The organism is Rhizobium sp. O111 (genome assembly GCF_055616315.1).
Genome location: NZ_JBSHXL010000002.1, coordinates 172,360 through 403,045 on the forward strand (window position 1 = coordinate 172,360; position 230,686 = coordinate 403,045).

A 230,686-nucleotide genomic window follows, 5' to 3' on the forward strand; every position below is an offset into this window, starting at 1 on the left:
CCTTTGTTTTGAGAGACTCGCAAATGACCAAGTATAAGCTCGAGTACATCTGGCTCGATGGATACACCCCGGTACCGAACCTTCGTGGCAAGACGCAGGTCAAGGAATTTGCAGAATTCCCGACGCTCGAGCAGCTGCCGCTCTGGGGCTTCGATGGCTCCTCCACGATGCAGGCCGAAGGCCGCAGTTCCGATTGCGTGCTGAAGCCCGTCGCCGTATATCCGGACCCGGCTCGTACCAACGGCGTACTCGTCATGTGCGAAGTCATGATGCCTGATGGCGTTACCCCGCATGCTTCCAACGCCCGCGCAACCATCCTCGACGACGAAGATGCATGGTTCGGCTTCGAGCAGGAATACTTCTTCTACGAAAACGGCCGTCCGCTCGGCTTCCCGGAGCAGGGCTACCCGGCTCCGCAGGGTCCTTATTACACCGGCGTTGGCTACTCGAATGTTGGCTCGATCGCACGCGAAATCGTCGAAGAGCATCTCGACCTTTGCCTCGCTGCCGGCATCAACCACGAAGGCATCAACGCCGAAGTGGCCAAGGGCCAGTGGGAATTCCAGATTTTCGGCAAGGGCTCGAAGCGCGCCGCCGACCAGATCTGGATGGCACGCTACCTGCTGCAGCGCCTGACTGAAAAGTACGGCATCGACATCGAATATCATTGCAAGCCGCTCGGCGACACCGACTGGAACGGTTCGGGCATGCATTGCAACTTCTCGACCAAGTTCATGCGCGAAGTTGGCGGCAAGGCCTACTTCGAAGCTCTGATGGCCCAGTTCGACAAGAACCTGGAAGCTCATATCGCTGTCTACGGTCCTGACAACGACAAGCGTCTGACCGGCAAGCACGAAACTGCTCCGTGGAACAAGTTCTCCTACGGCGTTGCCGACCGTGGCGCTTCGATCCGCGTTCCGCACTCCTTCGTAAAGAACGACTACAAGGGTTACCTGGAAGACCGCCGCCCGAACTCGCAGGGTTGCCCTTACCAGATCGCTTCCCAGGTTCTGAAGACGATCTCGGAAGTTCCGACGGCTGGTTTCGCTTCGGCTGCTGCTTAAGCCAAATCCTGATTGATTGTGATGGCGCTGGTCGAAAGACCGGCGCCATTTCTTTTGGATCACGGCTGATGTGCCTCGCATTGGCACGGTGAGCGACGATGGTCGCGATTTCTTCCCGCCGATCCCGATTTTTCTAAACCCTGTTTGAGATCGCCATCGTCTAACGGTTGAAAAACTCAACCGAACGGCCGCATTCCTTTTGCGTTATAGTCTCTTTTCACTATACTTGTGTTGGATCATCCAAACGCGAGTTACCCTTGGTGTCAGTGGCTAAGCACAGCCTCCTGCTTCGCTTGCTCGGAAAGCCCGCGCTTTTCGCCAATGACGGCGAAATCGTGCTTCCGGAAAAAGCCTATCCGCTCCTGGCCTTCGTGGCTGCGTCGTCGCAGTTCTCGATGGAGCGCGAGACGTTGCGGGGCATGCTCTGGCAGTCCGATGTGTCGAAACAGCGCGCCGGCAGCCTTCGGCAGCTCCTTGCCCGCATCGATCGCAGCGTGCCGGAAGGGCTTCCCCGCCTGATCACCGCCACCAACACTCATATCATGCTAAACGCCGAGCACTGGGCGACCGATGTCCTGCTCCTGCGAGACGCCACGCATCCGCTGGCGCGAACCGATTGGGCCTTACTTCAGGGCGAGCTGCTTGAGGGTTTCCGCGCGCCAACGATGGAAGCGGACGAGTGGGTCACGATCGAGCGCCGCCGCGTCGCCGAATGCCGCGACGCGCATCTGATGACGCTGCTTGATTCGCCCGAAAAGCTGACACTCGCCGATACCGTATTGCTGGCCGGGCTGCTTGTGGCCACGGATCCGGCGAACGAGGCGGCCTGCCGCGCGCTGATGAAGGCGCATGCGACGGCGGGCGATCTTGGCTCGGCGCGGCAAGCCTATTTCCGCTGCCGCAACGAATTGAAGGCTGAGTATGGCGCCGAGCCGGATGCGGCAACCCAGGCGCTCGCGCTGGAGCTCGGCATCATTGCACCGGCGGCACCTGCCGTGTCGGAAGCCGCCGCCGTTAGGCCCGCGACCGCCGACCCGGTTGGCCAGCCGCGCGTGCTCATTCTTCCACCGGAAACGATGCTATCAGAGCCGCTGCTGCAGCGTGTCGGCAGAGCTTTGCTCGAGGATGTCACGATCGGCCTCAGCCAGCAGCGTGGCTTCAAGGTCATTGCGGCGCATACGAGCGTCGAGATTCTAAACCGCAGCCTCGCCAGCGGCGAACTGCAGCCCATGCCGCCGGAATTGCGTTTCGATTACACCGTCTATGTGACGATCCACGGCCGCGAGGACGAGATCTACGCGACCTGCAGGCTGACCAAGACATCGACCGCCGAAGTGCTGTGGGCGATCGACCTGCCGCTTGCCATGCAGAAGGTCAACCAGTCCTTCGGCCAATTGGCGCGGCGCATCGTCATGACGCTTGCCGATACGATCGAGCGGCGCGAGCTGACGGATATGATGCACGATGTCTCGCCCTCGGCCTATCGGCTCTATCTCGAGGGCAAGCGGCTCGTATCGAAGACCGATCTGCAGCACCTCCGGCAGGCGCGCAAATGGTTCAAGTCGGCGCTATCGAGACATGACCGCTTCTCCTCCGCCCATGCCGGAATGGCTCGCGTGTTGGGCATGGAATGGCTCGTTCGCGGCATGAAGGACACGGCACTTCTGGAAGAGGCCGATCGGTCGGCATGGCAGGCGCGCGACAGCGATCCGAACAGCGGAAGAGCCATGCGCGAGCTTGGCTTCGTCGCGCTCTATCGCCGCCGCTTTGCCGATAGCCTCGATTTCTTCGCCGAAGCGCAGATGCTCAATCCGAACGACGCGGATATTCTGGCCGATCATGCGGATGCGCTTCTGCATGACGGGCAAAGCGACAGGGCGCTGGAACTCAGCCACGCCGCGTTGAAGCTCAATCCGCTGCCGCCGGATTATTACTACTGGAACCTGGGCGGCATTCATTTCGTCCAGGAGAATTACGCCAAGGCGATCGAGGTGCTCGACCGCGCCAAGGACCGGCCGGCGACCTCGCGTCTGCTCGCTGCAGCCCATGCCAAAAACGGCGACAAGGCCACCGCAGCGCATTATGCCTCGGTTGTCCTCGAGAATTTTCCGGATTTTCGCACGGAAGATGTCTGGCGTTTCGTGCCGGATCGCAACCCTGACGATACTCGCCAGCTGATAGACGGACTCAGGATGGCTGGCCTGTCCTGAAGTGCTACACATGGCGATTTTGGCCGTTAATTAGCGAAATTTCCAGTCACACCGGAATAACGCCGGCCGTTCACAGTCTCTCCTGTTCGCAGCAAATGCTGCCACCAAAAGGAGAAAACAATGACCAACGCAATCAAGTCCACCGTTCGCCTTTCCGCTGCTGCCCAGGCCGTCCTGAAGCAGAACGCCGTTCAGCTCGACACCAACGCGACCGCGAACATCGTTCACGCTCTGAAGTTCCGTTGAGGTTTTTGCGAATGTCTGTTCAGGCAGCACTCACGGATCTGGCTGGGGATCTAAGTCTTTCCGCGGCGGGCGTCAGTGCCTACCACGACCGCTCCCTGACGCCTGGACAGACATTCGCGGCGATCAAGCCGCACTTTGCCGAGCTTGGAATAACGCGCGTCGGCTTGTTGACGGCGCTCGATCTTCTTGAAATCCCGGTCGCCTTCGCGACTCGCCCGAACAGCTACACGCTGTCAGTCTTCCAGGGGAAAGGCATCGACGAGGAAGCCGCGATGACCTCGGCTGCCATGGAAGCGGTCGAAACCCGGGTTGCCGAAATGCAGCCGGATGATCTGGTCATCGCCACGCTCGCCGGCATGAAGGCCGAGCGGGCGCCGCTGATCGATCTCGATTCCGTCGCGCGCTGCGTGCCGTCGGACATTGATACTGGCCCGCTCGCCTGGAGCGAAGGCCTCGACATCATGAACGACAGGCCGGTTTTCGTGCCGTGGTCGCTTGTCGGCCTCGACCATCGTGGCACGCGCCCTTCTGGCTTCGAGCAGTCCAGCGACGGCCTGGCATCGGGCAATCGTCCTGCCGAAGCCGTGCTACACGGCCTGTGCGAACTGGTCGAGCGCGACGCATGGGCGCTGACGCAGCTTCGCCCCTTCGATGAACTGCGCGGTTCGCGCATCGATCCGGCCGGGTTCGGCGATTCCGTCATCGACATCATTACCGACCGCATCGCCCGCGCCGGCATGCGGCTTTTGCTTCTCGACATGACGACCGATATCGGCGTGCCGAGCTTCCTTGCCGTCATCGTTCCCGGCGACCTCGGCGACCGCGTGGATGCGCGCTGGACGAATGTCTGTGGCGGCTGCGGTTGCCATCCGGATCCTGTCCGCGCGGCGCTGCGCGCCATCACCGAGGCAGCGCAGAGCCGGTTGACGGCGATTGCCGGCAGCCGTGACGACTTCACGCCGCGCGTCTACCAGCGCCTTGATGGCGACGGACCGATGCAACAGCTGATCGAGCTCTGCGACGAGACGCCGGTGGCGCCGCGCTTTGCCGAGCCTGCCAAGCGCAGCATCCAGCAGACCATCCGTCACATTCTGGATCGGCTGCGTGCGCGGGGTATCGAACAGGTCGTGGCCGTGCCGATCCCGCATCCGCGCCTTCCGGTCTCCGTCGTTCGCGTCATCGTGCCCGGTCTCGAGGTCGATGTCAGCGGCGAATTCATTCAACTTGGCTTGCGCGCGATCGGCGCCATGCAGGGAGCCCAGGCATGAGAGTAATTTTCGCAGGACCAAGCTTCGGCCGGGATCTCGACAGGCTTCAGGCGGAGCATCCGTCGATCGAGTTTCGCGGGCCAGCCGCGCGAGGCGATATCCTGCAGGCGGTGCGCGATGGCGCCCGCGCCATTGGCATCGTTGATGGCTATTTCGGCGAGATGCCGTCCGTCTGGCACAAGGAAATCCTCTTCGCGCTTGAGCAAAACGTTGTCGTCGCCGGCGGCGCCAGCATGGGCGCGCTCAGAGCCGCCGAGTGCTCGGCGTTCGGCATGGTGGGCATCGGCTCGATCTATGACGATTACGCTGACGGCCGGCTCATCGACGATGAGGCCGTTGCGCTGGTTCACGCACCGGCAGAGCTGGGCTGGCTGCCGCTCTCCGTTCCGTGGGTCGATTATCAGCCGACCATCGACGCGCTGAACAGGCAAGGCCTGTTCTTGTCGGGGGAATACAAGAAGCTTCTTCTGTCGGGCCGCGCGCTGCATTTCTCCGAGCGGACCTATCCGAAGGCGGTGGAACGCTGCGCTTTCGAAAACGCCGCGCGCGCCAAGGAAATCGTGAAATTGATTCGCGCGAACAAGATCGAGCGCAAACGCGCCGATGCCGATATGGTTCTGGATTACCTCGAAAGCGTGAAATTCACCGCTGGAAAGCGCAGCTGGGGCTTCGCGGCAACGTCACACTGGGAGTTGCTGCATGCGGAAATCAGCACCCCGGTAACGCCTGTAACGCTCTAATAACGCCACGCCTGAATGATGGAAGCACTGGAGCCCCAAAGTGGTGTTTGGGGCATCTCAGAGAGGCGGAGCGGACGAGATGAACATTCAGACGATGGACGAGGGAAGCGGAAGCGAATACGCGAGGATTTTCCGCTTGCTGTCGGCCGCGAAGGACGAAGCGCAGAAGCTCAAGTTGAACAACCTGACGCATCTGACAAACATGGCTCTGCTGCAGGTCGTCATCGATTGGGATGGAATCGACCCGGAGCGTGAGCTGGACGTGAATCTGGAAAAGCTGATCGGTACCAAGACGAAAGTGGCAATGAAAGACGCACGAGAAAACCTCGTCGTCCTGGAACGCCACTAATCGCTATGGTATCCGCGAAGCCGCTTACTCGGCGGCTTCGCTTTCGATCTGCTCCATGCCGGCAATCGCCTGCACCAGCTTGACGATCTTCTTGCGAACCTGCTCGTTCTTGATCGACAGGAAGGCAGCGTTCAGGAGCACGCCGTCGCGCGATACGACGAATTCGTCGCTCGGGGTAGGATTGTCGTTGGCGTTGGCCGAAATGTCTTCGAAGAATGAGCGGACGTCGACATCGAGCGCACCGGCGATTTCAACGAGCATGCTTGCCGAAACGCGGTTCGAGCCCTTCTCGTATTTCTGAATCTGCTGGAAGGTGACGCCGACGCGATCACCCAGTTCGGTCTGCGAAACCTTGCGCATCAGGCGCTTGATGCGGATCGTCTTGCCTACGTGGACGTCGACGGTATGCGGAGCTTCTTTCATGGCCTTATCCTTCTAACGCCAGTGCGGCGTGCTTATTATTCCCTGCGGCAACCTTACCAAGATATTTGAACGGATCAATTGTGCCGCCCATTTTTATTCCCGCCAACTCATGTGCCTGAAGACCCTGACTTTCAACTGAAAACAGCGCTTGGACCAGCAAATTTATGTGACGTCGAATGCAATCATAAGTAAGTATTCCAGTTCAATCTGACCAAACGGGGCTTATATACATCCTCCGGTAGATAAATCGCCGGAATTTGAGATTAGCATCGAAGGCCGTTATATCCGCTGGGAACGTTCCTTTCAGGGCTTTTCCGCGCGGTAACAAAACGGTGTACGCGGCGAATTGACGATTGGATTAGTGGTCGCTGAACTTATTGTTGTGGTCTGCATTTGTTCGCGCCGGTTGGTGAGAGTCCCTGCTGAGCAGTGCTTTTGACGTAAGGTGCTGGATGAAAACATGAATCCGGCTGTCGTTTTCTCGCAAATTTCGAGCGCGGGGATCGATGCATCGCTTCGCCTGGACGAGAGATTTATCTGAAGAAATTTGCGGGAGCGGCCGTCGATCAATTCTTCATTAGCACACTACCGAGAGTGGATTATTTGTGTATCGGATCGATCCACCGAACGTCTTCCGGCTTTTCAACCGGTTCAATATCGAGATTGACCACCACAGGCTCCTGCCCGGACCGGACGAGGACGCATTCCAGCGTCTCGTTTTGGCTCGCATTGATCTCCTGATGCGGCACGTAAGGCGGCACGAAAATGAAGTCGCCGGGCCCAGCCTCGGCGGTATACTCGAGGTTTTCGCCCCAGCGCATGCGCGCCTTGCCCTTCACGACATAAATGATGCTTTCGACATCGCCATGATGGTGCGCGCCGGTCTTCGCGTTGGCGTGGATTGTCACCGTACCGGCCCAGATCTTCTCAGCGCCGGCGCGGGCATTGTTGATCGCCGTCGCGCGGTTCATGCCCGGGGTCTGCGCAGTGTTCGGATCGAGCGCATTGCCCGGGATGACCTTCACGCCGTGTTCGCGCCAGTCGATGGGGCCATGGGAATGATCGGCGTCGTGGGAGCCGGGATCGTTGCTCAAGTCGGGTCTCCTTCGTTCTCGGGCAGCATCGCCCGCAAGCCGGCGCCGCTCAGCCTGCTCGCGTGGAAAGCGCGTCGAGCTTGCGGCGCAGTCGGCGGCGGACGTCGTCGTCTTGCTGCTCCATGGCGCCAAGCATGTCACGGACGGTGCCGCGCAGCCCGTGTATCTGGTCGACGAGATCCATGATGAGATCGACGCCGGCTTCGTTGACGCCCATGTCGCGGGTGAGGTCGAGGATCAGCCGCGCCCGCGCCACGTCGTCGTCGCGGAACTCGCGATCGCCGTCATGGGCTTCGGGGATCAGCCAGCCCTGCTCGATCCACACGTCCACCACGGTCACGTCGATCTTCAGGGTTCGGCGGAATTCAAGATCATTCATGGCTACTCCTCCATGCCTTTTCTCGGATTCTGCGGATTGGCCGGCGTCCACTCGCTCATGAATTCGGCAAGCTTCGGGTCTGGCTCATCCGGCAAGACGACTTTCAGAGACACATAGATATCGCCGGCGCCGCCACCGCGCTTTGGCGCGCCCTTGCCCTTCAGGCGCAAGACCTTGCCGGTGCTGGAATTCGCGGGCAGCGTCAGATTGACCGCGCCCGATGGCGTCGGCACACGCACCTTGCCGCCGAGCACCGCCTCGGACAGCGATATCGGTAGATCGATGCGGATGTCATCGCCATCGCGAACATAGAACTTGTGCGGGCGAACGCGGATCTCCACCAGCGCGTCTCCCGGCGGACCGCCGCCGATCCCCGGCTCGCCCTTTCCCTTCAGGCGCAGCGTCTGGCCGTCGCGGGTTCCGGCCGGGATCTGCAAGTCGAGTGCAGGGCCATCCGGCAGGCGTATCTGCGTCTTGGTGCCGTTGATGGCGTCGAGAAAATCGACTTCCATTGAATATTGCCGGTTCTGCCCCTGCGAGCGGAATTGCCCACCGCCGCGTCCGCGTCCGGAGAAGAAGCTTGAGAATATGTCGTCGCTGTCGCCGAAGTCGGCGAAGCCGGCATTGTTCTGATAGCGACCGCCGGCGCCGGCCTGCGAGGCGTAGTCGCGATAATAGTTGCGCTGCGCCTGCTCGGCGCCTGTCATGTCGATCTCGCCTCTGTCGAAGCGCTTGCGCTTGTCCTCGTCGCCGACGATCTCGTAAGCGGCGGAGATTTCCTTGAACCGGTCCTCGGCCTGCTTGTCGCCGGGGTTCAGGTCGGGATGCAGTTTCTTCGCGAGCTTGCGGAACGCGCTCTGGATTTCTTTTTGCGTAGCGTCCTTCTTGACGCCCAGAAGCTCGTACGGATCTCGGCTCATACATGTCTCCGTTCAGCCGGCGCGGATCGCCGGCAATCTTTGACATATATATAGGTTGCAAAATCGCGCGGGACGAGAGGCGCGATGTCGCTCCTGTTCTCAAACCGATCGCCGCGGCGAGCGTACTTAGACGTCAGCGATCTTGCGGAGATCGTCGATAGCGCCGGGTCCCGCCGCGAGCACCTTGGCACCCTTGGTCAATCCCTCGCCGTTGGCCGGGAAGGGATGGAACCAGCCGCCGGCTTCCTTGACCAGGCAATATCCGGCCAGGCAGTCCCAGGCGTGCATGTAGGGCTCGTAATATCCGACGAGGCGGCCAGCGGCGACATAGGCGAGCATGAGCGCGCCGGAGCCGTTTCGAATGAAATTGCCGCCTGCGTCCAGCAGTTCCTCGACCATCTTGGCGACCGTGGCGGGCGAAACATGGCTGTTCGCGCCGATACCGGTCACCGCGTTGCGGATATTGCGTTCGGGGCTGAGCTCGAGCTTTTTGCCGTTCAAGGTCGCGCCCATGCCGAGGGCAGCGGCGTAGACCTCATCATGGCAAGGCGAGGCGATGACGCCGACGACAGGCACATCGTCGTGCAGCAGGCCGATCGAGACGCACCAGTTCGGCATGCCGTTGACGAAGGGACTGGTGCCGTCGATAGGATCGATCACCCAGGTGAAGCCCGACGTACCTAGTGTGAGACCATACTCCTCGCCGAGAACGCCATCTCCGGGATAGGCTTCCGCGAACCGTGCACGGATCAAATTCTCGACCTCCCGGTCGGCGATCGACACCACGTCCTGCGGGTCGCGCTTCGTCTCAATCACCAGCGTGTCGCGACGCTTGAAGTAGTCGAGCGCCACGGCGCCTGCCTCGCGGGCAACGGCCTCGGCTAGGGCCAGACGAGCTTCGAGCCCTGGAATAACGCGCAATGTCATCGCAACATGTCCTTTATCGGAAACGATGGCTGGATACAGCCGCTGAAAGTCGCGCTTGCAAGCCGCTTGGGGTACTGTTGCAAGCGCGTGCAAAGCGAACACTTCGCCGCGCTCGATGTCAATATTCGTCATGAAAACTTCATATTGGCTGAGGTCGTTACGGATTGCACGCAAGTGCAACTCGATGCAAAGGTGCGTGCAGCAAAAGGATCGCCATGCCGTCTAAATTATTCGTCAGCGCGCAGGAAGTTGCCGAGAGGGCAGGGGTGTCGCGTTCCGCCGTATCGCGAACCTTCACGCCGGGAGCGAGCGTTTCCGCCGATACCCGCAGGCGCGTTCTGGAAGCGGCCGAAGCGCTTGGCTATCACGTCAATCATCTGGCACGTGGCCTGATGCGCAACGAGAGCGGCATCGTGTGCCTGATCGTGTCCGATGTCGCGACGCCCTATCGCTCGGCGCTTTTGCGGGAACTGACCATCCAGCTGCAGAACGCAGGCAAGGTTGCGATGTTCGTCAATACCGATCGCTCGGATGGCAGCGTCGACCGCGCTTTGCAGCAGGCGATCCGCTACCGGGCCGATGCGTCGATCATTCTCTCCGGCCTGCCGGACAAATCCATCACCCAGCTCTGCCTCCGCAGCGGTCAGCGCCTAGTGCTGATCAACCGCGACGACGATCAGCCGGGTCCGTTGAAGATCAACCTCGACGACTATGAGTCCGGCGGCAAGATCGCGACCGCATTCGTGCGCGCGGGGTGCAAAACGCTCGCCTTCGCGAATTCCGAAGCGGGGACGCCAAGCCTGATGGGTCGCGAGCGCGGCTTTATCGCCGCCGCCACGAAGCTCGGTCTCGAGGTTATCGTCGAGCGCTATGGATCGACGGGATACGAGGCGGGCCGTGTGCTCGCGCAGCGCATGCTGACGCGCGCTGAGCGGCCGGATGGCGTGTTCTGCGCGACCGATCTGCTCGCCTGCGGTTTCATGGATGCCGCTCGCCACCAGTTCGGACTGTCGATCCCGGATCAGCTGTGCGTTGCCGGCTTCGACGATATCGAGCAGGCTTCGTGGTCGTCCTTCAATCTCACGACCTTCGCGCAGCCGGTCATGGCGATCGCCACGCAAGCGGTGAAATGGCTCGCCTCGGGTGGCCATGAGGACGAGCCGGAGGAGGCTCATTCGGTTCGCTTGAAAGCCGAACTCATCTGGCGCGGGTCCATCCGCAAGGGTTGAACGAGCCGATACAGACACTGCGGCCCTTAAAATGTGGGGGCTTTTTTAGCGCGGGATTGCGTTATATCAGCGCTTGCCATAAACTTGAGTTTATCAAGAAGGTATAGTGCGCCCCATCCATGACATTTCAACCCCGCATGCAGAACAAGATCGAAGGTTTCTCCGTCGTCGGCGGCCTTCACAGGCGATCATGGAACGGCATCGTTGCGGATGTTTGGGATGTGGAATGCGCGCCCTATGCCGGTGGCTATTATGTGTCCAATGACCCCAGGCTTTTCATCCTGCTCGATATGAATGGCGCCGGCCGTTCGACGATGAAGCTGAGCTCGAAGGGCGCGGGCGCCGCGGAAGAGGACGAGAACCAGCCGATTTCCTATGTGCCTGCGGGAATGGAGCTCTGGGCCAATCTGAAGAACGTGCAGTTTCTTCGGCATCTCGATCTGCATTTCGACGCCGAGATCGTGGCGCGCCGGTTGATGGAGGAGCTCGATCCCGATCGGCTGACGAGCCCACGCTTGCTGTTTTCCGACGAGCGCGTGCTGACGCTGTCGCGCATGATCGCGGCCGAATGCATGAACCCGGCGCCGCTGCACGATCTCTATGGCGATGGTCTAGCACTGGCGCTGATCATAGACGTGATGAAGCTTGGCAAGAGCGAGGTGCGCAAGCGCAGCAAGCTCGCTTCATGGCAGTTGCGCAAGGCAACGGATTTCATCACCGAGAATTGCATGCGCAATATCCGGCTGGAAGAGCTTGCAACGCTGGCCGGGCTCTCGCAATCTCACTTCAGCCACGCCTTCAAGGCCTCCACCGGCATGGCGCCGCATCAGTGGCAGATGAACGCCCGGCTGGAGCGTGCGAAAGAGCTCCTGCTGCACGGCGACCAGCCGCTTATGGTCATCGCCGCCGAGACCGGTTTCTCGGATCAGGCGCATTTCACGCGCGTCTTCCGCAAGAACATCGGCACGACGCCCGCCACCTGGAAGAAGGCCCGCGTTGCCTGAACGACACACAATGTGAGCGTTTGGCCGCGCGTTGAAAAATTGCCCAAAAACATTCAATTCGTCCGGGATCGCGACAAGCTGGGCCGTTAAAATTGAGTTAATCACTCACCTTATTCGTGATGTTGGCCGGGCCGTTGGGACGACGGTGGCGTGAGTAGGGTGACAATAAATATGGGTGCGAGAGCAGACCGCGTGATCTTCAAGGCAAAGCTTCTGGCGGGTGTCGCCATCTTCGGCGCGAGCGCCACATTCGCGGTCGCGCAGGATGCGACCGAGCTGAAGCCCGTCGTCATCCAGGGCGCCGGAACTGCGGCGGCTGACGGAGCCAGCGAGGCAACCGGCCCCGTGAAGGGCTATGTGGCCAAGAAGAGCACGGCGGGCTCGAAGACGGATACCCCAATCAACGAAATACCGCAGTCCGTCTCCGTCGTCGGTCGCCAGGAGCTCGATGATCGCGCTGTCGTCAACAAGGTAGATGAGGCCCTGCGTTACACGGCGGGCGTCGCCACGCAGACCTTCGGCACCGATCCGGATACCGACTGGTTCTACATCCGTGGTTTCGATGCCGGGCAGAGCGGCATCTATCTCGATGGCCTCAACCTGTTTTCCTATGGCTTCGGCAATTTCCAGATCGACCCCTTCATGTTGGAGCGCGTCGACGTCCTGAAGGGGCCGGCTTCGGTTCTCTACGGCGGCGCTAATGCCGGCGGCATCATCGACATGATCAGGAAGCGTCCGACCGACGATCCGCTCTATTATACCGAGATCGGCATCAACTCGAACGGCAACGCTTTCACCGGCTTCGACGTTTCCGACAAGGTCGGGTCGAGTGATACGATGACCTATCGCCTGACCGGCAAGATCGCCGGCGGCGACGGCTATACCGATTACACGCATGACCTGCGCGGCTTCGTCATGCCGCAGCTCACCATCTCGCCGGATGACACCACGAGACTGACCGTCTGGGCCTATGCCGGTGGTCTCGATCAGGTTCACACAGGCAACGGCTTCCTGCCTTACGAAGGCACGGTCGTTGACAGGCCGGGTATCGGCAAGATTTCGCGCCGCTTCTTCCCAGGCGAGCCGGATTTGGATACGGGGCGTTATGATCAGCAGATGATCGGCTACGAATTCGAGCACGAGTTCGAAGGCGGCTGGAAATACTCATCGAATGCCCGCTACGGCCATCTCGATAAATATGAGTACCTTGTCTATCCCTCGCTCTATGCCAGCCAGACGGAACTCCAGCGCCTCAACTTCGAGGGCGACACCGGGGTCAATACATTGGCCTGGGATAATCGCATCGAAAACACGTTCGACCTCGGTGCCACTGAGCACAAGGTGATGGTTGGTGTTGATTACCGGCTGTACCGCATCGACAACGTGCAGAATTCCGTCTTCGGCGCAGGCTACCCGGCCCAGCCCTACAACGGCAATCTTGACGTGCTGAACCCGATCTATGGCCAGCCCCAGCCGACGCCCGGAGCGCTTTACAGCGAAGACGTCACGATGAATCAGCTGGGCGTCTATGCTCAGGACCAAGTCCATTTCGGCGATGGCTGGCTGGCAACGCTCAACGGCCGCTACGATTACGTCAACACCGACTTCACCGACCGCCTGGATGCGTCCAAGAGCTTCGACAAATCCGACGGCGCCTGGAGTGGTCGCGCGGGTCTCGCTTACGAGTTCGACAATGGCCTGACGCCCTATGTCAGTGCCGCGACCTTCTTCAACCCGCTGGTCGGCCGTGGCGGACACGGACCGCTGAAGCCGGAAGAGGGCGAACAGTATGAGGCCGGTATCAAGTATGAGCCGACCTTCATGGATGCGTCCTTCACCGCCTCCGTCTTCCACATCAACAAGCGCAACAACTCTGTTTCGATCCCGGTCGCGCCGTGGACGGACCAGCTCGGCGAAGTGGAATCGAAGGGCTTCGAGCTCGAGGCCAAGGTCAATATCGACGATAACTGGAAGCTGCTCGGCGCCTTCGCTGCGACCGATGTCACCGTCATCCAGAATGATCCGAACCCCGGCCTGATCGGCAAGACGCCTTACGTCGTGCCTGACTACACGGCGTCCATGTGGGTCGATTACACGGTGACGAACGGTCCGCTTGAAGGCCTTAGCCTCGGCGCCGGCGTTCGCCACAAGGGCCGTTCCTGGGCGGATGAAGCCAACACGCTTCGCGTTCCGGAATCGACCGTGTTCGATGCGGCGATCCGTTACGAAAAGGAAAACTGGACGGCATCGCTCAACGTCGCCAACCTGTTCGACAAGGAATATGTCGAGGCTTGCCGCACCAACGGCGCCTGCGGCTACGGCGATGCCCGGACCTTCACCTTCAAGCTTGCTAAGAAGTGGTAAGCTGACCGTATTTGCGACAACGGCTGGAGGGCGATTTGTTTCGCTCTCCAGCCGTTGTCGTTTTAATGCGGTCGAATCTTAAATGCGTCGTGCGGGGCGGCCGGATCAGCCAGCCAGCGTGAAATAGATCCAGGCCGCGACAAAGGCAGCGATCACCACGACGATCGAGATCAGCTTGCGCAGCCATGGGCGTGGCGGCTTCGGCGTCTTCTGCGGCGCGGGCTTGCGGAACTGGATGACGTTATCGCTCATCTCGCCTGTTTCCTCGTTCTAACGGACGACATCATGCTCCCATAGCAGCGTCAACTTAAATGAAAAAGCCGGTGATCGCGCCGCCTGTCTTTTTTCTGCTTATGGCAACCGAAGTGCAACTCCAGCGGCCGTCATATCAGCTTCTACATTTTGCGGTTTTCCGGCGCGTGTCAGCGCCAGCATATTATGTCTGCCGGGGCGCTTGTTCTCGCCCCAGCGCCATGGACAGGGCCATTCCCGTCCCCTATGAAACAAGAGAATTTCTGGTTCATTTGGTGGCTTTATGACTTATCAGTTCACGTCCGGCCATTGGCCCATCGGTGGCGGCGAAACCGGAGAACTCGTTCGCCGTTTCGATTGGGCGGCAACCTCGCTTGGCCCGATCAGCGCGTGGCCGCAGAACCTGAGAATCAAGGTCAATTCGATCGTCAATTCGCCCATCCCGCAGGTGCTGATGTGGGGCGATGATCATGTGATGATCTATAACGACGGCTATGTGGAAATTGCCGGCAATTATCATCCGCGCGCGCTTGGCGCGACGGTTCCCGGCATCTGGCCGGAGATCTGGGATTGGAACAGCAAGATTCTCGAGGCCGGCTTCCGCGGCGAAGTCCAGTCCTACCGCGACCAGAAGATGGTCCTGCATCGCCACGGCGTCCCTGAGGAAGTCGTTTTCGACCTGTTCTACACGCCGATCTATGATGACGACGGCAAGGTGAACGGTGTTCTCTGCACCGTGCTTGAAAACACCGACAAGGTGAAAGCGGTGGCTGAGCTCGCGGAAAGCCGCGAGGAGCTGAAACGGCTGACGGATGCGCTCCCCATCCTCGTCGGTTTCATCGATCGCGGCCATATCTACCGCTTCGCCAATCAGGGCTACATGGAATGGTTCGGCCTGGATGCTGCCGATGTCGTCGGCAAGCATGTGTCCGAGGTGATCGGCCAGGCGAGCTACCAGACACGCCTCCCGCTGGTCGAGCAGGCGATGGCCGGCGACCGCATCATCACCGACACATCGATCGTCCGGCCTGATGGAACCGACCGCAACGTCGAGATACGCTACGTACCGCGGCGAACATCCAGCGGCGATGTCGAAGGCATCTACGTGGTGATGATCGACATCGAGGATCGCAAGCGCTCCGAAGTCGCCCTGCAGCGGAGCAATGGCCGCTTCCGCGCGGCGGTGAACGCCGTTCACGGGGTGATCTGGACGAACGCCGCTGACGGACGCATGCTCGGCGAGCAGCCGGCATGGTCGGCGCTGACGGGGCAACCTTTCGAGAGCTATCAGGGTTACGGCTGGGCGGACGCCGTTCACCCGGATGACCAGGAAGGCTCGGTCGAGAGCTGGAAGGCTGCGGTCGCGGCGAAATCGACCTATGTCCACGAGCATAGGGTGCGGCGCGCCGATGGCGTCTACAGGACGTTCGCCATTCGCGGCGTTCCGATCTTCGACGCTTCGGGCGAAATCGAGGAATGGGTCGGCGTTCACACCGATATCACCGAGCAGCGCGAGGCCGAGGCCAGCCTTCAGGAGCACGCCACCAGCCTCGAACGGCAGGTTCGCCATCGCGTGCGGGCCGAGGAGCAGCTGCGGCAGCTCAACGAAAGCCTTGAGGCACGGGTCGAAGCCGAGATCGCCGAGCGCCACCAGACCGAGCGCGCGCTGCAGCAGGCGCAGAAGATGGAAGCGATCGGCCAGCTGACGGGCGGTGTGGCGCATGACTTCAACAATCTGCTGCAGGTGGTCTCCGGCAACCTGCAACTCCTGTCCAAGGACCTGATGGGCAATGAGCGGGCGGAGCGGCGCTTGGCCAATGCGCTGGCCGGCGTCAATCGCGGCGCGAAGCTCGCAAGCCAGCTGCTCGCCTTCGGCCGCCGGCAGGCTCTGGAGCCTCGGGTGATCAACATCGCCCGCTTCATTAGCGGCATGGACGATCTGTTGAGGCGTTCGCTCGGCGAAGCGGTCGAGATCGAGGTCATCACCAGCGGCGGGCTGTGGAACACCTATGCCGACCCCACGCAGGTGGAAAACGCGCTGCTCAACCTGGCGATCAACGCGCGCGACGCGATGAGCGGTTCCGGCAAGCTGACGATCGAGATGGGCAACGCTGCACTCGACCAGGAATATGCGCGCAGCCACCAGGAGGTGATGCCGGGCCAGTATGTGATGCTCGCGGTCACCGATACCGGCACGGGCATGTCGCCTGATATCTTGAACAAGGTGTTCGAGCCGTTCTTCTCTACCAAGCCCGAGGGCAAGGGAACGGGGCTTGGGCTGTCCATGGTCTACGGCTTCGTCAAGCAGTCGGGCGGACATGTGAAGATCTACAGCGAGGTGGATCAGGGAACGACGGTGCGCATCTATCTGCCGCGTTCGGTGGCCGACGAGGACCGTGAGGTGACCGTCCATGGCGGGCCGGTGGTCGGCGGCACTGAAACGGTGCTTGTGGTCGAGGATGACGAGGAAGTCCGCTCGATCGTTGTCGAGACGCTGTCCGATCTCGGCTACAGCGTATTGACCGCCAAGGACGCGCAGGCCGGGCTGAATGTCATCGAAAGTGGCATGCAGATCGACGTGATCTTCACCGACGTGGTCATGCCCGGACCGCTGAAGAGCAGTGAGATGGCGCGCCGCGCGAAGGAGCGGCTACCCGGCGTGGCGGTGCTCTTCACGTCAGGCTACACGGAAAACTCGATCGTGCACGGTGGAAGGCTCGACCCCGGCGTCGAGTTGCTATCGAAGCCCTATACGAGAGAGGCGCTGGCGCGCCGGCTTCGGCATGTGATCGCCAACCAGAAGCAGATCAGCCAGGCGTCGTCGCCGCGAAACACGGCGCCGATCGATCAGCCCGTTGCGGTGGTAGGGCCGCGAATCCTGCTTGTCGAGGACGATTTCCTGATCCGCTCCAACACGGCCGAAATGCTGCTCGATCTGGGGCATCAGGTGACGGAAGCGGCGGATGGCGCGGAGGCGCTGGAATTCCTGCAGGCGAACGAGATCGACGTGCTGGTCGCGGATATCGGCTTGCCCGATATAAGCGGCATCGACCTTGCCGTTGCCGTGCTTCGTCTGCATCCAGACGTCGCCGTCGTGTTCGCGACGGGCGAACACAGTCTGCCGGCTGGCGCTCCCGCCAAGGCCTTCCTGCTGCGCAAGCCCTATTCCGAGACGGAACTGAAATCGGCTGTCGAGCGGGCCTGGGCAACCAAGCGTCAAACGTAGCCCGATCCAGATAACAATTACGCCGGCCACGCGATTGGCCGGCGCTTATGCTGTTGTCGTGAAACTCAGGCAGCCGTCGGGTAGCGCGAGGCGTACCAGTTGCGGAAGAGTTCGTACTGCTTCTCGAGATGGCGACGCTGCGAGGCGCTAAGCTTGTCGCTCTCGTTGAAATGCAGCGAATAGCGGTCGTCGCCGTTCAGCACCAAGAGATACTTGTAGTGCAGCACGAGATCCGGGCCTTCGTCATAGGTCGAGAGCACCATCAGCGCTTCTTCCAGTTCGCGCGCATCGCGGCGTGCCTGGGCATCGCCCTTGGCGGCCTTCTCGCAGAGCGAGACGAGGTGCAGCACTTCCTTGGGAAGCGCGTTGCCGATGCCGGTGATCGCGCCGCCGGCGCCGCAATTGACGAAGCCGTGGTAGACGCCCGTGTCGACGCCGACCATCAGGGTCAGCGCGTCATCGCCGGCGGTGATGTTTTCGGCCGCATAGGTCATATCAGCCTTGCCGCCGAATTCCTTGAAGCCGACAAGGTTGGAGAAGCGCGAGCGCAGGTCGAAGAACAGGTCCGCGCGCGTCGCGAAGCCGTAGTACGGGCTGTTGTAGATGACGGCGGGCAGGTCCTTGCCGGCGGCGAGCACGGCCGAGAAATGATCACGTTGTGCTGCGACGGAAGAGCCACGCGACAGGACGCGCGGGATAACCATCAGGCCCTTGGCACCGACCTTGGCGGCGTGCGCGGCATGGCTGACGGCCGACCGCGTGTTGATCGCACCGGTGCCGACGACGACAGGGACGCCCGCTTCCGCAAGCCGCTTGACGCCTTCCTGCCGCTGTTCGTCGGTCAAAAGCGGCCAATCTCCCATCGAGCCGCAATAGACGACGCCGGACATACCAGCCGCTACGAGTTCCTTACCTTTTTCCACCAGCGCGTCGAAGTTCGGGCTGCGGTCGGGATTGCACGGCGTCATCAGCGCCGGGATGCAACCTTTGAAAACTGAATCTGCCATCTGTTTTTCCTCTTTTGATCGCCGAACGAGGCCAGAAGAAAGCTCCGCCCATTTGCTGAAGCCGTATCTATCATCATGCCGACTTCGTGTCGACAATAAAAATACAAGAGAGGATCGCTGTGAGAGTTAGAGCGGCAACCGTGCGGTCTGCCGGTTGTCGGCGGTGATGTAGGAGCGGATCTGGCTGACGATCTGGTCGGCATGGGCGGCGGCAAGCTTATCGGCACCGTCGATGTCACGATTGATGATCGCTTGGATCATGTCCTCGTGCTCGCCAACATATTGGCGTGGTAGCACGTCGTTGAAGGACGAATAGTAGAGCCTGAGGATCCTGCGGCCCTGGTCGAGCAATCGCGTGAAGAGGTCCGTGTAATAGCGGTTGCGGCCGGCCTCGGCGATGGCGACGTGGAAATCGCGGTTGGTGGCGATCATCCCCAGCACGTCGCGCGCCTCGACGGCGGTCTGGAATTGCAGCTGCAGCGCCCGGATGCCGTCGATGTCGGATGGCTGATGATTGGCTGCCGCGAGCCGCGTCGTCACGCGGTACATCAGCGTCAGCGCATCGAAGAATTCGCCCAACCCGAGAAAGTCGATGTTGGAGACAATTGTTGTGCGATTGGTGAGTGTGGTGATCAGGCCCTCGGCCGCCAGCCGCACCAGCGCCTCGCGGATAGGGGTGCGCGACAGCGAAAAACGGTCCGAAAGCTGCTGCTCGTCCACGGGGCTGCCGGGCGCCAGCTTGAGCTCGATGATCTCGTTGCGCAGGGTTTCATAGACCGTCGAGACGCCGTAGCCTCGCTTGTGTACCGGCTGCTTCTCCGTGTCATCCAACAACTGTCGTCCTCCATAGGCTGCCGCAAATTCTTGTCTTTTGCTGCATATCAGCGAACGCGACGAAGCATCAAATAATATATTCCATGTCGACACTGGCCCATGCATCACTCATAAAAAGCTGAGGACTATTGTCATGAATCAAGCGGCCATGTTGGCGTCGTGATATGGCTCGGCCCGCCTCCATGAGATCTTTGGTCTTGTGGGCTGGATGGACGATAATGCCGTTATAGATTTATCCGCTATGGCCCGTTTGAAGGCCGAAACTGATTGAAGGATTGAATGTATGTCGATTGCGACTGAGATCTCGCCGGTAATCGAGGACACGCGCACCAAGCGACTGAAAGCTGCGACGCATGCAGCGCATGAGCGCCTGGACAAGCGCATCATGCAGCTCAATCCCTTCGCGGATCGGGGGAGCTACGCTCGCCTCGTCACCATGCAGTATCTGTTTCACCGGGATCTCGATGCCTTGTTCTTCAATGAAGAGCTCGACGCCTTGCTGCCGGATCTCGCCGGTCGCCGCAGGCTGGCGCTGATCGAGCAGGATTTTGCCGATCTCGGTGTTGCGATGCCGAAAGCGGATAGCGCACCGATATTCCCCAGGGGAGAGAAGGTCGCCCTCGGCGAAGCCCTCGGATGGCTCTATGTGATCGAAGGCTCCAATCTCGGCGCCGCCTTCCTGTTGAAATACGCGGCCAAGCTCGGCCTCGACGAGAACATGGGCGCGCGCCACCTCGCCGGTGCGCCGGAAGGACGTGGCCTGCATTGGCGCACCTTCACGGCAGCGCTCGATAGCGTCGAGTTGACTGATGATGAGGAACGGGCGGCCATCGCCGGGGCGGACGCCGCCTTCGCGCGCGTCTACGATTTCGCGGAGCTCGCCTTCGCGCGACGCTGAAGTCGCCGAGCCTTATCGGCCCAGCCTGTGCCGGCGCTCCAGCCGGCTCAGGTCAGGATCAAGAAGTTGGCGCAACTCGCATCGACGCTTCCGATGCGGATTCGGTGTTCGGTCGCGGCGGACAGCGGCCGGAAAATAACCCGCTTGGCGGCCTTCGCGCGCCGCAGCAATTCTTCGCCGGCAAACAATAGCCCGTCTTTCTCGGTCATTTCGTAGGCGACATGGCCGTTATGCCCGTCATCGGCAATAGTGATCGTCCCCAATCCTGAACGCATTATGTGAGCCTCCCTCGCATTGCACATATCGTGCATTAGGGAGATAAAAAGTTCAACGCTTGGAAAGGGTTGTCCACCTTTTGGAGAAGGGGTGGCGGACAAAGAAAAAGCCTCGCGAAGGGCGAGGCTGAAGTTTCGGCCGCATCGGGGAAAACGAATGCGACCAACGCGCTCTTAGCGCATTGATGGCGTCGTTAACAGGCCAGAATCTGTCGGTTTGGTACGCATCGCAGAAATATCTCGGCCGGCGCCGTGCTTGACGGCGCCAAGATGTATAGACAAAATTCCTGCTGATAACCGGGTCGCCATCGGATTGCCGCCCGACTTTGAGAATACGGGGTGCCGCATGCGAAAGCGATTGAACCACGATGCAATGGCTGCGGTTGGTTTCATCGAGCCGTGGAGCGTGAAGGCAGGCTCCGCTACGGGCGCCTTTCTCTCCAGCGTCGATCCGAACGCAAGCGTGAGGATCGTCACGCTTGATCGCGACGAGCCGGTTGCAGTCGAATGGGAGATTGCACGGCATTCGGATGCGTTTTCGATCCGCGAGTATGACCTTGGCTCCTGGGCCGAGATTCCGGCTACGGCTCTTCGGTCTGTCATCTATGGACTATCCCTCGAAATCCTCTTCACCCGGAACGAGACAACGAAGCCGGTTGTCGCGATCGGTCCGCTGCTCTTGAACCTGGAGCCGGATGGCCGCTTGGTTGCCGTGATCGAGGGCGAAAGCCATGCCGTCGCCGGCGTTCGTAACGAGCGATGGTATCAGCTCGATGTCTCGGTCTCGCCGAGCGCGGTAGGTTACAGGGTCAGGCGTGCCGACCTGTCGGCCATAGCGGAATGCACGATCCCGCGCGTCGCGGTGGATATCACCGGGCCGATCTGCATCGGCGGCGTCTCGGATCGATCGCGCCAGACCTTGAATGCCAGGCTCGGCCGCATCCGGCTAACCAGCGCTGACCACGAGACGGAATGGCGCTTTCCCACCCGTGGCCCGGTAAGCGACATTCCGCCCGTGCAGCAAGGTAACCCGCCGATCATCCTCCACAATACGCCGACATTTGCGGTCGCCTCGCCGCGCTTTTCCGGCGAGATGCATGATCCTCGTCTGGCCCCCGATCATTTCGATGCCATCCACCTGCACGACGATGACTTCGGCGGCTTCGACTGGGCGGCTGATCTGAGTGTTAACATTCCCGAGGACGCCCGATCTGGCGTCTATGCGCTTGAGATAAGGACGGATCGCGGCGTGGAGACGCTACCTTTCTTCGTTCGCCCACGCGAGCCTCAATCGAACGTGGCGGTGCTGATGCCGACCGCGACCTATCTCGCCTACGCCGACGAACAGCTGCCACCGCATCGCTACCCTTGGCATGGCAGCGACCGCGCGCATCTGTTCGCGATCGACAACAATTTCTTGGGCCTCTACGACACGCACAGCGACCTTAGCGGTGTCAACCTGACCTCGAGCCGGCGCCCGCGCGCGACGCTAAGGGATGACTATCACTACCCTCTGTCGAACTCGCCGCATCTGCTCTCTGTCGATCTGCAGCTGCTGAAATTCTACGCGCGGCATGGCATCGCGGTCGATGTGCTGACCGATCGCGATCTTCACGACGAAGGCGTCGACAGCCTCTCGCCCTATCGCCTGGTGCTCACGGGCAGTCATCCGGAATACTGGTCGTCGGCGATGATGATCGGGCTGGATCGCTATCTAGGCTCCGGCGGCAGCCTCGGCTATCTCGGTGGCAACGGCTTCTATTGGGTCGTCGCCTTCGACGGCGACAAGATGGAATTGCGGCGCGGCAAGAACGACATCTGGAGCGGTCGCCCGGGCGAGATGCATCTCTCGATGACGGGCGAGCCGGGCGGAAACTGGGAAGATCGCGGCAACCGCCATCCCCAGGCGCTGGTTGGTGTCACCTATGTGATCATGAGCTTTGGCCCATCAAGACCTTACCGCCGCTTGGAGGGGAGCTACGGCGCCGAATATGCATGGCTGTTCGATGGCGTCGGCGACGTCTTTGGCGACAGCGGCGCGGTGCTCGGTGGTGCGGCGGGATATGAGGTGGATGCGGTGCTGCGCTCGGAGGAAACGCCCGCCAACCTGGTTCGGCTGGCGGTCGCGGATGGCTTCGACGACAGTTTTCAGGTGCGCCCCGATCTCTGGCTTGCCGATGGTGAAGCGGAGCGGGCCGCGATGCGGCGATCGGATATGACGATCTACCGGCACGAGGCCGGCGGATTGGTGTTTTCCGCCAGCTCTGTCGCGTGGATCGGCGCGCTGCCGGCGCCGGGAGAAGACAACGACGTTGGCCGCATCATGCTCAATCTCGTCGGCCGGTTTACGGGTTAAAGCGCATCGTCTTGCTGCGAACCCGCGCGGATCGCCGCCAGCACTTCCTTCTGAATGGAGATGAAGTCCGCGGTCGAGATCATGTCCTGATGTCTCGGGCGCGCCAGGCCGACATGGAAGGTGGCGTTGATGCGGCCGGGATTGATGCTCATCGAAATGATGCGGTCGGAGAGGTAGACGGCCTCTTCGACGTCGTGGGTGACGAACAGCACCGTCAGGCGATGCTCCTCCCAGATCTGCGTCAACAGTTCCTGCATCTGGTGGCGCGTCAGCGCATCCAGCGCCCCAAAGGGCTCGTCCATCAGGAGCATCTTCGGCCGATAGGACAGCGCGCGTGCGATGGCGACGCGCTGCTTCATGCCGCCTGATAGCTGCGAGGGGAAGGCATCGGCGAAACGGTCGAGCTTCACTAGGTTGATATGGTGCCGCGCGACTTCCCTGCGTTCTGCAGCCGAAAGGCCTGCCGCCTGAAGGGCGAACTCGACGTTCTGCTGCGCGGTCAGCCATGGCAGCAGCGTATAGGACTGGAAGACGACGCCGCGATCGAGGCCGGGGCCGACGATCGGCGCGCCATCGGTCAGGAGCACGCCGTCGTTGAACTTCTGGAGGCCGGCGACGATCGACAGAAGCGTGCTCTTGCCGCACCCGGAGGCGCCGACCAGCGACACGAACTCGTTGTCGGCCAGTTCCAGATCGATGTTGCTGAGGGCGTGAACGCTTCGCTTGCCCGATCCGTACCACTTGTTGAGCGATTGGATCTTCAGTTTCGGTTCAGTCATATCAATGTCTCGACGTATAACGGAAGAAAACACGCTCGAGAGCCTTCATGCTCTGATCGGTGATCAGACCAAGTATGCCAAGAAGCAGGATGTAGCCTATGATCGTCTGCGTCTGGAAATAGCGCTGTGACACCACGATGCGGTAGCCGAGCCCCGAGGTGGCCGCGACAAGTTCCGCCAGAACCAACCACGTCCAGGCCCAACCCATGCTGATGCGGAGCGTATCCCAGATGCCCGGCAGCGACGACGGCAGAACGATGCGCCAGAGGATCTTCGGTTCCGACAGGCCGAGCGTTCGGCCAAGCCCAACGAAGTCGGGCGGCACGCGCTTGACGCTGTCCATCACCATCAGCACCTGCTGGAAGAACGTGCCGATCCAGATGATGACGAATTTCTGGATGTCGCTCGTTCCGGCCCACAGGATCGTCAGCGGCACGAAGGCGACGACAGGCATGTAGCGGACGAAGTCTATGAACGGTTCGATCGCCGCTTCCCAGGTGCGGTAGCAGCCGATCATGATGCCGATCGGGATCGCCATCAAGGACGCCAGCGCGAAGCCGACGAGCATTCTATAGATGCTGATGCCGGCATCGTTCAGCAACGTCCCGTCAAGCGTCAGTTCCACCATCTTGGTCCAGACAGCGCCCGGGCTCGGAAGGAAGATGGGCTTGACCCATCCGGTCGCGGTCGCCGCCCACCAAAAGGCAAACAGCAGCGCGAAGACGCATATCGCGATCAGGAGGAACGTTTTTGCGCCGAGCGGATCACCGATGCGGAATGCACTGGGCGGTCGCCCGACACCCGCGCGCGAAGGCGCGCGAGTGTCGGTGCTGGCAGACGAGGATTGTGATGCCGACATGGATGATCCGTCTCGGGTAGCGCGTTACTTGTTGGCCGCGTCGACGAAGGACGAGTCGATCATCTGTTCGGCGGTCACGTCCTGGGCGAGGATCTTGGCAAGCTTTGCAGCCTTCAAGACATCGACGAAGGTCTTGGTCTTGAACTCACCGGCCAAGGCCTTGGACGCTTCAGCGGTCGTGTAATACTGAACGCCATCGAATGCGGTTGCGAGGTCCTCAGGCGATGCGCCCACAGCCTTGGCGATGATCGCGCGGTCCTCGGCGGTGTTGGCCTTATAGTCGGCAAGCGCTGCGTCCCACGCCTTCAGCATGGCCAGAACCTGGCCCGGCTTGGACTTCAGAACGTCTTCGCGAACAACCAGCACGTCCGAAACGAGGCCCGGATCCTTGCCGGCTTCGAAGAGAAGCTTGATGGCCTTGTCCTGCGCGCGTGCGGTCGAGATGTAGGGCTCGTAGGTCACGGCAACGGGAACCCGGCCGGCGATCAGAGCGGAGCCCGCATCGGCGGCCGGCATCGGAACGCGGGTGATATCGTCGATGGTCATGCCGTTGGCAGCGAGCGCGTAGTTGAGCAGGATGTCGCTGGTCGTGCCTTCTTCATAGGCGACGCTCTTGCCCTTCAGGTCGGCGACGCTGTTGATGTCGCTGCCGGCGAGAATGGCGTCGGCCGTGAGGCTGAAGTCGAGGAGGGAGACGATCTTCACCGGCAGGCCGGCGGCGACCATGCCCATCGCGGTGTGGGTCGCGATGTTGGCCGCGTCCAGCTGGCCGCTGGCGAGCGCCGCGTTCAGGTCCTTGTCTTCAGTGAAGTTGACCAGTTCAACCTCTTCCAGACCGGACTTCTTGAACAGATCCTTGCTGGCGGCGACGTGCCACTGGCCGTAGCCGAGCCACGGCTCGATGCCGAGCTTGAAGGTGCCTGCTTCCGGCTTGGCGGGAATGTCGGCTGCTGCAGCCGGGACGGCCTGCGTGAGAGCGCCGATAACGCCGGCGACGATGGCCAGGCGCGACATGTGAGACTTGATCGATGCGTATGTCATGGTAACCCCTCTTTTCTACGATGATGTGTTCGCTAGGCTCGAAGCCGAGACGTCATTCGTGTGTTTTGTATGTTCAGCCTATATTTTGGGCGGTCGGCTGAACAGCATTATGTATAGTCATTTCTTTGCCCGAACTTGTAAATCTGAATCTGCGCGACAACGCCAATTGACGCCGCGAAAAGTCAGAAAACCTCTACCCCTCTATGAATGTGCCTGTCGATTTCGGCAATCGCTGATGTCGCGTTTTGGCGAATTCGTGATGGCTGGAAGCGCTCATCTTACACATGCTCCGGATCGATCGCGTCGAGGAACCGGGTCACGATATCCGTCCCCTCTGTCGGCTCGCTGCCCACCATGACGGCGGTTGAAAAGCCGATCAGCGAGGAAGTCGGATTATGCGTGGCCGCGCCGGCGCGAAGGTTCATGACCAGCGTTGGGCAAAGGAAGAGCCCGAGCCGGATCACCGTTCGCCAATCCTGTGGAAGCAGCGCACGGTTTTTCAGCTCCGTAAGCAACGGCTTCCATAGCGCCGTTGCCTTGGCGTCGAGAAGGGCCTGACGGACCGGGCTTGGCTGCCAGTCAAAATCGGCATGCAGGGTGCCATCTGCGTAGCGCGCTCGGGCGTCGAATTTCTGCTCGGCCAACGCCGGCTCGTAGAGCCAGAGCGGGTGTGCAAAGATGTTATGGAAGGTGGTTTTGACTTCGGCAAGCAAGGTTGGAATGTGCTCGCCGGCAAAAGCCGGGTCGAAGAAGGCCAGCGACGCACCGTCCTCGCTTTTGCGATACCAGACGTTCGCGTTGTGCGCGTCGCCATGAGCGGTGACGCCGCCGGCATCGGCAAGGCGAAGCGGCGCCAGCCGCTCGTGCGCGTCGTCAAACAATTCGCCGACCGTCTTTTCATAGGCAATGCCGTTGATGACGAAGCGCGCCGCCGCGAATTCGCTCCAATCAAGCGAAACGCCGGGGAAGGCGAAGTGCTTGCCGATGTAGAAGCTCTCGTAGCGCCCACCCGGGAATGTCGCGCCGGGTTCGCTGACGAGGCGGGCGGAAAACAGGCGGTGTACGGGCTCTTCAGCCACCTGTCCCGGCGTCACCGGGTGCAGCGTCTCCAGATAGACCTTCAGCACGGCCTCGCTGAGCTTGCGCTCGGCATCCACCGCGTCAGCGGCTGCCGCCGCATCCGGCTCGAGATCGATCGCGCGCAGCACGTCGGAGAACCGGGGGTCGAAGCGGCGCTTGTAGACGAGGATCTGTTCGCCTGGCAGGGTCGACATCATCACCGGCTGATCGACGGGAAGGCCCGCGCGCGTCAGGATATCCGCGCGGTAATACTCGCCGCCCATCTTCTCCTCGCCTTCCTCCTGGTGGAACTTGAAGAAGTATTTCTCCTCGCCACTTTCGAAGAAGCCGTTCAACGAGTTCAGGCTGTACTGGTCGAAATTGATCGCGAGGTTCTGTGCCTCGAGCTCGAACAGATCGAAAAGCAAGTTGGCGAGAAGTGTCTCAGCCACGCCATCACGCTTCTTGGCGTGATCGCGGATAATGGCGGTTCGGCTGTTGGTCTGGCTCATGGAATGCGCTTCTCGAATATACTTGGTGTTGACGCGTGTTGTCAGGCAGGCTTGTGGGTTGGGCGATACCGGCTGCCGAGGGAGTAACGGCTGCCGACATGGGTGAAGGTGTTGACGGTCGCGACCGTGGCGCCGGTCCAGGTCTTGCGGTGCAGAACGAGGCAGCTGTCGCGCTCGGGCATCTGCAGCAGGCGCGCCTGCTCCGGGCCGGCCGGCACCGCGCTGATCAAATGTTCGACCTCGGTCAGCGGCGTGCAGCGCTGCAGATATTCCAGTGTCGCGATCGAGGTGAAGTCCTGATCGAGATAATGCGGGACGAGCGCTGGGTTGACGTACCGCTCTTCCAGTTGCACCGGAATGTCGTTTTCGAAATGCACGACGAGTGAGTGGTCGACGGGTTTGATCCGATCGAACTCGAATGCGTCGATAATCGCGGCCGCGGGATGTTCGACGCGTTCAAGCAGGATGACGCCGGCGCGATGCTTGCCGCCGCGATCACGGATCTCGTTGATGATGTTGCTGACTTCGATCAGCGTCGACTGCGCCTTGGGCGGCGCGACGAAGGTGCCGACGCCCTGGACCCTGCGAAGATGGCCTTCCGAGGTGAGCTCGCGCAGCGCACGATGGACGGTCATTCGGGAGACGCCCAGCGAATTCACGAGATCGTTTTCGGAGGGCAGCCGGGCATTCTGCGCCCACTTGCCGCTGCCGATGTTCGCGAGCACGAAGTCCTTGACCTTCTCGTAGAGCGGCGATGCCGAATCCGAAAGTGCACTCAATGACAAGCTCTCCAGTTCGTTCTCGTGACCGGCTATCGCGTGGCGAACCTCAATCCGCGATCTCGACGATGGTCTTCAATTTCTGGCTCCGGCCTTCGAGCAGCCGCTGATAGGCATCCGGGACATCGTCGAGCGACGCCAGGACCTCGCTGAACTCGATAAGGGCCGGCTCCAACTCAGGCAGCACGGCGATCGCTTCCGGCAGCTCGGATGCGAAAGCGTGGCAGCCAACCAGCGATATTTCCCGTTCGACCAGGATATTCGGATCGAGATCCAGCTTGCCATGGCTGATGCCGACAAGCGCCAAGGCGCCGCCACCGGCAAGCAGATCGAGTCCGGCGGCAATCGCATGAACATTGCCCGTCGCGTCGATGGCATAGCGCAGCCGTTCGCCATTCAGCGCCGTATCGATCGCGGCCTTGTCCAGGGCGACAGCCGTCCCGCCACAGATGCGCGCGACCAGCGCCGCGCGCTCGGCGTTGGTATCGGCAAACAGAAGTTTGCCCCTATGAAGTCTCGATAGCAGCAGACCGCTCAGGCCGCCGATCGTGCCGCAACCGATGACGAGAACCGGTTCATTTTGTCTTGGGTTGAGCCGTCGCACGGCATGCAGCGCCACCGCCAACGGCTCCGCCATCGCCGCGACCTTGGGTGCCAGCGATGGCTCGTGCTTGAAGAGCAGTTTTGCTGGCAGCTGAACATGCTCGGCAAAACCGCCGTCGCATGCTTCTCCGACGAAGCCCAGCGCCTCGCATATGTTGCTGCGGCCGGACATGCAGGCCGGGCAGGTGCCGCAGTAGACGCGTGAGTCAGCCGCCACGTAGTCGCCGACCTTTAGATGCTCGACACCTTCGCCGACATCGGTCACCCGGCCGCAGAACTCGTGACCTGCCGTCGAGGGGCGTCGGCTAATCCACTGGCCGGTGCGGAAGTTGTGCAGGTCAGAGCCGCAGATGCCGGCTGCGCGGACCTCCACATTGACGAAGCCACTGGGTGGGGCCGACGGCGGGTCGATCGTTTCGACCCGCAAATCCATCGCATCGTGGAGGCGCACCGCTTTCAAGGGCTCAGCCTTTCGTCTTCAGATAGGCGTCGCGCACGTCGGATACGGCGTTGGCGTGCGAAGAGAAGCCTTCGTAGAGCGCCAGCTTGTGCGCATGCGCGGCAAACTCGGGATAAGCAGGCGCCGTGACGTAGCCGATCGAGCTCCGCTTGACGAAGTCGGTCACCGAAAGCGGGCCATAGGTGCGCGCCCACCGGCTGGTCGGCAGAACGGCGTTCGGGCCTAGGCAGAAATTGCCGATGCTGACGGGCGTGTGTGGTCCAAGCAGGATCTCGGCGGCCTCGGTGATATGGCCGAGATGCGCGAAGGCGTCTGTCGAGAGAATCTCGAGGTGTTCGGGCGCGTAGGCGTTGACGAAGGCATAGCTCTCCTCGATCGAAGAGGTCAACACGACGCCGCCGCACTTGCCTGTGAGCACCGTCTTGGAGAAGCCGACGCGCTGTTCCGTCATCCGACCCCAATGCTCCGGAAGGGCCGCGATCGCTTCTTCGGCGACACGGCGGCTGTGGGTGACGAGATAGGCGGACGAATCCGGGCCGTGCTCGGCTTCGATCAAGAGGTCGAGTGCTGCAAGGCCGCCATGCACGGTGTCGTCGGCGAAGATCATCGCCTCGGAAGGGCCGGCCGGAAGGCCTGTGTCGATAACGCCTGATAGAAGACGTTTTGCTGCGACGACCCACGGGCTGCCCGGCCCGACGATCTTCAGCGCCGGCTTGATCGTTTCCGTGCCGTAGGCGACGGCGGCGACTGCCTGCGCGCCGCCGACCTTGTAGACGGTGTTGACGCCAGCGAGACGGGCCGCGACCAGTGTTGCGGCATCGACGCTTCCATCCGGCGCCGGCGGGGTGACGATCGCAAGGTTCGGCACGCCGGCAACCACGGCCGGAACTGAGGTCATCATCGTGACCGAGGGGAAGGAACCCTTTCCGCGTGGCACATAAAGCGCGACCGACTGGATCGGCGTGAAGCGGTCGCCGGCGAATGCACCCGGGCGAATTTCCTTCAGCCACATGGCCTCGGGCTTCTGCTCTTCGTGGAAGGTACGGATATTGGATATACCGAACTTGATCGCCTCGATGACGTCGTCCTCGACGAGCTTGAAGGCAGCGTCGAACTCGGCCTCGGTCACCTGGATCGAGCTTTCCGACACGTCGGCCTTGTCAAGTTCGCGGCCGAAGCGTGCAACGGCCCGGTCACCTTCCGTGCGAACGGCCTCAAGGATCGGGCCCACCTTCTCGATAAAGCCGGAGATGTCGGTCTCCGACCGGCGAAGCAGAGCCGATTTCTCGTCTGAAGAAAGCTTCGAATATTCGTAAAAGGAGACTTCAGTCATTGTGCACGTAACCTTGTTGGCGTCTTGGGCAAGCGCCGGCGAAAACCCAGCAGTGGGCACAGCTTCGCCGCCGATGTCCGTTCGATCGGCTGTCTACTCAAACCAGTGGCTCAGGTCGAGGATTGATGTTCCGCTTTATTATTTTGGCCGAGTGAAACATGTATATACATGCCATGTCAACGCACTTTGCGACGAGAATTGTGCGCTGCAACTTAAGCGTGGTCATGCGTCAGATGGAAGCGAGGAAGCCACCATCGACAGGTAGACAATGGCCGGTGATATAGCCCGCCGCATCGCTGGCGAGAAACACGACGGCGCCCCCGAGATCGGCTGCTTCGCCAAAGCGGCGCTGGGGGATCCTTGCCAGCATGCGCGCCTGCCAGTCCTCGTCCTCATAGAAGCCGTCGGTCATCGCTGTCCTGAAATAGCCGGGCGCGATTGCGTTCACACGGATGCCGGCCTCGGCCCATTCGGCGGCGAGCGCGCGGGTCATTCCGAGCAAGCCGGATTTGGATGAGCCGTAGGGAACGGCAGTGGGTACGCCGACAAACGACGTCAGCGAGCAGAGATTGATGATGCTCCCGCCGGTCTCCTGCTTGGACATGCGCTTGCCCGCCGCCTGCGACCAGAAAAACGCGCCCTTGAGATTGGTTCCGACAATGCGGTCCCACAGCGCTTCGTTTACGTCGAGCGAAGGCGCGACCTGCTCGATGCCGGCATTGTTGACGAGGATGTCGATCCCGCCCGTCAAAGCGCAGGCCTGTTCCAGCGCGGCGTCGATCGAGGTAAGGTCGCTGACATCCTGCGCGACGGCGATGCAGCGGACACCACGGCCTTCAACCTTTGCCTTCGTGTCCTGCAGCGACGCCAGCTCTCTCGCCGTGATGCAGAGGTCCGCGCCAGCATCCGCCAGCGCAAGGGCGATCGCCTGGCCAAGGCCGCGGCTGGCGCCGGTTACGACGGCGACCCGCCCCTTCAGATTGAATGAATGTCCGGACATGTGATCCCTCCGATGTTGCGCCGAGGAAAGCATCTTTCCGCGATCATATCTATACATATAACGGTCGTGGCTGATGGTGCCGCCGTCACTGGCCTTCGTCGGGGATGTTCAGCAGATGTCCGCAGGCCTTGCAATGCACGGCGTCGGCATCGTGGCGCTGCAGGCCGCATTGCGGGCAGGGGAAGTTCACCTTGTAGGGCCGAACGACCGCCTGCGCGAGGCGGACGAAGAGCGAAATGCCGACGATCATCGTGACGATTGATGTCAGCTTTCCCATGACGCCTGGAAGTGTGATATCGCCGAAGCCTGTCGTCGTGACGGTCGCCACGGTGAAATAGAGGGCATCCACGAAGCCTTCCCATCCGCCCTGACCGTAGAAGAACGTCGTATAGACGAAGCCGGTGACGATGAAGAGGAAGACCACGAGGTTGACGCAGGCGCGTACCACATCAAGCAGATGCGCGCAGCCGAGACGCCTCAAGCCTTCCTTCAGGAAGGGGCTGTTGCCGATCGCCCAGATCCGCATGGCCCGAAGAAAGGTGAAGTTGAAGAGCAAGTCTGGAAGCAGCAGCGTCGCCAGGATGAAGAGATCGATCCAGCTCATCGGCCGCTTCACGAAAGCCTTCAGGCTGCCGGCGACGATCGCCTGGGCGATCAGTTCGATCGTGACCCACACGGCAATCATATAGTCGATGATGAGATAGGAGGGCCCGGTCCGCAGATATGGCCCGAACAGGAAGAAGGCCAGGATGGCGAGATCCACGAAGGCAAGTAGACCCTGCAGCTGAAGCGAACGGATATCCCTCCCGCGTTGCAGCCAGTTCAGTTGTTTTCGGAGTTTCTTGACGATGCCGTTTGCATCGCCTGAGTCGGTATGCGCGTTGCTCATGCGCCAGAACTATCAATCGCTTTCAGCTTTTCAACCGCCAAGCTGCCGCACCTATTAAATCCAGGCCCCGATGCAGCTGCCTAAAATCGCCGCCCCTGCCGCCGCTTTTTTTGGCATGCGCGAGCAAGCCATGCGGAAATACCGCGATTTTCGAGTTGGCACGCATGTTGCATTTGAAAGGGCAGAGTTGGTGGCTAGGGTTCCGGCACGTAAATGTGTGACTGGTCCGAGAGCTGCCACCGGTTGGGGGAGAAATCCCACCGGGTGCACGGCGGGACAAAAGCCCGGGAGACCTCGTAAGCCAAGGGATTGGCGGTGCGATGGTCTGTGCCAATCCCTTTTTCTATACGCAAAAGGGGAATTTCAATGCAGACTTTTTCGAAGATCATTTCAGTCGCAGCGCTGTCGACAGCGCTGGCACTCGGCTTCGGAGCTGGCGCCCGGGCCGAGCAGAAGACCGATTTCAAGGTCGCCTGGTCCATCTATGTCGGCTGGATGCCCTGGGGCTACGCCGCTGACCACGGCATCGTCAAGAAATGGGCCGATAAATACGGCATCAAGATCGAGGTCACGCAGTTCAACGATTACGTCGAGTCGATGAACCAATATACCGCCGGTGCCTTCGATGCGGTTACGCTCACCAATATGGACGGCCTTTCCATTCCGGCGGCCGGTGGCGTTGATACCACTGCCGTCATCGTCGGTGACTTCTCGAACGGCAATGACGCCGTCATCCTCAAGGACAAGGCAAGCCTCGCCGACGTCAAGGGACAGAACGTCAATCTCGTCGAGTTCTCCGTCTCGCACTACCTGATGGCGCGCGCGCTTGAGAGCATCAAGCTGACGGAGCGCGACGTGAAGGTGGTCAATACGTCGGATGCCGACATGGTCGCCGCCTACAAGACGCCCGAAGTGACGGCTGTCGTCACCTGGAACCCGCTCGTCTCCACCATTCTCGAAGACCCGACGGCCAAGAAGGTGTTCGACAGCTCGCAAATCCCGGGCGAAATCATCGACCTCATGGTCGCCAATACAGGTGTGCTCAAGGACAATCCGAATTTCGGCAAGGCACTCGCCGGCATCTGGTACGAGACGACCGCCCTGATGACCGCCGATAGCGCCGAAGGCAAGGCGGCGCGTGAGGCGATGGGCTCCGCCTCCGGAACCGATCTCAAGGGATACGAGGCGCAACTGGCCGTCACCCGCCTGTTCGACAAGGCGGCGGATGCCGTCGCCTTCACCGCTTCGCCGAACCTGCCGAAGACCATGGATCTCGTACGCAACTTCCTGTTCGAGAAGGGGCTGCTCGGCAATGGCGCGCCGTCCGCCGATGTCATCGGCATCGAGATGCCCGATGGCAAGGTTCTCGGCGACGCCGGCAACGTCAAGCTCCGCTTCACGGAAACCTACATGAAGGCCGCCGCCGACGGCGCGCTTTAAGCGACGCCGATGCCGGCGCGGGAACTCGCGCCGGTTCGTTGTCTAACGTGAACGGAGCATCTTCATGCGCTGGATAAACACGAGGCCGAGCAAAGGGGCGCAACTCGCCCTGATGCTGTTGCCGTTCGTGCTGCTGGTGATCGCCTATGCCTTCGGCTCGGCGGCGCGGCTGGCGGAAAACGCCAACGACAAACTTCTGCCCACGCTCTCCGTGCTTGGAGATGCGATCAACCGCATGGCCTTCATCGCCGATCCGAGGACGGGAGCGTATCTGCTGTGGTCGGACACATCGGCGAGCCTCGTCCGACTGCTGTCAGGCCTTGGCATCTCGACCGTGATCGCGCTGGTTGTCGGCATGCTGATCGGCATGCTGCCCTATCTCAGGGCAGTGCTGGCGCCCTTTGTGGCGGTGATATCGATGGTGCCGCCACTGGCGCTGCTGCCGATCCTCTTCATCGTCATGGGGCTCGGCGAGACATCGAAGATCACGCTGATCGCCATCGGCGTCGCGCCGACGATGATCCGCGACTTGGCGCTGAAGGCGCTCGAACTGCCGCGCGAGCAGATCGTCAAGGCGGAGACCTTGGGCGGCTCATCCTGGCAGATCGCCCTGCGGGTGGTGCTGCCGCAGGTGCTTCCACGGCTGATCACCTGTCTCAGGCTGCAGCTCGGTCCGGCCTGGCTGTTTCTCATCGCCGCCGAAGCGATCTCGTCGGATTCCGGCCTCGGCTACCGGATCTTCCTCGTTCGTCGCTACCTCTCGATGGATATCATCTTCCCCTATGTGATCTGGATCACGTTGCTTGCGGTCGCGATGAACTATGTGCTCGACCGCATCTCGGCCGCCGTCTTCCCCTGGTCCGTGCTGGAGAAGCCGGCATGAGCGAGCTCAGGATTGAAAAGGTCTGGAAGGAATATGGCGACCAGATCGTGCTCGAGGATGTGTCGCTGACGGTACAGTCGCGCGCCTTCGTCGCGCTGGTCGGCCCGTCGGGCTGCGGCAAGACGACCTTCCTGCGCATGCTTCTTGGCCAGGAGCAGCCGACGCGCGGAACAATCCTGCTCGATGGCGAGCCGCTGCCGGCTGAACCGGGGCCTGATCGCGGCGTCGTGTTCCAGCGCTATTCCGTGTTTCCGCATCTGACGGTGCTCGGCAATGTGATGCTGGGCAAGGAATTCACCGCTGCCCGATATCGCGCCAAGCTCTTCGGCGCCGCGCGCAGGCAGGCGATGCAGGAGGCGCGGCATCTGATCGCGCAGGTCGGTCTGGCGGGCTCCGAGGGCAAGTATCCGTCGCAGCTCTCCGGCGGCATGCAGCAGCGCCTGGCACTTGCGCAGGCATTGATCATGAAGCCCAAGGTGCTGTTGCTCGACGAGCCCTTCGGCGCGCTCGACCCCGGCATCCGCGCCGAAATCCATACGCTGATGAAGCGGCTGTGGAACGAGACGCAGATGACCGTCATCATGGTCACGCACGACATGCGCGAAGCTTTCACGCTGGCGAGCCGCGTCATTGCCTTCGAGCGGCGGCGCGACCGTCCGGAAGAGAAACTGCGCTACGGCGCGTCGATCACCAACGACATTTCGATCTGGCCCCCGCGCCTTGCGGGCACGCCATCCATTTTCAGCCCTGACCGGGACGACCCGATCGCATTTCCGGGGCAACGCCAGGACGACCTGGCATCATCTGGAGATAAGGCATGATCCATGTAAGCCGCTCTGCGGAAGAAATCGCGGCAAACCGCGCCCGCTATGAAGAGCATCAGAGAAAAGGACTGCAATTCGCGCCGAAGGCGCTTCCGACGCCCAGCCCGCTGCCGGCACCAACGCTTGAGAGCAGCGCCGTTATTCATCAGGAGGTCATTCCGGGTGGCTGGTACTGGTCGACCGTGCTGAAGCGCGGCGAGGCCATTCGCGTCGATCAGGGCGAGGGTGGCTCAACGGTGGCCGTCGTTGCCTGGAACGCCGATGATACGAGCGAGCGGCTCAATCTGGTCGATACCGCGAAGGTCCAATGGACGACGGCGCTTGGCAAAGGCCGCGTGCTGTTTTCCGATATGGGGCGCGTGATGTTTTCGCTCACCGAAGACAGCTCCGGTGCTCACGATTGCCTGATGGGCGGCTCCACGGCCGCAACCAACGCTACGAAATATCCGGGTGAAAAGACCCGCAATACCCGCGACAACCTGGTTCTCCTGGCGGCCAAGCTCGGGCTCCACCGTCGTGATATTCCCGGCATGATCAATCTCTTCGCACCCGTCAGCCTGGATGAGGATGGCGGTTTCCATTGGCGCGCCAAGCGTTCCAACAGCGGTGACTATACCGAGCTGCGCGCCGAGATGGATATGCTCGTCGGCTTCTCCAATTGCCCGCATCCGCTGGACCCGAGCCCGGTCTACGCCCCGCAGCCGGTCACGATCACCCGCTTCCGCGCGGCCGCACCTGCGCCCGACGATCTGGCGCGCACGGCGACGGCCGAAGCCGTGAGGGGTTTCGAAAACAACGCGATGGCATCGGCGTAAGGAGGGGCGATCATGAGCATTTTTATTCAGACATCCAATACCCGCACGCTCGATAACGCCGTGCAGGATCATTTCATACCGGCCGAGGCGCCGTGGTCGGGCATCGTCAGGAAAGGACAGACGATCCGCATCGAGGACAGCTACGGCCAGCAGGCGATCGACACGCTGTTTTATCGTGCCGACGATTTCTCGGAACGCTATTCCAATCAGGACACGATGCGCGCGCAGGGTGCCGCCTATGTCGGCGTCGGCACGAAGGTGATGTCGAGCGAGGGCAATGTCATGCTGCGCATGACCGCCGATAGCTGCGGCCGCCACGACACCTCCGCCGGCGCCTGCTCGTGCGAGAGCAATACCGTGCGCTTCGGCCACGCGACCAAGTATCTCCACGCCTGCCGCGACAATTTCGTGCTCGAAGTGACCAAGCACGGCATGAGCAAGCGCGACATCGTGCCGAACATCAATTTCTTCATGAACGTGCCGATCAAGCCGAATGGTGAGATGACCATCGTCGACGGCATTTCTTCGCCCGGCGACTACGTCGAACTCGTCGCCGAGATGGACGTGCTCTGCGTCATCTCCAATTGCCCGCAGATCAACAACCCATGCAACGGCTTCGACCCGACGCCGATCCGGGTCTTGATCTGGGACGCAGAGGGCTGATCCATGTTCAAGAAAGTTCTAATTGCGAACCGGGGCGAAATCGCCGTCCGGGTGATCCGCACATTGCAAAAAATGGGCATTGCCTCGGTAGCGGTCTATTCCGATGCCGACCGCTTCGCCATGCCGGCGCTGATGGCGGATGAGGCGGTGCGCCTCGGTCCGGCGCCGGCCACCGAGAGTTATCTCAACGTCGACGCGGTGATCGCCGCGTGTAAAGAGACGGGCGCGGATGCGGTGCATCCGGGCTACGGCTTTCTCTCCGAAAACATCGGCTTCGCCGAGCGGCTTGCTGATGAAGGCATCGCCTTCATCGGACCACGGCCGGAACATCTCTCAGTCTTCGGCCTCAAGCATACGGCACGCGAGCTCGCCGAGAAAAGCGGCGTTCCGCTACTCCCCGGCAGCGGGTTGCTCAAGTCCGCTGACGAGGCCTTGGCAGCCGCCGAGCGGATCGGTTACCCGGTCATGCTGAAGAGCACCGCCGGCGGCGGCGGCATCGGCATGCAGTTGTGCGTCGATCCTGAGAGCCTCAAGGCATCGTTCGAGAGTGTGCAGCGCACCGCGGCCGCAAGCTTCGGCGATGCACGCGTCTATATCGAGCGCTTCGTCGCCGATGCCCGCCATGTCGAGGTGCAGATCTTCGGCGATGGCAACGGCAGGGTGGTTGCGCTGGGCGAGCGGGATTGCTCGCTGCAGCGGCGCAATCAGAAGGTGCTCGAGGAAACGCCGGCGCCGGGATTGAGCGATGGCGTGCGTCAGCGCCTGCATCGCGCGGCTACCGAGCTTGGCGCTTCGGTATCCTACGCGTCCGCCGGCACGGTCGAGTTCATCTATGACCCGACCCGCGAGGAGTTCTACTTCCTTGAGGTCAACACCCGCCTGCAGGTCGAGCATCCGGTCACCGAGGCGGTCTATGGCATCGATCTCGTCGAATGGATGATCCGCCAGGCGGCCGGGGAAGATATTCTGGCGCGCGCGAACGATCTGAAGCCGCAGGGCGCTTCTATCGAGGTGCGCGTCTACGCCGAGATGCCGCATGCCGGATTCCGCCCCAGCGCCGGCCTGCTGACGCAGGTGCAGTTCCCTCAGACGGCGCGCGTCGATAGCTGGATCGAGACGGGCACCGAAGTCAGCCCCTTTTATGATCCGATGCTGGCGAAGATCATCGTTGCCGCCGAGGATCGGTCGGCTGCCATCGAAAAGCTGAAAGCGGCGCTCGGCGAGACCTCTATCTATGGCATCGAGACCAATGTCGATTATCTCCGTGTCATCGCGCAATCCGAGTTGCTGGAAAGCGGCAACGTATCGACAACCGCGCTGCGCAGGCTCGAGTTCGTGCCCGATGTTGTCGAGGTGCTCGCGCCCGGCGCGCAATCGAGCATGCAGGAGCTTCCGGGACGGCTGGGGCTTTGGCATGTCGGCGTGCCGCCGAGCGGGCCGATGGACGAGCGTTCGTTCCGCCATGCCAACCGCCTTGTTGGCAACGACGAAACGACGACGGCGCTGGAGCTCACCGTATCCGGCCCGACGCTGAAGTTCTTTCGCGATGTCACCGTCGCCCTGTCCGGCGCCAGAATGCCGATGACGCTTGATGGCGCCGAGGTGCCGCATGGCCAGGCAATTGCGATTCCGGTCGGCGCTGTGCTGTCCATCGGCAGCATATCGGGGGCGGGGCAGCGCTCTTATCTCGCCGTCTCCGGCGGGTTTGACGCGCCCGTCGTCCTCGGCTCGCGCGCGACCTTCGGCCTTGGCCAGTTCGGTGGCAATGCTACAGGAACGTTGAAGACGGGCCATGTGCTGCGCCTGGCGCGTGCGGCGCAGACGACCTCATCGACGGTCGCGGTCGAGGCGCCGATTTTGACCGGCGATTGGGAGATCGGCGTCGTCTATGGTCCGCATGGTGCCCCCGACTTCTTCCAGGATGGAGACATCGACGAGCTTTTCCAGGCGTCCTACGAGGTGCATTTCAACAGCGCCCGCACGGGCGTTCGACTGATCGGGCCGACGCCGAAATGGGCGCGCACCGATGGCGGCGAGGCGGGGCTTCATCCGTCGAACCTGCATGACAACGCCTATGCGATCGGCGCGATCGATTTCACCGGCGACATGCCGATCATTCTCGGGCCTGATGGCCCGAGCCTCGGCGGCTTCGTCTGCCCTGCCGTCATCGCGCGCGACGAACAATGGAAGATGGGCCAGCTGAAGCCGGGCGACCGCGTCCGCTTCGTTCCCGTCGCGCGGCCAGACGATCCGATCGCGACACCGGCCGTTCACCGGTCCCGCCCCGATGCCGGCTCGCCGATTGTCGGCACAAGCGACGAGGGGCCGGTTTCCGTGGTCTACCGGCGCCAGGGGGACGACAACCTGCTGGTCGAATACGGACCGATGACGCTGGATATCGCGCTTCGCCTTCGCGTGCATCTGCTAATGGAGGCCCTCGCGCAGTCCCGGTTGCCGGGGATCATCGATCTGACGCCCGGCATCCGGTCGCTCCAGATCCACTATGATGGCACGACGATCACCCGCAAGCGCCTGTTGGGATTGCTTGGCGAGATCGAGAAGACATTGCCCGCCGCCCAGGATGTGAAGGTGCCGAGCCGCATCGTTCATTTGCCGCTCTCCTGGAACGATCCGGATGCCGAACTTGCCATGCGGAAATACCAGGAGCTCGTCAGGCCGAATGCGCCATGGTGCCCCGATAACATCGAGTTCATCCGGCGGATCAATGGCTTGGCCGATGAGCAGGCTGTGCGCGACGTCGTTTTCGACGCCAACTATCTCGTGCTTGGCCTTGGGGACGTCTATCTCGGAGCACCGGTTGCCACACCGGTCGATCCACGCCACAGGCTGGTCACAACCAAGTACAACCCGGCCCGGACATGGACGCCGGAGAACGCGGTCGGCATCGGTGGCGCATACATGTGCATCTACGGCATGGAGGGGCCGGGCGGCTATCAGCTGTTCGGCCGCACGATCCAGATGTGGAACACCTGGCGCCGGACACCGGTCTTTGCCAAGGACAAGCCGTGGCTCTTGAACTTCTTCGATCAGATCAAGTTCTTCCCTGTCGACCACAAGGAGCTGACGGAAGCGCGTAGCGCCTTTCCGCATGGCGGGTACCCGATCAGGATCGAGGAGACGGAATTCTCCTACGCGGCCTATGAACAGGAGCTGCAGGCCAACGCGCTGTCGATCGGCAACTTCAAGGCCGGCCAGCAGGATGCGTTCAACGCCGAGCGCCATCGCTGGAAAGAAGCCGGGCTCGACACGTTCGTGACCGATGAAGGTGCCGCCGAAAGCATGGATGGCGATATCCCCGCCGATTGCTTCGGCGTTGCCAGCGCCGTACCCGGCAATATCTGGAAATTGCTGGTCGAACCCGGCACGCCAGTCGCCGCTGGCGACACGCTTGCCATCATTGAATCGATGAAAATGGAAATCAACGTCACGGCCCACGCCCCCGGCCGCGTGCGCGAATTGCGCGCGGGAACGGGAAGAAACGTAAAGGCGGGTGATATTATCGTTGTGCTCGAGGAGATCTGACATGTTGCCAACCATTCTCGATATCGCGACGTTGCGCGCCGCCTATGCGTCTGGATTGACGCCGCTCGATGTGGTCGAAGAGGTGATCGCACGGCGCGCCGCATCAACTGATCCGGCGATCTTCATCACCAAGGTCACAGACGATGCGCTGCGCGAAGCGGCGAAGGCGCTGATGGCGCGGGCGCCTGAAGCCAACAGCCTGCCGCTTTGGGGCATCCCCTTTGCCGCCAAGGACAATATCGACGCGAAGGGCCTGCCGACAACGGCGGCATGCCCGGCCTTTGCCTACGATCCTGATGAAGACGCCACCGTTATCGCCCGGTTGCTCGGAGCCGGTGCGATCCTCATTGGCAAGACCAATCTCGATCAGTTCGCGACCGGTCTCAACGGCACGCGCTCGCCCTATGGCGCGCCGCGCTCTGTCTTCGACGCGGACTATGTGTCAGGCGGCTCCAGCTCTGGGTCGGCCGTGGCAGTAGCGTCAGGGCTCGCGGCCTTCAGTCTTGGGACGGACACCGCCGGTTCCGGCCGTGTGCCGGCAGCCTTCAACAATCTTGTCGGCATCAAGCCGACGCCGGGGCTGGTGCCGAACACGGGGGTCGTCCCCGCCTGCAAGAGCGTGGATTGTGTCACGGTGTTCGCGGCAACGGTCGGCGATGGCGTTGCCGTTCGCAAGGTCCTGCAGGGCTTCGATCGCAGCGACGCCTTCTCGCGGCACCCACGCGAGGTGTCGCTCCCGACCGATCGTTTGCGGATCGGCGTGCTCGGCGAAACGGAACGCGAGTTCTTCGGCGATCGCGAGGTCGAGCGGCTCTACGATCTGGCGATCGAGCGGGCGAAGGCGCTTGGCGCCGACATCGTGACCTTCGACTACGCGCCGTTCCGCCAGGCGGCGGAATTGCTCTACAATGGCCCGTGGGTTGCTGAGAGGCTCGCTGCCGTCGAAGGGTTCCTGGCCACCAACGCTGATGATTTCGATCCAACCGTGCGGTCGATCATCGAAGGCGCCCGAGGCAAGACGGCCGTCAATGCTTTCAACGGTCAGTATCGTCTCGCGGAATTGAAACAGGTGACGGAAGAGGAGTGGGCGAAGGTCGATATCCTGCTGCTTCCCACTTCGCCGACGACCTACAAGGTCGAGGAGATGCTCGCCAATCCGGTGGAGCTTAATGGGCGGTTTGGCCGGTACACCAACTTTGTCAATCTCCTCGATTGCGCCGCGATCGCCATCCCTGCTGGCTTCGACAGCGCGGATCATCTGCCTGCCGGCGTCACCCTCGTCGGCCGGGCGTTCACCGACGATGCCCTGGCGCTCGTCGCCGACGCGCTGCATCGTGCAGCGCCCTGCGGTATGGGCAAAGACAAGTCGGCCGCGCTGCCGCAATCGGCGCCTATCGAGACCGCGCCTGCGGGCATTCCGATCGTCGTGGTCGGCGCGCATCTGACCGGTATGCCACTCAACCACGAGCTCACCACGCTGGGCGGGCGGCTGGTGAAGACCTGCCGAACGGCTGGCGATTACAGGCTGTTTGCGCTGAGCGGTACGGTGCCGGCAAAGCCCGGCCTCATCCGCGAGCCGGGGTTCGCGGGAAATGGACTGGAGGTCGAGGTCTGGACGCTGCCCGCTGACGGCTTTGGCCGCTTCGTCCAGAAAATCCCGGCGCCGCTCGGGATCGGCAAGGTCGCGCTCGATGATGGCGCCAGCATTTCGGGCTTCCTTTGCGAAGCGCATGCCGTCGCCAATGCCGTCGAGGTGACATCGCATGGCGGCTGGCGTGCCTACATCGCCTCGCTCAAGGCTTCGGCCCCGGTCAACTGACGGATACGTTCGGCCAACCAAGAGGATGCCCCGCTGCTCTGCGTGGCGGGTCATCTGCCGGCAGCATACGGCAACTGCAACGTGTCGTTTGCCTTGATCCTGCCACGCTGGCGACATTTGGGTGTTACATGCGCGTAGTATTCCTCCTTGCAACAAAGGAGCGTGCCATGCAGGACATGACCATGTCGGAAGTCTTGAGGGATCCGATGATCCGCCAGATGCTGCGGGCCGATCGGATCAGCCTCGGCGTTTTCGCCGAATTGCTCGAAACGGCGGCCAAAAAGCGTGCGCATGCCTTTTCCGCAAACGGAACGGCCGCGTTTTGTGCCGGCATGCGTGCCGAACAGGCTGAAACACAGGGCAAGACGGCGTCTTGAGCCACTGTCTGCCAACGCCCGGTTTCGGGCGTTGAAAGCTATCTCATCGCATAATCGAAAATTTAGAACCCGTCCTCGCCCCGCGAGGACGGGTTTACCGATCCGTAACCCCACGGACCACGGTGTTTGGGACCGCTTTCCGTTTGATGGCATTGCTTCATGTTGCCATGCAACTGAAAGTACGTTGCTTGGTTAGCTGGTAAGGTTACCAGCCACGCGATGGGGACAATACACGCCTTGAAGGCAATACTGCCTGCCAAAACCTTGCATCCACCGCACTGATACGGAGGATGCGAGATATTGTTCGTTGCATCGTAGTCTAGATGCGGCGCTGCGTGGCCTTGTCGAAGAAATGCACGTTCGGTGATTTCAGCGACAGCTTGACGACCTGGCCCGGTGTCAGGTCGGCGCGTTCGCGCATGACCCAGGTGATCTCCTTGCCTTCGACCTCTAGCGCGACATGCGTCTCCGATCCAGTCGGCTCTACCACGCTGACGGTTGCCGGCACGCCGCCGTCTTGCGCGAAGGCGAGATCCTCAGGGCGAATGCCGACGATGACGTCGCGGCCATCGGCGTTCGCAGCACCCTGCGAGAGCTCGACCTGTTGGCCTGACGGCAGTGTCAGCCGCGGTGTGTCGTCGCCCGTCAACTTGCCTTCGAGGAAGTTCATTGCCGGTGAGCCCATGAAGCCCGCGACGAAAACATTCTGCGGCCGGTCGTAGAGCTCGAGCGGCGTGCCGATCTGCTCGACCTTACCGCCCTGCAGCACGACGATCTTGTCGGCCATGGTCATGGCTTCGATCTGGTCGTGCGTGACGTAGACGATCGTGGTTTTCAGGCGCTGGTGCAGGGCCTTGATTTCCGCGCGCATCTTGACGCGCAGTTTGGCGTCGAGGTTGGAGAGAGGCTCGTCGAAGAGAAACACCTTTGGATCGCGCACGATGGCGCGGCCCATGGCGACGCGCTGGCGCTGGCCGCCGGACAGCTGCGCCGGCTTGCGGCCAAGCAGCGGCTGGAGGCCGAGGATGCCGGCGGCCTCGCCGACCTTCTTGTCGATCTCCGCCTTCTTCACGCCGGCCAGTTCCAGTGCGAAGCCCATGTTCTGGGCCACCGTCATCTGCGGATAGAGCGCGTAGTTCTGGAACACCATCGCGATGTCGCGATCCTTGGGCTGCAGATTGTTGACGACGCGGCCGCCGATCGAAATCTCGCCGCCGGTGATCTCCTCCAGCCCAGCGATCATCCTAAGCAGGGTCGATTTTCCACATCCGGACGGGCCAACGAGAATGACGAACTCGCCATCGGCGATATCGACGTCCACGCCGTGAATGATGTCGACGGCACCGTAGGATTTCTTGACGTTTCTAATGGCCAATCCGGACATAGAATTCCTCCCTGTGAGACCTGCTCAACGCTTGCTGCGCACGCGAAGTGCCAGATATGGCTTGCCCGGCAGCTCGACGCCGAATGCAGCATCGGCCTTGCCGCCGCGCACGATCGCGCCGTGGCGTGTCGGATGCGGGATCGGCGCTTCCACCTTCTTGGCGGGCGTGATCGTCATGTTCCACGTGTCGATGATGTCGACTTCGTAGTTGTCGCCATCCTTCGGGAAGCCCGAAGACCATACGACGGGCTGATGCTCGCCGAGATAGATGTAGCGCAGGTCGGTGCTGCCATCGCGCACGCCGGAAACGCGGGTCCACGGCCATTCGCCGACGGCACCCATGGGATCGAGGCCGTGCGTCACGTCCTGCTCCAGGATGTCGCGGAAGAAGCTGATGCGCTTCCACGCTTCGCCGCGCAGCTCGCCGCCCTTGGCCCACCAGATCAGATCATCAGGGTGCGAATAGGTCTCGCCGTGGCCGGCATAGCCGCCGCGCGTCACGGTGATCCAGAAGCGGTGCACCAGTTCCTGCGCCGTCAGGTTGCCCCAGCACTGCACGATGTTGCCTTCATACTCCGGCTCGTCGTTGACGACGGGCTTGCCATAGGCGTCGCGCCAGGTCTGCGTCAGCTTGACATCGGGGTTCTGAATGCAGGTGTGTGTAACCCATGGCTTACGGTGATCGAAGTTCATCGACACTTCGCCGTTGTGGATCGACTTCAGGTGCTGGTAGGGATCGTTCTCTTCCAGGATGTGGAAGTAGCGGTCCCACTGCTCCACCGGCTTGGTGTCCAGCAGGAAGTCGTATTCGTTGGCGAGCGCCCACCAGACGTTACGATAGGCGGCGAGGCGTGCCGCGAGATAGGCGACATAGCGGAAGTCCTGCTCGGCCGACATGTCGGCATAGCCCCAGCGATCGTAGGGGTGGAACATGATGATGTCGGCTTCGATGCCGAGTTTGCAAAGAGCCGCAACCTGCTGTTCGAAATGGCGGAACATGACCGGGTTCGGACGATCGAAATCTTCCTTGCCGTCGGCGCCGTTCTCAAAAGAGGGGTAGAGCGGCTCGTTGGTGTTATAGGGGTAATCCTTGGGGAAGACGCCCATGCGGATCTTGTTGAAACCGGCGGTCTTCAGCGTTTCGAGCGTCTGCGCCTGCATCTCCAGCGGCTGGTGCGTCCAAGCATAGCAGGTCGTGCCGAAGGAGAGGAACGGCTTGCCGTCGGCATAGGCGAAATGGAACTTGTTGCGCACGCGAACCGGGCCATGGTTGCCCGCAGACGGTGCGGTCGCGACGAATGCGCCGGTCTTGCCGTTGAGCTCAACGGTCTGCGAACGCGTCTGAAAAGACCACTCGCCTTCGACATCGGGCATGAAGCGCACGCGATAGACGCCGTCGCCATCATAGAAGCCCGGCACGCGGACTTCACGGCTCTTGTGGGTGAAGACGGCGTCGAGGCTCACGTCGATATAGGGATTGCCGCCGGACGGGCCGTTGAAGGCCGCTTCGAACACACCCCATTTTTCGACTGTTGCTGTGGACATGAAAGATCTCCTCGAAAGACTTTAAATTTCGGTCGCTCAGCCTTTGACCGCACCAGAGGTGAGGCCGGAGACGAAGTACCGTTGGAAAATGAGATAGACGAGCGTCGCGGGCAGGACCGTCATCACGATGGCGGCGTTCAACTGGCCGTAATCGCTGGAGAACTGGCCCTGGAAGGACATCAGCCCGAGCGGCAGCGTCCACATGTGCTGATCCTGCAGAAGGACGAGCGCCATTGCGAATTCGTTCCAGGTTGAGACGAAATCGAGGATGAGGAGCGCAGCCAGAACCGGCAGGCAGACCGGCAGGAAGATGCGCCGGAAGATGGTGAAATGGGTGGCGCCGTCGATCAGCGCTGCCTCGGACAGCTCCTTCGGCAGGCCCTTGAAGAAGCCGTGCAGGATGAAGACCTGGTAGGGAACGCCGAAGGCGATGTAAGGCAGGATGACGCCGGGATAGGTGTCGATCAGGCCGAACGAGTTAACCAGCGTGAAGAGCGGCGCCAGCATCACCTGGAAGGGGATCATCGTTCCGAAGACGACGATGAGCAGCAGGAGCTTGCTCACTTTCATCTTGATCTTCGCCAGTGCGTAGGCCGCCATCGCCGACATCGCGAGGCCGAGCGGCACCTTGAAGACGGTGATGATCACGCTGTTCATGAACGACTCGGCGAAGTTGCCGCGGCTCCATGCACTGGCATAGTTCTCGAAGGCGAACTCGACCGGCGGCATGAACGCGCCGGTGCTTGTCACCGCAGCCTTCGTCTTCAGCGATGTGAAGACGATGAAGACGAAAGGCGCGAACCAGATAAGCGCGACGATGATCAGCGCGATCCACAGGCCGATCAGGACGGGGTCGCGACCGGGCTTGTTCGTGGTGGTGATGGTTTCAGACACGGATATCGGTCCTGATGATGTCATCGTCATTATTCGGTGTCCTCATGCTTCTGCGTCCAGCGCAGGTACGGCACGACGATCGCGATGGTGATCAGCAGCAGGACGACCGAGATGGCGGCGCCGCGACCGAAGTCGAAGATCTGCATCGCCTGCGTGAAGGCCCAGAGCGCCAGCATCTGCGTGGATTGCGCCGGTCCGCCGCCGGTGAGGCCGTAGACGATATCGAATGCCTTCAGCGACGAGATGATCGAGAGAACGAGCACGATGGTCATCGTGGTGCGCAGCGCTGGGAAGGTCACATGCTTGAATATCGCCCAACGGCCGGCGCCATCGATGCGGGCGGCTTCGACCAGCGTCTGCGACACGTTCTGAAGGCCGGCCAGGAACAGCACCATCGAGAAGCCGACGGACTGCCAGAGATAGGCGACGAAGACCGAGTAGAGCGCGATGTTCTTGTCGCCGAGCCAGTCCTTGATCCACATCTGCAGGCCCATATTGGTCATGAGCTGGCTGAACAGGCCGAAGAAGGGGTCGTACATCCATTTCCACATCGTCGCGACCGCGATCGGCGCGATGATGACGGGGAGGTAGAAGATGGCGCGAAACGTGTTGCGCCCGAAGATCTTCTGATTGAGCGTCAGCGCGAGAAGAAGGCCGACCATCGGCGGGAAGACCACCGACATGATGGTCCAGATGACCGTGTTCTTGAAGGCGACCCAGAACACCGGATCGCGCGTGAAGATGTACTGGTAGTTCGCCAGGCCGACGAATGGGCGTTGCGGATCCAGCCCGTTCCACTTCTGGAAGCTGAGGACCACGACGTTCAGCATCGGGTAAAGCGCGAAGACCGCGTAGATCGCCATGGCAGGCGCGAGCAACAGGAACGCCTGGAAGCGCGGGTCGTGTGTTCGATTTTTCAATGACATGGGTATCTGCTCCGCGCGACGTGTGTCTGGCGAGTGGCATTGGATTGAGCGGTGGTCGGTCCCGGCGACGTGCGGGACCGACCAATGTCCTGGGAGGACTTAGGTGCGACCGGCGATGAACGTCTGCAGCTGCTTTGCTGCATCGGCAGGTGCCGTGTTGCCGGCGGCGACGTCGTTGATCACGCGGAAATACTCGGTCGTGACGTCAAGCGGGAAGGCCTGGTCGCCGTTCATGTAGACCTTGCCGTAGGTCTTGAACACATCGAGCCATTCGGCTTCGAGCGGCTTCTGGTTCGCGTACTGGACGTTCTTGTTGACCGATGTCGAGCTGATCTGGCCGACGAGATCCTGCTGCACCTTGGCCGATAGGAAGTAGTCGAGGAACTTCGCGGCGAGATCGGGATGCGGGCTCTTGGTGCTGATGTAGTTATACTCGGCAAAACCGTAGAGGCGCTGCGTATTGGTCGGGAACGGGAACATGCCGTAGTCGTCGAGGTTGGTGCCGCTGGTTTCCAGCTGGCTGACCAGCCAGTCGCCTTCGAGCATCATCGCCGCGCGTCCGGCCGTGAACAGGCTGTAAGACTGCTTGTTGTCGATGCCCATGAAAGGCTGCAGCGTATAATCCTTCGTCCACTTGGCGAATTCGGTGAAGGCGTCGGTGGCGCAAGGCTCCGTGGACCAGTCCGCCTTCATGGCCTTCAGCGCGTCGTGCTTTTCGGCGCCGCACTTCGTTTCCAGGATGACGTCCATCAGGCGCATGACGTGCCAGTTGACCGATCCGCCGAAGGTGAAGGCGGGAATGCCGGCGGCTTTCAGCTTCTCAGCGTCAGCCAGAAACTCTTCATAGGTCTTCGGCTCTTCGGTGATGCCGGCCTGCTGGAACAGCTTCTTATTGTAATAGACGGCTTCGCCCTTGAAGGTGAAGGGAACGCCATGCTTGCCACCCGGATAGAGATCGGCGAATGCGGCGGCTGCCGGCAGCAGCTCATCGTTCCACTTGTATTCGGTGTAATATTTGTCGAGCGGCGCCGAAAGGCCGGCCTTCACATATTCGCCGCCCAGGCCAAGGCCTGCCCAGCTGAAGTAGATGTCGGGGCCCTTGTTCGAGCCGGCCGCGACACGCAGCGCGGTCTTGTGCTCATCGATGGCGCGCTGAACGATTTCAACCTTGGTGCCGGGATTTGCAGCTTCGAAGTCGGTTGCGACCTTCTTGAGCGCGACGTTGGCGGCGTTGTTGTCGAAGTTCAGTGTCCAGAGCGTCAGGTCTTCCGCCTTCAGGCTCGTCGCAGTGATCGCGAGCACGGATAGCGTGGCCATGAGTGTAGTCTTGATCGTCATTAAACCCTCCCTTGTGCGGTCCTCTCCGCTAATGTGCACACTCTCGAAAATTCCGATCGGAGTCAAGACTTATTTCGTAAATGAACAAAGTCGATTGCATAAGTGGCCATAGTCGGGCTTAATATTTCGAAACGGCGGATAACGCTTATGAAATAGGCGCGATTATTTTCTAATCAGAAATATCTTGCCGCCGAGTGGCGAGTCAGGCCTATTTCATGGAGAGGAGCTATGAATGGTTGGCATCAGGGAACTTTTCGAGGATCAGACCGCGCCGGCGGGACGTATCGTGCGCGCCATCGCGGCAATCGGGTCGGCGACCGCGACGCAATTGGTGAAATCGACGGGGTTGGCGCGGTCGACCGTGTCCACGCTTCTCACCGAGCTGAAAGACAGCGGCGTCGTGCTCGACGTCGACACGAAGAGCAACGGTTTCGGACGACCGTCGCAGCTCTTGTCGCTGAACCCTGCGGCGGGTCGCTGCGCCGGCGTGCTCCTCGGGCTCGGCGAAATTCGGATCGCGATCTGCGACCTCGCGCACACCGTGCTGTCTGACATCTGGTTCGCGATGGATACGGACTATACGCCTGATGACGCCGCCAGATGCGTGCGCGCCAGCCTTGAGGAGCAATGTGCCTTGCTCGGCATTGATATGTCCGAGCTGCTGGGTGTGGGTTTGGCGATTTCCGCGCCTGTCTCCTATGACGGCGAAATCCTCAACGGCTCCATCCTGCCGACATGGTGCGGCACCAATATCGCCAATGTGTTTTCCGAGCAGCTCGGTTGCCCGATCCACATCGAGAACGAGAGCCATTGCGGCGCGCTTGCGGAAATGACCTGGGGAGCCGCCGTGGGCGAGACGAACTTCGTCCTCTTCAAGTTCGACCTCGGCATCGGCGGCGCGATCGTCATCGACAGCACGGTGCAGCGCGGCGCCCATGGATATGCCGCCGAGTTCGGCCACATGTCGCTCGATCCGCGCGGACCGCTGTGTCGCTGCGGTAATCGTGGCTGTCTCGAGACCTTCGCCGGCGGGTTCCAGCTGCTGAGATACGCCGAGCAGTCCTTCGGTGAGCCCGTCAGCATCGAACAGTTTGTCGAGCGCGCCCGCAATGGCGATCCAGGATATGCGCGGCTTGTCGATGACGCGGCCGAGATGGCGGGCTGGGGAATGGGGATTGCCTTCACCATCCTCAATCCACCCTTGTTCATCATCGCCGGCAAATTGGCCGAGGTGGGGGAGAGTTTCATCGATGGCCTCGAGCGAAGTTTCGCCCGCCACTCCGTCGCCCCGCCCGCCCACTCACCGGAAAAGCGCAGGCCGCGCTTCGTCGTCGGCACCTTCCGCGGCAATGACGACACGGTCATGGGCGCGGTCGCGCTCGTGTTGCGGCAACACGGACGCATCACCAACGAAGCGTCGGCTGTGTCCTGATTACGGAGACGGCAGTTCAGCGCATGCCTTATTCCGCCGATAGGGCGCTTCGGATGCTCGATATGACCATGGTGGCGGACGCCGCTCCTGGATCGATATGGCCAAGGGACCGCTCGCCCAGCCGCGCAGAGCGCCCTTTGCTCGCAACCATGTCCTTGGTCGCATCGCGTCCCTTTTCGGCCGCTTGCAGCGCTTGTGAAAGGCATTGCCGCAAGCTGTCGCCGCGTGCCCTGGCCTCTTCGCAAGCCGCGGCGGCCGGTGCCCAGGCATCCACCATCGTCTTCTCGCCGATCTCGGCCTTGCCGCGGTCCTGAATACCTTTTGCCAGCGCGGCGAAGACGTCGAGCAGATCGTCATCGCTAAGAGTAGCCTTGCCCTTCACCGCTGCGCCGGCGCGCATGAAGGCAGTCGCGTAAAGCGGGCCTGATGAGGCGCCGACAGCATTCAGGAACGCCTTGGCAGCCGTGTTGAACACTGTCGTCGGGTCTGTAGCGGCAGGCTCGAGTGCCTCGGTTGCCTTTCCTGCCGCCGAAAAGCCGAGCTCCATCGCGATCCCATGGTCAGCGTCGCCTATGATGCCGTCCAGTTGGCACAGATTGTCCCGCTCGGCGGTCATCACGTTGGCGATGTCCTGGAAGAGGCGCTGAAGGTCCTTTGTCGTCACGTCACCCATCAGATCGCCTTTCCGCTGCGAAACATCGCGCAGTCGCACGGATGATCGATCAGCGTCTGCAATTCGTCATCGAGCGCCATGAGCGTGACCGATGCGCCGGCCATCTCGAGAGAAGTGCAGTAATTGCCGACGAGCGAGGTGTGAATGATAAGGCCAGCCTCGTCCAGCCGCGCCTTCACCCGGCGCATGATGATGTAGAGCTCCATCAGCGGTGTGGAGCCGAGCGAGTTGATCAGGACGGCCACGCGGGTTCCCGGCGCGATGTTGGCATCCTTGAGGATCGCATCGAGCAGTTCGTCGGTAACAGCATCGGCCGGTCTCAGCGTTTCGCGCGAGACGCCGGGCTCACCATGGATGCCCATGCCGACTTCCATTTCGTGGTCGCCGATCTCGAAATTCGGCCGCAACGTCTGTGGCAGAGAGCAGGGGGATAGGGCGACGCCCATGGTGAAGGTGTGGTCGTTGGCCTTGCGCGCGACACGCTCGACTTCGTCGAACGAGTACATCAGATCACAGGCAGCACCGGCCGCCTTGAAGACGAAGACGTTACCCGCCACGCCACGGCGCTTTTCTCTCTGGTCGCGCGGTGCGGAGGCGACGTCGTCGGTGGTCACCACGGTGCGCACATCGATATCGTCCATGGCAAGCATTTCCGCCGCCATGTCGAAGTTCATCACGTCGCCGGCATAGTTGCCGTACATGAAGAGAACGCCGGCGCCGTGATCGACCGCCTTTGCGCATTCGATGATCGGATCGGGCGGAGGCGAGGCAAAGACATTGCCGACAGCGGCCGCGTCCGCGAGCCCCTTGCCGACGAAGCCGAGGAAACTCGGTTCATGGCCGGAGCCGCCGCCGATCACCAGCCCCACCTTGCCATCGCGAGGCCCGTTTTTCGCAACGATCGATCGCGGCGATCCGTCGATGGCGTAGAGATGATCGGGATGCGCCGCGAGGATGCCCTCGAGCATTTCGTCGACCGCCGCGCCGCCGTCATTGATAAGCTTTTTGGTCTTCACGCTGGTCCTCCCGATTGCCGCGCCTGGAAGGCTATAGCTACGCCTTCCAGACGCAAGATCAATCCGAAAGCGCGATGGAGGTCGCCTGATATGGGGAAAGAGTGAGCACGCCGCCCATCAGCGCGTCGGAAAGCCGGAGCGATCCGAGATCAACCTCCTGGTCCTGGCCGGTGATGTTGACGATCCAGAGTGCCGACGCCGTCGCCGTCTTTGTCGCGAACGCCAGAACGCGCGATGGGTTGGAAGAGAGGCACTCCCGCCACTCGGTGCCGGCGAGACCGGCGAGTGTCTTGATCGCGTTGAAGAGCGGGCGGCGTCCATCAGCGGTGAAGGGCTCATTCTGTCCGGCAAGGAGCCCGAAACTCCCCGTCAAAGCCGAGAGCGTCAGGCATTCCAGCTCGGCGTCCAGTACCTTCGACACATAGCCCATGGCGAAGGCTTGCGCGAAGAGCCCGTTGTGACGCGGATCGGTGTTTGCCATCGGTATCCGGCCGCCATTCGGATTGTCCATCGTTCGGCTTCCGTAAGGATTCTGCCGCATGGGAATGGTCGATGGGCCGATACGGTAGGGCTTGTCGCCATAGATGGCGCGGACCGATCGGGTGATGAAGGGCAGGGCCTCCAATGTCTGCATGACGCTGAGGTCGTCGGCGGCATGGACGATCGGGTTGGTGCAGTGGCTGATGAAGGAAAGCGGTTCGGAAGGAACGCGCTTGCGGTTGAGCTCGGTGAAATAGCTGAGCATGCCGCCGCCGATGCGAATATCGGGGAATACCGCATGCGCGGCGTCGTAGACATCTTCGAGCGGCGGGCATTCCGGCCACTTGCTGCCCGGCGGTGTCGATTGGCGATCGACCGATGGCGAGATTATGATCGCGTCCGGCTTGAAGCCCGCATCGCGCATCTGCGTCGCGATCAGCGTGGTCTCGTCGAGGAGCGGCTGCTTGCACGGCAGGGCGATCTCGAGCGTCGACGTGCCCGGATGAAGCCTGGTCACCTCGGCGAAGCGCTTGAAGGCTTCCGCCCCATGCCCCGCTGCCGGGTCGAAGTGGAAGAGCAGTTCCTGCGGCTTGATCTCGGCGAGCACGGCGCTTGCCTTGACCACGGCGCCTGCTTCTTCCGGCGTGACGATCACGCCGATCGCGGGCATGCGCCCACGCCGCTCGCCGAGCGTCAGTGTCGTCAGCGACGAATGCCCATTCGTCGTCGCGGCCAATGGCTTCGGGCGCTTGTCGGCAATATCGAGGACGATGCGCTGCGTGACCGTTTCACCGGCCGGTATCACGTAGGGCCAGGGCAAAGCGAGCGGGCGCACATAGGTCTTGTAGGAGGCATCCGACCAGTTGCGCTGGTCTTCCATCTCGAACACGTCACCTTCCATGCCGCACCGCGCTGTCACGTTGGTCATGACGGTATGGGTAATCGCGCTCATGTTCATGAACGGCTGCCACGGCTCGATCAGATCAGGGAACCGCGTTTCGACGCGCTGTCCGTCGGCATGCTCGACCGTGACAGGCGTGCCGGCGACGCCGACGATCGGGTGGAGAATGCAAAAGCCGCAGCGGTTCGTCTCAAAGCCCGTGCCCGAGATCGCATCGGCCTCGAAAACGAGGGGCGAGCCGGCTTGCGCCGAGATCCGTACGCCGATCGACAACTCGGTCGCATCCGGCCCCTTGCAACGGGCGGTGTAGCGGACCGAAAAGGCATCGTCTCCCTGCTCGATTGTCAGGTCGGCGATCTCGGGCGAATAGGTGCCCCAGTCGCGATCGCGCACGAGATAGGAGACGGCGCGCAGGACTTCCACGCCGTCATAGGCGATCGTGCGCAGATTGCCGTCACTGAGAGCAGCAGTCAGCCTGCCCGCAGTGAGGCGGACCGGCTTCTGCTCGAGCGCATGCGTTCCGTAAATCCGGAAGCTGTCCGACGGCGTGCTCATCGCAGCATCGCCTTGACATCAACCGTCTGGCCGCTGGCGGCGCTGTCATAGGCGGCCTCGACGAGCGCGAAGGTCTTGAGATTGTCGGCGCCCGAGGTCGAGGTTTCGCCGCCGGAGGCTAGGCGCTCGGCCCAGTGCTGCTGGATGGCGTAGACGCTTTCCTGGATATTGTGCCAGGGGCGCGATGCCCAAGAGAGCAGCGTCGGCGACACGTCCGAGATCTCGGTGCCGTTCTTGCCGGTCACTTCGAGCTTGTAGCCCTGCGACAGGCGGATGCTGCCTTCGGTGCCGTCGAGTTCGATCAGCGTCTCGGGGAAGGGCTCGGTGGAGAGCTTGGAGGCATAGCTGACATCGACGACCGAGGTCGCGCCGTTTTCATGGTCGAGCAGGACGGTGGCGACGTCTTCGCCCTTGATCTTCGGGTTGACCCGCTTTGTGCGGGCGCTGAGCGCCGTCACATCGCCCAGGATATAGCGGGCGATATCGAGCGTGTGGATGCCGAGGTCTTCGATGATGAAGCGCTCGCCCTCCGCCAGATAGGGCTGGCCCGAGAAAACGTCATAGCCCGAACGGAACGAGAAGCGGCCCCAGAAAGGCTGGCCGATCGCGCCGGATTCCAGAACCTTCTTCACGGCCTGGATCGGCGTCTGCCAACGGAAGTTTTCGTGCACCATCAGGGGTAGCCCGGCATCAGCGCAAACCTTGACCATGGCCTTGGCGTCGTCGAGCGTTTTTGCGAATGGCTTCTGGCAGATTGCCGGCACATTGTGTGCGGCTGCCATCTCGACCAAAGCGCGGTGGCTCTGGACGGTGGTGGCGATATCGACGAAATCGAAGCCGCCATCGGCGAACATCTGGGCAGCATCACTATAGCGCCTGTCGATGCCGAACTGGTCGCCGACGATCTTCAGCCGCTCGGGGTCGCGATCGCAGATCGCCACGATCGAAGCCCCGGCCACGTCCTGCCACGCATGCATCTGGTTGACCGCGAAAAAGCCGCAGCCGATGAGTGCGCCATTCAATTCCGTCATTGCTTACCCTGCCTTTGCCATTTGCATGAGAGTCACGCGCTGTTGCAGACGGCGCTGGGCCTGATCCACCACAACCGCGATGATAATCACCAACCCCTTGATGACCATCTGCCAGAAGGACGAGACGCCCATCATGACCAGTCCGTCCGACAGGATGCCGATGACGAAGGCGCCGATGATCGTGCCGCCGATCGTGCCACGCCCGCCCGACATCGAGGTCCCGCCGAGAACCGCCGCGGCGATCGCGTTGAGCTCGAAGCTTTCGCCGGTGGCCGGATGCGAGGCCATCAGTTCGGACGAGATGATGAGACCGACGATCGCCGCGCATAGGCCCGAGAACATGTAGACGAAGATCTTCACCACATCGACCCGAATGCCCGACATGCGCGCCGCACGCTCGTTGCCGCCGACGGCGAAGATATGCCGGCCGATCGGCGTCGAGCGCGCCACGTAGGCGGCAATTAGGGCGAGCACGATCAGAATCCAGATCGAAACCGGCAGGCCCAGCATGCGGCCGGCGCCGAAGACGTCGAAGCCCGTCGTCATGTATTCCGGCTTGCCGACGAGATTGGGGAAGGTCTGGCCGTCGGAGGAGAGCAACGCGAGGCCGCGTGCGATATAAAGCGTGCCGAGCGTCGCGATGAACGGTGCGACGTTGAGCTTGGTGATCAACAAGCCGTTGATCAGGCCGATCGCCAGGCCGACGGCCAGCGTGATCAGCACGATCTCATAGATGTTGAAGAAGATCGTGTAGCCGATCGGCAGTTCCACGCCGTTGAGGATCAAGGCGCCGGCGACCATGCCACACAGACCCACGATCGAGCCGACCGAAAGGTCGATGCCGCCGGTGATGATCACGAAGGTCATGCCCATCGCCAGGAAGGCATTGAGCGCGACGTGCTTCGACATCAGGATCATGTTGGCCGTGGATGTGAAATTCGGCGCGAAGATCGCGAAGAAGATGATCACGGCAAAAAGGGCGATGAAGGTTCTGAGCTTCATCAGCGTGAGAAGAATGGAGCCGCTCGAACGCTTTGCCCCGAATGTGGATGAGGTGTCCGCCGTCATGACGCGAGCTTTCCCTGGTGTCCGTGACCTTTGGCAGATGCCGCGATGATAGCCTCTTCCGTTGCTTCGCTTCTGTCGAAGACGGCGACCAGCTTGCCGTTGCTGAGAACGGCGATGCGGTCGGAAAGGGCCATGACCTCTTCAAGGTCTGAGGTTGAAAACAATATTGCGAGGCCCTTGGCGGCCAGTCTGCGCATTGTGCGGAACACGTCCGCCTTGGCGCCGACGTCGATGCCGCGGCTGGGTTCGTCCATCAGGAGAACCTTCGGATTGGTCATCAGTGCCTTACCGATGACCACCTTCTGCTGGTTGCCGCCGGACATCGAGGTGACCTCGAACTCCGGGTTCGGCGCCTTGATGGAGAGGTCACGGATCATGTCGTTGATGCCCTGCCTTTCGGCGCCGGCCTTGATGTGAAAGATCCGGGTGAAATGATCGAGGCTGGCGAGCGTCAGATTGCTGGCGATGGAGAGCACCTGCACCAGTCCTTCGCGCTGCCGGTCCTCGGGGATGAGGGCAAGCCCCTTCCTGATCCGCCCCGTCGTATCCTGCGCGCGCACCTCCTGGCCATCGATGAAGATCTTGCCGGTCGAGTGCTTGTGACGGCCGATCACGCATTCGAAGAACTCGCTGCGTCCAGCCCCCATCAGGCCGTAGATACCGAGGATCTCGCCCGCGCGCACCGAGAGCGAGACGTGGTCGACGGCCAGGCCGCCGGTTCTGCGCGGGAGGCTGATCTCCTCGGCGCGGAAGGCTTCCGGTCCGAGCTCATGGTCGGCCGCCTTGGCGAAGTCCTTGGCGTCGGAGCCGATCATCGAGCGGACGATCCACTTCGTGTCGATGTCGCGGACCATCGCATGGCCGGTGATCTGGCCGTCGCGCAGCACGGTGATGTAATCGCCGATCCGCATCAGCTCTTCCAGCCGGTGGGAGATATAGACGATGGCGACACCCTGTGCCTTCAGTTCGGCGATGACCTTGAACAGGATCTCGACCTCGGCCGCAGACAGCGCCGATGTCGGTTCGTCCATGATCAGGATGCGGGCGTTGAGCGACATCGCCTTGGCGATCTCGACAAGCTGCTGCTGGCCGATCGGCAGGTCCTCGACCATGGTTTCGGCGTTGATGCCGGCATCCAGACGCTTCAGAAAGGCGTTTGCCTTTTCGATTTGCGCCTTGTGATCGATGCCGCGAATGCCGCGGGTGATCTCGCGGGTGGCGAAGATGTTTTCGGCCACCGTCATGTTGGCGAAGAGGTTGAGCTCCTGGAAGATCATGCCGATCCCGTGCGCCTGCGCGTCGGCCGGACTGTCGAAGGAGACCGTCTCGCCATCGAGGACGATACGTCCAAGCGTGGGCCGCTCGACGCCGGCGATGATCTTCATCAGCGTCGATTTTCCAGCGCCGTTCTCGCCGACCAGCACGTTGACCGCGCCGCGCCTGAGCTCAAGATCGGCGCGCTTGACGGCGACGATGCCGGAATAGACCTTGGAGACCTCTTCGAGGCGAAGGATAACGTCGTGTTCGATCGTCTCGCTCATCGCTACGGCCCCACCGTCAGTTCGGCCGGGGTCACCAGCGGCAACTGGCCGGATGCCGGCAGCGGGAAGGCGCCGGTGACCGTCACGGTCTTGCCGGTCAGACCGTCGCGCGGTAGCGGCGCCAGGAGCGCGGTGTTGATCTTCTCGTTGAACGCCTTGCCGAATTGCGCCCACTCGATCTGGTTCTTGAACTCGTTGAAATTGACGAATTCAAGCGTATCGCGCAGCGCCGTTCCGCGCACGGCGGGACCGATCTGCACCTTGGCGTCGGCCTTGCCATCGCCATCGGCGTCCAGATCGATCGTGGCCGCGCGCGACGCAGTATCGGCGGCGACAACCTTGCCGCTCAGCTTGACCGCATAGGTCCAGGGCGCACTCGCCTGCTTGCGTGTGTTGCCGTATTTCTCGCCGGCCTGATCCGGGCTCGACGCGGCAAGTGCCACGACGTCCTTCAGCTCACCAGCCCGCTTTTGCAGATAGGGAATTGCCTGCGACTGCCAGATGGCCTCGACCTTTGCCGCAGGATCGAAAGCGCTCTTGGCCGTTTCCGCAGCCTTTTCTTCCGCCGTCGGCGTTTTGATGATTTTGCAGCCCGGCAGTGCCATCGCAAGCAATGCGATCACAACCGCGCTTCTGACCCTCGCCATCCACGAAACTCCAATCTTATGGAATAGGATAAAGAACGAAGAGCGCAAATGAGTGCGCTCTTCGCCATTGGTCTCAAGCTGTCGTTACTTGGCGATCGCGAAGGTTTCGAGCTTGGAGGCGTTGTCGGCGTTGATGAGAATGCAATCCATCAGCTGCTTCTCTTCCTTGGGAAGAGTCTTGTTCTTGATGTAGGCATCGGCCTGCTCGACAGCCATCTGCGCCTGCGCGTAGGCGGGCTGCAGAACGGTGGCCTTGATACCGCCGGACTTGATGGAGTCGCGGACGTCGTTGGAGCCGTCGAAGCCGACGACGATCACGTCCTTGCGGCCGGCGGCCTGCAGAGCGGCGATGGCGCCCATGGCCATCGTGTCGTTGCCGGAGATGACGCCCTGGATATCCGGGTTGGCCTGCAGGATGGTTTCCATCTTGGCGTAGGCTTCCGTCTGGCTCCAGTTGGCCGACTGCTTGGCGACCGACTTCAGATCCGGATAGTCGTCGATGACGTCATGATAGCCCTGCGAACGGATGCCGGCATTGGTGTCGGATTCCTTGCCGACGAGCTCGACATAATTGCCCTTCTCGCCCATCAGCTTGACGAACTCCTGCGCACCCAGCTGGGCACCCTGGTAGTTGTTCGAGACGATCTGCGCTGCGGCAACACCCGTGGCGTTGATTTCGCGGTCGATGAGGAAGGACGGAATGCCCGCGTCCTTGGCCTTCTTGACGGCGGCAACGGTTGCATCGGCGCCGGCGTTGTCGAGAATGATGGCCTTCGCACCACGACCGATGGCGGTGTCGATCATCTGGGATTGCTTGTTGGCGTCGTCGTCATGGGTCATGACGAGCGCTTCATAGCCCAGTTCCTTCGCCTTGGCTTCCGCACCAACGGCTTCAGCCTTGAAGAACGGGTTGTCGTGTGCGGGGGTGATGATGGCGATCAGGTCCGCCGAAAAAGCGGGCATGGCAACGCCGAATGCGAGCGCGCTGGCAAAGGCAGCGACGGTCAGTCTACGTGTCAGTCTCATTGGTTTCCTCCCAAAAGAAGCCCTGTTCCCAGCAGGGCGGTGAAAGGGGAGGGGTTGCCCCCTCCCGGGATCGGTATCAGGTGATACGCTTGATGCTGTCAGCGATCTCCTGAGGTTCGAAAACGCGCTTCCAATCGTCCTTCATCAGGGCGGGAATGCCGAATTCGATAGCCTTGTTGCAAGCGTCCGAGAACACACCCTGGACTTCGCCGAAGATGACGGCGCCGAGTACGTTCAGGTGGCCGAGCAGGAAGTCGCGCGCAGCTTCTTCCGGAACGCCACGGGCGACGCACTCATCCATGGCCTGCTTCATGACGACGAGCAGCGAAGCGGCAACGGTCTCGGAGAGACCCGGCTCCAGCATCGCCATCTGCTCGACGGTGACGCGGTGCGAGCGCATGACCGGTGCCCAGATCGTCTTGGCGATTTCTTCGCCAACGGCGTAGGCTTCTTCCGGACCCTGCATCAGAGCCGAAACGATATGTTGCTTGGCGAAGAGGCCGCCGAAGTGGTCCTTCTTGGCCTGCATGTCGGTTTCGTCGTTGAAGATCGGCGGATGGCACGGATGCGTGACGAAATACGTCAGGTCAGGGCGCTCAGGGAAGTGGCCAGCGAACGGCGCGGCAGCGTCGAGCGCGACAACCATGGTGCCGGCCTTGAGCTTGTCGTTGATGCCGGCGGCAACCTTGCCGATGTGCGTGTCTGGAACGGCCAGGATGACGACGTCGACGCCATCAAGCGCAACGTCTACGTCCACGGTCGAAAGGCCGAGATCGTCCTTCAGGCGTGCCTTGCCGATATCGCTGATTTCGACGTGGCGAACGTCGTAGCGCGAACCCTTGAGGTTCTTTGCAAGCCGGTAGCCCATTTTGCCGCCGGCGCCGAACAGAGCAATGGAAGTCATGTTTCCTCACTTCGTGTTTTGCTGGAATTGTTAACGTTGCTGGTATGATGAGTCAATCACCACCCCAGAATAAGTATTACTTAACCGCGTCGAGCCTGTTGATGGCGTCGACGTTGCCTGCGGAAGCGCCCTTCGGATCGAATTCGGAGGCGAGCCAGGTGTCGACGATCGACTTGGCAAGTTCCGGACCGATCACGCGTGCGCCCATGGTGATGATCTGCGCATTGTTGGATTTCGCGGCGCGCTCGGCCGAGTAGGTGTCGTGCGTCAGCGCGGCGCGAATGCCGGGAACCTTGTTGGCCGAGATCGAAACGCCGATGCCGGTGCCGCAGATCAGGATGCCGCGCTCGTGCTGGCCGTCGACGATGGTCTGCGCGAGGTTCTGCGAAAGGTCGGCGTAAAAGCCGGCCTGGCTGAGATCGTGCACTTCGAGGCCCGCCTTGGTGGCGAGGTGGGCGGCGATCACGTCAAGCAAGGGCTTGCCGGCGCTATCCGCTCCGATGGCGATTTTCATGGTCCGTGTCCTTTCAATCATTCGGGGGCTGGATGAGTGGAATTGGTGGCTGCGATCAGATGACCGCGGCAACGCGCTTCAGAATGTCGAGATAGCCTTCGACGGCCCAGGCAGAGCGGCCGATGAACAGCCCGTCGATGTGCGGCTGTGAGATCAGTTCCTCGCAATTGCCTGGATTGACGCTGCCGCCGTAGAGAACCGGAACCGCGCGACCGAGCGCCTTGGCGGCCACATCGGCGATGCGCGCGTGGCGCTCGTCGGCGTAGTCGGCGGTCGCCGGAATGCCATTGACGCCGATCGCCCAGACCGGTTCGTAGGCAAGCAGAATTTCCGCGTCCTTGCCTGATGTGGTGACGCGCGCCAGCGCGCCCTCAACCTGCCGCTTCAGCACCGCGTCGGCATCACCGGCATTGCGCTCGGCAAGGGTCTCTCCGATGCAGATCAGCGGGATCAGGCCGTGGTTGACGGCGCTTTCTACCTTCAGGCCGACAGTTTCGTCGGTCTCACCGAAGTGCTCGCGACGCTCGGAGTGGCCGAGCTCGACGATGTCGAGGTTGCAATCCTTCAGCATCGGTGCCGAGATCTCGCCGGTCCAGGCGCCGGCCGCGTCCCAGTGCATGTTCTGCGCACCGACCTTCACCGAGCTATCGGCGAGAGTGTTCTTGACTTCACGCACCGCCGTGAAGGGCGGGATGACGAAGCGCTGGATATCGGCGTGGCGATCGCCATCGGCAGCCGCAAGCTTTTCGGCAAAGGACAGAGCCTCGCCCAGCGTCTTGTTCATCTTGAAGCTGGTGCCAACCCAGTAGCGCATGTTCAAGCCCTCCGTCCGTCGCGGATTTGTGCGAAATAGCCGTCGGTTCCGACCTGGCCGCCCTTGAGCGCGATCTGCAGTCCGTTGGTCGGCGCGTAGTTGCCGTGCGCGATGCAGAGTGGCGAGCCGGGGGTCTGCGGCAGTGGCAGCAAGGTCGTCAGAGCGTCCACACGCAACTGCTGCAGCGCGTGGCTCGACGTGTCACCGCCGGCGATGACAGCGCGGGGCAAGTTTTCGGTCTCGATCAATCGGCGCAGGATGGTGCCGAGAGCGGAGCCGAGGCGATGGCGGGATCCGGGAATACGATCGATATCGGTGCCCTTGTCCGACGATGAGCCGAGCGCCGTGTGCAGGATGACGCTGCGGCCTTCCTTCAGGCGCTGGACGCCCTCGGCGACAGCCGCGTCGATGGCGCGGTCACCGCTTTCGCCGACGAGATCCAGCGGATCGACGGCGATACCGTCAAAGCCGTTTTCCGTCGCGTTGCGGATCTGCCGTTCGGTGGTGGGCGAGACGCTTCCGGAGACGACGGCGAGGCGATCGACCTTGCCCGGCTCGGTGAAGGTCGTCGGTTCGCCAAGCAGGCCTTCAGCCTTCCATGCCTGCAACAGCGCGTATTCAACGCCCGACGAGCCGGCGGTGAAGAGGCCGCCGTCGCGCTTGGCCCGCCAGACCTGGCGGCCGGCGAGAGCCTGCGACTGGGCGCTATCCACGTCGATCAGCAGGATGCCATCGAGGTCCGCGATCGTCTTGTCGATGCGCTGGTCGGCATCGGCGGCTGCTGTGGTAACGAGATCGGCGAGCGCTACGGGCAGCGCCGTCTGCTTTGCCAGATGCAGCGTCAGGTCGGCTTCGGCCATCGGCGTTACTGGATGGCGGCTCATGACGGGATGGCGGTCGATACGGTAGTAGCGATCCTGGTAGGCGGCGAAGAGATTGCCGAATGCTGTGAAGCGCTTCAGCTGCGGGGCGCCGACGATGACAGGCACGACCGGCTGGCCATAGAGTGCCTTGCCGATTTCGATCGCCTTGCCGATGTTGCCAATCGCTGGGCTGGAATCGAAGGTCGAGCAGACCTTGTAGTGGCAGATGTCGGCGTCAAGCACCTTCAGCCATTCAAAGATCGCCGGCAGATGCTTCTCCATCCACTCCGGCGTTTCGCTGCGGCTGGTGCCGGCAATGCCGAAGGCGCGGTAATCGGCGAAACGCTTGGCGGTCTCGGCGCTGGGGATGCCGAGAAACAGCACGGTCGGTACGCCGTTGGAAGCGAGCGCTTCCATGACGTCGGCCGAACCGGTGAAATCGTCACCGTAATAGGTAAGCAGAGGTTTGGTCATGGTCTCAAGCTGCCTTGCCGTCGCCGAACTTCGCGATCGAGGCCGCGAGTTCCGGGTGATCCTTGGCGTATTCGTCGAGCGGGATATCGGCGACTGCCGCCTGCCAGGCCTGCTGCACGGCACGTACGCCGGCCGCCGGACCGCCCGGATGGCTGACGATGCCGCCGCCGCATAGGTAGAGCAGGTCGGTGGTGCGGCCGGTGCGGTTATAGGTGTCCGGCGCCTGGCCACCCCATTGGCCGGAACCTGCGACCGGCAGCGGGCAGTCGGCCTTGCTGAACAGCGGCGTGCTGACGGCCTTGAAGGATTCGACGAAGCTGTCGTCCGGTTCCCAATATTTGATGCGGATGCCGTTGATCTGGAACTGGTCGACGCCGAGCAGGCGCCAGAACTGCTGATAGACCTTGAAATCGAGGCCGGCGCCCGGATCGCGGGTCAGGATGTCCCAGCCGTTGCGGTGCGCATGCAGAACAAGGCCCGAGCGCTTGCGCAGGAAGCTCATGCCGCCGAAGCCGATCGAATTGATATTGACGACGGCGCAGTTGCCGCCGGCCTTCAGGACGAGATCGTGATTGCGCATCATCTCATCCGGATCGGCATGCGAGATGCCGAAGGCATACATAACCTTCTTGCCGGTCTTCTGCTCGTGATCGAGGATCTTCGGCATGATGGCTTCGACGCGCTCCTTGAGCGGCGAATAGGCGGGGCTCATCAGCTTTTCGTCGTCCTTGATGAAGTCGACGCCGGACTCGATCAGTTCGCCGACGAGCTCCGCCGTCTCATGCGGACGCAGGCCGAGCGCCGGCTTGACGATCGTGCCGATGATCGGCCGGCCTTCGACGCCGGTCAGCCGGCGGCTGCCGGGCAGGCCGAACTGCGGGCCGGGATGGGCGGTGGCGAATGCTTCCGGCAGCTTCATGTCGACGATGCGGATGCCACTCATGCCCTTGATCGAGAATACGCCGCCGATGGCGATGGTCATCAGGGCGGAGAGATCGGTGCCGATCGCGTCCATCGGGAAGGCGATATCGGCGTCGGCGCGGTGGATGGGGCCGCTGCCGGGCGCGACTTCAGGCCAGGTCGGGTATTCCGCATCGGGCAGGTGGCGGATGGCGATAACGCGTGCCGCGACGCGCGCCTTCAGCTCTTCCGTCTCGCCGGGAACGGGGACGAACGTGCCGGTCGACTGATCGCTGGCGATCTTGGCGGCCATTGCCTCGACGCTGCCGGTCGTTTCGATGCGGTAGGTAACTGTGATCATCATGAGGTTTCGTTGCTCCTCCTGCCTAGGCCGAAAGTTTGCCATGGCGTCAACTCATGAACTGGTATAATGAGTATTCCAATTTCTGCAATGAAAATTTTTTGAAAGAGCACTGACCGATTTCAGACGACGGCCTTTCGTGCCGGGACGCTAGCATGCATAAAGGAGGGATATTGTGAGCCAGCGAGACACCATGAATCAGCCAATCGAACAGATCGTGCGTCGCAAACTATCCGATGAGGTTTTTGATCGACTGGAGCGAATGATCACGTCCGGCGAGCTTCGCCCTGGCGACGAAATGCCTTCGGAGCGAGTGCTGATGGAGCGCTTCGGGGTGGGAAGGCCGGCGATCCGCGAGGCGATGCAGTCGCTGGCCAACATGGGCTTGGTCAACATATCGCACGGAGAGCGCGCCAAGGTTCTGCAACTGACCGCAAGATCGATTTTCCGCCAGGTGGATCTGACGGCAAAGATCATGCTCGCGCAATCCGCCGACTCGCTCGATCATCTGAAGAGCTCACGCATCTTCTTCGAGCGCGGCATGGCGCGCGAGGCGGCGGTGAAGGCCACTCCCGCCGACATCACCGATCTCCGCGACATCATCGAAGAGCAGCGCCGGTCGCTTGGCAACGCGGAAGACTTCATCGCCGCCGATATGCAGTTCCATACGCGTATCGCGCAGATCTCCGGCAACCCGATCTTCGTCGCCGTCAGCGAGGCAATGCTGGCATGGCTGAAGGCCTATCACACGGACATGCTCATCTGGACCGGCAAGGAGAAATTCACGCTGGTGGAGCATGAGCAGATCCTCGACTGTCTGGCGGCTAACGATGCGAATGGCGCGGAAGCCGCGATCTTGAAGCACCTCGAGCGCTCCAGTGCGCTCTATACCAATCGCGACTGACGTCGCTTTCATCGGTGGATACGAAAACAGCGACCGGCCTGCGAGGCGGTCGCTGTTTCTATTTTAGGATTGGGAAGGTCTCGACCGGTACGGCCAAGACCTTCTTGAGCGCTGAAATCAGATCTCCTTGATCAGCTGCTCGGCAATACGCACGCTGAGCGCCGCGCCCGTCAATGTCGGGTTCATGCACGATGCCGACGGCATGACGCTGGTGCCGGCGATGAACATGTTCGGGTGGTCATGCGTACGGCAATCGCGGTCGACGACGCTGTCCTTCGGATCGTCGCCCATCCGGGTCGTGCCCATGACGTGCTGGCGGTTCTGCCACTTCACGTCGGTCGACAGAACCTCGGCGTCGAGCAGCTGGGCGATCTTGTTCAGATCTTCCAGGCCCCTGTCGCGGCCGGCGTTCCAGTAATCGGTGACCGAATAGTAGAGCACCGGAACCGGGATGCCGAGCGCGTCGAACTTGGTCTTCGACGGCGTGACGCGGTTTTCGGCGAGCGGCAGCGGCTCGAAATCGATCGCCCAGTTGAGGGAGCGGGCCGAGTATTTGCGGATTTGCTCGTCGAGCTTGGAGCCCATGATGCCCTTCTTGATGAAGCCTTCGGTCATCTGGGCTGTCGGTACCGTGTTTCGCACCTTGATCTTGTAGCTCGGGTAATCCTTGCGGAAGGCGCCATCGCGCTGGTTGAGATAGACCAGCAGTTCGGTCGGGCCTTCGCCCGGCCACATGTCCTCCTTGGTCAGCATGTTCATGCTGATGCCGGTGTGGTCCATGAGGTTGCGGCCGACCTGATCCGAGGAGTTGGCGATACCGTTCGGATATTTGTCCGAGGTCGAGATCAGCAGCAGCTTGGCGGACTCGATGCCATAAGCGGCAAGCACGAAGTAGCGCGCCGTCAGACGATGCTCGGAATTGTCTGGCTTCTTGTACCAGACTGCAGTGATCTTGCCGTCATCGCCGGCTTCCACCTTGTAAACAGGCGAGTTGTCCAGCAGCTTGGCGCCATGGCGTTCGGCTTCGTCGATATGCATCGAGCCGTCGTACTTGGCGCCGATCGGACAGACCGGGTTGCAGTTGTTGTTGCCGGCGCAGACCGGGCGGTTGCCGTAGGGACGCGAGGCGCGGCCATGCGGTTCGAGCACCGGGTTGAAGCCGCCGACCGATAGCTTTTCCGCCAGCGTCGTGAACATGTAGCTGGAATTCAACTGCTTCATCGGGAATGGCATGGAACGCGGCGGCATCGGGCCACCGCCCTGGCCGCTTTCGTCCTGGCCGTCCGTGCCGGTGACGCCGAGCTCCAGCTCCGCCTTGTTGTAGTAGTCTTCGAGATCGTCATAGCCGATCGGCCAGTCGCGACCGCGACCGTAGAGCGACTGGATCTTGAAGTCGTTGGGGATCATGCGCCAGAGCGCCGAGCCAAAGTGCCAGGTCGTGCCGCCGACGACGCGCAGGTAGGAGGTGTTGTACTTGACCGGGCCTTCGTACTGCAGATAGTCGCCATAGGTGGATGGCGCCCAGGGCATGCTTGGGAAGGGGGAACCCGCGCCCTGCAGCTTGGCGTTTGCCAGCGAGAGCTTGACCGGAGCGTTGCGGAAGGTCTCGACGATCTCGCGGCGATCGACACGCGGGCCGGCTTCGAGAATGATCACCTTCTTGCCGGCCTTGGCGAGCTGCGCGGCGACGATGCCGCCCATGACACCCGATCCGATAACGATCAGGTCCGCATCATATGCGTCGTTTGCCATTGTCTTTATCCTGTCAGATCTTGCTGCCGGGCTTCGGTCCCCAGGCGTTCGGGCCGGGACCGTAGGTCGGAGTGGGAAGGAGGCCCTTGGTCGGGCGGTACATGAGCGATTTCTCGTAGGTGATGAGTTCCGCGTCCTGCGGTTCCCCGACCACGCCGAGATACCAGGCGGAGACGATCTTCGCGGAAGTCTTCATCTCGGGATCGGCGGGCTTCGTCGCGAGAAAGCCATCCATGTCCTTGGCGCCCGACTGGCTCACAGCCTGCTGCAAGGCTGCGATGTCGGCCTTCAGCGTCGCGCTGCGCTTGGAGAGTGCTGCGAAGAAGCGTCCGCCGAGCACCGGATCGAGCTCATAGCCGGTCAGGAATTCAGAGAGCTTGGTAAAGCCCTGCACGTCGTCGTCGGCTGCGAACGCCGATACGGGTGCCGCGAAAGAGGAGAGGACTGCCAGTCCTCCAACGGCCACGGTGGCGCGCAGGAGGTCTCGGCGGTGGAGGGGACGGCTCACGATGGAGCCCGCATTGTTCGGGTCGATTGGCATCGCTGATATCCTCGATGAGGCAGTCAGAACTGGGAGAAAGGGTGAAACGATCAGGCGTGGGCCGGCTGCCGCCTGCGGCGGGCAACGAGCAGCGCGATGACGAGCGCGACAAGGATCAGCGCCACGACGACTGCTGGCACGATGAACGGCGCGACCGCGGCCAACACCGGCTTCTCTCCACCCTCGCGAACACGCAGGACATCCGCGGCAGTGACGGTCACCTTGCCGTTGCCGAAATGACCAAGCACGTAGTTGCTGACATCGGCGACGTCCTTGTCGGAAAGACGATCCGTGTAAGCGGCGTTCTCGCCAAAGGCCGGCATGAATGTTGGTACGCCGTCGATCGTGCGCGACAGGCCGAACAGGATCGTTGCGATCAGGTTGTCCGGGTTGTTGCCGCCGGTCGCGGTGTTGTGGAAGAGCGAAGGATAGTGATCGTTACCCTCGCCATCAACCTGATGGCAGGCGGCACACGAACCGCTGAAGATATGGAAGCCCTTCTCGGTCACGGCTTGGCCAGGCAGGCCGCGCAGATCGAGTTCCGCCGTGGAGGGCTCACCGACATCGTAGCGCGGCTTGGCTTCGCCCGTCGTGATTGGCTTCGTATCCTTCAGATAGACGACGAGCGACTTGAGGTCCGCCTCGGTCAGGTGCTGCATGCTGTGCTCGATGGCTTCGGCCATCGGGCCGGCCGCCTGCGCCTTGCCGGCGACATGGCCGGTGCGCAGATACTGCACGAGTTCCTCGTCGGACCAGCCGCCGATACCGTCAACCTTGTCGGAGGTGATGTTCGGTGCAAACCAGGAGCCGATAGAAGCGCCCGAAAGCGCCTGGCTTCCGCTCTCTGCCATGAAGAGATTGCGCGGCGTGTGGCAGGTGCTGCAGTGCTCAAGAGCCTCGGCCAGATAGGCGCCGCGGTTCCACTCGGCGGACTTGGATGCATCCGGCTGGAAGCGGTCCTTATCGAGGAAGAGCAGGTTCCACACGGACATGGAGGCGCGGATGCTGAATGGGAACGGCAACGCGGTCTTCTCCGGCGCGTGATCGATCGGCTTCACGTCCTGCATGAAATAGGCGTAGAGCGCCGAGATGTCCTCGTCGGAGATCTTGGCGTAGGCCGTGTAAGGCATCGCCGGATAAAGATGGCTGCCATCCTTTGCAACGCCGTCGCGAACAGCGCGCGCGAAGTCTTCTTCGCTGTAGGTGCCGATGCCGTCGGTTTTGGATGGCGTGATGTTGGTCGAGAAAATCTTGCCGAGCGGAGATTCAATCGCATAGCCGCCGGCAAAGGGCTGTCCCGAGTTCGGGGCGGTGTGGCAAGCGGCACAGTCTGCCGCGGTCGCCAGGTAACGTCCCCTCGTAATCAGGTCGTTTTGCGTCGCGGTCTGATCTTGCGCCGAGGCTGCGCCGGCGATCGACACCAGCGCGGACAGACAGAGTGCGATTGATCGCAGGCGTTTGAATTGGGGTCGAGAGATAGCGGTGTGCAAATGCATTATCGACGTGCTTTCATCAAGCATGAATAAACGACAACAGGCTTTGCATCACCTCCCACGAGCGTAGCCAATCCACGTCGCCGCGAGGCTGAATGCGACAAGCGCCGCTCAAAGCCAATGTTAGTAAAGCAAACTACTGAAGTTGCTCTACAAATTCACTCTAAATGAGGATATGACTTTATGCGTCGATCTGTCACGTTCGCGACTTGGCAATCGTCATAACCGCGCTATGCTGCGTTTGAAAATCAATTTGTCATACAAACAGTTTTCACAGAAAATGAAAGCTCAGCAGTGAAATTCGACCTAATCGATTTGCGTATGTTCCTGGCTGCCGTTGATGGCGGCAGTCTGACCGCTGCCGCCAGGCGAAACAATGTCGTCGTGGCGGCTGTGAGCGCGCGTCTCAGGAGGCTGGAAGAGGCTTTCGATCTCGAGCTCTTCGAGCGCACGGGGCGGGGAATCAAGCCGACTTTGGCGGGTGAGATGCTGGCGAGCCATGCCCGCCAGATCCTGGACGATGCCCGCAGGATCGAGGCCGATCTCGACGCCTTTGCGGATGGTCGCAGCGGCCATGTCCGGTTGCTGTCGAATACCAATATGCTGGCCGAACATTTGCCGCAGGCGCTTGGCGCCTTCCTTGCCGCAAGCCCGGATATCAGTGTCAGCGTTGAGGACAAGCCGAGCCTTGAGGCCGTGAAGCTGTTGAAACAGGGGCAGGCCGATATCGCCATCGTTGCCTCCTCGGCGGATATGACCGGGCTGGAGCGCTTTCGCTTCGTTCCGGATCGGCTGGTGCTGATCGCACCGCGCGACCTGGATGTGCCATCCGATGCCGTTGCGTTTCCGCGCGTCCTGGATTTCAAGCTGATTGGCCAGCAAGGCAATCCGGCCTTGATGCAGTTTCTCGAGCGTCACGCGAATGAGCTCGGGCGCACGCCGCATTTCCGGATGCTGATTGCCGGATTTGAGGCAACGTGCCGCGTTGTCGAACAGGGGGCTGGCGTATCGATCATTCCCGAAAGCGCCGCGCGACGTTATGCGCATTTCATGGATTTCAAGGTCGTGCCGATCGCGGAGCCCTGGGCGGACCGCGAACTCTACGTTTGCGTCAGAAACGAGATGCAGCTTCCGGGCTATGCAAGGATGCTGCTGGCGCACCTGAGGCAGTATGTGCGGACGTTTGACGATGGCCGCTGAAAGCCGCCGTCATCTCTTCGGCGCGGATATTGGGTTTAATGAAGCGTCAGCGTCTCTGGACGATGCGGGTCGCGGAATCGGAATTGCTCGATCAGCGTCATGGCTTGCTGCAGCAGGAATTCGGCGGCCTTGAGATCGGTGTTGGCGAGACCATGCACGCTGCCGCGAATGGTCAGCGCCAGGTTACCCGAGCTCGCGGCGAAGCTGGCGTTGCCTTCTATCAATGCCTCCTTGGCACTGGTCTCAAGCGCATCGGCAACGGCCGCCAGTATGTCCTGCCGTTCGCGGACACTCATTTGCACAATGGTCTTGGATCCCTTCATGATGGACGACCCCCTTCCCTGAAAGGCGCGCGCTGATAGCAGCCAATAATGCTTGATGTAGGCGCAATCGCCGGTTCATCAATGCACCCTCTTTTCTCCCTGAGCGCGTCGGCGAAGACCGGACGGCAACGGCGGCGTTGTTTGCCTGGTCATCGGTCATTTCGCCAACTCATGAGCCGCAGACATAACTCCATGCAGAAATGGTGATCTAATGCCATCCCAGCACCGGTGCTACCTTAACGGCGCGGGAGTATTTGGCGCCTTGAGCCATGAGCGATGCATCTCAACCTCTGCTCCGAGGCGCCATAGGCACTTCCTGTTTATACCGATGTGAGACGGCCAAGGTCGTCCTTAAGGAGCGTAAAATGCAAAAGCGGATACTTGGAAAAAGCGGACTGGAGGTCTCTGCGCTTGGCTTCGGCTGCATGGGCCTGAATTTCAGCTATAGCCATGCGCTGAGCACCCAGGAGAGCGTGACGCTGGTGCGCCAGGCAGTCGAGCGCGGCGTGACGTTCTTCGACACCGCCGAGGTCTATGGGCCTTACACCAACGAAGAGATCGTCGGCGAGGCGCTCCGGCCCATGCGTGACCGGGTGGTGATCGCCACGAAGTTCGGCTTCAATATCGTCGATGGCAAGATGGCCGGCGTCAACAGCCGCCCCGAGCAGATCCGCAAGGCAGCCGAGGGTTCGCTGAAGCGCCTCGGCATCGATGTCATCGACCTGCTCTACCAGCACCGCGTCGACCCGAACGTGCCGATCGAGGACGTGGCCGGCACGGTCAAGGATCTAATCGCGGAAGGCAAGGTGAAGCACTTCGGCATGTCCGAGCCGGGCGCACAGACCGTCCGCCGCGCCCATGCGGTGCAGCCTGTCGCCGCGCTGCAGAACGAGTATTCGCTGTGGACGCGCGGGCCGGAAACCAACGGCATTCTTGAAGCGTGCGAGGAACTTGGCATCGCGCTGGTTGCCTATAGCCCGCTCGGCAAGGGCTTCTTGACCGGCGCGATGAACAAGGACACGAAGATCGGCGAAGGCGACTTCCGCAAGATGCTGCCGCGCTTCACGCCTGAGGCGATGGAGAAGAACCAGGCGCTGATCGATCTCCTGAAGCGCATTGCCGAAGACAAGAAGGCGACGCCGGCGCAGATTGCACTGGCCTGGCTGCTGGCCCGGAAGCCCTGGATCGTGCCGATCCCCGGCACGACGAAGCTGCATCGTCTCGAAGAAAACCTCGGCGCGGCCGATGTGGCGCTGAGCGCCGACGATCTCGCGCAGATCGAGACGGCTGCCGCCGCCATCCAGGTCGAGGGCGAGCGTTATCCGGAGCAGTTGATGAAGACGACCGGTCTCTAAGATACGAGCCCGGAATTCGAACTTGGAAACGGCGCGCCTCGGGTGCGCCGTTCTTGCTTCGTTGGCCGACGTTCGCGGCTAGATCCGCTCGGCGAGAAAATCGATCAGGGCCCGGATACGGCTCGCAAGGTGCGGGTGGCCGGGATAGACGGCGTGGATATGCTCGATATCACCAGGATTGAACGCTTCCAGCACCGGCACCAGACGACCTTCGTCGATGTGCTCCTGCACGTGAAAGGTCCCCACCCGGATCAGCCCGACGCCCGCGAGGCAGAGACTGCGAATGGTCGGCCCGTTGTTCACTTCGACATTGCCGTGAACCGCCTTCGAGAAGGTCTGTCCGGTTGCTGGGTCCCGAAAGGGCCACTCCTCCCAAGTTTGCCGGAAGTTGAATGTCATGCAGTTGTGCCGGTCGAGATCGGCTGGCTTTTCGGGATTTCCCATGCGCTCGAGATAGCTCGGGGCCGCCACGACCACGCGCCGGCTGTCCATCAGCTTGCGCGCCTTCAGCGAGGTGTCCCTGAGATTGCCCGAGCGGATCGCGACATCGGCACGCTCCTCGACGATGTCGATGATCCCGTCGGTCAGCGAAAGATCGAGCTGGACGTTCGGGTAGCGGGCCAGGAACTCCGGCACCAGCGGGACGACATGGCGAACCCCGAAGGCGACCGATGCGCTCACCCGCAGCCGTCCGCGCGGCGCGGCCTCGCCGCCTGTCGAGACGATCTGCTCTGCTTCCTTGATGTCTTCGAGAATGCGCTGCGCGCGCTCGAGATAGACCTCACCCTCCGGCGTCAGCTGCAGACTGCGCGTGGTTCGAACCACCAAGCGCGTCTTCAAGCGTTCCTCCAGCCGGCTCACCAGCTTGCTGACGGCCGAAGGCGACATGCGCAGCAGGCGTCCGGCCGCCGAAAAGCTCTGCAGCTTCGCTGTATGCACGAAGACTTCCATCTCGCCGACGGTGTTATCCACTGCTCACCCCTGTGAATTCAATTCATAACTATTGAGGCAATGTAGCTGCTTATCGCGGTAATGTCAGTGGTCCATATTCCAGCCATCCCAAATCGCCGCTTGTCCGGCATCGTCACTGGATGGATTCACAATGCCCCTTGCCCTTTTTGCCTTAACGGTCGCGGCTTACGCGATCGGCACGACGGAGTTCGTCATCGTCGGGCTCCTGCCCACCGTCGCCAATGATCTCAACATCGACCTGCCGCTCGCCGGCCTGATCGTCAGCGTCTACGCGCTCGGCGTCACTTTCGGCGCGCCTGTTCTGACCGCGCTCACCGGTCGTCTCGATCGCAAGCTGCTGCTTCTCGGCCTTATGGCGCTGTTCATTCTCGGCAATACGATGGCAGCGCTCAGCCCGGGCTATGCGCCCCTGCTCGTCGCCCGCGTTCTCTCCGCTTTCGCGCACGGTGTCTTCTTCTCCGTCGGCTCGACCATCGCGGCCGACCTCGTTCCCGAAAACAAGCGTGCGTCGGCGATCGCCATGATGTTCATGGGCTTGACGGTCGCGATCGTGACCGGAGTTCCGCTCGGCACGCTTATCGGCCAGACCTTCGGCTGGCGCGCGACATTCGCGGCTGTCGCCGGCCTCGGTGTTATTGCCTTCGCGGGTCTCTGGATCCTCTTGCCGACAAACCTCAAGAAGGCGCCGGCGGCGACGATCGGCGAGCAGGTCAAGGTTCTCGGCAGCGGCCGTCTGCTGATCGTCTTCGCGATGACCGCTCTCGGTTACGGTGGCACCTTCGTCACCTTTACCTTCCTGGCGTCTATTCTCGAACAGGTCACCGGCTTCCAGGCCTCGGCTGTCAGCCTGATCCTGGTGCTCTACGGCATCGCGATCGCCATCGGCAATATCGCCGGCGGGCGCCTCGCCAACCGCGATCCTATCAAGGCTCTTGCCTGGCTCTTCTCCGCGCAGGCTATCGTTCTCGCCATCTTCAGCTTCACCGCCGTGTCGGCTTGGCTGACGATCCCGACTTTGGCTGCCCTCGGCTTCCTGTCCTTCGCCAATGTGCCTGGCCTGCAAATCTACGTCGTGCAGCTTGCCGGCGTGGTTCGCCCGGCTGCCGTCGATGTCGCCTCGGCCTTGAATATTGCCGCCTTCAATCTCGGCATCGCGGCGGGCGCCTGGGTCGGCGGCCTCGTGGTCGCCTCGTCGCTCGGCCTTGGGGCCACGCCATGGGTCGGCGCCATCTTCGTCGTCGGTGCTCTCGTTCTGACGCTCTGGAGCGGCTCGCTCGACCGCCGGACGCTTGCTTCAACCAAAACCGCCGCTTCCGCGGCCTGATAGGATCGAAAGGAAACCCCTCATGAAACTCGTCAACGCCAATGGCGCTTCCATCCCGGCGCTCGGATTCGGCACGTTCCGCATGGAAGCCGCCGATACCGAGCGGATGGTCTCTCATGTGCTGAAGACCGGCTACCGCCACATCGATACCGCGCAGATCTATGGCAACGAAGCTGCCGTAGGCCAAGGGATCGTCTCGTCGGGCGTCGCCCGCGCCGATATCTTTCTCACCACCAAGGTCTGGGTCGCAAACTATGAGCGAAGCGCCTGCCTGGCCTCCGTCGATGAAAGCCTGTCGAAGCTCAAGACCGACTATGTCGATCTGCTACTGCTGCACTGGCCGAACACCGCCGTCAGCCTGGAAGAGCAGATCGCCTCGCTGAACGAAGTGGCCAAGGCGGGCAAGGCACGCCACATCGGTGTCTCCAATTTCAACACGACGCTGATGAGGGACGCCGCGCGCCTGAGCGAACGGCCGCTCGCCAACAACCAGGTCGAGTATCACCCATATCTCGATCAGCGCCCGGTCATCGAGGCGGCGCGCGAGCTGGGCATGTCACTCACCGCATATTACGCGATGGCCGATGGCAAGGTTCTCAGCGATCCTGTCCTCAGCGACATCGCGGCCGCGCACGGCCGCTCGATCGCGCAGGTCGTGCTTCGCTGGATCGTTCAGCAGGGCTTCGTCACGCTGTCGAAGACAGTCTCGGAGACCCGCGCTGCTGAGAACGCCGCGATCTTCGATTTCGCCCTGAGCGATGAGGACATGGCACGGATCCACGCGCTTGCGCGGGCCGGCGGCCGCATCGTCAGCCCCGATGGCCTGGCGCCTGAATGGGACTCTGCCGCGTAGTCTTGCTGGTACGCCCGCCCGATCTCGCGATTGTGATGGCTTTGCGACATTGGGCGGGCAGCCATGCTGAAAACGCTATTGCAGTGCAGCATGAGTGGGCCTAGGTGAACTCTTGTAGATAAACCAGCATGAATGGAGACACACATGTCTTGGCACGCCCCTAAGTTCATTGAAGTCAGCTGCGGTATGGAAATCAACCGTTACGCTCCTGCCGACGGCAACGAACCGATCCTTTTCTAAGGTCGGCTAAATCCAATCTGTATTGTAATTTTTGAGGTCCGCGCGTGACAGATTCATCTGGCTTTCGCGGTCTGGTTCTTGGGGCCGCCGCGGGCGGCGGCCTTCCGCAATGGAATTGCGGTTGCCAGAATTGCCGCCTTGCGCGCGATCCGGCATCCGGTGTCAGGCCACAATCGCAATCATCGCTCGCCGTCAGTCTCGATGGCCACAGCTGGGCGGTTTTAAACGCTTCTCCCGATATCAGGCAGCAGATCATCGACAATAGCGCGCTGCATCCCAAGGCGCTGCGTGACAGTCCGATTAAGAGCGTGCTGATCACCAATGGCGACATCGACCATCTGGCTGGCCTGTTGATCCTGCGCGAAAAGCAGCCGCTGCAAATCTTCGTTACGGCGGCGATTGCCGAGATCATCGACGACAACCCCGTCTTCCGCGCCCTTGATCCCGCCTTTGTAAAGCGCCACACGATAACGCTCGAGCAGCCGTTTTCGCTACTCCCGGGCGTCGTGGCCCGGCTTTTCGCGGTCCCTGGCAAGGTGCCGCTGTTCATGGAAAACGGCGAACCCGAGCTTCAGCTGGAAGGCGAGCAGACTGTTGGTGTCGAACTGATTGGCGAGGGCAAGCGCGTCTATTACATTCCGGGCTGTGCCCATATCAACGATCGCCTCATCGCGCGGATCGACGGCGCCGACGCATTGTTCTTCGATGGCACCGTGTTCACCGACGACGAGATGATCACGCTCGGCGTCGGCCATAAGACCGGGCAGCGCATGGGCCATATGGCGATCAGCGGCCCCGATGGCAGCTTCGCGGCCCTGTCGAAGCTCGATATCGCCAAGAAAATCTACGTCCACATCAACAACACCAATCCGATCTGGCGGGCCGGGCCCGAGCGCGACATGCTCGAGGCGAGCGGCTTCCGGATTGGCCATGACGGCATGGAGATCGACTTTGACTGAAGCACCTGACCGGCAGGCATTCGAAGCGCGGCTGATGGCGATCGGCGCGGACCGCTACCACGACAAGCACCCGTTCCACAAAATGCTGCATGGCGGCCAATGCACCATGACGCAGGTCCGCGCCTGGGTGATCAACCGCTATTGCTATCAGAGCCATATCCCCATGAAGGACGCCGCCTTCATGTCGCGTCTCACGGATGCCGACATGCGGCGCGCCTGGCGCTCGCGCATCGAGGATCACGATGGCGGGCTCACCGAAGGTGGCGGTATTCGGCGTTGGCTGAAACTCGCCGAAGCTGTCGGCCTCGATCCCGACTACGTCGCCTCCGGTCGTGGCATCCTGCCCGCGACGCGCTTTGCCGTCGAAGCCTATGTTCACTTCGTCCGCGAGAAGCCGCTGCTTGAGGCCGTTGCCTCGTCGCTGACAGAGCTTTTCGCGCCAAAGATCCATGCCGATCGTATCGCCGGTCTGCTTGAGCACTATGCCTTTGCCGACGATCAGGCGCTCTCCTATTTCCGCCAGCGTCTGAACGAGGCACCCGTCGATGTCGCCTTCGGCCTTGCCTATGTGCTCGAGAACGCGAACACGCTGGAGAAGCAGGATGCGGCAGCCGCCGCACTGACGTTCAAGACCGAGGTGTTGTGGGCGCAGCTCGATGCGCTGCATTTCGCCTATGTTACGCCGGGCCTGATCCCGCCGGGTGGCTGGGATGGTCGTGAAGGCGTGATCGGCGAGCTCGAGGAGATCGCGTGATGAGCGAAGACACGGTCGCGATAACCGGCAGCATGGTCGTCAAGCTGGCCCGTGGCGTGCGTTTGCGCCACGATCCGGTGCGCGGACAGACCGTTCTGCTCGCACCCGAACTCGCGATGGCGGTCGACGAGATCGCCGTGAAGATCATCGAAGCGCTCGATGGCAAGCGCGATCTCGACACGATCGCCGACGACTTCGCCGCCGAATTCCAGGCGCCGCGCGAGCAGATCGCGACCGATGTCCTGGCATTCATCCGTGAGCTCGCCAATCGTCGCATGCTGCAGGTGTTGTGATGGGCGTCGAGGCAAGGGTCGTTAAGCAAACGGTCGCTCCGCTGTCTTCAGTAGCGCCGCCGCCAATGGCACTGCTTGCCGAACTCACGCATCGCTGTCCGCTTGCCTGCCCCTATTGCTCCAATCCGCTGGAGCTCACGGGCATCAAGGAAGAGCTGTCGACCGAGGAATGGGTCCGCGTCTTCCAGCAGGCCGCCGAAATGGGCGTGCTCCACCTTCATCTGTCTGGCGGGGAACCGGCCTCGCGGCGCGATCTTGTCGAGCTGACAGCAGCGGGTGCGGCGGCCGGCCTTTATACCAATCTCATTACTTCGGGTGTCGGTCTCACCGAGAAGCGCCTGCTTGAGCTTGCCGATGCCGGCCTCGACCACGTGCAACTCTCGCTGCAGGGAACGAACCCCGCAAGCGCCGATCGCGTCGGCGGTTACAAGGGCGGATACGACCGCAAGATGGCCGTCGCCGCCTGGGTCAAGGCAAGCGGCATACCGCTCACGGTCAATGCCGTCTGCCACAAGCAGAACATGGACCAGCTGGACGATATGCTCGATCTCGCTGTGAAGCTCGGTGCCCGGCGTATCGAGATCGCCACCGTGCAGTTTCACGGCTGGGCCGAAAGAAACCGCGCCGCCTTGATGCCAACGCGAGAGCAGGTCGAGCGGGCAAACAAGACCGTCGTCGAGGCCCGCAAGCGCCTGGAAGGCATTCTGGTCATCGACTACGTGCCGGCCGACCACCACTCGTCCTATCCCAAGGCATGCATGGGCGGTTGGGGACGGATCGGCCTGAACGTCACGCCGTCGGGCCGGGTCTTGCCTTGTCACGCAGCGGAGACGATCCCGTCGCTGACCTTCGACAATGTTCGCGAGAAGTCGCTGTCCGACATCTGGTATCACGGCTCCGCCTTCAACGCCTATCGCGGCGAAGACTGGATGCCGGAGCTTTGCCGAAGCTGCGACCGCAAGGCGATCGATTTCGGCGGCTGCCGCTGCCAGGCAATGGCGCTTGCCGGCGATGCCAGCGCAACCGATCCCGTCTGCATTCGCTCGCCGTTGCGCGATGCGCTGACGCTACAGGCCGACAAGGATGCGGCGGCTGTCCCTGGCGATTTCGTTTACCGCGGTCGATAGAGGGTTGTCCTCCAGCGCTGTGGGGCCATTCCTTGCCCCACAACTCTGTGATGTCATACATCCCACGTTAACAATTGTGTCACGAAAGTGTCATTCCGTCTGACTATAAGCGGCTAAATTTCTTTCCGTTGATAGTCATGATAACCAATTTTTCTGCACAACCAGCCGCCGTGTCGGTGTCGGGTCTCAGCCTGCATTTTGGCTCAAACACGGTTCTTGATAACGTCGATCTCGCGCTTGAAAAGGGCAAGGTTCTTGCACTGCTCGGCCCGTCCGGTTGCGGCAAGACCACGCTTCTGCGCCTTGTGGCCGGCCTGCTGGCGCCGACCAAGGGCAGCGTAAAGATTAACGGAAGCGTGGTGGCCGATGCTGCCGGTGGCCTGTTCGTGCCGCCGGAAAAGCGCGGCCTCGGCATGGTGTTTCAGGACTACGCTCTCTGGCCGCATTTGAGTGTGGCGGACAATATCGCCTTTCCGCTGGAGATGCGCGGCGTCGGCCGCAAGGATTGCGAGCGACGTGTTGCGGCGGCGCTTGAACGGGTCGGTCTCGGCGGTTTCGGGGCCCGGCGCATCAGCGACATGTCGGGCGGGCAGCAGCAGCGCGTTGCAATCGCCCGCGCCATCGTCGCCGAGCCGGCAATCGTCCTTTTCGATGAGCCGATGTCGAACCTAGACCGCGAGCTTCGCGAGACCATGGTGCGTGAGATCGGCGCCTTGATATCGGATCTCGGCCTCACCGCCATCTATGTCACCCATGATCAGAGCGAGGCGTTTTCGCTGGCCGATCAGGTTGCCGTTATGCGTGGCGGCGTCATCGAACAGATGGCGGCACCCGAGACGCTGGTGAGCGCGCCGGCGACGCCCGAAGTCGCGGAGTTCCTGCGCCTCGGCTGCGTCGTTCCTGTCGCCCGCGATGAGGGCGGTCTTCGTCTCAACCAAACCGGTATCGTGCTGAAGGACGACAATGCTCCCGCCGGCGCGACCCATGTGCTGCTGCCGTCACAGGCCGTGCGCCTGACATCGGGGGAGGGCTTTCCGGCCGAGGTCGTCCACTCGCAGTTTCGTGGCGATGGCTATCTGACCACGGTCGCGCTGGGCGCCCGGCCGGCTGCAAGCGAACTCACATTCCTGGCGCGTCAGCGCGCTGTCGCGGGTGAGGTGGTCAACCTCGTCATCGATAGCGGGGACATGCGCTGGTTCACGCGTAACTGAAGCATATCAAACACTTATGGAGGCACATATGAGCAGATCATTTCTTGGTGCGGGCTTCGCCCTCATCGCCGGCGTACTTGCGGCAGGCGTCGCCCACGCTGATATCACCGTCTACTCCGCAGGCCCCGGCAGCCTGATCGAGAAGCTTGCCGCCGGTTACACCAAGCAGACCGGCCACAAGGTCGAGGTGTTCCAGGCAACGACCGGCAAGATCATGGCGCGCATCGAAGCCGAAGCCGCCAATCCTGTCGTCGACGTGCTGATCTCTGCATCCTGGGATACGGCGACCGATTTTACCAAGCGCGGCTGGCTGGTTTCCTACACGAGCCCGAACGCTGCCAAGGTTCCTGATTTCCTCAAGTCCGAAACGGCTGTTGCCCAGGGTGTTTCCGCGCTCGGCATCGCCTGGAACCCGGCAAGCAACACGCCGAAGCCGACCGAATGGGCCGACCTCGCAAAGCCTGAATACAAGGACCTGGTCAACCTGCCGGATCCCGCGCAGTCGGGCGCAAGCTTCGAACTGGTGGCGGCACTTGCCGGTAGCCAGGGCTGGGACCTCTTCACCAAGCTCGACGCCAACGGCGCCGTTGTCGCTGGCGCCAATGCCGAAGCCCTGAACCCGGTTCTGCAGGGTGCAAAGGCCGCCGTCTTCGGCGCGGTCGATTACATCTCGCTCGCCGGCAAGGCAAAGGGCGAGTCGATCGACGTCATCTTCCCGGCTTCCGGCACCGTTGTCGCGCCGCGCCCGGCGATGATCCTCAACTGGTCGAAGCATCAGGATGAAGCCAAGCAGTTCATCGACTACATGCTGTCCGACGAAGGCCAGAAGCTGGTCGCCGCCACCTACCTGATGCCTGCCCGCAGCGACATCCCGGCTAACCGCCCGCTGGTTGCCGATCTCAAGGTTTTGCAGATCGACGCCACTGCCGTTTACGGCAAGCGTGACGAGACGCTGAAGGAATTCGCCAAGATCTTCGCTGCCGGCAACTGAACTGAAGAATAATCGAGACTGAAGAGCATGAAAGCGAACGGCGCAGCCGGCACCGGGCCGATAGCATGGGTGGCGACATCGGGTTTGATTGTCGTCGTGGCCGTGCCGTTCGTCTTCATCGTCCTCCAGGCGATTTTCCCTGAACTGGGGCGGAGTTCTCTCGCCGCCCAGTTCCTGCACCTTCCCGAGATGCTGTCCGATCCCAAGCTTCTGCGGATGGGTGGCAATTCGGTCATTCTCGGCATCTGCGTCATGCTCGCGGCCGCCTTGTTGGCCGTGCCGCTTGCCGTCTTTCGCGCCTTGTTCAAGGTGCCCTTTGCTATCTTCTGGGACGTGGCGCTGCTCGTTCCCTTCATGATCCCGCCCTATATCGCGACGCTGGGCTGGATCATGACGCTGCAGCCGCGTGGCTATCTGCAACAGCTGACCGGCGTTCACCTCGCGCCCTTCCTGTTTTCCCTGGCGGGAATGACGACGGTGATGGCGCTCAACACGTTTCCATTGGTCTATTTCGCGGTCTCGCGCACCATCGAAGCTGTCGGAGCGCGTTATGCCGATGTAGGCCGTGTGTTCGGCGCTTCTTCCTGGCGCGCCTTCTGGCGCATCACGCTGCCGCTTTCGACGCCGGGGCTGGCCGCCAGCCTGCTTCTGGTCTTCGCTGCGGCGATCGAGGAATATGGTACGCCGGCGGCACTTGGGCGGCGGTCGGGTTTCGATGTGCTGGTGACCGAGATAGATCTGCGCATTTCCGACTGGCCCATCGACCTTGCCGGCGCCGCTGTCTTCTCGCTGATGCTGGTAATCCTGTCGCTTGCCGCCTTTATGGCGCAGCGCTGGATCCTCGCGCGCCGCTCCTATGTGACGACGGGCGGCAAGCCGCAGGCCAAGGACAAACGTCCGCTTGGAATCCTCACCATTCCGGTTCTCCTGCTTTTCGGCCTCGTGACGACGCTTGCCACCGTGATTCCGCTTCTGGCGATCCTGGCCACCGCGCTGTCGAACACGATCTCCGGCGGCCTAGCGGTCAGCAACCTCGGCCTCTCCAATTTCGCCGCGATCGCCGATAACAGCGCCGGCGCGTTGCGGGCGCTCGGCAACAGCTTCGCGCTCGGACTGGGCACGGCTTTGCTGACCGGCATCCTCGGTGCCGTCTCGGCCTACGCGGTGGCAAAAACCCGGTTCCGCGGCCGCATGATGCTCGATCTTTTGACGGCCCTGCCGAACGCTTTGCCCGGCGTGGTGGTCGCGGTCGGGCTCATCCTGGCGTGGAACCAGCCGGTGCTGCCGATCACGCCCTACAACACGCCGCTTATCCTGCTTCTCGCCTACTGCTGTATCCTGCTGCCGCAGCCGATGCGCTACACCACCGCGGCGCTGCACCAGATCGGCGACAATCTCGAAGCCGCTGCGCGCGTCTGCGGCGCCGGTGCCTTCACCGCGTTTCGCCGCATCCTGTTGCCGCTGATCGCGCCGAGCCTCGTTACGGCGATGCTGCTCGTCTTCGCGGTTGCCACCCGCGAACTGGTTGCGTCGATCCTTGTCGCGCCCGTCGGCATGCAGACGATCTCGGTCTTCATCTGGCGGCAATTCGAGCAGGGATCGATCGGTCTCGGCATGGCGATGGCCTTCGTTACTGTCGTCCTGACGACGCTGATCCCGCTGCTACTGCTGTCGCTTCTGAGACGAAGCGGGCTCGTCGCGGAGTAGTTTCCTGCTTCGTTGCTGACCCTCAGGGAGCGGCCAAGCCCCTCGTTTTGTCCACAGCGTATATGGGCCTTGCCGGCGCTGGCCCTCTCCGGTTGCCGATTATCCTTGCCGACCGGCTCGATTTCCCCATTGTTTTTATGGGTATACCCACTCGATTCGCTCGCTGCGGCGGCGGAACGGGGACGACGGCAGAGATCAGAGATAATGGCAGAACAGTTCGACATGTTCTCGGGCGGCGCAAGCCAGGCCTCCGGACAAGCAGCGCGCAAAGTATCGCTGAAGAGGCAGCCTCCAAGCGATGTCAGCGAACAGGGCATGGTCGATTGCCTGCTTGAAACAGGTCGCTACCGAATCTTGAAGAAGCTCGAGCCACGCGCCGTCGCAGCAACGCCGCGCCCCGGCTTTCCGCTCCGTGGCGTCATCCTCGATACCGAAACCACCGGTCTCAGCCATCGCAAGGATGAGATCATCGAGATCGGCGTCATCGCTTTCAGCTTCGACCACGATGGCAATATCGGCGACGTGACCGGTGTTTATGGTGGCATGCAGCAGCCGACGGTGATGATACCTTCAGAGATCACCAAGCTGACCGGCATCACCGATGCGATGGTCGCGGGCCAGGAGATCGATCTCGGGGCTTTGAAAGCCCTGATCGAGCCCGCCGACCTGATCATCGCCCACAATGCCGGCTTCGACCGGCCGTTCTGCGAGGCCTTCTCGCAGATTTTCGCCGGCAAGGCCTGGGCCTGCTCCAACGCGGAGATCGACTGGTCGGCCCGTGGCTTCGAGGGGACGAAGCTTGGCTACCTTGTAGGCCAGGCGGGTTATTTCCACGACGGCCATCGCGCCGTCGACGATTGTTTCGCATTGCTCGAAGTGCTTTGCCAGAATGCGGGCGCCGGCACCGCGTTTTCGGAACTCTATGCGGCCAGCCAACACGCGCGCATCCGCATCTATGCCGAAAACAGCCCCTTCGACATGAAGGATCACCTGAAGGCGCGCGGCTATCGCTGGTCCGACGGCAGCGACGGTCGTCCGAAGTCCTGGTGGGTCGAGGTGGATGAGGAAGCGCTCGAGGATGAGCTCGCTTTTCTCCGGTCGGATATCTACCGCTGGCCGGACGCCGATCCGCCAATCCGGCGCCTGACGGCCTTCGATCGCTTCAGGGCGTAGCTCTCTTTTATCGCCGATAGGTTGACCTCTGCATTTCATGCATGGGTGGCGTGATGCATTGTCGCTGTTTTGCTCAGAAAGAAGCACCTATATTAGCGACATCAAACGACGCCGGAGCCAATCAAGGTTGCTGACGTCAAACGAACCTCAGGAAAGGGGATCATCATGAACGTAGCACGCAGCCTGAACAACTGGCGCAAGTACCGTCAGACCGTCACTGAACTTGGCCGCATGAGCAACCGCGAACTGAACGACCTCGGCATCGACCGCGGCGACATCCGCGCTGTGGCGCGCGCTTCGGTAGCGCTCTAAGTCTTTCGAAAACCCATTGAAGTCCGGAAACGCCCGCTCGATCGTAGCGGGCGTTTCCGCGTTTTGGCCCGCAAATTACCTCACATGGAGGTCAAATTTTATTCCATGCGCCGGACGCATAGCTGCACTGCACAATGATGCCTAGAAAATGAACAGGAATTGGATATAGTCAATTTCAACGAAGCGATGCACCTCCTCCCGCAGAGCTTCGTGGTTCAGGCGCCCCACTCCTCCTCCCAGGGTCGTCTGAGGAACAACAGCACTCCTCCTCCCAGCTGTTGTTCGGTTCTTTTCGAAAGCCTGCCGCACCTCCTCCCGCGGCAGGCTTTTTCGATTCTGGGCCATATTCATCGACGTGAAACTGCCGCTCGATGCGATGATGCGTTGACACTGTGGTCACACCTGGACCGCTGTATCCACGGCCGGAACTGTGCGATGAAGCATGAATTCGTCAATCACGCTTCCACGGTGTACATTATGAAGAAAATCGGTTTCCTCTCGTTCGGACATTGGACACCGTCGCCGCAATCCGGGACACGCTCGGCGGGCGACGCGCTTCTCCAGTCCATCGATCTTGCGGTTGCTGTTGAGGAGCTTGGGGCCGACGGCGCTTATTTCCGCGCTCACCACTTCGCCCGCCAGCTCGCCTCGCCGTTCCCCTTGCTTGCCGCAGTCGGCGCCAAGACCAGCCGTATCGAGATCGGCACCGGCGTCATCGATATGCGCTACGAAAACCCACTCTACATGGCCGAGGATGCGGGCGCCGCCGACCTGATCTCAGGCGGGCGTTTGCAGCTTGGCATCAGTCGCGGCTCGCCGGAGCAGGTGATCGACGGCTGGCGCTACTTCGGCTATCAGCCGCCCGAGGGCGGGTCTGATGCAGATATCGGCCGTCGCCATGCGGAAGTTCTGCTCGATGTTCTGCGCGGCGAAGGTTTCGCTCAGCCGAACCCGCGTCCGATGTTCCCCAATCCGCCCGGCATGCTGCGTCTGGAGCCGCACTCCGAGGGGCTGCGCGAGCGTATCTGGTGGGGCTCCGGCTCGAATGCGACCGCCGTCTGGGCGGCCAAGCTTGGGATGAACCTGCAGAGCTCGACGCTGAAGGACGATGAGACCGGCGAGCCTTTCCATGTGCAGCAGGCCGCTCAGATCCGCGCTTACCGCGAAGCCTGGAAGGAAGCCGGCCACACGCGCACGCCGCGCGTATCGGTGAGCCGCAGCATCTTCGCGCTGGTGGACGATCGCGACCGGGCCTATTTCGGCCGCAGCGGGGAAGGCGACGACAAGATCGGCTTTATCGACGAGAAGACGCGGGCGATCTTCGGCCGCAGCTATGCCGCCGAGCCCGATGCGCTCGTGAAGCAGCTGGCCAAGGATGAGGCAATCGCCGAGGCCGACACCTTGCTGCTGACCGTCCCCAATCAGCTGGGCGTTGACTACAACGCTCATGTGGTCGAGCAGATATTGAAGCACGTCGCGCCCGCCCTGGGCTGGCGCTGAACCGCTTCGGCCCAACAGCTACCCGCTGACAAAGATGCCGGACCTCCAGGAGGCCCGGCATTTTTCTTTGCGTCAATAGGGCCGCATCACTCGGCCGCCGCCGGCGGAGTGGCGCCACCGCCAAGTTGCAGCAGCGGAACCTTCGGCGAGAAGAAGCGCGGCTTGTGGAACTTGCGCGGCGCTTCGCGTCCATTCAGCGTATAGGGCTCGATGTCGCCGACCAGAACCGCGGGCCGTGCGAACATGCGCTGCATCAGCCCCTGGACGGCGAGCACAGGATAGGCGCGTGCAGGCATCACCTCCGGCATTTCGCTGAACATGCGCTGCACCATCTTGCGCCGGATGTCCTCGGCGCCCTTCTTGATCTCATAATCGTCGCGCCGGTCCCTGATGGCGACAATCGCGAGTGACAGGCCCGAATTCGCCCGATCCATGCTGGTGATCTGCCCGGCGACGTCGAAATTGTCGAAGGGTGCGAAGATCAGGATGTCGCCAAGGCGCATCTGGCTGAGCGCGTTTTCCTCGCGCATCGTGATCTTGGCCGTATCGACCGAGATCGTATCGATCATGCAGGGAGCGGCCTTCCCGCCGCCGGCGACCTGGCCCTCGCGGGCAAGCGCAAGCTCGAGTTTCTCAAGGGGCGGGCGAGGGAGTTCGATACAGACGAGCATGGACACGAAGGCGTAGACCATGACAACCATGCCCCAGGCGACGCTGAAGCCGTCGAGATCGTTATAGGTGCCGAGCAACGGCCCGTTGAGCATGCCGATAAAGGTCAGCACGATGATGGCGAAGAACGTCGCGGCGATCGGGTAGAGCACTTCCACACGCCCGCGATCCTCGCCCTTGGCTGTGACCTTGAATGGGCGGCCGAAGGGGTGGAAAAGGGCGTGAATAAGGGCGATGGTGATCGGAATGGCCGAAACCATCTGCGACACCTCGGTGAAAAGCGGCAGGCTGCGCCGTCCGGAAACCCAGGAATGGAACGTCCACATGCCGGCAACCATCGGCAGCGCATAGAGGAAGAACGCCTCCGGCTCCATCAGAATAGCGGGCAGGCCAAGGAAGTAGAAGAGCAGGGGGGCGGCCATCAGCAGCAGGATGAAGGGTCGGCAGAACCAGAAGAGCAGGCCGTGGAAATAGTGCAGTCGCTGCATCAGCGTGTAGCCACGGCCGAGAAACGGGCCATCCTTCAAGAGCGCGACCTGGATCGTGCCCAGACACCAGCGGCAGCGTTGTGTAATGTAACCGGAGAGGCTTTCGGCCGAAAGACCGACGCTGAGGCGTTCATTGAGCCAGCGCGTCTTCAGGCCCTTCTGCATCAGGCGATAGGTGAGGTGGATATCCTCAGTCACCGTTTCCTGCGGCATGCCACCGATGAGATCGAGCGCATCACGGCGGACGATACAGGATGTGCCGACGCAGAAGGCTGCACCCCATCCATCCTTGGAGGGCTGCATGACGTCGAAGAAGATGCGCTGGTCGTCGACCCATGCCTTCGAGGCCAGCAGGTTATGCTGCACGGGATCGGCGTTGTAATAGAACTGCGGCGTCTGGATCAGGCCGATTTCGGTGTCGATGAACTGGCCCACTGTTCGTTTCAAGATGCCGCGCTGCGGTGCGAAGTCGGCATCGAGAATGAGGATGAAGGGCGCGTTGGTGTCCTCGGCCGAGCGCCTGACCGCATTGTTGATGTTGCCACCCTTGGCGCCGACATTGTCGTTTCGGCGCAGATAGCGCACGCCGACCTCGTTGCAGTAATCCTGAAGCCAGTCGCGGCGCCCGTCATCCAGCACCCAGACTGTGAAATTGCTGTAGTCGATCGCCTTGGCGGCCAGGATGGTGCGCTCCAGAATGGAAAGCTCTTCGTTGTAGGTGCAGATGAAGACATCGACGGCCGGGTGGCGGGAATGCTGCGCGATTAGCGCTTCGCTGGCGTCGGCCGCGCCGCTGTGGTCGGTCCGCTTGAAGAAAAAGACGATCGAAAGCACCGTGTAGAAAATAACGACCACTTCGAAGCCGAGATAAAAGCGGGGCCAGACCGCGTAGGCGCTCCACTCGAAATCCGGCAAGGTCTTTGTGATGCGGAAATACAGATAGTTCAGGAGCATGACCACCAGGATCGTGCCGAAGATGACGCGGTCCTTGCCGCGATTGGCGTCCAGCAGCCAGGCACAGCCCACGATCAGCGCGATCGCCAGCAGTGAGAAGAGAATCGAGTCCGACAAGGTGACTACTTCGGGGGACATGGACCATCCTTGCTACTGGCCGTCGCTTGGCCCTTGCGGCCGACGAAGGGGTTGATGTCGAGAGCGGCGAGAACGGCCCAGCCGGTCGCGCCGATATGCGGCAGTCGGTAGTATTTGAAGTCGCCGGGCGCGGAGTTCGGCCCGACCTGCAGGCCCGTCGTCAGCTGTTCGTTTTCCGTGGCGTAGACGAGGCCGCCGGGCTCGCGCTGCTTGGCGATGGTGGCAAAAAGCGGCTCGGCCTTCTCGGGGTGGCCGGTCTCGCGAAGCACGAGCGCCGCCTGCGCCGTGCCTTCCAGCCAGACACCATCGCGGTCGTTGTTGAAGTCGTAGCCGCCTTCCACTCCGTGGTTGAGATCCGTCCATTCCATCACGCGATCGGCCTTGGACTTGAAGTCCGGAACAGCGATCAATGGCCAGAGTTCGGCATCAAGGCCCGACATGCCCACATTCGGTGCATTGCCGTCGGGCACGCTGCCGATATAGAAGCGGCCTTCCGGCTCGTTCCACATAGCCTTGAGAAACTGCAGTGCGCTGTCGCCCTGATGCGTCCAGTCGCCACCCGCGTCCAGCCGGGCGAGCCAGCTATCGGCGGCGTAGACGTCGAGATTATGCTCCGTCGACTTCCAGGTCATCCGCTCGGGTGTCGGCTCGTGGCCGAAGAAGCCGCCGAGATAGCCGACATTCTTCGGGTCGGCCGTGCTGCGGTGGATCCAATCCATGATCTTGCGGGCGGAGTCGAGATAGGCCTGCTGGTTGGTCTCCTCATAGGCCATCAGCAGGGCAAGCGCGCCCCAGGCCGTGCTGCCGGTGGCCGTGCCGACCTGGTAGCCGTCCTCGATCCAGGAATTGCTGGCCGTGCTCCAATAGCCGGGAAGCAGCATGCCTTCCTTGCCAGGAATGACCGCGCCCGAGCGATAGGCGTTGCGCAGGCGTCCGTCGTGGTAGTGGCGGTCGGTCTCGAGCGCGACCACCAGCGCATCGGCAACACGGCGGGCTTCGGCGGTGCGCTGGCAGCCGTAAAGCGCCATCATCGCAAGCGCATTGTCGTAGGTGAAGCCGGTGTTTTCCAGCGACGGATGCAGCGCCGAGCCGCCATTGGCCGGCTCGAAACTGCGAAAGACGAAGGGCTGCTCCGGCTCGCCCGTCATCTTCGCGGCCAGCGCGTCGCACATCGAGCAGGCGAGCTGCTTGTTGCCTGCATCATCGGCACGCGCGGCGTCGACTATTGCTGCAAACAGTACGGTGGCAAGGAGTGATGCGACCACCGCGCGCCAAACCTCACGCATTGACGAGTTCATGCCCTTCATTTTCGCCCCTCGCGATACGCAGACAAACGTTCAGCTTGGTTTTTCAGGGTGTCGCAGTCTTGTTGGCCGGCAGCCGCGGGCCGGTGCCCTTGTCCAGCGATGTGGAAGCCGAGAGAATGCTTGCCGGCGATGTCAGCCCGGCAACGACAGCCATCGAGTACCGCGCGATACGCGAGGTGATCGTCTCGCCGAGTGAGACAATGACATCCTCGCCGACATGGCATCCGAAGAACTTGTCGTTGTTCTGCTGGGCCACGCTGCCGTCCTGGGCGGTCGGCTCGTCGATCTTGACGAGAACATAGACCTCATGCCCCTCGGCCTCGGGGAATTTCGCGAAATAGCGGTTTTCCGGGCCGGAGTTGAAGTACCGGACGATCTTGTAGATGTGGCCGCTGCGCTTGACGCCCAGGCTGCGGAAGTTGACCATCGCCGGCGTGCCGATCTCGAGCGCGGTCACATCGCGGCTTCGATAGACGGCGGCCGCAAAAGCCTCGGTGCAGTCGAGTGACTTGGCGACAGGCTGGCCCTGCATGACGAAATCGCCGAAGGATGCATCGACGCTGACGATCTGGCCGTGGCGCTCGGCGGTGACTTCGGCCGCGCCGGTCTTGCCGAGGCGTCCTTCTTCGCGCGAGATCAGGTTTTCGACCTGCTGCTTGCGCTCGGTCATCTGGTTGATTTCGATATTATCCTCGGCGATGTCGCCGGCGAGCTTCGTGCGCTGCATCTCAAGCGTCAGCAGGTTCGCGGCAACGGTACCGCCGGTATAGATGTCGCGGCCGACAAGCGACTGGACGATCTCGTTGCGGCGCAGCTCGCCCTTGGCGGAATCAAGTTCGGCCTGGGCCGCATTGCGCTTCTGGCGCTGCGGCTCAAGGCTCGTATCCGAGATCAGGCCTTTTTTCAGCAGCGTCTGCTGGCGCTGCAGCAGCGCGTCCTGTTCGGCGAGGCGGGCCTGATAGTTTTGCACATTGAATTCGGAATTGACGATCACCGCCGATAACTCGCTCAGCACGCCGGCCTTGACGCTGTCGATCTGCGACTTGACCTTGTTCAGCTGCTCGGTGCGCTCGGCTGCCACGCTCGTCGTGTTGTTGAGCTTTTCGGTCAGATCCAGCTTCTCAAGCCTGAGCCCGGTCAGCGATGTCTGATCCTGGTTCGGATTCGAAACCGTCGCCATGACGTCGCCGAGATTGACGACCTGGCCGACCTGCAGAGAAATCTTGTCCACTCTGCCGTAGATGGGCGAGGCGATCATCTGCACCGGTGCGTTGATCACCGCCCGTGTCGAGACGATGAAGAACTGGTTGGGGATCATCGCCATCGCGATGATGAAGATCAGCATAAATGCGAACGCATAACCTAGGATACGCGATACAGATAGTATCTTACGGTCCCTCGGATCGATACTCGTGGTTGCGGCCTTCATCTTCTTCAATCCTGACATCATCATGCTGCAGGTAACTTGAAGGGCGTTTCCGGGGTAGTATTTTTTATTTGTAATGTCTTTTATAGCAGTCCAAATATTCAGGCAAATAAAATGTGCGTATTCAAAATGATGTATTGACTAGAAATTTTCATTTGATTCGCTTGCTGTTGCAATAATGACAGCAATAGTTGAGGAGAGTATTCGTTATTGGTGGTTTCCTGCTCTTTATTTGTGACGGTTTTGTATCAATTCTTCTTGCGCTCAATCATTAGTAGAATTTTCGCCACTTGCCCGTACGATGGCATCGAGAACACGGTAGGCGGCCTCGATGTCCGCGTCCTCGACGTTGCGAAGCACTCGATCGCGCAATGACGCGATGACGCGTTCGACGCGATCGGCCAGTTCCTGTCCGTCTCGCGTCAGCCATATGGTCTTGGCGCGCCTGTCATCGGGATCGTCCCTGCGCTCGATATGGCCGCTGGCCGTCAGTTCGTCCAGCAGGCGGACCAGCGATTGGCTGGCGAGCCCCAGGCTGTCGGCAAGCTGCACTTGGCGAACACCGCCGCCTGAGCGGCTGACAAGGAGCAGGAGGTTGGCGCGTGACGCCGAAATTCCATCTTCGGCCAGCGCCTTTTCCGCCATCCGCTTCCAGATGCTTCCCGCCTGCAGCATACTGGACGTGACCGCCGCCCTGCGGCTCAAGGGTTTCGTCTGCTTTGTCATGCTGTTCGTCCTCCCCGCGCCGGCCTTCGTTGAAAGAGCGCTAAAGGCGCGCGGTCGCGCAGTAAAGCATATTGTTTTATTTTAATTCGTATGCAAATAGTACGTAGGCGATCTAATTCATGACGAGCGGCTGCGCTCCCCTCCGGTTTTTCATGGCAAGCAAGAAGCTCACCTGGCTCCCCGATACGTGGGACATGGTTTTCTCGATAAAGACGTTCATCGCAGCCATGCTGGCGCTGTTCATCGCCTTGTGCTTTGACCTGCCCAACCCCTATTGGGCTGTCACCACTGTCTATATCGTCGCGCATCCGCTATCGGGCGCAAGCACGTCCAAGGCGGTCTACCGTCTGGTCGGCACGGCGGCGGGCGGGGCGATGAGCATCGTGCTCGTGCCCAATCTCGTCAATGCGCCGGAATTGCTGACCCTAGCGATCGCGCTATGGGTCGCCTTCTGCCTTGCGATCAGCCTGCTCGACCGCACGCCGCGCAGCTACGGCTTCATGCTGGCCGGCTATACGACTGCGCTGACCAGCTTTCCGCTGGTCGACAATCCGGCGACGGTCTTCACCTATACCACTTCGCGCGTCATCGAGATTTTCGTGGCCATCATCTGCGCGGCAATCATCAACAGAGTGGTTTTCCCGCGCCATGCCGGGCCGGTACTGACAGCGCGTATTGATGCCTGGCTGAGGGATGCGTCCGTCCTGATAACGGCAGCACTCGACAGACGCCCCGAGGACGCGACGCTTGTCCGCACTTCCCGCCGTCTTGCGGCCGAGGCCGCCGATATCAGAATGTTCACGACCCATGTGTCTTACGACACCTCGAGCCACAGCGATCTCGTCGGTGCTTCGCGTGAACTTCAGGGGCTGATGATCACACTGCTTCCCGTGGTTTCCGGTCTTGTTGATGTGGATGCCGAGCTCGCTAGGACGGGCTATGAGCACACATCCGCGGTAACGAAGCTCATTGCCGGTGCGGATGAGTGGATGCGGACGAAAGAGCCGATGTCGGCGGACCGCTTCAGCGAGTTCGTGGCGCCACTTCAGGAGCTTGAGACCGAAGCGAAGTCCTCAAGCCGATGGCAGGATCTCCTCCTGTTGGACTTCGTCGCTCGCCTGCGGGACCTCTTGCAGATTTGGAACGAGTGCGCAGGCTTGCGAAAGGATATTGCCTCGGGATCACGATCCGCCCGGAAGATGCATTCGTCAGGTCTCGCGCAGGCAACCGCGCGCCCAACTCATAAAGACTATGGCATGGCGCTCTTCTCCGGCTTCGCGGCGGCGCTGGCCATCGTGCTTGGAACGGTCTTCTGGATCATGACAGGCTGGAGCAGCGGCGCCGGCGCGCCCGTCATCGCGGGCATTCTCATCTGCTTCTTCGCCGCGATGGACAACCCGACGCCGATGATCCGAAAGTTCACTATCTTCAGCATGGTGGCGGTCGTTTTGAGTTTTGTCTTCGTCTTCGCGGTCATGCCCGTTCTCAGCGGATTTTCCTCACTGGTGCTGGCGCTGAGCTTCCTCTTCCTGCCGCTCGGCGTGCTGATCGCCCGGCCATCCACCTTTCTGCTCGGCATGGCCCTGTCCGCCAACATCCCGACCATGCTGACCCTGCAATCGCGGCCGAGCTTCGATCTCGCCTCCTTCCTGAACGCCAATCTCTCGACCATCCTCGGAACGCTGATGGCGATCGGCATTGCCGCCGTGGTTCGCTCGGTCGGTGCCGAGTGGAGTGCGCGCAGGCTCTTGAAGGCGGCGTGGACGGATATCGCTTCGGTGGCGCGCAAGTCGCAGAAGCGCGATCCCCAGGCCCTCCTTTATACCATGCTCGACCGGCTCTCGCTGATGGCGCCCCGTCTCGCCTCTATCGCGGAGGGTTCCGCCGTCATCCAGGCGGATATGCTGAAGGACATGCGGGTCGGCACCAGCGTCGTCGATCTGCAGGGGTACAAGGGTCTGCTTCTCGCCGATCAACGCGCAGCCGTGGACGAGGTCCTCGATGCGGTTGCATCCTTCTATATGGAAAGACGTCGCAGGGCCGAGACGAAGCCAGCCTCTTCGCTTTTGCAGGCGGTGGATGCGGCGATCGATACCGTTCGCGCCCCTGTCAGGTCATCGGCGGCGGTGCGCAAGGTCCTGATGGCGTTGGTCGGTCTGCGGCACAATCTGTTCCCCAATGCCGACCAGCTTCACCATATCGAACCGTTGACGTTGCGAGAGGCGGCGGAATAGTGCCGGGCACCAGAAAGACGGCTATGCCCTTGCATTCCGCGACAGTGTCGTGAAAGGGATATCCAGCCCTCTATAAACCGGAAGATGTCTGTGAAACCCGGCCGCGTCACCGCCTATACTCTGCGTGCAGGATATTTCGTCCTTGGCATATTGATGCTGGTCCTCGCCTTTATCGGTGCGCTGCTGCCGCTGATGCCGACGACGATCTTCCTGATCCTTGCCGTCTGGTGCTTCACCCGCTCGTCGCCGCGCCTCGAAGCCTGGGTGCTGAACCACCGGACGTTCGGCCCGACGCTGCGGGCCTGGCGTGACCAGGGCGCCATATCGATGCGCGCCAAGGCCATGGCGCTCACCGGCATGGCCGGCGGTTATGTGGTGTTCTATCTCGCGGCAAGCCCGGGCATATGGCTCGCGTTGTTCGTCGCCTTGGTGATTGGCGGCTGTGCTTATTATGTCGGGTCGCGGCCGCTGCCATCCCCGTCGGCGCCCTCGGACGCCGATCATGGCGCCGCGCCGGAAAAGCCCGCGGACTGATCTTCCTCGCGGTATCTACGGCTATCAGCGTGTCTTGCCCACGCTGGCATACATGCCCGTCGTGCGAAACTCGGTCGGGTTGGTGCCGTAGACGCGACGGAACACCTTGGAGAAGTAGTTTGCATCCTCGAAGCCGGAGCGGATCGCCACTTCCTTGACCGGCATGTGGGCGGTCTTCGTCAAAAGCTTGACGGCCCGTTTCAGCCGCTTCTGCAGCACATATTCGGCCGGCGGCAGGCCTTCGTTGGCGGCGAACATGCGCGAAAAATGCGCGCGGCTGAGGCCTGCCACCCTTGCAAGGTCTTCCACCGGTAGCGGCTTTTCCAGATTGTCGGTGATGTAGTCGATCACGTGCTGCATCGTCCGGTATTCCTCGCTGAACACCGGATGCGAACCGAACACGTCGTCATAAAGCGCCATCGCCGCCTCATAGGCGATGGAGGATGCCAGCCCCGGCGTTTCGCCGCCGGTGATAAGCCGCAGGCTGCAATCGGCAAGATGCTCGATCGTCTGCGGCTGTAGCTTCAAGATCGGGCCGGTGACAGCGAGGATAGAGCGATGGATGCGCAGCGCTTCCTCGCCGTTCATCGAGATCCAGAAGAATTCCCAGCGATCGCCATCCTCCAGCCAGTAGCGGTGATTGTGGGGTACCAGCACCAGCAGCGTCTCGCCCTCCTTGACTCGCAACTCGCGATTCTCGTAGCGCAGATTGCCAGCGCCGCTGATCGTATGCTGCAATACCGTAAAAGGTGTCTGTCCGCGCTTGCGGCCGTCCCAGTCATAGGTGGCATTCTCGCGCACCTCGTAACCGGTGCTTGTCGGCATGGTGTGCAGGGATTGTCGGCCGCGCGGCAGCGAAACCGTGCGCATGGACGGTCCGCGATCGATCAAATCCTGCAGCACAGAATTACCCATGAAAGCATAATCCTTCTCTGGCGGCCCAGAATTTTTTACGCATAATCCGCCCCAAGAGAGAGAACACCGCCGGGCTTGAGGAGCGGCGGGGAGGAGAATTAGCCGGATTTCTGGCCTTTTTCGGCGTCGGACGCAAGTCCGCGGCCTATTCTTCTTCCTGTTATCCAATCCCGGCATTCTAATCGCATCGAGGCTAGGATCATGAGTTTCAAAATCGCTATCATCGGCGCAGGCAGCGTCGGCTTCACGAAAAAGCTGTTCACCGACATTCTGTGCGTTCCGGAGTTCCGGGACATCGAGTTCGCGCTCACGGATATGAGCGAGCACAATCTGCAGATGATCAAGCAGATCCTCGACACGATTGTTGCATCGAACAAGCTGCCGACCAAGGTGACGGCGACGACCAACCGTCGCGAAGCGTTGACCGGCGCACGCTACATCATCAGCTGCGTGCGCGTCGGCGGTCTCGAAGCCTATGCCGACGATATCAGAATTCCGCTGAAATACGGCATCGACCAGTGTGTTGGTGACACGATCTGTGCCGGCGGCATTCTCTACGGCCAGCGTAACATCCCCGTCATCCTCGACTTCTGCAAGGATATCCGCGAAGTCGCCGAGCCGGGCGCCAAGTTCCTGAACTACGCGAACCCGATGGCTATGAACACCTGGGCCGCGATCGAATACGGCAAGGTGGATACCGTCGGGCTCTGCCACGGCGTCCAGCACGGCGCCGAACAGATCGCCGAGGTGCTCGGCGCGAAGTCTGTCTCCGAGCTCGACTACATCTGCTCTGGCATCAACCACCAGACCTGGTTCGTCGACCTGAAGCTCAACGGTCGCAAGATCGGCAAGGATGAGCTGGTTGCCGCCTTCGAGGCGCATCCGGTGTTCTCGCAGCAGGAAAAGCTGCGCATCGACGTCCTGAAGCGCTTCGGCGTCTATTCGACGGAGAGCAACGGCCACCTCTCGGAATACCTGCCCTGGTACCGCAAGCGGCCGGATGAAATCACCAAGTGGATCGACATGTCCGACTGGATCCACGGCGAAACCGGCGGCTATCTGCGCCACTCCACGGAAACCCGTAACTGGTTCGAGACGGAGTTCCCGCAGTTCCTCGCTTCGGCCGAAAAACCGATCGATCCGGCCAAGCGCTCCAACGAGCACGCCAGCCACATTCTTGAGGCGCTGGAAACGGGCCGCGTCTATCGCGGTCACTTCAACCTCAAGAACAACGGCGTGATCACCAACCTGCCTTCGGATGCGATCATCGAGTCGCCCGGCTTCGTCGATCGCTTCGGCATCAACATGGTCTCCGGCATCACCATTCCGGAAGCCTGTGCCGCGACCTGCATGGCCTCGATCAACGTCCAGCGCATGTCGGTTCATGCCGCCATCAGCGGCGACATCGATCTCCTGAAGCTCGCCGTCCTCCACGACCCGCTGGTCGGCGCGGTGGCGACGCCGGAAGAGGTATGGCAGATGGTAGATGAGATGGTCGTCGCCCAGGCACGCTGGTTGCCGCAATATGCGGATGCGGTCCCGGCGGCCAAGGAACGTCTGGCGAAGTCGACGGTAAAGACCCGCGAATGGGCGGGTGCGGCACGCCGCAACGTCCGCTCGATCGACGAGCTCCGCGCCGAGAAGGCGGCGCTCAAGCAGGCCGTGTAAGTTTCCCCGGAGGACGGGTGGCGATGGGGTTCCAAGGAGGGGACGCCATCGCTGCAAGCCCGTTTCCGGATCGTTGAGGAGAACCGGGGCAGCCGACAAGCGTCCCGATACAAAAGGGAGAGACGATGAGACATTACCGCAACCTTGGTATTCTGGCCGGACTGGCGCTGAGCGTCTCGGTCCAGGCTTTGAGCGCCTACGCCTCCGAGCCGACGACACCGCCCGTTCCGCCGCAGTTTCCGGCGGAAGGCAAGATCAATTACGTATCGAGAGACTCCATTGAGGAGTTCAAGGCGCTTCCCTCGTATAACGAGCCGGATTGGGTGAAGAAGAACTTTGTCGATACCGGCAAGCTTCCCCCCGTCAAGGACCGTCTCCCCAAGGAGCCGCTGGTCTTCAAGACTGACAACATGGTCGATGGCATCGGCGTCTATGGCGACACGCTGCGCCACGTCATCGGCGGCCGGCCTGAGGGCTGGAACTACGGCGCCGGCCAGACGCAAGGCTGGGGCGGCATCGACATCGGCCTTTCCGAATGCCTGACGCGCACCGCACCGCTCTTCCAGGTCGAAGCCAAGGACACCGAGCCCCTTCCGAACCTCGCCAAGGGCTGGGAATGGTCGGCTGATGGTCACAAGCTGACCATGCATCTGATCGAAGGCGCCAAGTGGTCTGACGGCGTTGCCTTCAACGCCGACGACATCATGTTCTACTGGGAAGACGAAGTCGTCGATCCAAACGTCTCGCCGCTTGGCGGCGGCGCTTCGCCCGAGGCCTTTGGCGAGGGTACCACACTGAAGAAGATCGACGACTACACCGTCGAATGGACCTTCAAGGAAGCGTTCCCGAAGCAGTATCTCTACACGATGGCCTACCCGAATTTCTGCCCGGGCCCGTCGCATATCCTGAAGCCCCAGCATCCGAAATATTCGAAGAACACCTACGACCAGTTCAAGAACGCTTTTCCGCCTGAGTACATGAACATGCCTGTCATGGGTGGCTGGGTGCCGGTCGAGTATCGTCCCGACGATATTATCGTGATGCGCCGCAACCCCTACTATTGGAAGGTCGACGAGAAGGGCAACCAGCTGCCTTACCTCAATGAGTTGCACTACAAGCTCTCCACCTGGGCGGACCGCGACGTGCAGGCCGTTGCCGGCTCTGGCGACATCTCGAACCTCGAGCAGCCGGAAAACTTCGTGGCGTCTCTCAAGCGCGCCGCCGAAAAGACGGCACCCGCTCGTCTCGCCTTCGGCCCGCGCCTGATCGGCTACAATCTGCGCATGAACTTCTCGGCCAATGGCTGGGGCGAACCGGATGGGCGCAGCCAGGCGATCCGCGAGCTGAACCGCAACGAGGACTTCCGCAAGGCGGTCACCATGGCTCTCGATCGCAAGGCGATCGGCGACTCGCTCGTCAAGGGTCCGTTCACGGCGATCTATCCGGGTGGACTTTCCTCGGGCACGAGCTTCTATGATCGCAATTCGGTGGTCTATTATCCGTTCGACCTCAAGGGTGCCAAGGCGCTGCTTGAAAAGGTCGGCCTGAAGGATACCGACGGCGACGGCTTCGTGAACTTCCCGGCATCGACCGAAGGCGGCAAGAACGTCGAGATCGTGCTTCTGGTCAACAACGGCTACGCTACCGACAAGAGCCTTGCCGAAGGCGTCGTCGGCCAGATGGAGAAGCTGGGCATCAAGGTTATCCTGAACGCCCTCGACGGTCCGAAGCGTGACGACGCGCATTACGGCGGCCGCTTCGATTGGTTGATCCAGCGCAGCTCGCCGGAATTGGCTTCCGTGGTGCAGAACACGGAGCAGCTTGCTCCTGTCGGTCCGCGCACCAGCTGGCAGCACCGTGCCGGCAAGGACGGCAAGGTCGACCTGATGCCCTACGAGGAAAAGCTCGTGGATATCGTCACCAAGTTCCAGACGAGCCAGGACAACAACGAGCGCGTCGAGCTGATGAAGCAGTACCAGAAGGTCGCGACCGAAAACGTCGATACCGTCGGGCTCACGGAATATCCGGGTGCGCTGATCATCAACAAGCGCTTCTCGAACGTGCCGGCTGGTACTCCGATCTTCATGTTCAACTGGGCTGAAGACTCCGTCATCCGCGAACGCCTGTGGGTGGCCGCCGACAAGCAGGGCAAGTACGAGCTGTTCCCCGAGCAGCTGCCCGGCAAGCCCGGCGAAAAGGGTCCGATCAACTAAGTTCTCCTCCCGAAGAAACGGACCGGCCGCGCGTGATGCGCGGCCGGGCAAGATCAACAAGCCGGCCGCACCGAAAGGCGCGACTGGCAGCAAGGAGAAACGAGCCCGATGTTACGCTTCCTGCTCGTGCGCATAGCGTCCGCCATCCCCGTCCTGATCATCCTGAGCATCGTGACCTTCGCGATCATCCAGGCTCCGCCGGGCGACTATGCCGACTATATCCGGTCGCAGCTGATCAACCAGAGCGGCGCGTCCTTCGAAGCCGCCGACGCGCAGGCCCAGGCCTACCGTGTCGCCCATGGCCTCGACCAGCCGATGGTCATCCAGTATTTCGCCTGGATCAAGGGCATCGTCACCCAAGGCGATTTCGGCTACAGCATGTTCTACAACAAGCCGGTCGCCGACGTCGTGGCCGAGCGCCTGCCGCGCACGCTGCTGCTTGCGCTTGTCTGTCACATCTTCGCGTCGGTTCTCGGCATCGGCTTCGGCATCTGGGCGGCCACCCGTCAGTACAGCTGGATCGACAGCCTGCTCTCGGGCGTCTCCTTCCTCGGCATGACGGTGCCGCGCTTCCTGATGGCGCTGATTATCGTCTACCTCCTCGTCTTCCAGTTCAACGTCTCTGAAATCGGCAGCTTCTTCTCGCCGCAATATGGCGGAGCGCCGTGGTCCTGGGCGAAATTCGTCGACCTCGTCAGCCACGTCTGGCCGGTCGTGGCCATCGCCACCTTCGGCGGCCTCGCCTACAACATGCGCGTCATGCGCGGCAATCTGCTCGACACGCTGAACGCGCAATATGTCGAGACGGCCCGCGCCAAGGGCCTGTCAGGCAGCGCGGTCGTGATGCGCCATGCCGTGCCCAATGCGCTCCACCCGCTCGTCATGTACCAGGGCGTCGTGCTTCCCTACATGCTCACCGGCGAAATCGAGACGGCGATCATCTTCTCGCTACCGACAGTCGGCCCTGCGATCGTCGGTTCCATGGCGATCGGCGACGTCTATGTCACCGCCACCTTCATGATGGTTCTTTCGGCGACGCTGATCGTCGGCAACATCATCGCCGACATGCTGCTTGCCATGCTGGACCCGCGCGTCCGCCAGTACGGAGGAGCCTGATATGCTCGCCTTCGATTCCGCTCCCCCGCCGCCGCACGAAGAGACCGTCAAGGGTCTGCATAACGGCAATGAAAGCTATCTGTCGCTGGTCTGGCGGCGCCTGCGCCGTTCCTGGACCGGCATGATGGGCCTTGTGCTCGTCGGCCTGCTACTCCTGATGGCCGTGTTCGCCGATTTCTTCGCGCCGATGGATCCCAAGGCCACCGATACCGGCTTCGCGCCGCCACAAATGGTGAGCTTCCACGACAAGGACGGCAATCTCACTTATCCGCCGCGCGTCTATGCACTCGGCGAATCCGAGGAGCTCGATCCGGTCACGTTCCAGCCGATCGTCGGCCCCGATTACGACAATCCGCGCGTACTCGGCTTCTTCGTCAAGGGCTCGGAATACAACCTTCTCGGCCTGATCCCAACCGACCGCCACTTCTTCGGCTCCGTCGATGGCCAGCCGGTGCACTTCCTCGGCACCGACAAATTCGGCCGTGACGTTCTCTCGCGCGCCATCATCGGCTCGCGCATCTCGCTCACCATCGCGCTGACTGTCGTCTTCATCGTCACCGTCATCGGCACGACCGTCGGCATGGTCTCCGGCTACTTCGGCGGCTCGTTCGATGCCTGGGTACAGCGCTTCGTGGAGATCGTGCTCGCCTTTCCGCAGCTGCCGCTCTATCTGGCGCTGACCTCGCTGATCCCGGTGACGGCGCCGACCAATGTCTTCCTCGCCTTCGTCATCGTCGTCATGTCGGCGCTCGGCTGGGCGCAGATGTCGCGCGAGGTGCGCGGCAAGACGCTGGCGCTCGCCCGCATCGATTACGTCCGTGCGGCCATGGCAGTCGGCGCCACCGACCGGCGCATCATCTTCCAGCACATCTTCCCGAATGTGATGAGCCACGTCATCGTTGCCGTCACGCTGCACATCCCGAGCGTCGTGCTGCTCGAATCTTTCCTCGGTTTCCTCGGCTTCGCCGTGAAGCCGCCGCTGATTTCCTGGGGACTGATGCTGCAGGACACCGCCAACTATTCGGTGATCGGCACCTATCCCTGGATCCTCGCCCCCGTCGGCTTCGTGCTCGTCACTGTCTTCGCGTTCAACGCGCTCGGCGACGGTCTGCGCGATGCGGTCGATCCCTATTGATTGAGGTGAAGAACATGGCTCTCGCACTCGTCAACTCGTTTGCCCCGCCCGTCCGCTTCGATCACGATGCGCACACGGAAAGCCCGGTCATCGACGCCCGCAACATCGGCGTCAACTTCAAGGTCGAGCATGGCACCGTGGAGGCAGTGAAGGATATCTCCTTCCAGCTCTATCGCGGGGAAACCATAGCCATCGTCGGCGAATCCGGCTCCGGAAAGTCCGTGACGGCCCGCACCGTCATGGGGCTTCTGTCGAAGCGCGCCGTCGTCGCGCCGAAATCGACCGTCGACTATGACGGCGCCAACATCCTGAAATATCCCGAGCGCGAGCGCCGCAAGCTGCGCGGCGACCGGATTTCGATGATCTTCCAGGAGCCGATGAGCTCGCTGAACCCGATCTACACGATCGGCAGCCAGATTGTCGAAGCGATCCGCGTGCACCGCAAGGTGAGCAAGAAGCAGGCGGAAGCGCGCGCGCTCGAACTGCTGAAGCAGGTGCAGATCCCCGATCCCGAAGCGCGCCTGAAGCAGTATCCGCACCAGCTGTCCGGCGGCCAGCGCCAGCGCGTGATGATCGCCATGGCGCTCTCCAACGAGCCGGATGTGCTCATCGCCGACGAGCCGACCACCGCACTCGACGTGACCGTCCAGGCGCAGATCCTCAACCTCATCCGCAACCTGCAGAAGGAAATGCGGATGGCGGTGATCCTGATCACCCACGACCTCACCGTCGTCCGGCAGTTCTCCGACTACGTTTACGTGATGCAACACGGCGAAATGCGCGAGCACAACACGACGGAAAAGCTCTTCGCCAATCCGCAGCACAGCTACACCAAGCATCTCCTGAGCTCCGAGCCGCGCGGCCAGGCCAACCCGCTGCCGGAGGGCTCCGAGGTCATCCTCGACGCCAAGGGCGTGCGCGTGTCCTTCATGATGCGCCACGGCAGCTTCTTCAAGCCGGAGCTCAAGGAGCTCGTGGCTGTCGACAGCCTGGGGCTGACGCTGCGCAAGCACGAAACGCTTGGCCTCGTTGGCGAATCCGGCTCCGGCAAGACCACCTTCGGGCAGGCGCTGCTCAGGTTGAACGACGCCGACAATGGCGAGATCTATTTCGATCGCCAGCCGATCCACGGCAAGTCGCGCACCGAGATGCGGCCGCTGCGCTCACGCATGCAGATCGTGTTCCAGGACCCGTTCTCATCGCTCAACCCGCGCATGACGATCGGCCAGATCATCGAGGAAGGGCTTGTGGTCAACAAGCTCGGCGCGACCAAGGCCGAGCGGCTGGACCGTGTGCGCGAGGCGCTGATCGCGGCAGGCATGCCGGGCAATATCCTGTCGCGCTTTCCGCATGAATTTTCGGGCGGACAGCGCCAGCGTATCGCAATTGCCCGCGCCATCGCGCTGGAGCCGGAATTCATCCTGCTTGATGAGCCGACGTCAGCGCTCGACCTCTCGGTCCAGGCGCAGATCATCGAACTGCTACGCAAGCTGCAGGACGAGCGCGGCCTCAGCTATCTCTTCATTTCGCACGATCTCAAGGTCGTGCGTGCCCTCTGCCACCGGGTGATTGTCATGCAGCATGGCAAGATCATGGAAGAGGGGCCCGTCAACGAAGTTCTCACCAATCCCAAGACCGCCTACACCGAACGGCTCGTCAAAGCCGCTTTCGAGGTAGCCTGATTGCCAATGCCGGAGGATATTATGGCAAGAAACCCCAAGATCACCTTCATCGGAGCTGGTTCCACCGTCTTCATGAAGAACATCATCGGCGACGTTCTGCAGCGGCCCGCGCTGTCGGGCGCAACCATCGCCCTGATGGACATCAATCCGCAGCGCCTGGAAGAAAGCGCGATCGTCGTCAACAAGCTGATCTCGACGCTGGGCGCAAAGGCCAAGGCCGAGACCTATTCGGACCAGCGCAAGGCGCTGACAGGTGCCGACTTCGTGGTCGTCGCCTTCCAGATTGGTGGCTATGAGCCCTGCACGGTGACCGACTTCGACATCCCGAAGAAGTTCGGCCTGCGCCAGACGATTGCCGATACGCTCGGTGTCGGCGGTATCATGCGCGGCCTGCGCACCGTGCCGCACCTCTGGAAGATTTGCGAAGACATGCTCGCGGTCTGCCCCGAGGCGATCATGCTGCAGTACGTCAACCCGATGGCGATCAACACCTGGGCGATCGCCGAGAAGTATCCCACGATCAAGCAGGTTGGCCTCTGCCACTCGGTGCAGGGCACGGCAATGGAGCTCGCCCACGATCTGGATATCCCCTACGAGGATATCCGCTACCGCTCGGCCGGCATCAACCACATGGCCTTCTACCTGAAGTTCGAGCATCGCCAGCCCGACGGTTCCTACAAGGACCTCTATCCGGATCTCGTGCGCGCCTACCGCGAGGGACGTGCGCCGAAGCCGGGCTGGAACCCACGTTGCCCGAACAAGGTGCGCTACGAGATGCTGACCCGCCTCGGCTATTTCGTCACCGAAAGCTCCGAGCACTTCGCCGAATACACGCCCTACTTCATCAAGGAAGGCCGCGAGGACCTGATCGAGAAGTTCGGCATTCCGCTCGACGAATATCCGAAGCGCTGCATCGAGCAGATCGAGCGCTGGAAGGGCCAGGCAGAAGCCTATCGCTCGGCCGACAAGATCGAGGTCAAGCAGTCGAAGGAATATGCCTCGTCGATCATCAATTCGGTCTGGACCGGCGAACCCTCCGTGATCTACGGCAACGTCCGCAACAACGGCTGCATCACCTCGCTGCCTTATAATTGCGCCGCCGAAGTGCCGTGCCTTGTCGATGCATCCGGTATCCAGCCGACCTTCGTCGGCGACCTGCCGCCGCAGCTGACCGCGCTGATGCGCACCAACATCAACGTGCAGGAGCTGACCGTTCAGGCGCTGATGACTGAAAATCGCGAGCACATCTACCACGCCGCGATGATGGACCCGCACACGGCGGCCGAACTCGACCTCGACCAGATCTGGGCGATGACGGACGAACTGCTGGCCGCGCATGGCGACTGGCTGCCGGCATGGGCGCGCACCGCGCGCAAGGTTCAGGCCGCCTGACCAACTCTCTCCCGGTCACGGCCTCAAGAAGTCCCGCGGCTCAGCCGCGGGGCTTTTTTAGCGTCGCTGAACTGGCGGCGGTTGTGGCTGGGGCTGGCGTTGATTCAAGGGCAACACATCCTGGAAACCGATCTCGGGGCAGCCGCGAACATTGGCGAAAATGATGTCTCGGCGTTCGCCCCATTCCGTCAGTCCCCGGAGCGTTAGCGTGTCGTTGTCCTGATAGACGACATTGGTGCGAATGATGCCTGCGCGCCGCGCGAGGTTCTTCGCCTGGCTGACATTGCACTGCCCCTCGGACGGCGCCACGCTCCAGATGGAGGTTCCCCGGCCGTCGTTCTGCCAGCCTTGGGCTACGACGAGCGTTGGCGCCAGCGCGGTCAGAAGCAGGAATGTCGTGCGGAACGTGGCTCTCAAGATCGGCGACCCCATGTTGCGATGACCCACTTTTAGCATGGGATCATGACCACGACGGAAACGCAGCCGGTAAAATTAGCCGGGAATGGAAATGCATGAACACGCAGGCGATTTCAATTCGGGCAATTGAATAAATCAAAATATTCGATATACAACAGCAATATGCATTTCATCTTCCGCGAACGGGATCAAAATGAGCCGCAACTTTCTTGTCGTCGATCCCGAGGAGGGCATGCCCATTCTGAAAGGGCTGGCATCGCTGGCAAGGGTTTCGGTGTTGAAGCTCCTGCATGAAAAGGGGCCGCTCAACGTCAACGAAATCGCTGATATCCTTGAGCTACCGCAGTCCAGCGTCTCGACCAACGTGCAGATGCTGGAGGAGGCGGGGCTGATCCGCACCGAGACGCAGAAGGCGCGCAAGGGCAACCAGAAGGTCTGTCACAGCGTGTACGACGAGATCCTCGTCGTCTTCAAGAATGAAATCAAGGAAACCGAATCGGATGCGATCGAGGTGGCGATGCCGCTTGGTCTCTACACCAGCTACGATGTGACCGCGCCCTGCGGTCTCTGTTCGGTGGATGGCATAATCGGCCTGCTCGACGTGCCCAACACCTTCCTTGATCCGGATCGCATGAAGACGGCGCTGATCTGGTTTACGCGCGGGCATGTCGAATACCAGTTTCCCAACAATGCCAGGCTGACCAACACCCGCATCCGCGAGATCGAGTTCGTCATGGAGCTGAGCTCGGAAGTGCCCGGCACCAGCGCCGACTGGCCGTCCGATATCACGCTCACGGTCAATGGCATCGACATCGGGACCTGGACGTCTCCAGGCGATTTCGGCGACAAACGTGGGGTTTTCACGCCGGATTGGTGGAAATTGAAGGGTTCGCAATATGGCAAGCTGAAGAGCTTCCGCATCAATGACGAGGGCGCTTTCGTCGATGGATTGCGCATTTCAGATGTGGCGCTTCCGGATCTTAAACTCGACGAGCATCATTCGATTCGCCTGCGCATCGGCGTTCGCGACGACGCCAAGCATCCTGGCGGCATCAATATTTTCGGTCGCGGCTTCGGCAATTACGACCAGGACATCCTGCTGCGTATCAGAACACGCTAGACTGTACCCGATTTTCTGAATTTTGCCCTTGACCCCGGCCGAGGCTTCCGCTTTATTCACCTCAAATTGTGATATAGATCACAAAGAGTGATATGGTGGAGGATATCATGAAGGCTGCGGTCACCGCGCACAGCAAATACACGATCTCGGACATCGACCCGCGCCTGTATGGCTCGTTCATCGAGCACTTGGGCCGCGCCGTTTACACCGGCATCTACGAACCCGACCATGCGACCGCCGACGAAAACGGCATGCGCAAGGACGTGATCGATCTGGTCAAGGAACTCAACGTTCCGATCGTGCGCTACCCCGGCGGCAACTTCGTTTCGGCCTATAACTGGGAAGACGGCATCGGCCCGAAGGAAAGCCGCCCGACGCGTCTTGATCTCGCCTGGCACACCTCCGAGAGCAACCAGGTCGGCATGCACGAATTCGCAGAATGGTGCGTATCCGCCAAGACCGAGATGATGCTGGCCGTCAACCTCGGCTCGCGCGGCCTGGATGAAGCCCGCAATTTCCTCGAATATGTCAATCATCCCGGCGGCAGCGAGTGGAGCGACAAGCGTATCGCCAACGGCCGCGCCGAACCCTGGGACGTGAAGCTCTGGTGCCTCGGCAATGAGATGGACGGCCCCTGGCAGATCGGCCACAAGACGGCCGACGAATATGGCCGACTGGCGCATGAGACCGCCAAGGCCATGCGCGCCTTCGACAGCTCGCTGGAGCTGGTCGTCTGCGGCTCGTCCAATGCCCACATGCCGACCTATCCCGAATGGGAAGCGACCGTTCTCGACCACACATATAACGAGGTCGATTACATCTCGCTGCACATGTACTTCGAGAACCGCGCTAAGAACACGGCCAATTATCTGGCCCGCAGCATCGAACTCGACAACTACATCGGCACCGTTGCCGGCGTCATCGACTATATCAAGGCGAAGAAGCGCTCGACCAAGGACGTCTACATCTCCTTCGACGAGTGGAACGTCTGGTACCACTCCAAGGAACGCGACAAGGCGACGCTCGCCGGCGCCAACGGCTGGCCGCACGCTCCCGCGCTGCTCGAGGACGACTACAACTTCGAGGACGTGCTGCAGGTCGGCTGTATCCTGAACACCTTCATCAACCGCGCCGATGTCGTGAAAATCGCCTGCCTGGCACAACTGGTCAACGTCATCGCCCCGATCATGACGACGCCTGGCGGTGCCGCATGGCGCCAGACGATCTTCTACCCCTACTATTTTGCCTCGGTCTATGGCCGCGGCACGGCACTGAAGCTGATGGTCGACAGCCCGGCCTACGAGGTCGAGGATGTCGGCAGCGTTCCTTATCTCGACGTCTCAGCGGTCCACGACAAGGATGCCAAGACCGTTACCTTCTTCATCGTCAACCGCCACGGCACGGAAGCGCTCGATCTCGACGCCAGCCTGCTTGAATTCGGCAACCTCAAGGTCATCGACGACCAGGTCGTCGCCCATTCGGATCTCACCATCACCAACACGGCCGAAAAGCCCGACAATGTGGTGCCGGTGAAGGCGAGCGGCTCTGTCTTCGCCGATGGAAAGCTGACGGCGAAGATCGCGCCATTGTCCTATCGCGTGATCCGGCTGCAGGCCTGATCAAATAAATCACGATAACTGATACATATCGAAGATATGTTGACATCGTAATTGTATGATTTAACGTCAGCGTACCAGATTTGACGTGCCACTGGGAGGAGAAGATGGGAGCAACCGCTTCTGTTTTGGCACCATCATGGACGGAAGGCGGCCTGCTTGTCATAGCAGGCGCCATTCGCGCCGTTTCGTGCCAGCCATGTGTTCATATCGGATTTTCGGATTCTGACTGCAGCTTGGGAGCAGCCGGATGACGGCGAATATCGAAATCAGCAATGTCAGCAAGCGCTACGGCTCGATGACCGTGCTTGACGGCCTGTCGCTGTCGATCAAGGCCAATGAGTTCATGGTCTTTCTCGGCCCGTCCGGCTGCGGAAAGTCCACGCTTCTGAGAATGATCGCCGGGCTCGAAAGCGTCGATGAAGGCACGATCTCGATCAATGGCGAGCGTATCGATACGCTGCCGCCCGGCCAGCGCGACATCGCCATGGTGTTCCAGAGTTACGCGCTCTATCCGCACATGACTGTTGCCGACAACATGGCCTTCGGGCTGCGCAACATCGCGGTCCCCTCGGACGTGATTTCGGCCCGGGTGGCGGAGGCCGCCCGCATGCTGGAGATCGGCCATCTTCTGGAGCGCAAGCCCGGCCAGCTCTCCGGCGGCCAGCGCCAGCGCGTCGCCATCGGCCGCGCCATTGTCAAGGAACCCAAGGCATTCCTGTTCGACGAACCGTTGTCGAACCTTGACGCGGCGCTGCGCGTGCGCACCCGCGTCGAACTCGCGCAGCTCCGCAACCGCGTGAAGTCGACGATGATTTTCGTCACCCACGACCAGATCGAGGCGATGACGCTGGCCGATCGCATCGTGGTCATGAACAACCGCAAGATCGAGCAGATCGGCTCACCGATGGAGATCTACTCCCGCCCGGCCAGCCGCTTCGTCGCCACTTTCGTCGGCTCACCGACGATGAACTTCCTCGATGTTGGGATCTCCCAACAAGACGGCTTCATCAGCGCCAAGCTGCCTGACGGCACGCAGCTCAAGACCGCCATCCGCGCCGCCGGCCTCAACGGCGGCAGCCACGCGCTCGGCATCCGCGCCGAGGCCGTGAAGCTCGCAAACGGCGTTCCGGCCACCACGACGGGCAAGGTCGATGTGCTCGAGCGCCTGGGCGACCGTACGCTGCTCTACACCAGGCTCACCGATGGAAGCGTCATCGTCGCCGAGGATATCGGCAACAGCCGCGTCGCGATCGGCGACGAGGTGGGGCTGACGCTCGACGGCAGCAGAACGCATCTCTTCGACGCCGAGGGTCGCGCCTGGCATAACGAGGAGCCGGGCCATGGCTGAGACTACACTGTCCGGCGCCGCCACGCTCGCCAAGGCTTCCGCGCGGCTGAAGGTGCAGAACATCAATGCGCCGCTCTGGCGTAACGCGATCTTCGTTCTGCCCTATCTCTTCTTCTTCGTGACATTGTTGGTCGTTCCGCTGTTCTGGGGCATCTGGCTCAGCCTGCACAAGGCGGATGCCTTTGGTGTCGGCCGCTTCGTGGGCATCGACAATTACTTCAGGCTGTTTCGCGACAAGATCTTCATCCAGGCGATCGGCAACACATTCTACTTCGTGCTGCTGACCGTGCCTGCGCTCGCCATCATCGGCCTGATGCTGGCGCTCGCCTTGAACCGCAAGACGCGCACAGCCGCGGCGCTGCGCACGATCTATTTCTCCTCGTCGGTCCTGTCGGTCACCATCGTCACGTTGATCTGGCGCATCGTCTTTATCGGCAATTTCGGTCTGCTCGCCACCATCTACGGCTGGTTCGGCGCCACGCCGCCGGCGTTTTTGTCGGATCCGAAGCTGGCGATGATCGGCATCGCGATCGCGACCATCTGGTGGTGCATCGGCCTGCCGATGATGCTCTTTCTCTCCGCTTTGCAGCAGATCCCAGGCGATATCTACGAGGCGGCGGCGCTCGACAATGCCAGCCGTTGGCGAACGCTCTGGTACATCACGCTGCCGTCGATCCGCCGCACCTTCGCGCTCGTCGTGATCATTCAGATCGTCCTGCAGTTCCAGCTGTTCGGCCAGGCCAAGCTGATGACCATGGGCGGCCCGAATAACGTCTCCAAGCCGATCGTTTTCTATATCTACGAAGCGGCGTTCACCAAATGGGATCTCGGGCTGGGCGCTGCGGCCTCCGAAATCCTCTTCATCCTGATCCTCATCGCTGCCATGGCGCAGTACGTCATTTCGCGCCGGAAGGGAGAAGAAGGATGAGTGTCGCAACAGGTGGCAACATGGTCGGCCGTTCGCTGGGCGACCGCGTGATCCTTTTCCTCGCCATCCTCTGCGCGCTGGTGATGCTTGCACCGGTGCTGTGGGTGATCGGCCTGTCGCTGAAGGACAACAAGGAGCTGATGGCGGACATGAATTCCGTCTTCAACGCGCCCTATACGATCAACAACTATATCAACATCTTGGCGACCTCATCGGTGTTCCGCTGGGTGCTGAACAGCGTGATCGTCGCCGGCGGGCTTACCATCGGCACGCTGGTGCTCTCGTCGCTGGCAGGCTACGGTTTCGCGCGGCTGAACTTTCCCTATCGCAACACGCTTTTTATCATCGTGCTGCTGGGGTTGGCGGTTCCGGAGCAGGCGGTACTGATTGCCCGCCACCAGCTGTTCAGCTGGCTGAAGTTCCACAACACCTATCACGGGCTGATCCTACCCGGCCTGTCGGCACCCTTCGGCGTGTTCCTGATGACGCAGTACTTCCGCGCCATCCCGAAGGAACTCGACGAGGCGGCACTGCTCGACAATGCCAGCCGCTTCAAGATCTTCTGGAAGGTGCTTTTGCCGCTGACGGTTCCCGCACAGGCGACGCTCGGCATCTTCACCTTCCTCGGCGCCTGGAACGATTACTTCTGGCCGCTGATCTCGGGCACCAAGAAGGAAATGTATACGCTGACGGTCGGCATCGCCTCGACACAGACCAATTTCGCGCAATCGGAAGGCCTCGGCTTCCTGATGTCGCAGGCGGTCTTTGCCAGCGCGCCGATTCTCGTTCTCTACCTGTTTTTCCAGAAATACATCGTGACGGCAGTCTCTGGCGCCGCCGTGCGCTGAGGCTTTACGCGATGACGTCGCAACCGGCTTCCGGGGAGGAGGCCAGCCAAAGGGGCAAAGCCCCGAAGAGGAGGAGAAGGGCATGACACATCATTTGAGGAAATACATGCTGGCGGCGGCGTCCGTGATAGCGCTCATCGGTGCATCGCCGGCATTCGCCGCCACCGAGCTCACGGTGCAGCGCTTCTTCGGCGCCTGCGATGCCGATTGGGGCAAGAACACCGATGTCAGCAAGGCGGTCGGCGAGTGCGGCATCATCACCTCGCTGATCAACAAGTTCAACGCCGACAATCCCGATGTGCATGTGACCGTCACCACGGTCGAATGGCCGGGCTATGACCAGCTGACCGCTCAGTTTGCCGCCGGCGATCCGCCCGATATCGTTACCATCCACCAGTCGGTTCTCGCGGACTATCAGAGCAAGGGCCTGATCATGCCGCTCGATGACGTGCTGAAGTCCGTCGGCGTCGCGCCGACCGATTTTACCGACGCCAGCCTCGGCGGCGTGACAAAGGACGGCAAGATCTACGGTCTGCCGATCGACAACTGGACCATGCTCTACCACATCAACATGGACCTCTTCAAAAAGGCTGAACTGGTCAACGCCGACGGCACGCCGAAGCTGCCGACGAGCCCGGAAGAGCTTCTCGCTCAGGCCAAGCAGTTCAAGGAAAAGACCGGCAAGCCCTACTTCGTGCAGAATCTTGCCAACGAAGTCGCGCTCTATACACGCAACCTCTACACCTATCTCTTCCAGCAGGATTCCGCCTTCTTCGCCGATCCGAAGCAGGTGAAGATCAATACGCCCGAGGCCAAGAAGGTCCTCGAGATGTACAAGGCGATCTATGACAACGGCGATACGGTCAAGGATCTCGACTACGCCGCCAGCATCAATGCCTTCCTCGCCGGCGAAGGCGGCGTGCACCTGAACGGCACTTGGGTGATCGGCGACTATAATGCCTCGTCCGAGACGGCAGGCACCGCACTGAACAAGGGCGGCTACGCCGTCTATCCCTATCCGCAGCTCTTCGCCGGCAAGAAGGCGCAGTATGCGGATGGCCACAGCTGGGCCGTGTCGACCAAGGATCGTTCCGATGAGGAAAATGCCGCGATCGGCAAGTTCCTGAAGTTCTTCCACGACAATGACTTCGACTGGTCGCGCACCGGACACCTGCCGGCGGTCAAGGCCGTTCTCGACTCCAAGGAGTTCAAGGCGCTGCCGCACCGCGACACGATCGCCTCGATCGCAACGCTCGGCACCGCATTGCCCTCGACCGTCCAGCGCCAGTTCGCGATCCAGGACATTATCGGCCAGGAAATGAGCGCGGCTATCACCGGTCAGAAGGACGTCGACGCCGCCCTTGCCGACATGGAGTCGCGCATCAACGAGTTGCTCGCCAACATCTAAGGCTCACTCTCTCCCGAGCCGAAGAGCAGATGCCCGCCGCAGGTCTCGCGGCGGGCATTTTCATTTCTGCTGTTATTTACCGAGGCCAACCTTGCCGTCCTCGTAAATCCGAACCTTGACGTCCTCGTAGGAGTGAAGCGTCGGGTGCGAAGTTTCGAGATCGTGGTGCTGGGTCGCCGTGATGACCAGGACATCGGATCCGGCGGCTTCGCCTGCCAGAATACCCGCCTGCACATCTTCGAACACAAGGCATTCGCTCGGGCTGAAGCCAAGACGCTCGGCACCCAGGATGTAGCACTGCGGATTGGGCTTGCCGATCTCGACATCCTCGGCGGTCACGATGAATTTCGGGATCGGCAGGCCGGCTGCTTCCAGGCGCTTGTGCGCAAGCCGAAGCGGCGACGAGGTGACGATCGCCCAGCGGTCTGTCGGGAGCGAGGCCAGGAATGCCGCGGCACCCGGCAGCGCGAAAACGCCTTCGACGTCATTGATCTCGGCTTCGGTGATGGCGGCTGCTTCCGCAACCGGATCAACACCCGGCAGGTTCAGCTTGGCGATCGTATCGACGCCGCGTGCGCCGTGCATGGTCGGAAGGAATGCTTCGACATCAAGCCCCTGCCGTGCGGCCCACGCGCCCCAGACGCGCTCGGCGGCCAGAAGGGAGCTCAGGATCGTGCCGTCCATGTCGAAAAGGAAGGCGGAGTAGGGGCGGTCGAAGCAGGAAGGCGTGGTACCCGGCAATGGACGAGCTTTCTCATCTGTGACGGACAAACGTGCTCGCCCGTCTTCGTTTTCTAGCCAGCGGGGATACCTGATCCGCCCTGACATTGAAACCGTCCAGAAAGAGAAAACCCGACCTCTAAGCCAGGATCAGTGTAGATCCAGGCTCAGTTGCTGCCCCTTGATCTTGGGGAGCGGCAGGCCGATTTCGATCTTGCCGAAGACGCGGCGTCGTCGTTCGGCATCACGCTCTCGCTCCGCCCGCGACGCGGCCACGACCGCCAATGCGTTTGCTATGACTTCCTCAGTTCTGGTCATACGCTTACCTCGCTATTTGTTCTTATTATGTTCCATTTTTAGAAGAACGTCAAGAGCGGCAAGCTAGAGCACGCTTTGCGAGGGATTGGCTGCGGAGACACGCCATGCGTATCATCCGGATTGACAGGGCTTATTGTTTGCCTTCGGGATGCGTCGCATCCTTCAGATCCGCGAGGCCACGGTATCCATCCTTGCTGCCGACGGATGCGGCGGCATTGAAGATGCGCTCGGCATCTCCGTACATCTGCAGGTTCATGTAGCTGTAGCCCCTGAGGACCATCAGATCGATGCGTTCCTGCTGCAGTTGCGCGCGCTGGTCGAGATAGACAAGCGCTTCGCGGTAGCGCTTCGCGGTGAAGGCGGCGAGCGCTCGATCGGCGAGGATGGAAACCTGGAGTTCTGCGGCCCGCTGGCGGGTCTGCGGCGCTTTGGTTGCCGCCACAGCGGCATTGTTGGAGAGCCCGGCGCGCAGATAGGCGAGGCTCTGGCCATAGGCAGCGTCCTCGCGGACCTTGCGGGTTGGGCTGGCGAGTGCGGCCTCGAAGGCTTCGACGGCTTCCATCGGGCGGTTCAGGTCCATCAGGCACCAGCCGCGGGTCAGTGCGTTTTGGGGATCGAGCAGGCGGGCATCGACCGTCGTTGAGCATCCGCGGATCTGGCGAGCGCCACGCGTGGCGGGGGCGGGTCGCGACGCCTGCTGAATTGGCTCTGCCTGCCGCGGCACGGGGCGCTGGGCCGGAGCGGCTGCAGCCACGACGGGAGCGGGCTCGGCGATCACTTGCGGCTGGTAGGTCTGCGTCTGCGGCGCCTGTTGCTGTTGCGGCTGGACTTGCTGAAACTGCGGAGCCTGACCGGGTCCGGGAAGGGGCGCGCGCACCTGCGGCGTCAGGGCCGAGGTCTCGCCGAGTTGCGCAATGCGCGCCGAGCGTCCCGCCCACAGGCGCTGCACTTCCGCGACGCCTCGGTGGTCGTTCAGTTGCTCGCGCGTGATCACCAGGCCATAGGCAGACGGTTCGTCATCCGGTTTCCAGCGCAGCGCCGTTTCAAACCAGCGCGCAGCCGTCTGCGGCTGATTGAGCGAGCGCGCGTACCAGCCGAATTGCTGCGCTGTCGGCACGTATTTCTGCGCGATGATCTCGGTCGCGATACGGCTCAGCACCTCCTCGGGAATATTCGCCGGCGGCTGCAGCGCCATGAGGTTGGCGGTGGCGGCGAGATAGGTTGCGGTGGCGTCCTTGGAATCGCCGCGCCACTTGTACATGACGTCTTCGGCTTCCTGTTCCTTCTTCTCCGCAATCAGCGCCAGTGCGAGACCTTGCGACGCGCTGGCGGAATCTTCCTTTGCGCGCGCGGCACGGAACCACTTTTCCGCGTCGGTGTAATTCTCGCGGCGCAGGTGATACCAGCCGAGCAAGAGATTGTCGGAGGCGAGCCCTTGTGTTTCGGCCAGTCGCTGCACCAGCGTCAGGTAATCGGGCGACACGGCGAGGTCGGGATTGGCGTTGCTGGCGGCGACGAAATTGCGCGCGAGGTCGTTGCGGATGCTGTCGAATTCTCGACCACCGTTTCCATCAGGACGCTCAAGGCCGAGGAGGACCTGCATCGGCGCATATGGCAACAGGCCGGACGCCTTTTGCATGGTCGCCAGACGCTCCTGTGGGTTGGTGCAGGCCTTCAGAATGTAGGTATAGGCATCCTGCGCCCGCTGCGTGCGGTCGGTGCGGGCGAAGGCTTCCGCCACACGCCACAGCACGTCGATATCGGCGCAGGTGAGCAGGCTCGGCGTCGCCGCGCCGATCTGCACGACGGTCGCGTATTGTTTCAGGTCGGAGGCGTTGACCAGGCGTGCGCGCGCTTCCGCGACGTCCAGGCGATCAAGCAAGTCGGCCGGCGGTTGCCAGCCGGCTTCGGCGGCCTGCCGGTCGGCGATCGATTTGCGAAGTTCGGCGTAGCGGCCCTCGGAATAGAGCTGCCACATCGCCTCGAGCTGCTTGTCGCCGCTCTGGGGAACGGCGAGCGGATCCGCCGGGGGCACCCAGTTCGGATAGAGCGCCTGAAGGCGCGATATCTCGGCCTGCAGCCTCGCCTTGTCACCACGGCTCGCGAAATAGCGGAGCGCGCTTTCGTCGACCTTTGGCGCCGCAGGCTGCGGGTTTGTCGATGCGGCTGCCGGTCTCTGCGCTGCCGGCTGTTGCGGTTGTGGCTGCGGCTGTGCTTGGGCGACGGCGTCTGGCTGCGGGGCGGCGGGTTCGCCTTGCGGCTGTGCGTTGATCGGGGCCTGTGCGCCTGCTGTTGCCTGTATCTGCTCGGCGATCGACTGCATGTCCGCCGGCTGCTTGGGTGGACCGTCAGGTCCACTGATCCGGCCCATCAGCATCAGCTGAGGCGCTGCGGCGGGCTGGTTGAGGCCGAGCATATCCTGAATGGCGGCGCGATCCTTCAGAGCGGTGACAAGACCTGCCACCACCACTGCGACCGACACTGCGACAAGCGAGGATTTCAAAGGCACTCTGGATGTTTCTCCGCGACGAAGGCCAACCCCAGGAGTTGAAGGGTCGATGGATAGTAGAGCGATGGCGCGAACTGCCGGGACGACGCGGGCAGCTTCGTTCCTTGTGCTACACAGGCCACAACATCGTTAACAATTCGATAACCAGCGTCATCAAGTGATTGTTTCGGCTGGCCGTCTTTCAAGTTGATCGTTGCCGGCGCACCATTGCCGGCGGTCATTCCTGACGATAATCGTAAGAGCAGTTCCTTGTCCGAAACTCCCGCCCGGGCGAGGTAAAGCGGGATACGGATGGCGTTGTAGCCGAACTCCGCATCGAAACCCTCGGCCGGTTGCGGCTGACGGTGAAGGCTCACCCAATCGGCCGGCAGCTTGCGTGGTCCGAACTGCATTGTGCGCAGCAACGTCAATCCGTCCTCGGTTAGCGCACCCCACGCGTCGGAAGGGGCGAGCATCGCCATGACGGGAATGGCCTCGTAGATCCAGTAGGAGGGGTTGATGACCGGGCCATCCTTGCGGCCGGGAGCGTTGAAGCCCTCGACACCGGGGAGAAGGATCGTGCGCCCGCCCGATTTGACGACGGCGTTGGCCAGAAGCGCGTTTGCGATCTTGGCGGCGGCTTCGAGGTAATCGTTGTTCTTCCAGGCAGAGCCTGCCAGCGCCAGCGCATAGGCGATCAGCATGTCGCCATCGGATGCATTGTTGGCGTCGGTCACATGCGGCTTGGCCGATGGATCCCATTTCCAGACGGCAAGTCCGTCGTCGCGCAGCAGCAATTCAGTCCGGGTAAAATACCAGATCTGCTCGAAATCGGCCTGGTCGTTGGCCAGATAGGCGAGCCACATGCCGTAGCCCTGGCCCTCGCTATGGCTGATATTGCCGTTGGCATTGTCGATGATGCGACCGGTGGGGTCGAGGAACTTCGCCTTGTAGGCACTCCACGACGCAGCATCGATCTTTGCCGTCTGCGCGGATGCGGGCTGCTGCAAGCAAAGCAGCGATGCTAGTGCCACCGCCACCATTATCGTCAGCCAGCCCCTCATTGGCGGCGGCCCAGTCTTCCAAGCATGCCGGCCGTCGCAACGCCGATCAGCAGCGACAACACGACGAGCAGCACCGCGTAGGACAGGACGTTGGTCGAGAGCCAGTTTGCGGCGATCAGTCGATAGTTGGCGAAGGTCCAGCTCTCCGTCGCGATGAAATCGAAACGGCTGACCGGCACCGTATCGATCTTGCCGGTCGCGGCCGAATAGGTCGTTACGTGCCCCTCGATCTCCGGCCAGTTCAGCTGCGACGTCATGGCATCAGCACCTTCCCTGAGATCTTTGGCGGATGGCGCGGTCACGATCGTCCAGGTCCCGTTACCGGCCGTATTCGCACCTTGCGCGATCAGGAAGCTGTTCGTGTTGGAGGGCGTAAACACCTGCTCGGCGCCGGGTATGAATTGCAGCGTGCTCAGCGAAATATCGAAGTTGCGACGCAGCCATTCCTGGAAGGAGGTGATCTGCCCCTGCCAGACGCCGCCGCTCACTTTGGAGCGCCATTCGTCGAACATAACGTTGGTCTCGCTGGGCGTCGTCTGCGTCGCGGCTAGCGGCCGCCATGTTGCCTGGCTGGTCGTCGCGATGTTGAGCTGCGAGAGAACCGCCTGCGGCATCTGCGAGATGGAGCCAACAAACATGGCGTCGCGGTCGCCGATCGCGCCTGGCGAGGCGGCGGGTTCGACGTCGATCGGCCGACCGGCCATCAAGGCCATCTGGCCGAGCACGGTTGCCGTGGCGGAGAGCGTGTCGGGGTCTACGCGGTCGATGAAGAGCGGTGTCGGAGAGGCGGCACGGCTGTAGGGGTAACCCGTTCCGGCGAGTGCTGCCAGATTGGGGCGTTGGCCGACCCGTGCGAAGTCGGGCATGTGAAACTCGCTGGTGTCGAACAGCGCGAAGCGCGGTCCGGCGCCGGCCGCCGTTCCCGGCACGCACACATTGTCCTCGTCCGTCTGCAGGATCGTTTCGATCGATACCGAGTTCAGACCGGGCTTGAAATGTCGCATCGTCACGCGGATCGGCAGGTGGCGATAGATGCCGCCGCCTTTCGTGGTGATTGGTAGCGTCGAGGCGATGTTGCCGTTGACGTAGACATCGATATGGCTGCCCGGCAGCACGTTCTGCGTATAGGCGGCGTCGAGCAGCACTGTCGCCTCGCCATAGGCGTTGGCGTAAAAGTCGGCCGGGACAGCGATGTTGAAGGTCGTACGGAAGCGGCGGCCAGAGAACTCGGTCGATTTGACACCCAACTGTGAGAAGGCGATCGTCCTGTCTGAAAAGATAAGCGGCGCGTCAGGCGCGGTCCACCGCTGCGTGGCCAGCGCGTCTCGGCGCACTGTGACAGCGCGATCGGTTGTCGAGACGATGGTCTCGATTGCTGTGGCGATCGCCGGCCAGGATGGTCCCGTAATCAAAAGAACAGTCTGGCCGGAGCGTGGATCGGTTGCGAAGGTCGCGAGCGGTGCCGTCTGCGCGGCGACCGGCACGGCAAACAGCGGCTGCAATTCGCTGGGCGTGCCAACCACGACCGTCATCCGGCCAGGAGACGAGGCGGGCAGGGAACCACTCGTAAACGACATGGTCTGGTTCGGCATGCCGCTCAGGATCGAAAGCCCCTGCACCAGCCTCAGGAGCGGCTTCGTGGTTCCCGGCTGCTCAAGCGCGGGAACCACGAAATTGAACGCGGTCTGGCCGGCGCCGTCCACGCCGATCGCGCGGATGGCGTCGGTGCTGGAGAACTTCGCGGCCTCTTCGCCGACGAAGGTCAAATAGGTCTGCGAGGGGTCGATATCCGACCAGAGCTCGTAGGTCGATTGCACGGTGCAATCGGTGCGATGGCGTTGCTTTGCTTCGATCGTGAGCAGGTTAGCCCCCGGCTGCAGCAGACGTGGCGGGATGCTCAGGGAGACGGTGGACGCTCCATCAGACGAGCCGACGGGCTGCTCTCCAATGACCCTGTTGTTGATCAGGATCGTGAATTGCGAGCTCTCCGGCGCGACGACGATGGCGTTCTGGTAGGTGAAGTTGAAGGTTGCCTGTGCCGCTGCCTGCTCTGGCGTCAGGTAGACAGACCACGACTTGCGATCATATTCGCCGTCCAGTCCAAGCTTGGCGAAGGGCACGACATAGCGGCGCGATGTGCCGGGAGGCAGCGGAGCGGACGCTGTTGCGGCCGCTGATTTCTGCGGCGGCTGTGCTGCTGGCGTTGCAGTCTGCGCGGCTGGCGTCGGCGACGATACTGGCCCTGGCTGCGTGGCGGGTGCATCCGCCTGCGCTGGCGGAGATGCCGGTTGTTGCACGGTCGGTGTCGCGGGAGTGACGGCGAAAGGCTGCAGAGGTGTTACGGCTGCCGGCGGGGCGGCTGGTGCGGGTGTCGCGGGCGGCTGTATTGCGATCGTCGGCGCCGGCGTTGTTGTCGGAGCGGAAGCAGGGGGTGTCGCCGGAAGCGTCATGCGCGGCACGGCGGGAATTGCCTCCGGCGGACGTTCACCCGACATGTCGAATGGCGACGTCTGCGCATAGGCGAGCGCGGTAGCGGCAAGCAGGAAGCCGAGGGAGGTGGCGATCTTCCGCATCAGCCATTCACCTTCGAGACTTGCCGCTGCTCTTCGCGCTCCGGCCGCATGCTGCGGAAGAAATAGACCAGGCCGCGGCTCGTTTGGTAAAACGCAAGGCCGACGAACCAGATCGTTCCGCGGATCAGACCGGGGTTGCGGCGGCGGCCTTCCTGGAATTGCGTCCACTGCGCCGAGTTCGCAAACATCAGGTCGGCGATCAGCCGGTGATCCAGCGCGCTCTTCGGAACATACTGGCAGCCCACGGCAAGCAGCCCGTCCGTCGGCTGAATGTTGCGCACCACGAGCGGCAGCGTTTCGAGATCGGCGCCACTGAACGGACGGAAGCGCACTTCGCCTTCGACGCCGACCAGCGACTGCTCCAGCTGCTTGTCGAACACGTGCAGGCGAGCGCCATGCACCGACACGTCCTCGATCGACGCCGTGTACCACTTGCCATTGATGCCGAATTCCGCCCGGCGGTTGACGCGCACGCGGCGGGAAGAGGCGCGCTCGCCGCGTTCCGACACGACGCCGAGCGCGCAGCCCGCCATGATCAGATTGATCAGGTTCCAGCCGCCGACGACGAGCGTGACATCGGCCTTATAAGGCTCGGTATAGATGCGGTAGATGGTGACGATCAGCGCGATGATCTGCACCGCGAAGATGACGAAGAAAGGACGGCTGATTTCCGACAGGCGGCTGACGGCAATCGACTCGTCCTTGGCGGTTACCTTGAATGTCGGCTTTCTTGGATTGAGCATCACGGAGATCACTGCCGGCAGCAGATGGACCGTCTGCACATACTCGTAGAGTTCCGAGATCCAGGGCCAGCGGAACGAACCGTAGAGGTAGTTCTGCATGATGAGGTTCACGAGCATGTAGGCGAGCGTATAGGCCAGGAATTCACCGCCGGACGCGGTGAAGATTTCGAGGTCGAAGAAGAGGTAGCACAGCGGTGCGAACAGGAAGACCGTGCGCGGGAAGGGGAACAGCCAGAACAGCGTCGACGACATGTAGCAGAAGCGCTGCGGGATCGTCAGTCCGCGCTTAAGCAGCGGGAAGCGGAACCTGAGGATCTGCATCATGCCCTGCGCCCAGCGGCTGCGCTGGCCGATGAAGCTCGCAAACGTCGCCGGCTGCAGGCCGGCGATCAGCGGCTTGTCGACATAGATGCTGTTCCAGCCGCTTCCGTGCAGCGCAAGCGCCGTCTCGCAGTCCTCGGTGATGCTGATGCCGCTGAAGCCGTTTTGCGATTCCAGCGCCTTGCGGCTCAGAACCGCCGCAGAGCCGCAGAAGAAGGCCGCGTTCCACTTGTCGAGCCCACGCTGTATGATGCCGTAGAACATCTCGTTCTCGCTCGGCATGTTGTCGAAGGTGCGCAGATTGCGCTCCAGCGGATCGGGATTGATGAAGAAGTGCGGCGTCTGCACCAGGAAAAGCTTCGGATCGTCGTCGAAATAGCCGACGGTCTCGAGCAGGAAGTCGCGCGCAGGTGCGTGGTCGGCATCGAAAACCGCGATCAGCTCGCCGGTCGAATGCTGCATGCCATTGTTGAGATTGCCGGCCTTGGCATGCTCGTTGCGCTCACGGGTGAGATAGCGGACGCCAATTTCCTCGCAGAGCTGCTTCAGTTCATTGTGGCGCGCAACGGCTGCCTGCGCCTCCAGCAGCTTGTTCGAATTGCGTTTCTGCACGGTCCCGCCGTCGTCGAGCAGCCATACGGTCAGCTTGTCCGCCGGATAGTCCATTGCTTTGGCGGCCGAGAGCGTGTTGGCGAGGAGGTGGGAATCCTCGTTATAGGTCGGCACGAACACATCGACGTGCGGAAAGCGCTGGAGCTTTCCCACGCGCGAAGGACGTGGCGGCAAGGGTGTCGCGACGATGAAGAGGCTGAGCGCCAGCATGGCGACGCTGTACATTTCGGCGAGATAGAGCAGCAGGCCGGGAATGAAGTTTTCCGGCTGGTTGACCGGCGGCAAGGTGCTTGTCGTTCGCCAATAGACATAGCGCATGACGATCGCGGTGCCGAAGGCAAGCGCGATCAGGCGCCATGTGCCTTCACCCTTCAAGCCCTTGATGATCGCCATGACGGCAACCACGGTGATGCTGGCGATCAGCTGCGCCTGCAAATTCACCGGCAGGGTCACCAGCGCGACCACACAGATCGCAACCACTGCCCAGATCAAGATGCTGCGGGCCTTATGCATCGGCGTTCCTTCAAAGGCATTGCGCCGGGCATCTTCTCCGATGCCGGCCTAGCTGATCGTCATCTCTGGCAGGCGGCATTTGCCGCCGTGTTGCCGATGCATTCCGGCGACGGCACGTTCACGCCGCTCGCTGTCATCGTCTGTTGTGAGGCTGGCTGGCGTACCGACGCGTTGGCCAGCGCAGGCGCTTCCAGCGGCGCCTGTGGCGCGTTTTCGGAAAGGTCAGGTCCCGGCACGCGTGGGCCGATCGCCGGCGGCAAGGTTGGCGCTACCGGTGCCGTGGCGGCAGGGCGAACTGCTGCGCGGCGCACCGGCGCGGGCCTTGAGTAGGTCTGCGTCGGGGCCGGTTCGTAGCCGATCGGCATCGGCGTCGAGCGATAGCCGCCTTCGTCGGGATAGATCGGGTTTCCGGGGCGTCCGATGGTAGGGTCGCCCCCTTGCGTCATGCCGTAAGGGTTCCAGATTTCGCCGTTGAAGGTGCCGATCACGGTGTAGCCGTACATCACGCCCAGCAATTGGCGCTCGGTTGCGCGCGCATCACACAGGCGCAGGCGAACCTGGATCATGCCGAAATTGCGGGCCTGTGTCTGGTCCGAGCGGCTGGAGCGGATCTGCTGCCATCCGTAGACACAGGTGTCGCCGTTGTGGCTGGTGCCGAAGGCATAGCCGAAGGGGCCGTAGCTGTTTTGCAGGAACGTCGCGGAGCGCGCCATCCGCACACCGGGGATGGCAGTCGCCATCTCGCGCGCAATAGCGCTCTCATTGACCATCTTGTAGGTGGAGTTCCCGGCGCCTGGGTTCTCGCCGCGCCCGCCGAGAAACTGCACCTTGAGAAAGTTCTGGCCGGGGACCGAGGACGAGGTGAACAGCGAAATCGACTGATCGACGCCATTGCCGCGCTTCTGCTCGACGACGCTCACGATAGAGGGCCCACCGGGTGGCGGCAGGACAAGCGCTTTCTCGCTCGCGATTGTTTCAGCGGCGCTCGGTTGTCTGATATTTCCAGTCGATGTGCAGCCGGCAGCAAGACCAGCCAACCCCGCAAGGGCCATCAATCTTAGCAAACCCATGTTTCCGATCGCCGCAATCGTATTTCCCCGTATCCGGCGCAATTTTGGCAACCGGACTTCGAATCAACGACCAGACGGCCGTTAATCATTCTAAACGACGGATATGGTTAACCAATCGTTAATTTACGGATCATTGAGGTAGTGGCGATTGGGTTCGCGAACACAAAAAGTTGCTTGCGTCGATACGCCGCCATCCAGGTCGCAAGGCACAGCCTTCCCGCGCGCTGAGACGACTAAATTAGGCTCGGATAATAACAAAGACAAAAAGATACTTTAGAGCGATTTTTTGCCGCCCAAAATTCTATTTTCTAGACTGCGAAGCACGCAGGGCTGTCCGCGCTTGTGGTCAATCGAAGGCCATTCATGAACATGCTTCATGGCCTTATGCGGATTTCGGCATCTTAACATGTTCGGACCGAGCTGTTACGTAAATGCTAAGGCCGAGCTCCGGCTCCGGTCGGCTGTTAAATACGGGATATAAAAACGAAAAATCGGAAGCAGATGCGAAGTGGCAGCTGTTTCCTCATCGACGTGCGCAGGTTCTTCGAGGCAGGCGAGCGACTAGCGGAATTCGTTTGGTTGCTTGTGGATGGGGTCTCGCACGCCAATTTCACAACGGAGTAAAGCTTGGCGGAGGAGCCAAGGGGAGGAGGGAACCAAGGTTGCTCGGTTGAATCGAGCCCAAGTAAAGGCGAATAAAAGTGCAAAATAAAAATCAGCGGCATTTTTCCACCGTTCGCAGCGGCGTGCTTGTAGCGGCTGTATCGATATTCATGTCTTCCGCGGCAATGGCCCAGCAGGCCGAGGCCCCACCGCCTCCATCCGTCACAACCGTGAATGTTGCCGCAAGCTCGGTCCCGCTCAGCTATGAATATGCTGCTCGCATCTCGGCATTTCGTCAGACGGAAGTACGCGCTCGCGTGAGCGGTATCCTGCTGAAGCGTAATTTCGTCGAAGGCGCTCAGGTCAAGGCCGGCGATGTGCTGTTTCTCATCGATCCTGCGCCCTATGAAGCGGCACTGATGCAGGCGCAGGCCGGATTGAAGCAGGCTCAGGCCCAGCTCGGCCAGGGCATTCGCGAGGAAAAGCGCAACATCAGCCTCTTCGATCAGAATGTCGGCAGCCAGAAGAGCCGCGACGACGCGATTTCCGCGCGCGAACTCGCCGAAGCGGCTGTCGCTTCCGCCGAAGCCCAGGTCAAGACCGCCGAACTCAACCTCGGCTACACCAAGGTGACTGCGCCGATTGGCGGCATCACGAGCCTCGAACAGGTCTCTGAAGGCAGCCTGATCAGCACTGATTCCAGCCTGCTGACCAACATCACCCAACTGGACCCCGTTTACGTCAATTTCTCCTTCTCGGATTCCGAGGCACGAGAAATCCGCCATCTCATCGATCTGATGAAGAGCAAGGGCCAGGAGCAGAAGCTGCGGGTCAAGCTCACCTTTGGTGACGGCTCGACCTACGGTCACGAGGGACTTGTCGACTTCACGTCGGCCACCGTCGACGTCAATACGGGCACCATTCAGGCACGTGCGATCATCGACAATCCCGATCGCCAGCTCATTCCGGGCCAGTTTGTACGCGCGACAGTGAGTGGCGTGACTGCCGATGACGCGATCGTCATTCCGGAGATAGCGTTGATGCAGGGCCCGCAGGGTCAGTTCGTCTATACCGTCGGCAAGGACGGTAAGGCCAAGATCAACGCGGTAACGCTCGGCCAGAAGGTCGGCAGCAACTGGATCATCAATTCGGGCCTCGATGCCGGTGACCAGCTGATCACAGAAGGCATCATCAAGGTGCGTCCGGGCTCGGCCGTCAACGCGACGGCTGAAGCGGCGGCTGCCGATGCCGGCAAGGATACGAAAGAGACGGCGGCCAACTGATGGGTAACAGGTTCTTTATCGACCGGCCGGTCTTCGCGGCGGTCATTTCCATTGTCATCGTTCTGGCGGGCCTTCTGGCCCTGCGGGCGCTGCCTATCGCGCAATATCCTGAACTGGTGCCGCCGCAGGTCGTCGTTACGGCGAACTATCCCGGAGCCAGCGCTGAAACTGTCGCGCAGACCGTTGCCGCTCCGCTGGAGCAGCAGATCAACGGCGTCGAGAACATGCTCTACATGCAATCGACGAACTCCAACAGCGGCACCATGCAGATCACGGTGACGTTCGCGCTTGGCACGGATCCCGACCAGGCCGCGATCAACGTGAATAACCGTGTCCAGCGTGCGACTTCGACCTTGCCGCAGGAAGTTACCCGTCAGGGTGTCGTTGTCGCCAAGCGCTCGAACTCCATTCTCGCTTTCGTGGCGATGTTCTCCAACAACACGCAGTATGACCGCGCCTATGTCGGCAACTACGCGCTCTTGAACGTCATCGACGATCTCAAGCGTCTTCCCGGCATCGGCGATGTCAACGTGCTCGGTGATATCGACTATTCCATGCGCGTCTGGCTTCGACCGGACAAGATGGCGCAGTACGGCCTGACGCCGAGCGACGTGTCGGCGGCCATCCAGGAGCAGAACTCGCAGTTCGCGGCCGGCCGTTTCGGCGATCAGCCGAGCGCCACCGGACAGCCCTTTACCTACAGCGTTTCCACGCAGGGTCGTCTGGCTGACCCGGAAGCCTTTGGTGACATCATCCTGCGCTCGACCAGCAACGCAGCGACGCTGCGGCTGAAGGATGTCGCTCGCATCGAGCTTGGTACCAAGAGCTATTCGGTACAGAGCAGCCTCAATGGCACGCCGGCCGTTCCGATCGCAGTTTATCTGCAGCCGGGCGCCAATGCTTTGAACACGATGGAAGCGCTTTCGACGCGCCTGGCTGAACTGAAGAAGTCGTTCCCTGACGGTATCGACTATCGTATTCCTTACGATACGACAAAGTTCATCCAGGTCTCGATCGAAGAGGTCATTCACACCTTCTTCGAAGCGATCGCCCTCGTGGTCATTGTGGTGTTCCTGTTCCTGCAGAACTGGAGAGCAACGCTTATCCCTGTGATCGCGGTTCCGATCTCGATCATTGGCACCTTCGCCGGCATGTATCTGCTCGGTTTTTCGATCAACCTGCTGACGCTATTCGGCCTGGTGCTGGCGATCGGTATCGTCGTGGACGACGCCATCGTGGTTCTTGAAAACGTCGAACGCCTGATGACGGTAGACAAGCTGCCGCCCAAGGACGCGGCTATCAAGGCCATGGGCGAAGTCACGGGACCGGTTGTCGCAATCGTGCTCGTGCTGTGCTCGGTCTTCATCCCGGTCTCCTTCATGGGCGGGCTTGCGGGCCAGATGTACAAGCAGTTCGCCGTCACGATCGCCATCTCGGTGATCCTGTCGGGCATCGTGGCATTGACGTTGACGCCGGCGCTCTGCGGGCTGATCCTGAAGCCCGGTCATCATGAACCGGCGCTGCCGTTCCGCGTGTTCAACCGCGCCTTTGACCGTCTGACGTCGGGCTATACGGCGGGCGTTCGCTTCTTCGTCAAGCGTTTCGCCATCGGTCTCGTCCTCGTTGGCGCCCTGCTTGGCGCGACTGGCTACCTCTTCTACACCCTCCCGGGATCGCTCGTTCCCAACGAAGACCAGGGCTGGGTACTGCAGGTTGCCGTACTTCCGCCGGCAGCAGCGCTTCCGCGCACCGAAGCGGTCATGAACCAGGTGGTCGACAACACCTCGAAGCTTGAAGGCGTTCACGACGTCTTCGCGGTCTCCGGCTACGATATCCTCGCCGGCGGCATCAAGAGCAGCGCCGGTGTGTCCTTCATCATTCTCGATGACTGGAAGGAGCGCACCACTGCGGCACTGGACGCCCGCAACATGGCGGGGCCGATCATCGGCGCCAATAGCGATATCAAGGATGGGATGGTTCTGGCCTTCAATCCGCCGCCGATCCAGGGCTTGAGCACCACGGGTGGTTTCGAAGCCTATGTTCAGGACCGTGGCGGCAACGGCATCGCGAACCTTGCCGAACAGGCGAATGCTCTCGTTGCCGCGGCTTCGAAGCGCCCTGAGCTGACCGCCGTGCGCACCACCTTCGATGCCAGCGTTCCGCAGTACCACGCGGATCTCGATCGCGAGAAGGCAAAGGCGCTCGACGTGCCGATCAACACGGTGTTCGATGCCATGCAGGCCACGTTCGGTAGCCTCTATGTCAACGACTTCACGCTCTATGGCCGCAATTACCAGGTCAATCTGCAGTCGGAATCGGCTTTCCGGCAGTCGCCAGACGATCTCCGTCAGGTCTTCGTTCGCTCGAACAATGGCAGCATGATCCCGCTGGATGCGTTGGTGAAGGTCACGCGCATCATCGGCCCCGACCAGGTCGAACGCTTCAACGCGTTCAACTCGGCCAAGGTCACCGGCAACCCGGCTCCTGGCTATACCTCGGGTGACGCCATCCGCGCATTGCAGGAGGTCGCGAGTGAGACCCTTCCGGCAAGCTACCAGATCGCCTGGACAGGTTCGGCCTACCAGGAACTGGCAACGGGCGGCGCGGGAACGCAGGCGATGCTCTTCGGCATCATCATGGTGTTCCTCATCCTTGCCGCGCAGTACGAGAAGTGGACGCTGCCGCTGGCGGTTATCACGGCCATCCCGTTCGCGCTGTTCGGTGCACTGCTCGCAACGATGCTCCGCGGGCTGACCAACGACGTCTACTTCCAGATCGGCATGGTCACGCTGATCGGTCTGGCCGCCAAGAACGCCATCCTCATCGTCGAGTTTGCCGTTCTGAAGCGCCAGGAAGGACTGTCGGCCGGCGAGGCTGCGATCGAAGCCGCCCGCCTGCGTTTCCGCCCGATCGTCATGACGTCGCTGGCATTCATTCTGGGTGTCGTGCCGTTGGCGATCAGCACGGGTGCGGGCTCGGCCAGTCGTCACGCCATCGGAACCGGCGTTATCGGGGGCATGCTCGCGGCGACGTTCATCGCGACCTTCTTCATCCCGATGTTCTACCGCCTGATCGCCTGGAAGGCGCCGAAGCAGGCCGATAGTCCGCAAGCGGCTCCCGGCAACAACCCGGCGATCGTTCCCGGCGAGTAACAACGGTCTTTCGAACAACGGGCCGGCGCGGACATGATGTCCACGCCGGCCCGAACTGTTTCAGGTCCTGAACCATTTCTGGGGCGGAGCGAACGTGCGATGGCGATGTGCGGATCTTTTTAACGCCGCAGCGCTAATATGCGCCCGCACACATGTTCTCTAACCCCCAGGGACCTTACATGAAGACGATTCTCGTCGGGGCGCTTCTCGCCGCCCTCATACCCGGCATCAGCCAGGCCAAGACGCTTGCATTCCCGAGCGACGCCCCCATCGCTCAGATCGCCATTCCAGATAGCTGGGAGCCCGAGGAAACGGAAACCGGGATCCAGGCGACGTCCGATGACTCGGCTATTTACCTTTCGATCGACGTCGCCGACGAAAAGAGCACCGACAAGGTCATCGACGACGCTATCGCCTTTCTTCAAAAGAACGGCGTGAAGGTCGACGGCTCGACGCAGAAGAAGTCCGATGAGCCGATCAACGGCATGGACATGACCAACTTCGACTGGACCGGCACCGACAATGACGGCGCAGTCAATATCGGCCTCTCGCTGCTCTCGCCCAAACCAGGCAAGCTCCTCGTCATCACCTATTGGGGATCGCAGGGAACGCAGGAGGCGCATGGGCCTGAACTCCAGGCGATCATCAGCTCCCTGAAACCTGCAGCCGAATAATATCGCGCAGGCACGGCTCTGCCGTGCCTGCCTTTTCACCCGAGGTCACCGTGCGCTTCTTCAAATCATGTCTTATTCTATCGCTCTCTGCGTTGTCGGCAGCGAGCCCGTCATGGGCTGACGCGTACAAGGCTGTCAGCAACACCGCCATGTCCGTTACCGGCGATATCTCGATGGACGACTTCAGCATTACCTTCGAAACGGGTGAAGAGCTTTCGTTTTCCAATCTGGTCGGCGATCACTTCATCGTCGACGGCGAACGTGTACCGGCTTCCGTCTATCGCGTCGCCGATCCTTCGGATCTCGAGTTGCTGAACGGCAATCGTCTCTGCGGCTCCGGTCCGGTCACCTATGTCGCAAATTGGTCCGCCGGCGATGGCTTGTCGGCGATTGCGGTGTTCACCGGTCGGCATGCGCCGAAAAGCTCCGACGAAATGTGCGCGTCCTACACGTTTGAGGAAGGCGTCGAGGAGTGAGCGCGGCGACGCTGCCTAAAGCGGAACCGGTGCGGCGGGCACCACGTCATATGGCACCTTGGCTTCATCTGCCGCGGCGATAAAGGCGAGGCGCGCATCTTCCGGTGAAGCCTTGCCGATTGCCACGCCGTCGCACACTTCCAGGGCGGAAAAGTAGGCCTTGCCTTCAGCGACCGGCCAAGCAGTAAAAAGCAGTTTGAGCGCTTCACGGGTACTCGTGACCGTATAAACGGCGCCACTGCGCCGGCAGGCGATCAGAACAGGGATCATCCATGGTCTCGTGTCCAACGCTTTATACCCCCTCGAAGCGCATTTGATTGGCGGCAGCCGTGCAAAGCTGCCACCGCGCCCTTAACATATAGTATGTTCTTTATGCATCAAGCGTGGGCGCTCCGGTACCGCGCATGAAAAAACCCGGTGCGAGGGGCTGCACCGGGCTTTTGGTTGGACTGCATTGGGCTTGCTGATCCAGCAACGCGGATTTCAATACGTTGCGCAGATAAAACCCTTCAGCTGCGAAAAGGTTCCCAAAGAAGATCGGGCGCAATTTTTGCCGATCGTTCGGTCAACGGAGCAACGGTGAACCCGTTATTCCTCGGCAACGCCGTTCATCAGCCCGTCGAATACTTCGAGCATGGCGTCGGCGATCGCCTGGCCGAGCGCATTGCCGGCCTGACCGATCTCCGCGTTGTCCATGTCACGCGCCGCAAGCGCAAGCGCCGTGCCCTGCTCGCTGACGATCAGCTTGGCGCGTTCGATCGCCCAAAGCGAGAAGTCGTTGCGGTTGTCGATCGTTACGGTTTCCGGTTCCATGGCCAATTCCTCTCATTCGCTTGCGCGCTTATTAGCCTCTTTACCGGGAATATCGAAGCACAATCCTCGACGCGGCCACAACTCGCTCAATGCATGAGTGGGTGGCTGGGTCTGCGCTTGCCGCAGCCGCGGCAGGCGAGTGTGCCACATGATAACAGTCGAGCCGTTAGTTTGGATCGAGGTTTTTCATGCCGCGGCGCGTATGCCGCAGTTCAACGATCTGGCGCATCTGTGCCAGTCTAAGTTCCAGCGCTGTCCTGTCCATCGACGGGGGCAGCTTGCTGAGTTCATCCGCAAGGATATCAATCTCCTTGAGGAGGAACGGTAAATCGAAACCTTCATGTTCCATGTTTTCCGCCATGCCATTCATGCAAGCGATTCTTGCTTGCATCGATTTACATGCTTCGCTGTCACGGCTAGGCGAGTCTCGTTCAACGTTATTAATATCCAATAAACTATAGCCATCAGCGTCCCGAAATGACACCTGATAGTGCCAGGAGAGCACGAACGCGCACGCTTTCCTACCCGGCACATGGTCCGGGTTGATAAACGCGTTCGAGCGGCCGATGTTTTCGACCGCTCGATAGCATTTTCGGATTGTGACGGAGCCAGCCAGTCCTGGCCCTAGTAGACGTCGCGAACGTAGCGCTTCTGGCGCTTCAATTCGTTGACATAGGCGCTCGCGGCATCAGCGGAATGGCCGCCGTGGACAGCGATGATGTCGTGCAGGGCCTGATCCACGTCGCGTGCCATTCGTGTCGCATCGCCGCAAACATAGAAATGCCCGCCTTCTTCCAGCCAGGCGTAGAGCGCCTTGCCGTTCTCACGCATGCGGGTCTGCACGTAGATCTTTTCCTGCTGGTCACGGGAAAAGGCCAGATCGAGCCGCGTCAGCAGGCCTGCGCTGCTCATCGCAGCCAACTCCTCTTCGTAGATGAAATCGTCGGCACGGTGCTGGTCGCCGAAGAACAGCCAGTTCCGACCCGCAGCGCCGCGCGCCTGCCGCTCCTGCAGGAAGGCCCGGAACGGCGCGATGCCGGTGCCGGGACCGACCATGATGACAGGGGTCGCATCATCCGAGGGCACGCGGAACGCCTTGTTCTGCGACACGAAAATGCCGGCCATGTCACCCTCCGCACGATCCGCCAGATAGGTCGAGCACACGCCGCCGTGCTCGCGCCCGTTGGGCGTGTAGCGCACGCTGGCAACGGTCAGGTGCACGCGCCCCTCGGCAGCAAGCGGGCTCGAGGAGATCGAGTAGGCGCGGTGCTGCAGCGGCTTCAGCAGGCCGACGAAATCGGCGGCGCTCATCGCGCGCTCCGGCAGCAATTGCAGGAGGTCGAGGCTGTCCTTGCCCCACAGCCAATTCTCCAGTGCTTCCTTGTCGCCATGGCGCAGGATATGGCTGAGCTCTTCATGGCTGGCGCGCCGTTCGATCTCCGCGATGAATTCGCGCGACGGCGTGGAAATCTCGAAGCTGGCCGTCAATTCCTGGCCCAGCGGCCGGGCGAGGCCGGAAACGGCCGCTTCCGCGTCGGCGCCCAGACGCTCCAGAATGGCCGAAACAAGGGACGGATTGTTCATAGGCATGACACCCAGGGCATCGCCGGCTTCGTAAACCAATCCGCTATCGCCGAGATCGAACTCGAAATGCCGGATTTCCTTGGCGGATCGTGTACCCGAGAGCAGCCGGTTGACGGCAAGGGTCGAGGGATAAGGCGACTTGCGGTTCCATTGCGATTTCTCGCGGACAGGCAGGGCCGTCGCTTCGGCCGGCTCTGTGGCTCCACCTTCGATCGCTGCTGCGACCGGCAGGGTCTCGTTCACCCAGGCCGATGCGGCATCCTCGTAATCCACGTCGCAATCCAGGCGGTTCGCCATCCGCTGGGCGCCGAGTTGCTCCAGCCGGGTGTCGATCAGCTTGCCCGCCTGGCAGAAGCCATCATAGCCGGTGTCGCCGAGCGCTAGCACGCCGAAATTCATGGTCTCCAGTCTGGGCGCGCTGTCCGCCGAAAGCGCCTCCCAGAAGAGTTGCGCATTATCCGGCATCTCTCCTTCGCCATAGGTGGAGACCACCACGATCACCCGCTTCATGGTCGAGAAGCGAGCCATGTCGATATCGTCGAGCGCCTCGACCACCGGCTGCATCCCGGCAGCGCGGGCAGCCGCCGCCGCATCCATGGCCACGCCCTCGGCATTTCCGGTTTGCGTGCCATAGAGGATATGCAGTGGGCTTGATGCCGGCTGCTGCGGCGCTACCGCGGCGGCGGCGCTGCCGTCACCATCGATCGCCAGCCGTGAGTGGAGGCCGGCAAGGAAGCCGGAAAGCCAGGCGCGCTGGTCGCCATTGAAGGGGGCGTCGGCGGGGATATAGGGCACTTTCATCGTCACACTCGGCTGGTTCGGGCAGATGTCGTCAGGTCGGAGACCGCGCGCTTGGCGAACAGCTCCTCGAAGCTCGGCAGGCGACCGATCCTTTCGATGTTGCGGGCGTACTGGTGGATGATCCAGCCGTAGGTGCCGGGGCTATCCATCGACAGGATGTTGCGGCGCGCCAGCGCTTCCTTGTAGTCGGCAAGTCGCTTGGCGGCGATCATCACCGCCAGCTGTTCGTCGCTGTGGCCGTCGATAGCGTCACGCGCGTGCCGCATCAGCTTGCTCATAAGCGCGAAATCCTCCGTCAGGATGAGGTTGCGCACAGCCTTCTCTACGGCCGGCTCGGACGGGCCGAGCGCGTTGGGCACACGCGCCATCGCCAGGCCCTGCGCCATGGAAAGCACGGTGGAATTGTTGAGCAGCGCGAACATTTCGTCCGTGTCTGTCTCGCCGTAGCCGGGTACGCGGCCGTTGAGCACTGGCTTGCGGTCGCGATAGGCCAGCTTGAACTTGCGGACCTGATGGGCTGCGAGCGCCGAGGCCAGCTCCTCGATCAGCTCTTTGCGCGGCTTGGCCTTCAGGATCTGATCGCTATCCTGATAGAGCAGCAGCGCCCGCGGCATGCCGTAGACGAAATTGTGCCGTTCGCTCTCCCAGTTCTCCAGGAGCCAGCGCGCCTTGGACGAGCCGGTCGCGGCCAGATGCCAGGTGAGCAGCATGTGCACGGCTTGGCCATGGATGGCCGCTTCATCCCCTTCGTCGGAGATTGAGCCGAGCAGGATCGAGTCGTGGCTGACCTTCTTCGGCAGATCGCCGTACGGGTCGTACTGATAGACGAAACCGCCGCTCATGCCGTTGCCGAAGCCCTTGCCGAAGCTTCCGAGATTGAGAACCGCGCCATTGGTCATGTATTCGCAGCAGAAGTCGCCAACGCCCTCGACAACTGATGTCGCGCCGGAATTGCGGACGGCAAAACGGTCCCCGGCCTGGCCTTCCACGAAGGTGCGACCGCCGGTGGCGCCGAAGAGCGCGAAGTTGCCGATCAGCACGTTGCCGCCCGCCTCGTCGGAGCCGCCGCCCGGCGACTTGACGACGATGGTGCCACCGCAGGCGCTCTTGCCGACACCGTCATTGCAGGTGCCGGTATGGGTGAGCATCATACCGTCATTGCAGAACGCGCCGTAGGATTGCCCGGCCGAACCCGAGGTCGCGATATTGACCGATCCGGGCTCGAGGAAGCGCCGGCCGCGCTCGTCCTGGCGAACCGCCGGCAGGGTGGCTGCCGTCGCGGCGTCGATCTCGTAGTTCAGCATACGCTCGATATCGACTGCCAGCTGCCCGCCGACGCTCTTGTTGCAATTGTTGAGGAAGCGATTGCCGCCGAGCTCGACGGTTTCCTTGCCGTTTTCGATCAGCGCCGACTGCACGAGGTCGCGGAAGCCGTCATCGACGGCGTAATCCTTCTCCATATAGACGGGGTCGGTAATCTTCACCTCCTCGACCACCGCAAGCATCGCGCGGAGGTCAAGCTGCCCGACGCTTGAGGGGTGATCGAGGAGATGAAGAAGATCGGAACGCCCGCGCGCCTGGCGCAGCGACGGCAGGCCGAGCGATGCCAGAAGCTCGCGGGTCTCGTGGGCGATGTTGAGCAGATATTGCGCAAGCGCCCGGGGGTCGCCGTTGAAGACCTCCTGGTTGGTGGTCAGCCCGGCCGGGCACTTGATGTTGCAGTTCTTCGCCATGACGCATTTCAGCATCATCAACGCGGTGGTGCCGAATTCGAAACTGTCGCCACCGAGCAGAGCCGACTTGATGACGTCGCTCGCCGTCTGGTGCGCGCCCGAGCAACGCAACGTGACCTTATCGCGCAAGCCGTTGGCGCAAAGCGCCTGATGGACCTCGGCGATGCCGATTTCGGCGGCGCGCCCGGTGTATTTCAGGCTGGTGACGGCGGCCGCACCCGTGCCGCCGGTGTTGCCGGCGACATTGATGACATCGGCGCCTGCCTTGGCGACGCCAACGGCGATCGTGCCGATCCCTTCCGACGAGACGAGCTTGACGACAACACGCACGCGCGCCGCCTTGGCGTCATGGATGAGCTGCGCCAGATCCTCGATCGAATAGGTGTCGTGATGAGGGGGAGGCGAGACGAGCTCGACGCCGGGCGTGCCGCCACGGGCGGCCGCGATCTCGACGGTCACCTTGGGCGAGGGGAGCTGACCGCCTTCGCCGGGCTTGGCGCCCTGGCCGATCTTGATCTCGATCTCCTCAAGCATCGGATCGGCGAGATAGCCCGCCCAGATGCCGAAGCGCCCTGAGGCGAACTGCTTGATCTTGGAAGCGCGGATCGTGCCGTAGCGCGACAGATGCTCGCCGCCCTCGCCGGAGTTCGACATGCCGCCGGCCATGTTGGTGCCGTGGGCGACCGCTTCATGGGCGGCGGCCACGAGCGCGCCGTGGCTCATGGCGCCCGAGGCGAGCAGCGACGTGATTTCGCTCGCGTTCTGGATTTCGGAAAGCGGAATGCTTGCGGGCGCGGTGCGCAGCAGCGAGAGATAGTCGCGGGCCTCGCCCTTCGCCTGCACGGCAAGAGCGCCTGCTTCCAGCCAGTGGCCGACGATGTCGGTTCCGAAGCGCATGACGAGCGACTGCGCAAGTGCCGAAAGCAGCGTCAGCTGGCTGCCATTCGAGGTCGTCAGGCGCAGCCGGAACTCGTCGTCGCCAACGCGCTCGCAGGAAAGGCCGCGCACCATGAAGGCGTTGTTTCCCTTGCGGGAAAAACGTCCCATCTCGCGCCTGAAATCCTCGGCATTGCCGCAGAAGCTGACATCGGCGGGCAGGTCCAGCACATCACGCAAAGCCGCTGGGCGCCTCATGCGCTCTTCCATCATCATGCGTGCGAAGGCGCGGTAGCCGGGCGTGATCTCGAAGCGGTCGATCGCCTCGGGCGTCAGCTTTTCGAAGCTGGTGCTGTAATAGGCGGCATCGTTGAGGCCGAAGGCATCTTCCAGACGGTTGAGTGGCAGAAGCCGGAAGAATTCCGACTGGTCGGTGTCGCCGGCCATCCGCTCGAAATCGATCTTCTCCTCGGTCATGTCAACGAAGCCACGGACAGCGGTCGTGCCATATGAGTGACCGGCGCCCTCGGCGCGCTCCTTGAAAAGGCCGAGCAGCGGGATCTCGTTTTCACCGGTAACGGTCAGCGCCCGCATGTGCCAGTCGCACACCGCTTGAGCGATGACGGCGAAGTTCACGCCGCCAACAGGGGTCTTCACATTCGGGAAATAGCGGCGCAGCACGGGATCGTTGGTGTCGAGGAAGTTGGGCTCGAAGAATTCACCGGCGATGTAGCTTTCGGCCGTGCACAGGCCAACCTTGCCCATCGTCTTCATCAACGACTTTTCTGCCGCCTTGGCGAAGCGCTTGAACGCCTTGTCGGCATCGGCGCCGAACTTCTCCTCGGCCCGGAACTGGACGCCGAGCGGATAGACGGCCGAGGCGCCGAAGCCGAGTGCCGCGGCGATATGGTGAGACGAGGAAATCTGGCCGCTCTCTGCGATGATGGAGACGCGCAGGCGCAGGCCGGTTTCGATCAGGCGCTGGTTGAGGGCGGAGATGACGATGATCATCGGCAGGGCCGCGCGGTCGCGCGCTACATGGCGATCGGTGACGACAGCGATGCCGCCTTCTTCGGCGGCGAAGGCTTCCACCGCGTCGCAAAGCCTTGAGATCGCGGCCTCCAGCGCCTGCTCGTTGGCCTTGGGATCGCCGGCGACGGGCGTGTATAGCATCTCGAAGCGGCGCAACGGCGTCTCGGACTGCTCACGGATCTTCAGCATGTCGAGATGAGTGAGGATCGGTGAGCGCACGACGATCTGGCGGGCGGCCTTGGCGCCGATGTTCGGCTTGGCGCCGAGCGCCACGCGCAGGGTCATGCCGTCGGCTTCGCGAATGCTGTCGAGCGGCGGGTTTGTCACCTGGGCAAAGCGCTGCGAGAAATATTTGGCAACGCCGCCCTCCTGGTCGGAAAGGGCGTTGATGGCATTGCCGTAACCCATTGCCGAAATCTTCTCGGCACCCGTCGCCAGCATCGGATCCATCAGGAACTTGAAGCTTTCCTGATTGTGGGAATAGGCGACGTAGCGCTGATGACGCTCGAGGTCGCCATTGTAGCGGAGTGGGGATCCCTGCTGGTCGGCCGGCACTTCGGGCAGGTCCTCGAGGTGGACGCGGGCGTCAGCGAGCAGCGTCTTGTAGTCGCGCTGCTCCGCGAGCATATCGAGCGCTTCCGATGTCGAGTAGGATCGGCCGGCCGCGTGATCGAAGTAGAGCATGCCGCCGGCCTCGATCCGGCCGCGCCGGAGAACGGTCTCGGGCGGAAAGGCGATCTGGCCGGCTTCCGACATGACGCAGAGATAATCGGAGGTCTCGACGGTGCGCAGGGGCCGCAGGCCGAGCCGGTCGAGCCTGGCGCCGACGATGGTGCCGTTGCCGAAGATCAGCGCGGCCGGGCCGTCGTTCTTCTCCTCGTAGAGCGAGAAATATTCGAACATTGCCCTGACGTCTTCGGACAGCGTCTCGTCATTCTCCCACGCCGGCGGCATCATCGAGACGACGGCGGTCACGAGGTCGAGGCCATCTTCCATCACCCGGCTCTGCAGGGTCTGGTCGAGACGGCAGCTGTCGGATTGGCCTTTCGGGCGGATGATCGCGGAATTACGGGCAAGCGCGATCGCAGCCTCGGAGAGGCGGTTCTTCTTGTCGGTGTTCAATTCGCCATTGTGCGCCATCAGCCGGAAGGGCTGGGCCATGGAGGGGTGCGGGTCGGTGTTGGTGGAAAACCGCGTGTGGAAATACATGGTATGGATTTCGTGCGCGGGGTCCACGAGATCGCGGAAGTAGGGCAGCACCTCGTTGGAGTTCAACCGGCCCTTGAAGACCTGCGTGCGGGCGCTGAGCGACAGCGGATAGAAGCCGGCCAAGGCCGGATCGGTATAGGCAACGGCTTCGATCGCAAGCAGCGCCTTGTGGATGCGCCAGTCGAATTCGGCAGGCGTCTTCGCGGCCTCGGGAGCGGCAAACACCCATTGGCGGATCGGCAGCTGGTAGCGCACGGAGATCGGGCGGATCGCGTCATTGTCGACAGGCACGTCTCGCACGAGAAGCACGGGCAAGCCCTCATCGGCGAGCGCCGCCTCGATGATATCGGCCGCGCGCTGGTGCTCATTTGGGTTGTTCGGCAGGAAGAAATTGCCGACGCCGAAACGACCGGCGGCGAGATCAGGTTTACCGGTGAGGCCGCGGAAGAAGGAGAGGGAGAGATCGACCGAGATGCCGGCGCCATCACCGACGCCTTCCGCCGACATGCCGCCGCGATGCGGGACGGCACAGAGCGCCTCGTGGCCCCGCTTCAGCACGTCATGGGTCTGAACGCCATCCTTGCGGGTAATGAAGCCGACGCCACAGCTGCTCTTGTCTTCGCTGATATCGTAGAGGCCCGTGACCCGATCTTGTGCGCTCATCTGCCCGTCTCCTTGGTCGCGCCTTGGCGCGTGTCGTTTCAGTCCCGCAGGCGGAGCCGCAGGTGACCTGGCACGCTCCTCCGCTGGCGATTTAAAGGCGTTTTTTATTGGCGGTATGCGTGGACGCACGCGTGGCGGCCGGCTGCGCAATCGCTGCCGTGAGGACCGTCACTTTGCTGTAGGCGCGTGCTGTCATCGTCGAAATGGACCCGCGTAACGGCCGCCGATGGCTGACCTCTGATTACGTCAGCATTGCTTACTTATCTTGATTGCTGGAGTCAAGTTTGACTCGAGGTGCGCGCGATTTTCCTCGCGGCCTGCTTGCAAACTTCCTGGCCGGCAAAGGTTATGAGCACAACGATATGTGGCGGCGCCTGGGGAGACGCCGCCACATCTATTCCGATAATCGAGCCGACTCGATCGCGTCGGAGAGTTAGCTTGCGAGCCGCATCTTCTGGCCCATGTCGTGAAGCGCCGTCGCCCCACCCCTCTGAGCAATGCGGAAGCCTCGGATCAGATCGAGCAGATCGCCGGTGTCGTTGGCGAGCACCTCGGCGGATGCGGTCGTCTCTTCCGCCATCGCGGCATTCTGCTGCGTTGCCGTGTCCAGCTGGTTCATCGATTGCGAGATCGATCGCAAGGTCGTGTCTTGCTCCTGGGCACTGTGAGAGATCTTCGAGACGATCTCGTTGGCGCTTTCGATCTGGCTTGAAATCCTCTTCAGCGCTTCACCGGCGCGTCCGACGAGATCCACACCCTGCTCGACCTGCGTCGAGGAGCTGGAAATCTGGCCTTTGATTTCCTTCGCCGCCGCGGCAGACCGCTGCGCGAGTTCGCGAACCTCCTGCGCGACAACCGCGAAACCCTTGCCGCTTTCGCCGGCACGGGCCGCTTCTACGCCGGCATTGAGGGCCAGAAGGTTCGTCTGGAAGGCGATTTCGTCGATGACACCGATGATCTTCGTGATCTCGGCGGAGGACTGTTCGATCCCGTTCATCGCCTTGATCGCTTCGCTGACGACGGCGTCGCTCTGCCGGGCCTCGGTGCTGACACTGGAGACGCGCCGCGCCGCCTCGCGGGCGCCGTCAGCAGTCTGCCTGACGGCAACCGTCAGTTCGTCGAGCGCCGCTGAGGTTTCCTCGAGGTTCGCGGCCTGGCGTTCCGTGCGCTGCGCGAGCTCGTTGGAGGCGCGGCGAATTTCTTCCTTGCTGACGGCAATGTCGTTGCCCTTCAGGCTGACGCGCGACATCGCCTGCTCAAGCCGTGCGAGCGCATCGTTGAAGTTGTCGCGCAGGCCGGCATACTTGGTGCCGAGATCATCGCAGCGGACGGTGAGGTCGCCGTTCGCCAGCCGCTCGAGCGAGCTTCCGATGGTCGAGACCACATGCGCCTGTTGCTCGGCGTCGAGCAACTGCGCATCGACGCTGCGCTGGCGCTCGGCATTCAGCTCGCGCTGCTGCTCTTCCTGGCGGATGGTCATCTCCTGGCGATCGCGCACCTTTTCCTGCAGCGACTTGGTGGCTTTCGCCATCATGCCGACTTCGTTGCGCAGGTCGGTGTGCGGAATGACCTTGCTGACATCTTCATTGGCAACCGCGCCCAACGCGTCATGGATCGCAGTCAGCGGCTGCGAAATGCTGCGAATGATGTAGAAAGCCATGGCGACGGCGATGGCCAGCGCGACGAGACAGAGACCAACGACTTCAATCGTCGCATTCCAGATCTGCGCCTCGACGTCATCCATGTAGACGCCGGTCGCAACGACGACCTTCCAGGGTTCGAAGGCTTTCGAGTAGTTGCCCTTGAGGAAGAGCTGATCGGCCGGCTGGCCGGGCTTCTGCCAGTAGAAGATCGTGCGGCCGCCGCCAGCGATACCGCGATCAACCTGTTCCTTGGAGATATATTTTCCGGTCTTGTCCTGTGTGCCGGACTGGTTCTGACCGATGCTTTTGGAGCCTTCCTTGAAGATCTGGACGACATTGTAGTCGAAGCCGACGAAATAGCCTGAAGGCTCGTATTTCATCTTCTCGACAACCTTGAAGGCTGCCTGTTGTGCGGCTTCGTGCGTCAGTGTTCCGGCTTTCTCCTGTTGGTAGAAGGTGTCGAGCACACTGATGGCGCTTTCGACCTGCGAGCGCATCATTTCGAAACGTTCGGTGTAGATGGCATCACGCAATGTGCTGATCTGCATGTAGACAATGCCCGAGAATATGACGAGCAGCAGGCCCACGAGCATAAAAAGTTGGCGTGAAATCCTTAGGTTTTTCAAAATGAAAGCTCCGAAAATCAAAGTGGCGAGAACGCCGTAATGGTAAAAATATTCGCCTGCTAGCAATCGGCGGTACATCATGAATTTTCGGTAAAGCTTTAATCAAACTGCACGCTAGGCTACTCGCTTGGCCTTGTGCTTTTGATCACCTCGGCCACGGGAAGCACTCCTCCAATCGGCTACCGATTGGAGGAGTGTCGTGGATGGTGCAGGCATGCCGGCTGTCAGGCGGCGTCGAGCGGCGTGTTCGTGAAATAGCGCGAGAAGTCAGGTGCTGTGGTGAGCGCCTTGCCGTCGGCATCCTTCAGGATTTTCGCCTGAAACAGATAGTCGCCGGTCGCTGTCATCTTGGCCGGATCGATGCGACCGGTAATGCCGTCGTTTGTGCGGAAATAGTGCCCCGCGATCAGCGCCTTCAGCGATGCCTCTACAAGCGCGCGATTGGTCAGCGCGTCGCTATTGGCCGCGATCATCAGATCGACCGCGTCGTCGGGGTGATCGACCGCGAAGTCGTAGCCCTTGCGGGTTGCCTGCAGGAAGGCGCGGGCGAGGTCCGGCTTCTCGTTTAGAAATGCCTGGCTGGAGGCGAGCAGCGTCGTGTGCTCGTCCGGAACGCCATAATCGGCGTAGCGGAAGGCGCGTTGCTTCACACCCTCGAGCTCCGCCTGCACGCCTTCCCAGGTGTAGACTTCGAGCGTGAAATCAACGCTGCCGTTGGCGAGCGCCTGATAGGCGGAGGTGCCGAGCGTCACGGTCTCGAATTCGCCCTTGCCGCCATCATGCCGGATCAGCGAACCGATCAGCGCGTTCTCCCAGGCGCTGCCGAAGCCGCCATAGGTCTTGCCGTCGAGATCCCTGGGGCTGCGGATGTCATCGCGATCGGCATTGAAGACGAGGCGGCCGGTCTCGGTCTGAACGATGGCGTAGGTCGCCACGAGATCGGCGCCGGCTGTCCGCTGTGTCATGAGGCCGATGGCGCCGTCAATGCCGAAGTCAGCGACATGGTTGGCGACGAGCGTGCCGGCCGATGTGTCCGTATAAGGCAGGATTTCCACGTCGAGGCCGGCATCGCGATAAAATCCCTTGTCGCGCGCCACGAAGAGGCCGATGTGGTTGGTATTCGGCGTCCAGTCCAGCGCGACCTTGACGGGGCGCTTCTCCTGGCTGCGGGCCGGCCTCGACAGAAGCGGTGACATTGGCAGCGTCAGAGCAAGCCCTGCGGCGGAAGCCAGGGCTGCGCGGCGGGTCAGCATCGGGTTTTTCATCGTGGTTCTTCCAAATTGGTCGTTGTGGCGTCGTTCGGGGCATCGAAGAGCGTGTCGAGAATGTCGGCCTCGATCTCGCCCGCAAGCGCCCGCGCCGCGCCGTCCAAGATGCGTGGGCGCGGCAGATCGACGGTGATCTCGCGGATGACGCGGGCCGGGCGGGGCGAGAAGATATAGATGCGATCGGAGAGATAGACCGCTTCGCGCACATCATGGGTGACGAGCATCGCGGTCCAGTCGTGCTGCGACCACATCTGCTCCAGCCAGCGCTGCATGCTGGCACGCGTCAAGGCGTCGAGCGCGCCGAAGGGTTCGTCAAGCAGGAGCATCGGCTTGTGCTGCACCACGGTGCGCAGCAGTGCCGCCCGCTGCCGCATGCCGCCGGACAATTCTGCCGGATAATGCTGTTCGAAGCCGTCGAGGCCGAATTCTGAAAACAGCGGCAGCACCCGCCGGCGGGCCTCGGCGCGGCGCATGCCCTGAACCTCGAGGCCGAGCGTGGTGTTGTCGATTATGCGCCGCCACGGCATCAGCGCATCGCGCTGCGGCATGAAGGCGAAGGGGCGGATCGTTCCGTCAAGCGGTTGGCCGTCGAAGCGCATGCTGCCGCCCTCAGGCCTGCGCGCGCTGGTCAGCAGTTTGAAGAGCGTTGACTTGCCGGAGCCCGAAGGCCCGAGAATGGAGACGAATTCGCCGGGCTTCACCGTCAGCGAGATGTCCGACAAGACCGGCGTTTCGCCGTAGCGGCAGGTGATGTGGTCGAGTTCCAGGCGCGGCACGGTCATCGGGCGCTTCCCTTTCCGCGTCTCGCCCATGGCATGGCCAGGTGTTCGGCGATCACGGTGAGGCCGAACAAAGTGAGGGTCAGCGCGGCGCTGACGAACACGGCGGCGAGCACCAGATCGGGCCGGAAATTGTTCTTGGCGTTCAGCATGTAGATGCCGAGCCCTTTGGCAGCACCCGCATATTCGGCGAAGATCGCGCCGACGACGGCGTAGGTGATGGATATACGCAGCCCAGCGAAGAAGAAGGGTAGGGCGGATGGCAGGCGGGCCAGCAGGAACTGCTTCCAGCGTGGCGCGCCCATCGAGGCAACCAGTTGCTGCAGCTCGTCCTCAGTCGATTGATAGCCCTGGCAAAGTGCTACCAGCATCGGGAAGAAGGTGACGAGCGCGACGAGCATAATCTTTGGCATCAGGCCGAAGCCAAACCACAGGACGATCAGTGGCGCGATGGCGACCAGCGGCAGCGTCTGGCTGATGATGAAGAGCGGAAACAGGGCGCGGCGCAGGGACTGGCAGAAATCGATCAGCACCGACAGGATGAAGGCGGCCGCAAGCGAGCAGCCGAAGCCTGCAAGCGTCGCCCGCAATGTCGGGAGCGTGTTGTCGAACAGGGCCTGCCGGGACTGGAAGGTCTGCGCAAGCACGCGGGAAGGCGCGGGCAAGGTCGTGGGCGAGATGCCGGACAGGCGGACATAAGCCTCCCAGGCCGCCGCCAGAAGGCAGACCGCCGCGATTGCCGGCAGACCCCGGCTTAGACCAGTACGGATATGATGGTGCAGGCCGGAAACGACCTGCCGCGAAGGCAGACGTGATGTCGACATGATAGAACCGTTCTGAACGCGAGCGTGGGTCGGCGCTTAGCGCTTGGACGGGCTGTTTGCCGAGACGGTAAGGTCGATCGTCACATGGCCCGCCGGCGGGCCGAAGCGCACCAGCGCCTCGTGCACGGTCGAAAACACCGCGCCGGTGTCGCCGCGCAGCTTCGTGCAGAAGTTCTTCGATTTCTCGAAGACACCGGAATTCCTCAGGAAGTCGATGCAGCCGTAGATCTCGTCCATGTGGCCGTCGATCCCGAGCGTATAGAGCGAAAACTGGGCGGCCGTTTCCTGACCGATGACAGGCGCGTCCTTGACCGCCTGGTGCGCCCTTGCCTTGCGCTCATCGAGCGGCGCAATGGGGCCGGTCAATTCGGGTGTCTGGCAGATCGGATCGTCAGGCTCTCCGGGGCAACCGCGCGAGATGGTCGCGTGCAGCACGCAATGCTTGCCGCTGCTGGCGGCTGTCGCGAACAGGTCGCGCATGGCGGCGAAGACGACATCGGGCGTGCCGATGATCAGCGTCGAAATATCGTCCGTCTCGATCCGCAACCTGTCACGATGGGGATCGAGCGCGGAAAGCGCCTGGGTGATGACACCGACGAAATCGTCGGTCATGGGATACAGTGAAATCTGCGCGCCGGAAAACATCGCTCTACCTCGCTCCGCTGGCATTATCCAGATCAGCTTGAGGGTCCACGATCATGCGACCGTATCTCAGCCCCGGCATTACGGAGCACCCCTGTGATGTCGGGGTGATACGCCAAAGCCCGGACGAGCGCAAGGGCCATGTATTGGGCTGGTGAGCCATGACCTCGCACCGATTTTCATCCGGCAGGCTCGGATGGCCAGAGCGCGGAAAGCATTTTGTTAGCAGAGGCTTAGGAACGCTTGATAAGTATGCTCCCGCGCCGCATGAAGCAAAACCGCCGCGAAATATGGCGAAAAAGGGACAGAATTTCTAAGCCTGTACGCAACCGGGGGCGGTGGTTCCTCGCGATCTGGAGGCGGTCCGATTAGTTTCACCGCACAGTGAAACACCGGAGCGATAGATGAAACGCCTTCTGATTCTCGGCACAGCGCTTGCCGCCTTTTTTTCCGTTCAGGCCCATGCCGAAGAGCCGACGAAGCTTCTCAACGCATCCTATGACGTTTCCCGCGAGCTTTTCGCCTCGGAGAACGAAGCCTTCATCAAGCAGCATCCGGGCATCACGATCGACCAGTCGCATGCCGGCACTTCCAAGCAGGCGCGCTCGATCATCGAGGGCCTCGAGGCCGACGTCGTGACGTTCAATCAGTCGACGGACATCGACTTCCTCGCGAAGAATGGCTTCGTCTCCAAGGACTGGGCCAAGGCCTTCCCGAACAACGCGTCGCCCTTCTACTCCTTCCCATCCTTCCTGGTGCGCGCCGGCAACCCGAAGAACATCAAGGACTGGGGCGATCTGGCGCGTGACGACGTGCATGCGGTCTTCCCGAACCCGAAGACATCGGGCAATGCACGCTACACCTATCTCGCCGCCTATGCCTGGGCCAAGGAAGCCTACAAGGGCGACGAAGGCAAGATCGAAGCCTACATCACCAAGATCTTCGACAACGTGCCGGTCTTCGACACCGGTGGCCGCGCCTCCACGACGACCTTCGTCGAGCGCGAGACCGGCGATGTGCTGATCACCTTCGAGGCCGAGACACGCGGCATCGAGAAGCAGTACGGCTCCGACAAAGTCCAGGGCGTGATCCCGTCGGTCAGCCTGCTTGCCGAGTTCCCCGTCGCTGTCGTTGACAAGGTCGCCGCCAAGCATGGCTCCGAAGCGCTCGCCAAGTCCTATCTCGACTTCCTCTACACCGAAGAAGGTCAGCGGATTGCCGCGCAGTTTGGCCATCGCGTTCGCGATGAGAAGGTGATCGGCGAGTTCAAGGACCAGTTTCCAGCGATCCGCCTCGTCAATGTCGATGAGACCTTCGGCGGTTGGGAAAAGATCCAGAAGGAACACTTCGCGTCCGGCGGCATTCTCGACAAGCTTTATGGCAGCCGGTAAGCCCTAACCGGATATTACATCGCTTTGCCCGGCTGGCGTTTGCCCGCCGGGCCGCTTTCGTCATCGTGCTTGCAGAGCAGGACTTATGAAACAGGGAATGACCGCTTGAGACGCAACGTCCTGCCCGGATTACGCCTGTCGCTGGGTGTGACCCTTCTCTATGTCGGCCTTATCGTCGTGCTGCCTCTGGCCGCCCTGGTGTTCAAGGCCGCAAGCCTTGGGCCGGAGGATTACTGGCGCATCGTGTCATCCTCGCGCGCGCTCGCCAGCTATCGGGTCACGGTGCTGTCGGCGCTCGGCGCCACGATCTTCAACCTGTTTTTCGGCTTCGCGCTCGCCTGGGTGCTGACGCGCTATCGCTTTCCCGGCTGGCGGCTTGTCGATGCGATGGTCGATCTGCCGTTCGCGCTGCCGACGGCGGTGGCCGGTATCGCGCTGACGACGCTGTTTGCGGCGAACGGCTGGTTCGGCTCGGTGCTTGAAGGTATCGGCATCAAGGTCGCCTATACGCCGATCGGCATCATGGTCGCCATGTGCTTCACCAGCCTTCCTTTCATCGTGCGCACGGTGCAGCCGGTTCTGGAAGATCTCGATCCCGCTTACGAAGAGGCCGCGCAGTCGCTGGGTGGTTCGGACTGGACGATCTTTCGCAAGGTCATGCTGCCGTTGCTGACGCCGGCGCTGCTGGCCGGCGTGTCCTTGTCCTTCGCCCGCTCGCTCGGCGAGTTCGGCGCCATCATCTTCATCGCCGGCAACCAGCCGATGTCGACGGAGATCACAGCGCTTCTCGTCTTCATCCGGCTTGAGGAATACGACTACCAGGCCGCCGCGGCGATCGCATCCGTCCTGTTGCTGACGGCCTTCGTCATGCTGGCGTTGACCAACTGGATGCAGGCGCGGGCGCTGCGATACACGGTGAGGAACTGATCATGAGCAGCATTCCCACCCGCCGCAAACCGCCGCGCGTCGGCGATCAGCCGATCGTCAGGCGCACCTTGATCAGCCTTGTGCTGATCATCGGCGCGTTCCTCATCCTGGCGCCGCTCGTCATCATCGGCGTCGAAGCCTTCGCCAAGGGCTGGCAGGTCTATAGCGCCACGATCAGCCACCCTGATACGCTGCATGCGATCATGCTCACCGTGCTGACCGCGTTGATCGCGGTGCCCATCAACACCGCGTTCGGTGTCGCGGCCGCATGGTCGATCACCAAGTTCGATTTCTGGGGCAAGCGCTTCCTGCTGGTGCTGATCGAGGTGCCGTTCTCCGTATCGCCGATCGTGGCCGGCGTTGCCTATCTCTTCGTCTACGGGCTGCAGGGCATCTTCGGGCCGACGCTCGAGGCCTACGACATCAAGATCCTGTTCGCCATTCCAGGCATCGTTCTCGCCTCGATGTTCGTGACCGCGCCCTTTGTCGCGCGAGAACTCATACCGCTGATGCAGGCGCAAGGGCGCGATCTCGAAGAGGCGGCAACGTCGCTTGGCGCGTCCGGTTGGCGCACCTTCTTCTCGGTCACGCTGCCGAATATCAAGTGGGCGATGCTCTACGGTGTCGTGCTTTGCAATGCGCGCGTGATGGGCGAGTTCGGCGCGGTCTCGGTGGTCTCGGGCAATATCCGCGGCCAGACAAATACGCTGCCGCTGCACATCGAACTGCTTTATCACGATTATCAGGCAACCGGCGCCTTCGCCGCCGCCTCGATCCTGGCGGTCATCGCCATCTTCACCATCGTCGCCAAGGTGGCGCTCGAGCGCCAGGGGGCCGGCCGTCGCTCCAGCAGTGCCAAGCCCGCCGCGCGTCCTGTCCTCGTTGCCCAGCCAGCAGAGAAAAACTCATGAAGATCCGCCTCGACCACGTCGTCAAAACCTTCGACACGTTCCGCGCGGTGCGCGACGTCTCGCTGGATATCCGCAGCGGCGAACTTCTCGCGCTGCTGGGGCCATCGGGTTCCGGCAAGACGACGATCCTGCGCATGGTCGCCGGCCTCGAATACTCGGATGGCGGCCAGATCTTCTTCGGCGACCAGGACGCGACCGACATTCCGGTACGCGATCGCGGCGTCGGCTTCGTCTTCCAGCATTACGCGCTCTTCCCGCACATGACGGTCGGCGAAAACATCGCTTTCGGCATGAAGGTATCGAAGGTCAAGCGCGACAAGGCCGCGATCGAAGCGCGCGTCAGCGAGCTGCTGCGCCTCGTGCGGCTGGAGGGGCTGGGCGACCGGTTTCCGGCGCAGATCTCAGGCGGCCAGCGCCAGCGCGTGGCGCTTGCCCGCGCGCTCTCGGTCGATCCGAAAGTGCTACTTCTCGACGAGCCGTTCGGCGCGCTTGATGCCAATGTGCGCCACGACCTGCGCCGCTGGCTGCGCGAGATCCACCACGAGCTCGGCATCACCACCATCTTCGTGACCCACGACCAGGAAGAGGCGCTCGACCTCGCCGATCGCGTCGTCATCCTCAAGGATGGCAAGATCGTTCAGGAAGGCACGCCAGAGCAGGTCTGCCGCGATCCGCAATCGGCTTTTGTGATGAAATTCTTGGGTGATGCAAACGTATTGCCGGCCGAAATCCGCTCCGGCGTCGCCTATGCCGGCGGCGCCTCGGTCGCGGCACCCGGCATTGCCGATGGCACTGGTGAGATTTATGCGCGTCCGGCCGACCTCGATTGGTCCGGAGACGGCCCCGGCATCGACGCCAGCGTCGACCGTGTTCTCGACCGGCCGGATGGTCGCCGCATTCTGGCAAGCACCGAAAGCGGCGTGCAACTGGAATTCGACGTCGAGCCAGAGCGCTCTGTCCGGGCGGGAGATCGCGGCTTCGTGACGGTACGCCGCGCCAAGGTTTTTGGCGCAGCGCAGGCTGCAGTCTAAGCGCTCAGATCGCACCGTCGACGATGACGAGCGGCGTTCCCTGCGAGCAGTGTTCGATGCGCGCGTCGATCTTGTAGATATCGCGCAGCATGGTCTTTGTGATCACGTCGCCGGTCTTGCCGCTCGCCGCCATCTTGCCGTTGCTGATGACGACGGTGTTCTCGCAATAGCGCAGCGCGTGATTGAGATCGTGAAGCGCGATGAGAACGATCATGCCATCGCGTTTGGCCGTGGCGGAGATGAAGTCCAGAACTTCCACCTGCCGATGCAGATCAAGCGCCGAGGTCGGCTCGTCCATCAGCAGGACTTCCGGATTGCGGATGAGCGCCTGGGCAAGAGAGACGAGCTGGCGCTGGCCGCCGGAAAGTTCGCCAAGCCCGCGAAACGCGAGATCGTCGATGCGCAGCGCCTTGAGGAGTCGGTCGATCGCCGCCAGTTCCTCATCGGCAACTCGCCAACCGCTGCCCTGCTTTGCCGACAGCAATACGGACTCGTAGACCGTCAGCACGGCGTTGGCGCCGGTGTCCTGCGGCATGTAGCAGATCGTTCGCGGACCGGCCTCGGTATCTGAGAGTTCGACCAGCCCCGGCCCCTTGATCAGCGAGGCGATGCGCTTGAAGAGCGTGGACTTGCCTGCCGCGTTCGGCCCGATGATCGCGGTGACGCTGCCGCCGCGAAGATCGTCGATCCCGACATCCTGGAGCACCTTGACCCGGCCATAGGTCGCGCCAACTTGCTTGAGCGCGAGCGCTACCATGCGCGTCTCCTGTTGCTGAAAATGAGGACGAAGAAGAACGGCACGCCCACCAGCGCCGTGATCACGCCGATCGGCAGGATGGCGCCGGGAATGAGCATTTTGCTCACCACCGATGTTACGGACAGAAGAAGCGCGCCGCAGATGACGGCTCCCGGCAAGAAGAAGCGTTGATCCTCGCCGACGACCATGCGGGCGATATGCGGGCCGACCAGTCCGACGAAGCCGATCGTGCCCACGAAGGAGACCGGTATGGCCGCGAGCAGGCTGACGATCATCATCGTCTGCAGCCGCAGGCGCCGCACATTGACGCCCATACTGGCCGCCTTGTCATCGCCGAGCCGCAGTGCGGTCAGAGCCCAGGCATCCTTCATGAACAGGGGAACGGTCACGACGAGAACGGCGGCCGTGAACCAGACCTTCGGCCATGTCGCCTTGGTGAGGCTCCCCATGGTCCAGAACACCACGGCTGCGAGCGCCTGTTCGGAGGCCAGATATTCCAGCAGCGACAGGGCCGCATTGAAGGTGAAGACCAGCGCGATGCCGAGCAGCACGATGGTCTCGACGCTTACGCCGCGCATCGTCGAGGCGAAATGGATGAAGAGCGCTGCGGCCATCGCCATCAGGAACGCGTTGAGCGGCACCATGTACTGGATGGCACCGGGAAACAGCGAACGCCGCCCACCAGAGCCAGTGCTGCGCCGAAGCTCGCGGCCGCCGAGATCCCCAGCGTAAAGGGGCTCGCGAGCGGATTGGAAAGGATGGTTTGCATCTGCGCGCCGGCAACCGACAGCGATGCGCCGACCGTGACCGCCATCAGGGCGATCGGCATGCGGATATCCCAGATGATCACCCGCAGCTGCGCAGTCACGGCGCTCGGGTCCGCAAGTGCCGCAAGCACGTCCGATAGCGAATAGTTGGCCGGTCCGAGCGCCATATCGAGCGCGATGCTCAAACACAGCGCGATGGTGAGCGCGAGCAGGATCAGGATGCGGCGCAAGGCAAGGGCGCGATATTGCACGCGCCCCGTTGTCGATGTCTCGATGGCGCTGACAGCCATGCTCACATGTCCTTCAGAGAGACGAAGTAGCCCTGTTTGTAATCCAGCGGCAGGAAGCGGGCGTGCAGTTCCTTGAAGGTCGCTTCAGGGTCGAGGTCCGCGAAGAGATCGGGATGCAGCCACTTCGCCATCTCCTGGATCGCGACGAACTGATAGGGATTGTTGTAGAACTGGTGCCAGATGGCGTGCACATTGCCGTCAGCAACGGCCTTGACGCCCGTGAAGGCCGGACGCTTGGTCAGAGCCTCGAGCTTGCGATGGGCTTCCTTTAGATCAGCGCCATAGCCGACACCGACCCAGGCGCCCCCCGGGACGTACTTGTCCCAGTTGCCGCCGGTCACGATGATCTGATCCGGGTTGGAGGCGATGACCTGCTCTGGATTGACCGTTCCGAACGTGCCGGGGATGATATCCTTGGCCATGTTGATGCCGCCGGCGATCTCGACCATCTTGCCGAAATTCTCGTTGCCGAAGGACATGCAGCAATCATCCGAATAGCCGCCGGCACGTTCCACGAAGACCACGGGCTTCTTCGGGTTGCTCTTCTCGAGCACATCGGTCACGCGCTTGATGCTGTCGGCGCGGAACTTGATGAAGTCCTCGGCGACCGCTTCCTTGCCCATCAACTGGCCCATGACGCGCATGCTCGGCTCGGTGTTTTCCATCGGCTTCTCGCGGAAATCCACGTAGACGAGGGGAATTCCGACCTTACCGAGCTTTTCGATGTAGCCAGCCTCTTCCGTCGCGGTCTTGGCGTCGATGTTCATCAGGATGACGTCGGGCTTCAGCGCCACCGCCTGCTCGATGTCGAAGGTGCCATCCTTCATGCCGCCGAATGTCGGCAGCTTGGCGATATCGGGATACTTGGCGAGATAGGCGTCATAGGACTCCGGATCCGCCTTCGGCAGATCGTCACGCCAGCCGACCACGTGTTCGAAGGGGTTCTCCTTGTCGAGCGCGGCGAGGAAGTAGATCTGGCGGCCTTCGCCGAGAATCATATGCTTCACGGGCGTATTCACTTCGACGCTTCGGCCCGTCACGTCCTTGATGGTGACGGTATCGGCCAGAGCCGGCAAGGCGGTCGAGAGGAAGAGGGCGGCTGCTAGTGCTTGGATCTTGCCGGTGAGGCGCATTGGTCGGTCACTCCCTTGGAATTGACCCCCGTCTATTATTTTATGACTTTATTAGTCAAGTTATATCTTGATTAGCGTGCGAGAGCTATGCTCGACCGGTCGTCAAGACATTGACGCCATAGTGATCTTGCTTGCGCCGATGACCCTTGGCTACTACCAGCAGGCGGTGTTAACATATTGACCGCGTTGTACGAACGAGGACTGGCAGGTTTCGCCTGATCGCGATCTGGGAGATTGAAAAGAGGATGAAACCTTCGGTCGCTATCGTGGTGCTCGCCGCTGGACGAGCCAGCCGGATGGGAGAAGGCGGCGCTCACAAGTTGCTGGCCGAATTTGATGGCGTTCCCCTTATTCGTCGCGTCGCGCGGGCTGCATTGGCCTCCGAGGCTTCAGCCGTTATCGTTGTGGTCGGACATCGCCAGGTCGAGATCAGAAACGCCCTGCACGATCTGCCGCTTCACATCATCGAAAATCCCGCCTACGGTTCGGGAATGGCGAGTTCGCTCAAGGCCGGATTTGCTTCGAGGCAATCCTCCGGCGCGGATGGCATCCTCGTCATGATGGGTGACATGCCCGGGATATCCAGCGCGAACATCAATCAGTTGATCGAGACATTTGAAGGCGCGCGGGGAGAGGCGATCGTCCGTTGCGTCGCCGATGGTCAACCCGGCAATCCCGTCATTCTGCCGAACTCCCTTAAAGACGCGGTTCTGCGCCTTGACGGTGATATGGGCGCGCGCGGGATTATCGAAACATGCGGCCTGCCCATCATCGGTGTGGAAATCGGTGCGGCGGCGCGTCTCGATCTCGACACGCCGGAAGCGATCGTCAAAGCCGGTGGGGTGCTAAAGGCCTAGCCGCTGAAACGCCATCGCGCACTGGTTGCCGCACCCAGCCAAACCCGCCAGGAAAAATATTGGCGAGATCAGCATGTTGCCAGCCAATCCGGACAGTTTTAATGGTTTTGTAAGTTAATTGTATGACGAATGGATCTCGGCAGTTCTGGGAGGAGCTATTCGCCATGACGGTGGAGTTGCGCTGCCATGCCCCTCCATATGTCGGTAGATGTTCGTGCATGCCTGGTCGACCCGTGAATGCGTGGGCCCGCCGGTAGAGCGATGAACAGTATCGGCCGCGCGTCAGGCCTTGCCATGAGCTTTCTTCAAAACGCTAAAATTCGCACGAAAATTGTCGCCGTGATTGCCTTGATGGGTATCACCGCGATCGCCGGACTTGCCTATGTCAGCACGCAATTCAAGAATGCGGACAGCCGATATGCAAGCTTCCTGTCGCATGAAAGCATGGCGGCGACCCTCAACGCCAGGGCGACCGGCGGCCTGTTGCAGCTTGGATTCCAGCTGGGCCTGATGATGATCAACGATCCCGCATCTCCCGAGTTCGCGGCGTCCATCAAGATCTACAACGACAACCTGGCTCTGATGAAGGAGCGCATCGTAACCACCGGACGCCTCGTCGAATCGAGAGCTGAGCCGGCCGCGGCGATGCTGACCGCTATCGCGGCCTTCGACACGACGGGTCAGCAGGTCATTTCGTTGGTCAGGGAAGGGAAGCGTGACGAAGCCGTTGTGGTCATGCGCCGCGCCGGCAATCAGCTGACGGCGATACTGCCGCTGTTTGCTGGTGGCAACGATCAGTTGATCAAGATGATGGAAGAAGGAACCGCCGACCTCCAGGCAACGACCGACCACACGATCATCACCGGCCTGTCGGCACTTGGCGTTGCCCTGCTTGCCATCGTCGCCCTTGGCCTCTTTGTCGCCTCGCGCGGCATCACCACACCGATCGACCGTCTTCGCGAGCGGATGCGGACGCTGGCATCCGGCGATACGGCAAGCGAGACCCCAGGCCTGGATCGCAAGGACGAGGTTGGCCAGATGGCTGCGGCGGTCGCGGTTTTCCGCGATAACGCGCTCGAACGTTCGCGTCTTGAGCGCGAAGCCGATGAAGGCCGCTCGCTGTCGGAACATGAGCGCCGGGCTCGTGAAGCTGCCAAGGAGAAGGACGCCGCCGATACCCGCGAAGCTGTCGAAGCGCTCGCGCTCGGCCTCAGCCGGCTTGCCGACGGCGATGTTTCTCATCGCATATCCAAGCCATTCGTCGATCACCTGGATTCTCTGCGCAACAGCTACAACCTGTCGCTCGACAAGCTGCAGGCTGCCCTGCAGGCGGTAGGCCAGAATGCCGGTGTCATCAATTCCGGCGCCGCGGAAATTCGCTCTGCCGCCGATGATCTCGCGCGCCGCACCGAACAGCAGGCCGCTTCTCTCGAAGAAACAGCAGCGGCTCTGGAACAGATCACCACAACGGTGCGCGATTCGACCAAACGCGCCGAAGAGGCAAGCGTGCTCGTCGAGCGCACGCGGTCTGGTGCGGAGAAGTCGGGCGGCGTTGTACGCAATGCCGTCTCGGCCATGAACGAGATCGCCAAATCCTCCGGCGAGATCAGCAACATCATCGGCGTTATCGACGACATCGCGTTTCAGACGAACTTGCTGGCCTTGAACGCGGGTGTCGAGGCGGCGCGTGCCGGCGAAGCCGGCAAGGGATTTGCTGTTGTTGCCCAGGAAGTCCGTGAACTCGCGCAGCGGTCGGCCAAGGCGGCAAAGGAGATCAAGTTCCTGATCACCACGTCAGAAACGCAGGTCAGCACCGGTGTCAATCTCGTCGGAGAAACCGGCACGGCGCTTGTCCAGATCGAAGCGGAAGTGACCGAAATTACCCGGCATGTCCGCGCTATCGTCGAGGCCGCGCGCGAGCAGTCGACGGGCATTCAGGAGATCAATACCGCGGTCAACACCATGGACCAAGGCACGCAGCAGAACGCGGCGATGGTTGAACAGACCAATGCCGCGAGCCATAGCCTGGCCAAGGAAGCCAGCGCGTTGAATGCGCTGCTCGGTCAGTTCACGCTCGACCAGCATGCTCGCTCGCCGGCGCGGACATCGCCCTCGGTTGCCACCGAAACATCGCGACCGGTGGTATCGCACGCGCGGGCGTTGACGCAGCGCCTGGCATCCAGCTTCAAGGGTGGAAATGCCGCTGCTGCGGTCGCGCACAATGATTGGGAAGAGTTCTGATCTGGAGCTTGCGGCGTCGAGTGACGGCGCCGCGCAGACGTGATTGCGGATCGGCCATGTCTCATGGCCGATCTTTTTTGTCTTAGGCCAAACCAGACGATGCATGCCCTTGCCGGCCAGGCTTCGCGCGCGGCCCTATCAGGCGCTCTTCGGAGCCGCCTGCGGCGCTAGCTGATGCGGCACCAGCAGGCAGGCCGGGACAATCAGGACGGCGATCAGCATCATCACCATGAAGGTCGCGTGAAGAGCCTGCTGCAAAGCGAGGCGGATTTCGCCGCCGCCGCCAAGGGCTGCGCCGGTGCCGTTCAGCAGAGCCCGCAGTTGCTCGGGCGTGATCGCCTGCCCGTTGTTGGCGTGTGCCAGACCATAGGTCAGAACCGCGCCCAGCACCGCGGCACCGAGCGTGCTGCCGAGATTGCGCGAAAACACGTTGGAAGCGGTGGCGCTGCCCCGGTCGGAAGCCGTCACGCTCTCCTGGGTCAGGATGAGGGCGCCGATATTCAGCAAGCCCATTCCAAAGCCCATGATGAGCGAGCCGGCAGCTGCCAGCACGGGAGAGCTGGACGGTGCCAGCAGCACGAGCAGGCAGGTTCCGACCGGTATGAACAGGCTGCCGACAATCATGATCGGGCGCAGACCGAAGCGGGAGAACTGACGCGACGCGATTGTCGCGCCGCAGGGCCAGCCGAGCAGCAGCATGGTCAGGGCAAAGCCGGCCACAAGCGGCGAGCGGTCGAGCACGGTCTGCACATACATCGGCAGGAAGGTCGTCAGGCCCATGATCGACATGCTGGCGAAAAAGACGGCCAGGTTGGCGAAGGCGATCGGCCGCCTCAGCCAGAGGTCGGGAGCGACCATCGGCGCTTCGGCGCGCCGTTCCTGCCAGATAAAGGCGACGAGCGCGAAAAGAAAGATGACGAAGGCTGCTATGGTGTAGCTGGAGAGGCCGTTTTCCACCTCGGTGAGCGCGATCATCAGCGCGGAAATCGAGACGGCGAAGAGTGCGGCGCCAAGCACGTCGATCGAGACGACGCGCGGCCGCTTTTCCTCGTGCAGGAACAAGATGAAGCACAGCGCCGCCAGAAGACCGACGGGTATGTTGATCCAGAAGATCCAGGCCCACGGCAGGCTGTGAATGATGATACTGCCGAGAAGCGGCCCGACGACAGCGGACAGCGCCCAGACGCTTGCGAGGTATCCCTGCACCTTGCCACGCTGGTTGCCTGGAAACAGATCGGCGACCACGGTCATTGCGACAGGCTGAAGGGCGCCGGCGCCGATCCCCTGCAGCAAGCGAAACGCGATCATCGACGGCATGGACCAAGCGAAGCCGGCGAGGATGGAGGCCAGCAGAAACAGCGCGATGCCAACCAGCAGCATCGGCTTGCGACCATAGATGTCCGCCAGCTTTCCGAAGATCACGGTTGTCGCTGTCTGCGTCAGAAGGAAGGACGAAAAGACCCACGAATATAGATTGATCTGGCCGAGCTGGGCTGCGATCTGCGGCATTGCCGTTGAGACGATCGTCGCTTCGATGGCGATCATCGCCATGCTTGCCATGATCGCGACAACGACCAGTCCGCGATGCGAAGTTCTTTGTGTCATAGGAGGCTTTCGAGGCAAACGTCGGCGTAGACAATCAAGCCTGCGGCGTCGACGGTTATTGGGTAGTGCCCTTACTATTCCTCGCAGCCGCCGCGTCAAGAGCTTTTGGCCGTGAACTTCTCGTAAGTGGTTGGATGAACGGGAGAGGGAAACGCGTTGTCTTCGCGCTCCCCTCTTGTCTCTTATGTCCAGACAATAGCCTAAGGCCAGGTCTCTACTTCCCAGCCTCATGCGCGGCGGCTTCGATAACGGCCGCGACCTTGTCCGGCTGCGAGGCGAAGACTGCGTGGCTTGCCTTGATCTCCGTCACCGCACTTCCCGCGCGCTTTGCCATGTCGCGCTCAAGCGCGGGGTTGATCGACCGGTCGTCGGTCGCAACCACGGACCAGCTCTTCTTTGTCTTCCAGGCGGGATCAGCGCCGATCTTCGCCGCGAAGGCCTGCTTTGCCGCGAAGACCTGCGACTTGGCGAGAAAGGCGGCGTCGTCCTTGGGCAAGTCGGCGGCGAAGTCGTTGGCGAAGGCGGCGGGGTCGAGGTAGAGATATTGTCCGTCCTTCGTCTCGCGGATGTTCATGCCGCCCGCCGGCTTGGAGCTTGCCAGCGACAGCAGGCTTTCGCCCTTGTCCGGCTGGAATGCGGCGACATAGACGAGGCCCGCGACATGGGCGTTGTGGCCAGCCTCGGTGATGACCATGCCGCCATAGCTGTGGCCGACAAGCAGCGTCGGGCCGTCCTGAAGATCGAGTACGCGATTGGTGGTGGCAACGTCGTCGGCAAGCGAGGTGATCGGTTCCTGCACGATCGTGACGTTGAAGCCGCGCTTCTCCAGGATATCGGTTGCCTTGCGCCATCCGGAGCCATCGGCGAGCGCGCCGTGGACGATGACGATGTTCTTCACCTCGGCGGCTTCGGCCGCGTAGGCGACAACGCTGGTGGCGCATGCAAGGGCGAGGGTGGCTATAATGCGACGGTTCATGGAAGTGTCTCCTTTGGATTGACCGTGAGGTTGGGTAGAGGGTTAGCTTCAGCCGAAGGTGAAGGCGTAGGCTTCGACGCCGGGGTCTAGAAAGCGAATCTGGAAGTTGTGCGCCTCGATGTCGCCGACCTGGCGGACAAGCTGATAGAGCCTGGTTGAGGTGACGGTGCCGTTGCCATCGGCGTCGGTGTCCGCGCCGTGGTTGGCACCGGGCGCCTTGCCGTCGATCGTCACCTGGAAGCGGACGGGCTTTCCGGATGCGTCCGGACCGAGGACCAGATGCAGGTCGCGGGCGCTGAACCGGTAGGCGATGCCGCCATCCGCCTGCTCAAGCGTTGCCTGCTCGCGGCCGATCGTCCATGCGCCCGACAGTCCCCATTCGTTGAGGCCGAGATCGCCGACCGAGTAGGTTCTGTTGGCGTCGTTGTGCAGGCCTTCCGGCGAGGCGAAGTTGGTGGCCTGTTCGTAGCCGATGTAGGTCTCGCCGGAACGGATGTCCTTGAGATCAGGGCTTGCTTCCGTGCCCTTGGCATCCGGCGCTACCGTGCTGGCGGTCACCTTCGCGCTGCCGTTTTCGCGGATCAGGTCCTGGATCGCCTGTTCGGTCTGGCGATAGTTGCCTTCGCCGAAGTGGTGGTAGCGGATCTGGCCCTTGGCATCGATCAGGTAGTGGGCCGGCCAGTAGTTGTTCTCGAAGGCGCGCCAGATCTTGTAGTCGTTGTCGATGGCGACGGGGTAGGTGATCTTGGCGTCGGCGACGGCCTTGCGGACATTGTCGATCTTCTTCTCGAAGGCGAATTCCGGGGCGTGTACGCCGATCACGACAAGACCCTGATCCTTGTACTTCTCGGCCCAGGCCCGAACGAAGGGCGTGGTGCGGATGCAGTTGATGCAGGAGTAGGTCCAGAAATCGACGAGAACGACCTTGCCGCGCAGCTGTTCGGCGGTCAGCGGTGGCGAGTTCAGCCATTCGACGGCACCGTCAAGCGATGGCGCGATGCCTTCGACCGGCAGGCTTGCCTTGAACGGCAGGTTGCCGGCGGCGGTCATTGCACCGTTGCTCGCGACCTCGGCGGGTGCCGCCAGATCGCGCCTTGCGTTGAAACGGTCGAGAACGGCCTGTTCGAACGAGGTCGTGCTGGCGTAAGACAACCGTGCCAGAAGGCCGGTATCGGCGCCGAGCGCGATTGCGGCGGCGCCGGCAAGGACTGCAGCACCGAGTACCTGGCGAACACGCTCGCTGACACCAAGCGACTGCTTCATGCCGGCAAACACCTTGCCTCCGACGAGCAATGCGACGGCAAGCGAAGTGGCCGCCCCGGCTGCATAGGCGATGAGCAGAAAGGTCGTTTGCAGATTGGCGCCCTGCAGCGCGGCACCCGTCAGAACGAGCCCAAGGATCGGGCCGGCGCAAGGCGCCCATAGGAGACCGGTCGCGATGCCGAGGGTCAGCGAGCTTAGCGCCGTCGGCGCAGCGCCCGGCTTGCCGGAGGCCTTCACCAACCGGTTGCCGAAATCGACGACCGGCTGCGTGATCGTGCTTGCGACCCGCGGCGACAGCAGGCTGACGCCGAAGATGGCGAGCAGGGTGAGGGCTGCGAGGCGACCATATTCATTGGCGTGGATCGCCCAGCTGCCGCCGACCGCCGCAAGCGACGCGACAACCGCGAAGGTGGCAGCCATGCCGATCAGCATCGGCAATGTGCTGCGCAGAAACGGCTGGCCGGCACGGGCGAAAACGAAGGGAAGGATGGGCAGGATGCAGGGGCTGAGGATGGTCAGCGCCCCTCCGAGATAGGCAATGATGAGAAGCGTCATCGTCGTCTCCTTTGAAACCAGGTGCGGATGCTGAAGGGCGACTGGCTCGATCAGCAGTGACGACAATCTGTTGTGATGACGTATCCGGGATGTGTCCGGCCTCTAGGAGAAGTGTGTCGAACTGTAGCGATCGCGGGCCGTGCTACAGAGCGAAACAATCGGCAGCGAAAAGGTTTGGCGATTGTATCGCAATGTATCCGGGCGGGCGGGAGCTACAGTCGTATGCAATAACGGGCCGCCGGCGACACATCGGGGATACACGGCGCCGGCTTTATGGCGATCATAGTCAACACGGACAGGAGAGAGACCCATGACCAACGCAATCAACCTCGATCGCCGCCGCTTCTTCGGCATCGCCGCAATGACCGTCGCCGCTGTCGAGTTCGGCGCCGCGACGCTGGCAAACGCGCAGACCGCTGCTGCTTCGCCTGCAAACAAGGTCGGCGGGCACCAGTCGTTTGAATCGCTGAAGCAGATCAATGCCGGCGTGCTCAATATCGGCTACGCCGAGGCCGGCCCGGCAAACGGTCCTGTCGTCCTGCTCCTGCATGGCTGGCCTTATGATATCTACAGCTATGTCGACGTTGCTCCGATCCTCGCCAAGGCCGGATACCGCGTGATCGTCCCCTATCTTCGCGGATACGGCACCACCACATTCCTTTCCAAGGATACGCCACGCAACGGCCAGCAGGCCGCGCTCGCAGCAGACATGATCGCGCTGATGGATGCGCTCAAAATCGAGAGCGCGATTGTAGCGGGCTACGACTGGGGTGCGCGCACCGCCGACATCATGGCTGCCCTCTGGCCGGAACGCTGCAAGGCACTGGTATCCGTCAGCGGCTATCTCATCGGCAGCCAGGAGATCAACAAGAAGCCGCTCGCGCCGAAGGCCGAGCTTGCCTGGTGGTATCAGTTCTACTTTGCCACCGAGCGCGGCCGCGCAGGCTATGCCGCCAACACTCGCGACTTCGTGCGGCTGATCTGGGAAACCGCGTCCCCCACCTGGAAGTTCGACGACGCAACCTTCGATCGTTCGGCACCCGCCTTCGACAATCCCGATCACGTCGACATCACCATCCATAACTATCGCTGGCGTCTCGGCATCGTTGAAGGCGAAGCGAAGTACGATGCCTATGAAAAGAAGCTGGCCATGGGCCCCGTCATCACCGTGCCTACCATCACCATGGAAGGCGACGCCAATGGCGCGCCGCATCCCGACCCGTCGGCCTATAAGGTCAAGTTCTCCGGCCGCTACGAGCATCGCAACATAACCGGTGGCATCGGGCACAACCTGCCGCAGGAAGCGCCCGAGGCTTTTGCCCAGGCCGTGATCGACGTCGCGTCGTTCTAAGGTGATCGGCCACCGCGCGAAATCCCCTTTACTCGCGGTGGCCGACGCGAAACTAATGGCTCACTTCAAGGCTGCGAATCGTGTGAAAGACGAGACATGGAGCACATTGACCATATTCTGATCGTGGACGACGATCGTGAGATTCGCGAGCTCGTATCGAGCTACCTGAAGAAGAACGGCCTGCGCACGACCGTTGCCGCCGATGGCCGCCAGATGCGCAGCTTTCTCGAAGGCAATTCCGTCGATCTGATCGTGCTTGACGTGATGATGCCGGGTGACGACGGCCTGGTGCTTTGCCGCGAGCTCAGGGCCGGCAAGCACAAGGCGATACCGGTGGTCATGCTCACGGCGCGTGACGACGAGATGGACCGGATCATCGGGCTCGAAATGGGCGCCGACGACTATCTGCCGAAACCCTTCGCAGCGCGCGAGCTTCTGGCGCGGATCAAGGCGGTGTTGCGCCGGACGCGCATGCTGCCGCCCAATCTGCAGATCACCGAGGCCGGGCAACTCCTGACATTCGGCGACTGGCGGCTCGATACCGTCGGCCGCCATCTGCTCGACAAGGAGGGAACCGAGATCGCGCTGAGCGGCGCCGAATACCGGCTGCTCCGTGTCTTCATCGATCATCCCCAGCGCGTGCTCAATCGCGACCAGCTGCTCAACCTGACGCAGGGCCGCGATGCGGAGTTGTTCGACCGCTCGATCGATCTTCTGGTGAGCCGCGTGCGCCAGCGGCTGGGCGACGATGCGCGCGAGCCGACTTATATCAAGACGGTGCGCGCCGAAGGCTATGTCTTCGCCGTTCCCGTGGAGATATCGGAGCCGAGGACATGAGTGAGGCGCGCCCTCGCATCGGCTGGTGGCCGGGCTCGTTGCGCTCCCGGCTCTTTCTCATCCTATTTGCCGGTCTGGCAATCGCCTATGGCTTGTCGTTCAGCATCCTCTTTGCCGAGCGCTACATGTCAGCCAAAGCCGTTATGCTGGGCACGCTGGAAAGCGATTTGGCGACCTCGATCGCCGTCATCGATCGTCTGCCCGCCAATGAACGGGCCGACTGGGTCGATCGCCTGAGCCGCGGCAATTATCGCCTCGTTCTCGGTCCGGGGCTTCCCGGCGTGTCCGACATGTCCGGCCGGGGCGCCGAGATCGCGGAACGGATCGAGGAGGCGGCGGGTCACAAGTTTCCGCTCAAGGTCGAATCCATCCCCGGTGACGGCAAGAGGCTCCAGGCCCATTTGACGCTGTCCGATGGTGCGCCGCTGACGATCGACGTCACGCCGCGCGGCGTCATGCCGCTGGCGGAGTGGCTGCCTTACGTCTTCGCAGCGCAGATGGCGCTTCTCCTCATATGCACGTGGTTTGCCGTACGCCTGGCCATTCGTCCGCTGAGCGCGCTTGCCGCCGCCGCCGACACGCTCGATCCGGCCAAGAAGGGCGAGCCGATGAGCGAGCGGGGGCCGAGCGAAGTCGCCCACGCCGCACGCGCCTTCAACGCGATGCGCGACCGGATCGCGCATTATCTGGAGGAGCGCGTGCAGATTCTGGCTGCGATCTCGCACGACCTGCAAACCCCCATCACCCGCATGCGGCTGCGCGCCGACATGGCCGACGATTCGCCGGAGAGGGACAAGCTGGTCAACGATCTCCGCGAGATCGAGCGGCTGGTGCAGGACGGCATCGCCTATGCGAGAAGCTCGCATGGCAGCGGCGAGAAAAACTCCCGTATCGATCTCTCTTCTTTCATCGACAGCATCGCCTACGATTATCAGGACACCGGCAAGGCCGTGACCGTGCTCGGCGTCGTTCAAGGCACGGCGTCGACCAAGCCGCATGCGCTGCGGCGGATTCTCACGAACTTCATCGACAATGCGCTGAAGTTCGCCGGTAGCGCCGAAATAGCCGTCGAGCGGAGCGGGGAAGGCGAGGTCGTCGTCACCGTCTTGGATCGCGGGCCGGGTATTCCCGACGATATGCTTGAAAGCGCCATGCAGCCCTTCTTCCGTGTCGAGACATCACGCAACCGCGAGACTGGCGGAACCGGCCTTGGACTGGCGATTGCCCAGCAGCTGGCCGGAACGATCGGTGGCTCGGTGCGGCTCTACAATCGCATGGGTGGCGGCCTCGCGGCCGAGGTTCGGTTCCGCTAAGGGCCAGTCCCCTGCGACCTCGGCCGCCACGCCAGCAACTCCAGCCTCGTAGCAGCATGGAAAATGCTGCTACGAGGGGCTCTTAAGCGCGCGGACGTTAGCTCAACGTCGACATGTCCACAACGAACCGATAGCGAACATCATTCTTCTCAAGGCGCTCGAAAGCCTCGTTGATCTGGTCCGCACGGATCAGTTCGATATCCGCGACGATTCCATGCTCGGCGCAAAAGTCCAACATTTCCTGAGTTTCGGCGATGCCGCCGATATTGGAACCGGAGAAGCTGCGCCGACCCTTGACCACGTTGAAGGCGCCAATTTCGAGCGGTTTTGCGGGCAAGCCGACCAGAACGAGGTTGCCGTCGATCGCCAGAAGATTCAGGTAGCTGTTGACATCATGAGAGGCCGAGACCGTGTCCAGGAGGATGTCGATCTTGGAGCTGAACTTCTTCATCTGTTCCGGATCGGTGGAGAGAACGGCTTCGTGAGCACCGAGACGCTTGGCATCCTCAACCTTGGACGGAGACGTCGTAAACACGACGACGTGCGCACCCATCGCCTTTGCTATGCGTATCGCTACGTGGCCGAGCCCGCCAATACCCACGATCCCGACGACTTTCCCTGCTCCGGCGCCCCAGTGCTTGAGCGGCGAGTACACGGTGATGCCTGCGCATAGAAGTGGCGCGGCGGCTGCGAGATCAAGGTTTTCGGGAACCCGAAGAGTATACTTTTCCTTGCAGACATATGTTTGCGAGAAGCCGCCATAGGTGATGCCGCCGAGAACCCTGTCCTGGGAATTATATGACAAGGTCGTACCCTCGACACCTTCGCAGAACATTTCAAGGTCACGGTGGCAGGCAGGGCATGTGCCGCAGGAATCGACGATGCAGCCGACTGCTGCAAGATCTCCAACCTTGAACGAAGTCACCGCGGAGCCTACGGCTGTCACTCGTCCCACTATTTCATGCCCGGGCACCATCGGATACCTGCTCGCGCCGAAGTCGTTCTTCACCTGATGAAGATCGGAATGGCAGATTCCACAATATAGAATGTTGAACTGCACATCATCGGGTCGCAAGTCACGACGTTCGATGTTCATAACGCCGAGCTGTTGGTCCGATGCTTGGGTGCCTACGGCTTTGATTGCAAGGGTCATATCTGGTCTGCCTTTTAGAATGATGCTTCTCGTCACGTCGCGACAATGCCCGCCATGGGCAGCATTCGCGTACCGGCGTCGTGCTCAGCCGGGATGCCGGCACTCCACGCGAGGCCGAACTATATCGACGTCTTATGCCTACGATTAGTCGAATGAACTGGCATAACCCTATGATGCCCATGCATGAATGACGGTCGTCTAACATCAGGCCGGTGACGAACAGCCCAGCCACGTTCCGCGAAGCCTACGTGCCACGGGCGGCAAATATATCGCCGGGTAGCATCAACGGATACGGCTTTGAATGCCCTGGGTGCGGGTGAGACACTTGCGACTTGTTTCACACCAGAATGAAAAAGCTTGTGGCAGCCAGCCCACGCCCAAATGTCGACGAAGCCGTTGCCTACGTTCTGATACACTTCCAGCATTTTCCGAAACATGCCGGATACGCTGATCCATCAAAACACTCCCTGTCACCGGACGTCGCCCAAGCGACAAAACAAAGCGACGCAACAAAGGAGTGTTCCATGACCAAGATCGATACCGTTCTCTACACTGGCAAGACCCACACCACAGGCGGCCGCGAGGGATTTGCCCGCAGCGATGACGCGCAGCTCGACATTCGCCTGTCGCCTCCCGGCAGCGGCAAGCCGGGGACCAATCCGGAGCAGCTCTTTGCAGCCGGCTGGTCGGCCTGCTTCATCGGCGCGATGACCAAGGCCGCCGGGAAGCGCCAGCTCAGGCTCCCAGCCGAGACGGCGGTCAACGCCGAGGTCGATCTCGGAACCACCGATGGTGCCTATTTCCTGCAGGCGCGCCTGGCGATCAGCCTGCCGGGGATCGATCCCGAACTCGCCCGCGCGATCGTCGAGGATGCGCACCAGACATGCCCCTACTCGAAGGCAACGCGTGGCAATATCGCCGTCGAGCTGACATTGGTCTGAGAGGGCGGCAGGGGAGATGTTATGATGAAGATAGCTGTCTTCGCGATCATGATCGCGGCGGTCCTCGCATCGCCCTGCATCTACGATGCCATGTCGAACGAGTTGTCTCCGCTCGCCAGCGCGCTGGCCCTTTCCGAGGTGGCGTATTGACGGAAACAGCGATCGACCGGGTGGTCGATCGCTGCCCTCGACGTATTCAGATGCCAGCGGCGACGCCGGCGCGCTCGTCTTCCCGCGTGGTACGCTAAAAGACGCTACTTGCTTGTGGTGTCACGCCGTTGAGATGGTAGTTGCCGACCGCGTGGTATCGCTGGCGTGTGGGATCATGCGCTGCATGCGTACACCCGTCATGCCAAGCGCCATCGGTTGCCGCGCCGTCATTGTCAAAGAGCAGATCGGTGAGTTCGCGCAATGCATCAGAGGTCTGGACGGCGATCTCCGATGTTACGGCTTGAGCAGCGGCGGCGGCAAGCGTTGCGGCAAGGACGCTGTCTCCCGTTGTCTCGACCTGCGCGATATCGATCTTGAGGCCGGCGCTTTCGACCAATGCCGTTGCCGCCTCCAGCCTGATTGCAATTTCTCCCACTCTGGCGATCGTCTTCGGATCGTCCGATGCCTTGCCTCGGACAGTCCAGGGGTACGAAAGTGCTTTGATCACATCGATCGTCTCGGCAAATCGCGCGCGCGCGATGCCGAGATGGATGCCGGCGTCGATGATCTGGCCAGCGGGACAGATCGTCGTCGGGCGTTCAAAACCCTTGTAATGCGGAATGACGGCATCGGCCTGAACGTAGGTGTTGTTGATTATCGCGGTATCGCTTGGTGCGCTGCCGCTTATGTTCCTGATCGTTTCGATGCCGGCGGCGCCGGGCGGCACAAAGGCGAGGCTCAGCTTGTCATCTTCATTCAGCGCGAAGATCGCGATCCAATTCGCCGAGGCTAAGTCGGCGGAGCAGGACTCTCGACCGTTGATCCGATAGCCAAGGCCGTCGCGTTCGATCCGTGTGCCGAGTGTGCTGCTTGCGGTGGCGTCGCGTTCCTTGCCGGCGAAGATGTCGCCCGAAAGCGTGCGCTGGAAGAAGAAGCTCTTCTGCTCTTCACTACCATCGGTCCGCAATGCCTCAAGAATGTAAAAATGGTCACGCGGGATCTCGCCAATATGCTCATCGGCGGCCGTCAGGATCGCGATCACTTTCGCAAGAATGGTGTTCGAGACGTCAATCCCGCCATATTCCGGCGGAACCGTTATCGCCAGAAGCCCGGATTGCGCCAATGCTTGGCACTTTTCATGTAACGATGTCGGCGCTTGATCGGTATCTGCTCTCTCCCGCAGACGATGCGCCAACTGGTGCGCCGCGGCAATCGCCTCCTCCTCGCTTATCAAACGTGCCGTCAGCTGCCGAATTCGATCCGTTGGGTAGGGTATCGTGTCCATCTCGCTCTCCCAGGCTGAGGTTCATAATGGATGGGAGATCGGAAGAGGAAAGGAAAGAACATTAAATCCATAAACTATTGCGGGATTGAAAAGTCCTTTCCTCAGCGCCGCGCGCCTTTCCGGCTCCGTTCGATCTGCCGGGCGGGTATTATTGTCAATGTCGGGGCGGCGTTAAGCTTTCGTTAGGCAGCTTCGTTGGCTGCCCCGCGCACGTCAGGAACCTACCGCGTGCTCGCAGCTTTACTCATATACGATTGTCGAACGGTCGCAGGCCCACATCGGTCTCACCGCATCGCTCTCGAAGTGCGCACTTCCGCTTTTTTTGACCCGAGGCACAGTCCTCTTCAGGACATAACGGAGGAGAAAAATGATGTACATGAAGTCAACTATTGCCGCATTGGCCGCAGGCTGTGCCAGCGTCCTCGTTCCGCTGCCATCCGCAGCCTTTGATATCGGCGGCTCCAACGGGATCAGCGTCAACGGTAGCGGCGGCGGACTGAACGTGTCCATTGGCGGCACGAATGGGGTCAACGCCACCGTCGGCGGCGGCTCGAACCTCGCGAATGTTTCCGTCGGCGGGGCCAGCGGCGTGAACGCGGATGTCGGAGGCAACTCTAGCGGCGGTCTTGGTGTCAACGCATCGGTTGGTGGTTCCGGCGGCATCAACAGTGCCACCTCCGTCGGCGGCACCGGCAGTTCGTCCGGTGGCTTGGGCGTCGGTACCACAGCAACAATCGGTGGAACCGGCGGCGTCAACGCGGATGTCGATGCGGTGATCGGCGGTTCTAACCTTGCGACCGTGAACGCCCTCGCCAATGTCGGATCTGGAGACAACACGCTCGCGGACGTCAATGCAAACGTCGCGATTGGCGGCGAGGCTGCTGGCACGAGTGGTAACCCTGCCGGATTGGTCGATCTTGGCACAACTGTCAGCGTTGGCGGCACAAATGGCGTGAATGCCGATGTCGGCGCTGCGGTGGGCGGCTCGAACGTCGCGACCGTAGTTGCAGTCGCCAATGTCGGCGCCGGCGATAATACGCTTGCCGATGTCAACGCCAATGTCGTGGTCGGCGGAAACACCGCCGGTTCCGGTGGCAATGGCTCGACAAGTGGTCCGCTGCTCGACACCGGTGTCACGGCCAGCATCGGCGGTTCGGGCGGTGTGAATGCGGATGTCGATGCCACCGTAGGCGGCACGGGCCTTGCCAGCGCCAACGCGATGGCCAACGTCGGACTGGGGGACAATACACTTGCCGAAATCAGCCTTGCCATCCCGTCGACGACGACACCCTCCGGCCCGGGTTCCGTCGATCCTGGCACCCCCGGCACCGGCACGGGCGACAACGATAGCAGCGATAGCGGCGCAACCCCTGAACGGGATCGCAGCCTTGCGATGATCAACGACATGTCGGCCAGGGATCGTGCGAAGGCAAAGACGCGCTGCAAGGACGTCGTGCGATCGGGTGGCTTTGAAGCCAGCTTGGTCAGCCTTTGCAAGATGGTCATTGCCACCCGCTGATGTCATTGCATTCGGGGCGTCGGCATCGGCGCCCCGATACACATGAGCAGATGTCCAACGCGTGAAACGAATGGCGGCTGGTTTATGCGGATTGTCTGAGAATGATCTCTGCGTTCAGCAGGACTTGCTCAGGCACGCTCAACGCCGATCCTTCGGCCTCCTGGTCCAGTTTCTGCAGCAACAACTGCATGGCGATGCGGCCTATGTCGTTGTAGCTCTGCGCGACGGTCGTAATCGGCGGGCAGGCATAGCGTGACAGTGGGTGGTCGTCGTGGCCGGCAATGCGCAGGCTGCAATCGGGCGTGCGGCCGATCTTGACGCCGGCCTGAAAGGCCGCCGCGATGGCCCCGAATGCAACGCGGTCGTTCGCGCAGAGAACTGTCGCGGTCGGGAAGCCGCCCCCCTCGAGAATTCGCTTCGTTTCGTCATAGCCAAATTTTTCGAAGTCCCAGCCTGCCGCCTTTTCGATGGGCAGCACGATCGGCTCCATCCGCAGTTCTGTCATCGCCTCGACATAGGCGGTCTCACGCGTCGAAGCATTGGTGTTGACCGACGGCATCCCCAGGTAGCATGGGGGTTCCCCGGACCGGCACAGATAATCCACGATCAGCTGGAAGCTCTGGCGGTTGTTCGTGCCGACGAAAGGCGAGACATCGTCCAGTGGCGAATCCACGAAGATCAGCGGTATCGACGCCGACAGCGCAAGCAGCGTTTCGTGATGCGACTGCACGCCGAGCGGGGCGATGATGGCGCCTGCGACGTTCATCGATTTCAGCGTTTCGATGGCGCGCGCTTCCATCAGGGCATTGCCATCCGACGACAGCACGAAGGCGAGAAAGCCGGCATCGTTGGCGATGAGCTCGACCCGGCGCGTCAACGCCATGTAGAACGGGTCGGTCGAGTTGGGAATAATGATCCCGATGATGTTGCTGCGCCGGCGATTGAGATTGACGGCAAAGAGGTTGGGGCGAAAGCCGCTCTCCTTGAGCGCGGCCTCGATGATGTCGCGGGTCTTGCGCCGCACGGAGCTCGGGTCGTTGAAATACTTCGAGACCGTCGGCCGCGATAGGCCGACATACTCGGAAAAGTCCTCCATCGTTTTGATCGGCCTGTCTGACAAACGCGCGTCCCACCCGCTTTTTTAATCGATTGAAATATTTGACGCAGTTCAATCAAAACTTTTGCGCCGGTGCAAGCCGCGCCTTTAGGCGCGGCAGGCTTCGAAATAATCTTCCAATACGCGGTCGATGGCTGCGAGCGCCAGCGAACGTGCCTCCGGCTTGATCTTGCCATCACGCACGCCGACATAGGCGCCTGTGAGATACTGGTTGATCAGGGTCTCCGGAATCTGCACGCCATCCAGCAGCGAAAACAGTGCCTTCACCGCCGCGTCGATCTCCGGCTGCGGCCAATAGTAGCGGATACGGTCACTGTAGCTGAAGTGGCGCTGAATGTGCTTTTCGGCGTCCGTGCCGTGATAATACTTGTCCCAGTTCTTGGGATCCGCCGTCAGCACGCGCTCGATGGTCGCGACCAGCGTCTCCTTGCGCATGTCGGGAAACAGGAAGGCGGCGATCTGGTCGAGCCCGTAATAGGCCTCGCGCAGCGCAAAGGTCAGGCCGGGACCAACCTTGAGGATGGCGAAACCATCCATGACGAGCTGGCGCAGCATGTCGCGGCTCTGGTAATCGGTGGAGTGGGCCTCGAAGACCATGCCCGGCATGTCCGAAAGCGTGGCGCTCAGTGCAGCAGCCTTTTCAGGAGCGTAGGCAATGACGTTCTCGTTGCCGAATTCCACGCCCGGCTGGACCACGGCGCCGACAACACGGGAGAACGCATCCGACACGCCGGCGGCCTCGAAAGCCTGGCGGTGGATGGCAATGGTTTCGCGCGCAGCTTCCGGCTTGGTCACCTCGAGCTCATCAAGCTCTTCCATGGCACCGCCTGGGATCGGTACTTCCGTACCGACGATGTAGACCGGCTTGATGCCATCAGAGCTCTTCAGCGCCGCCTCGGCCACTGAGGCGAGCTTTGCTGCGCGCTCAGCGGTGATCGCATCGGGCAGGGCAATCGGCTCACCGGCGCAGCCCATGCTGGTGTCGAGATGCAGCTTGGTGAAGCCGGCCTTGGCGAAAGCCTCTATCATGGTGCAGGCCTTGGCCATCGCCTCGTCGGCGGGCAGGCTCTTCCATGGATTGGGACCGAGGTGGTCGCCGCCGAGGATCAGCTTCCCCAGCGGAAAGCCGGTATCGGCCGCGATCTTTTCCACGAAGGCGCGGAAATCGGCGGGCGTCATGCCGGTATAGCCGCCGTCCTGGTTCACCTGGTTGCAGGTCGCCTCGACGAGCAGGCATGCATCCTGCTTCAGCGCGTGCAGCATCGACGCCTCGATGACGAGAGGATGGGCCGAGCAGATCGAGGGAATGCCCTTTACGCCGTTGCCGTGGCGCCATTGTGCGATATCCGTGAGGTAGCTCTTCTGCATGTCAGGCTTGTCCTTGCGCTTTGATGAGGGCGTCGAGTTCGGCTTGGGTGGATGCGCCTTCCATCGGGCCGGCCTTGGTGACCGCGCGGGCGCCGGAGGCGTTTGCGTAACGCAGTGCTTCGGCCGGGTGCATTCCCTTCAGCCAGAAGGTGACGAAGGTCGCGCCGAAGCAGTCGCCGGCGCCGGTCGGGTCGACTTCCTCGACCTTGTAGCCCTCAAGATCGATCTGGGTGGTCTTGTCGAAGTAGCTGGAACCCTTTTCGCCACGCTTGATGACGATGGCCTTGATGCCCTTGGCGAGCAGCTCGGCGACAGCTTCTTTCTCCGTCCTCGCCTCGGCGAACAGGAACAGTTCCTCACCGCTCGGCATGAAAAGATCGGTAACCGATAGAACGGTCTGCAGCGCCTCGCGCATGCCGGGGCTATCGAGGATTTCAGGGCGCAGGTTCGGGTCGAAGGACACGGTGCCGCCGGCGGCCTTGATGCGTTCAACGGCAGTGAGGATGCTCTTTACCACGCTTGGGGCGTAGAGAGCGGTGCCCATGACGTGCATGTGCGTGCAGCCGTCGATCAACGCCAGCGTCTTCTCCGACAGCTCGATCTCGCCGCAGGCGCTGTGGCGGATGTTGAAGACGAAGGCGCGGCTGCCGTCCTCGCGGTAGCGAACGAAGGCGCTGCCGGTCGTGCCCTGCGGGACAACCTCGATGCCGGAGACATCGACACCGTCTTCGGTCAGGCGATTAATGTTGACCCAGCCGAAATCGTCGTCGCCGACGCGGGAGATGATCGCGCATTCCTGACCGAGCTTGCCGACCTGGTCGATGAAGATGGCCGGTGCGCCCGAAGGGAAGGGGCCGATCAGCGGCACGGCTTCGCGAAAGCCATTACCGCGATTGGTGGCGACGATTTCGACCAGGATTTCGCCGATGGTGAGGATTTTCGACATGGCTATCTGCTCTTGAAGTTTACTGCTTGGCGCGCTTCGAGCGCACGTCGAGATAGACGGCGACGAGGATGACGAGGCCCTTGACGATCAGCTGGTAGAAGTAAGGCACCGACAGCATGTTCATGCCGTTGTTGAGGACGCCGATGATGAGCGCACCGATCAGCGTGCCGATCATGGTGCCGACACCACCGGCAAGGCTCGTGCCGCCGAGAACGGCCGCGGCGATGGCGTCGAGCTCGTAGCTCATGCCGGCGTTGGTTTGGGCCGAGAACAGACGCGAGGAGAGCAGAATGCCGCTGATCGCCGCCATGATGCCTGATATCATGAAGATGATGATCTTCAGTCGATCGACCTTGATGCCGGAATAGAGCGCTGCCTCGCGGTTGCCACCGGTGAGATAGGCGCGGCGGCCGAACTTGGTCTTGCTGAGCAGGATGTGGTTGAACAGGAAGAGCACCGCCACGACCCAGATGACGATCGGGATGCCGATGAAGCTCTGGGTGCCGATAGCAGTCCAGGTCGGCTCCATGATCATGGCAGGCGCGCCGTTCGTCGGCAGGCTGACCATGCCGCGATAAATACCCATCGTGGCCACGGTGACGATGAAAGACGGCAGCAGGAATTTCGCCGTCAGCACGCCGTTGGCGAGACCCAAAAGCGCGCCGGCGGCGAGCGTCAGCACGAGTGCGGGAACGAAGCCCATACCGAACGCGAAACATTGCGCGCCGACCATGCCGGCGACAGCGATGATCGAGCCGATCGACAGGTCGATCTCACCGAGCAGAATGACCCAGGTCATGCCGAAGGCGGCGATCGCGATGACCGAAACCTGCTGCAGCACGTTCAGGAAGTTGGCAACGGACATGAACCGCTGGTTGGTGATCGAGAAGATCACGCAAAGGACGATCAGCGATAGGAAAATACCGCCATACTGCTTCATTACCTGCCGGAATGCGGCATTAGCTGCGTGTCTGTCGCTCATGATACAAATCCCGTAGCAAAGCTCATGATCTTCTCCGGTGTCATCTGATCGCCGGCAACGATGGCGGTGGCCCGCCCTTCGCTCATGACGACGGCGCGGTCGCTCATGCCGATGACTTCGGGGAGTTCGGAGGACACCAGCAGGATTGCCGTGCCTTCCGCCGCCAGCTGGCGGATGATCTTGTAGATTTCGAATTTGGCGCCGACATCGACGCCGCGTGTCGGCTCGTCGAGGATGAGGATCCTCGGTTTTGTCAGCAGCCACTTGGCCAGCACGATCTTCTGCTGGTTGCCGCCGGATAGCGATCCCGCCGAGGTTTCAAGCGACGCCGTCTTGATGGCGAGCCGGCTGACTTCCACCTTCGCGTCGTCGCGTTCACGGCGACGCTTGAGGAAGCCGAAGGAGCTGGAATAGTTGTCGAGCGCCACCATCGAGATGTTGCTCTCGACGCTGTGGCTAAGCACGAGCCCCTCTTCCTTGCGGTTCTCGGTCACGAAGCCGATGCGCCGGTTGATGGCATCGACGGGGGAGGTGATCGTCACCGCGCTGCCGTCGATCGAGATCGTGCCCGAGGTCGGTTGCGTCATGCCGAAGAGGGTCTTCATCACTTCCGAACGGCCGGAACCGATCAGGCCGAAGAAGCCGAGGATCTCGCCGGGGCGCACATCGAATGAGATGTTCTCAAACTCGTCGTGGCTGGAAAGGCCGCTCACCGCCAGCACCGGCTTTTCTGCAAGCTCAGGCGCCGGCACGTCGCGCGGCGGGTAAATCTCGTTCATGTCGCGGCCGACCATCAGGGCGATCAGCTCGTCGATCGTGGCTTCGGACTTGTCGCGGGTGGTGATGTAGCTACCATCGCGGACGACGGTGATGTCGTCGCTGAGCCGCATGATCTCTTCCATGCGGTGCGAGATGTAGATCACGGCCACGCCGCGTGCTTTCAGTTGCCCGATGATCTCGAACAGGATCTCGGCTTCGCTGTCGCTGAGCGAGGACGTCGGCTCGTCGAGGATGACGACCTTGGCGTCGATGCTCAGACCCTTGGCGATCTCGACCAGCTGGCGCTGGGCGATCGACAGGTCGCCGACGCGCTCCTGAACCGATATCGGCAGCTTCAGGTCGGCGACGATCGCCGCCGCCTGGCGCACCAGCGCCTTGTCGTTGATGAAGCCGGCCCTGGTCGGTTCGCGGGTCGCGAGAATGTTCTCTGCGACGCTCAAATTGTTGCAGAGGCTGAGTTCCTGGAAGACAATCGTCAGTCCCGCTGCCGCCGCATCCTGCGGATTGGCCGGCGCGTAGGGTTTGCCGTCTAGGAGGATCGAGCCCGATGTCGGCTGGTAGACGCCGGCCAGGATCTTCATCAGCGTCGACTTGCCGGCGCCGTTTTCACCGAGGATCGTATGAACCCGGCCGGGCCGAACCTTCAGCTGCATGTTCTTCAACGCGGTCACCGCGCCGAAGACTTTTGTAATGTCCTTGATCTCGAGGATCGCGTTGTCGCCGGAGGTTTCCATGGCGTCACCTTTCACCAAGAGCCGCAGGCATCGGGCGGATGCGTGGGGCGCTCTGATTTGTCGCGAGGATATCGCTGCTTTCCGGCGGCCAGCCCTTCGAAAGAACCCGGCCGCCGGAAGGAGCGGTCACTGTGCGATACTTGGGACCTTCGCACAGTGCGCCTTGGGAGGACTTTACTGCTTCTTGACGTAAACGCCGGGAACGATCGGCTGCTCGGCGGGCACGTCCTTGCCGGCCTTGATGTCCAGCGCTGTATCGACGGCGAGCTTGCCCATCTGGTCCGGGAACTGCTGGATCACGCCGACCATGTCGGGATCGCTGTCGACAGCCTTGATCGCCTCAGGCATGCCGTCGAAGCCGATGACCTTGACCTTGCCGGTCAGGCCGGACGACTTGACTGCAACCGCTGCAGCAAGAGCCGCGTCGTCGCCGAAGCCGAAAATGCCGTTGATGTCAGGGTTTGCCTGCAGCATGTTCTGCGCGACGGCGAGAGCCTCGGCGCGGGTGATGCCGGTCTGGATCGATACGATCTTGATGTCGGGGTGCTTGGCAATGGCTTCCTTGAAGCCGTTGACGCGGTTCACGACCGACTGGACCAACGGATAGTCGATGATCGCGACATTGCCCTTGCCGCCGAGCTGCTCGGCCATAAGTTCGCCGGCCTTTACGCCGCCGGCATAGTTGTCGGTGCCGATGTAGGACGAAACCTTGGCGCCTTCGACCGGAACGTCGACGGTGATGACCTTGATGCCGGCTGCCTCAGCGCGGGCGACGGCTGCGAGCGCGCCCTTGCTGTCGACTGGCGACATGATGATGACGTCAACGCCCTTGACGATGAAGTCTTCGATGTCGGCGAGCTGCTTGTTCAGGTCCTGATTGGCGATCGCGATCTCGACGGAGACATTCTTGGCCTTGGCTTCAGCGGTGATCGCCTTTGCAAGCTCGTTATAGAATGGGTGCTGCTGCGTGAGAAGCGACGCGCCAATGCCTTCAGCCTGTGCGGAGAAAGCGGCGAGCGTGAAGGCGGCGGAAACGAGCAGCGGCTTGGCGATGCGAGAAATAGTCAATTCTTCCTCCCGGAAACGTGTCGAGGCCTGTGCTTGGGGCCGTCGGATCTGGCCGCCTCCTGAGCCAACCGACGCCGCCTATTCATCATTAAACTTTGCGCGCGTCAACTTTAAAATCTGTGTGCGTCAATTTAGTTGGTGAGAACGGAATGCCTCGGGCAACCATTGGGCCGCGAAATTCCGGCCCGAATTTGTCGGCTTTTGGTTGCTCTTGGTGGCTCAGGCGGTGCCAACGTAGCCAGTTTCGGGCGGTTCCCGGTGCGTGGAATGAACGCCGAACCAGCCCCGAAAAATGTCGCGCGAGCAATGTCGGCTTCACGCTGTCGCGACCTGGCGTTAACCTTTTGTTAACCAAATCATCGTTAATAAATTCTCAACGATTTCTTAACGTAGATGACCAAATTGCTAACAGACGCCCGCTCCATCCGTATCAAGGGCCGCTCGTTCCTGGCGGTGATGCTATCGCCGGACCTACCGCTCGATGACTGGCTGGTGCGGTTGGATGATCTGGCCGCGCGATCGGCCGGCTTCTTCCTAGGTCGCCCCGTCGTGCTCGATATCAGCGAGCTGGAGGTTGATCGCGCGCAATTGAAGGAGCTGATCGCGGCGCTCGGCGAGCGCAATGTCAGCATCATGGGCATCGAAGGCGGGCGTCCTTCGCTGATCGGACCGGGCATGCCGCCGGCGCTTAAGGGCGGGCGTCCGGTTTCCGATTTCGAAATGCCGCAGAACGAACCTGTGCTCGAAGCGCCACGCAAGCCTGACGCAATCGAGACGCGGCAAACTCCGCAGTCACTGGTTATCCGGGAGCCGGTTCGCTCCGGGCAGTCTGTGATTTTCGCGGAAGGCGACGTGACCATCATCGGGTCGGTCTCATCAGGCGCGGAAGTCATCGCCGGCGGTTCGATCCATGTCTACGGCGCCTTGCGCGGACGGGCGATGGCGGGGTCGTTGGGCAATGCCTCGGCTCGCATCTTCTGCCGCAGGCTCGAGGCTGAACTGGTTGCCATCGATGGCATTTACAAAATGGCGGAAGACCTGGAGCCGGGGCTTCGCGGACAAGCCGTCCAGCTCTGGCTGGAAGACGACGCGATCAAGGCCGAGAAACTTAGCTGAGCCGAGGTTGGCCAGATATTAGGAGAGAAAGATGGGGAAAGTCATCGTCGTCACTTCAGGCAAGGGCGGAGTTGGAAAGACAACCTCCACCGCGGCACTTGGAGCGGCTCTTGCACAGAGAAACGAGAAGGTCGTCGTGGTCGACTTCGACGTCGGGCTGCGTAACCTCGATCTGGTCATGGGCGCCGAGCGCCGGGTCGTCTACGACCTGATCAACGTCATCCAGGGCGACGCCAAGCTGTCGCAGGCGCTGATTCGCGACAAACGCCTCGAGACGCTCTTCCTCCTTCCTGCCTCGCAGACACGCGACAAGGACAACCTCACGGCAGAAGGCGTCGAGCGCGTCATGGCCGACCTGAAGCGCCATTTCGACTGGGTCATCTGCGACAGCCCTGCCGGCATCGAGCGCGGCGCGACGCTTGCCATGCGCCATGCCGATGTCGCCGTCGTTGTGACCAATCCTGAAGTCTCGTCGGTTCGCGATTCGGACCGCATCATCGGCCTGCTCGATTCCAAAACGCTCAAGGCCGAGCGCGGCGAGCGGATGGAGAAGCATCTGCTTCTCACCCGCTATGATGCGAACCGCGCCGAGCGTGGCGACATGCTGAAGGTCGACGACGTGCTGGAGATCCTCTCCATACCGCTGCTCGGGATCATTCCTGAGAGCATGGACGTTCTGCGCGCGTCCAACATCGGCGCTCCGGTCACGCTCGCAGACAGCAAGAGTGCACCCGCCATGGCTTACTTCGACGCCGCCCGCCGCCTGGCCGGCGAAGAGGTGGCGATGACGGTGCCTGGCGAGAAGCGCGGTATCTTCGGCAAGATTTTTGGAAGGAAGGCCGCATGAGCATTTTTCGGCTTTTTGGAAAACAGAGAACCGCACCGGCTGCTCGCGAGCGCCTGCAGGTGCTCCTGGCTCACGAGCGGTCGTCGACCGGTTCCGATCTGATTACGGTTCTCCGCGAGGAAATCCTCGCCGTCATCGCCAAGCACGTGCAGGTCGACAACGACCGCGTGCATGTGAAGATGGACCGCGATGAGCACATGTCGATCCTCGAGATCGACGTCGAGATTCCGCTGAACGCAGCCCGCGCTGCCTGAGCGAGAATAGGGGAGGCGGCACATAACGTGCCGCTTTCAAATGACGGTGTGGCGGACTTCAGTCCTGTGGACCGCCAGGCTGCCAGTTGTTTTTGGCCAGTTCCCACTCGCCATCGGCGCCGATCTCGACGCGTTTGTTGCCGCGATAGAATATTGGCGTGCCCGACTTCTTATCGATTGCGAAGCGGCTCGGCGAAAACTTCGCCTTTTCCTTGCCGTCCAGGGCAAGCGCCAGTGCTTCCTTGAATTTTCCGCTTTTGCATAGTGCCATGAACTGGGCTTCATTCATCGGAGCACTCCTTATCGACACGTGCCGCTGTTCGACCGACATACGCGGCCGCAAAGGTTGAGAGCGTGACCTACTGCAGACACATGGCGTTCCGCAAGCCGAATGTCACCTCAGCGTCCGCTGCGGCCCAGCGATGAATGAGGCGGATGTCTTCGCTCCCATCACCGCTCTGCCGATGCCTGTCCCTATAAAGGCATGCGAGGTCGCCCCGATCAACCGGCCATTAGTCCGGTGAAGCCTCGCCTCCAGTAGCCGGCAGCCAGCGTCTGGTCGCGCCCATAGGACAGCGTGTCGCGCCAATACTCGCGGATCTCCTTGGTGGCCTCGTTCTCGGAGGCGAACCAGCCGAAGCTCGAGACGCCCTCGGGCCAATCCACCGCGCGGATCGCGCGGACCAATTCGCCGTGCTCGCCACCGGGAACCCCGTTGCGATGGATCCAGCGAAGCTCGATACCCTCGGGATGTGTGATCGGTTGCTCGTCGGTCGCGCGCGCGACTTCCACGAAGGCATGGCCGCGCGCATCGGCCGGCAGCCGCTCCAGAATTCGGCTCAGTGCCGGCAATCCCGTCTCGTCGCATCCCATGATGTACCAGTCCGCCGGCCTCACCGGGCGGCCGAGCGGTCCCATGATGCCGACCTCGTCGCCTTTCTTCGCATGCATGGCCCAGGCGCAGCCGACACCTTCATGCGCGCCATCGCCATCGCCGTGGACGACGAAATCGACATCTATGTAGCCTGCCTTCGCATCCATCTCGCGAATGGTGTAGACGCGTGCGACCGGCTTGCGCTCTTCCGATGGCCAGAACGTCAGGCCGTTCGGCCCGGCGATCGGCCACACCGGCTCGGGGACATTCGCTGTCGGAAAATACATGCGGATGTGCATGCTGTTGGGGTTGTCGAAGCGCTCGAGATGGCTGCCCGTCAAACGTACGCGTCGCATGCCCGGCGTGACCTGCCAGGCGCGCTCGACGCGCATGAGCCGGAAGGACGAGAGTGTCGTGTCGCCGGCGAGATCACCCGACCAGACGAATTGCGGCTTTTCGCTCTTCGCGTAGAGTTCGACGGCGACGCCGAGTAGTTCCTTGGCGCGGCGAAGGCCCTCTTCGTCCACAGATGAGGCTTCCATCGTCAGCTGCTCGGGCGCCATGTCGAAACGCGCGGAGGCGAAGGGGAATTCGAAGGTCACGCTGTCATCGGTCTGTACGACGGCGGCGTCGAAGCTCGCCAGCCGGTCGACGATCAGATGCAGGTATTCAGGCAGCTTCAGCAGGCGGATATCAGTGCTGCAACGCAATCGTGTGGGTTCGGTCATCGGGTATCACCTCGGGTAAACGACCGGGGAATGGCAAGCCATCCCCGATGGGACATCGGACACCCCGATCCCGCCCGTGGAATGATCCCGAAGCTCGTGCTGCTGCCATTACCTTTTGTACCTGCCTTAAAGTGCGCATGTACGGATCGGTATAGGCGACGTTTCAACGGTTTTCTACACCCATACCGGCTTTAGACGTGCGCAAATTTGCCGATCGGCAAGGCGGCGGCTGAATTGTGCTCATCGGGGGTGAAGGGGTGCGACAAGGTGCAACCGCGCGTATTCTTGCGCGCGCCGCGCCATCCCTGCTAAAGCCGGCTGCGGGAGGCTCTGTCCGAGAACGCGGGAAAACGATCCATGGCGACACTGCGCCAAGTTGCTGAACGTGCGGGCTGCTCCACGGCGACGGCGAGCCGCGTTCTGAACCATAGCGGGCCAGTCAGCCCCGCGATGGTCGGCAAGGTGCGCAAGGCGGCCGGCGAACTCGGCTATCGCGCTCCCGGCGCCACTGCCAAGGGCGGGCGACGCCCCGTCATCGGCGTGCTCGTGCCGAGCCTCACCAACCCCGTCTTCGCCGCGTCCCTGTCAGGCATCCAGAATCGCATGCTGAGCGCCGGTCACAGTGTGCTGATCGCCCAGTCCAATTACGATCCGCTGCAGGAGGCGGATGCCGTATCGGGCTTGATGAGCGAACGGCCGACCGGATTGATCCTGACCGTCTGCAACGGCCTGACCAGCCAGGCGCTCCTTGGCGATTTGCCGCCAACGGTGCTCTTGCACAATCTGCCGACCGAGCGTCATCCGGCTGCCGTTACCGTCGACAATTTCGCTGCCGGCCGCGACCTCACGCGCTATCTGCTGCAGATGGGGCACGAGCGAATCTTGTTCGTGTCCGGCAGCTTTGCCGCTTCCGACCGCGCCGCGCGCCGCTACCAGGGCTATCTCGAAGCGTTGCGGGAAGTCGGGAAGCCGCCGCTCGATGCGATGCAGATCTCCTTCGTTTCGGAATACGACCAGATCGACATCCTGACCGCCATCCGGGACGGTCGCCCGACCGCGATCATCGGCTCCAATGACCTTCTGGCGCTGGGGGTGATCGCAGCGCTCCGTCGCGAAGGTCTGTCCGTGCCGCGAGACATGTCGGTCGCAGGCTTCGATGGCATCGTCATCGGCCGACTGATCGATCCGCCGTTGACGACGATGAACATGCCTGATGCCAGCATGGGCACCACGGCGGCGTCGCTGCTGCTTGACATGGTCGAGAACGCCGCGCCCGATCGGCATCTGGAGCTCGCCTACTCGCTGCACAAGGGCGGGACCGTCCGCGATCTGAACCAGTCATCCAAATAGAAAGAGCCGCCGCACGGGGTGCGACGGCTCGATACGACCATCCGGTCGCGCTTAGCTGCGCGGCAGCATGCCTTCGACGTCGGCGGCTGCGTCGTCGAGTGCTTCCTTCGGCGCCGACGACTGGTCGACGATGCGCGAGAGGTTGTCGACGATCGTCTGGGTGACGCGAACACCGTTGGAGCCCGGGAAGGCGTACCACGGAACCATCAGCGGCATCTGCTTCAGGCCGGCCTGGAACAGCGGGTTCTTGGCGTAGAAGTCACCGAGATAATCAGGCGACTTGGCGGCCAGCTCGTTGTTGGGAACGTAGCCGGTGCCCGGTACGACAACCGAGGCGCCGTAAGGGCCGGCCGCGAACTTGGCGAACTTCCAGGCGGCTTCCTGCTTGGCGGCATCCTTGGTCAGGATGACGACGGCGTTGCCACCGGTTGGCAGGTGACCCTTGGCGGGGTCGAGCAGCGGCAGCGGAGCCGTGCGCAGGTCGAACTTGTCGCCGGCGTTCTTGATGGTGTTGCGCAGAGCGCCTGTTGTCTGGAACTCGAAGCCGACCTTGCCGGCCGCGAATGCCTGCTCGCCGGCAGACTTCGTGAACACAGGCAGGCCGCCTTCCTTGACCATGCGCTCGATGACTTCGCCGGCCTTCTGGCCTTCCGGACCGTTGAAGGTGACCTTGCTCTCGTCTTCGCTGAGCATGGAGCCGCCGGCGCCGAAGAGCAGCGCCGAGAACATCCAGTCGTCGCCCTGCCAGCGGAAGTCGATACCATCGACGCCGTTGCCGAGCGCCTTGATCTTACCGCCGAGCGCGATCACTTCGTCCCAGGTCTTCGGCGGGTTCTCGGGGTCGCCACCGGCGGCCTTAACGAGATCGGCGTTGTAGTACATAATCGGGGTCGAGGTCGCGAAGGCGAGGCCGATCTGCTTGCCCTTGACCTGGGCGAGCTTCAGGATCGTGTCCGAGAAGCCCTGCTCGGCCATGTTGCCGTCTTTTTTGACGAGCGGGCCGAGATCGACAGCGACATCGCGCTCGTCGATCATGCGCAGGCGGTTCAGGCCGATGAAGGTCAGGTCAGGCATTTCCGACGTGCCGACCTGGCGAAGGATCGTCTGGATACCTTCTTCATAGGTCGCAGACGGGCTGGCGAACTGGATCTTGATATCCGGATTTTCTTCCATGAACTTCTTCGAGATCGTGTCCATCACGTCCTTGAAGAAGCCCGGCATCGGGTAGTGGACCGTCAGCGTCGTCTCGGCGAAGGCCGGTACGGTTGTCGCCATCGAGATGGCCGCTGCGGCGAGAAGCTGGGTGATACGTTTCATCGCTCGTTCTCCTGGGTTGAGGCGACCGGTCAGCCTTTGAGACCGGTCATGGTGATACCCTCGACGAAGCGCTTCTGCGCGAGCAGGAATGCGGCGACGAGGGGAAGGGTGATGATCATGGTGGCGGCCATCAGCGCGCCGTAGTCGTCACCGGCCTCGGCGGCGCGGAAATACATCAGGCCGAGAGGCGGCGTGGCGTAGTCCTGCTTGGTGATGACGACGAGAGGCCAGTAGAGGTCGTTCCAGTGGGCGACGACCGAAAAGATCGAAAAGGCGGTGACGGCGGGCCAGGCATTCGGCACGATGACGCGCGCGACAATCCCGAGTTCCGACATCCCATCAAGGCGCGCTGCATGGATCAGATCGTCGGGCATCGACCGGAAGAACTGAAGGAACATGAAGATCGCGAAGACCGAGATCGAGAACGGAGCCACCAGCGCGGTGTAGCTGTTGAGCAGCGACAGGCTGTTGAAGCCGACATAGAGCGGCAGGGCGGTCGCGTGGATCGGCACCAGCAGGCCGAGCATGACGAGAACCATCATTAGCCGCGCCGCGCGGAATTTCAGCTTTGCCATGGCGTAGGCGCAGGGAATGGCGATCAGCACCTGGAAGAAGAAGATCAGCCCGCAGACGAGCACCCCGTTCCACAGAAGCGTTCCCATCGGCACGCGGGTCAGCGCCTTGGTGAAGTTGGCGACGTAGTAGAAATTCGTCGGGATCAGTGACAGGGCGGAGGTGAAGATCTCGCTCTGCGCCTTGCCTGCCGTCGAGAGCATGAAGACATAGGGCGCGAGGAACAGCAGCGCTCCGAAAGAAAGGAGTGCCAGGCGGCTGACGCGGCCAAGGGTCCACCGGTTGGCGGTCATCGTGTTTACGCTCATGAGTAGTGCACCCGGCGGTCGAGAACATTGTACTGGAGGAAGGTGAGCACCATCAGGATGGCGAGGAACACCACGGTCATCGCCGATGCGTAACCAACGCGCAGATAGACGAAGCCTTCCTGGTAGATGCTAAAAAGCAGCACTTCGGATGCGTGGTTCGGCCCGCCCTGGGTCAGGGTCTGGACGGTCTCGAAGACCTTCACCGAGTTGATGATGCTGATGGTCGTGACGAACAGCGTCGTCGGCCCGAGCATCGGCCAGGTCACGAGACGGAACCGGTCGAAAGCCGAGCGGGCACCATCGACTTCGGCAGCCGCATAGAGCTCACGCGGAATGGCGGTGAGGCCGGCCAGGAAGAGCACCATGTTGAAGCCGACCGACTGCCAGACGCCGATGATCGACAGGCTGTAGAGCACGGTGCTGGAGGCCGCCAGCCAGTTGGGGCCGGGGATGCCGACCAGCGCCAGCAGGCTGTTGATCGGCCCGATGGTCGGGTGGAAGAGATATTGCCAGACGGTCGCCATGGCGACGATCAGTGATGCCACCGGAAGGAAGTAGACCGTGCGGAAGAAGCTCCGCGCGGTGGTCTCGCTTTCGATCAGCAGAGCGACGACAAGGCCGAGGACGATCGAAACAGGGGCGACGATCGCCGTATAGCAGGTCGTGTTCCACAGAGCCTTGCGGAAGGCGCGATCGTTGATCAGGTGCGCGTAATTCTCGAAACCGACGAAGCGGAACTTGCCCATGCCAAGCTCGAAATCGGTGAAGCCGAGCAGGACGACCGCGACTACCGGCAGAAGCACGAAAACAAAGATCAGGATGATGGCGGGCAGTGCTAGAAGCCAGGCCGTGCGTGCTTCATTGCGTTCGCGCGCTGCCGTGGTCTTGCGGGCCGCAGGTGCGTCCATGGCGATGCTAGCCATGAGCCTTCTCCAGCGTCGCGTCGATCGTAATCGGGCTTGCCTTCATGCGGCTGCCATCCTCGGCAAAGACCATGGCCTTGTCCGCCGACAGCGAGAGAGCAACGGGCATTCCAGCCGAGACCCCGCTGGCCTCCGCCGGCGAGAGCTTGGCGATCATTGTTTCGCCGATCGCATCGAGCTTGCAGTAGAGGATGACCTCGGAGCCGAGGAACTCGATGCGCTCGACCTTCGCCGCAAGACCATCCTCACGACTATCCGCCAGGCGGACGAATTCGGGGCGGATCGCCAGACTCACCGGCGTGCGGGCCGAAACAGGGGTGTGCAAGCCGAGCCTGACGCCACCGAAGGACACCATGCCGCTTTCGGCGAGCGCCGGCACGACATTGATGCGCGGCTGACCGACGAAGCGGGCAACCTCAATATGCGCCGGGTCATCGTAAATGACCTGCGGGCTTGCCAGTTGAAGCAGATTGCCGCCGATCATCACGGCCACGCGGTCGGCCATCGACAGGGCCTCGGCCTGGTCATGGGTGACGTAGACGGTCGGCACGCCGGCGCGCCGATGCAGCTCTACGATCTCCCCACGGGCGTGGACACGCAGGTTCGCATCCAGGTTGGAGAGCGGCTCGTCCATAAGAAAGACGCTCGGATGGCGCACCATGGCGCGCGCCAGAGCCACACGCTGGCGCTGGCCGCCCGACATCTGGCCGGGCTTTCGGTCGAGCAGATGGTCGATCTTCAGTGACTTCGCCATTTCGGCGACATCACGCGCGATCGCCGCGCTGATGGCCCGCTGGCCGGGAAGCATGGAGCCGACGAATGGCAAGCGCTGCGCGCCGGAGAGACGGCGCATGGCGAGCGGAACGGCAATGTTCTGGCCGGCCGTCAGATGCGGATAGAGCGCGTAGGACTGGAAGACCATCGCGATATTGCGATCGGCGGCGGCGATCGCCGACATATCCTCGCCGCCGATGACGATCTGGCCCTGGTCGGCGTGATCGAGGCCGGCAAGGATGCGCAGCAACGTGCTTTTGCCGCAACCCGACGGGCCGACCAGCGCGATGAACTCGCCCGGCTCGACGTCAAGGCTGACGCCCTTGAGGATGGCGTTGCCGGAGAAGGACTTGGTGATACCGCGAAGGGAAAGCGCGCTCATTCCGCTCGCTCGCGCTGCTTCTTCGGTGCTGCCTGCGGATAGACCTCCTCCACGACATCGTCGAGGAAGTAGGCGGTCATCCCGGGTACGGCGACCAGTTCGGTGGTGACGTCGTCGCCAAGCTCGTGCACGGCTGCACCAACCAGGCGCTCGCCCGGCATTTCGCGTTCCATCGTATCGAGGATAAAGGCCGTCGGCGGCGCCCAGACGACGGAGGTCTGGCCGAATTCACCCTTCCACGTCCAGTGCAGGTGGCCGCTGCCAAAGAGCGCGACGTCGTGGGCGGCGATCAGGTCGTAAAGCTTGCGGCGCTGCGTCGGGCGCACGCTCCAGTAACCGGTGTCGCCTTCATTGGCGTCGTCCACGAACAGCGGCTTGTGCGCGAAGATCGCGACACGGCGGTCACCGCGTTCGGCGAGCGTCTTCTGCAGCCAGTCGAACTGCGCCTGCTCTTCCGCGTCCTCAAAGCCCATCAGCAGGCTGTTGAGGCCGATGATGCGCCACTCGCCGATATCCTTGACCCAGTAGTCGGGGCCGACGAGATTGCGCCAGCGCGCCAGGCGTTCCGGATTGACCGGCTGAGCGGAGCCGGGGAGGTGGCCGACGTCGTGATTGCCGGGAACGATCAGCATGGGGATCGACACTTCGCGCATCAGATCCATGGAAAAGGTCAGATCTTCGTCCTTATCTGCGCCGTCAACGCTGAGATCGCCGGTGTGGACGATCAGGTCGGCGCCGGTTTCCTCGATCCAGCGGACCAAGGGCGCCCAGTTGCCGTTGAAATGCGGCTTGTTGGGGCTCAGATGTGTATCGGTGATGTGGATGATCTTCACGGCGCTTCTCCGGTTCCAAGCCGCAGGCCAAACTCAGGCCAGCGACGTCTTCCGGCGCCTCTTTAGAGCGATCATGTGTCGTAGGCGTAACACGCCTTTCCAACCGCGTTTCATTTTCGTCATCGAATTGTCACTGCGCATCCGGGCCGCTTGTTAGAGCCTGAAATCGAGGGCAAAACCGCGCAAGGATCATCCATTCGATGCAGTGGATAGCGAGAAGGCGGCAACCGTCATCTAACTGTAAAGGAAACATTCTAACTAGCTCCTGGGCATATTGCACAGCTGTGCAACGGGAGTTGAAAGATGAGCCAAGGCGCGTTTCTGGAATTGCGGTCGGTTGCCTGCAGATATGGCAACACCCAGGTTCTGGAGGACATAGACCTCAACATAGAGCGCGGGGAATTCGTCGCCTTACTGGGGTCGTCTGGCTGCGGAAAGACGACATTGCTGCGTGTTCTGGCCGGCTTCGTGACGCCATCGTCGGGATCCGTCTCCGTGCGCCATCGCGAAGTGACGCACCTGCCGCCCGACAAGCGCGGCATGGCGCTCGTCTTCCAGTCCTACGCGCTCTGGCCACATATGACGGTAGCGCAGAATATCGGCTACGGGCTGAAGCTGAAGAAGGTCCAGCGCAGCGAAATCGACAAGCGGGTCTCTGCCATGCAGTCCCTCCTGGGGCTGGATGGGCTTGGCGCACGAAAGCCGGCGGCCTTGTCCGGCGGCCAGCGCCAGCGCGTCGCGCTCGGCCGTGCGCTCGCGGTCGATCCGGAGATTCTGCTGCTCGACGAGCCGCTCTCCAATCTCGACGCCCGCATAAGGCTCAGCGTTCGCCACGAGCTGCGTGCGCTGCAGAAACGCCTCGGCATCACCGCCGTTCACGTGACGCATGACCGCGAAGAAGCGATGGTGATGGCCGACAGGATCGTGATCCTCAATGCCGGCCGGATCGCCCAGCAGGGCACCCCTGAAGACGTCTACAACAGGCCAGCCTCGGCCTTCGTCGCGGCCTTCATGGGCGCCGAGAACGTGATCTTGCTGACCGGCGCGCCTGATGGCAACGACTTCGTTATCGCTGCGGGCCCGGCAAATGCCGCAGGCCATGTCGCCCTGATGGGGCGAGACCTCGTGCAAGGCACCGTCGAGGCGCGCTTCCGCCCGGAGGCAGCGCAAATCCTCTCCGCCGAGACCGCAGTTGTCGGATCCGGCGTTACGCTCGATGGCAAGATCGCAGCCGTCAGCTACCCCGGCGGCCACTGGCGCCATGTCGTTCATGTCGGCGACCGCGAGATCATGGCCGACGCGCCGCGGGCATTCGAGCCGGGCGAGCGCGTCCGCGTCCATGTGCCTGCCGACGCCCTGTTTCTCTTCAATTCGCCGAGCACCCAGCCGGCAAACGCCATTTCCCGGGTTTCGCCCGGGAAAGTCCACGCCTGACCTTTTGATGCCTGACTTTCAGAACCTCACATTTTCATAACAAGGAGAAGCCTGATGCAGAGATTGACGTATGCCGCTATCGCCATTGCTCTCGCGACGTTGCCGGTAAAGGCCGAAGAGCTGACGGTCGCCACCGCCGGCGACCAGAACATGGTAGATTACATCAACCAGTATCTCGGACCGTTGTTCGAGAAGGCCAATCCGGGCGACACGGTTCGCGCCGTCGGCACCGGCCCCGGTGATGCGGGTTCGCAGAAGATCCTTGAGCGTTTCGACGCGCAGGCGGCAGCCGAAGCTAAGGTCTGGGACGTCGACGTTGCCGTCGTGCACGAAAAGTTCGCCGGCCCGATGGTCCAGAAGGGTTACCTCGAGAAGTATCGCGGCAACATCGATACCGGCAAGCTCGTGACCCGCGGCAACGCGAAGAACGCGCTCGGCTCGGATGTCGATGGCTTCGTCATGCCGATGTTCAATAGCCAGACGGCAATCGCCTATAACCCGGCGCTGGTTCCGAACCCGCCGAAGAGCTACGCTGAACTCGCCGAATGGGCAAAGGCGCATCCGAAGCAGTTCGGCTATAACGGCATCAAGGGCGGCGCTTCGGGCGTGTCCTTCGTTATGGGCTGGGTCTATGCCTTCGGCGGCGGCGATGCCAACAACCTGATGACGGGTCCGTTCAAGCAGGAAGAAACCACGAAGTGGGACGGCGCCTTCAAGAGCCTCGCCGACTTCACCAAGAACGCCACGCTGACACCAGGCAACGCCGGCACGCTCGACCTTCTCAGCCGTGGCGAAATCGCCATGGGCCCAGTCTGGGTCGACATGTTCTACAGCTGGCAGGCCAATGGCCAGCTGCCGCCGGAAATGAAGCTGGTGCTGCCGGCACCGGGCATGCCCGGCCAGCCGATGCACTACGTCGTTCCTGAAAAGTCCGGCCACAAGGCGCTTGCCGAGAAGTTCATCGCGCTCGCCACCAGCCCGGAAGTTCAGGCCGAAGGTATCGTCAAGCGCTTCAACTGGTATCCGGGTATCGACGCTAACTTCGTCAAGCCGAAGCTCGACGACGCGACCTGGAACAAGCTCTTCGTCGACATCACGCCTGACGATCTCGCCAACAACGGCAAGCCTTTCCCGATCGCGCCTTACAATACCGCGATCCTCGAAGCCTACGAAAAGTCCGTAAAGTAAGCCTGCGAACCGCCTTCTCTCCCGGGGGAAGGCGGTTCGGTTGACCGGATGAGAGGTGGCACGCGGTGTCGCCGTCCTTTCGGCGGCGCTCGTCTCTGTCACCGCCTCCTCTCATCCGCCTCGCTCGCGTCTCAAGGTCGTCACATGTCGAAACGCCTACTCGGTCTCCTGCTTGTTCTGCCCGCGCTGGCGGTCATTGCAGCCCTATTCATTCTTCCGCTGATCATGTCGGCGGTGGGCGCCTTCAGGGTGGAAGGCGGAGCGCTCGGCTTCGACAACTTCGTCAAGACCTTCGACCTCTACACCAACGACATCGTCTTTACTGTTGTCATCGTCGGTCTCTCGACCGTGCTGATTGGCCTCGGCTCGATCGCGATCGGCGGCTATCTGACGCTCGGCGAGCATCCGCGTGCCGTTGCGATCCTGCGCTGGCTCTATCGCTGGCCGATGTTCATTCCGTTCATCGTCGTCGGCCAGATCCTGCGCACATTTCTCTCGAAGAACGGCATGATGAACAACACCGCCGTCAGCCTCGGCCTGATGACGCCGCTTGATGCCGTGAGTTTCCTCGACTGGCGCGGCATCGTCATCGCCTTCGTCTGGAAGCAGACGCCGTTCGTGGCATTGCTCGTTGCCGGTGCGATGGCGTCCATCAATCGCGACACCATCGAGGCCGCCCGCAATCTCGGCGCGTCAAAATTGCGGCTGCTGTTCGAGATCATCGTGCCACAGGTCGCCGTCACGCTCACCGTCGGCCTGATCCTCTCCTTCGTCACCATGATGTCGGTGCTCTCTGTGCCTTTGATGATCAACGCGCAATCGCCGACCATGCTGACCGCCGATATCGCATTTCGCGTCAACGCCTATGGCGACTACGGTGTCGCCAACGCGCTCGGCCTCGTCTCGCTGGTGCTGGCATCATCCGTGGCCTGGATCTATCTCCGCCAAAGTCTGAAGGAGCGCGCGTGATGACGACGATTTCTCGATCGCGAGTCTCTCTCGCCGCACTGTGGTGGGTGCCACGCGGCATCGTCTTCGGACTGATGGCCTTCTTCATCTTCGGCCCGCTCGCCAATCTGGTTTTGTGGACGGTTGCCGAGAAATGGTACTTTCCGCATAGCCTGCCGCTGGAATACGGCTTCAGCTCCTGGGTAAAGGTCTTCGCGCCGCGCGGTGGAGCGCTGGATTCGCTGCGCAACTCGCTTGTCGTCGCGGTCTTGACCGTCATCGTCTCGCTGCTTCTCGCCATTCCGGCCGGCTATGCGCTGGCGCGGCTGAAGCTGCCGCTGCGCAGCGTAATCCTGCTCGCTTTCCTCATTCCCCAAGCCTTCCCGAACCTCACGGTCTACGTGAATGTCGCGCGCATCTTCTACGAGATCGGCCTCAACGGCACGATCCCCGGCGTCGTCCTCGTGCATGTCTCGCATGGCCTCGTCTACGCTGTGTGGATTGCCACCGCGGCCTTCTCGGCGATCGATGCGGAGCTCGAACAGGCGGCGCGCGTGACCGGGGCAGGGGCCTTGCGCACCTTCTTCGACATCACGCTTCCGCTCGCCGCTCCCGGCTTGATGGCAAGCGCGATCTTCGTCTTCCTGGAAAGCCTCGATGAGTTCACCGGCAGCTACTTCGTCGGCGCGCCTGATGTGAACATGCTGCCGTTGCTGCTCTACACGACGGCGTCGGGCGGCAACTACCAGATCGCTTCGATCACGGCGCTGCTGCTGCTGATCCCGTCGCTCGTCTTCATGCTAATCGTCGAGCGGTTCCTGAAGGCGGACGTGCTGTCGCGCGTAGGACGCTGAGTCGAGCTTCCCGGCGGTAGCTAATTGGTCGGCGCGACCTTGTAGACGTCGTCTCCGACGAAGACGATGACATAGCCACCACGCCCGGCTGCGTCCGTCGCCCATGACGTCAACTGGCTGGCGTATGGCTCCTCGCGCCACGACTGCGGATGGTCGGGATCGACAAGCACCGTGAGCTGATCGCCCTGGCCATAGACCATCATCTTCGCGACTGTCGGGTTCCATTCCGAACCGAGCTTAGGATTCGTCATCCACGCACAGAGAAAGTCTCGACAGAGCTCTGGGCGATCGTCGTAGATCAGACAGCCTTGTCCCGTCACGCAGTTTACGCACAGCGCATTCGCCGGCTTCGAGAGCTGATCGATCTCAGGCAGCCGACAGCACAATGTGCATGTGCCGCAGGAGCGGGGTTCCATGCCGGATGTCGTGATGTCGGTCATCGCGGGCAACGGGTCACGTTCCGCTCCCATCGGGAATACCCGATCTCGGTGCGATCCTGACTTCGGCCCCATAGGCCTCCCGCATCTCGCTTTCCTCGCCTGGCCGGCGATCGGCGGCGTGATGAAGCAGCGTCGACGCGTATCCCGCCACGTATGATCCCTCGATCAGCGTCACGTCGGCATTACCAGGATTGTAGGAGCGCTCGAACCAGTCGACCGGTTGTTGCAGGAAGTTCATCTCGAATGCCCGGTTGGTGACACCGTGGCCGACGATGATGACGGTGTCGTCGCCATCGCGGGCGTCGCGCAGTGCCGTCTGGATAAACAGGCGCATGCGCTGCGCGACATCGGCACGGCTCTCACCATCCGGCGGTCGCGCGTAGAACTTTCCGCTGTTGTTGCGCAGCCTTGCCCATTTCTCGAATTCGTCGGGAAATTTCTGCCTCTGCTCCGCATGGTCATAGATCTCGGTGAAAAGGCCGAAATCCTGCTCGCGCAATAGATAGTCTTCCCGGACCTTGCCTATGAGGTCAGGCGGCAGAACCGAAAGCAGGGCGTCCTTGGTTTGGCGGGTTCTCAAGAATGGCGAATACCAGATCTGCAGCTGTCTAACGTCGGCCAAGGTTCTGAGGTGGGATGCTATCGCCTCGGCCGCGCCGATGGCCTGCCGGTGTCCCCAGCTGGTCAGCGGGACATTGTGATCGCCGAACTGGCCGTAAGCCCGCTCATCAAGATTGCCGAGGGATTCGCCGTGGCGAACGAGAAAGATGCGCATCATGCGGCCCGGATTGTCCGAAATGGAATCGCCGTATCATGACCGGTGCGGCCGCCCGGGGCAACGCCGGGGATGTCGGGCTCAAAGGCCCGACCCGCTATCGACGTCGGCGCAGTTCGCTGCGCAGTACGAAAACCAGAAGGCCGGCCACCATCGCCGCTAGCGCGAACCACGTCAGCGCGTACTGGAGATGGTTGTTGGGGAAGCTGACCTGCGTCAGGCCGCCAACGGGAAAACCACCCGGATTGGCCGTGGCATCGGCATCGATGAAGTAAGGGGCGATATCGGTGACGCCACGCTTGGCGGCCATCGCGTCCACGTCGCGCGAATACCAGCGGTCGTTCGCCGGATCGTTCGCCTTGATGAAGGTGCCGCCCGGCTCGTTGAGGCGGAGCAAACCGGTGATCTTGACGGGGCCGGAGACCTGACCGTCGAGGCGCGTGTTCACATCGCGCTTGTCCGTCGGCACGAAGCCGCGGTTGATCATCACGGATGTGCCATCGGCGAGCGTCAGGGGCGTGATCACCCAATAGCCGGCGCCAAGTGCCGTTGCCGCGTAGACGAGGCTCTCCTTGTCGTTCTGCAAGGTACCTTCGGCCGTTACACGGCGGTATTCGTCATTTTCTTTGGTGATATTTCCCCAGTCAGCACGGGCGGGGGCAGCCACCGGTTCGGCATGGATGCGCTGATCGACGCGGGCGATCAGATCCAGTTTCCAGGCGCGGCGTTCGACCTGCCAGACACCAAGCGCGAAAACCGCGCAAAGGACGACGACGAGGAAGCCGCAGAAGATCGTGAGAGCGATCGCCGAACGACGTTTGGGGGCTTGGTCTGCAGGGGAGTTTGTCAAGGTCTTAAACCGTAACGGGCGGCGTTGCCGCCGCCCGTCCATTGTGCCCGTCAGGGCATGTTTTTCATCATTTCCGGATTCATCGGCATCATGTTCGTATTGAGATGATGCATGACCCAGAGCGAGCCGGAGAGTGCGATGACCACGAGCAGGATCGTGAAGATCAGCGCCAGCAACGTCCAGCCACCCTCGGAGCGAGAGTTCATGTGCAGGAAGAAGATCATGTGAACGACGATCTGGATCACGCCGAAAATCATGATCAGGGCAGCGGTGACAGCCTTGCTGTCGAAGACGCCGGCCATGACGAGCCAGAAAGGAATGGCCGTCAGGACGACCGACAGGACGAAGCCGATCATGTAGCTCTTGAAGCTGCCGTGCGCTGCTTCGTGCCCATGGCTGTGCCCATGATGGGCTTCGTGAGCATCCTCGTGTGCGGGTGCGTGCGAACTCATCCGAGTACTCCCATAAGATAAACAATCGAGAAGACGCCGATCCAGACCACGTCGAGGAAGTGCCAGAACATAGAAAGGCACATCAGGCGACGCTTGTTCTCGGGGATCAGGCCATGCATCGAAACCTGCACCATCAGCGTCACCAGCCAGATGATGCCGAAGGTGACGTGCAGACCGTGGGTACCGACCAGCGTGAAGAAGGCCGACAGGAACGCCGAACGCTGCGGGCCCGCACCTTCGTGGATCAGATGGATGAACTCGTAGAGTTCGAGCGCGATGAACACGGCGCCGAACACGCCGGTAACGGCGAGCCAGAACAGTGTTTCAGCCTTCTTCGCCCGCTCCATCTGCAGCATGGCGAAGCCATAGGTGATGGAGGAGAGGAGAAGCATGGAGGTGTTGATCGCCACCAGCGGCAGATCGAAGAGATCTGCCGGCGACGGGCCGGCCGCATAATTGCGGCCGAGGACGGCGTAGGTGGCGAACAGGATCGCGAAGATCAGGCAGTCGCTCATCAGGTAGAGCCAGAAACCCAGCATGGTGCTGTTTTCCGGGTGATGCTCTTCCGTCAGGTAGAATTCGGGCTTCTCAGCCGTATCGATTGCAGAGTTGCTCATGATCTTACACCTGCTCGGCAAGCAGCTTGGTGCGCTTGTCTTCCGTTTCCACGACTTCCTCTACGGGGATGTAGAAGTCACGCTTGTAGTTGAAGGTATGGCCGATGGTGACCACGAGCATGGCAAGCGCGGAGGCCGCGACCAGCCACCAGATGTACCAGATCATCGCGAAGCCGAAGACGACGCTCAGAGCACCGAGGATGACACCGGTACCGGTGTTCTTCGGCATGTGGATCGGCTTGAAGCCTTCCGTCGGACGGACGTGGCCGCGAGCCTTCATGTCGTACCAGCTGTCGTGGTCGTAGACGATCGGCGTCATCGCGAAGTTGTAGGCCGGAGGCGGCGACGAGGTCGACCACTCAAGCGTACGGGCACCCCACGGATCGCCGGTCGTGTCACGCAGCTCTTCGCGCTTCAGGAAGCTGACGACGAGCTGGATCAGGAACGAACCGATGCCGAGCGCGATGAGGAAGGCGCCGAAGGCAGCGATGATGAACCAGATCTGCAGCGACGGATCTTCGAACTGGGACATGCGGCGGGTTACGCCCATCAGGCCGAGAACGTAGAGCGGCATGAAGGCGAAGTAGAAGCCGACCAGCCAGAACCAGAAGGACATCTTGCCCCAGAACGGATCGAGCTTGAAGCCGAAAGCCTTCGGGAACCAGTAGGTCACGCCGGCCATCAGACCGAACACCACGCCGCCGATGATGACGTTGTGGAAGTGGGCGATGAGGAACAGCGAGTTGTGCAGCACGAAGTCGGCCGGCGGGATAGCCAGCATGACGCCGGTCATGCCGCCGATGACGAAGGTCACCATGAAGCCGATCGTCCACAGCATCGGCACTTCGTAGCGAATACGACCGCGATACATCGTGAACAGCCAGTTGAACATCTTCGCCCCTGTCGGGATGGAAATGATCATCGTGGTGATGCCGAAGAACGAGTTGACGCTTGCGCCCGAACCCATGGTGAAGAAGTGGTGCAGCCAGACGAGGTACGACAGGATGGTGATGACGACGGTGGCGTAAACCATCGACGCGTAGCCAAACAGGCGCTTGCCGGTGAAGGTGGCGACGACTTCCGAGAAGATTCCGAAGGCAGGCAGCACGAGGATGTAAACTTCCGGGTGACCCCAGATCCAGATGAGGTTCACATACATCATCGGGTTGCCACCAAGGTCGTTGGTGAAGAAGTTCGTGCCGGCGTAGCGGTCGAGCGACAGCAGCGCGAGCGTTGCGGTCAGGATCGGGAAGGAGGCGACGATCAGCACGTTGGTGCAGAGCGAGGTCCAGGTGAAGACGGGCATCTTCATCATGGTCATACCCGGCGCGCGCATCTTAACGATCGTCGCGATCAGGTTGATACCCGACAACGTCGTTCCGATACCGGCGACCTGCAGGCCCCAGATGTAATAGTCGACACCGACGCCAGGGCTATATTCGACGCCCGAGAGCGGCGGATAGGCCAGCCAGCCGGTACGTGCGAACTCGCCGATGAACAGCGACATCATGATCAACACTGCGCCGGCCGTCGTCATCCAGAACGAGAAGTTGTTCAGGAACGGGAAGGAGACGTCGCGTGCGCCGATCTGAAGCGGAACCACGAGGTTCATCAGGCCGGTGACGAACGGCATGGCCATGAAGAAGATCATGATGACGCCGTGGGCCGTGAAGACCTGGTCGTAGTGGTGAGGCGGGAAAATGCCGGGATTGCCGTTGAAGGCCATCGCCTGCTGGGTACGCATCATGAGAGCGTCGGCAAAGCCGCGCAGCAGCATGACCAGGGCAAGAATGACATACATGATGCCGATCTTCTTGTGGTCGACGCTGGTGAACCACTCTTTCCAGAGATAGGTCCAGAGTTTGAAGTAGGTGATGAGACCGAGGACCGCGATCCCGCCGACCACGACCGCGCCGAACGTGGCGACGAGAATTGGCTCGTGATAGGGGATTGCCTCGATCGTCAACCGGCCGAAGATCAACTTCAGAAGGTCAGGATTGGAAAACATGGAGTAACCCGTTCATTGGTGTCTTTTAGACGCAAAGCGCCAGGTTGAATTATTTGGTCGCAGCAGGCGCGCTCGCGTCGGACGACGGCATGGTATGGCCGTCGTGCTGCATGGTCGAACCGGACATGGTCATGCCGGGCATGTTTTCCATGTTGTCGGCGCCATGGGCGGGGGCATCGCCTGCGGCAGCTGGCTCGGGAAGGTGGATGCCGTCGATCGGCTCACCGTCGAATTTCAGCTTGTCGCGGTTCTCATGGCTTTCCTTGCCGGCGCCGCCCATCATGTCGATGTGCATCATTTCGCTCATGCACATTTTGCCAGGGGTGGCGCACATGTTCAGGATCGCGGTGTAGAGATCCTTGTCGGCAGTGGCGAAGTAGCGAACCGGCTCGCGCTCGCTCGGACGTTCGAGCTTGAGATAGGCGTCGCGGTTCAGCGCGGTGCCCTGGTTCTTGACCTGAGCCACCCAGCTTTCGAAGCCCTGCTGGTTCATGCCGTGGAACTTGAAGCGCATGTGGGAGAAGCCAGCGCCGCTATAGTTCGCGGAGAAACCGTCGTACACGCCTTCCTTGTTGATGACGGCGTGCAGCTTGGTCTGCATACCGGGCATCGCGTAGATCTGGCCAGCGAGTGCGGGGATATAGAACGAGTTCATCACTGACGACGCGGTGATCTCGAAGTTGATCGGAACGTCGACCGGAGCCGCCAGTTCGTTGACGGTTGCGATGCCCAGTTCCGGGTAGAAGAACAGCCATTTCCAGTCGAGAGCGACGACCTGGACGGTCAGGGGCTTTACGTCGGCGGGAATCGTGCGCTCCGCGTCGATGCGGTCGAGCGGACGATACGGATCGAGCTTGTGCGTGGTGATCCAGGTGATCGCACCAAGCACGATGATGATCGCGAGCGGAGCGGACCAGATGACCACTTCGAGACGCGTGGAATGATGCCATTCCGGATCATACGTGGCGGAGGTGTTCGACTGGCGGTAGCGCCAGGCGAAAAACAGCGTCAGACAAATCACCGGGATGATGATCAACAGCATCAGCAGGACTGATACGATGATCAGGTCTCGCTGTTGCATGGCGATATCGCCGGAAGGCGACATGACCACCAGGTTACATCCTGCGAGCATGAAAAACAGCGGCAGAATGACGAGATGGCGGGAAAACTTTGACAGCTTTTGCACGTCGTTATTGCTCTTTTTGTTTCGTCCGATCCGCGACTAAAGCACTATAACTTGTAGCAACATGAGGTGTTTGGTCGCAGCGCAGCAGAATTGCCGCAGTGCGGGATACGACGGAGCGCGTGCGATGTCAAAAACTTGAAGCGGCGAAAAGAGGCATTTTTTGCACGCCGCCGCATTCGTGCAACTATATATCCCAGAAAGGCCCTTCGACCACCGTTCAGGGTCTTATTTTAGCGCTCACGCGCACATTTCTTCACGCGGCGCTAATTTTCGAAGGCGGTCATAAACTATTTCTGCATTCCACCCTTGATAAGCACGACAGTTAGTTCAAAATCTTACCTGAGACGCTTTGCCGCAAGCGTCTTAACGAGGGAGGCGTTTTGAATATGGCTACTGTGACTAACTATGGTCCTTCGTCCACGTCCATGGAACGTGACGCGAGACAAATTCATGCTGATAAGCCGGTTTCGCCGGGCAGCATTGCAATCGGTGTCGTCATTGGACGCACATCCGAATTCTTTGATTTTTTCGTCTACGGGCTGGCCTCGGTGCTGGTCTTTCCGCAGCTTGTCTTTCCGTTCGCGCCGGACAGGTTGACAGCAACACTTTATTCCTTTGCGATCTTTTCGCTTGCATTCCTGGCACGTCCCGTCGGCTCGGTGGTCTTCATGACGATCGACCGCCTGTATGGCCGCGGCACCAAGCTCACCATCGCCCTTTTCCTGCTCGGAGGATCCACCGCATCCATTGCGTTCCTGCCGGGTTATAATGAGATCGGCGTCTGGTCGATTGCGCTTCTGGCGCTGTTCCGATTGGGGCAGGGTTTCGCGCTCGGGGGCGCATGGGACGGCCTGGCGTCGCTCTTGGCGCTGAACGCGCCAAAGAATCACCGCGGCTGGTACGCGATGATCCCGCAGCTCGGCGCGCCCATCGGCTTTGCGCTGGCAAGCCTGCTGTTCGGCTATTTCGTCGCCAATCTGTCGTCGGAGGACTTCCTCAGCTGGGGCTGGCGCTATCCGTTCTTCGTTGCTTTCGCCATCAACGTCGTCGCGCTCTTTGCGCGCCTTCGCCTGGTAATGACGAAGGAATTCGGCACGGCGCTGGAACAGCATGAGCTCGAAGCAGCACCCATTCGCGACGTCGTGCGCATCCATGGCCGTGACATCCTGATCGGCGCCTTCGTGCCGCTTGCAAGCTTCGCGATGTTCCACCTCGTCACCATCTTCCCGCTTGGCTGGATGAGTCTTTACGGCGATCAGCCGATCGGCGCCTTCATGCTGGTGCAGACGGTCGGCGCCATGGTGGGCATCTTGGCGATCATCGCGTCCGGCCTGATGGCTGACCGTATCGGCCGTCGCGGACAGCTTGCGGTGTGCGCAGTGCTGATCGCGATCTTCAGCTTCGTCGGTCCGATCATGCTGGGCTCGGGCTCGAATGGCCACGATGCCTTCGTGATCATCGGTTTCGGCGTTCTCGGCCTGTCTTTCGGCCAAGCCACGGGCTCGATCTCGTCGCGCTTCGGCCGGGGATATCGCTACACCGGCGCGGCGTTCACGTCCGACCTGGCCTGGCTCGTCGGCGCCGGCTTCGCGCCGCTCGTGGCACTGAGCCTGTCCAGCCGCTTCGGCCTGACCTTCGTTGGCTACTACCTGCTGTCGGGTGCCATCTGTACGCTGGCCGCCCTGGCCTTCAGCCGAGCGCTCGAGCAGCGTGACTGATTGATTGACGCAACAGAGAAAGCCCGCCTGAACTGACGTTCGGGCGGGCTTTTTGCGTTTCCGTATAGGCTGAAAGAGGTGGCCTAGTTCACCGGCTCCGGCTTCTTTGCAGCGCGGGCGGCGGTCAGTTCGGCGGTCGTGTGGTTCAGGCGGTCCGCGAGGACGCGCATGATCTCGACAGCCATCTCGGGAAAGTCGCTAAGCAGCTTCAGGAAATGCTCCTTGCTGATGCGCAGCACCTCAAGCGCCGACGTGGCGCGAACGGTTGCGGTACGGGACACGTCGCAGAGGATGGCGATCTCGCCGACGATGGAATTGGGATCAACATCGGCGACCTTGATGTCGCCAGCGGGCGAGCGAACAAGAATGTCGGCTGTTCCCGAGAGCACCACATAGGCTGCGTCGCCCGGGTCGCCTTGTCGGAACAGATCCTGACCGGCGCTATATGTCATGCGGTCCGAGGTGAAGGCCAAAAGTTTGAGCTTGGCTGGTGCAATCCGTGAAAAGATCGGCACGCGCCGCAGCATCTCGACTTCGTCTCTAAGCAGCATGAGCTTATTTCTCCCTGCGCGCTCGTGGCGCGCTTGCTAGAATGACGTGCGTCCTTTTTGGCAGGACGTCACTTTTGTAGCCCCTGTAGAATATTACGATAACAGTTCCTTGAACATCCCGTTCTGTTCGGAAAGTTCCGGAAAATTGCCGGCCTCGACTAGGCTTCCGCGGTCGAAAAGCAGGATTCGATCGAAAAGCGCGGCCAGTCTAGCGTTCGACAGAACCCAGACGATCGCCGGCCGCTCGCCCTCGTGATGCAGCTCGTTGACGAGGTTGTTGGTGATCTGATCCTGCACGCGCTGGTCCAACGCCGACAGCGGCCGGTTGAGAATGATGTAGTCGGAACGCCTGAGCAGCGTTCGTGCCAGGTTCAGCTTCTGGCGCTGAACCATCGTCAACCGCTTGCCGCCAGAGCCGACGTCGAACTCCAGCCCGATCGACAGCACATCATCGAAGAGATCGAGCGTCTCGAAGAGGCCGACCATGATCGAGCGGATACTCTCGGACGCGTCGGCACGCTGGTAGGCGATACGACCGAACAGGACGTTGTCCATCAGGCTTGCCGACGAAATAAAATGCTCGGGGTCGTAGCGCTCGATGACGGCCGCCAGATCATCCGGAATATTCTCGTGGAACTGCTTGCGCGCGCTGACGATCTTGGCCGTCAGCTCGTCGGTCAGTAGACCGAAGCGGTGGCGGGGTTCGATATAGGCGAAGCTCAACCGGATGATGGCCGAGCGTTCTTCCGGTGTGGCGTCGTCGAACTTCCGGCTGCTGAGCTTCTGCAACAGCGCCTGATAGGTCGGAATGTCGTCCGCCGTCATGAAGGTCAGCTGTTGGAAGAACGGGTGGTCCGGCGGCAGGTCGTGGAAGAGTTCGACCGCGTTCTCGGCGATTTCCAGGCCCATGGCGTAGAGGTCGTTGCTCAGTCCCGTTTCGCGGAACAGCGTCTGGAAATAGGGATGCGCCGCCAGGCGCCTGTTGTTCATGATCGGCCGTTTCATCGAGCCGAAAAGCAGGTTCTCGCCGACGGTCGCCTGCGCGTTGTAGCTATCGAAGTCGAAGGGAACGACAATGTTGCCGAGTTCCGACTGCTGCATTTTCTCGCGCAGCGCGGCGCGCAGATCGACGATATGCTCTGCAAGCTTGGTGTGGACGTGCGTGTCGACCGTCGAGCGCAGCGCGAGGTCGAGAATGTCCTCGGTGATCAGCACGGCGTCGAGAGCCGGGCGCATGGCCGTCAGGATGTCGCCCGGGCCGGTGGCGCCGGCTGCGCGATAATCCACCCAGTCGCTGTTCGGATCGAGCGTCGGGTTGCCGGCCTTGATCGCTTCGGCGGCATGCCATTTCGCTTCCTGGGCCGTCTGCTCGTCGTATTCGGGATCCTTCAGCGGCGCGTGCTTCAGGCCATAAAGAAGGTTGTCGCGCAGCGTTCCCTGGAAGAAGTAGAGATCGGACGAGGCATAGGAAATCCGACGGCCCGAAACCGATTCCGGCAGTTCCAGCAGGTCCTTTCCGTCGATGGTGATACGGCCCGAGTTGGGCCAAACCACACGGCCGAGCGCCTCGGCGAAGGCTTCCGCGCCGCTCGAATTGGGGCCGACGACAGCGACCGTCTCGTTCGGCTTGATTTCGACGGAGACGTGATCGATGAGCTTGGCGCCGCTGTCGTCGCTGACGGCAAGGTTGGTAACGATGATGGGTGCCGCCAAAGCGGCGACATCTTCGATGGCAACCTTGTGGATGCTGTCGTCGATCAACGGCTCGACATTGAACTGCTCGTAGACCTGCTGGTACTTGACCTGCACGTCCTGGCGCATCTGGTCCCAGTCGATCAGCTCCTTCAGCGGCCCCGGCAGGTCCTTGTAGGCGCTGATGACAGCCACCAGCTGCCCGATATCGAGCCGGCCCTGAAGCGCCAGATAGCCGCCGATCGCGTAGAACAGGAACGGGGTGACCTGCGCCAGGAAGTTGTTCAGGAACTTGACCAGGAACTTCCACTGATAGAGATCGTAGCGGATCGAGAAGATGAGCCCGAGCCGCGCGGCGATGTCGGCGCGTTCGAGGTTCGATGTGTCGTTGCCGTGGATCGTGCCGATGCCATCGACGATCTCGCCGACGCGGCCGGACAGCTCGCGTGCTGTCAGCTGGCGCTGGCGACCGAGTTCCAGCAAGCGCTTGCGCATACGGGGAATGACGACGGCCTGAACACCGACGATCGCAGCGGCGATCATGCCTAGCCAGAAGTTCTGCACGATGATGAAGGCGAGCGCCGTCAGTGCCTGGCCGCCAAGTAGGGCAGGCGAAACGAAGGCGTCCCCGGTGAAGCCGCCCATGGGCTCCACTTCGTCCTTGATCATGGTGGCGATTTCAGCGGACTTCACGCGCTTGAAGTGATTGGGCGGGAAACGCAGAACACGGTCGATCAGCTGAAAGCGGATACGCCGCAGCATGCGCTCGCCGAGCCGGCCCTTGTAGGTGTTGATGTAGAACTTGAAGAGACCGTTGAGCACCACGAGCGCCAGGAAAACCAGGCTGAGCGCCATCAGCATCTGCTCGCGGCCGAGCTGGATGCCCTGAAAGATCTCCACCTTTCCGATCAGCGGAAACGTGTAGGACAGATGCATGAAGGTCTGCGTGGCGCCTTCACCCTCGAAGCCGGAGCCCTGAATAGGTCCGTTAACGATCTGCTTCGGCAGGTCGAACGACAGGAAGTAGGGCACCATAGAGAGCGCGACGACCGCCAGAATCCAAAGCTGCTGCAGCCGCGTGTTCGACCAGATGTAGCGCGCGAGGCTTTTTTCCATTGCTAACCGTCGATTGTCTGGAAAATTTGAGACATCAATCCTGCACGAGAGGGCGGTGGTACCGAGAACAGGATCATGCTACCGGATCGCTCAATAAAAACAACGCGAAGAGACGTGTATTGCTGGACGCCGATTCACGCGAGAGTCTGTTTTATATCACATGATTTTCATAAAGGGCGAGAGTTTCACGCGAGCATAGCGCGAATGATTTCGGCCGTTCGTCTCGCGCCTTCAAGGTCGATATTGAGATCGGCTGTGCGACGCTTGGGAGCCGCGAGCGCTGCGCTCACTGCCGCCGCCACATGATCCGCCGTCAGCCCCTTTTCGGGCAACAACTCGGCCAATCCGAGCTTGGCAAGCCGCTCGGCCCTGACGGTCTGCTCCGTCTCTCCACCGGCCACGAACGGGATCAGGATCGGACGGCAATCGGTTCGCATGAGGTCGCCCACCGTGTTGTAGCCAGCCTGCGAAATGGAAACGCGCGCGGCACCGAGCAGCGAGGGGAAATCCTTACGGAACCGGACGAGCGTGACATTGGATGGGATCGCTTGCGATAATGTCGCGAAATCCGTCTCCGGCAGGTTCGGGCCGCTGATCAGCAGCCAGCGCAGATCGGCCGGCAGCATCGTCGCGGCTTCGCCGGCTGCATTCAGTAGATCCATCCCAACCGCGCCGCCGCCGGCGGAGGCGATGATGTCAAACGTCTCCGATGCCTGCTCAGGCGGAGGCGGCGCGACGATCCCGGTGTAGGAGACCTTGTCGGCGATATCCGCCGTCAGCGGGAATGTGTCCTCGAGGCGAACGAAATCGGGGTCGCCGTGAACGAGCACGCCGTCGAAATGCGCCTGCACAAGGCCCACGGTCTCAGCGTCGCGCCCCGCCTTGCGGTTCTCCTGCAAGATGTCGCGCACGGAGCTCAAGAGCTTCGGTCGTGGGCTCGACGCTTCGATCGCTTCGATGAGCGGCAGAAGTTCGAAGCGCATCTGCCTGCGTCCAAACGGAAAAGCCTCGATGATGACGACGTCGGGCCGCGCATTGTGAAACGCCTGAAGCAGCAGGTCGCGTCGCTGGTCGAGGAAGTCTTGGTCAACGGCAACGCCCCGTTCATCGGCGAGCCCGGAGAAGCCGGCATTGCTGGCCACCACCGGCGGCAATGCCACCGTCTTCAAGCCGGCCGCAGGAAAGCCCGCGACCGGCAGGCCGCCGGTCACGACAGTCACATCGAAGCCGTCATTCTGCAGGGCATTGGCGATGCGGCTTGCGCGCGCGATGTGGCCTATGCCGAGAAGATGCTGAACGTAGAAGAAGACCCTCGGAGCGCTCATGATGCTTTCTGCCACTCCTGTTGGAACAACTGGCTGAGCTGAACGATGCTGGCATTGTAGTCGAAATGGCTGCGCACGCGCGTCTCGGCGGCGTCGCCCAACCTTTGACGCAAGGCGGGATCGCGAATGGCTGTCTCGAGCGCCTTCGCCAGCGCTTGGGGATCGTCGGGCTCAACCAGCAGCCCATTCTCACCATCGACCAGCAGCTCGGGCACACCGGACACGGAGGTGGAAATGCAGGGCAGACGCTGGCTGGATGCCTCGACGAGAACGTTCGGCAACCCGTCGCGATCGCCATTGGCAGCGATGCGGCAGGCAAGCGCGAAGAGATCGGCGCGGCGATAGTGATCGAGTACGTCTTCCTGGGCGAGAGCGCCCTTCCAGGTGATGCGCTCGGAGAGCTTGAGTTCGCTCGCCAGCGCCTTCAGCTTCGCCAGTTCATCGCCGCCGCCGATATGCTCGAAGCGCCAGTTCAGATCGCTGGGCAGCAGCGCCATCGCGCGCATCAAGGTGTCGTAGCCCTTCTTCTCCACCGCGCGCCCGACGCTGAGCAGAAAGACGGGCTTCGTCGGGTCGCTGCCATCCTGGCCGGATCGCTCGCCTGCGAAATGGCCGAAGCGCGCGAGATCGAGGCCGTGATAGCTTAGATGCACCGCGTCCTTGCGGGATGTCAGCGTGCGCATGTGCTGGTAGCCATTGCGGGTGCAGGTTACCGCCCAGCGGGCGCTGGAAAGCTTTTCCGTCAGCTCCCAGTCGGGCGATGTCCAGATGTCCTTGGCATGGGCCGAGCAGGTCCACGGCACGCCGGTCAAAAGGCTCGCATATTCGGTGACCGAGGCCGGCGTGTGGATGAAGTGCGCGTGCAGCCACTCTCCGCCGTCGGGCCATTCATGGGCGAGCACCATTGCCTGGCCGAGCCGGCGAAAGCGATTGCGCGAGATATCACGCGGCAGGTCCTTTAAAAAACGCTTCATCAGTGCGCCGAAGCCCGGCTTCCTGAAGCTGGCAAACAGCCCCTTCATCACCCTGAGCGGCTCTTCGTGGAGATATTCCGGCAGGTAGACGACGCGGGCCTTGATCTCGTCATGGACGGGATGGCGCTTCTTGTCAGTCGGGCGGCGCATGGAGATCAAGGTCAGGTCGAAACCGGCCTTTTCAAGCCCCAGCAATTCCTGCGCGATGAAGGTTTCCGAAAGGCGCGGATAGCCCTTCAGGACGACAAGCAATTTCCGGCGTGGCGGCAATGATGCGACTTTCACTCGGCGCCGACGACGGAAAGGTGGCGGCCACGGTTGTCGAGCCAGCTGCCGACTGTCTCGGAGATATGGTTGAGGCCCTCAAGCCGCATGTTGGATCCGCTCATTGAGGGCGGCTGGCGGTGTGGCAGGCGCTTCAGCGCGTCTGCCATGACGGCGGCGTCGGCCGATGCTTCCGGCAGAAGCATTTCGACGAGCCCAAGGTCGCTGGCGCGCTGCGCGCGCAACAACTGCTCTTCGCGCGGCTTGACGCGGGGCACGATCAGCGCCGGCTTGTCGAAGGAGAGGATTTCGCAATAGGTGTTGTAGCCGCCCATCGCCACCACGCCAGCGGCGCCGGCGATCAGCTCTTCCATGTTGTTGTCGAACTCGATCACCTGGATATAGGGGATCTTCGATCCCTTCTGCACCAGCGTCGTTCGTTCGGCCGCAGGCATATAGGGACCGAGCACGACCAGCGCCTTTTGCTGCAGGGTCGGGTCCTGCTCATAGGCATTCATCACGTCGTGGACCAGATCGGAGCCATCGCCGCCGCCGCCTGTCGTGACGAGAATATAATCGTCGCTGCGGGCATTGATCGAGGTCTTGTTGGCCGAAACGCTGCGCTGCAGGAAGCCGACGAAGTCCATCTTGCGCCGAACACTGGCGGGCACATCGAGGCCGACAAGCGGGTCATAGAAATCAGGCGGGCCATAGACCCAGATCGAATCGTAATACTGATCGATCTTCTGCATCACGCCGTTCTTCTTCCACTCGGCGTCGAGCAGGTGAGGGGCGTCCATGATCTCGCGGAGGCCGAGCACCAGTGTCGTGCCGCGCGCCTTCAGATAGTTGAGCGTCTCCTCGACCTCGCCCTTCAGCCCCATCGGCTCCTTGTCGACGATGAAGATGTCGGGTTGGAACGTCTCGGCCGTGTGGCGGATGATCGATTCACGCATCTTCAGCGTATCCTGAAGATCGATATGGCTTGCCATCGACGTGTATTCGCCGTTGCGCAGCTTGATGACGCTCGGGACCTTTACGAAGTCGACGCGGGCGCGATAGTCGAAGGCACCGGCGATCGTCGCGCCTGAGATGATCAGGATGTTCAGGCCGCGATAATCCTCGACCAGGGCATGCGCGATGGTGCGACAGCGGCGCAGATGGCCGAGCCCGAACGTGTCGTGGCTATACATGAGGATGCGTGCGTCTTCCAGGCGCCGGGCCATGGACATTCCTTCCGGGCTATACATCATCTAGCACCGCCGCTTTCAACGACGCTTGCGACGGATCACGGTGGATCGCCGCAGGCCGTTATTTGTAGGGATCAGCCGCATCGCGCAACCCGTCTCCCAGAAAGTTGAACGCCAAAATCACCAAGACCACAGGTATAATCGGGAAAAGCAACCACGGATAGAACGCAATAACACTTACGCTCTTGGCTTCCGTCAGCAGAATGCCCCAGCTGGTTATCGGCGGACGCAGGCCAAGCCCGAGGAAGCTCAGCGCGGTCTCGCCCAGGATCATGCTCGGAATGGAAATTGTTGCCGAGGCGATCAGGTGCGACATGAAGCCCGGCACGAGATGCCGCCCTATCACGCGCGAAGTGCTGGCGCCCATCAGCTGCGCAGCCTGCACATAATCCTCCTCACGCAATGCCAGCAGCTTGGAGCGCACGGCGCGCGCCAGACCGGTCCAGTCGATAATGCCGAGAATGATGGTGATGCCGAAATAGATGACAAGCGGGCTCCACGTCACCGGCATGATCGCCGCCAGCGCCATCCACAGCGGCAGGCTCGGGAGAGATTGCAGCACTTCGATCAGGCGTTGCACGATCAGGTCGAACACGCCGCCACGATAGCCCGCAAGGCCGCCGATGACGATGCCAAGGCAGAAGCTGATCGAGATACCGATCAGGCCGATCGTCAGCGATATGCGAGCGCCGTAGAGAATGCGCGAAAGCACGTCGCGCCCCAGCCGGTCGGTCCCGAGCAGAAACATCTGTCCGCCCTCGGCAGGGCAGACCATATGCAGGTTCGAATCGAACACGCCCCAGAACTTGTAGGCGTCGCCGCGGCAGAAGAAGCGGATCGGCTGCACATCATCTGGCTTGTCGCTGTAGAGCCGGTGCAGCGTGTCCATATCCAGCGACATGGTGCGGCCATAGACGAACGGGCCGACGAACTTGCCGTCATTGAAAAAGTGCACACGCTGCGGCGGAGAGTGGATGAAATCGACGTTCTTGGTGTGCAGCCCGTAGGGCGCCACGAATTCCACGACGATGATCATCAGGTAGACGGCGATCAGGAATACCGCCGAGGCCAGCGCCAGGCGGTGCTGCTTGAACTTCCACCACATCAGCTGCTTTTGCGAAGCCAGGTGGATGCGCGATTGCGCCGCCGTCATGGTTTCGGTCGCCATCGGATCGAACGGCGCGGTCGAGACATAGTGCGGCATCGGTGCGCCGGGTGGGGGCAAGGGCGACATTATTTGGTGCTCCTGCCTTGGAGGCGAATACGCGGGTCGAGGAAGCCGAGGGCGATGTCCGATATCAGCACGCCGATGACATTCAGGAAGGCCAGAAACATCAGGAACGAGCCGGCGAGATACATGTCCTGGCTCTGCAGCGCCTTGATCAGCATCGGGCCGGTGGTCTCAAGCGACAGCACGATCGCGACAATTTCCGCGCCCGATATGATCGAAGGCAGGATCGAGCCGATATCGGCGACGAAGAAGTTCAGCGCCATGCGCAGCGGATATTTGAGCAGTGCGCGCAATGGATGAAGACCCTTGGCGCGCGCAGTCACCACATATTGCTTCTGCATCTCATCGAGCAGATTGGCGCGCAGCCGCCGGATCATGCCTGCGGTGCCCGCTGTGCCGACGATGATCACGGGGATCCACAGATGCGAGAGGATCGATCTCGCCTTTTCCCAGCTCATCGGCTCTGCGAGATATTTCTGGTCCATCAAGTGGCCAATCGAAACCCCGAACCAGATGTTGGCGAAATACATGAGGATCAACGCCAGCATGAAGTTCGGAATGGCGATGCCGAGCAGGCCGAACAGCGTCAGGCCGTAATCGCCCCAGCTATACTGATGGGTCGCGGAATAGATGCCGATCGGAAAGGCGATCAGCCAGGTCAAAAGGATAGTCGCGAAAGAGACCAGAATGGTCAACCACAGCCGGTCGCCCACCACTTCGGAGACCGGGAGCTGGTATTCGAACGAATAGCCGAAGTCGCCATGCAGCATGCCGCCGACCCAGTAGAAATAGCGGACCACGGCCGGCTTGTCGAAACCGTACTGTTTCCTGAGTTCCTCGATCTCCTGCAGGTTGGCGTTCTCGCCCTGCGCGCGCAATTCGGCGATCTGGCTTTCGAAGAAGTCGCCAGGTGGCAGTTCGATGATGGTGAAGACCAGCGCCGAGATGATGAACAGCGTGGGCACCATGGCGGCGATGCGCCAGAGGATATATCTCAACATCGCTCAGGCCTCCTTGAACCAGAAGGTGTCGGGCATGTAGATGCCGAGATAGGATGTCGGGTCAAAGCCATAGAGGCCCTGCTCCGGCACGTTTTGCAATTTCGCCGATTTCAGAATGGGTTGCAGCGTGCTGTTGATCAATCCGATCGAGAAGACCTGCTGCGTGTAGAGCGACAGCATCTGGTGCCAGATCGCCTGGCGCTCCTCGAAATGAGAGGTCGCGCCCCAATGGCTGAGCAAGCTGACGAGCTGCTCGGCCTCCGGCAGATCAGGCGCGGTTCCAGCCTGTCCGGCGGACAGATGATACATGCCCCAGAGAGGCCATTGCAGCTGGTCGTCCATGGTCGGCGCCAGCTGGCTCGGCGACATGTCGGCGGTCGCCACACCGTTGTCGATGCCGAACCAGATCGACATCATGATGCGTCCGCTCATGGCGCGGTCACGGAAGACGTCGCGTTGCGAGGTGCGGGTGTAAAGCGCAATGCCCACTTCGCGCCAGTGATCGCGCACCAGTTCGAGCACGTCGGTATCGAGATTGCTCTCGCCGGCCGTTTCCACCGTGATCTCGGCGCGGCGCCCGTCGGGCAGCAGGCGGATGTCTTCGCTGTCGCGCTGGGTCAGCCCCAGTTCGTCGAGCAGGCGGTTGGCTTCATCAGGATCATGGGCGATGAAGGCGTCGGCATATTCCTGCTTGAACAGCGGGCTATCCGGCAGAACGGTGTCTGCGCTCGGTTTGCCGAGGCCGTAGAACGCCACCATGTTGATCTCGTGCCTGTCGACCGCGAGCGAAAGCGCGCGCCGGAAGCTCGTCTCGCGGAAAAGCTTGCGCCAGACGTCGTCGGCGCAGTTGAGGTTTGGCAGCAAGGCCACTCGCGAGCCACGCACCTGCTTCCAGAGATTGACCTTCACGGGGAAGCGCTTTTCCGCATCCTTGAGATAGGTGTAATCGTTGAAGTCTACGCCGGTGGCCTGCAGGTCGGATTCACCCGCGCCCGCCTTGGCGGCGATGATCGAGGACGAGCTGACACCCATGATGAACCGGTCGATGTAAGGCAGCTGCACGCCGTTCTCATCGATCCGATGGAAGAACGGATTGCGCACGAAGACGAACTGCTCGGCCGGCGGCGGCGTGGTGTTGACCCAGGGATCGAGCGACGGCAGATCGGGGTTTTCAGGGCGAGAAGCGCGCGACATCTTGATGTGCAGATCGGCCCATTTCTTGACCCGGTTCTGCTTCATCAGCGCCGAAAGACGAAAGTCGTCCTGATACTTCTTGTGGAATTGCTTCAGATAATGCCCCGGCCCGTAGATGACCAGCGGCAGCGGGCCGGCAAGCGCCGGCATGAAGTTCGGGTTCGGCCGATCCCAGGTGTAGCGCACGGTGACGGGGTCGAGCACCTCGAAGCGCGGCAGGTTTCCGTGTGGACGAAGCTCCAGCGCGCCGCCTCCCGGCGTCAAGTCCTTGTTGAGAATGACGTCTTCCCACCAATAGCGGAAATCATCCACCGTAAACGGCGATCCGTCGGACCAGCGATGTCCCTCGCGCAAATGGAAGGTGAAGACGGAGTCGTTTTCCGAGGTGAAGCCCATCAGGATGTCGGGCTGGAACTGGAGCTTGGTGTCGTAGCCGATCAGCCTGGAATAGCCGTAGACCGTCATGTAGCGGATGTCTTTCGCGCTGCCGATGATGGTGCGCACGGTGCCGCCATAGACGCCGGGCTGCCGCCCGGTGGCCTTCATGTTGATGATCCTCGGATGGGTCGGCAGGCGCTCCACCATCGGCGGGATGCGATCTGCACGCAGCCAGTCGCGCAGGAATTCGGGCTCGATATCCCGATCTTCCACTGCTTTCGCCAGTGATGGCGAAATCGCCGCGCCAACCAATCCGCCGATGAAACCACGACGCGTTACCATGCGCGCAACTCCCTAGCATCGGCGCCTTTTCGCGCGCGCACGAAATGCCCGTTGCCGAGATCGGCATAGTCGAGTTCCGATGCGTCGTCATGTTCGGCGGTAAAGGTCACGCCCCAATTCTGCTTGTCGGCAGCGCCGTTCTTGCGCAACGCCTCGAAGTCGAGGGGACGGTCGAGATCGGGGAAGGGGACAGCTGCCAGGAGCGATTTGGTGTAGGGGTGGACGGGATCGCGCAGGATGATCTCACGCGGCGCGATCTCGACAATGCGGCCCTTGCACATGACCGCAATGCGATCGGCCATGTAATCGACCACGGCCAGATTGTGCGAAATGAACAGATAGGTCAGCCCCAGTTCCTTCTGGAGATCCTTCAGGAGATTGAGGATCTGCGCCTGCACCGAAACGTCGAGTGCCGAGACGGGCTCGTCGAGAATGATGAGCTTCGGCCCGAGTGCCAGAGCGCGCGCGATCCCGATGCGCTGGCGCTGGCCGCCGGAGAAGCTGTGCGGGTAGCGGTTGAGATAGCGCTTATCCAGCCCAATCGCGCCCATCAGCGCTTCGACCTTGCGATTGCGTTCCGCGCTGTCGCCGCGGTCGTGGATCTCGAGCGGCTCGCTGAGGATATTGCGAACGGTCATGCGTGGAGACAGCGACGACACTGGGTCCTGGAAGACCATCTGGATATTGGTGCGCAGCTCCTGCAGATCGTCGCCGGTGACGGACAGGACATCGACGACATCTTTGCCGTCGTTGAAGATTACCGAGCCGCTATCCGGCGACATCGCCCGCATGAGGATTTTGCTGACGGTGGTCTTGCCGCAGCCGGATTCACCGACGAGGCCGAGGCATTCGCCGCGACGAATATCAAAGCTGACATCGTCGACCGCGCGAACGCCCGCGTGATCGCGCATGCCGAACAGGCCGCGGTTGCGTGTCTTGAAGGTCTTGGTCAGATTGTTGACCGACAGCAACACTTCCGGTCCCTCGGCCGCCACCTTGGCCTTTTTCTTGCCGACGAGGGATTCGAGATTGACTGGAACGTCGCGCAGCGCCTTCAGCCGCTCGCCTTCCTTCATGTCGAAGTGCGGAACGGCCGCCATCAGGCCCTTGAGATAGGGGTGCTGCGGATTACGGAAGATCGATTCCACCGGCCCGGCTTCCATGATCTCGCCATGGTAGATCACCACGACTTCGTCGGCCATGTTGGCGACGACCCCGAGATCATGGGTGATCAACAACATCGCCATGCCGAGCTTGTGCTGCAGATCGCGCAGCAGTTCGAGGATCTGCGCCTGGATCGTCACGTCGAGCGCGGTGGTCGGCTCGTCAGCGATCAACAGGGCAGGGTTGCAGATGAGCGCCATGGCGATCATGGCGCGCTGGCGCATGCCGCCCGAGAGCTCGAAGGGGTACATGTCGAACGTGCGCTTCGGGTTGGCGAAACCGACAAGGCCGAGCATCTCCTCTGTCTTCTGCCGCGCTTCCTTCTTCGTTGCGTCCGTATGGATCAGCAGCGACTCGCTGATCTGGTTGCCAACCGTGTGCAGCGGCGACAGCGATGTCATCGGCTCCTGGAAAATGGTCGCCATGCGGCGCCCGCGCAGATCGCGCATCTCTTCGCTGTCACGCGAATATTTCAGGATATCGGTGGCTTTCCCATCAAGAGGGTCGGTGAAGAGAATGCTTCCCGACGCTTGCGCGGGGTTGGGCAGGATACCCATGATGCTCTGGCTGATGACCGACTTGCCCGAACCGGACTCGCCAACCAGCGCCGTCACTTTGCCGGGCAAAATGCGCAAATTCGCGTTCTTTACGACACGCAGTTTGTCGCCGAAAACCGAGAATGAGATATCCAGATTTTCGATGCGCAGCAGATCGGACGCGGACGCCATACCAATGAAATTCCCCAGTTTTCTTCGTTCCCGTTACGAAGACACTAGCGTACGGCAATCAGGGTGTCCAGTTGATGACGAACACATTGAAATTGGGGGCATTTCAGCATTTTTATCCGGCCATCCACAGACGGTTTGGGCGGAGCGGTTACTGCATGAACTTGTCGGCCGTTGGCGCCTTGGCGTGCTTGCGCGCATCGCGGTGCAGGAGGATGACCTGCTCTGCCTCCGACAGGGCGTCCTGGGGCACGTCGTGGAAGCTCTGCTCGGTATGCGGATGCGGGGCCGGCGCATGCGGCTGCAGCACCGTGATCTTCTGGCGCACGCCGCGCAGCTTTTCCTCGCCCAGCGTCGTCCATTCGCCACCGCAATAGCCGGCGAAGGCCTGGCTCGCGACGACCTCTCGCGAATATTTCTTGGTCAGCGATTGCAACCTCTGGACTTCATTGACGGCGGAACCAAAGGCCGAAAATGTCAGCCTGTCCTTCAAGCCGACATTGCCGAACATGACGTTACCCACATGCAGGCCGATGCCGTAGGCAATCTTGCCGAGGCCATTGGCCTGTCGCTCGCTGTTAAGCTCGGCCACCCGTGATTGCGCCTGGTGAACGGCAGACAAGGCCGACTGACAGGCGATCTTCGACGGGTCCTTGTGGCGGCCGCAGGGGTAGACGGCCAGGAAGCCATCGCCGATGAAGCTCAGGATCTCGCCACCATTGCGGTTGAAAGGTGCCGCGATCGCATCGAAGAACTGGTTCAGCGTATCGATGTAATTCTGGCGGCCTTCCTTCTCGGCATAGACCGTCGACTGGCGCATATCGCCCATCACGAGCGCTGCACGGATGGTTTCGCCATCTCCGCGGCGGATCTGGCCGTTCAAGACGCGCTTTCCCGCATCGCCGCCGAGATAGGTCGTCAGCATGTTGTTGGCGAGCTTGCCGAGCACCGCCATCTTGGCGGCAACGGCGAGGTGGTTCTGCATGCGTAACAGGGCGTCGATCATGTCGTCGGAAAAGCCGGAGTGGCTGTCGGTCGACCACGAACCCATCATGCCCTGCACAGAGCCATCGCCGAAAGGCTGCACGAAGGCGAGATAGTCGGTGACCCGCTCGGCGCGCAGATCGGCGAACACGGGAAACTCCACCGGCCCATCGGCCGGGATGTGGCGTCGTATATGCTGCAAATTGTTGTCGAGGAGATAATAGTAAGGGCTCTGCAGGAAGCGATCAGGCTTCTGCCCCGCCGCATGGCGATACCCTTCGATCGTCACGCCGCTTGCCCTGCGCCAGGTGAAGCTCAGCGCATCGTACAGGGGATGCAGCATCGAGAAAGTCAGGTGAACGCGCGCGATCGGAAGGCCTGCAGCCCCGATGCGCTCGCAGAAACCGCGGACGATGTTTTCGAGATCGTCGCCGGCAAGCGACGAATTCGTCAGCCACTCGGCAACACGGTCCAGTAGAATTGAAGAAACCCGAGTATCGATCGCGCCCATGCCTGCCAATATCCTCATAAGGCGCGTCACCCCCGAAAAAACGTCGGATAATCGTCCAGCCACACCATGTGCGCCAGGCGAAATGAGGATGAACGAGCAGTATTATTGTGTCAACGATCCGCCACAGCGGCGGAGGTACCTGTCAGGCCACAGGTGAATGCGGCCTGATAAGCTGCCTTTTGATGGTTGGTTATACACTCTAGATAGGTCCGCGATCCGCACGAGACAATGGGCGCGGACCAAATTCCGCTGCTCGGTCAAATGTCTGCGGGAGGCCGAGTCATTTTAGCAACACCGCGACGAACGCCCTGCCAGATGACACCGCGTGTTCACGTTCGCGTCAGTTGTCCAATATGCCGTTTGGCGGGTTTAATTCGCCGCGATCTTACACTAGATCAGAGTTCCTTTCTGTTTCAGGCGAGACCCGCTTTGCAAAGCACCTCTGTATTCGACGATCTTTCCAACAAGATCGAGACCCGCACGGCACGCGCCGGCATCATCGGCCTCGGCTATGTCGGCTTGCCGCTCGCCATGGCGATCGCCCGTAGCGGCTTCGCGGTCACCGGCTTCGATGTCGATCCGAAGAAGATCGTCGCCATCGATGCGCGCAGCTCCTATATCGATGCGGTCACCAGCGCCGATCTGCAGGCTCAGATCGATGCTGGGCGATTTACGGCGACCACAGAGTTTGCCGGCCTTGCCGATTGCGACGTCATCATCATCTGCGTGCCGACGCCGCTCACCAAGCATCGCGATCCGGACTTGTCCTTCGTCGAAGCGACGTCGCGGACGATCGCCGAGCATCTCCGCAAGGGCCAGCTCGTCGTGCTGGAATCGACGACATACCCTGGAACGACTGATGATGTTGTGAAGGTCATCCTTGAGAAAACCGGCCTGAAATCCGGAACCGACTTCTTCGTCGGCTTCTCGCCGGAACGCGAGGACCCCGGCAATCAGCATTTCAATACGGCCACGATCCCCAAGGTCGTCGCCGGCGACGGCGCTGAGGCTCTGTCGTTGATGTCCGCTTTCTATGGCGCTGCCGTGAAGACGGTGGTTCCGGTGTCGTCGAATGCGACCGCCGAAGCCGTCAAGCTGACGGAAAACATCTTCCGGTCGGTCAATATCGCGCTCGTCAACGAGCTGAAGACGGTCTACGCGGCCATGGGCATCGATGTCTGGGAAGTGATCGATGCGGCCAAGACCAAACCGTTCGGCTACATGCCGTTCTATCCCGGACCGGGGCTGGGTGGACACTGCATCCCGATCGATCCCTTCTACCTCACCTGGAAGTCACGCGAATACGAACTTCCCACCCGTTTCATCGAGCTCGCCGGCGAGATCAACTCGGCGATGCCGCGCTATGTGGTCGGCAAGCTCGCGGAAGCGCTGGATATCCGCGTCGGCAAGGCGCTCAGCCGCTCGCGCGTTCTGATGATCGGCCTCGCCTACAAGAAGAACGTCGCGGATATTCGCGAAAGCCCGTCCTTGCGGCTGATCGAGGTGATCGAGGAACGTGGTGGCCGCGCGGATTATCACGATCCGCATGTGCCAGAAATCCCGTCCACGCGTGAGTATCAGGCGCTGAAGGGGCGGAAGTCGATAGAGCTTACCGATGAGGTGCTTGCAGGCTATGACGCGATCCTGATCGCGACGGATCACGATGGCGTCGACTACAAGCGTCTTGCCGAAAGCGGCGCGCTGATCGTCGACACGCGCAACGTCTTTGCGCGGCTGGGGATTGCCGCCGAGACCATCGTCAAGGCGTGACTTCGTCGATCGACAGCGTCTTGCCGGTCATCTGGCTGGCGGCGACAGCATAGCCGCCGCTTGCTCCATCGATGAAATGCATATGATCGCGCGATAGCGGCGTCGGCACGAAGCAGGTCATCAGTGCCGATGTCTGGCTGTGCAGGCCATAGCGCGCGATGCCATCGGCTTGCGCCTTCTCCAGCAGCGCCCGGATCAAACCAAGGCGATGCGCATCGATGTCGAGCGTCATCTTCAGGCCATCATCGAATTTGCGAAAGTCGGAATTGCCGGCGACGTCGCGCTTGTAGAGCCGGGCGTCGAAGTTCCCGAACTTCAGGTTCAGCTTGTGCAAGATTACGGTGAGCGCGATCTGCAGCATGATGATCATGCGCTGCCGCAGCCGCCCCGTATGCGGCGCCGTCGCCCGGACCTCGCGGTTGATGCCTTTCAACGAAAAGCCAAGCGCCGGCCCGTCGGCCGGTACCGGATGCGCGTCGCGGCTCTGTTCGGCGGAAATGGCGACCACGTCGCTAACCAGCTGCCTGAATTCCGGCGTCACACCACGGTCGCCCGGCACCGCGATGATCGAGGCGATTTCGCCATTGCGGGATTCGATCGGGTTCCAGCGACAGGAAAGGCCGGTCAGATCCGGGCGCGTGCCCGTCGGTGCCGGCTCGATGGCGTATCGCCCTTCCTTCATCTGCCTCTCGGCCCAGTTGCCGCCACCGCCCGCAAACATCGCGTAGCTGACGAATGGGCTCGCCGAATAGCGTGCGACGCGCACGTCCAATCCCTCGCGCCTGATGTCGCTGAGCGGCACCAGGGCAATGCGCAGTGTCAGCTGCAGATCTTCCTCGGCCCATCGCTGCGCGGCGGCAAGCGCTTCACGCGCCGCCGTTTCCATCGAGCCGGGCAGGGCGACGATTGCGCCGTCGCCGCCGAAAACGAAGGGATAGTCGCCCTTGCCGAGCGCGTTGAGCACGGCGGAGATGACGCTCGCGCCGGCCATGTTCACGTCCTTGTAGCGACCATCCATGATCGCCTGCGTCGACCCGACGATATCGGCAAGCGCCAACACCCAATCATCGGGCAGGCGGCGATAATTGTTCGTATCTGTCACGCCTTCGAATTGATCGAAGACCGGCACGCTGGCGAAGAAGCTGTCATCGGAAATGTCGTTCATAAGAGAGTTAGAACAGACAGGCCGATCTGCGGCAATGGCATTTTCGGCGCGGACCGATCTTGGCCAATTTCAATCCGTCACGCGGGCCGCGAAGACGATAACCTTCATGTGAGTTTGCCGTATGTCGGCGCATGTCGGCTTGCACGCTTGACCCTTTGCCGTTAGCTCTGTCGCCAACATCCATGCTTGCAACGCGTGGCTGCGAAACCGTGCAGCATCGGCTTCGCAGCAATCGCTCGCGGAAGGCATGAATTCATCCCATCAGCGTGATGCTTTCGCATCCGCAATCAAGAACTACGAACGGACACAGTCGCAAATGAGCCGCCTCGACAGCTTCATTCGCCGTTTGACGGCCCAGCGTGATATTCTGAATTCCATCGTCGATCTCGTTCAAAAGATAGACGGCCCCGTGCTTGAGTTCGGGCTTGGCAACGGCCGGACCTACGATCATCTGCGCGAGCACTTTCCCGATCGCCGCATCATCGCCTTCGACCGCGATGTACGCTCCTACTCGTCCTCGACGCCTCCGGCCGAGAACATGGTGACCGGCGAGATCCGCGAATCGGGCCAAGCCTTCCTCGGCATCGGTGCTGCTCTCGCGCATGCCGATATTGGCACCGGTCACGATGAGATCGATGCGGTGACGCTGACATGGCTGCCGCAACTGATGGTTGGCGTTCTGGCAACGGGAGGGATCGCTGTCAGTGGTCTGCCGATCGAACGGCCAGAGCTTGAGCCGCTTCCGCTTCCACCAGGCATCAAGGAAGGCCGCTACTATCTTTACCGTCGGCGTTGATCAGGGCAGGAACAGCACGTCGTACTGATCGATGTCTCCGGGAAGGTCCGTCACGGCCATTTCCTTCTCTCCGTCTTCGAAGAAGACAAGGCAGCGATCGTAGAAACCGGCAAGCGTGGCGATAAATTCGCCTGTCTGCGTCGGGCCGTAAAAGCTCGGCGTGAACTCCATGTAGAGCGGCACGCGGCGCGATAGCAGCGGCACCATGGACCGGCAGGCGACCGGCTCATATCCTTCGATATCCATCCAGACCAGGCCGATTGCGGCGGGGTCGATCGAAAGGTCGGCCAGGATTTCCGTCACCGGCCGGACCGGAACGCTGATCTTCGTGTCGCTGGCGCTTTGCCGGATCGCGCTGCTCTTGCCGTGATTGTTGGCATTCATGAAGAAATCGATCTCGCCGGACATGTCGCCGGCCGCGCAATTGACCGCCGTAACTTTCGCGTCGAGCCGATTCTGCCGCAGATTGAGCTGCAGCAGCGGAAAATTGCGGGGATCCGGCTCGATCGTGACGATGTGCCGATAGGCGCCGCTGAGCGCGAAATAGACCGTCTGCGTGCCGATATTGCCACCGATCTCAAGCAGCTGACTGTCACCGCGCAACAGGCCGCGCTGCCGCAGGATCTTCAGCAAGCGATCGACGTGATCGCGCTCGAAATGGCCTTTGCGAAACACCTTGCGGCCAATGTAGTCAGAAGGTGAGAAGGTCATCAGGTGATCGCCGGCATCGACCGTCATCGAGACGACGCGCGGCCCGATGCTTTCGATCAGGACACGGCGGCCGGTGCGCGTATCTAAGAGCTTGCGGGCGATCGCGTTGCGCATCCTGCGCCAGCGCTTCATCCAGTATTTGGCGGTCAGCCGCGATTGGCCGGGCATCAGGTCTGTCCTTCGAGCAGTTCGATCGCCTTGTCTCGCGGAATGACATAGACTTTCAAGGGCAGCGCGCGGCCTCTGACGCTGATTTCACGACTTTCTATCCCGCCCATGTCGGCACCGGCGAGAGCCGCTACCGGTTCGGAGACGACAAGCGCAACCTCAAACTCCTTCGCGGCGGCTTCCAGGCGGCTGGCGACGTTCACCATGTCGCCGATCGCCGTCGTGCTGCGGGCGCGGCCGAAGCCCAGCGTTCCCACCACCGCCGGGCCGGTATGAATGCCGATGGCGATGCGCAGCGGCATCGACAGTTCGTCCGACAGTTCCTCGCTCAGCTTTTCGATGTCGCGCGCGATCGATGCCGCAGCCGTCAGTGCTTGGCGGCAAGCCTCCTCAGGCGAGGTGCCGATCCCGAAGAGCGCCATTGCGCCGTCGCCGATGAACTTGTCGACACGCCCGCCGGCCTTCTCGACAGCATTGCCAACCAGCGCGAAATAGCGGTTCAGCAGGAAGACGATATCGAAGGGCAGGCGATCTTCGGTCAGCGCCGTGAAGTCGCGGATGTCGCAGAAGAGCACGGCGATCTCGCGCTCGCGGCCGGGTGTCGTCTCCTGCGTGTTGGCGGGCAGCGCGGTCTCCGTCGCGCGAAGCAGAAGCGGCACCACGGTCACGTCCTGCGTCGGGCGCAGCTGGCAGGCAAGCCGGACATCGGGTGCGGCGTTGATCCGCTTCAGCGTCGATTGCTCCATCCGGTCTGGAGCCGGAAGCACCTCAAGATTGCTCAGCACCTGTACCCGGCAGGTCGAGCACTGGCCCTTGCCGCCGCAGACGGAATAATGCGGTATCCCACCCAGCCGGCTCGCTTCGAGAACAGTGAAGCCGCGCGGAACGCGCACCACTTCACCACCCTGGTAGTGCACCGTGATCTGGTCGACACGCTCCCTCCATCGGCGGTGCGTTCTGGCCGCGACGACAAGGAACAAGGCGCCCGCGAACGAGCCGTATAGCCCGGTGCGGATCATCCTCACCTCGGCGATCGCCTCGGGATCCTTCATGTAGCGGGAATTGAGGTTTGATTCGTAGCGACTACTATCTGCAATCCCCTCGTAAGCCGGTTCGGCAATGGTGCGGCCCATCTCGATGAAACCAAGAATGGCGAGAACCGGCACGAGAATGGCAACGACCAGCAGCGACGCCGCGATGTCGTTGTACCAGTTGCGATAACGCAGCCAGTAGTGGAGGCCGATGCAGCCGTGGAACCAGACGAACACGAGCGCGACCACCTGGCGTAGCCCGTTGCCGGGGGCTGTGATCCACAGCGTGCGCATGATGGTTTCGTAGTTGTCACGGTAACCGTAGAGCGCATGAACGACGCGCGTGCCGATCACGTGGTCGATCAACAAGATGGGAATTGCCAGGCCGAGAATGATCTGGGCAAGCTCGCCCTTGGGCATGACGAGGCTGCGGCGGATGTAGATCGAGCGTAAGACCAGCGCGATATGGGTGAGGATCGCACCGTAGAGCGCCAGCGTGCCGACCGGATTTCGCCAAAGCGCGGTGAAAAACCGCCTGCCGTCTTCGGCTGCTGAAACGGAAATGAGGCCGAGCGCATGATTGGAGAAATGCAGGAACGCGAAGGCGAACATGACAAGGCCGGAGCCAAGCCGCGCGCGCCTGATCGAGCGTTCCGAAAAAATGCTGCTGACTGCGCCGCTCGCCATTCAATACCGTTCTTGAAACCCAAATCACATTTGCACTAGTGATAGGGCAATTGAGGTTTTATTGCCGCCTTTCGACCGTCCGTGCACGTCACATGTTCGTCAGCAAGCCGTAAGGATGAAGACCATAGCAAACTTTCGCCCGGCGGGCACAGGGGCCGGTCTTGAACACTGCGTCTCAAACTGCGTGACCACATGCGCATAGCATTCTACGCACCGCTGAAGTCGCCCAACCATCCGGTGCCCTCGGGCGACCGGCTGATGGCGCGGCTGCTGATCCGCGCCTTGCAAATGGGCGGGCATACGGTCGACGTCGTATCCGAATTCCGCAGCTTTGCGTCGACGCCGGAGGCGGCGGCAAAGGTCGAAGGCGAGGCGGCCTTTGAACTGCAGCGGCTGCGGGCTGCGTGGGCGGGCGGAAATAAGCCTGATCTATGGTTCTGCTATCATCCCTATTACAAGTCCGTCGATCCGTTCGGACCGGCACTTTGCGCGGAATTCGGCGTTCCCCTTGTCACCGCGGAAGCATCCTATTCCCCCAAACGCGATCAGACCGATTGGGCGCCATATCAGGCGCGGATCGGCGTGATGGTCCGGGATGCCGCGGTCAATATCGGCTTCACGCGGCGCGACCGACAGGGTCTTGAGCGGGCAATCCCCGAAGCGCACATCGCGGCACTCGCCCCCTTTATCGATACGGCGGCATTTGAAGGCCTCCAGCCAACGCCGGAACCGACACGGCTGATCACCGTCGCGATGATGCGCGCCGGTGACAAGATGCAGAGCTACGCAATGCTCGCCGAAGCGCTCGCCGCGATAAGGGACAAGCCGTGGACGCTTGCCATCGTGGGTGACGGTCCGATGAGTGGTGAGGTCGAACGCCTCTTCTCAATATTCGAGCCCGGACGAATCGATTGGCTCGGAGAGCGTGGCGCCGATGATATCGTCCAGGAGCTTGGAAGATCGGGCATCTACGCATGGCCGGGCTGTGGCGAGGCCTATGGGCTTGCCTATCTCGAGGCTCAGGCGGCCTGCCTGCCTGTGATCGCTCAGGACACGGCGGGCGTTCCGGAAGTCGTCCAGTCTGGCTTGACCGGATTACTGACGGCAGAGGGGGACGTCGTCGCCTACGCTTCAGCGATCAGCGAACTGCTCGACGATGCCTCGAAACGCACCGAGATGGCGAACGCGGCACGCCGTTTCGTGCTGGCCGAACGATCGCTTGCAATCGCGGCAAAGGCGATCGACGAGATTTTATGCAGATACACAGGAAGACAATGATGACGGCTCACGACATCTGGACGCCATTGCGGACTGAGCTCGACCGGTGGCAGGCAGCGGGCAAGACCGCCCGCTTCTGGCTTCGCGACGACGATGCGATCGAGCCGACGCCGGCGTTGGAACAGCTGCTGAAGCTCACTACGGAGGCCAATGTGCCGTTGACGCTCGCCGTCATCCCGGCGTCCACCGGTGAGCGGTTGGCAGCGCGACTGGCTGATGAGCGGCAGGTGCTGGTGGCCTTGCATGGATGGTCGCATACCAACCACGCAGGCCCTGACGAGAAGAAGCAGGAGCTCGGCGCCCATCGCGCACCGGATATCGTGCTTGGCGAGTTGCGCGACGGCTTTGCCATTCTGCAACGGCTGTTCGGCCCACATTTCATCTCGATGCTAGTACCGCCCTGGAACAGGATCAACGGCGCGGTCATTTCGGGATTGCCGGCGCTTGGTCTTGAGGTCCTGTCCGTCTATGGGCGCGCGAAATCGGGAAGCCCGATACCGCTGCTGAATACCCACGTCGATATCATGAACTGGCACGGAATCCGTGGCGGCAGGCCGCATGACGAGCTGGTAGTTGACGTGGTGAAGGAACTGCGGGCCCGCTTCGATGATGATGCCGAGCCGATCGGCATTCTCACGCATCACCTCGTGCATGATGAGACCGCCTGGGCGTTCCTCGCCAACCTTCTGGTCGAGACAAGCGCCCATCCTGCCGTCGCCTGGAAATCGGCGGCTTCTTTGGTCGAAGCCTAGAGTTCCAGAACTTGGTTATCCCGGGCCGCGAACGAGCTCGGGAAGGCGGCTTGCGCCTGCTTTTCCATGTCTTCCAGCTGCGCATCGGTGCGCGATGGCGCGTGGTGGAAGAGCGCGAACTGCTTGGTGCCAGCCATTTTCGCCAGTTCGATACCATGCTCCCAGGTCGAGTGGCCGAAGCCCTTGAAACGCTGCATTTCGTCTTCGTTGTAGGTGCAGTCGTAGACGGCGAGATCGACGTCCTTCATCATTTCCAGCGCAACGGGGTCATGAGTGCCTGGCGTGTGCTCGATGTCGTAGACCAGCGCGATGGAGCGGCCCTGATACTCGACGCGATAACCGATGGCCCCGCCGGGGTGGTTCAGCATGAAGGTCTTGATCCTGACGCCCGGATGCGGCTCCAGAATCTGTCCGGCGCGAAAGTCGCGGAAGCTCATCGTCGCCTGACAGATGTCGGTTTTGACAGGGAACCATGGCGGGCTGATGAACTGCTCGATCATCTCACGCGTGGTCATCTTGCCGTCGAGATGGCCGGACCAGATGCGCAGATCGATCGATGGATAGTAGATGGCCTTGAAGAACGGTAGCCCGATAATGTGGTCGTAGTGACAGTGGCTGAAGAACAGGTCGACGTCGCGGACCTGTTCGTTGAGCATGCAGAGCCCGGCCTCGCGCGCGCCGGAGCCCGCGTCGAAGATCATACGGTGTTCGCCACAGCGAATCTCGATGCATGAGGTGTTGCCACCATAGCGATCGAACTCAGGTCCGGAGACCGGGATACTGCCGCGAACGCCCCAGAACTTTACTTGAAAGAGATCTTTACTCATCGCTTTTTCAAAATGGTCCGACCCCACCGCGCTAACGTGATCATCATTTGAACCTGATGCCAAGCGTGGCATTTCACAAGCCGTCTTGTTTTACGTACCGCATCCACCCTATCAACCCGACCGGTCGAATTTCTTAAGCAACCGGGTTTTGTTGCAGAAAGCAACAGCTTATGGTTCGATTTCCGTAAATTGCGGTGCGCTTTTGGCCAGCTTCCAGTGCCGAATCCTGATTTTCCTTCAAAATATATGGGAATTCGCATACGGGAATGCAAATGGCGGCAGATCCCACTTAAGTCGAAGGTTTCGTTGCCGTCTCGCTCGACGCTGATCAGGCGCCGTGCAATTATTCCAGCGCGTCGCCGCCTGATCGTCCGATTCCCCGCGACGGCATCTTCATGGCATTCAGTCTTTCAAGTTCGCGTCCGGACCAGGACGGTCCGTGTTGAAAACGAGGTGGTGCGTGGCAGGCGATGCTGATCATGGTTCGATTGCGAGGAAGAACGGCTACTTCATCACCGCCGTGGTGATCGCGATGCTGGCCGGCTTGCCGCTTGCCGTGTGGATGGATGTCAGCAATCTCTCGCAAAGCGCGCTGAAGCGGCAGGCCCAGGACATGAGCTCGCTGATAACAAGCATTCGCTCCTACTACGCGACCAATGTCGTCGGCCGGATACTGGCGGCACACGCGGCTGGAATGGATAGCGGCACGCCGGTCACCCACGAATACGCCACCATTCCCGGCGCGATCCCCATACCCGCGACGCTCTCTCTTGAGCTTGGAGATGTGATCAAGCAACAGCAGGCGAACATCACTTATCGCTTCGTTTCCGACCTGCCGTTCAACAAGCGGGCGCCGCATGATCTCGACCGTTTCGAGACCGCCTCGCTGGCTGCGCTGCGGGCCGATCCAAAACAGACCTTGAGCGATATCAAGAGAAGCGGGTTCACCAATACGTTTCGCCTAGTCACGCCGGTGCTCATGGCTCAAGCCTGCGTTGCCTGCCATAACACGCATCCAGAGAGCCCAAAGAGAGATTGGAAGATTGGCGACGTTCGCGGCATTCAGGAGGTCATCATCCGGCAGCCCTTTGCCGCCAACGTCTTCGCCTTCAAATACCTGCTGCTTTACTTTCTCTGTTCAGCTGGTCTCGGCATGGCGTTGATTTTGCTGCAGCAACGGCAGGCGGCATTGATCCAGGGCTTCAACCGCGACCTGGAATCCGCCAACGAATTCCTGGCCAGCATATCGATGAAGATTTCCCGCTACCTGTCGCCACAGATCTACAAGGGGATCTTCAGTGGCCAGAAGGATGTCGTGGTTCATACCGAACGCAAGCGGCTGACGATCTTCTTCTCGGACATCAAGGATTTCACCGCGACGACCGAACGCCTGCAGCCGGAGGCGTTGACGGAAATGCTCAACGAATACCTGACCGAGATGTCGGCGATCGCGCTGAAGCATGGCGGCACACTCGACAAGTTCATCGGCGACGCCGTGCTTGTCTTCTTCGGCGATCCCGAGACCAATGGGGCGGCGGAAGATGCGAAAGCCTGTTTGAAAATGGCGATCGACATGCAGCACCGGCTTGGCGAGCTGAAAGCGAAATGGCGCGGCGACGGCACCGAAGAGCCGTTCGTCGTGCGCATGGGGATCAATAGCGGCTACTGCAATGTCGGCAATTTCGGCAGCAATGACCGGATGGACTATACGATCATCGGCGCCGAGGCCAATCTGGCCGCCCGCCTGCAATCGATCGCCGAGGGCGGCAAGATCGTGATCAGCTACGAAACCTATGCGCTGGTGCAGGATATTGTCGACGCCACGCCACTACCGCCGATCACGATGAAGGGCATCCAGCGGGAGATCGTGCCCTATGCCGTCAATGGCCTGCTGCTTGGCGAGGATCACGCGATCCGTGTCATGAGCGAGCATTTTTCGGGGCTCGACCTGCACCTCGATCTTGGTCAGCTAGATCCCAAGGAGCGCGCGCGGGTACGCGCGGCGCTTGCCGAGGCGATGGCTGCGCTCGACGAGGGCGACGCGCAGCGTTGAAGTAAATCAGCGCTGCTGCGCGCGCTCGGGTTTCGCTTAGCTGGTCCTCGGCACGAACACGGCCACGCTTTCGCGCTCGACGGTCAGCGGTTCACTGACATCAAGTCTGATGAATGGCTCGTCCGCACCAGTCGCCAGCACACGGCTCCACTCCTCGATCCCGTTTACCTGAGGCAGTCGGACCTCGCAGTCTCCGCCGGCGTTGAACACCATGAACACACCAGCGCTCTTGTCGACGTCAGGCGTGCTGGCGCTGTAGGACATGTAGACGCTGAGCAGGCGAAGCTCCGGATCGTTCCAATCGTCTTCACCCATCTCCTCGCCATCAGGACGGTACCAGGCGATTTCGGTGCGCCCATCCTCGCCGACGGCACCCGTCAGGAAGCGCTCCTGGCGAAGCTCGGGGTGGTCTTTGCGCAGCGCGATCATCTTCTGGCAGAAGCCGAGGAAGGGATCGTCGAGGCCCGACCAGTCGACCCAGCCGATCTCGTTGTCCTGGCAGTAGGCGTTGTTGTTGCCGCCCTGGCTGTTGCCGACCTCGTCGCCGGCCACGATCATAGGCACGCCTTGGCTGAGAAGCAGCGTCGCCATCATGTTGCGGCGGCGGCGCGCGCGCGCGTCGCGGATGCCGGCATCGTCGGTCGAGCCCTCGGCGCCCATATTGTCGGAGTGATTGTCCGAATGGCCGTCGCGATTGTCCTCGCCGTTTGCCTCGTTGTGCTTGTCATTGAACGAGACGGTGTCCATCAACGTGAAGCCGTCATGGGCGGACAGGAGGTTGACCGATGATGTCGCCGCGCGATCGGAGTGGTTGAACTGCAGCTGCGAGCCGGTCAGGCGCGACGCGATGTCGGGCGCCATGCCGCCGTCGCCCTTCCAGAAGCGCCTGGTGTCATCGCGAAACTTGTCGTTCCATTCGCGGAACGGATGGGGAAAGCCGCCGACCTGGTAACCGCCTTCGCCGACATCCCAGGGTTCGGCGATCAGCTTCACGCCCGACAGGATCGGATCCTGACGGATCGCGCCGAAGAAGATGCCCTGGCGATCGAAATCGAGGTCTTGGCGCCCGAGCGTGCTGGCGAGGTCGAAGCGGAAGCCATCCACGTGCATGACGCCGACCCAGTAGCGCAGGCTGTCGAGCACCATGCGCATGACCATGGGGTGCGCAACGTTCAGTGTGTTGCCGGTGCCCGTCGTGTCGTAGGTGTGGCGAGGATCGTCGGGGGAGAGGATGTAGTAGCTGGCATTGTCGAGCCCGCGGAAAGAGAGCGTCGGTCCGCGTTCGCTGCCCTCGGCGGTGTGGTTGTAGACCACATCCATGATGACCTCGATACCGGCGGCGTGGAACGCCTTCACCATCGTCTTGAACTCGGTGATCTTGCTTCCCGACAGGTATCGCGGCTGCGGCGCGAAGAAGCCCAGCGTCTGGTAGCCCCAGTAATTGGTAAGGCCTTTTTCCAGGAGATAGCGATCGTTTGGAAAATGCTGGATCGGCAGCAGCTCGATCGCCGAGATGCCGAGCTTGGTCAGGTGGTCGATGATCGGTTCGCTGCACATGCCGAGAAAGGTGCCGCGCAGCTCGTCGGGCACATCGGGATGTGTCATCGTCATCCCGCGCACATGCGCCTCGTAGATAATCGTGTCCGTCCAGGTCCGGCGGATGGCCTGGTCTCCATCCCAGTCAAAATCCGGGTCCTGCACGATCCCCTTGACCATATAAGGGGCGCTATCGCGGTCGTCGAAAGAGAGGTCGTCGTCCTTGGCGCCGATCGTGTATCCGTAAAGCGCGTCATCCCATTTGAGTTCGCCGAGCACCTGCTTTGCATAGGGGTCCAGCAGCAGCTTGTTCGGATTGAACCGATGGCCGGCCTGCGGGTCGTAAGGGCCGTGAGCGCGATAGCCGTAGACCGTGCCGGGGCCGACGCCCGCGATGTAGCCGGACCAGATGTCGCCCTCGCGCTTTGGCAGCGCCATGCGCGCGACCTCTTCCTTGCCATCGGGCGAGAAGAGGCAGAGCTCCATCTGTTCGGCATGGGCGGAAAACACCGCGAAATGCGTTCCCTGGCCGGTATATTCAGCACCGAGTTCAGGCTTGAGGAAGTCGAGTTCTGAAAACGAAAAGCTCATGGAACGCCCCCGCTTGGTTGTTAGCCTGCAGGGAACGTTGTTGCGCTGCAAAAGTTCCTTGGATCACAGCGTAAGCGTATCGATTTGCGCCACTGAAGATCAGGGCATCAACTGTCCGCCATTGACCTCGATGATCTGGCCGGTGACGTAGCCTGACAGTGTTGGCGATGCAAGAAACACATAGGCGCCGACGCAATCCTCGGGCGTGCCGACGAAGCCCATCGGGATCGACTTGCGCTGCATCTCCATCTGCTCGTCGTTGGTGTAGCGCTCGTGGAACGGCGTGGCGATCACGCCTGGAGCGACCGCGTTGACGCGGATGCGGTCGGGCACGAATTCCTTCGCATGGCCACGGGTGATGGTGGAGACGAAGCCCTTAGCGGCGGCGTAAAGAATTGCGCCGCCACCGCCGCCGTTTCGCGCGGCAATCGATGTGGTATTGATGATGAAGCCGCCCTGCTTCTTCAGCCACGGGTGGGCGGCGCGGGTGGCGGCCAGCACGGAGCGGGCGTTGAGGTCCATCACCTTTTCATAATGCTCGTCGGTGAATTCCGAGGTCGGCTTGCGGCCGAGCATGCCGCCGGCATTGTTCACCAAGCCATCAAGATGGCCGAAGGTCTTGGCGGTTTCTTCGACAACGCGCTCGGTCTCACCCTCTTTGGATACGTCGCCATGGACGAGATGGACGTGGCCGCCCGCCGCCTTGATCTCGTCGGCCAGCGCTTCCGCCTGATCTCGGCTTGAATTGTAGTGAATCCCGACTTTCATCTCCTGAGCTGCAAGCGCCCTGGCGAGTGCCGCGCCAATCCCCGTCGAGGCGCCGGTGATCAGAACGGCCTTGCCGGTCAGATCGGGGATTTTGATTGCCGCAAGCGATTGCGCAAGATGTGCCATGAAAACGATCTCCCAGTTTTGTCGAACGCCGGAGCTCGTCCGGCCGCGATGATGTCCCGCCGGGATTAGATTGGAGATCAGTTGCCTGCGTCAAGTTCCGGATAGTGCCGGAAGATGCCGTCTTCGTTGAAGGCGAGCCGGCGAGGGGAGGCGAGATAGGCGGCGATCCGGGGACGCTCGCGCACCGCCGCATGCAGATCGGCCAAGGCGGTGTAGCGGTCCTGGTAGCTCTTCATCGCATTCGGAAATGCGTAGCAGAGACCTTCGATCACCTGGAACAGCGAGAGATCGACATAGGAAAGCTCCGAGCCGACGATGTGCCGCGAGCCGCTCGGGTTCTGTTGCAGCGCGCGCTCGAAATAGCCGAGGTACTTCGGGATACGCTCATCGATGAACGCCGTGGAACGGGCCTTCGCTTCGGCCTTCTGATCCTCGTAGTAGAGCCCTGTCGAGATCGGATGGTGGGTGTCGTGAACCTCGGAGACGAAATCGGTGATCGTCAGCTGAAGCCCGTTCGCGGTGAAGCGCAGCTTTTCATCGGAAGGCGCAAGCCCGAGCTTCGGGCCGAGGTAGAAGAGGATGTTGGCAACATGCGAAACCAGGATGTCGCCATCCTTTAGAAAAGGTGGAGCAAATGCGGTCGTCGAGTTCAACCCGTGATCCAGGGTTTCCAGCATGGCATCGGTGCCCATGCCCGGCTGCTCGTGTCTCACGACATCGATGTAATCGGCACCCGCTTCCTCGAGCGCGAGACGCACGAACTCGCCCCGTCCCTGAATGCCGTTCCAGTAGTAGAGTTGATACGCCATCCGCGCCTCCGTGAAAGGCGCCTGGTCGTTCTGTCATCGTTCAGGCGCCGCCTGTTGAAATATATCGGCGATTGGCATCGCCGCCAGTCGTTACTTGCGGCCATACCAGCGTGAAACAGCCACGATACGTTCAAACGCCGAGCGGCGCACGGAAATTGCAGTGGATTTTTCGCGGAAGAAGAAGGCCACGAGATTGTCGACGACGACGACAAGCAGCATGGCGAGCGCCAGATAAGCCGTTGCAGCAAGGACCAGGGTCGGCATTGTATTTCACACCGGAGCGATGAACATGTAGCAACCTGCCACGATGAGGGAAACGAGAATTACGTCGAAGTAGCTGCGGTTCATGACCATTCTCCCAGTTTTGCAGGAGAACCGTCAAAAGGTCACTTTTGTTCCATTGGGAACCGCCGCCACAGCACTTTTAAGTAAGTCCGAAATTGCGCTGCGACTGAAGATCTTTCTGGCATTCATTCAATACGACTGAATTAATGCAGAGATGTGACTGAAATGAAAACAGGGCGCCCTGGAGGCGCCCTTTTAAATCAATAATTTGCAGAGATCATGCCGACTTTCGCGGCGTGGATTTCTTAGGCGCACTTTTGGTCGCCTTGGCCGCGCTACTCACCTTGATCTCGGGAGCTGCGCGTTTCGTTCTGCTCTTGACTTCCTTGCCATCGGCGGACGCGGCGGACCCTTCGAGCGCGGCGCGCTCTTTCATCGCCTGTTCCCAATGCGCATGATCACGCCCGCTGGGGCGGCCTTCCTCTTCCCAAAGCGCATACGCGCGCTTCTGAACCCACTCTCTTTGAGTTTCCGTCATCGCCGATCTCCACTGCAGGGATGTCATCGTTCAAACGCGATACTGATTGAAGAGTTCCAGACGAATCGCGTTGTTTCAAGTAATTTCTGACACACTGCAAAAATATATGTGGCGTTGCAGCACGATGCTTAACGAAAGCGCGGATTGTGCCCCAAATGCGGGCATTCCGGGGCGGCGGCTGGCGCGATTATACTGTCATCAGACCATGCCGGAGATTCGCTGAAGGTGACAGGCATGTGCCACCCAAGGGCGTGATTGAACAGTCCTGAATTACCGCTATATCTTGGTTGCATGTTTTATCTCATATCGACCTATTGGCCGCATATCCTGTTTGTTATTTCGTTGCTCATGGGGGCTGCCGCTGCAATCCACGCGACCATGACGAAGGAAGAAGTGCGCGCCGCGATCGGCTGGGTCGGCGTCATTGTCCTGTCCCCCATCGTCGGCGCCGTGCTTTACGCGATCGCCGGCATCAACCGCATCCGCCGCGCCTCCCTGAGCCTGCGCCGCGACGCGCTGATGCCGCAGGCCGATCTCGATGAACTGGAAACCTTCGATGCAGAAGCCGAGATCGTCATCAGCGGTTTCGGCCGTCGTTTCGCCGCCCTGCAGACGCTCGGCGACCGTGTGGCCCGCAGCCCGATCGCGACCGGCAACACGATCGACATGCTCGAAACCGGCGATGATTGCTACGCCGCGATGAAGGCATCGATCGACGGTGCCGAGCGAAGCGTTCTTCTCGAAACCTATATTTTCGATCGCGACCCGATCGGGCTCAGGATCGCCGATGCGCTGATCGCGGCGACGAAACGCGGCGTGCAGGTCCGCGTGCTGATTGACGCCGTCGGCGCCCGTTACTCGGTGCCGAGTATCCTCGGTTACCTTGAGGATGGCGGTGTTTCCGTCTCCGTGTTCAACGGCAATGTCATCATCGGGCTGCGCTTGCCCTATGCGAACCTGAGAACCCACAGAAAGATCGTGATCGTGGACGGCCGGGTAGCGTTGACCGGCGGGATGAACATCCGGGCCGGTTTCACGCGCGAGTTCGCCGGCGAGGACTTCGCGCGCGACACCCATTTCATGGTCACCGGACCCGTTGTCGCCGACCTGTTCGATATCGCGGCCGAAGACTGGCGTTTCACGACCGGCGAGGAGCTGACCGGCGACGAGTGGCGGATCGCAGCACCCGAGCGGGAGCCTGGTGATCCCGTCTTCATGCGCGTCGTCGCGTCAGGACCCGACAGAAGGGTGGAGACGAACCACAAGATGCTGATGGGGGCATTTTCGGTCGCCCGCACGTCGATCAAGATCATGTCGCCTTACTTCCTGCCGGATCGGGAGCTGATCAGCGCGCTGGCGACGGCGGCGCGCCGAGGCGTCGAGGTCGATATCGTGGTTCCCGCCGCCAACAATCTCGTTCTGGTCGACAGGGCGATGACCGCGCAGTTCGATCAGATCGTCAGCAACTATTGCCGCATCTGGCGCGCCAGTGGCGCGTTCAGCCATTCGAAGCTGCTGTCGATCGATGGCGTCTGGTCCTATGTCGGGTCATCCAATCTCGATCCGCGCTCGCTGCGGCTGAATTTCGAGATCGATCTCGAAGTTTTGAACGAGGGCTTCGCCAACGAGATCGAGGAACATATCGACGAGGCGATCCGCTCCGCTGCGCCGGTAACGCTGCAAGGCTTGCGGTCCGCGCCGTTTCCGGTACGCCTGCTGAACAAGGTCCTCTGGCTCGGCTCGCCCTATCTCTGAGCGATTTTTGCATGCTCTGACATGGCAACTTTGAGCGGAGCGCCTATACTGAAGCCAGGGAACCCATTCGCTTCATGGAGCACCGGAAAACAGCGATGCATGCCAGGAACAACAATCTGCCAGCAAGCATTCTTGCTTCCATCCGAAACCACAGGAAGCGCGTTGAACTGGCTCATGCCAGTCCAATGTCACGCCCGGAAGGCACGCTGATTGCGTCCTATAATGTGCATAAATGCGTGGGCAACGACAGACGCTTCGACCCTGATCGCACTAGCCGCGTGATCCATGAAATCGACGCCGATGTCATCGCCCTTCAGGAAGCGGATACACGCTTTGGCGAACGAACGGGCATTCTCGATCTGCCGCGCCTGGAAAGAGAGAGCGGCTTGGTGCCGGTGCCGATCAGCGGCGTGAACAAGGCGCATGGCTGGCACGGCAATGTGGTGCTCTTCAAGAAGGGGCTGGTTCGGGACGTCCATCAGATCAAGCTTCCGGGCCTGGAGCCGCGCGGCGCGCTCGTGGCGGAACTCGATCTCGAGCGGGGCGGCGCGCTGCGCATCATCGCCGCGCATTTCGGGCTTTTGAGGCATTCGAGGGCGCAGCAGGCGAAGGTGCTGCTCGAGTTGATGGCGGATAAGTCTGACATGCCGACCATCCTGCTTGGCGACTTGAACGAATGGCGGCTGGGCGACCGCTCGTCGCTTCATTCGTTTCAGTTGAGCTTCGGTCCGCAGCCGCTCCCTGTGCCTAGCTTCCCGGCGCGTTTGCCGGTGCTAGCGCTCGATCGCATCATGGCAAATCGCAAGGGCTTGCTGACCACGGTGGAGGCACACGATACGCCGTTGTCGCGTGTCGCCTCCGACCATCTGCCAATCAAGGCCTTCGTCAATCCGCAGGAAGACGCCAAGTCCGCGTGATACTGGCCGCGCTGCAACCGCGCCCGGTTTACCATAGGCGCCTCGCGCACCTTGACACAGCCTCCAGTCGTGAGAGGGTCTGCGCGGATCGGCACAGGGCCGGCACGGAAAGGTCTGGAAATGCCAAGCGCACGCCATCATGGAGATGCGGTCAGCCGGTCGATTGCGAAGGCGCGGCGTGCCATCGCAGCCGTCTCCCTGCTTTCGCTCTGTCTTGCGGCTCCCTCGCTCGCCGCAGACGAAGCCGTGCAGACGGAGGCGTCGCGAGCACAGGTCGCGAACCTGCTGGACAAGATGGGCGAGCATTATGCGAAGGCGAGCACGCTTTCGGAACGCCGCGATGCCTTCGAGCAGCTCATGCAAACGACGCCCGGACCATCACGGGTGCAGATCAAGGAGGTGGACGCCGGTGGCGTTGATGCCGAGATGATATGGCCGGCGCGGCTTCACTATTCGATGGGCAAGCGTGCCATCCTCTATGTCCATGGCGGCGGCTTCTACAGCGGTTCGCTCGACACGCATCGCGCTTCGGCCGCGTCCTTTGCGAAGGCGGCATCGGCCGATGTGCTGCTGATCGACTACCGGTTGGCGCCGGAATATTCCTATCCCTCCCAGATCGACGACACGTTGACCGCCTACCTCTGGCTGCTCGATTCCGGATATGAAAGCGGCAACATCGTCGTGCTCGGCGATTCCGTCGGCGGCAACCTCGCAATCGAAGCGGTGCTGCGGCAGATCAAGCTTCAGGGGCCGCCGCCCGCGGCTGTGATCACCATCAGCGCCGTCACCGACCTTGCGGCAACCGGTGCATCGATCAGGAGCAACGCCGTCAACGATCCATTCGGCAATGCACTGCAGATCGAGGCGGCACGCAAGGCCTATCTCGGAGATCGCTCGCCGACGGACCCGCGCGTGTCGCCGCTCTATGCCGACATGAAGGGCTTTCCGCCGCTCTTGATGCAGGTTGGCTCCAGGGAGATCTCGCTCGACGACACCTTGCGCCTCGCCGACAAGGCCAAGCAGGCCGGTGTCGATGTGACGACGGAGGTGCTGCCCGGAATGATCCACCAATGGCAGCTGTTTCCGTTCTGGCTCGACGATGCCCGCAGATCCAACCAGCGCGCCGCCGAATTCGCGCTTGACCATTTCGCCGACAAGCCGCGTCAGTAGCGAGCGTTTCGACAGTTGTCGCCTATAGAGCCGCTGACGGAGCAGCCTTGCGGCTTGCGTGATGCGCCCGCTTCTGTTCGTACATCGCCAGATCGGCGCGTCGGACCATCGCCTCCATCGTTTCACCCTCTTCGCTGGTGGCAAGGCCGACCGATATATCGAGGGGTGCATTCGAATAGAACTGGTTGTTGATCTTCAACAGCTCCTGAATGGTCTCAAGCATTGCCTGTGCCGCCTGCCGGTCGGCGCCGGGCATGAGAACCGCGAACTCGTCACCGCCCACGCGGGCAGCGTGGTTCGGCATGGAAACGGCGCCGTTCAGCACTTCGCCGAGGCGGCGCAGCAGCGCGTCGCCCGCGTCGTGGCCGAGTTGGTCATTGGCGATCTTCAGCCCGTCGAGGTCGATGATCAAGGCGGATACCGGCCGCAGCGATTTGCGCTGCAAGCGGTTGAGCTCATCCATGTAGAAGGCGCGATTATGCAGCTTCGTCAGCACGTCGTGCTTGCCGAGATATTCGAGATAGGCTTCGGCCTTCTTGCGTGCGGTAATGTCGGTCAGGGCGACCTGTACGCGTGACCAGTCCTTCTCATGGCCTGGGAACACGGAAAACTGCAGCAGCACGTGCCGCTCGGAGCCATCCAGCGCGTAATTTATGACTTCGCGTTGATGAAACAGACCGCCGTTCCAGAGCTCGATCAGCTGCTCGCGAAAGGTCTTCTCCATGTCATCACGGAAGATGCTCGCAATGCCATGAAGGAGGGTGGTGCGATCCGGCGCGCCAAAGAGATCGAGCGTTGCCTTGTTGACCTCGATCACGCTGATCTCGCTCATGCACTGTACGACGAACTCCG

Annotated in this window: 195 protein-coding genes, 1 pseudogene and 1 riboswitch (1 of these 197 cut by a window edge); of the genes and pseudogenes, 84 read left to right on the forward strand and 112 right to left on the reverse strand. The window is 61.5% G+C overall.

Going from position 1 to position 230,686, the window contains the following annotated elements:
* The first annotated feature begins 23 nt into the window (after positions 1-23).
* The 6 genes from ACVTFQ_RS20420 (at position 24) to ACVTFQ_RS20445 (ending at position 5,877) form a co-directional block, all read left to right on the forward strand.
* A complete protein-coding gene (locus ACVTFQ_RS20420) occupies positions 24-1,064 on the forward strand; it encodes a glutamine synthetase beta-grasp domain-containing protein (protein ID WP_111560694.1) in 1,041 nt (346 codons plus the stop codon).
* Between the two features lie 293 nt (positions 1,065-1,357).
* Positions 1,358-3,274 (forward strand): BTAD domain-containing putative transcriptional regulator, encoded by a 1,917-nt coding sequence (locus tag ACVTFQ_RS20425; protein ID WP_470424169.1) that lies wholly within the window; start codon positions 1,358-1,360, stop codon positions 3,272-3,274.
* Between the two features lie 120 nt (positions 3,275-3,394).
* The gene (locus tag ACVTFQ_RS20430) at positions 3,395-3,520 is read left to right on the forward strand and encodes a hypothetical protein (RefSeq protein WP_280637067.1); all 126 of its coding nucleotides are present in this window, start codon (positions 3,395-3,397) and stop codon (positions 3,518-3,520) included.
* Positions 3,521-3,531: 11 nt separating this feature from the next.
* Positions 3,532-4,788: a YcaO-like family protein gene (locus tag ACVTFQ_RS20435; RefSeq protein WP_112436562.1), complete on the forward strand. Its 1,257-nt coding sequence runs from the start codon at positions 3,532-3,534 to the stop codon at positions 4,786-4,788.
* Complete coding sequence (locus tag ACVTFQ_RS20440; RefSeq protein WP_112436561.1) at positions 4,785-5,528, forward strand: TfuA-like protein; 744 nt, start codon at positions 4,785-4,787, stop codon at positions 5,526-5,528. Before ACVTFQ_RS20435 ends, ACVTFQ_RS20440 begins: the two co-directional genes overlap by 4 nt.
* A 79-nt stretch (positions 5,529-5,607) precedes the next feature.
* Complete coding sequence (locus ACVTFQ_RS20445) at positions 5,608-5,877, forward strand: hypothetical protein (protein WP_018896781.1); 270 nt, start codon at positions 5,608-5,610, stop codon at positions 5,875-5,877.
* A gap of 24 nt (positions 5,878-5,901) precedes the next feature.
* On the opposite strand, the gene ACVTFQ_RS20450 is transcribed toward ACVTFQ_RS20445, so the two are convergent.
* The 5 genes from ACVTFQ_RS20450 to ACVTFQ_RS20470 form a co-directional block, all read right to left on the reverse strand.
* Positions 5,902-6,300, reverse strand: a complete 399-nt coding sequence (locus ACVTFQ_RS20450) for a helix-turn-helix domain-containing protein (protein WP_018896782.1) — start codon at positions 6,298-6,300, stop codon at positions 5,902-5,904.
* 599 nt (positions 6,301-6,899) lie between these two features.
* The gene (locus ACVTFQ_RS20455; RefSeq protein WP_112436560.1) at positions 6,900-7,394 is read right to left on the reverse strand and encodes a cupin domain-containing protein; all 495 of its coding nucleotides are present in this window, start codon (positions 7,392-7,394) and stop codon (positions 6,900-6,902) included.
* 49 nt (positions 7,395-7,443) lie between these two features.
* Positions 7,444-7,773: a chaperone modulator CbpM gene (locus ACVTFQ_RS20460; RefSeq protein ID WP_112436559.1), complete on the reverse strand. Its 330-nt coding sequence runs from the start codon at positions 7,771-7,773 to the stop codon at positions 7,444-7,446.
* A 2-nt stretch (positions 7,774-7,775) separates the two neighbouring features.
* Positions 7,776-8,693, reverse strand: coding sequence for a DnaJ C-terminal domain-containing protein (locus tag ACVTFQ_RS20465; RefSeq protein ID WP_112436558.1), 918 nt, complete (start codon positions 8,691-8,693; stop codon positions 7,776-7,778).
* Between the two features lie 126 nt (positions 8,694-8,819).
* Positions 8,820-9,620 (reverse strand): inositol monophosphatase family protein, encoded by an 801-nt coding sequence (locus tag ACVTFQ_RS20470; protein ID WP_112436633.1) that lies wholly within the window; start codon positions 9,618-9,620, stop codon positions 8,820-8,822.
* A 215-nt stretch (positions 9,621-9,835) separates the two neighbouring features.
* Here ACVTFQ_RS20470 and ACVTFQ_RS20475 point away from each other — a divergent pair, with 215 nt between their 5' ends.
* The 3 genes from ACVTFQ_RS20475 (at position 9,836) to ACVTFQ_RS20485 (ending at position 14,217) form a co-directional block, all read left to right on the forward strand.
* Positions 9,836-10,849: a LacI family DNA-binding transcriptional regulator gene (locus ACVTFQ_RS20475; RefSeq protein WP_112436557.1), complete on the forward strand. Its 1,014-nt coding sequence runs from the start codon at positions 9,836-9,838 to the stop codon at positions 10,847-10,849.
* Between the two features lie 119 nt (positions 10,850-10,968).
* Positions 10,969-11,853 carry a helix-turn-helix domain-containing protein gene (locus ACVTFQ_RS20480; protein WP_112436556.1) on the forward strand — a complete coding sequence of 295 codons (885 nt, stop codon included), beginning with the start codon at positions 10,969-10,971 and terminating at the stop codon, positions 11,851-11,853.
* A gap of 171 nt (positions 11,854-12,024) precedes the next feature.
* Positions 12,025-14,217 carry a TonB-dependent siderophore receptor gene (locus ACVTFQ_RS20485; RefSeq protein WP_112949627.1) on the forward strand — a complete coding sequence of 731 codons (2,193 nt, stop codon included), beginning with the start codon at positions 12,025-12,027 and terminating at the stop codon, positions 14,215-14,217.
* Between the two features lie 105 nt (positions 14,218-14,322).
* Here the strand turns inward: ACVTFQ_RS20485 and ACVTFQ_RS20490 are convergent, their stop codons facing one another.
* Entirely contained in the window at positions 14,323-14,469 is a 147-nt protein-coding gene (locus tag ACVTFQ_RS20490) for a hypothetical protein (RefSeq protein ID WP_018896790.1), read from the reverse strand.
* Positions 14,470-14,752: 283 nt separating this feature from the next.
* On the opposite strand from ACVTFQ_RS20490, the gene ACVTFQ_RS20495 reads away from it, so the two are divergent.
* Positions 14,753-17,695, forward strand: coding sequence for a PAS domain-containing protein (locus tag ACVTFQ_RS20495; RefSeq protein ID WP_112949628.1), 2,943 nt, complete (start codon positions 14,753-14,755; stop codon positions 17,693-17,695).
* Between the two features lie 65 nt (positions 17,696-17,760).
* On the opposite strand, the gene ACVTFQ_RS20500 is transcribed toward ACVTFQ_RS20495, so the two are convergent.
* Together ACVTFQ_RS20500 and ACVTFQ_RS20505 are read right to left on the reverse strand one after the other, a co-directional pair.
* Positions 17,761-18,702, reverse strand: coding sequence for a dihydrodipicolinate synthase family protein (locus ACVTFQ_RS20500; protein ID WP_112436553.1), 942 nt, complete (start codon positions 18,700-18,702; stop codon positions 17,761-17,763).
* 126 nt (positions 18,703-18,828) lie between these two features.
* Entirely contained in the window at positions 18,829-19,533 is a 705-nt protein-coding gene (locus tag ACVTFQ_RS20505) for a GntR family transcriptional regulator (protein WP_112436632.1), read from the reverse strand.
* A 286-nt stretch (positions 19,534-19,819) separates the two neighbouring features.
* Between ACVTFQ_RS20505 and ACVTFQ_RS20510 the strand changes: the two genes are divergently transcribed.
* Complete coding sequence (locus ACVTFQ_RS20510; RefSeq protein ID WP_112436552.1) at positions 19,820-20,434, forward strand: biliverdin-producing heme oxygenase; 615 nt, start codon at positions 19,820-19,822, stop codon at positions 20,432-20,434.
* A 47-nt stretch (positions 20,435-20,481) separates the two neighbouring features.
* Here the strand turns inward: ACVTFQ_RS20510 and ACVTFQ_RS20515 are convergent, their stop codons facing one another.
* Complete coding sequence (locus ACVTFQ_RS20515) at positions 20,482-20,709, reverse strand: hypothetical protein (protein WP_026282694.1); 228 nt, start codon at positions 20,707-20,709, stop codon at positions 20,482-20,484.
* A gap of 346 nt (positions 20,710-21,055) precedes the next feature.
* Between ACVTFQ_RS20515 and ACVTFQ_RS20520 the strand changes: the two genes are divergently transcribed.
* The gene (locus ACVTFQ_RS20520; RefSeq protein WP_413391186.1) at positions 21,056-23,065 is read left to right on the forward strand and encodes a N,N-dimethylformamidase beta subunit family domain-containing protein; all 2,010 of its coding nucleotides are present in this window, start codon (positions 21,056-21,058) and stop codon (positions 23,063-23,065) included.
* Here ACVTFQ_RS20520 and ACVTFQ_RS20525 read toward each other — a convergent pair.
* From ACVTFQ_RS20525 to ACVTFQ_RS20565, 9 genes are all read right to left on the reverse strand, one after another.
* Positions 23,062-23,844 (reverse strand): ABC transporter ATP-binding protein, encoded by a 783-nt coding sequence (locus ACVTFQ_RS20525; RefSeq protein ID WP_112436550.1) that lies wholly within the window; start codon positions 23,842-23,844, stop codon positions 23,062-23,064. The two genes, ACVTFQ_RS20520 and ACVTFQ_RS20525, sit on opposite strands and share 4 nt — an antisense overlap.
* Position 23,845: 1 nt before the next feature.
* Complete coding sequence (locus ACVTFQ_RS20530) at positions 23,846-24,703, reverse strand: ABC transporter permease (RefSeq protein WP_112436549.1); 858 nt, start codon at positions 24,701-24,703, stop codon at positions 23,846-23,848.
* A gap of 24 nt (positions 24,704-24,727) precedes the next feature.
* A complete protein-coding gene (locus tag ACVTFQ_RS20535; protein WP_112436548.1) occupies positions 24,728-25,744 on the reverse strand; it encodes an ABC transporter substrate-binding protein in 1,017 nt (338 codons plus the stop codon).
* A gap of 278 nt (positions 25,745-26,022) precedes the next feature.
* Positions 26,023-27,315, reverse strand: coding sequence for a hypothetical protein (locus ACVTFQ_RS20540; protein ID WP_112436547.1), 1,293 nt, complete (start codon positions 27,313-27,315; stop codon positions 26,023-26,025).
* 41 nt (positions 27,316-27,356) lie between these two features.
* A complete protein-coding gene (hutC, locus tag ACVTFQ_RS20545) occupies positions 27,357-28,094 on the reverse strand; it encodes a histidine utilization repressor (protein ID WP_112436546.1) in 738 nt (245 codons plus the stop codon).
* A 49-nt stretch (positions 28,095-28,143) separates the two neighbouring features.
* The gene (locus tag ACVTFQ_RS20550; protein WP_112949629.1) at positions 28,144-29,157 is read right to left on the reverse strand and encodes a zinc-dependent alcohol dehydrogenase; all 1,014 of its coding nucleotides are present in this window, start codon (positions 29,155-29,157) and stop codon (positions 28,144-28,146) included.
* 4 nt (positions 29,158-29,161) lie between these two features.
* A complete protein-coding gene (hisD, locus tag ACVTFQ_RS20555; RefSeq protein ID WP_112436544.1) occupies positions 29,162-30,490 on the reverse strand; it encodes a histidinol dehydrogenase in 1,329 nt (442 codons plus the stop codon).
* Between the two features lie 229 nt (positions 30,491-30,719).
* Positions 30,720-31,490, reverse strand: coding sequence for an SDR family NAD(P)-dependent oxidoreductase (locus tag ACVTFQ_RS20560; RefSeq protein ID WP_112436543.1), 771 nt, complete (start codon positions 31,488-31,490; stop codon positions 30,720-30,722).
* Positions 31,491-31,575: 85 nt separating this feature from the next.
* On the reverse strand, positions 31,576-32,379 hold the full coding sequence (locus ACVTFQ_RS20565; protein ID WP_112949630.1) for a potassium channel family protein: 804 nt from the start codon (positions 32,377-32,379) through the stop codon (positions 31,576-31,578).
* A 183-nt stretch (positions 32,380-32,562) separates the two neighbouring features.
* Positions 32,563-32,672, forward strand: a riboswitch (guanidine-I (ykkC/yxkD leader).
* A gap of 73 nt (positions 32,673-32,745) precedes the next feature.
* Here ACVTFQ_RS20565 and ACVTFQ_RS20570 point away from each other — a divergent pair.
* The 8 genes from ACVTFQ_RS20570 (at position 32,746) to ACVTFQ_RS20605 (ending at position 42,743) form a co-directional block, all read left to right on the forward strand.
* Positions 32,746-33,819 (forward strand): putative urea ABC transporter substrate-binding protein, encoded by a 1,074-nt coding sequence (locus ACVTFQ_RS20570; protein WP_112949631.1) that lies wholly within the window; start codon positions 32,746-32,748, stop codon positions 33,817-33,819.
* A gap of 64 nt (positions 33,820-33,883) precedes the next feature.
* The gene (locus ACVTFQ_RS20575) at positions 33,884-34,702 is read left to right on the forward strand and encodes an ABC transporter permease (protein WP_112949632.1); all 819 of its coding nucleotides are present in this window, start codon (positions 33,884-33,886) and stop codon (positions 34,700-34,702) included.
* Complete coding sequence (locus ACVTFQ_RS20580) at positions 34,699-35,523, forward strand: ABC transporter ATP-binding protein (RefSeq protein WP_112949633.1); 825 nt, start codon at positions 34,699-34,701, stop codon at positions 35,521-35,523. Before ACVTFQ_RS20575 ends, ACVTFQ_RS20580 begins: the two co-directional genes overlap by 4 nt.
* Positions 35,520-36,341 (forward strand): urea amidolyase associated protein UAAP1, encoded by an 822-nt coding sequence (locus tag ACVTFQ_RS20585; protein ID WP_112949634.1) that lies wholly within the window; start codon positions 35,520-35,522, stop codon positions 36,339-36,341. The genes ACVTFQ_RS20580 and ACVTFQ_RS20585 overlap by 4 nt, the downstream gene beginning before the upstream one ends.
* A 12-nt stretch (positions 36,342-36,353) precedes the next feature.
* The gene (locus ACVTFQ_RS20590) at positions 36,354-37,004 is read left to right on the forward strand and encodes an urea amidolyase associated protein UAAP2 (protein WP_112949635.1); all 651 of its coding nucleotides are present in this window, start codon (positions 36,354-36,356) and stop codon (positions 37,002-37,004) included.
* A gap of 3 nt (positions 37,005-37,007) precedes the next feature.
* Complete coding sequence (gene uca, locus ACVTFQ_RS20595) at positions 37,008-40,547, forward strand: urea carboxylase (RefSeq protein ID WP_112949636.1); 3,540 nt, start codon at positions 37,008-37,010, stop codon at positions 40,545-40,547.
* Position 40,548: 1 nt separating this feature from the next.
* Positions 40,549-42,366: an allophanate hydrolase gene (gene atzF, locus ACVTFQ_RS20600; RefSeq protein ID WP_112949637.1), complete on the forward strand. Its 1,818-nt coding sequence runs from the start codon at positions 40,549-40,551 to the stop codon at positions 42,364-42,366.
* A gap of 167 nt (positions 42,367-42,533) precedes the next feature.
* On the forward strand, positions 42,534-42,743 hold the full coding sequence (locus ACVTFQ_RS20605; RefSeq protein ID WP_112436534.1) for a hypothetical protein: 210 nt from the start codon (positions 42,534-42,536) through the stop codon (positions 42,741-42,743).
* Positions 42,744-43,062: 319 nt separating this feature from the next.
* On the opposite strand, the gene ACVTFQ_RS20610 is transcribed toward ACVTFQ_RS20605, so the two are convergent.
* The 5 genes from ACVTFQ_RS20610 to ACVTFQ_RS20630 form a co-directional block, all read right to left on the reverse strand.
* A complete protein-coding gene (locus ACVTFQ_RS20610) occupies positions 43,063-44,127 on the reverse strand; it encodes an ABC transporter ATP-binding protein (protein WP_112949638.1) in 1,065 nt (354 codons plus the stop codon).
* 24 nt (positions 44,128-44,151) lie between these two features.
* Positions 44,152-45,672 (reverse strand): DUF5060 domain-containing protein, encoded by a 1,521-nt coding sequence (locus ACVTFQ_RS20615; RefSeq protein ID WP_112436532.1) that lies wholly within the window; start codon positions 45,670-45,672, stop codon positions 44,152-44,154.
* Between the two features lie 36 nt (positions 45,673-45,708).
* Positions 45,709-46,590 (reverse strand): carbohydrate ABC transporter permease, encoded by an 882-nt coding sequence (locus ACVTFQ_RS20620; protein ID WP_245206634.1) that lies wholly within the window; start codon positions 46,588-46,590, stop codon positions 45,709-45,711.
* 5 nt (positions 46,591-46,595) lie between these two features.
* The gene (locus tag ACVTFQ_RS20625; RefSeq protein WP_112436531.1) at positions 46,596-47,492 is read right to left on the reverse strand and encodes a carbohydrate ABC transporter permease; all 897 of its coding nucleotides are present in this window, start codon (positions 47,490-47,492) and stop codon (positions 46,596-46,598) included.
* Positions 47,493-47,591: 99 nt separating this feature from the next.
* A complete protein-coding gene (locus tag ACVTFQ_RS20630) occupies positions 47,592-48,830 on the reverse strand; it encodes an ABC transporter substrate-binding protein (RefSeq protein ID WP_112436530.1) in 1,239 nt (412 codons plus the stop codon).
* Between the two features lie 232 nt (positions 48,831-49,062).
* Between ACVTFQ_RS20630 and ACVTFQ_RS20635 the strand changes: the two genes are divergently transcribed.
* A complete protein-coding gene (locus tag ACVTFQ_RS20635) occupies positions 49,063-50,262 on the forward strand; it encodes an ROK family transcriptional regulator (RefSeq protein WP_112949641.1) in 1,200 nt (399 codons plus the stop codon).
* A 28-nt stretch (positions 50,263-50,290) separates the two neighbouring features.
* On the opposite strand, the gene dhaL is transcribed toward ACVTFQ_RS20635, so the two are convergent.
* The 13 genes from dhaL to oiaX form a co-directional block, all read right to left on the reverse strand.
* Complete coding sequence (gene dhaL / locus ACVTFQ_RS20640) at positions 50,291-50,935, reverse strand: dihydroxyacetone kinase subunit DhaL (RefSeq protein ID WP_112437470.1); 645 nt, start codon at positions 50,933-50,935, stop codon at positions 50,291-50,293.
* Positions 50,935-51,951: a dihydroxyacetone kinase subunit DhaK gene (locus ACVTFQ_RS20645; RefSeq protein ID WP_112949642.1), complete on the reverse strand. Its 1,017-nt coding sequence runs from the start codon at positions 51,949-51,951 to the stop codon at positions 50,935-50,937. The genes dhaL and ACVTFQ_RS20645 overlap by 1 nt, the downstream gene beginning before the upstream one ends.
* A 58-nt stretch (positions 51,952-52,009) precedes the next feature.
* Complete coding sequence (apnL, locus tag ACVTFQ_RS20650) at positions 52,010-53,887, reverse strand: D-apionate lactonase (RefSeq protein WP_112949643.1); 1,878 nt, start codon at positions 53,885-53,887, stop codon at positions 52,010-52,012.
* Entirely contained in the window at positions 53,884-54,918 is a 1,035-nt protein-coding gene (locus ACVTFQ_RS20655; RefSeq protein ID WP_112949644.1) for a Gfo/Idh/MocA family protein, read from the reverse strand. Before ACVTFQ_RS20655 ends, apnL begins: the two co-directional genes overlap by 4 nt.
* A gap of 3 nt (positions 54,919-54,921) precedes the next feature.
* Positions 54,922-55,986, reverse strand: a complete 1,065-nt coding sequence (locus ACVTFQ_RS20660; protein ID WP_018896822.1) for an ABC transporter permease — start codon at positions 55,984-55,986, stop codon at positions 54,922-54,924.
* Positions 55,983-57,527, reverse strand: a complete 1,545-nt coding sequence (locus tag ACVTFQ_RS20665; protein ID WP_112435306.1) for a sugar ABC transporter ATP-binding protein — start codon at positions 57,525-57,527, stop codon at positions 55,983-55,985. Before ACVTFQ_RS20665 ends, ACVTFQ_RS20660 begins: the two co-directional genes overlap by 4 nt.
* A gap of 2 nt (positions 57,528-57,529) precedes the next feature.
* Positions 57,530-58,174 carry a DUF2291 family protein gene (locus ACVTFQ_RS20670; protein WP_112435305.1) on the reverse strand — a complete coding sequence of 215 codons (645 nt, stop codon included), beginning with the start codon at positions 58,172-58,174 and terminating at the stop codon, positions 57,530-57,532.
* Positions 58,175-58,258: 84 nt separating this feature from the next.
* On the reverse strand, positions 58,259-59,200 hold the full coding sequence (locus ACVTFQ_RS20675) for a D-ribose ABC transporter substrate-binding protein (protein WP_018896825.1): 942 nt from the start codon (positions 59,198-59,200) through the stop codon (positions 58,259-58,261).
* A gap of 76 nt (positions 59,201-59,276) precedes the next feature.
* Complete coding sequence (locus ACVTFQ_RS20680) at positions 59,277-60,104, reverse strand: phosphogluconate dehydrogenase C-terminal domain-containing protein (protein ID WP_018896826.1); 828 nt, start codon at positions 60,102-60,104, stop codon at positions 59,277-59,279.
* Between the two features lie 76 nt (positions 60,105-60,180).
* Entirely contained in the window at positions 60,181-60,618 is a 438-nt protein-coding gene (gene derI, locus ACVTFQ_RS20685; RefSeq protein WP_018896827.1) for a D-erythrulose-4-phosphate isomerase, read from the reverse strand.
* 55 nt (positions 60,619-60,673) lie between these two features.
* Positions 60,674-61,432, reverse strand: a complete 759-nt coding sequence (locus tag ACVTFQ_RS20690; protein ID WP_112435304.1) for a triose-phosphate isomerase — start codon at positions 61,430-61,432, stop codon at positions 60,674-60,676.
* Between the two features lie 2 nt (positions 61,433-61,434).
* Positions 61,435-62,769 carry a four-carbon acid sugar kinase family protein gene (locus tag ACVTFQ_RS20695; RefSeq protein WP_112435303.1) on the reverse strand — a complete coding sequence of 445 codons (1,335 nt, stop codon included), beginning with the start codon at positions 62,767-62,769 and terminating at the stop codon, positions 61,435-61,437.
* A 4-nt stretch (positions 62,770-62,773) separates the two neighbouring features.
* Positions 62,774-64,033 carry a 3-oxo-isoapionate-4-phosphate decarboxylase OiaX gene (gene oiaX / locus ACVTFQ_RS20700; protein ID WP_112435302.1) on the reverse strand — a complete coding sequence of 420 codons (1,260 nt, stop codon included), beginning with the start codon at positions 64,031-64,033 and terminating at the stop codon, positions 62,774-62,776.
* A gap of 190 nt (positions 64,034-64,223) precedes the next feature.
* On the opposite strand from oiaX, the gene ACVTFQ_RS20705 reads away from it, so the two are divergent.
* Entirely contained in the window at positions 64,224-64,934 is a 711-nt protein-coding gene (locus ACVTFQ_RS20705; protein ID WP_018896831.1) for a transcriptional regulator NanR, read from the forward strand.
* A 117-nt stretch (positions 64,935-65,051) separates the two neighbouring features.
* On the opposite strand, the gene ACVTFQ_RS20710 is transcribed toward ACVTFQ_RS20705, so the two are convergent.
* From ACVTFQ_RS20710 to ACVTFQ_RS20720, 3 genes are read right to left on the reverse strand one after another with little or no spacing between them, the layout of a single operon-like run.
* A complete protein-coding gene (locus tag ACVTFQ_RS20710) occupies positions 65,052-66,686 on the reverse strand; it encodes a GMC family oxidoreductase (RefSeq protein WP_112435301.1) in 1,635 nt (544 codons plus the stop codon).
* Positions 66,687-66,699: 13 nt separating this feature from the next.
* Positions 66,700-67,227 carry a sugar dehydrogenase complex small subunit gene (locus ACVTFQ_RS20715; RefSeq protein WP_112435300.1) on the reverse strand — a complete coding sequence of 176 codons (528 nt, stop codon included), beginning with the start codon at positions 67,225-67,227 and terminating at the stop codon, positions 66,700-66,702.
* 50 nt (positions 67,228-67,277) lie between these two features.
* Positions 67,278-68,723: a c-type cytochrome gene (locus ACVTFQ_RS20720; protein ID WP_112435299.1), complete on the reverse strand. Its 1,446-nt coding sequence runs from the start codon at positions 68,721-68,723 to the stop codon at positions 67,278-67,280.
* A gap of 291 nt (positions 68,724-69,014) precedes the next feature.
* Here ACVTFQ_RS20720 and ACVTFQ_RS20725 point away from each other — a divergent pair, with 291 nt between their 5' ends.
* On the forward strand, positions 69,015-69,920 hold the full coding sequence (locus tag ACVTFQ_RS20725; protein WP_162717989.1) for a LysR family transcriptional regulator: 906 nt from the start codon (positions 69,015-69,017) through the stop codon (positions 69,918-69,920).
* Positions 69,921-69,955: 35 nt separating this feature from the next.
* On the opposite strand, the gene ACVTFQ_RS20730 is transcribed toward ACVTFQ_RS20725, so the two are convergent.
* Positions 69,956-70,243 (reverse strand): hypothetical protein, encoded by a 288-nt coding sequence (locus ACVTFQ_RS20730; RefSeq protein WP_047504423.1) that lies wholly within the window; start codon positions 70,241-70,243, stop codon positions 69,956-69,958.
* Between the two features lie 365 nt (positions 70,244-70,608).
* Here ACVTFQ_RS20730 and ACVTFQ_RS20735 point away from each other — a divergent pair, with 365 nt between their 5' ends.
* Positions 70,609-71,598 carry an aldo/keto reductase gene (locus ACVTFQ_RS20735; RefSeq protein WP_112435297.1) on the forward strand — a complete coding sequence of 330 codons (990 nt, stop codon included), beginning with the start codon at positions 70,609-70,611 and terminating at the stop codon, positions 71,596-71,598.
* Between the two features lie 78 nt (positions 71,599-71,676).
* Here ACVTFQ_RS20735 and ACVTFQ_RS20740 read toward each other — a convergent pair whose 3' ends face one another.
* A complete protein-coding gene (locus tag ACVTFQ_RS20740; RefSeq protein WP_112435296.1) occupies positions 71,677-72,570 on the reverse strand; it encodes a LysR family transcriptional regulator in 894 nt (297 codons plus the stop codon).
* Positions 72,571-72,700: 130 nt separating this feature from the next.
* Here ACVTFQ_RS20740 and ACVTFQ_RS20745 point away from each other — a divergent pair, with 130 nt between their 5' ends.
* From ACVTFQ_RS20745 to ACVTFQ_RS20805, 13 genes are all read left to right on the forward strand, one after another.
* Positions 72,701-73,894: an MFS transporter gene (locus ACVTFQ_RS20745; RefSeq protein WP_112435295.1), complete on the forward strand. Its 1,194-nt coding sequence runs from the start codon at positions 72,701-72,703 to the stop codon at positions 73,892-73,894.
* A gap of 22 nt (positions 73,895-73,916) precedes the next feature.
* Positions 73,917-74,747: an aldo/keto reductase gene (locus tag ACVTFQ_RS20750; protein WP_470423990.1), complete on the forward strand. Its 831-nt coding sequence runs from the start codon at positions 73,917-73,919 to the stop codon at positions 74,745-74,747.
* 144 nt (positions 74,748-74,891) lie between these two features.
* A complete protein-coding gene (gene pqqA, locus ACVTFQ_RS20755; protein ID WP_018896842.1) occupies positions 74,892-74,987 on the forward strand; it encodes a pyrroloquinoline quinone precursor peptide PqqA in 96 nt (31 codons plus the stop codon).
* 44 nt (positions 74,988-75,031) lie between these two features.
* A complete protein-coding gene (gene pqqB, locus ACVTFQ_RS20760; protein ID WP_413391166.1) occupies positions 75,032-75,946 on the forward strand; it encodes a pyrroloquinoline quinone biosynthesis protein PqqB in 915 nt (304 codons plus the stop codon).
* A complete protein-coding gene (gene pqqC, locus ACVTFQ_RS20765; RefSeq protein ID WP_162717988.1) occupies positions 75,918-76,700 on the forward strand; it encodes a pyrroloquinoline-quinone synthase PqqC in 783 nt (260 codons plus the stop codon). Before pqqB ends, pqqC begins: the two co-directional genes overlap by 29 nt.
* Complete coding sequence (pqqD, locus tag ACVTFQ_RS20770) at positions 76,700-76,993, forward strand: pyrroloquinoline quinone biosynthesis peptide chaperone PqqD (protein ID WP_112435291.1); 294 nt, start codon at positions 76,700-76,702, stop codon at positions 76,991-76,993. The genes pqqC and pqqD overlap by 1 nt, the downstream gene beginning before the upstream one ends.
* Positions 76,993-78,120, forward strand: coding sequence for a pyrroloquinoline quinone biosynthesis protein PqqE (pqqE, locus tag ACVTFQ_RS20775; RefSeq protein ID WP_112435290.1), 1,128 nt, complete (start codon positions 76,993-76,995; stop codon positions 78,118-78,120). The genes pqqD and pqqE overlap by 1 nt, the downstream gene beginning before the upstream one ends.
* 137 nt (positions 78,121-78,257) lie before the next feature.
* The gene (locus ACVTFQ_RS20780) at positions 78,258-79,331 is read left to right on the forward strand and encodes an ABC transporter ATP-binding protein (protein ID WP_413391164.1); all 1,074 of its coding nucleotides are present in this window, start codon (positions 78,258-78,260) and stop codon (positions 79,329-79,331) included.
* A gap of 28 nt (positions 79,332-79,359) precedes the next feature.
* On the forward strand, positions 79,360-80,322 hold the full coding sequence (locus ACVTFQ_RS20785; RefSeq protein WP_112435288.1) for an ABC transporter substrate-binding protein: 963 nt from the start codon (positions 79,360-79,362) through the stop codon (positions 80,320-80,322).
* 27 nt (positions 80,323-80,349) lie between these two features.
* Entirely contained in the window at positions 80,350-82,029 is a 1,680-nt protein-coding gene (locus ACVTFQ_RS20790) for an ABC transporter permease (protein ID WP_470423991.1), read from the forward strand.
* A gap of 204 nt (positions 82,030-82,233) precedes the next feature.
* A complete protein-coding gene (locus ACVTFQ_RS20795; RefSeq protein WP_112435286.1) occupies positions 82,234-83,202 on the forward strand; it encodes a 3'-5' exonuclease in 969 nt (322 codons plus the stop codon).
* Between the two features lie 165 nt (positions 83,203-83,367).
* Positions 83,368-83,514 (forward strand): DUF1127 domain-containing protein, encoded by a 147-nt coding sequence (locus tag ACVTFQ_RS20800; RefSeq protein WP_018896851.1) that lies wholly within the window; start codon positions 83,368-83,370, stop codon positions 83,512-83,514.
* 477 nt (positions 83,515-83,991) lie between these two features.
* Positions 83,992-85,014, forward strand: coding sequence for an LLM class flavin-dependent oxidoreductase (locus tag ACVTFQ_RS20805; RefSeq protein WP_112435316.1), 1,023 nt, complete (start codon positions 83,992-83,994; stop codon positions 85,012-85,014).
* 86 nt (positions 85,015-85,100) lie between these two features.
* Here ACVTFQ_RS20805 and ACVTFQ_RS20810 read toward each other — a convergent pair whose 3' ends face one another.
* The 4 genes from ACVTFQ_RS20810 to ACVTFQ_RS20825 form a co-directional block, all read right to left on the reverse strand.
* Positions 85,101-87,263, reverse strand: coding sequence for a glycosyltransferase family 2 protein (locus ACVTFQ_RS20810; RefSeq protein WP_112435284.1), 2,163 nt, complete (start codon positions 87,261-87,263; stop codon positions 85,101-85,103).
* Positions 87,248-88,549, reverse strand: a complete 1,302-nt coding sequence (locus tag ACVTFQ_RS20815; protein ID WP_413391160.1) for a glycoside hydrolase family 88 protein — start codon at positions 88,547-88,549, stop codon at positions 87,248-87,250. Before ACVTFQ_RS20815 ends, ACVTFQ_RS20810 begins: the two co-directional genes overlap by 16 nt.
* Before the next feature lie 64 nt (positions 88,550-88,613).
* Entirely contained in the window at positions 88,614-89,915 is a 1,302-nt protein-coding gene (locus tag ACVTFQ_RS20820; protein WP_247750443.1) for an HlyD family secretion protein, read from the reverse strand.
* A 345-nt stretch (positions 89,916-90,260) separates the two neighbouring features.
* Positions 90,261-90,722, reverse strand: coding sequence for a MarR family winged helix-turn-helix transcriptional regulator (locus ACVTFQ_RS20825; protein WP_112950601.1), 462 nt, complete (start codon positions 90,720-90,722; stop codon positions 90,261-90,263).
* A 152-nt stretch (positions 90,723-90,874) separates the two neighbouring features.
* On the opposite strand from ACVTFQ_RS20825, the gene ACVTFQ_RS20830 reads away from it, so the two are divergent.
* Positions 90,875-92,956: an FUSC family protein gene (locus ACVTFQ_RS20830; protein ID WP_112988794.1), complete on the forward strand. Its 2,082-nt coding sequence runs from the start codon at positions 90,875-90,877 to the stop codon at positions 92,954-92,956.
* An 84-nt stretch (positions 92,957-93,040) separates the two neighbouring features.
* Positions 93,041-93,490, forward strand: coding sequence for a YbaN family protein (locus tag ACVTFQ_RS20835; protein WP_112950600.1), 450 nt, complete (start codon positions 93,041-93,043; stop codon positions 93,488-93,490).
* A 24-nt stretch (positions 93,491-93,514) separates the two neighbouring features.
* On the opposite strand, the gene ACVTFQ_RS20840 is transcribed toward ACVTFQ_RS20835, so the two are convergent.
* A complete protein-coding gene (locus ACVTFQ_RS20840; RefSeq protein WP_112950599.1) occupies positions 93,515-94,405 on the reverse strand; it encodes an AraC family transcriptional regulator in 891 nt (296 codons plus the stop codon).
* A 201-nt stretch (positions 94,406-94,606) separates the two neighbouring features.
* Here ACVTFQ_RS20840 and melA (ACVTFQ_RS20845) point away from each other — a divergent pair, with 201 nt between their 5' ends.
* The 6 genes from melA (ACVTFQ_RS20845) (at position 94,607) to melA (ACVTFQ_RS20870) (ending at position 103,611) form a co-directional block, all read left to right on the forward strand.
* Complete coding sequence (gene melA / locus ACVTFQ_RS20845) at positions 94,607-96,073, forward strand: alpha-glucosidase/alpha-galactosidase (RefSeq protein ID WP_047504373.1); 1,467 nt, start codon at positions 94,607-94,609, stop codon at positions 96,071-96,073.
* Between the two features lie 125 nt (positions 96,074-96,198).
* On the forward strand, positions 96,199-98,286 hold the full coding sequence (locus ACVTFQ_RS20850; RefSeq protein WP_112988773.1) for an ABC transporter substrate-binding protein: 2,088 nt from the start codon (positions 96,199-96,201) through the stop codon (positions 98,284-98,286).
* Positions 98,287-98,394: 108 nt separating this feature from the next.
* On the forward strand, positions 98,395-99,402 hold the full coding sequence (locus ACVTFQ_RS20855; RefSeq protein ID WP_018896863.1) for an ABC transporter permease: 1,008 nt from the start codon (positions 98,395-98,397) through the stop codon (positions 99,400-99,402).
* Position 99,403: 1 nt separating this feature from the next.
* Positions 99,404-100,537 (forward strand): ABC transporter permease, encoded by a 1,134-nt coding sequence (locus ACVTFQ_RS20860; RefSeq protein ID WP_111560628.1) that lies wholly within the window; start codon positions 99,404-99,406, stop codon positions 100,535-100,537.
* A 14-nt stretch (positions 100,538-100,551) separates the two neighbouring features.
* A complete protein-coding gene (locus ACVTFQ_RS20865; protein WP_026282706.1) occupies positions 100,552-102,219 on the forward strand; it encodes an ABC transporter ATP-binding protein in 1,668 nt (555 codons plus the stop codon).
* 21 nt (positions 102,220-102,240) lie between these two features.
* Positions 102,241-103,611 carry an alpha-glucosidase/alpha-galactosidase gene (gene melA / locus ACVTFQ_RS20870; RefSeq protein WP_112427077.1) on the forward strand — a complete coding sequence of 457 codons (1,371 nt, stop codon included), beginning with the start codon at positions 102,241-102,243 and terminating at the stop codon, positions 103,609-103,611.
* Between the two features lie 57 nt (positions 103,612-103,668).
* Here melA (ACVTFQ_RS20870) and ACVTFQ_RS20875 read toward each other — a convergent pair whose 3' ends face one another.
* On the reverse strand, positions 103,669-104,028 hold the full coding sequence (locus ACVTFQ_RS20875) for a hypothetical protein (protein WP_112950630.1): 360 nt from the start codon (positions 104,026-104,028) through the stop codon (positions 103,669-103,671).
* A gap of 193 nt (positions 104,029-104,221) precedes the next feature.
* Here ACVTFQ_RS20875 and ACVTFQ_RS20880 point away from each other — a divergent pair, with 193 nt between their 5' ends.
* The 6 genes from ACVTFQ_RS20880 (at position 104,222) to ACVTFQ_RS20905 (ending at position 111,299) form a co-directional block, all read left to right on the forward strand.
* Positions 104,222-105,148, forward strand: a complete 927-nt coding sequence (locus ACVTFQ_RS20880; protein ID WP_112950629.1) for an ArsR/SmtB family transcription factor — start codon at positions 104,222-104,224, stop codon at positions 105,146-105,148.
* 107 nt (positions 105,149-105,255) lie between these two features.
* Complete coding sequence (gene arfA / locus ACVTFQ_RS20885) at positions 105,256-106,767, forward strand: arabinosylfuranosidase ArfA (RefSeq protein ID WP_112950628.1); 1,512 nt, start codon at positions 105,256-105,258, stop codon at positions 106,765-106,767.
* 247 nt (positions 106,768-107,014) lie between these two features.
* Positions 107,015-108,115, forward strand: coding sequence for an ABC transporter ATP-binding protein (locus ACVTFQ_RS20890; RefSeq protein ID WP_112988771.1), 1,101 nt, complete (start codon positions 107,015-107,017; stop codon positions 108,113-108,115).
* Positions 108,108-109,043: a carbohydrate ABC transporter permease gene (locus ACVTFQ_RS20895; RefSeq protein ID WP_112949451.1), complete on the forward strand. Its 936-nt coding sequence runs from the start codon at positions 108,108-108,110 to the stop codon at positions 109,041-109,043. The genes ACVTFQ_RS20890 and ACVTFQ_RS20895 overlap by 8 nt, the downstream gene beginning before the upstream one ends.
* Complete coding sequence (locus ACVTFQ_RS20900) at positions 109,040-109,891, forward strand: carbohydrate ABC transporter permease (protein WP_112949450.1); 852 nt, start codon at positions 109,040-109,042, stop codon at positions 109,889-109,891. The genes ACVTFQ_RS20895 and ACVTFQ_RS20900 overlap by 4 nt, the downstream gene beginning before the upstream one ends.
* Before the next feature lie 82 nt (positions 109,892-109,973).
* On the forward strand, positions 109,974-111,299 hold the full coding sequence (locus ACVTFQ_RS20905) for an ABC transporter substrate-binding protein (RefSeq protein WP_112949449.1): 1,326 nt from the start codon (positions 109,974-109,976) through the stop codon (positions 111,297-111,299).
* A 72-nt stretch (positions 111,300-111,371) separates the two neighbouring features.
* Here ACVTFQ_RS20905 and ACVTFQ_RS20910 read toward each other — a convergent pair whose 3' ends face one another.
* The 7 genes from ACVTFQ_RS20910 to bcsN form a co-directional block, all read right to left on the reverse strand.
* Entirely contained in the window at positions 111,372-112,070 is a 699-nt protein-coding gene (locus ACVTFQ_RS20910; RefSeq protein WP_413391150.1) for an HAD-IA family hydrolase, read from the reverse strand.
* 99 nt (positions 112,071-112,169) lie between these two features.
* Positions 112,170-112,337 (reverse strand): hypothetical protein, encoded by a 168-nt coding sequence (locus tag ACVTFQ_RS20915; protein ID WP_165936891.1) that lies wholly within the window; start codon positions 112,335-112,337, stop codon positions 112,170-112,172.
* A gap of 130 nt (positions 112,338-112,467) precedes the next feature.
* Complete coding sequence (locus ACVTFQ_RS20920; RefSeq protein WP_112949448.1) at positions 112,468-114,840, reverse strand: cellulose synthase; 2,373 nt, start codon at positions 114,838-114,840, stop codon at positions 112,468-112,470.
* The gene (locus ACVTFQ_RS20925) at positions 114,837-115,889 is read right to left on the reverse strand and encodes a family 8 glycosyl hydrolase (RefSeq protein ID WP_112949447.1); all 1,053 of its coding nucleotides are present in this window, start codon (positions 115,887-115,889) and stop codon (positions 114,837-114,839) included. Before ACVTFQ_RS20925 ends, ACVTFQ_RS20920 begins: the two co-directional genes overlap by 4 nt.
* Positions 115,886-118,462: a cellulose biosynthesis cyclic di-GMP-binding regulatory protein BcsB gene (locus ACVTFQ_RS20930; protein ID WP_112949446.1), complete on the reverse strand. Its 2,577-nt coding sequence runs from the start codon at positions 118,460-118,462 to the stop codon at positions 115,886-115,888. Before ACVTFQ_RS20930 ends, ACVTFQ_RS20925 begins: the two co-directional genes overlap by 4 nt.
* Positions 118,462-120,651, reverse strand: a complete 2,190-nt coding sequence (gene bcsA, locus ACVTFQ_RS20935; RefSeq protein ID WP_112435265.1) for a UDP-forming cellulose synthase catalytic subunit — start codon at positions 120,649-120,651, stop codon at positions 118,462-118,464. Before bcsA ends, ACVTFQ_RS20930 begins: the two co-directional genes overlap by 1 nt.
* Before the next feature lie 59 nt (positions 120,652-120,710).
* Positions 120,711-121,721 carry a cellulose biosynthesis protein BcsN gene (gene bcsN, locus ACVTFQ_RS20940; protein ID WP_470423992.1) on the reverse strand — a complete coding sequence of 337 codons (1,011 nt, stop codon included), beginning with the start codon at positions 121,719-121,721 and terminating at the stop codon, positions 120,711-120,713.
* Between the two features lie 788 nt (positions 121,722-122,509).
* On the opposite strand from bcsN, the gene ACVTFQ_RS20945 reads away from it, so the two are divergent.
* The 4 genes from ACVTFQ_RS20945 to ACVTFQ_RS20960 all read left to right on the forward strand — a co-directional run bounded on the left by ACVTFQ_RS20945 (position 122,510) and on the right by ACVTFQ_RS20960 (position 127,909).
* Complete coding sequence (locus ACVTFQ_RS20945; protein WP_112435263.1) at positions 122,510-123,607, forward strand: efflux RND transporter periplasmic adaptor subunit; 1,098 nt, start codon at positions 122,510-122,512, stop codon at positions 123,605-123,607.
* On the forward strand, positions 123,607-126,759 hold the full coding sequence (locus tag ACVTFQ_RS20950; protein ID WP_112435262.1) for an efflux RND transporter permease subunit: 3,153 nt from the start codon (positions 123,607-123,609) through the stop codon (positions 126,757-126,759). The genes ACVTFQ_RS20945 and ACVTFQ_RS20950 overlap by 1 nt, the downstream gene beginning before the upstream one ends.
* Positions 126,760-126,938: 179 nt before the next feature.
* Positions 126,939-127,433, forward strand: a complete 495-nt coding sequence (locus ACVTFQ_RS20955) for a hypothetical protein (RefSeq protein ID WP_047504318.1) — start codon at positions 126,939-126,941, stop codon at positions 127,431-127,433.
* A 23-nt stretch (positions 127,434-127,456) separates the two neighbouring features.
* Positions 127,457-127,909, forward strand: coding sequence for a hypothetical protein (locus ACVTFQ_RS20960; RefSeq protein WP_112949444.1), 453 nt, complete (start codon positions 127,457-127,459; stop codon positions 127,907-127,909).
* 15 nt (positions 127,910-127,924) lie between these two features.
* Here ACVTFQ_RS20960 and ACVTFQ_RS20965 read toward each other — a convergent pair whose 3' ends face one another.
* From ACVTFQ_RS20965 to ACVTFQ_RS21010, 10 genes are all read right to left on the reverse strand, one after another.
* Positions 127,925-128,179, reverse strand: a complete 255-nt coding sequence (locus ACVTFQ_RS20965) for a DUF982 domain-containing protein (protein WP_081992903.1) — start codon at positions 128,177-128,179, stop codon at positions 127,925-127,927.
* Positions 128,180-128,497: 318 nt separating this feature from the next.
* On the reverse strand, positions 128,498-128,722 hold the full coding sequence (locus ACVTFQ_RS20970) for a hypothetical protein (protein WP_112949443.1): 225 nt from the start codon (positions 128,720-128,722) through the stop codon (positions 128,498-128,500).
* A 166-nt stretch (positions 128,723-128,888) separates the two neighbouring features.
* A complete protein-coding gene (locus ACVTFQ_RS20975) occupies positions 128,889-129,092 on the reverse strand; it encodes a hypothetical protein (RefSeq protein WP_018898056.1) in 204 nt (67 codons plus the stop codon).
* 254 nt (positions 129,093-129,346) lie between these two features.
* Complete coding sequence (locus ACVTFQ_RS20980) at positions 129,347-131,107, reverse strand: sulfite reductase subunit alpha (RefSeq protein WP_112949442.1); 1,761 nt, start codon at positions 131,105-131,107, stop codon at positions 129,347-129,349.
* A 2-nt stretch (positions 131,108-131,109) separates the two neighbouring features.
* Positions 131,110-136,620 carry a glutamate synthase-related protein gene (locus ACVTFQ_RS20985; protein ID WP_470423993.1) on the reverse strand — a complete coding sequence of 1,837 codons (5,511 nt, stop codon included), beginning with the start codon at positions 136,618-136,620 and terminating at the stop codon, positions 131,110-131,112.
* A 433-nt stretch (positions 136,621-137,053) separates the two neighbouring features.
* Entirely contained in the window at positions 137,054-138,889 is a 1,836-nt protein-coding gene (locus ACVTFQ_RS20990) for a methyl-accepting chemotaxis protein (RefSeq protein ID WP_470423994.1), read from the reverse strand.
* 224 nt (positions 138,890-139,113) lie between these two features.
* On the reverse strand, positions 139,114-140,154 hold the full coding sequence (locus ACVTFQ_RS20995) for an ABC transporter substrate-binding protein (protein ID WP_112949440.1): 1,041 nt from the start codon (positions 140,152-140,154) through the stop codon (positions 139,114-139,116).
* Entirely contained in the window at positions 140,151-140,939 is a 789-nt protein-coding gene (locus tag ACVTFQ_RS21000) for an ABC transporter ATP-binding protein (RefSeq protein WP_112949439.1), read from the reverse strand. Before ACVTFQ_RS21000 ends, ACVTFQ_RS20995 begins: the two co-directional genes overlap by 4 nt.
* Entirely contained in the window at positions 140,936-141,760 is an 825-nt protein-coding gene (locus ACVTFQ_RS21005; RefSeq protein WP_413391140.1) for an ABC transporter permease, read from the reverse strand. Before ACVTFQ_RS21005 ends, ACVTFQ_RS21000 begins: the two co-directional genes overlap by 4 nt.
* 36 nt (positions 141,761-141,796) lie before the next feature.
* Positions 141,797-142,405 (reverse strand): YkoF family thiamine/hydroxymethylpyrimidine-binding protein, encoded by a 609-nt coding sequence (locus ACVTFQ_RS21010; RefSeq protein ID WP_112949438.1) that lies wholly within the window; start codon positions 142,403-142,405, stop codon positions 141,797-141,799.
* 401 nt (positions 142,406-142,806) lie between these two features.
* Between ACVTFQ_RS21010 and cysP the strand changes: the two genes are divergently transcribed.
* The 4 genes from cysP (at position 142,807) to ACVTFQ_RS21030 (ending at position 146,662) form a co-directional block, all read left to right on the forward strand.
* A complete protein-coding gene (gene cysP, locus ACVTFQ_RS21015; RefSeq protein ID WP_112949437.1) occupies positions 142,807-143,793 on the forward strand; it encodes a thiosulfate ABC transporter substrate-binding protein CysP in 987 nt (328 codons plus the stop codon).
* 105 nt (positions 143,794-143,898) lie between these two features.
* Positions 143,899-144,720: a sulfate ABC transporter permease subunit CysT gene (cysT, locus tag ACVTFQ_RS21020; RefSeq protein ID WP_112426833.1), complete on the forward strand. Its 822-nt coding sequence runs from the start codon at positions 143,899-143,901 to the stop codon at positions 144,718-144,720.
* A gap of 2 nt (positions 144,721-144,722) precedes the next feature.
* Positions 144,723-145,631 carry a sulfate ABC transporter permease subunit CysW gene (gene cysW, locus ACVTFQ_RS21025; RefSeq protein WP_112949436.1) on the forward strand — a complete coding sequence of 303 codons (909 nt, stop codon included), beginning with the start codon at positions 144,723-144,725 and terminating at the stop codon, positions 145,629-145,631.
* On the forward strand, positions 145,628-146,662 hold the full coding sequence (locus tag ACVTFQ_RS21030; RefSeq protein WP_112949435.1) for a sulfate/molybdate ABC transporter ATP-binding protein: 1,035 nt from the start codon (positions 145,628-145,630) through the stop codon (positions 146,660-146,662). The genes cysW and ACVTFQ_RS21030 overlap by 4 nt, the downstream gene beginning before the upstream one ends.
* Positions 146,663-146,666: 4 nt before the next feature.
* Here the strand turns inward: ACVTFQ_RS21030 and ACVTFQ_RS21035 are convergent, their stop codons facing one another.
* The 3 genes and pseudogenes from ACVTFQ_RS21035 to ACVTFQ_RS21045 all read right to left on the reverse strand — a co-directional run bounded on the left by ACVTFQ_RS21035 (position 146,667) and on the right by ACVTFQ_RS21045 (position 149,609).
* Positions 146,667-147,419, reverse strand: a complete 753-nt coding sequence (locus ACVTFQ_RS21035) for an ABC transporter ATP-binding protein (protein ID WP_112949434.1) — start codon at positions 147,417-147,419, stop codon at positions 146,667-146,669.
* Positions 147,413-148,476: pseudogene (locus tag ACVTFQ_RS21040) on the reverse strand (FecCD family ABC transporter permease). The gene ACVTFQ_RS21035 and the pseudogene ACVTFQ_RS21040 overlap by 7 nt, the downstream one beginning before the upstream one ends.
* 2 nt (positions 148,477-148,478) lie before the next feature.
* Positions 148,479-149,609 (reverse strand): ABC transporter substrate-binding protein, encoded by a 1,131-nt coding sequence (locus ACVTFQ_RS21045; protein ID WP_112949432.1) that lies wholly within the window; start codon positions 149,607-149,609, stop codon positions 148,479-148,481.
* Between the two features lie 245 nt (positions 149,610-149,854).
* Between ACVTFQ_RS21045 and ACVTFQ_RS21050 the strand changes: the two genes are divergently transcribed.
* The gene (locus ACVTFQ_RS21050) at positions 149,855-150,466 is read left to right on the forward strand and encodes a nucleotidyltransferase family protein (protein WP_112949431.1); all 612 of its coding nucleotides are present in this window, start codon (positions 149,855-149,857) and stop codon (positions 150,464-150,466) included.
* 294 nt (positions 150,467-150,760) lie between these two features.
* Positions 150,761-152,707, forward strand: coding sequence for a methyl-accepting chemotaxis protein (locus ACVTFQ_RS21055; RefSeq protein WP_162724579.1), 1,947 nt, complete (start codon positions 150,761-150,763; stop codon positions 152,705-152,707).
* Between the two features lie 138 nt (positions 152,708-152,845).
* Here ACVTFQ_RS21055 and ACVTFQ_RS21060 read toward each other — a convergent pair whose 3' ends face one another.
* From ACVTFQ_RS21060 to ACVTFQ_RS21070, 3 genes are all read right to left on the reverse strand, one after another.
* The gene (locus tag ACVTFQ_RS21060; RefSeq protein ID WP_112949429.1) at positions 152,846-154,312 is read right to left on the reverse strand and encodes an MDR family MFS transporter; all 1,467 of its coding nucleotides are present in this window, start codon (positions 154,310-154,312) and stop codon (positions 152,846-152,848) included.
* A 214-nt stretch (positions 154,313-154,526) separates the two neighbouring features.
* Complete coding sequence (locus ACVTFQ_RS21065; protein WP_112949428.1) at positions 154,527-155,288, reverse strand: alpha/beta fold hydrolase; 762 nt, start codon at positions 155,286-155,288, stop codon at positions 154,527-154,529.
* A 48-nt stretch (positions 155,289-155,336) separates the two neighbouring features.
* On the reverse strand, positions 155,337-157,106 hold the full coding sequence (locus ACVTFQ_RS21070) for a cytochrome c biogenesis protein DipZ (protein WP_112949458.1): 1,770 nt from the start codon (positions 157,104-157,106) through the stop codon (positions 155,337-155,339).
* Positions 157,107-157,416: 310 nt separating this feature from the next.
* Here ACVTFQ_RS21070 and ACVTFQ_RS21075 point away from each other — a divergent pair, with 310 nt between their 5' ends.
* The 3 genes from ACVTFQ_RS21075 to ACVTFQ_RS21085 all read left to right on the forward strand — a co-directional run bounded on the left by ACVTFQ_RS21075 (position 157,417) and on the right by ACVTFQ_RS21085 (position 160,607).
* Positions 157,417-158,457: an alpha/beta fold hydrolase gene (locus ACVTFQ_RS21075; protein ID WP_112949427.1), complete on the forward strand. Its 1,041-nt coding sequence runs from the start codon at positions 157,417-157,419 to the stop codon at positions 158,455-158,457.
* Positions 158,458-158,553: 96 nt separating this feature from the next.
* Positions 158,554-159,294, forward strand: coding sequence for a response regulator (locus tag ACVTFQ_RS21080; protein WP_112949426.1), 741 nt, complete (start codon positions 158,554-158,556; stop codon positions 159,292-159,294).
* Positions 159,291-160,607, forward strand: coding sequence for an ATP-binding protein (locus tag ACVTFQ_RS21085; RefSeq protein WP_470423995.1), 1,317 nt, complete (start codon positions 159,291-159,293; stop codon positions 160,605-160,607). Before ACVTFQ_RS21080 ends, ACVTFQ_RS21085 begins: the two co-directional genes overlap by 4 nt.
* A gap of 97 nt (positions 160,608-160,704) precedes the next feature.
* Here ACVTFQ_RS21085 and ACVTFQ_RS21090 read toward each other — a convergent pair whose 3' ends face one another.
* Positions 160,705-161,703, reverse strand: coding sequence for an NAD(P)-dependent alcohol dehydrogenase (locus ACVTFQ_RS21090; RefSeq protein ID WP_413391237.1), 999 nt, complete (start codon positions 161,701-161,703; stop codon positions 160,705-160,707).
* Positions 161,704-162,284: 581 nt separating this feature from the next.
* Between ACVTFQ_RS21090 and ACVTFQ_RS21095 the strand changes: the two genes are divergently transcribed.
* Positions 162,285-162,701, forward strand: a complete 417-nt coding sequence (locus ACVTFQ_RS21095; RefSeq protein ID WP_047504242.1) for an organic hydroperoxide resistance protein — start codon at positions 162,285-162,287, stop codon at positions 162,699-162,701.
* Between the two features lie 21 nt (positions 162,702-162,722).
* Positions 162,723-162,851: a hypothetical protein gene (locus ACVTFQ_RS21100; RefSeq protein WP_413391131.1), complete on the forward strand. Its 129-nt coding sequence runs from the start codon at positions 162,723-162,725 to the stop codon at positions 162,849-162,851.
* 94 nt (positions 162,852-162,945) lie between these two features.
* On the opposite strand, the gene ACVTFQ_RS21105 is transcribed toward ACVTFQ_RS21100, so the two are convergent.
* Positions 162,946-164,136, reverse strand: a complete 1,191-nt coding sequence (locus ACVTFQ_RS21105; protein WP_112949423.1) for an acyl-CoA dehydrogenase family protein — start codon at positions 164,134-164,136, stop codon at positions 162,946-162,948.
* A gap of 376 nt (positions 164,137-164,512) precedes the next feature.
* Here ACVTFQ_RS21105 and ACVTFQ_RS21110 point away from each other — a divergent pair, with 376 nt between their 5' ends.
* Positions 164,513-165,655 (forward strand): beta strand repeat-containing protein, encoded by a 1,143-nt coding sequence (locus tag ACVTFQ_RS21110; protein WP_470423996.1) that lies wholly within the window; start codon positions 164,513-164,515, stop codon positions 165,653-165,655.
* Positions 165,656-165,737: 82 nt separating this feature from the next.
* Here the strand turns inward: ACVTFQ_RS21110 and ACVTFQ_RS21115 are convergent, their stop codons facing one another.
* The 6 genes from ACVTFQ_RS21115 to ACVTFQ_RS21140 form a co-directional block, all read right to left on the reverse strand.
* On the reverse strand, positions 165,738-166,751 hold the full coding sequence (locus tag ACVTFQ_RS21115; RefSeq protein ID WP_112949421.1) for a LacI family DNA-binding transcriptional regulator: 1,014 nt from the start codon (positions 166,749-166,751) through the stop codon (positions 165,738-165,740).
* 108 nt (positions 166,752-166,859) lie between these two features.
* Positions 166,860-168,140: a D-tagatose-bisphosphate aldolase, class II, non-catalytic subunit gene (locus tag ACVTFQ_RS21120; protein WP_112949420.1), complete on the reverse strand. Its 1,281-nt coding sequence runs from the start codon at positions 168,138-168,140 to the stop codon at positions 166,860-166,862.
* A 1-nt stretch (position 168,141) separates the two neighbouring features.
* Positions 168,142-169,086: a tagatose kinase gene (locus ACVTFQ_RS21125; RefSeq protein WP_112949419.1), complete on the reverse strand. Its 945-nt coding sequence runs from the start codon at positions 169,084-169,086 to the stop codon at positions 168,142-168,144.
* A gap of 19 nt (positions 169,087-169,105) precedes the next feature.
* A complete protein-coding gene (locus ACVTFQ_RS21130; protein WP_018898013.1) occupies positions 169,106-170,068 on the reverse strand; it encodes an ABC transporter permease in 963 nt (320 codons plus the stop codon).
* Positions 170,065-171,582: a sugar ABC transporter ATP-binding protein gene (locus ACVTFQ_RS21135; RefSeq protein ID WP_112949418.1), complete on the reverse strand. Its 1,518-nt coding sequence runs from the start codon at positions 171,580-171,582 to the stop codon at positions 170,065-170,067. The genes ACVTFQ_RS21130 and ACVTFQ_RS21135 overlap by 4 nt, the downstream gene beginning before the upstream one ends.
* Before the next feature lie 174 nt (positions 171,583-171,756).
* Positions 171,757-172,650 carry a substrate-binding domain-containing protein gene (locus ACVTFQ_RS21140; RefSeq protein WP_112949417.1) on the reverse strand — a complete coding sequence of 298 codons (894 nt, stop codon included), beginning with the start codon at positions 172,648-172,650 and terminating at the stop codon, positions 171,757-171,759.
* Positions 172,651-173,043: 393 nt separating this feature from the next.
* Here ACVTFQ_RS21140 and minC point away from each other — a divergent pair, with 393 nt between their 5' ends.
* The 3 genes from minC to minE are packed head-to-tail and all read left to right on the forward strand — an operon-like array spanning position 173,044 to position 174,867.
* Positions 173,044-173,766, forward strand: a complete 723-nt coding sequence (gene minC, locus ACVTFQ_RS21145) for a septum site-determining protein MinC (protein WP_112949416.1) — start codon at positions 173,044-173,046, stop codon at positions 173,764-173,766.
* Positions 173,767-173,797: 31 nt separating this feature from the next.
* On the forward strand, positions 173,798-174,613 hold the full coding sequence (gene minD / locus ACVTFQ_RS21150) for a septum site-determining protein MinD (protein ID WP_018896961.1): 816 nt from the start codon (positions 173,798-173,800) through the stop codon (positions 174,611-174,613).
* On the forward strand, positions 174,610-174,867 hold the full coding sequence (gene minE, locus ACVTFQ_RS21155) for a cell division topological specificity factor MinE (protein ID WP_018896962.1): 258 nt from the start codon (positions 174,610-174,612) through the stop codon (positions 174,865-174,867). Before minD ends, minE begins: the two co-directional genes overlap by 4 nt.
* A gap of 58 nt (positions 174,868-174,925) precedes the next feature.
* On the opposite strand, the gene ACVTFQ_RS21160 is transcribed toward minE, so the two are convergent.
* Positions 174,926-175,156: a hypothetical protein gene (locus ACVTFQ_RS21160; protein ID WP_018896963.1), complete on the reverse strand. Its 231-nt coding sequence runs from the start codon at positions 175,154-175,156 to the stop codon at positions 174,926-174,928.
* 212 nt (positions 175,157-175,368) lie between these two features.
* Positions 175,369-176,469 (reverse strand): DUF2218 domain-containing protein, encoded by a 1,101-nt coding sequence (locus ACVTFQ_RS21165; RefSeq protein ID WP_112949415.1) that lies wholly within the window; start codon positions 176,467-176,469, stop codon positions 175,369-175,371.
* Between the two features lie 357 nt (positions 176,470-176,826).
* Between ACVTFQ_RS21165 and ACVTFQ_RS21170 the strand changes: the two genes are divergently transcribed.
* Positions 176,827-177,819: a substrate-binding domain-containing protein gene (locus ACVTFQ_RS21170; RefSeq protein ID WP_112949414.1), complete on the forward strand. Its 993-nt coding sequence runs from the start codon at positions 176,827-176,829 to the stop codon at positions 177,817-177,819.
* A 51-nt stretch (positions 177,820-177,870) separates the two neighbouring features.
* Here the strand turns inward: ACVTFQ_RS21170 and ACVTFQ_RS21175 are convergent, their stop codons facing one another.
* Genes ACVTFQ_RS21175 through ACVTFQ_RS21195 form a run of 5 tightly spaced genes read right to left on the reverse strand, consistent with a single transcriptional unit; the run spans position 177,871 to position 182,929 of the window.
* Positions 177,871-179,136: an ABC transporter substrate-binding protein gene (locus tag ACVTFQ_RS21175; RefSeq protein ID WP_112949413.1), complete on the reverse strand. Its 1,266-nt coding sequence runs from the start codon at positions 179,134-179,136 to the stop codon at positions 177,871-177,873.
* A gap of 29 nt (positions 179,137-179,165) precedes the next feature.
* Complete coding sequence (locus ACVTFQ_RS21180; protein WP_112949457.1) at positions 179,166-180,002, reverse strand: carbohydrate ABC transporter permease; 837 nt, start codon at positions 180,000-180,002, stop codon at positions 179,166-179,168.
* An 11-nt stretch (positions 180,003-180,013) separates the two neighbouring features.
* The gene (locus ACVTFQ_RS21185) at positions 180,014-180,940 is read right to left on the reverse strand and encodes a carbohydrate ABC transporter permease (RefSeq protein WP_047504204.1); all 927 of its coding nucleotides are present in this window, start codon (positions 180,938-180,940) and stop codon (positions 180,014-180,016) included.
* The gene (locus tag ACVTFQ_RS21190) at positions 180,933-182,096 is read right to left on the reverse strand and encodes an ABC transporter ATP-binding protein (RefSeq protein WP_112949412.1); all 1,164 of its coding nucleotides are present in this window, start codon (positions 182,094-182,096) and stop codon (positions 180,933-180,935) included. The genes ACVTFQ_RS21185 and ACVTFQ_RS21190 overlap by 8 nt, the downstream gene beginning before the upstream one ends.
* Positions 182,093-182,929, reverse strand: a complete 837-nt coding sequence (locus tag ACVTFQ_RS21195; RefSeq protein WP_112435228.1) for a metallophosphoesterase family protein — start codon at positions 182,927-182,929, stop codon at positions 182,093-182,095. Before ACVTFQ_RS21195 ends, ACVTFQ_RS21190 begins: the two co-directional genes overlap by 4 nt.
* Positions 182,930-183,232: 303 nt before the next feature.
* On the opposite strand from ACVTFQ_RS21195, the gene ACVTFQ_RS21200 reads away from it, so the two are divergent.
* From ACVTFQ_RS21200 to ACVTFQ_RS21215, 4 genes are all read left to right on the forward strand, one after another.
* Entirely contained in the window at positions 183,233-184,363 is a 1,131-nt protein-coding gene (locus ACVTFQ_RS21200; protein WP_112988765.1) for an ABC transporter ATP-binding protein, read from the forward strand.
* A gap of 54 nt (positions 184,364-184,417) precedes the next feature.
* Complete coding sequence (locus ACVTFQ_RS21205; RefSeq protein ID WP_018896972.1) at positions 184,418-185,551, forward strand: ABC transporter substrate-binding protein; 1,134 nt, start codon at positions 184,418-184,420, stop codon at positions 185,549-185,551.
* A 144-nt stretch (positions 185,552-185,695) separates the two neighbouring features.
* Positions 185,696-186,520 (forward strand): ABC transporter permease, encoded by an 825-nt coding sequence (locus ACVTFQ_RS21210; RefSeq protein ID WP_112949410.1) that lies wholly within the window; start codon positions 185,696-185,698, stop codon positions 186,518-186,520.
* Positions 186,520-187,353: an ABC transporter permease gene (locus tag ACVTFQ_RS21215; RefSeq protein ID WP_112949409.1), complete on the forward strand. Its 834-nt coding sequence runs from the start codon at positions 186,520-186,522 to the stop codon at positions 187,351-187,353. Before ACVTFQ_RS21210 ends, ACVTFQ_RS21215 begins: the two co-directional genes overlap by 1 nt.
* Positions 187,354-187,373: 20 nt before the next feature.
* Here the strand turns inward: ACVTFQ_RS21215 and ACVTFQ_RS21220 are convergent, their stop codons facing one another.
* From ACVTFQ_RS21220 to cyoA, 7 genes are all read right to left on the reverse strand, one after another.
* Positions 187,374-187,604, reverse strand: coding sequence for a hypothetical protein (locus ACVTFQ_RS21220; protein ID WP_413391121.1), 231 nt, complete (start codon positions 187,602-187,604; stop codon positions 187,374-187,376).
* A gap of 202 nt (positions 187,605-187,806) precedes the next feature.
* A complete protein-coding gene (locus ACVTFQ_RS21225; protein WP_112949455.1) occupies positions 187,807-188,568 on the reverse strand; it encodes a histidine phosphatase family protein in 762 nt (253 codons plus the stop codon).
* Between the two features lie 97 nt (positions 188,569-188,665).
* Complete coding sequence (locus tag ACVTFQ_RS21230; protein WP_413391119.1) at positions 188,666-189,418, reverse strand: SURF1 family protein; 753 nt, start codon at positions 189,416-189,418, stop codon at positions 188,666-188,668.
* A 50-nt stretch (positions 189,419-189,468) separates the two neighbouring features.
* Positions 189,469-189,870: a cytochrome o ubiquinol oxidase subunit IV gene (gene cyoD / locus ACVTFQ_RS21235; RefSeq protein WP_112949407.1), complete on the reverse strand. Its 402-nt coding sequence runs from the start codon at positions 189,868-189,870 to the stop codon at positions 189,469-189,471.
* On the reverse strand, positions 189,867-190,487 hold the full coding sequence (gene cyoC, locus ACVTFQ_RS21240) for a cytochrome o ubiquinol oxidase subunit III (protein WP_018896979.1): 621 nt from the start codon (positions 190,485-190,487) through the stop codon (positions 189,867-189,869). The genes cyoD and cyoC overlap by 4 nt, the downstream gene beginning before the upstream one ends.
* A gap of 4 nt (positions 190,488-190,491) precedes the next feature.
* The gene (gene cyoB, locus ACVTFQ_RS21245) at positions 190,492-192,495 is read right to left on the reverse strand and encodes a cytochrome o ubiquinol oxidase subunit I (protein ID WP_018896980.1); all 2,004 of its coding nucleotides are present in this window, start codon (positions 192,493-192,495) and stop codon (positions 190,492-190,494) included.
* Positions 192,496-192,544: 49 nt separating this feature from the next.
* Positions 192,545-193,681 (reverse strand): ubiquinol oxidase subunit II, encoded by a 1,137-nt coding sequence (gene cyoA, locus ACVTFQ_RS21250; RefSeq protein WP_112949406.1) that lies wholly within the window; start codon positions 193,679-193,681, stop codon positions 192,545-192,547.
* Between the two features lie 386 nt (positions 193,682-194,067).
* On the opposite strand from cyoA, the gene ACVTFQ_RS21255 reads away from it, so the two are divergent.
* A complete protein-coding gene (locus ACVTFQ_RS21255; RefSeq protein ID WP_112949405.1) occupies positions 194,068-195,399 on the forward strand; it encodes an MFS transporter in 1,332 nt (443 codons plus the stop codon).
* Between the two features lie 83 nt (positions 195,400-195,482).
* Here the strand turns inward: ACVTFQ_RS21255 and ACVTFQ_RS21260 are convergent, their stop codons facing one another.
* From ACVTFQ_RS21260 to ACVTFQ_RS21305, 10 genes are all read right to left on the reverse strand, one after another.
* The gene (locus ACVTFQ_RS21260) at positions 195,483-195,950 is read right to left on the reverse strand and encodes a cyclic nucleotide-binding domain-containing protein (RefSeq protein WP_018901196.1); all 468 of its coding nucleotides are present in this window, start codon (positions 195,948-195,950) and stop codon (positions 195,483-195,485) included.
* Between the two features lie 93 nt (positions 195,951-196,043).
* Entirely contained in the window at positions 196,044-198,758 is a 2,715-nt protein-coding gene (locus tag ACVTFQ_RS21265; RefSeq protein ID WP_112949404.1) for an ABC transporter transmembrane domain-containing protein, read from the reverse strand.
* A 185-nt stretch (positions 198,759-198,943) separates the two neighbouring features.
* Complete coding sequence (locus ACVTFQ_RS21270) at positions 198,944-200,083, reverse strand: glycosyltransferase family protein (RefSeq protein ID WP_112949403.1); 1,140 nt, start codon at positions 200,081-200,083, stop codon at positions 198,944-198,946.
* Positions 200,080-201,327, reverse strand: a complete 1,248-nt coding sequence (locus ACVTFQ_RS21275; RefSeq protein WP_470423997.1) for a glycosyltransferase — start codon at positions 201,325-201,327, stop codon at positions 200,080-200,082. Before ACVTFQ_RS21275 ends, ACVTFQ_RS21270 begins: the two co-directional genes overlap by 4 nt.
* Positions 201,328-201,338: 11 nt before the next feature.
* Positions 201,339-202,547 (reverse strand): glycosyltransferase family protein, encoded by a 1,209-nt coding sequence (locus ACVTFQ_RS21280; RefSeq protein WP_047504158.1) that lies wholly within the window; start codon positions 202,545-202,547, stop codon positions 201,339-201,341.
* An 85-nt stretch (positions 202,548-202,632) separates the two neighbouring features.
* Positions 202,633-203,805 carry an ABC transporter permease gene (locus tag ACVTFQ_RS21285; RefSeq protein ID WP_162717986.1) on the reverse strand — a complete coding sequence of 391 codons (1,173 nt, stop codon included), beginning with the start codon at positions 203,803-203,805 and terminating at the stop codon, positions 202,633-202,635.
* Entirely contained in the window at positions 203,805-204,803 is a 999-nt protein-coding gene (locus ACVTFQ_RS21290) for an ABC transporter permease (protein ID WP_047504155.1), read from the reverse strand. The genes ACVTFQ_RS21285 and ACVTFQ_RS21290 overlap by 1 nt, the downstream gene beginning before the upstream one ends.
* A gap of 3 nt (positions 204,804-204,806) precedes the next feature.
* Positions 204,807-206,717, reverse strand: a complete 1,911-nt coding sequence (locus tag ACVTFQ_RS21295; RefSeq protein WP_112949401.1) for an ABC transporter substrate-binding protein — start codon at positions 206,715-206,717, stop codon at positions 204,807-204,809.
* A complete protein-coding gene (locus tag ACVTFQ_RS21300) occupies positions 206,711-208,609 on the reverse strand; it encodes an ABC transporter ATP-binding protein (protein WP_112949400.1) in 1,899 nt (632 codons plus the stop codon). The genes ACVTFQ_RS21295 and ACVTFQ_RS21300 overlap by 7 nt, the downstream gene beginning before the upstream one ends.
* Before the next feature lie 148 nt (positions 208,610-208,757).
* Entirely contained in the window at positions 208,758-210,101 is a 1,344-nt protein-coding gene (locus ACVTFQ_RS21305) for an adenylate/guanylate cyclase domain-containing protein (RefSeq protein ID WP_470423998.1), read from the reverse strand.
* Between the two features lie 429 nt (positions 210,102-210,530).
* On the opposite strand from ACVTFQ_RS21305, the gene ACVTFQ_RS21310 reads away from it, so the two are divergent.
* The gene (locus ACVTFQ_RS21310) at positions 210,531-211,871 is read left to right on the forward strand and encodes a nucleotide sugar dehydrogenase (RefSeq protein ID WP_112949398.1); all 1,341 of its coding nucleotides are present in this window, start codon (positions 210,531-210,533) and stop codon (positions 211,869-211,871) included.
* On the opposite strand, the gene ACVTFQ_RS21315 is transcribed toward ACVTFQ_RS21310, so the two are convergent.
* Entirely contained in the window at positions 211,861-213,036 is a 1,176-nt protein-coding gene (locus tag ACVTFQ_RS21315) for a DUF3095 domain-containing protein (protein WP_112949397.1), read from the reverse strand. The genes ACVTFQ_RS21310 and ACVTFQ_RS21315 overlap by 11 nt on opposite strands.
* A 316-nt stretch (positions 213,037-213,352) precedes the next feature.
* On the opposite strand from ACVTFQ_RS21315, the gene ACVTFQ_RS21320 reads away from it, so the two are divergent.
* Entirely contained in the window at positions 213,353-213,832 is a 480-nt protein-coding gene (locus ACVTFQ_RS21320; protein ID WP_111560949.1) for a class I SAM-dependent methyltransferase, read from the forward strand.
* Here the strand turns inward: ACVTFQ_RS21320 and ACVTFQ_RS21325 are convergent, their stop codons facing one another.
* Complete coding sequence (locus tag ACVTFQ_RS21325) at positions 213,833-214,711, reverse strand: FkbM family methyltransferase (protein WP_112949395.1); 879 nt, start codon at positions 214,709-214,711, stop codon at positions 213,833-213,835. It lies immediately after the preceding gene.
* A complete protein-coding gene (locus ACVTFQ_RS21330) occupies positions 214,711-216,429 on the reverse strand; it encodes an adenylate/guanylate cyclase domain-containing protein (RefSeq protein WP_112949394.1) in 1,719 nt (572 codons plus the stop codon). The genes ACVTFQ_RS21325 and ACVTFQ_RS21330 overlap by 1 nt, the downstream gene beginning before the upstream one ends.
* Positions 216,430-216,621: 192 nt before the next feature.
* Between ACVTFQ_RS21330 and ACVTFQ_RS21335 the strand changes: the two genes are divergently transcribed.
* Positions 216,622-217,707 (forward strand): glycosyltransferase family 4 protein, encoded by a 1,086-nt coding sequence (locus ACVTFQ_RS21335; RefSeq protein WP_112949393.1) that lies wholly within the window; start codon positions 216,622-216,624, stop codon positions 217,705-217,707.
* Positions 217,707-218,459: a polysaccharide deacetylase family protein gene (locus tag ACVTFQ_RS21340; protein WP_112949392.1), complete on the forward strand. Its 753-nt coding sequence runs from the start codon at positions 217,707-217,709 to the stop codon at positions 218,457-218,459. The genes ACVTFQ_RS21335 and ACVTFQ_RS21340 overlap by 1 nt, the downstream gene beginning before the upstream one ends.
* Here ACVTFQ_RS21340 and ACVTFQ_RS21345 read toward each other — a convergent pair.
* On the reverse strand, positions 218,456-219,286 hold the full coding sequence (locus ACVTFQ_RS21345) for an MBL fold metallo-hydrolase (RefSeq protein WP_112436644.1): 831 nt from the start codon (positions 219,284-219,286) through the stop codon (positions 218,456-218,458). The two genes, ACVTFQ_RS21340 and ACVTFQ_RS21345, sit on opposite strands and share 4 nt — an antisense overlap.
* A gap of 532 nt (positions 219,287-219,818) precedes the next feature.
* On the opposite strand from ACVTFQ_RS21345, the gene ACVTFQ_RS21350 reads away from it, so the two are divergent.
* Positions 219,819-221,339 carry an adenylate/guanylate cyclase domain-containing protein gene (locus ACVTFQ_RS21350; protein ID WP_413391234.1) on the forward strand — a complete coding sequence of 507 codons (1,521 nt, stop codon included), beginning with the start codon at positions 219,819-219,821 and terminating at the stop codon, positions 221,337-221,339.
* Positions 221,340-221,375: 36 nt separating this feature from the next.
* Here ACVTFQ_RS21350 and glgX read toward each other — a convergent pair whose 3' ends face one another.
* From glgX to ACVTFQ_RS21375, 5 genes are all read right to left on the reverse strand, one after another.
* Positions 221,376-223,466, reverse strand: coding sequence for a glycogen debranching protein GlgX (gene glgX / locus ACVTFQ_RS21355; protein WP_112949391.1), 2,091 nt, complete (start codon positions 223,464-223,466; stop codon positions 221,376-221,378).
* Between the two features lie 99 nt (positions 223,467-223,565).
* Positions 223,566-224,360, reverse strand: coding sequence for an SDR family NAD(P)-dependent oxidoreductase (locus ACVTFQ_RS21360; RefSeq protein WP_112949390.1), 795 nt, complete (start codon positions 224,358-224,360; stop codon positions 223,566-223,568).
* Positions 224,361-224,437: 77 nt separating this feature from the next.
* A complete protein-coding gene (locus ACVTFQ_RS21365; RefSeq protein ID WP_112949389.1) occupies positions 224,438-225,169 on the reverse strand; it encodes a glutathione S-transferase in 732 nt (243 codons plus the stop codon).
* Positions 225,170-225,259: 90 nt separating this feature from the next.
* A complete protein-coding gene (locus ACVTFQ_RS21370; protein ID WP_413391109.1) occupies positions 225,260-225,433 on the reverse strand; it encodes a hypothetical protein in 174 nt (57 codons plus the stop codon).
* A 298-nt stretch (positions 225,434-225,731) separates the two neighbouring features.
* Complete coding sequence (locus ACVTFQ_RS21375; RefSeq protein WP_112949388.1) at positions 225,732-225,992, reverse strand: DUF2934 domain-containing protein; 261 nt, start codon at positions 225,990-225,992, stop codon at positions 225,732-225,734.
* Positions 225,993-226,283: 291 nt separating this feature from the next.
* Here ACVTFQ_RS21375 and ACVTFQ_RS21380 point away from each other — a divergent pair, with 291 nt between their 5' ends.
* The 3 genes from ACVTFQ_RS21380 to ACVTFQ_RS21390 all read left to right on the forward strand — a co-directional run bounded on the left by ACVTFQ_RS21380 (position 226,284) and on the right by ACVTFQ_RS21390 (position 229,834).
* Complete coding sequence (locus ACVTFQ_RS21380) at positions 226,284-227,747, forward strand: phospholipase D-like domain-containing protein (protein WP_112949387.1); 1,464 nt, start codon at positions 226,284-226,286, stop codon at positions 227,745-227,747.
* 95 nt (positions 227,748-227,842) lie between these two features.
* A complete protein-coding gene (locus ACVTFQ_RS21385) occupies positions 227,843-228,664 on the forward strand; it encodes an endonuclease/exonuclease/phosphatase family protein (protein ID WP_112949386.1) in 822 nt (273 codons plus the stop codon).
* Positions 228,665-228,784: 120 nt separating this feature from the next.
* Positions 228,785-229,834, forward strand: coding sequence for an alpha/beta hydrolase (locus ACVTFQ_RS21390; RefSeq protein WP_112949385.1), 1,050 nt, complete (start codon positions 228,785-228,787; stop codon positions 229,832-229,834).
* 22 nt (positions 229,835-229,856) lie between these two features.
* On the opposite strand, the gene ACVTFQ_RS21395 is transcribed toward ACVTFQ_RS21390, so the two are convergent.
* A protein-coding gene (locus ACVTFQ_RS21395) for a sensor domain-containing diguanylate cyclase (RefSeq protein ID WP_111560551.1) crosses the window boundary here: on the reverse strand, positions 229,857-230,686 show its 3' portion. It continues 625 nt past the right edge of the window; 830 of the gene's 1,455 nt are visible here — the last part of the coding sequence; its start codon lies beyond the right edge, outside the window; the stop codon is at positions 229,857-229,859.

Bases quoted from the DNA above. Each gene is read 5' to 3' on its own strand.
- ACVTFQ_RS20420 (WP_111560694.1), top strand. From the start codon at position 24: ATGACCAAGTATAAGCTCGAGTACATCTGGCTCGATGGATACACCCCG.
- ACVTFQ_RS20430 (WP_280637067.1), top strand. From the start codon at position 3,395: ATGACCAACGCAATCAAGTCCACCGTTCGCCTTTCCGCTGCTGCCCAG.
- ACVTFQ_RS20435 (WP_112436562.1), top strand. From the start codon at position 3,532: ATGTCTGTTCAGGCAGCACTCACGGATCTGGCTGGGGATCTAAGTCTT.
- ACVTFQ_RS20440 (WP_112436561.1), top strand. From the start codon at position 4,785: ATGAGAGTAATTTTCGCAGGACCAAGCTTCGGCCGGGATCTCGACAGG.
- ACVTFQ_RS20445 (WP_018896781.1), top strand. From the start codon at position 5,608: ATGAACATTCAGACGATGGACGAGGGAAGCGGAAGCGAATACGCGAGG.
- ACVTFQ_RS20450 (WP_018896782.1), bottom strand. From the start codon at position 6,300: ATGAAAGAAGCTCCGCATACCGTCGACGTCCACGTAGGCAAGACGATC.
- ACVTFQ_RS20460 (WP_112436559.1), bottom strand. From the start codon at position 7,773: ATGAATGATCTTGAATTCCGCCGAACCCTGAAGATCGACGTGACCGTG.
- ACVTFQ_RS20465 (WP_112436558.1), bottom strand. From the start codon at position 8,693: ATGAGCCGAGATCCGTACGAGCTTCTGGGCGTCAAGAAGGACGCTACG.
- ACVTFQ_RS20470 (WP_112436633.1), bottom strand. From the start codon at position 9,620: ATGACATTGCGCGTTATTCCAGGGCTCGAAGCTCGTCTGGCCCTAGCC.
- ACVTFQ_RS20475 (WP_112436557.1), top strand. From the start codon at position 9,836: ATGCCGTCTAAATTATTCGTCAGCGCGCAGGAAGTTGCCGAGAGGGCA.
- ACVTFQ_RS20480 (WP_112436556.1), top strand. From the start codon at position 10,969: ATGACATTTCAACCCCGCATGCAGAACAAGATCGAAGGTTTCTCCGTC.
- ACVTFQ_RS20485 (WP_112949627.1), top strand. From the start codon at position 12,025: ATGGGTGCGAGAGCAGACCGCGTGATCTTCAAGGCAAAGCTTCTGGCG.
- ACVTFQ_RS20490 (WP_018896790.1), bottom strand. From the start codon at position 14,469: ATGAGCGATAACGTCATCCAGTTCCGCAAGCCCGCGCCGCAGAAGACG.
- ACVTFQ_RS20495 (WP_112949628.1), top strand. From the start codon at position 14,753: ATGACTTATCAGTTCACGTCCGGCCATTGGCCCATCGGTGGCGGCGAA.
- ACVTFQ_RS20500 (WP_112436553.1), bottom strand. From the start codon at position 18,702: ATGGCAGATTCAGTTTTCAAAGGTTGCATCCCGGCGCTGATGACGCCG.
- ACVTFQ_RS20510 (WP_112436552.1), top strand. From the start codon at position 19,820: ATGTCGATTGCGACTGAGATCTCGCCGGTAATCGAGGACACGCGCACC.
- ACVTFQ_RS20515 (WP_026282694.1), bottom strand. From the start codon at position 20,709: ATGCGTTCAGGATTGGGGACGATCACTATTGCCGATGACGGGCATAAC.
- ACVTFQ_RS20520 (WP_413391186.1), top strand. From the start codon at position 21,056: ATGCGAAAGCGATTGAACCACGATGCAATGGCTGCGGTTGGTTTCATC.
- ACVTFQ_RS20525 (WP_112436550.1), bottom strand. From the start codon at position 23,844: ATGACTGAACCGAAACTGAAGATCCAATCGCTCAACAAGTGGTACGGA.
- ACVTFQ_RS20530 (WP_112436549.1), bottom strand. From the start codon at position 24,703: ATGTCGGCATCACAATCCTCGTCTGCCAGCACCGACACTCGCGCGCCT.
- ACVTFQ_RS20535 (WP_112436548.1), bottom strand. From the start codon at position 25,744: ATGACATACGCATCGATCAAGTCTCACATGTCGCGCCTGGCCATCGTC.
- ACVTFQ_RS20540 (WP_112436547.1), bottom strand. From the start codon at position 27,315: ATGAGCCAGACCAACAGCCGAACCGCCATTATCCGCGATCACGCCAAG.
- hisD (WP_112436544.1), bottom strand. From the start codon at position 30,490: ATGACTGAAGTCTCCTTTTACGAATATTCGAAGCTTTCTTCAGACGAG.
- ACVTFQ_RS20560 (WP_112436543.1), bottom strand. From the start codon at position 31,490: ATGTCCGGACATTCATTCAATCTGAAGGGGCGGGTCGCCGTCGTAACC.
- ACVTFQ_RS20565 (WP_112949630.1), bottom strand. From the start codon at position 32,379: ATGAGCAACGCGCATACCGACTCAGGCGATGCAAACGGCATCGTCAAG.
- ACVTFQ_RS20570 (WP_112949631.1), top strand. From the start codon at position 32,746: ATGCAGACTTTTTCGAAGATCATTTCAGTCGCAGCGCTGTCGACAGCG.
- ACVTFQ_RS20575 (WP_112949632.1), top strand. From the start codon at position 33,884: ATGCGCTGGATAAACACGAGGCCGAGCAAAGGGGCGCAACTCGCCCTG.
- ACVTFQ_RS20580 (WP_112949633.1), top strand. From the start codon at position 34,699: ATGAGCGAGCTCAGGATTGAAAAGGTCTGGAAGGAATATGGCGACCAG.
- ACVTFQ_RS20585 (WP_112949634.1), top strand. From the start codon at position 35,520: ATGATCCATGTAAGCCGCTCTGCGGAAGAAATCGCGGCAAACCGCGCC.
- ACVTFQ_RS20590 (WP_112949635.1), top strand. From the start codon at position 36,354: ATGAGCATTTTTATTCAGACATCCAATACCCGCACGCTCGATAACGCC.
- uca (WP_112949636.1), top strand. From the start codon at position 37,008: ATGTTCAAGAAAGTTCTAATTGCGAACCGGGGCGAAATCGCCGTCCGG.
- atzF (WP_112949637.1), top strand. From the start codon at position 40,549: ATGTTGCCAACCATTCTCGATATCGCGACGTTGCGCGCCGCCTATGCG.
- ACVTFQ_RS20605 (WP_112436534.1), top strand. From the start codon at position 42,534: ATGCAGGACATGACCATGTCGGAAGTCTTGAGGGATCCGATGATCCGC.
- ACVTFQ_RS20610 (WP_112949638.1), bottom strand. From the start codon at position 44,127: ATGTCCGGATTGGCCATTAGAAACGTCAAGAAATCCTACGGTGCCGTC.
- ACVTFQ_RS20615 (WP_112436532.1), bottom strand. From the start codon at position 45,672: ATGTCCACAGCAACAGTCGAAAAATGGGGTGTGTTCGAAGCGGCCTTC.
- ACVTFQ_RS20620 (WP_245206634.1), bottom strand. From the start codon at position 46,590: ATGACATCATCAGGACCGATATCCGTGTCTGAAACCATCACCACCACG.
- ACVTFQ_RS20625 (WP_112436531.1), bottom strand. From the start codon at position 47,492: ATGTCATTGAAAAATCGAACACACGACCCGCGCTTCCAGGCGTTCCTG.
- ACVTFQ_RS20630 (WP_112436530.1), bottom strand. From the start codon at position 48,830: ATGACGATCAAGACTACACTCATGGCCACGCTATCCGTGCTCGCGATC.
- ACVTFQ_RS20635 (WP_112949641.1), top strand. From the start codon at position 49,063: ATGGTTGGCATCAGGGAACTTTTCGAGGATCAGACCGCGCCGGCGGGA.
- dhaL (WP_112437470.1), bottom strand. From the start codon at position 50,935: ATGGGTGACGTGACGACAAAGGACCTTCAGCGCCTCTTCCAGGACATC.
- apnL (WP_112949643.1), bottom strand. From the start codon at position 53,887: ATGAGCACGCCGTCGGACAGCTTCCGGATTTACGGAACGCATGCGCTC.
- ACVTFQ_RS20655 (WP_112949644.1), bottom strand. From the start codon at position 54,918: ATGACGGAATTGAATGGCGCACTCATCGGCTGCGGCTTTTTCGCGGTC.
- ACVTFQ_RS20660 (WP_018896822.1), bottom strand. From the start codon at position 55,986: ATGACGGCGGACACCTCATCCACATTCGGGGCAAAGCGTTCGAGCGGC.
- ACVTFQ_RS20665 (WP_112435306.1), bottom strand. From the start codon at position 57,527: ATGAGCGAGACGATCGAACACGACGTTATCCTTCGCCTCGAAGAGGTC.
- ACVTFQ_RS20670 (WP_112435305.1), bottom strand. From the start codon at position 58,174: ATGGCGAGGGTCAGAAGCGCGGTTGTGATCGCATTGCTTGCGATGGCA.
- ACVTFQ_RS20675 (WP_018896825.1), bottom strand. From the start codon at position 59,200: ATGAGACTGACACGTAGACTGACCGTCGCTGCCTTTGCCAGCGCGCTC.
- ACVTFQ_RS20680 (WP_018896826.1), bottom strand. From the start codon at position 60,104: ATGACTTCCATTGCTCTGTTCGGCGCCGGCGGCAAAATGGGCTACCGG.
- derI (WP_018896827.1), bottom strand. From the start codon at position 60,618: ATGAAAATCGCCATCGGAGCGGATAGCGCCGGCAAGCCCTTGCTTGAC.
- ACVTFQ_RS20690 (WP_112435304.1), bottom strand. From the start codon at position 61,432: ATGCGCTACTGGGTTGGCACCAGCTTCAAGATGAACAAGACGCTGGGC.
- ACVTFQ_RS20695 (WP_112435303.1), bottom strand. From the start codon at position 62,769: ATGACCAAACCTCTGCTTACCTATTACGGTGACGATTTCACCGGTTCG.
- oiaX (WP_112435302.1), bottom strand. From the start codon at position 64,033: ATGATGATCACAGTTACCTACCGCATCGAAACGACCGGCAGCGTCGAG.
- ACVTFQ_RS20705 (WP_018896831.1), top strand. From the start codon at position 64,224: ATGAATCAGCCAATCGAACAGATCGTGCGTCGCAAACTATCCGATGAG.
- ACVTFQ_RS20710 (WP_112435301.1), bottom strand. From the start codon at position 66,686: ATGGCAAACGACGCATATGATGCGGACCTGATCGTTATCGGATCGGGT.
- ACVTFQ_RS20715 (WP_112435300.1), bottom strand. From the start codon at position 67,227: ATGCCAATCGACCCGAACAATGCGGGCTCCATCGTGAGCCGTCCCCTC.
- ACVTFQ_RS20720 (WP_112435299.1), bottom strand. From the start codon at position 68,723: ATGCATTTGCACACCGCTATCTCTCGACCCCAATTCAAACGCCTGCGA.
- ACVTFQ_RS20730 (WP_047504423.1), bottom strand. From the start codon at position 70,243: ATGAAGGGATCCAAGACCATTGTGCAAATGAGTGTCCGCGAACGGCAG.
- ACVTFQ_RS20735 (WP_112435297.1), top strand. From the start codon at position 70,609: ATGCAAAAGCGGATACTTGGAAAAAGCGGACTGGAGGTCTCTGCGCTT.
- ACVTFQ_RS20745 (WP_112435295.1), top strand. From the start codon at position 72,701: ATGCCCCTTGCCCTTTTTGCCTTAACGGTCGCGGCTTACGCGATCGGC.
- ACVTFQ_RS20750 (WP_470423990.1), top strand. From the start codon at position 73,917: ATGAAACTCGTCAACGCCAATGGCGCTTCCATCCCGGCGCTCGGATTC.
- pqqA (WP_018896842.1), top strand. From the start codon at position 74,892: ATGTCTTGGCACGCCCCTAAGTTCATTGAAGTCAGCTGCGGTATGGAA.
- pqqC (WP_162717988.1), top strand. From the start codon at position 75,918: ATGACGGCATGGAGATCGACTTTGACTGAAGCACCTGACCGGCAGGCA.
- pqqD (WP_112435291.1), top strand. From the start codon at position 76,700: ATGAGCGAAGACACGGTCGCGATAACCGGCAGCATGGTCGTCAAGCTG.
- pqqE (WP_112435290.1), top strand. From the start codon at position 76,993: ATGGGCGTCGAGGCAAGGGTCGTTAAGCAAACGGTCGCTCCGCTGTCT.
- ACVTFQ_RS20780 (WP_413391164.1), top strand. From the start codon at position 78,258: ATGATAACCAATTTTTCTGCACAACCAGCCGCCGTGTCGGTGTCGGGT.
- ACVTFQ_RS20785 (WP_112435288.1), top strand. From the start codon at position 79,360: ATGAGCAGATCATTTCTTGGTGCGGGCTTCGCCCTCATCGCCGGCGTA.
- ACVTFQ_RS20790 (WP_470423991.1), top strand. From the start codon at position 80,350: ATGAAAGCGAACGGCGCAGCCGGCACCGGGCCGATAGCATGGGTGGCG.
- ACVTFQ_RS20795 (WP_112435286.1), top strand. From the start codon at position 82,234: ATGGCAGAACAGTTCGACATGTTCTCGGGCGGCGCAAGCCAGGCCTCC.
- ACVTFQ_RS20800 (WP_018896851.1), top strand. From the start codon at position 83,368: ATGAACGTAGCACGCAGCCTGAACAACTGGCGCAAGTACCGTCAGACC.
- ACVTFQ_RS20805 (WP_112435316.1), top strand. From the start codon at position 83,992: ATGAAGAAAATCGGTTTCCTCTCGTTCGGACATTGGACACCGTCGCCG.
- ACVTFQ_RS20810 (WP_112435284.1), bottom strand. From the start codon at position 87,263: ATGTCCCCCGAAGTAGTCACCTTGTCGGACTCGATTCTCTTCTCACTG.
- ACVTFQ_RS20815 (WP_413391160.1), bottom strand. From the start codon at position 88,549: ATGCGTGAGGTTTGGCGCGCGGTGGTCGCATCACTCCTTGCCACCGTA.
- ACVTFQ_RS20820 (WP_247750443.1), bottom strand. From the start codon at position 89,915: ATGCTGATCTTCATCATCGCGATGGCGATGATCCCCAACCAGTTCTTC.
- ACVTFQ_RS20825 (WP_112950601.1), bottom strand. From the start codon at position 90,722: ATGACAAAGCAGACGAAACCCTTGAGCCGCAGGGCGGCGGTCACGTCC.
- ACVTFQ_RS20830 (WP_112988794.1), top strand. From the start codon at position 90,875: ATGGCAAGCAAGAAGCTCACCTGGCTCCCCGATACGTGGGACATGGTT.
- ACVTFQ_RS20835 (WP_112950600.1), top strand. From the start codon at position 93,041: ATGTCTGTGAAACCCGGCCGCGTCACCGCCTATACTCTGCGTGCAGGA.
- ACVTFQ_RS20840 (WP_112950599.1), bottom strand. From the start codon at position 94,405: ATGGGTAATTCTGTGCTGCAGGATTTGATCGATCGCGGACCGTCCATG.
- melA (WP_047504373.1), top strand. From the start codon at position 94,607: ATGAGTTTCAAAATCGCTATCATCGGCGCAGGCAGCGTCGGCTTCACG.
- ACVTFQ_RS20850 (WP_112988773.1), top strand. From the start codon at position 96,199: ATGAGACATTACCGCAACCTTGGTATTCTGGCCGGACTGGCGCTGAGC.
- ACVTFQ_RS20855 (WP_018896863.1), top strand. From the start codon at position 98,395: ATGTTACGCTTCCTGCTCGTGCGCATAGCGTCCGCCATCCCCGTCCTG.
- ACVTFQ_RS20860 (WP_111560628.1), top strand. From the start codon at position 99,404: ATGCTCGCCTTCGATTCCGCTCCCCCGCCGCCGCACGAAGAGACCGTC.
- ACVTFQ_RS20865 (WP_026282706.1), top strand. From the start codon at position 100,552: ATGGCTCTCGCACTCGTCAACTCGTTTGCCCCGCCCGTCCGCTTCGAT.
- melA (WP_112427077.1), top strand. From the start codon at position 102,241: ATGGCAAGAAACCCCAAGATCACCTTCATCGGAGCTGGTTCCACCGTC.
- ACVTFQ_RS20880 (WP_112950629.1), top strand. From the start codon at position 104,222: ATGAGCCGCAACTTTCTTGTCGTCGATCCCGAGGAGGGCATGCCCATT.
- arfA (WP_112950628.1), top strand. From the start codon at position 105,256: ATGAAGGCTGCGGTCACCGCGCACAGCAAATACACGATCTCGGACATC.
- ACVTFQ_RS20890 (WP_112988771.1), top strand. From the start codon at position 107,015: ATGACGGCGAATATCGAAATCAGCAATGTCAGCAAGCGCTACGGCTCG.
- ACVTFQ_RS20895 (WP_112949451.1), top strand. From the start codon at position 108,108: ATGGCTGAGACTACACTGTCCGGCGCCGCCACGCTCGCCAAGGCTTCC.
- ACVTFQ_RS20900 (WP_112949450.1), top strand. From the start codon at position 109,040: ATGAGTGTCGCAACAGGTGGCAACATGGTCGGCCGTTCGCTGGGCGAC.
- ACVTFQ_RS20905 (WP_112949449.1), top strand. From the start codon at position 109,974: ATGACACATCATTTGAGGAAATACATGCTGGCGGCGGCGTCCGTGATA.
- ACVTFQ_RS20915 (WP_165936891.1), bottom strand. From the start codon at position 112,337: ATGACCAGAACTGAGGAAGTCATAGCAAACGCATTGGCGGTCGTGGCC.
- ACVTFQ_RS20925 (WP_112949447.1), bottom strand. From the start codon at position 115,889: ATGAGGGGCTGGCTGACGATAATGGTGGCGGTGGCACTAGCATCGCTG.
- ACVTFQ_RS20930 (WP_112949446.1), bottom strand. From the start codon at position 118,462: ATGCGGAAGATCGCCACCTCCCTCGGCTTCCTGCTTGCCGCTACCGCG.
- bcsA (WP_112435265.1), bottom strand. From the start codon at position 120,651: ATGCATAAGGCCCGCAGCATCTTGATCTGGGCAGTGGTTGCGATCTGT.
- bcsN (WP_470423992.1), bottom strand. From the start codon at position 121,721: ATGGGTTTGCTAAGATTGATGGCCCTTGCGGGGTTGGCTGGTCTTGCT.
- ACVTFQ_RS20945 (WP_112435263.1), top strand. From the start codon at position 122,510: ATGGCCCAGCAGGCCGAGGCCCCACCGCCTCCATCCGTCACAACCGTG.
- ACVTFQ_RS20950 (WP_112435262.1), top strand. From the start codon at position 123,607: ATGGGTAACAGGTTCTTTATCGACCGGCCGGTCTTCGCGGCGGTCATT.
- ACVTFQ_RS20955 (WP_047504318.1), top strand. From the start codon at position 126,939: ATGAAGACGATTCTCGTCGGGGCGCTTCTCGCCGCCCTCATACCCGGC.
- ACVTFQ_RS20965 (WP_081992903.1), bottom strand. From the start codon at position 128,179: ATGATCCCTGTTCTGATCGCCTGCCGGCGCAGTGGCGCCGTTTATACG.
- ACVTFQ_RS20970 (WP_112949443.1), bottom strand. From the start codon at position 128,722: ATGGAACCGGAAACCGTAACGATCGACAACCGCAACGACTTCTCGCTT.
- ACVTFQ_RS20975 (WP_018898056.1), bottom strand. From the start codon at position 129,092: ATGAATGGCATGGCGGAAAACATGGAACATGAAGGTTTCGATTTACCG.
- ACVTFQ_RS20980 (WP_112949442.1), bottom strand. From the start codon at position 131,107: ATGAAAGTGCCCTATATCCCCGCCGACGCCCCCTTCAATGGCGACCAG.
- ACVTFQ_RS20985 (WP_470423993.1), bottom strand. From the start codon at position 136,620: ATGAGCGCACAAGATCGGGTCACGGGCCTCTACGATATCAGCGAAGAC.
- ACVTFQ_RS20995 (WP_112949440.1), bottom strand. From the start codon at position 140,154: ATGAAAAACCCGATGCTGACCCGCCGCGCAGCCCTGGCTTCCGCCGCA.
- ACVTFQ_RS21000 (WP_112949439.1), bottom strand. From the start codon at position 140,939: ATGACCGTGCCGCGCCTGGAACTCGACCACATCACCTGCCGCTACGGC.
- ACVTFQ_RS21005 (WP_413391140.1), bottom strand. From the start codon at position 141,760: ATGTCGACATCACGTCTGCCTTCGCGGCAGGTCGTTTCCGGCCTGCAC.
- ACVTFQ_RS21010 (WP_112949438.1), bottom strand. From the start codon at position 142,405: ATGTTTTCCGGCGCGCAGATTTCACTGTATCCCATGACCGACGATTTC.
- cysP (WP_112949437.1), top strand. From the start codon at position 142,807: ATGAAACGCCTTCTGATTCTCGGCACAGCGCTTGCCGCCTTTTTTTCC.
- cysW (WP_112949436.1), top strand. From the start codon at position 144,723: ATGAGCAGCATTCCCACCCGCCGCAAACCGCCGCGCGTCGGCGATCAG.
- ACVTFQ_RS21030 (WP_112949435.1), top strand. From the start codon at position 145,628: ATGAAGATCCGCCTCGACCACGTCGTCAAAACCTTCGACACGTTCCGC.
- ACVTFQ_RS21035 (WP_112949434.1), bottom strand. From the start codon at position 147,419: ATGGTAGCGCTCGCGCTCAAGCAAGTTGGCGCGACCTATGGCCGGGTC.
- ACVTFQ_RS21045 (WP_112949432.1), bottom strand. From the start codon at position 149,609: ATGCGCCTCACCGGCAAGATCCAAGCACTAGCAGCCGCCCTCTTCCTC.
- ACVTFQ_RS21050 (WP_112949431.1), top strand. From the start codon at position 149,855: ATGAAACCTTCGGTCGCTATCGTGGTGCTCGCCGCTGGACGAGCCAGC.
- ACVTFQ_RS21055 (WP_162724579.1), top strand. From the start codon at position 150,761: ATGAGCTTTCTTCAAAACGCTAAAATTCGCACGAAAATTGTCGCCGTG.
- ACVTFQ_RS21060 (WP_112949429.1), bottom strand. From the start codon at position 154,312: ATGACACAAAGAACTTCGCATCGCGGACTGGTCGTTGTCGCGATCATG.
- ACVTFQ_RS21065 (WP_112949428.1), bottom strand. From the start codon at position 155,288: ATGAACCGTCGCATTATAGCCACCCTCGCCCTTGCATGCGCCACCAGC.
- ACVTFQ_RS21070 (WP_112949458.1), bottom strand. From the start codon at position 157,106: ATGACGCTTCTCATCATTGCCTATCTCGGAGGGGCGCTGACCATCCTC.
- ACVTFQ_RS21075 (WP_112949427.1), top strand. From the start codon at position 157,417: ATGACCAACGCAATCAACCTCGATCGCCGCCGCTTCTTCGGCATCGCC.
- ACVTFQ_RS21080 (WP_112949426.1), top strand. From the start codon at position 158,554: ATGGAGCACATTGACCATATTCTGATCGTGGACGACGATCGTGAGATT.
- ACVTFQ_RS21085 (WP_470423995.1), top strand. From the start codon at position 159,291: ATGAGTGAGGCGCGCCCTCGCATCGGCTGGTGGCCGGGCTCGTTGCGC.
- ACVTFQ_RS21090 (WP_413391237.1), bottom strand. From the start codon at position 161,703: ATGAACATCGAACGTCGTGACTTGCGACCCGATGATGTGCAGTTCAAC.
- ACVTFQ_RS21095 (WP_047504242.1), top strand. From the start codon at position 162,285: ATGACCAAGATCGATACCGTTCTCTACACTGGCAAGACCCACACCACA.
- ACVTFQ_RS21100 (WP_413391131.1), top strand. From the start codon at position 162,723: ATGATGAAGATAGCTGTCTTCGCGATCATGATCGCGGCGGTCCTCGCA.
- ACVTFQ_RS21105 (WP_112949423.1), bottom strand. From the start codon at position 164,136: ATGGACACGATACCCTACCCAACGGATCGAATTCGGCAGCTGACGGCA.
- ACVTFQ_RS21110 (WP_470423996.1), top strand. From the start codon at position 164,513: ATGAAGTCAACTATTGCCGCATTGGCCGCAGGCTGTGCCAGCGTCCTC.
- ACVTFQ_RS21115 (WP_112949421.1), bottom strand. From the start codon at position 166,751: ATGGAGGACTTTTCCGAGTATGTCGGCCTATCGCGGCCGACGGTCTCG.
- ACVTFQ_RS21120 (WP_112949420.1), bottom strand. From the start codon at position 168,140: ATGCAGAAGAGCTACCTCACGGATATCGCACAATGGCGCCACGGCAAC.
- ACVTFQ_RS21125 (WP_112949419.1), bottom strand. From the start codon at position 169,086: ATGTCGAAAATCCTCACCATCGGCGAAATCCTGGTCGAAATCGTCGCC.
- ACVTFQ_RS21130 (WP_018898013.1), bottom strand. From the start codon at position 170,068: ATGAGCGACAGACACGCAGCTAATGCCGCATTCCGGCAGGTAATGAAG.
- ACVTFQ_RS21135 (WP_112949418.1), bottom strand. From the start codon at position 171,582: ATGGAAACCTCCGGCGACAACGCGATCCTCGAGATCAAGGACATTACA.
- minC (WP_112949416.1), top strand. From the start codon at position 173,044: ATGACCAAATTGCTAACAGACGCCCGCTCCATCCGTATCAAGGGCCGC.
- minD (WP_018896961.1), top strand. From the start codon at position 173,798: ATGGGGAAAGTCATCGTCGTCACTTCAGGCAAGGGCGGAGTTGGAAAG.
- minE (WP_018896962.1), top strand. From the start codon at position 174,610: ATGAGCATTTTTCGGCTTTTTGGAAAACAGAGAACCGCACCGGCTGCT.
- ACVTFQ_RS21160 (WP_018896963.1), bottom strand. From the start codon at position 175,156: ATGAATGAAGCCCAGTTCATGGCACTATGCAAAAGCGGAAAATTCAAG.
- ACVTFQ_RS21165 (WP_112949415.1), bottom strand. From the start codon at position 176,469: ATGACCGAACCCACACGATTGCGTTGCAGCACTGATATCCGCCTGCTG.
- ACVTFQ_RS21170 (WP_112949414.1), top strand. From the start codon at position 176,827: ATGGCGACACTGCGCCAAGTTGCTGAACGTGCGGGCTGCTCCACGGCG.
- ACVTFQ_RS21175 (WP_112949413.1), bottom strand. From the start codon at position 179,136: ATGAAACGTATCACCCAGCTTCTCGCCGCAGCGGCCATCTCGATGGCG.
- ACVTFQ_RS21180 (WP_112949457.1), bottom strand. From the start codon at position 180,002: ATGACCGCCAACCGGTGGACCCTTGGCCGCGTCAGCCGCCTGGCACTC.
- ACVTFQ_RS21185 (WP_047504204.1), bottom strand. From the start codon at position 180,940: ATGGCTAGCATCGCCATGGACGCACCTGCGGCCCGCAAGACCACGGCA.
- ACVTFQ_RS21190 (WP_112949412.1), bottom strand. From the start codon at position 182,096: ATGAGCGCGCTTTCCCTTCGCGGTATCACCAAGTCCTTCTCCGGCAAC.
- ACVTFQ_RS21200 (WP_112988765.1), top strand. From the start codon at position 183,233: ATGAGCCAAGGCGCGTTTCTGGAATTGCGGTCGGTTGCCTGCAGATAT.
- ACVTFQ_RS21205 (WP_018896972.1), top strand. From the start codon at position 184,418: ATGCAGAGATTGACGTATGCCGCTATCGCCATTGCTCTCGCGACGTTG.
- ACVTFQ_RS21210 (WP_112949410.1), top strand. From the start codon at position 185,696: ATGTCGAAACGCCTACTCGGTCTCCTGCTTGTTCTGCCCGCGCTGGCG.
- ACVTFQ_RS21215 (WP_112949409.1), top strand. From the start codon at position 186,520: ATGACGACGATTTCTCGATCGCGAGTCTCTCTCGCCGCACTGTGGTGG.
- ACVTFQ_RS21220 (WP_413391121.1), bottom strand. From the start codon at position 187,604: ATGACGAATCCTAAGCTCGGTTCGGAATGGAACCCGACAGTCGCGAAG.
- ACVTFQ_RS21225 (WP_112949455.1), bottom strand. From the start codon at position 188,568: ATGCGCATCTTTCTCGTTCGCCACGGCGAATCCCTCGGCAATCTTGAT.
- cyoD (WP_112949407.1), bottom strand. From the start codon at position 189,870: ATGAGTTCGCACGCACCCGCACACGAGGATGCTCACGAAGCCCATCAT.
- cyoC (WP_018896979.1), bottom strand. From the start codon at position 190,487: ATGAGCAACTCTGCAATCGATACGGCTGAGAAGCCCGAATTCTACCTG.
- cyoB (WP_018896980.1), bottom strand. From the start codon at position 192,495: ATGTTTTCCAATCCTGACCTTCTGAAGTTGATCTTCGGCCGGTTGACG.
- ACVTFQ_RS21255 (WP_112949405.1), top strand. From the start codon at position 194,068: ATGGCTACTGTGACTAACTATGGTCCTTCGTCCACGTCCATGGAACGT.
- ACVTFQ_RS21260 (WP_018901196.1), bottom strand. From the start codon at position 195,950: ATGCTGCTTAGAGACGAAGTCGAGATGCTGCGGCGCGTGCCGATCTTT.
- ACVTFQ_RS21265 (WP_112949404.1), bottom strand. From the start codon at position 198,758: ATGGAAAAAAGCCTCGCGCGCTACATCTGGTCGAACACGCGGCTGCAG.
- ACVTFQ_RS21270 (WP_112949403.1), bottom strand. From the start codon at position 200,083: ATGAGCGCTCCGAGGGTCTTCTTCTACGTTCAGCATCTTCTCGGCATA.
- ACVTFQ_RS21280 (WP_047504158.1), bottom strand. From the start codon at position 202,547: ATGGCCCGGCGCCTGGAAGACGCACGCATCCTCATGTATAGCCACGAC.
- ACVTFQ_RS21285 (WP_162717986.1), bottom strand. From the start codon at position 203,805: ATGTCGCCCTTGCCCCCACCCGGCGCACCGATGCCGCACTATGTCTCG.
- ACVTFQ_RS21290 (WP_047504155.1), bottom strand. From the start codon at position 204,803: ATGTTGAGATATATCCTCTGGCGCATCGCCGCCATGGTGCCCACGCTG.
- ACVTFQ_RS21295 (WP_112949401.1), bottom strand. From the start codon at position 206,717: ATGGTAACGCGTCGTGGTTTCATCGGCGGATTGGTTGGCGCGGCGATT.
- ACVTFQ_RS21300 (WP_112949400.1), bottom strand. From the start codon at position 208,609: ATGGCGTCCGCGTCCGATCTGCTGCGCATCGAAAATCTGGATATCTCA.
- ACVTFQ_RS21305 (WP_470423998.1), bottom strand. From the start codon at position 210,101: ATGGGCGCGATCGATACTCGGGTTTCTTCAATTCTACTGGACCGTGTT.
- ACVTFQ_RS21315 (WP_112949397.1), bottom strand. From the start codon at position 213,036: ATGAACGACATTTCCGATGACAGCTTCTTCGCCAGCGTGCCGGTCTTC.
- ACVTFQ_RS21320 (WP_111560949.1), top strand. From the start codon at position 213,353: ATGAGCCGCCTCGACAGCTTCATTCGCCGTTTGACGGCCCAGCGTGAT.
- ACVTFQ_RS21325 (WP_112949395.1), bottom strand. From the start codon at position 214,711: ATGCCCGGCCAATCGCGGCTGACCGCCAAATACTGGATGAAGCGCTGG.
- ACVTFQ_RS21330 (WP_112949394.1), bottom strand. From the start codon at position 216,429: ATGGCGAGCGGCGCAGTCAGCAGCATTTTTTCGGAACGCTCGATCAGG.
- ACVTFQ_RS21335 (WP_112949393.1), top strand. From the start codon at position 216,622: ATGCGCATAGCATTCTACGCACCGCTGAAGTCGCCCAACCATCCGGTG.
- ACVTFQ_RS21340 (WP_112949392.1), top strand. From the start codon at position 217,707: ATGACGGCTCACGACATCTGGACGCCATTGCGGACTGAGCTCGACCGG.
- ACVTFQ_RS21345 (WP_112436644.1), bottom strand. From the start codon at position 219,286: ATGAGTAAAGATCTCTTTCAAGTAAAGTTCTGGGGCGTTCGCGGCAGT.
- ACVTFQ_RS21350 (WP_413391234.1), top strand. From the start codon at position 219,819: ATGCTGGCCGGCTTGCCGCTTGCCGTGTGGATGGATGTCAGCAATCTC.
- glgX (WP_112949391.1), bottom strand. From the start codon at position 223,466: ATGAGCTTTTCGTTTTCAGAACTCGACTTCCTCAAGCCTGAACTCGGT.
- ACVTFQ_RS21360 (WP_112949390.1), bottom strand. From the start codon at position 224,360: ATGGCACATCTTGCGCAATCGCTTGCGGCAATCAAAATCCCCGATCTG.
- ACVTFQ_RS21365 (WP_112949389.1), bottom strand. From the start codon at position 225,169: ATGGCGTATCAACTCTACTACTGGAACGGCATTCAGGGACGGGGCGAG.
- ACVTFQ_RS21370 (WP_413391109.1), bottom strand. From the start codon at position 225,433: ATGCCGACCCTGGTCCTTGCTGCAACGGCTTATCTGGCGCTCGCCATG.
- ACVTFQ_RS21375 (WP_112949388.1), bottom strand. From the start codon at position 225,992: ATGACGGAAACTCAAAGAGAGTGGGTTCAGAAGCGCGCGTATGCGCTT.
- ACVTFQ_RS21380 (WP_112949387.1), top strand. From the start codon at position 226,284: ATGTTTTATCTCATATCGACCTATTGGCCGCATATCCTGTTTGTTATT.
- ACVTFQ_RS21385 (WP_112949386.1), top strand. From the start codon at position 227,843: ATGCATGCCAGGAACAACAATCTGCCAGCAAGCATTCTTGCTTCCATC.
- ACVTFQ_RS21390 (WP_112949385.1), top strand. From the start codon at position 228,785: ATGCCAAGCGCACGCCATCATGGAGATGCGGTCAGCCGGTCGATTGCG.